The sequence below is a fragment of the Bradyrhizobium sp. PUT101 genome (assembly GCF_052043945.1).
In the GTDB taxonomy this organism is placed as follows: domain Bacteria; phylum Pseudomonadota; class Alphaproteobacteria; order Rhizobiales; family Xanthobacteraceae; genus Bradyrhizobium.
In genome coordinates this window covers 446,481-668,655 of the sequence record NZ_CP197207.1, presented here as the reverse complement: position 1 = coordinate 668,655, position 222,175 = coordinate 446,481, and the positions used below count along the sequence as shown (strand labels likewise).

The window sequence follows — 222,175 nt, the reverse complement described above, 5'->3', positions numbered from 1 at the left end:
CGACACACTCCTTAAATCGCGTCAAAGAAATCCGATCGAGATCCAGGGGAAGATCGCGACGATGATCAATCCCACCAGCAGCGCCAAAAGATAGCCCCAGATCGGCCTGATGCCCTCAGCCGGATCGACGCGTCCGATGGCGCAGGCGGCATAATAGCCGACGCCGAATGGCGGGGCGAATAGCCCGATACCCATGGCGAGAATGATCACCATGGCATAGTGGACCTCGTGCACGCCGACGGCGCGGGCGATCGGGAACAGCAGCGGTCCGAACAGCACGATGGCCGGAATGCCCTCCAGCACACTGCCGAGGATGGTGAAGGCCAGGATCGACACGGCAATGAAGGTCGCGGCCCCGCCCGGCAATCCCGTCATGGCGGCGGCCAGCGAGCGCGAGAATCCGGATTGGGTCAGGCCCCAGGCCATGCCGGTCGCCGTGCCGATAATCAAGAGGATCGCGCCCGAGAGTGCCGCGGTTTCGACCAGCATCGGAAACAGCCGCCGCCAGTCGAAGCGGCGGTAGACGAGGAGGCCGACGAGGGCGCCATAGACGATGCCGATGGTGGAGACCTCGGTCGCGGTCGCGATGCCCTCGACGACGGCGTAGCGGATCACGAAGGGCAGCGCGAGCGCGGGCAGGGCGATGATGAAGGTCCTGCCGATCTCGGATGCCGTGGCGCGGCGGACATGGCTCATGTCCTCGTGGCGGTAGCGCCACCACACCAGCATGCACAGCGTGATCGCGAGCACGACGCCGGGCAAGAGGCCGCCCGTGAACAGCGCTGCGATCGAGACGCCCGTGACCGAGCCGATCGTGATCAGCACGAGGCTCGGCGGAATGGTCTCGGTCTGGGCGCCCGTCGCCGCAAGAAGCGCGACGAGGTCGCCAGGCTTGGCACCGCGCTCTTTCATCTCGGGAAACAGCACGGGCGCAACTGCGGCCATGTCGGCGGCCTTGGCGCCGGAAATGCCGGAGACCAGGTACATGGCGCCGACAAGCACGTAATGCAGGCCGCCCCTGATATGGCCGAGCAGGCTCGCCAGGAACGCCACCATGGCCCGCGCCATGCCGGTCATCTCGATCAGGAGGCCCAGGAATACGAACAGGGGCACCGAGAGCAGGATGAGGTGGCTCATGCCCTCGTCCATCCGCCCGACCAAGACCATGACTGGCGTCCGCGTGGTCAGCGCGAGATAACCGAAGATCGCCAGGCCAAAGCCGAACGCAATGGGAACGCCGGCAAAGACGCAGAATCCGGCAACGCCGACGAAAAAGACCACGAGATTAAGATTGCCCAGCGGCCGCAGGAGCGGCTCCGCCAGCCAGAACAGGCCGATCACGGCGGCAACGGTGACGACGGCCGTTGCGACCATCCGGTAATCGGCCGCGCGCAGCAGCCGCAGCAAGGCAAAGGCTGCCATGAGGCCGATCCCGACCGGCAGCGCGGCGGCGCGCCACATATTCGAGATCTGGAGCGCCGGAGTGGTGATGTAGCTCTCTTCATAGGCATAGTCGCAGGACGGCCAGACGATCAGCGCCAGAAACGCGAGCGCCGCGCAGGTCGCGACCAGATCGAGATAGGCCCGCATCGCAGGCTTGGCGCTCGCGACGATCGCGGTCATGCGCATGTGCTCGGAGCGGCGGAATGCGACAGCCGCGCCCAGCATGGCCAGCCACAGGAACAGGATCGAGGCGAGCTCGTCGGACCAGATCAGCGGCCGGTGCAGGCCGTATCGCGCGACCACCCCGGCGAACAGAATCACGATTTCGGCGACGACGAGAATCGCCGCCGGGACTTCGACGAGGAGGCCGAGCACGCGTTCCGTTGACCCCAGCAACGAAGGTCGGCGAGGGGACTGCACAGCCACCTCGCCCGTTACTTCGGTCGCCTCAATCTCGATATGAGCCATGACGGCCCCGACGCGTTACGACAGCTTGCCGACGGCCTTCTCCAGGAGGTCCCAGGCCTGATCGCCGTACTTGCCCTTCCACTCGGCATAGAAGCCGGCAGACCGGAGCTTTTCGCGGAATGGCGCCACGGCCGGCTGGTTGAAGGTCAGGCCCTTGGTTGCGAGCTCCTGCTGGAGGCCGGCATTGAGCTTGGCGGTGTCCTCGCGCTCCTTCACGGCCGCGGCATTGATGTTCTTGGCGACGATGGTGCGCACGTCCTGCGGCAGCTTTTCCCAGGCCCTGCGGTTGGCCAGGAACCAGAAGCCGTCCCACATGTGGTTGGTCAGAGAGCAGTACTTCTGCACCTCGTAGAGTTTTGCGGTCGAGATGATCGCCAGCGGGTTCTCCTGGCCCTCGACGATCTTGGTCTGGAGCGCCGAATAGACCTCGCTGAAATTGATCGAGGCGGGCGCCGCATCGAACGCCTTGAACATCGAGGTCCACAGCGGCGACACCGGCACGCGGATCTTGAAGCCCTTGAGGTCGTCAGGACCGGTGATCGGCTTGGTCGACGACGTGGTCTGGCGGAAGCCGTTGTCCCAGATCTTGTCCATGACCTCGAGGCCGGCCTTCTTGATCTCGCCGCGGACATGGGCGCCGAGATCGCCGTCCATGGCCTTCCAGACCGTGGCGTAGTCCGGGAACGCGAAGCCGATGCCGTTGATGGACGCCGCCGGAACCAGGGTCGACAGGATCAGTCCCGACAGCGTGAAGAACTCGACGCCGCCGGAGCGGATCTGGCTCAGCATGTCGGTGTCGGACCCGAGCTGGTTGTTCGGGAAGATCTGCAGGTCGAACTTGCCGCCGGTCTCGCTCTTGATCGCCGCGGCCATCTCCTTGGCGCGCACGTTCATCGGATGGGTGTCGGGCAGGTTGTTGGCGTATTTGTAGGTGAACTCGGCGCTCTGGGCGCGGGCCACATGGGGCGCACTGAGGCCGCCCAGGACCGCGGTCGCGGCGGAGGCCTTGAGAAGCGTGCGTCGGGAAAAGCTCATGGGTCTGCTTCCTCGGAAGGTTTGTTGTTGTTTTGAGATGCAAACCTATACGGACGGTCGGCCTTAAGGTCATCTGCGATCTCGCGAGGCCTCGCTTATTGCAGCCGGACAAGGTCACGGCAATATCGGCGTTCGGCATACGGGTCCGGTCTCAAAATCTGAAAAACAACCCCATGCACAGTAGCGGTCGAGAGCCGAGGCGACGGTCGAGACGCCACCGAGAATGGCCGCTCAAGCGAAGGTGCTGCAGCAGGAATGTCGTCTAAATATTTGATCTGATTGTAGATAAATATATTCCATAATATACCTTATGCGAATTACAGGTATGGGTTGACGGATTGGGTCGGCCGAACCCCCACGGCTACCGAGATCCCCGCTCCCGGCGGACAAGCCGGGCGCTGAGCGTGGATCTCGAGAAACATGCAGATGGTCCAAACCGCCGTTCGCACCTCCAGACACAACGTGCAGTACCTGCGCGCGATCTTCGTCGACCACCCGCATCAGCGCGCCTTGGTGCCGCCTTTGATACCGTAGTGAGGACTGTGTTCAACGGGCTCGGTGCGACGCCGGGACGCGTGCCGTAGGCCCGATCCAGGCTACCGGTGTGCCCTTGAAGCGGGGGCGAGTTGGCGTTTGCCGGTGGATGGACGGATGGCGTTGGCCGACGCCCTGCCCGGCGCCGAGTTTGCGGCCGAGCGGCGGCTCGTCCGTATCACCCGGCGGTACTGCACCAACCTTCTGGCCCAGTTGACTGCCAAGGGTCCGGGTCCCCCTACGGCGACACGACGCTCCGCCTGCGATTGAGCCCGGCATGGTGGGCCTCGATCGAGACGACCATGGAGCAACCGAAGCGCGGCCTCATCAAGCCGGAGGACACAGTTGCGGTGACGGCGACGGGGCATGAGATCTTTGGCGAGGGTGGCCGGGGGTGGAATTTGGATGGAGCATGAGCTAGCCGCGGACCGAGCCAAATCCACACTTCATCCACACCTAAGACGGTTGGCGCGTCTCCACCACAACGGAGAAATGGCCCGGATGCTATAGGGTCTCGTGATTCGATGGATTGATGAGGCGCTCGATGTCGGCGTTCCGTTTCGTACATGCAGCCGATATCCACCTGGACTCTCCGCTGCGGTCTCTCGCTTTGCGGAATCCGGAGCTAGCGGAGCTGATCGGCAACGCCAGTCGGCAGGTTTTCGTCCGCATCGTCGACCTCTGTCTCGATGAACGCGTCGACGCACTCCTGCTCGCCGGTGACCTCTACGACGGCGACCAAACGTCGATGAAGACCGCGCGCTTCCTGACCGAGCAGCTGCGGCGCCTGCATGCCGCCAACATCCGCGTCTTCATCATTCGCGGCAATCACGATGCCTTGTCGAAGATCACCAAGGAACTCGTGCTTCCGGACAGCGTGACCGTGTTCGGCCAAAGGGCCGACGCCGTCGAGCTGTCACGAGATCGCGGCGCGCAACCGATTTGGGTGCACGGCATCAGCTTCGCCAAGCCGCAGGTGCCGGAAAGCTTGCTTGGCAAATACAGGCCGCCTGTCGCGGGGGCGATCAACATCGGGCTCATGCACACCAGCCTGGACGGCGCGGCAGGCCACGACGTTTACGCGCCGTGCAGCACGGCCCATCTCGCCGGGTCTGGCTTCCGATATTGGGCGCTCGGGCACATCCACAAGCGCTCCGCGACCGAGGGGGCTTGCGCCATCGTGATGCCGGGCATCCCGCAGGGCCGCGACGTCGGCGAAAGCGGACCAAAGTCGGTCACGCTGGTGAGCGTCCTGGCCGATGGATCGTTGTCGCTCGACGAACGCGTCGTCAGCATGGCTCAATTCGAGCGGGTGGCCGTCGACGCGTCCGGGCTGGCGGACTGGCGCCAACTCGCCGCACGCATCGAGAGCGCGCTGGGTGAAGCGTCCGATCGCTCGGCGTCCGATCATCTCGTCGCACGCTTGTCCGTCTACGGTGCGACGCCGCTGGCTTGGACGATCCGACGCGATGCCGATCTTCTCCACACAGAGGCCGAGAGCCGCGCGGGAGCGATCGGCACTGTCTGGATTGAGAAGCTCGAGGCAAACTGTCGACGGCCGGCCCTCGTCGATCCCGCCGACAGCTCCGACCCCGTCGAGGTGCTTCGCCGAACCATGAGCGACGAGATCGTGGGGTCCGAGGCATTCCGCGCCCAAGCGCAGATCATCGTCGACAGTCTGCTCGACCAGCTTCCCGCCGAATGCCGGCGCGTCCTCGCGCCGGACGAGACCGGTCTCGCCCTGCTCATCGGGCAATTGTCCGACGAGGGCTCCGAAGAGGTCCTTGCGCGCCTGATGGCCGCCGGTGCCGAGGGAGCACGCTGATGCGCATCCGCAAGCTCGGACTGAGGCGTTACGGCAAATTCACCGACACGGTGCTCGACTTCGGCGCCCGCCTCGAGGACGGCCCGGATCTTCACATCGTCTACGGGCCCAACGAGGCTGGCAAATCGACGGTGATGTCGGCCGTCATGGACCTGCTGTACGGCATCCACACGCAGAGCAAGCTCAACTTCCTGCACCCCTACCCGACCATGCGGATCGAGGCCGAGATCGAGCATTCCGCTGGCCTGCGCAGACTTTCGCGGGTCAAGAAGCTTCAAAACAGTCTGCTCGACGATGCGGACCGGCCGATTCCCGAGACCGTGCTGCTCGGCGAGCTCGGAGGATTGGACCGAAACGCCTATCAGACCATGTTCTGCCTCGACGATGAGACGCTGGAGTCCGGTGGCGAGAACATCCTCGCCAGCAAGGGAGATCTCGGCACTCTCCTCTTCTCCGCCACCGCAGGTCTTACTGACCTGAGCGCAAGGCTTGCGTCTGTGCGAGAGGACGCGGACGTCTTCTTCCGGCCCGGCAAGCGCACGGGCGTGCTGTCCGATCTCAAGAAGGAGCTTGCCGCCCTGAAGGAGGAGCGCGACAAGATCGACACGCTCGCGTCGGAGTTCTCCCGACTCGTCCTCGAGCGCGACCAGACGGCCGCGGCCTATGACGGCGCTGTCGCCCAGCGCGGACGAACGCAGTCGCGGATCGACGAGATCGGGCAGCTCCTCAACGCCCTGCCCCGGCTTCAGGCCGTTCGCAGGCTCCGCGCGGAGATCGAGCCGCTCGCCGGCTTGCCGGACGCTCCCGCGGCGTGGGCGAGCGACCTCCCCGATCTGATAACGCGGCAGACGAAGTTGCAGACGCAGGCGCAGGCAACCGATGAGGAGATCGCGCGACTGGAGCGCACGATCGCGGAATCGATCGTCAACGAGGCGGCTTGTCGTCTTCAGGACCGTATCCAGGACCTCATGGATCTGCGCGCGCGCTTCGTCACGGCGGAAAAGGACCTGCCTGACCGCAAGCTTGCCCTGGGCCTCGCCGAGCAGGCGGTGTCGCGGATTCTGGCCCGCATCAACCGAGCCTCGGACCCGGCCCCGCTGCGATTGATTCTGTCGACGGAGAAGACCGGGCCGCTCCACGATCTGATGGAACAGCGATCCGGCATCGACACGGCGATCAACGGAGCCGAGACCGAGCTTGCAAAGGCGCGCGACGCGCTGTCTGAGGCCGAGGCCAAGCTCGGGGACGAGGGGCGCAGGATCGATGGATCGGCGGCGCGCGCGCTTGAGCTTGCGGTCGGGACGGTTCGCCAAAGCGACGCCGCCGCGCGCCTGCGTGCGGCGGATCGTACCCGCCAGGAGCGATCCGAGGAGTTCGACGGCGCGCTCGCCGCGCTGCATCCCTGGGCCGGCGGCAGAGACGCGCTTGTCACGGTCCTGGTTGCACGCCCGGACCAGTTGGAGGCGTGGACGGCGACCGAGGCGAAACTCTCCCAGAACATCGCGCTCCAACAGAAGGACATCGATCGCCTCGACGCCGAGGCGCTGCAACTCCAGCGCAGGAGCGAGGCGCTCGCCTCAGTCGCGGGCGCCATCAGCGACCGGGAGGTCGGCGAAGCTAGGTCGGCACGCGAAGCCGCTTGGGCCGCCCACAAGGACAGGCTGGATGCGACGACGGCTGCGGTTTTCGAAGCCGAGATGCGGAAACTCGATCTCATCTCGGAACAGCGCTTGAGCCATGTCGGCAGCGTGGCGGAACTCAACAAGGCGCTGCTTGATTGTGCCGACATCCGGACACGGCGCGAACAGGCTGTGCGGTTGCTCCAGGCGAGTTTGCAGCAGCGGGACGCGCTCGCCGCGGATATCGCCGCCGCCGCTCGCGCCATCGGCGGAGGGCTCGATGAGACCATCAGTCTCGCGGGACTGAAGCTTTGGCTTCAGAAGCGCGAGCGAGCAATCGAGCTCCGCACGCGCTTGATCGGCGCGGAACGTGAATCGCGGCAGGCGCTCGCCGACGTCACGACCGCGCGGGAGCGGCTGGCGACGGCACTATCGGCGGCGGGCGTCACGCTTTCGGCGGACGCGGATATCCAGGCGCTCTTGGCTGCTGGCCAGGCCACTCTCGACCGCGAGGCCGTTATGAAGGCATTGCGGACAGCGGTCGACGATCGTCGACGCGACCTGACGTCGCGCAAGACAAAGCGCGAAGAGGCGCTGGGAGCGGAGCGCGCCTGGAGCTCTCAGTGGCTGCAAGCCTGCGCCGCGTGCTGGCTGGGCGACAACGACAGCCGACCGACCATCGGGACCGTGAGGGAGACGCTGGACGCATTGGCCGAGCTTGGGCCTGAGTTGGAGAAAATGGCCGGGCTAACCGACCGCATCGCGAAGATGGAGCGCGACCTGGTGCAGTTCCGGACCGAGGTCGAGAACCTGGCATCGGCGATAAGCCTCGCTCCGCGGCCATTCGACGTTCTCGGGCTATACCAATCCATCGTGAGCGAGGTCGCCGACGCGACGAAGACGCTGGAGCGGAGGCAAAACGCCGAAGCCGCCGTTCTGGCCGAACGGGACGAGGCTCGCGAGCTCGCCGAACAATGGGCGCAAGTCGAGGCTCAGGCGAAGCGAATGATGGATGTCTTCAAGGTCGGCTCGTTGACTGAGGTCGGCGTGTGTCTACGCCAGGTCGCACGCCGGTCCGAACTGACGGCGCGTCTGTCCGAGGCGCGCGACGAAATGCTCGAGGCCATTGGGCTCGAGACCGTCGAGCAGGCCGAGACGGTCCTCGACACCCTGGATCGAGCGGCACTCGAAGCCGAGATGACCGAAAGGCGCTCGCGCTTCAGCAACGAAGACGAGCAAATCCGCGATCTGTTTGCCGCGAAGACGAAGGCCGACGAGAGCATCGCCAGAGTCGGCGGCGATGCCGCCGTCGCGTTCATCGATGCGACACGGCGAACGGTGCTGTTGACGATCGAGGACAGGGCGCGGGCTTATCTCCGGCTCAAGCTCGGGACCGCCGCGGCCGACAGCGCCTTGCAGGCCTATCGCGACCGGCACCGCAGTTCGATGATGGCCCGGGCCTCCGAGGCCTTCTCGCTCATCAGCCGAGGCGCCTACTCCGAGCTGGTGACCCAGCCGTCGAACGGCAGCGAGGTTCTGATCGCGAAGGGAGCGGACGGCAGCTCGAAGATTGCGTCCGAGCTGTCGAAGGGAACGCGGTTTCAGCTCTACCTGGCGCTGCGTGTCGCAGGCTATTACGAGTTCGCTCGGACGCATGCGCCGGCCCCCTTCCTTGCGGACGATATCATGGAGACGTTCGACGATTTCCGCGCCGAGGAAGCCTTTCGGCTGCTGTCCGGAATGGCCGCCCAAGGCCAAGTGGTGTATTTCACCCACCATCGCCATCTCTGCGAGATCGCCAAGGCCGTCGCGCCGGCCGCGGTCGTCCACGATCTCCGATCGGAGTTGCGCATCGCTTCTTGAAGCTTCAACCGCTCTCAGGGCTTCATGGTGCTACGGCCTCCAAAGTACCAGACCAAGCCATTGAAGATGCAGGAAGGTCGACCATCCAAGCCGTCGTTCCGCAGGCTCCTTCATTCCGAGACGCTCCCCTTGGCGAGCCCGGAATTCATCGGGCGGAGGAGCCAGCGAAGCAATGGATTCCGGGTTCGGTGCTTCGCCGCACCCCTGAAGGAGCAAGGTGAGCAGCTAATTTAGTCCGCCAAGAGCGACCGCAGCCAGGCCAATCTCGAGATCGCTTGCTCGGCAAGTTGCTGCAGGCTTTCGACGCGGGCCGCATCGGTCGCGCGCTCGGCGCCGTCGAGGTAGCCATCGACCAGGGTTTCGGCGATCTCCAGTGGATCCTTTTGTTCCATGGAGGCCGGAAAACTGCCGAGGCCCGCGGCGGCATCGGCCATCTCAACGGTCTGTTGGCGAATTTCTCGCGTCCGGACGGCGGCCGGCCCGCTCTGGCGCTGTTCGATCTCGCCAAGTTGCGCAACCAGGCGAAGCTCGAGCGTTCGCGCATCAATCGGCGGCTGAGGCGGGGCGGATGCCTCGGCGCTATCCCGTTCGTGTTGACGATGATAGGCGCGGCGCCTCTCCTTCCGCAGCGTGGCGACATGGCCGAGTTCCTCTTTGGCCATGGCCTCGGACGCCTTCTTGACCTCGGGATCGCGCGAATAGGCTGCAAGATAGGACCAGAAGGCGAAGGCGCGTTCCTCGTTGCGGACCGCCATGGCCAGCGCGCGGTATGGCGTCATCAAACGGGATGTTTTCACTTCGGCGGCCGTTTCCGGATCGAGAGGTTCCGGCGCTTCCCAGCGCACCAGGGCGGGATCCGGGCTCTTGCCGCGGCGCGATTGCGACCACTGTGCGACACTGTCGACGTGCTCGCGCTCGGCGGCAGCGAGTTGGGTGAACACGTCCGCGAGATCATCCTTGCCCTGCCCGCGCATGTCGCCGGCAAGAGCATCGTACCGATCGGCCGCCTCCTGCTCCATTGCGTGCGCCAGCGCAAAGAGCTCGTCGAGAGACTCCAATACACCTCTGGGCTCAGCGCTCAGCAATGAAGTGCGCAGCAGTGGCATGGCGATGGCTCCAAATGCATAGTTCGGATTCGGTTCCGCGCGAACACAAATATTTCCGCAGGGTTGACAGATGCGGTTGCGCGCGATGACTGTGGCACGTCAGCGGCGACAAATCATCGAAGAAGAATCTCAAGGCACGCGCGTCCCAATTGGTCGCGCAGGTGGCATTTGAATCAGATGTCGAAGCGGCCGAATGACGATACCGCCTTCGCAAGGCGTTCGGCGCTGGCGCTCGCTGGCTTGCTGCTGATGTGTCTGGCGTACGTCTCGCCTGCACGCGCCGCCGGTGATTTGCAGGCGTATCTGCCGAAACTGGCGGCTGCCGACTTCTTCCCGGGAGCGGATCGTTTTGGCCCGCCTCAAGGCGATCCGCCGATCGTGCCGGTGTATCGTGGCGATCAGCTCCAGGGATTTGTCTTTCTCAACTCCGATTTCGCGAACGCCGTCGGGTACTCGGGTAAACCGATTCACATCCTGGCCGGGATCGACGTGAACGGCGTCATCACCGGCGTCAAGCTCGTCGATCACAAGGAACCGATCGTGCTGGTCGGCATTCCGGAAGCCCGCATCGTCGCCGCCATGAACGGCTTGATCGGCAAGAACATGAAGCCGGTCGCAAGTGGTGCCGAGAAGCCGCCGCAGGTCGACATCGTGAGCGGCGCGACCGTCACCGTGCTGGTGATGGGCGACAGTATCGTCCGTGCGGCGTCCAAGCTGATCCGGAGCGGCCGGGTCGGTGGTGGCGACGGCGCCGCGGCTGCGGCAGCCCTGCCCCCGGTCATCAAGACGCTCGACCTCGAACACAGCGAAGTCCGCGACTGGGAGAGCCTCGTCGGTGACGGCTCGATACGCCGGCTTCATCTCGGCATCGGTGATGTCAACGAAGCCTTTGCGAAGTCCGGCAGCGCTGCGGCGAGTCAGTATCCCGAACCAGGTGACGTGGGCGACAGCTTCATCGACCTTTACGTGGCGCTCGTGAGCGCTCCCACGATCGGCCGCAGCCTGCTCGGCGACGACGGCTATCAACGGCTGAAGGACAGGCTGAAGCCTGGACAACAGGCGATCGTGGTCGCCGGCAACGGTCCCTACTCTTTCAAGGGATCGGCCTACGTGCGCGGCGGCATCTTCGATCGCATCGAGATCCTGCAGGAAGGCAACAGCACCCGCTTCCGCGACCGCAACCACACCCGCCTTGGCGCACTGGACGCCATAGGCGCGCCGGAGTTCAGGGAGATCGGCCTGTTCGTCACCCCTCCCGAGTTCACCCTGGATCCGACGCAGCCGTGGCAGCTTCAGCTGCTGGTGCAACGCAGCCTTGGCGGCCGCGACAAGGCGTTCCTGACCTTTGATGTCGCCTATGCCCTGCCCGACCGCTATCTACGCCGAGAGCAGCGTGCGGTGACGGTGCCGGAGAATGCGACGCCTCCTGCCTCGCAGGCTGCTTCTGCTGCTGCCGCGCCGCCGGCGGAGGCGGATGAGCCGCTCTGGATGCGAATCTGGCGCTCGAGCACGGTCTCGATCGGCATCACCGCATTCATGCTGGCCACCCTCACCGGCATCTTCTTCTTCCAGAATCTGCTTGTGCGCCGTCCGGTGTTGTACACTTGGGTTCGGCGGGGGTATCTCGCCTTCGTTCTCGTCTGGCTTGGCTGGTACGCAAACGCGCAGCTCTCCGTCGTCAACGTCGTCACCTTTTCCAATGCGCTGGTGACCGGCTTCCGTTGGGAATATTTCCTCGCCGCTCCGCTGATCTTCATTCTGTGGGCCGCGACGGCCGGCGGGCTTCTGTTCTGGGGCCGCGGCCCGTTCTGCGGCTGGCTATGTCCCTTTGGCGCGCTCCAGGAGCTCACCAACACAGCCGCGAAATGGCTGAAGGTGCCGCAGATCACGGTGCCGTGGGGGCTGCACGAACGGCTCTGGCCGATCAAGTACATCATCTTCCTCGGTCTGTTCGGGCTGTCGCTCTATTCGGTCGACATGGCCGAGCGGTTCGCCGAGGTCGAACCTTTCAAGACCGCGATCATCCTGAAGTTTTCCCGGAGCTGGCCGTTCGTCGCCTACGCAGTCGCCCTGCTCGTCATCGGACTGTTCATCGAACGCTTCTTCTGCCGCTATTTGTGCCCGCTCGGCGCCGCGCTCGCGATCCCCGGCCGCATGCGGACGTTCGAATGGCTCCGCCGCTGGGAAGAATGCGGGTCGCCCTGCCAACGCTGCGCCAAGGAATGCCCGGTGCAGTCAATCCATCCCGAGGGCCACATCAACGTCAATGAGTGCATCTACTGCATGCATTGCCAGGAACTCTATCACGACGATCACCGCTGCCCGCACATGATCCAGGTGCGGCTCAAGCGCGAGAAGTTCGCGGCGATGTCCTCGCCCTCGATGCGCTCGGGCGGCAAGGGGCCGGCGACCGTCATCACCGCCGGCGGCAAACCTGTCGGCGCTTCAGCCGCCATCTCTCCACCCCCAAACTGAAACCGGAAGCCGAGGAGGCAATCATGAGCGAGAACGATAGAGCAAAGGGCGTCAGCCGACGAACTGTGCTGGGAACGACGGCGGCCGCAGCGGGCGTGGGTCTGGCCGGTGGAGCGGCGCTGAAGGACGGCGGCTTCGTCTCATCCGCGGACGCGCAGACCAAGGCGGCGGCGCCGAAGGCCCCTTCCGCCCGGCCGGCCGTGCAGAAGACCGAGGTCGCGCCCGGCGAGCTCGACGAATACTACGTGTTCTTCTCGAGCGGCCAGTCCGGCGAGATGCGGATCATCGGCCTCCCCTCGATGCGCGAATTGATGCGTGTTCCGGTCTTCAACCGCTGCAGCGCGACCGGCTGGGGCCAGACCAATGAAAGCATCAAGGTTCTGACCGAGGGGATGCAGCCCGCCACCCGTGAATTCCTCAAGAACCGCGGCGGCACTTACCTGAACGGCGACCTCCACCACCCGCACATCTCCTTTACGGACGGCACCTATGACGGGCGTTACGCCTTCATGAACGACAAGGCCAACAGCCGCGTGGCGCGGGTGCGGCTCGATGTCATGAAATGCGACAAGATCATCGAACTGCCGAACCAGCACACGGTCCACGGCCTCCGAGTGCAGAAATACCCGCGCACCGGTTATGTGTTCGCCAACGGCGAGGATGGGGTGCCCCTGCCCAATGACGGCAAGGTCCTCGACGATCCCAAACAATATCGTTCGATGCTCAGCGCGATCGACGGCGACACGATGAAGGTGGCCTGGCAGGTGATCGTGAGCGGCAATCTCGACAATGTCGACGCGGACTTCCAGGGCAAATACGCTTTCTCGACCTGCTACAACGGCGAGGAAGGCGTCACGCTGGCGGAGATGACTGCCAGTGAGCAGGACTGGGTCGTCATCTTCAACCTCAAGCGGATCGAGGAGGCCGTGAAGAAGGGCGACTTCAAGGAGATGAGCGGCGTCCCTGTGCTCGACGGCCGCAAGGGATCGCCCTACACGCGCTACGTTCCGGTCTCGAACAATCCGCACGGCATGAACACGGCCCCGGACGGTATCCACATCGTCGCAGCCGGAAAGCTCTCGCCCACCGTGACCGTGATGGATGTGCGCCTGTTCGACCAATTGTTCGACGACAAGATCAAGCCGCGCGACGTCGTCGTCGCGGAGCCGGAACTCGGCCTTGGCCCGCTGCATACAGCCTACGATGGCAAGGGTAACGCCTACACGACCCTGTTCCTCGACAGTCAGGTCTGCAAGTGGAACATCGACCTCGCCAAGCGGGCCTTCAAGGGCGAGAAGGTCAATCCCATCATCCAGAAGCTCGACGTGCACTATCAGCCCGGTCACAACCATACCTCGATGGGACAGACCAAGGAGGCGGACGGAAAATGGCTCATCTCGCTGAACAAGTTCTCGAAGGACCGTTTCCTGAACGTCGGGCCGCTCAAGCCCGAGAACGATCAGCTGATCGACATTTCGGGCGATCAGATGAAGCTGGTGCATGACGGCCCGAGCTTCGCCGAGCCGCATGACGCGACCATCGTCCACCGCTCCAAGATCAACCCGATCTCGATCTGGGACCGCGCGGATCCGATGTTTGCGGACGCGGTCAAGCAGGCCAAGGCCGACGGGATCAATCTCGAGGCGGATTCCAAGCTGATCCGGGACGGCAACAAGGTGCGGGTCTATATGACGTCGACCGCGCCGGCCTATGGTCTCGAGCAGTTCCAGGTCAAGCAAGGTGACGAAGTGACGGTCTTCATCACCAATATCGATGCGGTCGAAGACCTGACGCACGGCTTCTGCATCGTCAACTACGGCATCAACATGGAGATCGGACCGATGGCCACCTCGTCGGTGACCTTCACGGCGGACAAGCCGGGCGTCTATTGGTATTATTGCTCCTGGTTCTGCCACGCCATGCATATGGAGATGAAGGGCCGGATGCTCGTCGAACCGAAGTCGGTCTGATTGGAGCGATCTCGTGGGTCTTCTGTCACGCATGTTTCCGGCGGCGCTGGTCGCCGCCGGATTGTCCGGCTTCGCTGAAGCGGAGACATTGACGGCTGCGCCCGGCGAGCCGCTACAGGCGGTGCTGGATGGCGCGCACGCCGGCGACATCGTCAAGCTTGCACCGGGTGACTATCACGGCTCGATCCGGATCGACCGTCCTTTGGAACTGGTTGGGACCGAGGGCGCAGTGCTTGACGGCGACGGCGCCGACAACGTCGTCACCGTCAGCGCGCCCGACGTCACCGTCCGTGGCGTGACCATTCGCGGGTCCGGCCGCGATTTGCAGGCGATGAATTCCGGAATCTTCCTGCAGAAGACGGCCCAGCGCGCGACGATCGAGGACAACCGGCTGGTCGGAAATCTGTTCGGCGTCTATGTGCATGGCGCCCGGGGCTCCAGGGTCGTCCGCAACGAGATTGAAGGACTGCGCGGCGGACGTCTCAGCGAGGCGGGCAACGGCGTCTCGCTTTGGAATGCGCCCGACGTCACCATCGCGAACAACACGTTTCGTTACGGCCGCGACGGCATCTTCTCGATATCCAGCAGCAAGGACCGTTTCCTCAACAATCGCTTCGAGCAGGTTCGCTTCGCGGTCCATTACATGTACACCAACGATAGCGAAGTCAGCGGCAACGTTTCGATCGGCAACCATGTCGGTTACGCGATCATGTACTCAAACCGCCTGGTGATCCGCGGCAACAGCTCCGATCGCGATCGCGACTATGGGTTTCTCTTCAATTACGCGAACTATGCCGAGATCGAAGGCAATCGGGTCACGGGCGGCCCGCTGAACCTGACGATGCAGAAGACGGACGATGGTCCGGACGACGAGCGAGGCATGCTTCCACAGGCGAAACGGGAGAGCACTCTCAGGACCGGCCCGGAAAAATGCGTCTTCATCTACAACACCAATCACAACAAGTTCCGCAACAACTGGTTCGAACGCTGCGCCATCGGCGTGCATTTCACGGCCGGCTCCGAAGGCAACGAAATCACCGGCAATGCGTTCGTCAGCAACGCCAACCAGGTGAAATATGTCGGCACCCGGCATCTGGACTGGTCGATCGGGGGGCGCGGCAACTACTGGAGCGACAACCCGGCATTCGACCTCAATGGCGATGGAATCGCCGACACGGCATACCGGCCGAACGACCTCATCGATCGCGTGCTGTGGACGGCGCCCGCTGCAAAGGTCCTGATCAATAGCCCTGCCGTCCAGGTGATCCGCTGGGCGCAGGCACAGTTTCCGGCACTGCTGCCGGGCGGCGTCGTCGACAGCCATCCGCTAGTGTCGCCGCCGACGCGCCGCGCAAAGGAAACCCGATGATCGACACGGTACGCGTCAGCAACGTCACCAAGGCGTATGGCCGGATCGACGCCGTGCGCGATGCCTCGTTCACGCTTGGCCAAGGCGAGCTGGTCGCCTTGATCGGCCACAATGGCGCCGGCAAGACCACGCTCATGAAGCTCATGCTCGGGCTGATCCGGCCAACCAAAGGCTCCATCGAGGTGCTCGGAGACAATCCCGCCGCCGGTGAATTCGCGGGCCGACGGCAGCTCGGCTACCTGCCGGAGAACGTCTCCTTCGACCCTGCCCTGACCGGCCGCGAGACGCAGGCCTTCTACGCCAGGCTGAAGCGGGAGCCGGTCGCCAGGGCTCTGGAGCTGCTCGACACCGTAGGCCTGGGCGCCGCCAGCCGCCGCAGGGTGAACACGTATTCCAAGGGCATGCGCCAGCGGCTCGGGCTCGCGCAGGCGCTGCTCGGCCAACCGCGCGTGCTGCTGCTCGACGAGCCGACCACCGGTCTCGATCCGGAGCTGCGGCAGACCTTCTACGACATCATCGCGCGGCTCGCCGCTGCCGGTGCGACCGTGCTGCTCTCGTCGCATGCGCTGACCGAGCTCGAGGAGCGCGCCGGCCGGGTCATCATCATGAACCGCGGGATCAAGGTCGCGGACGGATCGATCGACGAGCTGCGTCGACTGGCCCGGCTGCCCACCAGGATCCGCCTCAGGGTCGCAGGGCTCGCTCCGAGCGAGCTGCCGGGCTGGGCGCCCAAGGACGCGACCTGCCGCCGCTTGAACGGCCACATCGTCGAGATCGACGCCGCGCCGGAGCGGAAGATCGAGCTTCTGCATCGCGCGACGGCCGCCGGCAATTCCATCGAGGACGTCGACGTGGTCCCGCCGACCCTCGACGAGCTTTACGCTCACTTTCTTCGACAGTCGGAGCAGGCGCCATGAACGTCATGATCATCGCCGCCAAGGAGATCCACCAGGCCGTTCGCAATCGCTGGGTGCTGGCCGCAACGCTCCTGCTCGCCGGGCTCGCCCTGTCACTGACCTTTCTCGGAAGCGCGCCGACCGGCAACGTGGGCGTTCGCACGCTGGACGTGGTCATCGTCAGCCTGTCGAGCCTGACGATCTTTCTCGTTCCGCTCATTGCGCTTCTGATCTCCCACGACGCCGTCGTCGGCGAGATGGAGCGAGGGACGATGCTCCTGCTATTGAGTTATCCGGTCGCGCGCTGGCAGGTGCTGCTCGGCAAGTTCCTGGGCCACCTCGCCGTCCTCGGTTTTGCGACCTGCCTCGGCTATGGCGCGGCTGTCGGGGCACTGGCGGCGACGGGCAGCGATATCGATGGCGATAGTCTCCTGGCGTTCACGGCGATGGTGGGCTCGTCGGTGCTGCTTGGCGCCGCGTTCGTCGCAATTGGCTATCTGGTCAGCGCGCTCGTGCGCGACCGCGGAACGGCGGCCGGTATCTGCATCGGATTATGGCTGCTGCTGGTGCTGATCTACGACATGGCATTGCTGGGCGTGCTTGCGCTCGACCAGGGGCGCAGTATCTCGGCGACCATGCTCAACGCCCTGCTCCTGTCCAATCCGACCGACGCCTACCGGCTGATCAACCTGACCGGGTTCGCCAATGTCAGCACCTTCGCCGGCATGGCGGGCCTTGCTCAAAACACCTCCCTGACGATACCGGTCCTTCTCGCCGCCCTGCTCTGCTGGACGGTGCTGCCGCTGGGCCTGGCCGCGCTCGCCTTCTCGCGGAGGGAGCTATGAGGCGGCTCGCAATCGCTTGCGCCCTGCTGCTGCCGCTGGCGCTCGCGGGCTGCAACGAGAGGCAGGCTGCGACGATCCCGGCGCCGCATCGGATGACGGCGGAGGACATCGGCCATTACTGCGGCATGAACGTACTCGAGCACCCAGGACCCAAGGGGCAGATTTTCGCCACGAGCCTCATTCAGCCCGTCTGGTTCTCGTCGGTACGCGACACCCTCGCCTTCACGATGCTGCCGGACGAGCCCAAAGACATCCAGGCGATCTACGTTTCCGACATGGGCAAGGCACCGAACTGGGACCTGCCCGGCGCCGACAACTGGGTCGAGGCGCGCAAGGCGTTGTTCGTGATCGAGAGCCGGGTCAAGAGCGGCATGGGCGGGGACGAGGCGGTCCCGTTCTCGGACCGGGCGGCGGCGGAGAAGTTCGCAGGTGAAAACGGGGGCAGAATCGTCGGCTTCGACGAGGTGCCCCGCGACTATGTCCTGGCATCGGGGGATGTTGCTGCCGGCGCTGGGTCTGACGATGCAACCGAAGGCCCGTCGCGCGACCGATCGAGGAGGACGCCATGACGCAAGCGCTGACCCGCCGACGGTTCATCCGGATCAGCGCCGCGGCGGCCGGGCTCGGCCCGCTGTCCGTCGGACCTTCCGTTCGTGCCGAGGTTGCCCCGGTGACCTGGCGCGGCACGATGCTGGGCGCGGTCGCGACGATGGAGATCCACGACGAAGACCGCCGCCGGGCCGAGCGGCTGATATCGCTGGCGTGCGCCGAGGCGCGACGGCTCGAGCGGCTGTTCAGCCTTTACCTGGACGATTCCGCCCTGGTCGAGCTGAACCGGAAGGGTCTCCTGATCGATCCCGCCGCCGAAATGGTCGATCTGCTCTCGACCTCGCAGCATTATTCCAGGCTGACGGGCGGTCTGTTCGATGTCACGGTGCAGCCGCTTTGGGACCTCTACGCCCGCCACTTCGCGCAAGACGACGCGAATCCAGCCGGTCCTGCGGCAGCCGAGATCGAAGCGGCGCTCGCGCGCATCGGCAGCGGCCGGCTGTCGATCAGCCGCGACCGGATCGCGATGCCTCGGGGCATGGCCGTCACCCTGAACGGGATCGCGCAAGGTTACGTCACTGACAGAGTGGTCGACCTGCTGCGGGCGCAGGGCATCTCTCACAGCCTCGTCGACATGGGCGAGGCCCGCGCGATCGGTCCGCGTCCGGACGGACGGCCCTGGGACATCGGCATCGCCGATCCAGACATCGTGGACCACACCAAAACGGTGCTGCCGATCGCCGATCGCGCCGTGTCCACCTCGGGCGGCTACGGCTTCCGGTTCGATTCCAAGGCACGATTCAACCACCTGTTCGATCCGCGAACGGGCGGCTGCGCGTTGCGCTATCGCAGCGTGACGACCGTGTCCCGCAGCGCGACCGCCGCGGACGCATTGTCCACGGCGTTCAGCTTCATGTCGGAAGACGCGATTCGATCGTTGTTGCCGCGTGTCGACATCGACCGCGTGCATCTGATCGACGACTCCGGCACGTCGGTCGAGTTGGCCGTGTAGGCTGCCCACCTCCCGCGCTCCAATTCAGCGTAGCGGCAGCAGATCGAGCTGGCTCTGCGCCTTCTTCACGGCCGCCGCGAACCAGCTCTGGCTTGGCGCTTCCTTGGCGAAGCACTTGGTGTAGGCGTCCATCGCCTGGTCTTCACGGGCCATGGCGTCCTGCGGGGTCTTCCTGGCCATCATCTGCTTCCAGACCTTCTGGCAGGCCGGGATTTCAGCCGTCTTCACGGCGTCCGATGTGGCGATGAAGAAGACCTTGTCGTCCTTTATGGCGACGACGTCGATCTCGTCCGGCGGGCCCTTGAGATCGCCATTGCCGCGCAGGCCGAGCACGGCGACCGCCGCGCTGGCGGATGCGGGCTTTGTGACCGGCAGCTCGGCATATTTGGCGAAGGCGGCGTCCTCGATCGCATGGTAGTAGAAGCGCTCCGACTTGATCGCCGCGCCGGTCTCCTGCGGCACGCCGTCGTCGCGGTGCTCGCGCAGCCAGTGCTTGAGCAAGGCCGTGGTCGTCACCACGGCCCGCGTCTTGCCGCCTTCGGACGCGAAAGCGAGCCCGTCGAGATGGCCGAAGCCAATGTCGTCCTTGAAGAGCGTGTCGACGTTCGACCTGCCCTCGGCCGGCAGCCCCTTGATCGTGACGGGTCCGACCAGGCCGCGCAGCGCTCCTGCCATCTCCTTCAGGGCGGCATCGTGCTGCTTATAGACTTCGTCGCTCTCCTTGGCTTTCGAGAACTTTACGATGTAGCGATCGCGCAGACCGAGATAATTCTGCTCCGGCGCGGCCGCATGGGCGGGCGCAGCCAGGGCGAGCAGGTAGAGCAAGGCGAGCGATCTCATTGCAATTCCGGACGACTGTGAGCGATCTCCAGTTTCTGTGCCTGTGCCGGGCGGGAAGGTTCATCCCTCGGCGGAAGGCTGAGCCCTACTCTGCCGGCGTGAGTTGCTGCCGGTTCAGGCGAATCGCTGCGGTCTCGCGCACGCGGACGCGGGCGCGGCGCTTGCGCCACCAGATCACGACGCCGGTGACCGACAGCGCCGCCACCACCAGTCCCATCATCGAGATCAGGATGCGGCCGAACAGCCCGACGATCCGGCCCGAATGGAGCGGAAACTGCGCTTGCACGAAGATGTCGGCGGCAGTGCCGACCCAGGGCAGCCGCTCACCAATGGGCCGGCCATCCTCGCTGTCGTAATAGAGCTGCGCCGGGCCGACGCCGCCGGCGCCGTGGTCGTCGCCGGGGTGGAAGAAGGCGGCGGCATAGACGCCATGGGCCGGGCCGTAGTTGATCGACCCGACCGGGATGCTCCACCCGCGCGCCTTGCCATCGGCGGCGGCGCGTGCGGCGATGTCGGCGAATGTCACCTTGGGCTCGATGGGATGATCGAGATCGCGATACGGCCGCTGCTCATAGGGCGTCGGCGTGTAGTTCGACACCATCTTCATCAGCGGCGAGAACACCTCGAAATAGAGGTTCAGCGAGAACGCCGTGAACGCGATGATGAACAGCACGCCCCAGGTCCACAGGCTGAAGGCGCGGTGGATGTCGAAATTGATCCGATAGGCGCTGCCCGAGGTCTTGATGGTCCAGGCCGGCGCCCAGCGCGCCCAGAAGCCGCGCTCGAGCTGGCGCGCGACCTCGGGCGCCCGCGCCGCCTTGGCGCGCCGCCGTGAAGGCAGCGTCAGATAGAAACCGACGAAGCAGTCGATGGTCCAGATGATGGCGATCACGCCGAGCACGCGCATGCCCCAACGGTCGCTGCCCCAGAATTCCGGGATGTGCATCGTATAGTGCAGCTTGTAGAGGAACGAGACGAAGTTCTCCCGCGTGACGGGCCAGACCGCGCCCCAATAGCGCCGGCCGAGCTCCGAACCGGTGTTGGGATCGAGGAAGACCTGGTTGTAGTCGAGCGGGTAACGCTTGCCGGTCGCGGGGTCGATCCGCGGCATGATGAAGAACCACAGCGAGTGGCCATCTTCTGGCGTCATGAAGAGGTAGACGACGCGCGCACGGGGATCGCGCTGCTCGATCATCTTGGCCAGTTCGATCGATGGAATGGCCGGGCCCTTGCTGCTGACGTCGAACAGATGGCTGTTCAGGACGTCGTCGAGCTCGTGATCCCACGAGATGATCGCGCCGGTAATGCCGGAGAAGAACAGGAACCCGGCCGTGAGCAGTCCCGCCCAACGATGCAACCTGCCGAATACCGCTCTCATCGCCTTCCACTCTCATCCAGCGGTCCGGCCTCAGAGCCGGACCGTCTCGTGTTCGAATTCACCAGCGGTAGGTCAGCTTGCCGATGGCCTTGCGCCCTTCCGCGTAGAAGCAGCCCGACAGGCTGTAGCACGCAGCGACATAGCGCGTGTCGGCCAGGTTGGTGACGTTCAGCGACAGGCGCCAATTGTCCTTGGTGTAAGCGAGCAACGCATCCAGCACGGTCGAGGCTCCCACCTTGAACGTGTTGGCGTCGTCGCCCCAGGTTGCGCCGACATAGCGGATGCCACCGCCGAACTGCAAGCCCGCCAGTGGGCCGTTCTGGAGCGTATAGTCGCTCCACAGCGAGGCGCGGTTGAGCGGCACGGTAACCGGGGCCTTGCCGACATTGACCGGATCCTGCGTGACCACGGCATCGACATAGGCATAGGCCGCGCGCAGGTTCCAGCCGTCGGCGAGCGACATCGTACCTTCGAGCTCGATGCCGCGCGATTTCACCTGACCGGTCTGTTCCGCGAGATAGCTCGGAGGCGCGTAGGTGACGACGTTGTCGCGCGTCAGGTCGAAGGCGGCGAAGGTGAACAGGGCATTCCATCCGATCGGTTGGTACTTGATGCCGACTTCGTACTGGACTCCGGTCTCTGGATTGAGCAACTGACCGGAAGCCGTCGCGAGCACCGGCAGGAAGGATTCCGAATAGCTGAAATATGGCGCGATGCCGTTGTCGAAATTGTACATCACGGCGGCCCGGCCGGTGAAGGCCGACGCGTCCTTCGAGACCGAGGTGTTGGCGAGACCATTATCGACCTGCGTCGTCACGAAATCCTGGCGGCCGCCGAGCTGGAACGAGAGCCGGCCGAGCTTGATCTGGTCCTGCGCGTAAAGGCCGACCTGCGACTGCTTGACGCCGGTATTGTCGCTCATGGCGCCGATGGTCCAGTCGTAGCTGTAGACCGGATTGAAGACGTTGATCTCGGGGGCCGACGTCGTGACGCTATACGCGGTATCGCGGAACGTGGTGTTGCGGTAGTCGATCCCGACCAGCGTGGTGTGACTGAGGAAGCCCGTGGTGAACTTGCCCTGGAGCTGATTGTCCACCGCGAAGGAGTTGATGTAGGAGTTGCTGTAGCTGCCATAACGTGCGAGCTGTCCCGCGGCCTCGTTGGTATAGCCGCCGCCGTAAAACACCTTCTCCTCGTTGTGCTGATAGGCGTATCGCAGGTTCTGGCGGAACGTGATGTTGTCGGTGAAGTTGTGCGCCAGCTGGTAGCCGACGGTCGCAATCTCGGTGTTGAAGGCATCGAAGCTCGGCACGCCCGCGAAGAACGAGACCGGAATGGTGCGGCCGTTGTTCGGCCACACCGTACCCGAGGCCGGCAGAAACTGGAGGCCCCACCCTGCCCGATCGCGCTGGTAGTTGGCGAGCAAGGTGATGGTGGTGTCCTCGTTCGGCTTGAAGGTGACGGCGGGCGCGATGAAGACGCGATTGTCCTTGCTGAAGTCGACCTGCGTCTCGCCGTCGCGAACCACGCCGGTGAGACGCCACAGCACGGTCCCTTCCTTGTTGGCGGGGCCGCCCATGTCGAACTGGCCCTGATAGCGGTTGAAGCTGCCGCCGGAGATCGAGACCTCGCCGAACTGCTGCGCGGTCGGCAGCTTGGTCACGTAGTTGAGGATGCCGCCGGTGCCGCTGCCGCCGTACATCGCGGAGGACGGGCCCTTGAGCACCTCGATGCGCTCGGCGCCATAGGGATCGAGGCCGTTGAAATGCACGTAGTTGCTGGACGGAATCCGCAAGCCGTCGATGTAGAGGCCCGGCATGGTCATGTCGAAGCCGCGGATCTGGAGTCCGCCGAAGCGGGTGTCCGAGCCGCCATTGACGTCGCCGCTCACGCCGGCGGTGTAGCGCAGGGCCTCGCCGATCGAGACCGCGCCCTGGTTCCTGATCTGATCGGTGGTGATGACCGACACCGACTGTGGCGTCTCGATCAAGGGCGTATCGGTCTTGGTGGCGGTGCCGCTCCTTGTCGCGACGAAACCGCGCACCGGACCATTGGCGCGTTCGCCCGTGGCGCCGTTCGATGATGCCGACTGAGTCGGGGTGGCCTGCTGCGCCGGAGCGCGACGATTGGCGCGTGCGGTGCGAGTTGCCGCCGCCCTTCGCGACGAAGCAATCGCGGCCGGACGGGCGCGCTCCGCCGGCGCTTCCACGGTGACTGCGGGAATTTGCGTCTGCGCCTCCACGGAACCGAAGGGAACGACGAGGGACAATGTGCTGACCGCCCCGAGGAAAAATACCTGAATCTGCCGACGACGTGTGTCGTCACGCGAAGAAAGTTGGAAGTCAGTCACGTCGTTCGAGGCCCCACGCACCGCCGGCTTCGCCGGTATCATTTTTGATGTCCCGCCCTAACGCAGGCAGGTCCGGAGTGCGAGAGATGCGGTGTTAGAATTTATCGAGACTGGGGAATAGACTCTGCGACCAATGCGCCCAACGTCGCTTCTTTAGAATTGGAATATTTCCAGACTGAAACTCGGCGGTCTGTTCGGAACACGACCGCATGCGATAGCTGCATCGCGCGATCAGCGCGGCGAGCCGAAGAAGGCATTTGCTGTCGAATGTCACTCCCGGTCCGCATGACAACAGGTTGCGGCGGCGCTCTTCTCCCCCGCCAGCACGCTGCGGCTGTTGCGGTCCGGTGGAATATCTCCGGCCGCATTGGCCGCGAAGAAGCCGGTCGGCTTGAGCATGAAGCCGGCATATTCGACCGGCATGATCGGAAAGTCCTCGGGTTTGCAGACATGGGTATGGCCGAAGGAGTGCCAGACCACGATGTCGGCATTCTCGATGTTGCGGTTCTGCGCGGCGTAGCGCGGCAGGCCGTCGCCGCCGGCGTGGACGTTGGGATAGTCGCCGCTGGCGTATTTCTCGTCGGCATCGAACGCGGTCACCCAGACATGCTTGGTGGCAAAGCCGCCGCGCTTGCGCACATAGCTCCCCTCCTGCGCCAGCATCAGCGGGCTCGGATTGACCACGAGCTTGTAGGCGGGCGCGTTGCCGACCGAATTGGATTCGTTCGGATTGCTGATCTTCCAGAACCGGCCGGTCTCGCCATTGGCGATCGCCGCCGCGTCGCGCTCGCGTGACAGCACGCGCGTCGTGGTGGTGAAGGCGTTGCCATGGGGATTGTCGTGGCCCCATGGCCGCGGCACGAACTCGTGCTCGGTGACGGTGTTGCCGCCGCCGTCGAGATCCATGTGCAGGCGCACGTTGAAGAAGTGCTGGTGCGTCGGCCCGCCCAAATTGTCGTCGACCATGCCACCCCATTTGTAGGTTTCGCCTGATGGCACGGCGGCGGTCTGGATGATGCCGGTGAGCTTGGTCTCGAGCTGGATCGTGCCGTCCTGGTAGAGATACCAATAGAATCCGTAGTCGTAATTTCCGACCGTCGCGAAGAACGAGATCACGAGGCGCCGCGAGCGGCGGACCTCGAACAGGCCGTTGCGAAATTCGTAGTGTTTCCAGGCAATTCCGTAATCTTCTTCATGCATGCAGATGGCGTTCTGCATGACGAAGGGCTCGCCCTTGTTGTCGGCCGCCGGCACGTCGAAATAATGGATGTTGCCGAGGCAGTCGCAGCCGAGTTCGAGCGCGTTGGCGAGCATGCCGAGGCCATATTCGCCGGCATCGAACGCCGATTTCCAGAAATGGTTCTCGGTCGGATCGGCGTAGGGCACGACCATCTCAGTGACGCTGGCGCGGTGGATCAGCGACCGTTTGCGCGCGCCGTCCTGGTAGGAGAGTTGGTGCAGCACCAGGCCCTCGCGCGGTGTAAAGCCGACGCGAAAGCTCCATTTCTGCCAGTCGACCTTCCAGCCATCGACCTTGAAGCTCGCGCCCTCCGGCTGCTCGATATGCAGCGGCTTGATGTCGGTGCGCGGGTTGGTGACCTCGTGAGCGCCGTAATTTCGCTTCTTGCGCGGGATCGGTACGATCGGATCTGCATCCGTGAGATCGATGACCTTGCCGCCGATCAGATCGACCACGGCGACGACGCCCTCGATCGGGTGCGCATAACCGTTGTCCTGCAGATGCTCGCGGAAAAAGCTGACGGCGCGTACGATGCGCGCGCCGCGCTCGAATTCCATGTCGAAAAAGCCCGAGGAGAATGGGTCGACCTGGACCAGCTCGATGTCCTTGTCGGTAAGCCCGCGCCGATGCATCGCCGCGCGCCAGCCGGGATCGGCCTTCACCACGGCTTCGCACTTGAAGAACTCTTCCAGCATCACCGGCGGCTGCCCATAAGGCATGTCGCGGTTGGGGAGGAGCTTTCGATCGACGATCTCGCCGCGGCCAAGATCGACGATGTGCTCGACGGCCTCGCCGGTGGTGATGTCAAGTGTCAGCACGAAGGCACGGCGCCCTGCTCCGCCCGCGGCCAGCTCCTGCTTGGTCGGCTCTTCCAGCCGTACCGTCGGGAAGCGGCAGTTCTCCGGCGAGGTTGCGGCCGCACGCACCAGAGTGCAGGCCGCCGTGATCTCCTCAGTCGTCAGAGGATCGAGCGGATGCGCCGTGGCGGCATGGGCGGGCGATCGGGCTTTGGCTGGATCGAGCATGATGATGTCCAGAAGTCAGCGCGGAGCGAGATGGGCGGTGATGGCGCGGAAGGCGGCGAGCCAGCGATGGTCAAGCGGAACGTCCATCGCCTTCGGCTGCGTCGCGAGCTTGACGATGACGGTGTCGGAAGCCGCGTCGATGTAGAGCCACTGGCCGTGGATGCCGATCGCGGCGAGATCGTACCGCGAGGGATCGATCGTGTACCATTTGCTGCGGTAGCGCGCGCCCGGGAAGATGTCGGCGAGGTCGCCGTCGGCCCAGGCCTTGGGATCGCCGTTCTCGTGGATGTCGTCGATCCACCAGCCCGGCACCACCTGCCGTCCCTCGACCACGCCGCGGCAGCGGATCATCTCGCCGAAGCGGATGAGATCGCGGGCAGTGACGGACAGACCGCCGGCGATGCGGCCCATGCCGTGGCTGTCGAGCGTGAGGGAGCCGTCCTCCTCCGCGCCCATCGGCTGCCAGAGATATTCGGAGAGGATGCGAGGGTAAGGCATGCCACAGGCGCGCTCATACACCCAGCCGAGAACTTCGGTGTTGGTCGAGACATAGTGGAACACCTTGCCGTGCGGCTTGCCGGTGCCGCGCAGCGTGGCGAGATAGGCGCGCTGATGGCTCGGCTCGACGCCTGGGGGCGGCACATCCCAGCCCGAGGAGAAGCGGTAGCGCGCGACGTCACCGGCAGGGTCCTCGTAATCTTCATCGAACTTGATGGCGACGGCCATGTCGAGCACGTTGCGGACCGTGCAGCTGCCGTAGACGGAATTCTCCAACTCCGGCACGTAACGCACCACCCTCGCCTCCGGATCGAGCAGCCCGCGCGCGGCCAGCACGCCGCCGAGCGTGCCGGCAATCGACTTGCTGATCGAGCAGATCAGATGCGGCGTTGTCGCGCTCATGCCGTCGCCATACCATTCGTGGATCAGCGTGCCCCGATGCATGACCAGCAGTGCATCGCCAAAGGTCTCACGCAGCGTGGCCGAGATCGTCGTCGGCTGGCCGTCCGGCACCTTGAGGCCGAGCTGAGACAATTCGCGCGGCGCCTTTTGCATCGGCGTCGGATGCGTCGAGCGGCGGACCTCTGCGGTCGGCAGCACTTCCCGGGTATGGGTAAAGCCCCAGCGTATCGCGGGATAGCTGCGCCAATTGGCGCGCGTCACCTGGGCCTCGGGCGCGGGCGGGCTGCCGCGCATGACGTCGGTCGGTCGCATCTCGATCCTCCGCAAGGCCATCCCGACTGCGATGTCGGAGCGGCTGGAAGGAAATCTGCACTGCGGCGCTATCGGACGTTATCGAGATCCGGCAATATTCTGCCAGACTCGGCCGTCCGGCGGGTCAGTCTTGGCACACTTATTGCTGGTCTTGGCTGGCAACTTTCGGCGTATTATCATGGCCTTGAACGTAATTCCTCCGATTCAGGACTCGGCTGCCGGCCTGATCGAGGCGAGCAGCACCGATGTTGATGAGCACTGCGCCGCGCTCGGCCGCTGGCGGCTGCGCTACGACCAGATCAGCGCCGGCGCGTTTCGCGGCAGCTTCATCCAGCTCTCTCTGCCCCGTGTCGAGGTGTTCCGCGAAATCACCAGCCAGCAGGTTCGCCAATACGGTCAGCTTGGCGCCGACAGCTTTGGCATTGGTCTACCCTGGCGCGGTGACAGCGAGGTCAATTGCAACGGCGCCAGCGTTGCAGGCGCCCAGGTCATCGCCTGCGTCGACGCCGAGGTCGATATGTGCACGCCGAAGTCATTCGAGCTGCGCGGTGTCGTCGCCAGCGCGGCGCTGATCCGGGATCTCGCCGCCCGGCTCGAGATCGATCTGCCGCGCGCGGTCTGGCACCAATTGCGGGTGTTCGAGATGGCGCAGGCGCCGGTCGCACGATTGCGAGCCCATCTCGAGGCCATTCACGAGGCCATCGCGACCGCGCCCGAACGGTTCCAGGATCCGACCGTCCGGCAGGCGCTCGAAGACGCCCTCCTCGTCGAGATCATGGACATGCTGCCGACCGCACGTCCCACCGATCCCGGCCGCAGCGCGAACGCGCGCAAACGTACCGTCGATCGCGCTCGCGAGCTGATGCACGGCAACGGCGATCGTTCGCTGTCGCTGCTGGAGGTCTGCAAGGCGGCGGGCGCGAGCCCGCGCAAGCTCGGCTATTGCTTCCAGGCGGTTCTGGGCACGAGCCCGATGCACTATTGGCGTGCGATGCGACTGAACGGCGTGCGGCGCGATCTGAAACGCGCCGGCGGCGCTGGCACATCCATCTACGACGTCGCCGTGCAGCACGGCTTCTGGCACTTCAGCCAGTTCTCGCTCGACTACAAGCGCCACTTCTCCGAGCTGCCCTCGGAGACGCTGCGGCGGGCGAGGCGTGCCGCGTGATCCGGTTCAGCGATGCCGCAGGCGGCGGTTGACCCGGCGCGCCAGATAGTCGCCGGCGCTCTGGACGAGTTGCACCAGTGCGATCAGCACGACGACGACGGCGAGCATCATTTCCGGCATGAAGCGCTGGTAGCCGTAGCGGATGCCGAGATCGCCAAGCCCTCCGCCGCCGACCGCGCCCACCATCGCGGAATAGCCGAGCAGGCTGACCACGGCGAGCGTCAGCGCCAGCAACAGGCCAGGCAGCGCCTCGGGGATCAGCACCTTGAGCACGATCTGAAGCGGCGAAGCGCCGAACGAGGATGCGGTCTCGATCAGACCGCCGTCGACCTCGCGGATCGCAGCTTCGACCAGGCGCGCGATGAACGGCGTCGATGCAATCGTCAGTGGCACGATCGCTGCGGTCGATCCGATCGAGGTGCCGGCAATGAGGCGCGTGAACGGAATGATGGCGACGACGAGGATGATGAACGGCGTGGAACGCGTCGCGTTGACGACGATGCCGAGCACACGATTGACCATGGGGGCTGCGAACAACTCGCCTTTGCGGCTGGTCGCGAGGAAGACGCCGAGCGGCAGGCCGAAGGCGGTGCCGAGCAGCGCGGCGATGCCGACCATGTACAGGCTCTCGAAGGTCGCCTGGACGATCAGGTTGATGAGTTCAGGCGACATAGCCGAGATGCTCCGCCGAGAATTGATGTCGAGACAGAAAGGCCAGCGTCCGCGTCACCGCGTCCGCTCCGCTGGAAGCACCGAGAGGAATGCCGAGAACGAGCGAGCCGACATGCTGGCCGCCGATCTCGTCGATGCGCGCCGACAGCAGCGACACGTCGCGGCCGAGTTCGCGCGCGAGCCGCGCCACCAGCGTGTCGCCGGCCCCTGCCCCACGCACCTGGATGCGGATCACGGCGTGGCCGCCGGCCGAAGGCCCCGGCACGATCCGGCTCGCCAGCGACACTGGCAGGCTGTCGCCGATGACCTCCGCCAGGAACGACTGTGTGATGGGATGCTTGGGATGGGTGAAGATGTCGGCGACATGGCCGCTCTCGACGACGTGTCCGGCGTCGAGCACGACGACCTCCTTGGCGAGTTGGCGCACCACGGACATTTCGTGGGTGATCAGCACGATGGTCACGCCGAGCTCGCGGTTGATGTTCGCGAGCAGATCGAGGATCGCACGCGTGGTCTGCGGGTCGAGCGCGGAGGTCGCCTCGTCCGACAGCAGCACGCTCGGCCGCGTCGCCAGCGCGCGGGCAATGCCGACGCGCTGCTTCTGGCCGCCGGAGAGTTCCGAAGGATAGCGGTCGTGCTTGTCCGCGATGCCGACGAGCGCGAGCAGCTCAGCGACGCGGGCCTTGATGTCGGCCTTGGCCCAGCCGGCGATCTCGAGCGGCAGCGCGATGTTGTCGGCAGCGCTGCGCGACGACAACAGGTTGAAGTGCTGGAAGATCATGCCGATCGAGCGCTGCGCCGGCCGCAGCGCGCGGCCACTCAGCGCCGAGATGTCGCGGCCGTCGACGATCACGCGGCCCGTGGTCGGTTTCTCCAGCCCGTTGATCAGCCGAACCAGGCTAGACTTGCCCGCGCCGGAGCGGCCGATCACGCCGGTAACGGATCCGCGCGGAATTGCAAAGTCGATATTCTGCAGCGCGTTCACGCCGGGCTTGCCGCGATAGGCGGGATATGTCTTCGAGATGCCTTCGAAACGGATCATCGCGTCCGGCTCGGTCACAGGTGGTGAAATCGCGTCAAACGTTTCGATCGGCTGTCCGATCGCGAGCGATTGGTGGGCGTTCATGGAGACGGCCTTCATGCACAATAGTTCGCTGGCCCGCGCCGCTCACGGGCATACGGGAATCAGGTCGCACGGAGCGACGGAGGTGAAATTGCGATGCCGGCTGGGTAGTGCGTGCTGCACCGCAGCACGCACCATCGCCGTTTGCAGTCTTCCTTGCAATGTCAGATATGTGCGAGGAGTTGGACGAAGTTTTCCCAATCCGTCGGATGCAAAGAATATTCATCTGCCGACGGGATCATCCTCCTGCGCGCCTGATCTACCGCCCCCTGAAGCGCGGCTTGCGGCGGGCCAGAAATGCTTCGACGCCTTCCTTGTGATCCTCGCTGAGGCTGGCGAGTGCGAACTGATCGACATCCATGTGGCTGGCGAGATCGTCCAGTGCGTGGGCGAGCCGGTTGACGGTCAGCTTTGTCATCGCGACAGAGAGCGGCGGCTGCGCGGCGACCTTCCGGGCAAGCTCCATGGCCGCATCGAACGCATGACCGGGATCGGTCACCTGCTCCACCAGGCCCCAGTCATAGGCCTCGTCCGCGCTGATGCGCTGGTCGGCCAATATGACCGCCTGCTTGGTGCGGGCCGGCCCGATCAGATGCAGCATGCGCGGGATGCTCTGCCAGCTCATGTTCATGCCGAGCCCGATCTCGGGCACGCGCAAATGCGCCTTGCGGCCCATGATGCGGAAGTCCAGCGCGACGGCGAGGGCCACGCCGCCGCCGACGCAAAATCCCTCGATCGCCCCGATCGTGATTTGCTCCATCTCCTGCCAGGCGTGCGTCAGGCGCGGTCCGAGCTTGAGATGCCGCCGTAGCGTGCCGAGATCCATCTCCTTGCGCGCACGTCCCTCCGCATCCTTGAGGTCGAAGCCGGCGCTGAACGCGCCCGAGCTGCCGGTCAAGACGACGACCGATGTCGCGGCGTCATCCTCGAAACTGCGCGCCGCGGCGGTCAGCTGCCGCAATGCCTCCGGCGAGAGCGCATTGATGCCGTCGCCGCGGTCGAAACGGACCACCGCAATCCGGCCCTCAGGCCCAAGGCCCTTCTCGATCTTTACGTAGTCCGTCACCATCATCTCCAAGCTGTTTTCGGCGATGTTAGCGCACAAATGTCGTCACGAATATGGGACCCGATCACGATGCAAGGAACACTCGACAGGCCTGGGCCATTGCGCATATCTTTGCCGCATGAGCCACGATCACGACCATCACCACGACCATTCCGAGCTGTCGGAGACCGAGCTGCGCGTGCGCGCGCTTGAGACGATCCTCACCGAAAAGGGCTATGTCGAGCCGGCTGCGCTCGATGCCATCATCCAGGCCTATGAGACCAAGATCGGCCCGCATAACGGCGCTCGCGTCGTCGCCAAGGCCTGGACCGATCCGGCGTTCAAGAAGGCGCTGCTGGAGGACGGCAGCAAGGCGATCGGCACGCTCGGCCATGTGAGCCGCGTCGGTGACCATCTCGTCGTGGTCGAGAGCACCAAGGAGCGGCACAACATGGTCGTGTGCACGCTGTGCTCCTGCTACCCATGGGAAATGCTGGGACTGCCGCCGGTCTGGTACAAGGCTGCGCCCTACCGCTCCCGCGCCGTAAAGGACCCGCGCGGCGTGCTCGCCGATTTCGACGTCACATTGCCCAAGGACATGGAAATCCGGGTGTGGGATTCGACCGCCGAGACGCGCTTCCTGGTGCTGCCGATGCGGCCCGAGGGCACAGAGGGCTGGAGCGAGGAGCAGCTCGCCGAGCTCGTCACCCGCGATTCCATGATCGGCACCGGATTTCCGCGGAAGCCGGGAGAGCCGGCATGAACGGCGTGCACGACATGGGCGGCATGGACGGGTTCGGCAAGGTCGAGCCCGAAGCCAATGAACCGATGTTCCACGCGGATTGGGAAGCGCGTGTCCTTGCCATGGTGCGCGCGATGGGCGCGGCCGGTGCTTTCAACATCGACACGTCGCGGTTCTATCGCGAGACCTTGCCGCCGCACGTCTATCTCTCGAGCTCCTATTACAAAAAGTGGTTCCTCGGGCTCGAGGAGATGCTGATCGAGAAGGGCTACCTCACCCGGGAGGAGGTCGCCGCCGGGCGCGCGATCCAGCCGGCCAAGGCGCTCAAGCACGGCAAGTTCGACCTCGCCAACGTCGAGCGCGTGATGGCGCGCGGCAAGTTCGACCGCCCTGCCCCCCAGCCTGCGAAGTTCGAGATCGGCGACCGTGTGCGCGCCAGGAACATCCATCCGGCTACACACACCAGGCTGCCGCGCTATGTGCGCGGCCATATCGGTGTCGTCGAGCTGAACCATGGCTGCCACGTGTTTCCTGATACGGCGGCGATGGAGCTCGGCGAACATCCACAATGGCTCTACACCGTGGTGTTCGAGGGCAGCGAACTCTGGGGCCCCGATGGCGATCCGACCACAAAAGTCTCGATCGACGCGTTCGAGCCCTATCTGGACTCGGCGTGATGAGCACGACGCTTGCTGCGGCCGCCACCGCGGCCATCCCGAGCATCCCCCGCGATGACGATGGCCCGGTTTTCCGGGCGCCATGGGAGGCGCATGCCTTTGCCATGGCGCTGACCTTGCACGAGCGCGGCGTGTTCACCTGGCCCGAATGGGCCGCCGCGCTCGCCGACGAGATCAAGCGCGCGCAAGCAGCCGGCGATCCTGATACCGGCGAGACCTACTACCTGCACTGGCTCGCCACGCTCGAAGGGTTGGTTGCGCGCAAGGGCGTCGCATCCATGGAAACCCTGCACCGCTACCGCGATGCCTGGGACCACGCCGCGGATCGCACCCCACACGGCAAGCCGATCGAGCTGCGGCCGGAGGATTTTGGCTAGGCGGTCTCCCCTAAACGCGTTGGCGTGATGCTCCGAAGGCTACGTGGGCTTGGTACGGTTAGCGACCAAGCGCGCAGGGAATGCGATAAGTCGCGAAGGGCCAAGAAACGGACTACGCAGCCGAAATATTCTTCACGGTCGTCTCGGCTTGCTCAGCAAGCCAATTCACAAACAATTCGACGCTGCGATCGCCGATCAGATCGGCTGGCCACTGGGCAACCTGAATTTTCGTGCACTCGACCGTGGGGTAATTGGCGAGTGCGGACATGAGGCGTCCAGACGAAACCGCATCTGCGACCAGAAGCGAGCGCCCCAGTGTCACGCCTGCCCCCTCGGCCGCAGCTGACATGCACATTCCCATGTCGTCCAGTGTCAAGCTTCCAGCGGCGGCGCCCGATTTCGGCAATCCCAAGCGTCTGAACCAGGAGGGCCAACCCCAGTCGCCGGTCGCGTTGTCGCCCTTGTGGATGAGCGGCAGGGCCAGCAGGCCGTCGGGGTCGGTCAGGGGACGCCGCCGGGGCAACAGGTGTGGCGCGCAGACGGGAAAAATCCGCTCCCAAAACAGAGGCAATTGAGTGGACGTCCGCCGCGCGTCCTCGCTCGCGTTCCAGACAATTCGCACGTCGAGCGGCCGCTTTGAGCTGTCCCCTGTCTCCAGCGGTTTGAGATCAACGTTGATCGACGGATATCGCGCCGTAAAGTCCGGCAGCCGTCGGACCAGCCACCAGGTTGCCAACGCCGACCCGGCGCCCACACGTAACGTCGTTCGGTTCGAGCGCCGACGCACCTGACCATCCAGCGCACCAAGCGCGTCGAGTGCTGCCGCAAGCTCTTGCCTAAGCTGCGCGCCGGCTGGTGTTATCTCGATCCCTGGATTCTGCCGCTGCAACAATGCTACCCCGAAGTGGTCCTCCAGTTTTCGGATCTGATGGCTGACCGCACTCTGTGTGACGCCCAACTCCGCCGCGGCGCGTGTGAACGAGCCATGGCGGGTGACAGCATCGAACGCGACGAGGGGGGCGAACGGTGGCAAGCGGCGTGGCATCTTAATCTCCTCAAGCCATGATACAGATTCATGAGCTTTTGAGGAACCATCATTCGACCAAAGCCTGTTGCCCGGCCATCCATGCTCCATGGAGGCCGAAATGACGATGCTTAACAAACTTCAGCAGGACGATGATGGAACGCGGAGTGCCAGTTGGCCTAATGACAACGGCCATCAAGGCAATCGGATGTCCCTGGAAACGGCGACGCTGCTTGCAGCATGCTTGAGCGGCTTTCTGTTTCAAGTCGACCTAACGGCTTTAGCGGCTGCCTTACCCGACATTGGCCACGACCTCGGTGCCGCTTCCGCACGAGCGGCCTGGGTCATCGACGTCTACAGCCTTGCTTTGATCTTCTGTTTGCCGATCGCAGGCAGCCTAGCTGACAGATACGGACGCGTTCAAATGTTCACTTGGGGTGCATGGCTGTTTGGCCTGGCCTCTCTGCTGTGTGCGTGCGTGAACACGCTCGAGGTTTTGTTGACGTTCCGCACACTGCAAGGTATCGCCGGTGCCTGCATCACCAGCACCTCGTCTGCCCTCCTTGCTGGTGCCTACGAGGGGCCGCGGCGGGCGCGGGCGTTTGGACTTTGGGGCACCATCGTTGGTGCCTCGATGGTCGCTGGCCCGCCGCTCGGATCGTTCTTGACCGGCACGATCGGGTGGCGTTGGATTTTTTGGATCAACTTGCCGCTTTGCGCTGTTTTGATTTTTCTGGCGCTGTACAGAATCGGCAGTGGGCTCGACCAGCAGCTCTCGAGCGCTAAGGTGGATTGGCTCGGTGCCGGCCTTCTTGCGATAACGTCGGCGACGCTCGCGTTTATGTTGCTGGAAGCCCCCGCGCTTGGCGGCGTCGCGTCAGCGGCGTTCCTGACAGGACTCGCCGCCTCGGGGATTGCGCTCCTTTTGTTCGTCTGGGTGGAACACCGACACCCCAACCCGGCGCTCGATCTTAAGCTGTTCGGATCTCGGCAGTTCATCGCGATGTGCCTCGTCCCGATCGCGGGATCGATCGGATTCTGGTCGCTTCTTGTTTACATACCGCAATTGGCGCGCGGACCATTGGGTCTCAGTCCGCTTGAGGCGGGCTGGCTCCTCGTCGCGCTCACATTGCCGATGATGGCGCTGCCGCGCTATGGAGCGGCTTTGACGACCCGCATCCCATCACGGTCATTCTTCTGTGGTGGTCTCGCGCTTATCGGGATGGCTGACTTGGCACTTGGTGCGATCTCCGGCGCAAATGCGGGGTCGGACAAGCTGGCAATGACAGTAGCTGCGCTGCTCGTAAGCGGGGCAGGCTGTGCCGTGATCAACACTCAGATCACTGCCGCCGCCGTGTCGGCGGTTCCAAGCGATCGTGCGGCGACCGCATCAGCCATTTGCGTCACCATGCGCCAAATCGGTTTCAGTTTTGGGATTGCACTTTTGGGTTCGGCCCTGCAGCTTAGTTCGAATGGCGACTATCGCGCGACTTTCATCGTTGCAGGCGCATCGACCCTTGCTCTGACGACCATCATCTACTGGCTTATGGGTGGGAAACAGGCTGCATAGCAGCGAGTCATCGACGGCAGTTCCGGGTCATTCTCGACTGATCCAGCGGGGACGGCCGGCAGCGTTGCGTTTGGTAGGATGCCTGCGATTCAAACTCCCAAACTAGGGCCTCTCGCATCTGTATCCCAAGGACGGAAGAGCTATGTCGCTGCTCGCGCTTTGAACTGAATCTAAGTTTGCCTTGTTGACCTCAGGCAGAAGCGCGGGATAACGCAAGCGACCAACAAACCGCTTCGTCATGTGGGGACCAGTGAGCGCAACAGCCGGACCAGGATCTACGGTCACCATTATGGCCGAGGAAGAACCCATCGAGATCGGTTTTCCGATGGTGGCCGCCTATCATGGCCAATCCGCGCTTGCCATGGCCGCGATCGTGTTTCAAGCGCAGCGGGCAGCGTTCGCTTTTCTATCGCCCGACACAGTACCGGCGCGACGCGACATCAGTATCGTGAGCGGGCACCCGGGCCCAGGTGTGCGGGACGCTTTCGAAGTCGTCACCCGCGCCGTGACCCGGGGGGCCTATATGGTAGACCGCTCGCTGCCCGAAGCGAGGTTCGTATCCGGCCACGACATTTCTTACAGCTTTCGAATTACGCTGGGCGAGCGAACCGCCGAGATGGCGTTGCTGCCTGGGGTATTGCCTGAGCGGTTTTTCGAACTCGTGTTCGCCAAGGATCGCACCACAGTTCAAGAGCGTGAGCTGAGTGCATTGAAGCGGTCCGTCGCCGAGGACGTCCTGGCGAAAGAACCTGGCGCTCTCTTCACTATACGTGCGAGTTGATACATGAAGCCGGGACTTGCTCTCAGCTTCGGCTATGACGACGGGTCGCTGCATGCCTTGACCGGTGCCAGAACCGAGCCGGAAATCCTGTTGCGCGACATCTATTCGCTGCCCGCTATCGATCTGAACGATTTCAGCGTCCTGTTCGTGAGCATGCATAGCGACCAGCGTTTCCTGGCGGCTCGCGCTCCCCAGATCGAGGAATATCTTGCTCGCGGCGGCGTCGTCGTTGCAAACGGTCACCTCGCCTACTCCTACCTTCCGCGGATGGCAGGTTTCCACACTATAGACAATTACAGGCTCAGCGACATCACGGTGCTGCGCCTCGCCGAGCATCCCATCTGGCACGGCATCGATCCGCATGATCTGACCTTCCGCCGCGGCGTCTCCGGCTTCTACGGACGGGTCTGGCACGACGCGCCGCCGGATGCGCTCATTATTCACGCCCTCGGTCAGCCGCACATGCCGCTCGACTTCATCTATCCGGTCGGTCGAGGTCACGTTCTATTCCATGGGGGCAATGACCTCTGGACCTTTGGCGGCGAGGACAAGCAGCTGGCGCCGCGGATCATGCAATGGGTCGCCGAGGGACGAGACGTTCAATGAGCCTGGCCATCCTCGACGGCGGCACGTTTTACCACCACGCGGCCATTCACGGCCCGCGCTATCGTGAGCTGTTCGACAAGACCATCTACGCCCCGGAACTCACGGCCGATGCCTTGGCCGGAGTCACCTTCCTGATCGTGCCCGATCGCATCAATCCGAACATCCTTCGCGCCAAGCGCGATGTCCTGATCGATTTCGCGAAGGCCGGGCACACGCTGGTTGTGTTTGGCGAAAATCGCGCCGACACGTGGCTGCCAGGCGTCACGTGGGAAGCGCGGCCAACGAACTTCTGGTGGTGGCTCGAAAAGAATGCGAGTGCGCCGAACCGCCTGCTGGCTCCCGACCACGAGCTTTTCCAGGCGGTACCGTTCGAGAGCACGATATGGCACTTTCACGGCGTGTTGACCCCGCCTGCCGGGGCTCGGGCGCTGATCGACGTTCCGGCCGATCCTGAGGGCCGCGACAGCGGTGGAGCGCTCCTCTACGAGGATCGTGTCACCCTGCCGGGCCGGCTGCTCGTCTCGACGCTGGATCCATTCTATCATCATGGCAGCAACTTCATGCCGGCAGCCACGAAGCTCCTCGACGGTTTCCTGCCCTGGGCCAGGCGAAAGGCCTCACCCCAACCCGATCCCGGCCTCTGATCTCAACGCGCGACCGGCAGATCCGGAGCCTTGCTCCGCAGGCCGTGCAGCGGCACGATGGCCGATGCCGTCTCCTCGTCCGCATGAACATCCACGCGGCGAACCGGCACGCCGTACATCCGCGCGAGATTGCTTTCGGTCAGCACCATCTCTGTCGGGCCGGAGATGTGCATGCCATTGCGCTGCATCAGCAAGGTCGTATCGGCGATGCCGATTGCATGGTCCGGGTGATGCGTCGTGAAGAGCACGGTGAGACCAAAGGAGCTCGCGAGGCGCAGCAGCAGGCGAAGCACAACGCCCTGATTGGCTATATCGAGCGCCGAGGCCGGCTCATCCAGCACCAGCACCTTGCAGTCGCTGGCCAATGCACGGGCCAGCAGGACAAGCTGCCGCTGTCCGCCGCTGAGCCGGTCGTAACGCTGATCCGCGAGGGCCAGGAGGCCGACTTCCTCGAGGCACGCGTACGCACGTTCCCTGTCCTTGTGGCCCGGAGAGCTGAACCTGCCGAGATAGCGGCTTCGTCCCAGCAGGACCATGTCGACGGCGCTATAGGACTGATCGGCCGTCAAGGCCTGCGGAACGAAACCCACATGGCCATCGATGCCGACGACTCCTTCCTCGAGGGTCAGCGTTCCGCTGATTGCGCGCAGTAAGGTCGTCTTGCCGCAGCCATTGGGCCCGAGGATCGCCGCGATCCGGGCCGAAGGAAAGGTCACGGACAGTCCGCGAAAGAGCCAGCGCTCGGATCCGTAGCTGTGGCCTGCATTCTCGATGCGGATCATCGTGCGCCGCTCCTCGTGGTGCGCCGAAGAAGCAGCGCGAAGATCGGAGTGCCGACGAGCGCGGTGATGATTCCGACCGGAATCTCCGCCGGCGTGAGTGACCGTGCGAGCGTGTCCGCCGCAACCAGGAAGATGGCGCCGAGGAACGTCGATACCGGCAGAAGCTGGCGGTTGTCCGCCCCGACCATCATGCGCGCAAGGTTCGGAATGATGAGACCTACCCAGCCGATGGTCCCGCTGACCGCAACCTGGGACGAGATCGCAAGACACGCCGCGGCCAGAAGGATCAACCGATCGCGAGCTGGATTGACACCGAGGGTTCGAGCCTCGTCATCTCCAAGCGAAAGAACGTTCACGCGCCATCGCATCCCGATGAGAACGGCGGATGCGATCGTGGTGCAGAACGCAATCAAGCCGAATTGCGGCCAGGTCGCTGACGCAAAGCTGCCCAGCAGCCAGAACACGATCACCTGCAATGTCGTCTCAGGATCGGCGAGATAGGTCACAAGTCCGACCAGAGCGCTGCAGAACGCGCTGACGACCACGCCCGCGAGGACCAGCGTGAGGGTCGGCGAGAGACGGTCGCTGCGATGAAACGCAAGCACGGCGACGAGCGCCAGGGCAGCTCCCCCAAAAGCGCCAATCTGGACGAGTGGCCCGAACCCGGCGAGGAAGATGACGGTGACGCCTCCGAGCGCGGCACCGGATGATGCACCGATGGTCTGCGGCCCGACCAGCGGGTTGCGGAAGATCGCTTGGAGCACTGCGCCGCACAGCGACAGACCGGCGCCAGCGATAGCGGCGGTGAGCACGCGCGGCAGCCTCACCGTTTCGACGACGACGGCTTCGGTGGCCGTCCACGTCGCTTTCACCGCAACCAGGTGCGACACGATGATCGACAGCACCGTACCGAACGGGACCTGATACCGTCCCGATGCGACCGACCACAGCAAGACCAGGATCAAGCCCGCGGCGAGCGCAACGTAAAGCAAGGCAAAGGATCGTTCACCCGGCGACTGGAGCCTCGGAGCCGATCGTGAGATAGCACTTCCCATCAATGCGCCCGATAAGCTTCGTAGCCGGCTGAGTCGGCGTTCTCCTTGAGATACAGGATGCTGTCGATCTCCTCATCCGTCGGACTGTAAGCGTAGAGAAAGCCGAACCAGTCCCTCACCGACATCCGAATGTTCTCCTGCACACGTTCGGGATGCAGCAGACCTGCCAGCCACAGCCACCCAAGGGCGGACTCGTGACTCGGCGGATCCCAGCGATAGCCACCGAGCGGGACGCGATACACGCGGCGAGCCCGAACCGCCTCGACGCCCTGCCAGCGCGGATCACGATATAGATCGGACGGCATCGTCGAATCGAAATTTCCAAGCAGGACGACTTGCGGATCCCACGTCAGGATCTGTTCAATGGTCACGGTGCTGATCGAAGCGGTGTCACCGATCGCGTTCTGGCCGCCCGCCAGCTGAATGGCCAAATCCTGCGCCGTTCCCCGGCCGCTGACGCGCAGCATGTTGGTGGCGCGATTGAAGTAGAGCACGCGCGGCCGCTGCGTCGGCGATAGATCGGCGAACCGAGACGCCAGCGAGTGCCGGGATTCTTCCTGCCTTCTGAGCAATTCGCCGGCGCGATCTTCCCTGCCTGCGATCTTCCCCATCAACTTGACGTACTCGGTGTAGTTCTCGAACGAACCCACGCGCATGCCGACGACGGGAATCCCGGTCCGATCCAACGGTCCGATGACTTCGTTGTTGTTGGCCCATTGCAAGATCGCATCGGGACGCAATGCGAGGATTGCCTCTACATTCGGGGCGAAATTCGATGCATCTCCGCCGGTCGTCACATCCGTTTGGATCTGCTTGAAGCCCGGAAACAGCTTTCCGGAAATGCCCTCTTGCATCGCGCGCGCGGCGTACTCGTTCATGCCGACGATCTTCCGGTCGCTGCCATCGATCGTCATGAACGTCGATGGTGCAGGGATCGGAATGATGACCAGGCGTTCCGGCAGTCGGCTGAAGAGCACCTTGCGGTTGCGCTGGTCAGTCAGATCAATTGCGTTTGCCGAGCCAATCTCGGCCAACGCAATCACAAGGATCGTCGCCAGGCCCAGTGATGGTCTTCCCCAACGCAGCGGCGGCAGCATGAATCCAAGGACCTCGAGGGCGCCAATGATGATCTGCGCGGCGCCGCAGACACGGCTACATAGTCCCACGCGAAGAAAATTCAAAAGCAAAATGTTGGTCGCACGCTGGAAGTACCGCTATCCGAAAATGGAATCGTTCCAAAGACGCTGCAGCTCAACCGCGGCAATGAGTGATCGAATGACATGCATTGACGCTTGATTGATGAGCAGAGCAACCGGCGCAATTTGAATAGCTCGAAACTGGCTCGCGAATGATGGCACCGGAGATGGTGACACGATAAGGACCCTGAGGCTGAGTGAATGCTGAGGGATACTGTCGATGTTTCGGAGAACTATCACGTTTGATTCCAGAAGAAATTCGTTCTTCTCATCGACCTGCAGTTTGAGTGTGGGGCTAGCTTGTGTCATGGCCACAGCATCGAGCGTGGTCGCAGAAGCCCAAACCGCGAGTAGCTCGTCACACCAATCGGTGCTGCCAGTGGTGATCGTGGAGTCAGGAAAACCGCCGAAGCCCCGCCGCGCGATGCGGCAGAGTGCAGCTCGCGGGACGCGACCAACTCAGTCACAGGCTGTCCAGCCGGCGCAAGGCCGGCAAGGCGCCGCAACAGCGCCCGAAGGCACGAACAGCGACTCCCTCAAGCCCATGGGCGGCAGGCTGCCGCAACCGGGAATTCCCCATCTGGCAGAGCAGAGCATCACGGTCGTCGATCGCGCGCAGATCGAGGCGACTTCGCCAACCGGCCTTCTCGATATTCTCGCCTCTGTTCCGGGGATCTCGATCGCTCGCTCCGGCGGCATCGGAGGTCAGATCTACCTGCGAGGGTTTTCCTCGAACAGCTTCCGCTCACCAATGTTTATCGATGGCGATCGCTTCCGTGGCCGCAACACGCTGCAGCTCAGCTATCTTGCGCCTGACGAAATCGAGCGCGTGGAAGTGATCCGCGGTCCGGGCTCCGTCGTCTATGGCAGCGAGGCATTGACCGGACTGGTCAACGTCGTGACCCGGTCGTACACCGGCGATACGTCGGGGCCGTTCCGGTTTACGGGTGGCGGCTGGTCAACGGGTTACGGAAGCGCCGCCAACTCGATCAGCACGTACGACTGGGTCAAGGGCGCCGGACAGGGCTTTGATTTCATCGGCGGCTTTGCCGGGCGCTGGGGCGGCGACTACCAAACGTCGCTCGGAACGGTGCCGAATAGCGACTATCAGAGCGTCGGCGGCAATATCAAGCTCGGCTACACGCCCGATATCGGCCAGAGGCTGGAGCTCTCCTTGCGCTCCTACAGCGAGGTCGATGGGCGGGCCGGCGGTGTCGGCGGAGCGCCGGGTGCGCCGTATCTCCAGGTCCGGCAGGACCCCAATCAGGTGCATTCGGCGCGCATCGCCTATACCGGCGAACTCGACGGCCTGGTGAAGCACGTCGAGAGCTCCTTCTACGTCAACTATTTCGACACGAAACTCTCGACGATCAACAACACGATCAACGCCGCGGGCATCACCACGAGGACCGTCAAATCCACCAGCCACGTCATAGGCCCCCTCGTAATCGGCGGGCGCTCACTGGCCGAGATTCCCTGGCTCAGTCCGTGGGGTGCAACGAAGACCACGGTCGGCCTCGACGGCTTCCGGGAAGCGCGGCCGGGCAGCGAATTGACGTCCGAGACCATCACCCGCAATGGGACGACGGGGATCGTGACGAGCGATGTGTTTTCGCCTTACACCAAGCAAGGCCCCGACACGACGCAATCCAACATCGGCACGTTCGTCCTGCATGAATGGAAGCCGATCCAGCCGCTGACGCTGTCCGCAGGGGGCCGTTTCGACTGGTTCAACACGACCACTGACACCTCGCCGCTCGCGTCCACCATTCCTGCAAATGTCAGAGCGTTGTATGCGAGCAAGACCAACGTGGATCAAACGGCTCCGACCGGAAGCCTTGGGTTCGTCTACGCCGTCCTGCCAAGCGTCGACCTGATCGGCAACGTGGCGACCTCGTTCCGTCAACCGACGAACTCCGAGCTGTTTGCCGTGACAGCCACTCAGCTTCCCAATCCGGACCTGAAGCCGGAACGCGGCGTGACGTACGAAGGAGGCGCACGCTTTCATACGACCAATGCAGAACTCAAGGTCACGGCGTTCGATACGCACTACGAGAACTTCCTTCAAACGGTCGCAGTGACGCTCAACGGTGTCGGCGGATACACCCAGTCACAGAACGTCGGCAAGGCCGAGGTGACCGGCGTCGAACTGGAGGCGCGCTGGCAGATGACGCCGTCCGTCAACCTGTTCACGAACTTCACCCAGCTGCGCGGTACCAACACGGCGACCGACAAGCCGCTGCCTTTTCTCGCTCCGTATCGCGGGCGGGTGGGGATACAATATGCGGACCCGGATGGCGCCTACTCGATCCTCGGCGTGATCGATTGGGCCGCCAGCAAGACCCGGATCGATCCGGCACAGGAGTATACGACCTCGGGATACGCCATTCCCAAGCTCTATGCGACGCTTCAACTGGGGAAACTGGTATCTCCGCAACTTGGCGATACCAAGCTGATCCTCGGCCTGGAAAACATCTTCAACACGGCCTATGTCGACGCCTCGACCTTTGTGAACCGCTCGTATCCACGGAGCTTCACGAACCCTCTCGTGGAGACCGGTCGAAACGTCTCGGTGAAACTGCAGCACACTTTCTAGCGGGCCTGCCTGCCCGCCACATACTCCGCCCATCCCTTTGCGCGCAGGCTGCACGCGGGGCACTCGCCGCAGCCGTAGCCCCAATCGTGCTGCGCGCCGCGTTCGCCGAGATAACAGGTGTGCGACTGCTCGCGAATGAGATCGACCAGCCCGTCGCCGCCGAGATCATGCGCGAGCGTCCAGGTCGCGGCCTTGTCGATCCACATCAAGGGCGTATGCAGCTCGAACTTGCGCGCCATGCCGAGTGAGAGCGCGGACTGCATGGCGCGGATGGTCTCGTCGCGGCAATCGGGATAACCGGAATAGTCGGTCTCGCACATGCCGCCGACGATGTGGTTGATCCCACGTCGATAGGCCAGTGCCGCGGCGAACGTCAGGAACACGAGGTTGCGGCCCGGCACGAAGGTGTTGGGCAGGCCATCGGCCCCCATCGCGATCGCGACGTCGCGCGTCAGCGCCGTCTCGGACACGGCCGCCAGCGTCGGGATCGACAGCGTATGGCTCTCGCCGAGCTTTGCGGCCCAATCCGCGCACAGCCCCTTGATGCCCTCGAACAGGCGGTCGCGGCAGGTCAGCTCGATGGCGTGGCGCTGGCCATAATCGAACCCCAGTGTCTCCACGCGCGCAAAGCGGCTGAGGGCCCAGGCGAGGCAGGTGGTGGAATCCTGGCCGCCCGAGAACAGCACCAGCGCAGTTTCGGATGAAAGTGCGTCACTCATGGTCCGCGCTTTAGCACTGTGGGGCTGGTCCGCCAATCCGTGGAAATCGGCACGTTCCGCCTCGCCGCGCTGGGAACGGCGGCCCGCTTTTGGCATAAGTCTGCAGAGCCAGGAGACTGCCCCGCAATGACCCCTTCCCGCGACATTTCCCGCCTGATCGAGATCATGGCGGCGCTGCGCACGCCGGTGACCGGCTGCCCCTGGGACCTCGAGCAGAACTTTGCGACGATTGCGCCCTATACGATCGAGGAAGCCTATGAGGTGGTCGAGGCCATCAGCCGCGGCGATCTCGACGATCTGCGCGAGGAGCTCGGCGATCTCCTGCTCCAGGTCGTGTACCACGCCCAGATGGCTTCGGAGCAGAACGCGTTCGATTTTGGTGACGTCGTCGAAGCCATCACGCGCAAGATGATCCGCCGCCATCCCCATGTCTTCGCCGACAAGGACGGCAATCTCGCCTCCTCCCATGTCAAGGAGGTCTGGGATCGCATCAAGGCCGAGGAGAAAGCCGAGCGCGCCGCGCGCCGGCCGCCGGAGGACGTGCCGTCACACAAATCGCTGCTGTCGGGCGTGAAGGCCGGCCAGCCGGCGCTGACGCGCGCGATGGAGCTCCAGCGCAAGGCCTCCACCGTCGGCTTCGACTGGAACGACCCGCGCGCGGTGCTGCAAAAGATCCGCGAGGAAGCCGACGAGATCGAGGCGGCATTGGACCGCAACGACAAGCAGGAGATTGCGGAAGAGACCGGCGACCTGATGTTCGCCCTCGTCAACCTCGCCCGCCATGTCGACGCCGATCCGGAAAGCGCGCTACGCGTGACCAATGCGAAATTCGAGCGGCGCTTCGCCTATATCGAGCGGACGCTGGAGGCGCAGGGTCGGACCCTTGAGCAGGCGTCGCTGGCGGAGATGGACGCGCTGTGGAATGCGGCGAAGGGTGAGGAGAAGCAGGCGTCAGGGGGAGGCAAGGACGTGCGCCGGGACGACACCGGTTATGTGGCGTGATGCGGCACCGCGTCGAACCTGTTCACCACGATATCCCGCTTGGTCTCGTCCACCCGTACGGTCATGTCGAAGCGGCCATCGTGCAGCTCCTTCGACAGGACCTCGGCATTGCGGTGCAGCCAGCTGATGCCGGCTCCGTCGGCGGCGTCGATGGAGAGATCGAGCGTGGTGCGTTTGGCGGCGAGGCGTTCCTCGATCGCAGCGAGCAGTGCGTCGACCCCCTCGCCTGTCACGGCTGAAACCAGCATCGCCGGATGATCCTCCGGCCTGCGCGCGGCGATGTTCAGAAGCTCTTCGCGTTGCTCGGCATCGTACCGATCGATCTTGTTCCAGACTTCGATGATGCGGCCACTATCATCGGGGTTGATGCCGAGCTGGCGCAGCACCGCGTCGACGTCGCTCTGCTGCGCCTCAGCGTCTTCATGCGAGATGTCGCGGACATGCAGGATGACGTCGGCCTCCAGCACCTCCTCCAGCGTGGCACGGAAGGCGGCGACGAGCTGGGTCGGCAGATTGGAGATGAAGCCGACAGTGTCCGACAGCATCGCCTTGCCGCCATGCGGCAAAGTGAGTGCGCGCAAGGTGGGATCGAGCGTCGCAAACAGCATGTCGGCCGCCTGCACGTCGGCGCGGGTCAGGCGGTTGAACAGCGTCGACTTGCCGGCATTGGTGTAGCCGACCAGCGCGACGACGCGGTACGGCACGCGTTGGCGGCCGGCGCGATGCAGACGCCGCGTCGCCTGCACTTTTTTCAGTTCGCTCTCGAGCTTGGAGATGCGCTCCTGGATCAGGCGGCGGTCGGCTTCGATCTGCGTCTCGCCCGGACCGCCCATGAAGCCGAAGCCGCCGCGCTGGCGTTCGAGATGGGTCCAGGAGCGCACCAGGCGCGAGCGTTGATAGTTGAGGTGCGCAAGCTCGACCTGGAGCGAGCCTTCTCTGGTCTTGGCACGGCGGCCGAAGATTTCCAGAATGAGCCCGGTCCGATCGAGCACCTTGGCATGCAGCTCCTTTTCGAGATTGCGCTGCTGGATCGGCGCCAGCGCGCAATCCATCACCACGAGCTCGACATCGAGGCTCTTGACCAGCCCGGCGATCTCCTCGACCTTGCCCTTGCCGATATAGGTCGCTGGCCGGATCTGGCTGATCGGCGCGATGATGGCGTCGGCAACGACGAGATCGATCGCACGCGCGAGGCCCGTGGCTTCATCAAGCCGGGCCTCGGCGTCGCGTTGGACATGGCTTTCCGATTGCGCGTCGGCATTGCCTGCGCGCACTCGCAAATAGGGGCCGATGACCAGCACCCGCCCCGTATTGGCCCCTGCCGACCGCGGACGGTCGGCATCCCCGTCGAAACTCCGGGGTTCCAATCAGATCACTCTCAAGCCGGCTGATCCTCGCCGCCTTCGAACAACTGGATGGGTGCGCCCGGCATGATGGTCGAGATCGCATGCTTGTAGACCAGCTGCGAGTGACCGTCGCGCCGCAGCAGCAAGCAGAAATTGTCGAACCAGGTCACGATGCCCTGGAGCTTCACTCCGTTGACCAGAAAGATCGTCAGTGGCGTCTTGGTTTTGCGAACGTGATTAAGGAAGGTGTCCTGTAGGTTTTGTGCGCGGTCTGCCGCCATTGTTTTTTTCTCGCTTTGAGTTTCTTTTTATTGCGCCGGTTGCGGCCCTCTTGTGACGTTCGGGGCCTCTCCCGGTTGCTGTCCCTCATGAGATCCCCCTCGGAAGGAACAGCGGTTCGATTAGAGGACAGGTCGGGATATTAGGCAAGCCGCTTCACGCGGCAGGCCACGCCCTATTGTCCCGGAAAACTACGGAAATCGATGATCTTACTCGCTTATTCCTGACGCCTGGCCGCAAGCTAGATTGTTGTTTTGACGCGTTTTCTTGACGCGAACCGGTCTCCACTCCGCTCGAAATCGCACTAGCCGACGCCGAGCGCTTTCAGTTTCCGGTGCAGCGCCGAGCGTTCCATGCCAACGAACTCGGCCGTACGGGAAATATTTCCTGAAAAACGGCTGATCTGCGCAATTAAATAGTCGCGCTCGAACACTTCGCGCGCCTCACGCAGCGGCAAGCCCATGATGTGCTCGCCATTGTTGCTGGTCGGCATCGCCGGCACCATGGAGCCGACGTCCTGCGGCAACATGTCGGCCGTGATGATGACCTCCGGCCCGCCTGCCGCGAGAATCATGACCCTCTCGACGTTGTTGCGGAGCTGACGCACATTGCCGGGCCAAACATGGGATTGCAGCACCGCCATCGCGTCCTGCCCGATCTGGCGCTTGGGCAGGCCGCTGCCGGCGGAAATCTGCTCCATGAAATAGTCGATCAATTCCGGAATGTCCTCGCGCCGCTCCGACAGCGCGGGCACGCGGATCGGCACCACCGAGAGCCGGTGGTAGAGGTCCTCGCGGAAACGGCCGGCCGCGATCTCCTCTTCCAGGTTGCGTGCGGTCGAGGAGATGATGCGCACATCGACCTGCACCCTGGCGGTGCCGCCGACGCGCTGGAACGACTGCTCCACCAGCACGCGCAAGATCTTGTTCTGGGTCTCGCGCGGCATGTCGGCGATTTCGTCGATGAACAGCGTGCCGCCATGGGCTTCCTCGAGCGCACCGGGCTTGCGCGCCTGCTCGCCATTGGACTGCTCGATGCCGAACAGCTCGTGCTCCATGCGCTCGGGCGTGATCGCCGCTGCGTTGATCACCACGAAGGGACCCTCGGCACGGCCCGAAGCCGTATGCAGCGTGCGTGCGGTCAATTCCTTGCCGGCGCCGGCGGGGCCGACGATCAGGATGCGGCTGTTGGCCTTCGCCGCACGCTCGATGGTCTGGCGCAGCTGGTTCATGCTCGGCGAACGACCGACGAGCTGACTGGCGCTCGGCGCGAGCTGCTTCAGCTCCTTGACCTCGCGCTTGAGCCGCGAGTTCTCCAGCGCTCTGGTCGCGACCAGGATCAGCCGGTCGGCCTTGAACGGCTTCTCGATGAAGTCGTAAGCGCCGCGCTTGATCGCGGCGACCGCGGTCTCGATGTTGCCGTGGCCGGATATCATCACGACGGGCAGATCGGCATTGTCTTTCTTGACCTGCTCCAGCAGCTGCAAGCCGTCGAGCTTGGAGCCTTGCAGCCAGATGTCGAGAAACACCAGATGCGGCCGCCGGTTGGCGATCTCGGCGAGTGCCGTATCGCTGTCGCGTGCGGTCCGGGTCACGAACCCCTCGTCTTCGAGAATGCCCGCAACGAGATCCCGAATATCGGCCTCATCATCGACAATCAGAATTTCACTTGCCATGGATCGCGCCTGTGTTGTCAGCTGCCTGTTGAGGCTTCGATTTTCGTTGAATCATTGGTCTTTTCAGCCGGCGCTTTGGTTCCGGCGGCCGGCTCTTTTGTTTCCAGCTCGTTGCTGGATTTCTCGACGGATTCCGTGACCGCCGCCTTGTTTTCCGGCCTGGTTGCTTCGTCGGCCGCGGGCGCTGGCTCGGAGCCCCCGGCTTTCGCGGGTTGCCCCGAGATCGCGAAGCGCATCCGCATCCAGGCGCCGCGCTGGCCGTCGCGGAAGTCGGAGGCGTCCTTCAGCTCGATCCGCCCGCCATGGTCTTCCAGCACGCGGCCGACGATGGCCAGCCCCAGGCCCGTGCCTTTGGCGCGCGTGGTGACGTAAGGCTCGAGCAGGCGCGAGCGCGCGACCTTGGGCAGGCCGATGCCGTTGTCGATGACGTCGATCAGCACGTCGTCGCCCTCGCGCGACACCACGACGTCGATGCGGCCTTTGCCGAGCTCCTCGGGGGGAACCTGCTCGATCGCCTCGGTGGCGTTCTTGACGATGTTGGTGACCGCCTGGGAGATCAGCCGCCGGTCGAACTGGGCGCGGAGCGGATCCTCCTTGAACTCGGCCTCGATATCGATCTCGGGATGGGCGACCTTCATCAGGAACACCGCCTGCCGCACGGTATCGGCGACGTCTTCGCCCTCCATCACCGGTTTAGGCATCCGCGCAAAACGCGAGAACTCGTCGACCATGCGCCTGATGTCGTCGACCTGGCGCACGATGGTGTCGGTGCACTGCTCGAAGATCTGCTTGTCCTTGACCTCGGTGATGGATTTGCCGAACTTGCGGCGGATGCGCTCGGCGGAGAGCTGGATCGGCGTCAGCGGGTTCTTGATCTCGTGAGCGATGCGGCGCGCCACGTCGCCCCAGGCCGAGGTCCGCTGGGCCGAGACGAGCTCGGTGATGTCGTCGAGCGTGATGATGTAGCTGTCGTGCGGCTGGTTCTTCTCGGCGCTGACGCGGACCGACAGATTGCGCTCGGCACCGTCGCGGGTGATGGTGATCTGCCCCTGCACCAGGCGCTGGGTCCCTTCCCGCGCCGTCTTCATCATCTCGTCGAGCTCGGGCAGCACGTCCGAGAGCGGATGGCCCAACGTCTCCGCTTCGGAGTGCCCGATCAGCTTCTCGGCGGAACGGTTGAGGATGCCGACGCTGCCGGAAGCATCGACGCCGATGATGCCGGCGCTCGCCGAGGACAGCACGGCCTCGATGAAGCGGCGGCGGCTGTCGATGAGGTCGCTGGCGTTGACGAGCTCGTCGCGCTGGCTGCGCAATTCCTGCGTCATCTTGTTGAAAGTCTCGCCCAGCTGGGCGAGATCGCCTTCCGACTGATGCACGGGCACCTGGACATGGAGGTCGCCGGTCGAGACCGTTTGCGCCGCGTTCATCAGCCGCCGGATCGGCGAGACCAGCGAGTTGGCGAAGTTGAGACCGATCAGCACCGAAGCCATCAAGATGGTCAGCGCGATCACCGCGAACATCAGCGCGAAGGCGACCTGGATGCCGAGGCGGCGTGACTCGATCTGGGCGTATTCGGCGACGCTGACTTCGGTCTGCTTGAGCTGATTGACGACATTCGGATCGAGCGGACGGGCGACATAGAGGAAGGTGTCGTTGAAGGCACGCAACCGGATCACCGCGGCAACGAAGCTCGCGTCGGGGAGCACCGCGATCTCGGGCTCGTTCTCGTTGACATTGCTGAGAAAGTCCGGCGCCGGTGGCGAATAGGCGAGCCGCATGCCGGTGTCGGCGGATTCCAGGATGTTGGTGTTCTTGTCGATGATCATCGCGCCGGGCAAATTGCGAGAGCCGGCACTGGCGGTCAGCATCTCCCGGAACGAGCGGCGGTCCTGATCGTAGAGCGGCCTCGCATGGGCGATGTCGTTGGCCATGCCGAGAATGTCGCCGCGGATCAGTTGAGCGTGGTCCTGCATATAGGCCCGCGCGATCGTCAGCGAATTCTGGATCACCTCCTTGGTCGGGCCGGAGAACAGCCGGTCGAGGCCGCGCTCGATGGTGACGTTGGCGACCACGGCGACCAGTACCGCCGGCAGCACCGCCACGATCGAGAACAGGCTGACGATCTGGACATGGAGGCGTGCCGCCGCCCTGCCCCGCCGCCGCGCCAGGATCAGCTGCCAGAGTTCCCTGATGATGATCCCGACCAGGAGCAGGATCGTGGCAGCGTTGATCAGGTAGAACGAGCGGACGACCTCGGGCGTCGGCTCGATCTTGGTAAGGCCGGTCAAGACCAGGAAGGTCAGGAGGGCCGACAGCAGCGCCAGCGCCACGGCAAAGGGGGCCAGCCAGCGTCGCACGGACCAACGCCGAGGCTCTTCCGCTGGGGCCGTGTCAAAGTGTGCGGCCGAGGTGTCTGCGCTGGTCATTCCGGCAATGGTGGTGCTGAAAACGGGGTCCGCGACGGGCGGATACTGATGTATTCGTACCACATTGTTGCCGAATTGCGACAATTCCGCGGCGCGACGCCCGCCGCGGACCGGCGCAATCCACAGGCAGGCTAACCAGAGGGAACGGATTCCCGCCGCCGCGGCTTGACCGAGATGGATAGGTTCTTTCTCGCGATCATGATTTCTGCCGTTCTGCTGCTGATCGTCGCCGCCGACCTCCTGGTCAACGGTCCCGGCCTGCAGGAGTCGCCGGCGGACGTCGCGCGCGTCCTGCCGTCCACAGGCACGATCATCAGGTGAATGTGTTCGCCGCCGCCGATGGTGGGATGTCCCATCCTTGTGCGACCGCGGAACATTTCGGCCCCACTCCGACTTCTGCTCATCGCGTCAGCCACAACGGCCAGCGCGATCCGGACAGGCTCAGCTCCGCCTTGGTAGGGGGAGCTGAGCCACCGTCGGCTTCGAAAGACTAGCCCCCGCTCCGATAGACCTGGATGTCGAGATCCCGGATCTTCTTGCGCAGCGTATTGCGGTTGAGGCCGAGCAGGTCGGCGGCGCGGATCTGGTTGCCGCGGGTGGCAGCCAGCGCGGCCGTGAGCAGCGGCACCTCGATCTCCTTGAGAATGCGGTGATAGAGGCCGGGCGGCGGCACGCCGTTCGGAAAGCCCTGGAAGTGCGAGGACAGATATGCCTCCACCGCGCCGCCGAGATTGTCGACGCCCTGCTGGACCGCAGCGCCCGGGCTGACCGAGGGCGGCGCGAGCTCGCCGTCGATGACGGAGGCCGTGATGACGTCCTGCGGATAGAGCGCGGCAAGGCGCCGGGCCAGATTTTCCAGCTCGCGCACGTTGCCGGGCCAGCGGTGCTGCTTCAGCCGCTCCAGCGCCAGCGCGTCGAGCTTCTTCGGCGGCAGCCCGTCCTTCTCGGCCAGCGTGAAGAAGTGCCGCACAAGATCCGGCAGGTCCTCAATGCGCTCGCGCAAGGGCGGCAGCCGCAGCGGCACGACGTTGAGGCGGAAGAACAGATCTTCGCGGAACAGGCCCTGCTGGATCAGGACACGCAAATCCTTGTTGGAGGCCGCGACGATGCGCACGTCGGTCTTGATCGGGGTGCGGCCGCCGACCGTCGTGTATTCGCCCTGCTGCAACACGCGCAGCAGGCGGGTCTGCGCCTCCATCGGCATGTCGCCGATCTCATCCAGGAACAGCGTGCCGCCCTCGGCCTGCTCGAACCGGCCGGAGGCGCGGGTGTTGGCGCCGGTGAAGGCACCGCGCTCATGGCCGAACAGCTCGGACTCGATGAGATCGCGCGGGATCGCCGCCATGTTGACCGCGACGAACGGGCCGTTGCGGCGCTTGCCATAATCGTGCAGCGCCCGCGCGACCAGTTCCTTGCCGGTGCCGGACTCGCCCGTGATCATCACGGTGAGGTCGGTCTGCATCAGGCGCGCCAGCACGCGGTAGATTTCCTGCATCGCCGGCGAGCGGCCGACCAGCGGGATCGCCTCCATCTCGGCGTCTTCGTCCGGGGTCGATGTCCGCTCCTTCGGCTCGGCGAGCGCGCGGCCGACGATGGCGATCAGCTCCTTGAGGTCGAAGGGCTTCGGCAGATATTCATACGCCCCGCGCTCGGAAGCTCGGATCGCCGTCATGAACGTGTTTTGCGCGCTCATGACGATGACGGGCAGATTTGGCCGCATCTTCTTGATTCGCGGCAGCAGGTCGAAGGCGTTTTCGTCCGGCATCACCACGTCGGTGATGACGAGATCGCCCTCGCCCTGGCTCACCCAGCGCCACAGCGTCGCGGCATTGCCGGTCAGCCGCACTTCGTAACCGGCGCGGGACAGTGCCTGATTGAGAACGGTGCGGATGGCGGTATCGTCATCGGCTACGAGAATGCTACCTGCGGGCATCGTTGATCCTCATTTTGCCCCCTGTGACGCAGGCGACGACTTCCCGGCAGAGTCGGCGCGACTGCTTTGATCGGCATGTTTCACCGATGTGGAATACATCGGCATCAGCACGCGGAAGGTGGTCTTGCGCGGCTGAGATTCGCATTCGATGATGCCCCCGTGATCGCCGACGATCTTGGCGACCAGCGCCAGGCCGAGACCCGAGCCGGTCTGCTTGGTGGTCACGAAGGGATCGAACAGGTTGGGCAGAAGGTCGTCCGGCACGCCTGGTCCGTTGTCCTTCACGCAGAATTCCAGCGGCAGGGATACCCTGGATTTTTGACCGGGGACTGACAGGCGCACGCCGGGGCGGAACGCGGTGGTGAGCTGGATCTCGGCGTCCGGCACGTCGATCAGGGCTTCGGCGGCGTTCTTCACGAGGTTGAGGAACACCTGAATCAGCTGATCCTGGTTCGCCAGCACCGGCGGCAGCGAGGGGTCGTAGTCCTCGACGAAGCGGATGTTGCGGGCAAAGCCCGACTGCGCCAGCCGCTTCACGTGGTCGAGCACCGAATGGATGTTGACGGGGCCGCGCACCACGGGACGCTCGTCTCCGAACACCTCCATGCGGTCGACCAGCGTCACGATGCGGTCGGCCTCGTCGCAGATCAGCCGCGTCAGCATGCGGTCCTCGGACGAGGCCTGCTGCTCCAGAAGCTGCGCCGCGCCGCGGATGCCGGACAGCGGGTTCTTGATCTCGTGCGCCAGCATCGCGGCGAGCGCGATCACCGAGCGCGCGGCGCTGCGATGGGTGAGCTGGCGGTCCATCTTGTCGGCGATGCTGCGCTCCTGGAGCATCACCACGATGTGGCCGGGCCGCTCCGTGAGAGGGGCCACGTGCAGATCGACCTGGCGGTCGCCGCCCATGCGCGGCGTGCCGAGATCGACCTTGTATTCGTTGACCGGCGAGTTCGACGAGCGCACCTGGTCGATCAGCGCCAGCAAGGGGCTGCCGAACGGCACCAGCTCCTTCAACGACTGCCGCTTCAGGAACTGCGTCGAGATCTCGAAGAAGGCTTCGGTCGCGATATTGGCGGCGACGATCTTGCCGTCCGGCCCGATCATGAGCACGGGGTTGGGCAAGGCGTCCAGGATCGCGTCGCTGTCGGACTGAAGCGGCCGACGATGTTCAGCGGCTGAGCTCATGCAGCAGCGCTCCATGCGAAGTCGTCGAAGGCGTCTTGCAGTGAATTGTGAACGAGGCGCGGATCCTCCGAGACCAGGATCTTTTGGCGCCAGGACTTCAGCTTTTCCGCCGGCGCACGGCTCACCTGCGCTGCGACATCGAGTGCCCAGCTCAGATGCTTGCGGGCATGCCTCAGTCCGATGCGCAGGCCATAGAGCGCGCAGACGCCATCATAGAGCGTGCGGACATAATGCAGCTGCGTTTCGAGCGAGGGCGTCGCTTCCTCGGCCCCGCCCTGCAGGCGGCGGCCGATCTGACCGGGCAGCCAGGGCTGGCCCTGCGCGCCGCGGCCGATCATCACGGCATCGGCGCCCGAGGCTTGCAATGCTGCGAGCGCCTTCTCGTAGGACGTGATGTCGCCATTGACGACGAGCGGGATCGAGATGGCCTCGCGCACAGCGCGGATCGCGCCCCAATCGGCCTCGCCCTTGTAGAACTGGCAGCGGGTGCGACCATGGACGGTAACGAGCTTGACGCCTGCGGCTTCCGCGCGCCGCGCCAGCTCCGGCGCGTTGCGCGTGCGGTCGTCCCAGCCGAGCCGCATCTTCAGCGTCACCGGCACCTTCACCGCCGCGATCGTCGCATCGATCAGGCTGAGGGCATGGTCGAGGTCGCGCATCAAGGCCGAACCGGACTGGCCCCCGGTGACGTGGCGGGCCGGACAGCCCATGTTGATGTCGATGATATCGGCGCCTTCGGCTTCGGCGATCCGGGCGCCTTCGGCCATCCAGTGCGTCTCGCAGCCGGCGAGCTGGACCACATGCGGACCGATGCCGGTGGCTTCGCAGCGCAACCGGGACATCCGATGGCCATTGGCAAGCTCATCGCTGGCGGTCATTTCGGACACGACGAGACCGGCTCCAAGCTCGGCGGCGAGCCGGCGGACGGGTGAGTCAGTCACACCCGACATCGGTGCCAGGAAGACCGGGGTGGCGATATCAATATCGCCTATTTTCAACGGCTTAGAGCCGGATACTGCCGAGCCGGTCACAGGGGTCTCGTTGACTGGGCAGGGCCTCATCGCGCCTGCCAGACCTATCTTGCGCACAATTCTTGTGCAGTCAAGCATCATGCCTACAGTTTAGACAGTTCTGCAAATCTTTCAAGTGCAGTGCAGCAAAATGCTGTTTCCCACAATCCGGGGAAACCCCCTTTTTTTGCGGGCCTGCCGTGCTAGAGGCATGCCGGCAACCCCTCCCCGACTCCTTGATGAGCAACTGAGTAATTGAGTCCTATGGCGAAATCACAGCGCACCGCAGTCGTCCTCGTCGCAGCCGGGCGTGGACTGCGTGCAGGCGCCGGCGGGCCGAAGCAATACCGCGAGATCGGCGGCGTGCCGGTGATCTATCGCGCCATGGAGGCATTCAGCCGCCACCCGGAGGTATCAGCGGTGCAGCCGGTGGTGAACCCCGACGACAGCGTCATGTTCACCGCAGCGGTCGCAGGGCTGAGGCACGAGCCGCCGACCAATGGCGGCGCCACCCGGCAGGCTTCGGTGCTCGCCGGCCTCGAAGTGCTGGCGAAGCACAAGCCGGACATCGTGCTGATCCACGATGCCGCCCGCCCCTTCGTCTCGGCAGGCGTGATCTCGCGCGCGATCGAAGCGGCGGGCCGCACAGGCGCTGCGATCCCGGTCGTTCCCGTCACTGACACCATCAAGCTCACCGGCGAGGGCGGCAATGTCGAGGACACGCCGGACCGGGCGCGCCTCAGAATCGCGCAGACGCCGCAATCCTTTCGTTTCGACGTCATTCTCGAGGCGCATCGTCGCGCGGCGAAGGACGGGCGCTCTGATTTCACCGACGATGCCGCGATTGCCGAATGGGCGGGATTGACGGTCGCAACCTTTGAAGGTGATGTTGCCAACATGAAGCTCACCACTCCCGAGGATTTCGTGCGCGAGGAAGCGCGCCTGGCCGCCCTGCTCGGCGACATCAGGACCGGCACCGGCTATGACGTGCACGCCTTCGGCGAAGGCGACCATGTCATGATCTGCGGCGTGCGCGTGCCGCACACCAAAGGGTTCCTCGCCCATTCCGACGGCGATGTCGGCCTGCATGCACTGGTGGATGCCATCCTCGGGGCACTGGCCGACGGCGACATCGGCTCGCACTTCCCGCCGAGCGATGCGAAATGGAAGGGCGCCTCCTCCGACCAGTTCCTGAAATACGCCATCGAGCGCGTCGCCCAGCGCGGCGGCCGCGTCGCCAATCTCGAGGTGACGCTGATCTGCGAGCGGCCGAAGATCGGCCCCTTGCGCGACACCATGCGCGCGCGCATCGCCGAGATCTCCGGCGTCGATATCTCCCGCGTCGCGGTGAAGGCAACGACCAGCGAGCGCCTCGGCTTCACCGGGCGTGAGGAGGGCATCGCGGCCACCGCGAGCGCCACCATCCGCCTGCCGTTCAGCGAAAAGACCTGGAGCGTCTAGGCCATGGGCGGCAGCGACGCACGCGCCCTCTCCCGCTCGCTGCTCGATCTGTGCCGGATGCGCAAGCTGACGATCGCGACTGCGGAATCCTGCACCGGCGGCCTGGTTGCCGGCGCACTGACCGACATCCCCGGCTCGTCTGACGTCATTGACCGCGGCTTCGTCACCTATTCCAACGACGCCAAGCGCGCGATGCTTGGCGTCGAAGCGAGCACGTTGACGAATTTCGGCGCGGTCAGCAAGGAGACCGCAACCGCGATGGCGATCGGCGCGCTGGAGCGCGCCGATGTCGATCTCGCCGTCGCCATCACCGGCATTGCCGGCCCTGGCGGCGCCACGCCCGGCAAGCCGGTCGGTCTCGTGCACTTCGCCGCCGCCGCGCGCGACGGCCGCATCATCCATCGCGAGCAGCGTTTTGGCGCGATCGGCCGCAGCGCCGTGCGCGCCCGCTCGGTGGTCGAGGCGCTGCGCATGCTGATGGAGCTCGCCCGCGGTCCGCAAGTCGCGGCCAAGCCGCAACGCGCCGCCGCAAGCCGCCTGCGACCGCGCGTGACCCGCTCGCCGCGCCGCCATGCGGTGAAGCGCAGGCCGCCGCGGGCGCCGCGAGGCTGAACGACAGCGCCGCGGAAACGCCTACGCCGCCGCGAGCAGCGCGCTGGCGTGGTCGAGCACGCACTGCCTGACCGCGTCCGCCTGTGACGGCCTTGCCTTCGCACTGACCGTCAATTCCAGGATCGGCGACGCCGGATTGGCGACATCGACCACTCTGGAGATGTTGACGGCAGGCGCAGCCTGACCGTCCATGCGGGAGTCATTGCGCAGTTCCTTCAGCATGCGATCGGCCAGCGCCGAAGCGGCGGCGGCCGGAACCGGAAACGCTACCTTGACCTCACCCGTGCCGGGATAGGCGCTGTGGTTGACGATCGCAGCACCCCACACCTGCCCGTTCGGCAGCAGGATCTGCGTGTTGTCGGCCGCGACGAGCTCGGTCATGAACAGCGATAGCGACCTCACCTTGCCAGCCCTGCCGGCGACCTCGACGTCGTCGCCGATGCGAAAGGGCCGGAACAACAGCAGCATCACGCCGGCGGCGAGATTGGAGAGCGTACCCTGTAACGCCAGGCCAATGGCGAGAGATGTGGCGCCCAGCACGGCGACGAGGCTTGCGGTCTGGATGCCAAAGAGCTGCAGCACGGCGATGCCGACCACCGCGAGAACGCCATAGCGCGCGAGGCTACCCACGAACAACGTCACCAGCGGATCGACGCGATGCGTGACGCTCAGGACGCGCGTGACGAAACGCTGCATCGCGCCGGACAGATACCAGCCGATGGCGAGCAGCAGGATCGCGTAGATCGCATTCAGCCCATAGAGAACGAGCGAGGCTCTCAGCGTGTCGAAATTGACGGTCATGGCGGCTCCAACCAAGGCAATCGGTTGAGAACTCGCTGTCGCGGAAAATGATCCCCTTCGGGGCTTGCCAATCGTCAAGCGCCGGCCGCGGGATCGCATGGGTGGAAGTGACGTGAACCTCGGGCACTGACCGGCTGGAATATTCCAGGTTCACCGCGAGTCCCGTTATGGCGCCGCTCGCTGGATACGATAGATGACGGGGAGCTTCTGCTCGATCGCCTTCGCGAGCACCGTGCCCGTGGTCCGTCCGAGCTCTTTCGCGATCGCCGCAATCGGCTTGGTGCCTGCGAGCTCCCTGAGCCGGTTGAGATCCTCCTCGCTCCACGATTGCTTCCAGCGCGCCATCTGTCCAGTCCGACTCCACCAGCCCCGCCCCCGACTCGGATTGTAGTTGAACATTTCATGAAATACACCCCGTACATGTGTACCGCTCGCGGCAAGGGGGGGCGTCGCTGCTCCACGTTTGACGCGCAGACGACAGGTGGTCACCTTCGCCACAGGAAGTATAACTCCTTGATTGTGCGCCGCGGCTTGCGCGTGACAGCCCATCCCTACCAGTCCTTGTGCCAATCACCGGGTCAATCGGCGCGCGCGAAAAGATTCCACTTTACCGAAATTCGGCTTTGACGTATTCCTCCGCCACCTCACCCCGGTCAGAGGGGCGTATCGCGATCGTCACGACACGCGGGGTGAGCTGCGGTGGACGCAGGCAGCATCGGCGCGAGAGACTTCGCAGGGCGGGCGACCGTGAGCGACCGGTCTTCACGCACACGACCGGTGTGATCTGCGTACGGCAAAACCGCTGGCGCCCGGGGTCTGTGCGCCAAGTCTTGCGGTGATGTGGCGGCCCGACCGGGCGCGCGCATCAGCCATCCGCAAGGCGACGGGGGCAATAGTGCATCGCTCCCCGGGGAGAACTCGGCATAAGCCGTCAAACCACTGCGCAGGGAAGGCCGGATGTTTGGCTCCACCTGTATGCCGCTGTGCAGCTTCTCGTAGCGCAACCTTCGCACAGTGGACCGTGGGTGCCCGGCCGGCACCCGGTCTTCCCTGTGCCCTTGTGTCCCCGAAATCTGCCAGAATGTGGCAACGGGCGGTTGGATCAGAACCGCCTGTTGCCGGAACTGAGCCCGTTGCGCCCAAAGGCGACAGAGCCTGCTAACAGAGCAAGGGACAGTTCCGGTGTCTTCCTCAACCCGAACAGTTGCAAGGGCTGCGAGCCCGTACCAGGCAAGGAAGGGAGTGGATGATGACACAAAGCGATCTGGTTGTCGTCGGCATCGATGTCGCCAAAGACAAGATCGATGCGTGCATTCGGGCCGTAACGGAGCGGAAGACTTGCACAACAAGCGCGCCAGGGAGGCGATCGGCCGCGGCGCGACGCTGGCGCAGCGCTGCGGCCCCACCGGCATCAGCCGTGCGGACTCCCCCAATCTCGCTGGCCAGTATGCGGCCGTGATCTACAAGGAGCTGCACGATTTCCGCTCGGGCGCGCGCACCAATGCCGTGATGTCGCCGTTTGCGGTCAACTTGACCGACCAGGAGATCGCCGATCTCTCCAATTATTACGCCTATCTGCCGCGGCTGCCGGCCTATCACCCGACGCCGCAGCTGCCGAAGCCGAACATCGTCATCTATGGCGCGCCGATGCGCGGAATCGCCCCCTGCGGTTCCTGCCATGGCAGCCTCGACAACAAGATCGGCAGCCCGTGGCTGGAGGGGCAGTCCGAGGCCTACATGAAGGCCCAGCTCCAGGCCTTCGCCTCCGGTGAACGGCGCAACGACATCAGCCAGCAGATGCGCAACATCGCGCGCGCGATGACACCACAGGAGATCGAGCAGGCCGCCGCGTACTATGCCTCGCAGCCGCCGGACGTGGTGAAGGCGGTGGATTGAGGATGGCTCACCTGTCTCACCATCGTCATTGCGAGCGAAGCGAAGCAATCCAGAATCCCTCCGCGGAAAGACTCTGGATTGCTTCGTCGCTTCGCTCCTCGCAATGACGGCGGAGAGAATGCGCCTTACGACGACGCCAGCTTCGGCCGGCCGTAGATGGCGTCCGCCCGCTTCTCGAAAGCGGTGGAAAACCGCGCGAACGCGGCGTCGAACATCGAGCCCATCAGCATCGCCAGCATGCGGCTCCTGAACTCGTAGGAGAGGAAGAACCCGACGTCGCAGACGCCCTCACCCCCCTCTTGGCCCTTGGGCTCGAACGTCCAGCGATTTTCGAGGTTGCTGAAAGGACCTTGCAGATACTCGACCAGGATCTTCAGATTGGCGCGGTCGAGCGTCACCCGGCTGGTGAAGGACTCCTTGATCAGCTTGAACGATACCGTCATGTCGGCAATCAGCACCTCGGTGCCGTCCGGCTTTGCCATGCGCTGACGAACCTTCAGCGCGCTGCACAGCGGCACGAATTCCGGATAGCGCTCGACGTCGGCGACCAGATCGAACATCTCGGATGCGCTGTGATTGACACGGCGCTTGCTCGAAAAACGGGGCATATCGGTTCAGAGGGCAGTAGCGGCCCGCGCGGCCTTCAGTCTCGCAAAGTCCTCGCCGGCATGATGCGACGAGCGGGTCAGCGGGCTCGCCGACACCATCAGGAAGCCCTTGGTGTAGGCGACCTTCTCGTAAGACGAAAACTCGTCCGGCGGCACATAGCGCATCACGGCGTGGTGCTTGCGGGTCGGCTGGAGATATTGCCCGATGGTCAGGAAATCGACCTCGGCCGAGCGCAGATCGTCCATCACCTGGAGCACCTCGTGGCGCTCCTCACCAAGGCCCACCATGATGCCGGACTTGGTGAAGACAGTGGGATCGAGTTCCTTGACCCGCTGCAACAGCCGGATCGAGTGGAAGTAGCGCGCGCCGGGCCGCACCGTGAGATAGCGCGACGGCACCGTCTCGAGATTGTGGTTGAACACGTCGGGCTTCGCCGCAACGACGATTTCGAGTGCCCCCTCCTTGCGCAGGAAGTCGGGCGTCAGGATCTCGATCGTGGTCGAAGGACACGCGGCTCGAATCGCGCGAATGGTTTCTGCGAAATGCTCGGCGCCGCCATCGGCGAGATCGTCGCGGTCGACAGAGGTAATGACGACGTGGGCAAGGCCCAGCTTGGCGGTGGCCTCGGCGACGTTTTGCGGCTCGGCCGCATCCAATGCATTCGGCAGGCCGGTCTTGACGTTGCAGAAGGCACAGGCACGGGTGCAGGTGTCACCCATGATCATGAAGGTCGCGTGCTTTTTGTCCCAGCACTCGCCGATATTCGGGCAGCCCGCCTCCTCGCACACCGTGTGCAGGCCGTTCGCCCGCACGATGTTGCGGGTGTCTGCATAGCCGCGGGTATTGGGCGCGCGCACGCGAATCCAGTCCGGCTTCGGCGGGGAAGCAGAATCGGGCCGGTTCACCTTTTCGGGGTGGCGCGGGCGCAGCGGGTTCGAGATGGTATCGACAATAACGACCATGGGGTGTCCGGTCTGTTCAGGTCCTACCTAGTCGGTCTGGCCGCCTGCCGCAACCCGGCTCGCGCCGCTTCAGGGAACATGGCAGATATGGGCAATATCCTGCTCTGTTCTCAGGCGATTCTCACCTCGAATGGCTCCAATCTCGAAGGCATCCACACCACGGCTCGGCAGGGCCCTGAAGCGCGCCTTCTTCGGCCGCAGCGTCCACGAGGTCGCGCCCGACCTGATCGGCGCGACCATGCTGGTCGATGGCGTCGGCGGGATCATCGTCGAGGTCGAGGCCTATCATCATACCGACCCGGCGGCGCACTCCTATCGCGGGCCGACGCAGCGGAACCAGGTGATGTTCGGCCCGCCCGGCTTTGCCTATGTCTACCGTTCCTACGGCATCCACTGGTGCGTCAACTTCGTCTGCGAGGAGGAAGGCTCGGCCAGCGCCGTGCTGATCCGCGCGCTCGAGCCGACGCATGGCTTAGCTGCGATGCGCCGACATCGGCATCTGCAGGACATGCATGCGCTGTGCTCGGGCCCCGGCAAGCTGACCGAAGCGCTCGGCATCACCATCGCGCACAACGCGCTGCCGCTGGACCGCCCGCCAATCGCGCTGCATGCGCGGACGGAGGATGTGGAGGTCGCAACGGGCATCCGGATCGGCATCACCAAGGCGGTCGAGCTGCCCTGGCGCTATGGTATCAAGGGCTCGAAGTTTTTGAGCAAGCCGTTTCCGAAGTGATTGTCATTCCGGGGCGATGCGCAGCATCGAACCCGGAAGTTCGAGATTCCGGGTCTGGTCCTTCGGACCATCCCGGAATGACGGGAGTCTCACGACGCCTGCTTCAGCCGCTCCAGCGCCTCGAGCAGCTTGGCCTTGCGGGCCAGCGCGGCCTCGCGCTTTTCGCGCTCCTCCTCGACGACCTCCTCGGCCGCGTTGGCGACGAATTTCTCGTTCGACAGCTTGGACTCGGCACGCTTGATGTCGGCGTCGGCCTTGCCGATCTCCTTGTCGAGGCGCGTGCGCTCGGCGGCGACGTCGATCACGCCCTTGAGCGGCAGCGCTGCGACCTCGCCACGCACGAGCAGCTGTACGGCCCCATCAGGCGCGCGGTCGGCGAAGGAGATGTCGGACAGCCGCGCCATGCGCTTGATGACATCGGTCCAGCGCGGCGCGCGTTCCCGGGTCTCGGCCGAGGCGCCGGCGAGCACCAGAGCCGTCAGCGTCGCCGGCGGGATGTTCATCTCGGCGCGCACGGAGCGGATCTGCGTGACGAGGTCGATCACCCAGCCAATCTCGGCCTCGGCAGCGGGATCGGTGAAGTCGGCATGATCGAAGAACGGCAGCACCCAGGCCGGCGAGACGAGTGGATCGGTCGGCCCCGTCGTCGCCGCGAGCATCGCGAGTTGCTCCGGCGTCGGCTCGACCGGCTTGAGCGGCCACGGCGCCAGCGCGAGCAGGCCGTCGCGCCTGGCGGTCACCTCCCACAGCTCTTCGGTGATGAAGGGCATGAAGGGATGCAGCAGCTTGAGGATCTCGTCGCGCGCCCAGGCAACCATGGCGCGGGTTTCGTCCTTGGCTGGACTGTCCGGGCCGAGCAGCACGGGCTTTGCGAGCTCGACATACCAGTCGCAATAGACGTTCCAGACGAAGCGATAGATGCTGCCCGCGGCATCGTTGAAGCGATAGGCCTCGATCGCCTCGGTCACCTCACGCGTGGTGTGCGCGGTCTCATGCGCGATCCAGCGATTCAGTGTCTCCTTCGCCTTCGCCGGCTCGAAGCCTTCAGGCACGGCGCAGTGGTTCATCTCGGCGAAGCGGCAGGCGTTCCAGAGCTTCGTCGCGAAATTGCGATAGCCCTCGACGCGGCTGGTGGCGAGCTTGATGTCGCGCCCCTGCGCCGCCATCGCGGCCAGCGTGAAGCGTAGGGCGTCGGCGCCGTATTCGTCGATCAGGTGGAGGGGATCGATGACGTTGCCCTTCGACTTCGACATCTTGGCGCCCTTCTCGTCGCGGACGAGGGCGTGGATGTAGATGGTCGAGAACGGCACCTCCTTCATGAAGTGCAGGCCCATCATCATCATGCGGGCGACCCAGAAGAAGATGATGTCGAAGCCGGTCACCAGCGCATTGGTCGGGTAGTAACGCTGCACCTCGGGCGTGTCATCCGGCCAGCCGAGCGTCGAGAACGGCCACAGCGCCGAGGAGAACCAGGTGTCGAGCACGTCCTCGTCGCGGGTGATGAAGCCTTCGCGCTTGTTGCGGTCGAGCGCCATCTCGCGCCCCTGCTCCGGCGTGATGACTTCCTGCTCGACATAGTAGCCGAGCGCGTGGCTGACGGCCTCCTCCTCGGTCTCGGCGACGAACACCTTGCCATCAGGTCCGTACCAGGCCGGGATCTGGTGGCCCCACCAGAGCTGGCGCGAAATACACCAGGGCTGGATGTTCTCCATCCAGTCGAAATAGGTCTTTTCCCAGTTCTTCGGCACGAAAGTGGTTTCGCCGGAGCGCACCGCAGCGATCGCGGGCCTGGCCAGCGTCTTGGCGTCGACATACCATTGGTCGGTCAGGTAGGGCTCGATCACGCTGTTCGAGCGGTCGCCGTGCGGCACCATGTGGGTGTGCGGCTCGATCCGCTCGACGAAGCCGAACGATTCCAGCCGCTCGACGATGCGCTTGCGTGCCGCGAAGCGGTCGACCTTGTGGAACTCCTCGGCGAACTGCCCGGCGCCTTCAGGCAGGTCGCGCAGATAGTCCTCGTTGTCGACGAGATCGAGGCACCCTTCCCTGTCGATCACGCTGATGCGGCGCAGGCCGTGGCGATTGCCGACCTCGAAGTCGTTGAAGTCGTGTGCCGGCGTGATCTTGACCGCACCCGAGCCCTTTTCCGGATCGGAATAATCGTCGGCGACGATTTTGATCTTGCGGCCGACCAGCGGCAGGATCACGTTGTTGCCGACCAGCTTCTGATAGCGCTCATCCTCGGGATGCACGGCCACGCCGGTATCGCCGAGCATGGTCTCGGGGCGCGTGGTGGCGACGACGATGAAGCTCGAGGGATCCTCAGGGCTGAAAATCTTGCCCTCGATCGGATAGCGCAGGTACCAGAGGTTGCCCTTGACCTCGGTCTGCTGCACCTCGAGATCCGAGATCGCGGTCAGCAGCTTGGTGTCCCAGTTCACCAGCCGCTTGTCCTTGTAGATCAGCCCCTCGCGGTGCAGCTCGACGAACACCTTGACGACGGCTTTCGAGAGGCCCTCGTCCATGGTGAAGCGCTCGCGCGACCAATCGCAGGAGGCGCCGAGCCGCTTGAGCTGGTTGATGATGGTATCGCCGCTCTCGGCCTTCCACTGCCAGACCCGCTCGAGAAACTTCTCGCGGCCCATCTCGCGGCGGCCGGGCTGCTGACGCTCCATCAACTGCCGCTCGACCACCATCTGGGTGGCGATGCCGGCATGGTCGGTGCCGGGCTGCCACAGCACGTCGCGGCCGCGCATGCGCTCGAACCGGCACAGGATGTCCTGCAGCGTGTTGTTGAGGGCGTGGCCCATGTGCAGCGAGCCCGTCACGTTCGGCGGCGGGATCACGATGGTGAAGGGCACGGCATCACGCCGGTCGGGGCGACCAGCCTTGAAGGCAAGGCTGTCCTCCCACACGACGGACATGCGGGCTTCGATATCGGCGGGTTGGTAATTTTTCTCGATCATGGGGCTGCTAGAAAGCCGCGCGAGGGGGCCAAGTCAACGAAAAGGTCAGCGCAGACGGGCTTTCCTGTCCGGTCGACGGGCCTAATATGGCGTACGAGCGGGGCTATATCGGGGCCGCAAGGCCATTCTCAGCGGCCGCCGCGCGAGACTCGCTCGATTTCGGCCTTCACGATGCGTTCAACGAGGCCCGGCAGGTTGTCGTCGAGCCAGGACTTCAGCATCGGCCGCAGCATCTCCTTGACCAGATCCTCCAGCGTCCGTGCATTGCTGCTGAGCACCGTATGGGCCAGGGAATTGAAGGCGGATTCGACCGCGGAGACCGTCGATTGCGCGAGGATCGGCTGCTGCGGCGGCAGGGGCGGCGCGTCGAAGTCCACGGGGGCATAAGACGGCGGCGGGGGCGCGGAGCGCGGCTGCGGCGACTCGGCGAATTCGAGATCGTCGCGCGGCTCGACCTTGCGGAAGCTCGGCGGCGGCGGAGGCGGTGTCGGGTCCACTGCCATCTCGTCAGTCAGTTCGAGCACGTCGGGCTCTGGTTCTGGCTCGGGCTCGGGCTCGGGAGCTCGGACCTCGGGCGCAGGCGTGGCCACATCGAGCCCCGCCAGCAGCGCGTCGATATCGTCCTGGCTGTTGGCTGCGTCCGCGGCGGGTGCGGGTGCGGGCGCCGGCGCGGGCTTCGCAGCTGATGGCGCGGGTTTCTCGGCAACAGGCTTTGCGGGAGCGACCTTGGATGGCGGAACGTCGTTCATTGCCTGCGGCTTAGGTGCCGCCGCGGGCGCCGCAGTCTTCTCGGGCTTGGCGGCATCAGCCGGCGGGGGCTTTGCCTCATCGTCGGCAATGATGCGCCGGATCGAGGCCAGAATCTCCTCCATCGAGGGTTCTGTGACCTTTGCAGGCTGCGTCATCTCCGACTCCACATCATCAACGCCCTCGCATGCGTTGTTTTACACCAAGCACGACAGGATTGGCCGGTTCCGGACGGGGGGCCCCTCATTTTCGTCGCGGCAGCCCGACTTGTCCCCAGATCACGGCTCAACGTGCAGCAGTGCGCCCCTGCCCCCGGCACTCAAGCGTTACGCACACGACATCAACGCGGGGCGAATCGACCCGCATCTTCTTGGCAAGGCTATGTCAGGGATTTCGACGATTGCAAGCAAAGCACCGGTCGACCCCGGACTGTTCGCGAGGTCGACCGGATGACTGCGAGAATCAGCGCCCGTCGGGGGTGCGCACGCCGGCCCAGCTGTCGCGGACCTGTTGGTAGTGAACGCTGGGGTCGTGGACCGTGGTCGCAAGGCCGAGTACCCGGGGCGACAGGCGACCGATGGTGCTCAGCACCCTGTACGAATTCACAACGCGATCATGCTGCGCGTTCACGAGACTGATGCGGGCGTTGACCAGCGCCTGCTGCGCATTGAGGACGTCGAGCGTGGTGCGCTGCCCGGCCTTTGCCTCCTCGCGCACACCGTTCAGCGCGATCTCGGATGCCGTCACCTGGGCTTGTGCGGACGTCACCTGCGCTTTGGATGCCTGGAGCTGGCCCCAGGCAGATGCGGTGTCAGCGCGAGCCTGGTCACGAGTCTGATCGAGCGTGAGACGCTGCTGTGCCAGCGACTCCTTGGACTGTCGGATCAGGGAATATTCGGAGCCGCCCTGATAAATCGGCACCGAGACCTGCGCGATCGCCGATGCGGTGAACGAGCGCATCTGAATCAAGGACTGTTCGTTGGCCTGCTGGGCGGTCGCCTGCAATGTGACCGTCGGCAGCAACGCGCCTTCGTTGATCTTCACGCTCATATAAGCGACATCGATGCCGAACATCGCTGCTGTGACTGTCGGGTTCTCAATCAGCGCAAGCTCGACGGCTTTCGCCAGCGACGGCGGCAGCAAACGATCCACCGGCGAGCCGGGTGCTAGGTTGACAGGGTCGTTGCCGATCACACGGCGATAGGTCGCGCGCGTCGCCGTCAGCGTGGCCTCGGACTGCTGCTCCAGCGTCCGCCCTGCAGCCAACTGCGCTTCCGATTGCGCCACGTCAGTGCGGGTGACTTCGCCGACGTTGAAGCGGTCTCGCGTCTGCTTCAACGTCTGTTCGAGGACGCGGACGTTGCTCTTGTTGACCTCGACCGTCGCCGAATCGCGCAGATAGTCCATGTAGGTCTGCGCCGCCAGGAACAGGACGCTCTGTTCGAGATTGCGCAGGCCTTCGCGTGCGCCCGAGACTTGGTGCTCTGCGCCCCGAACCCGGTTGGCCGTGATGTTACCATTATAGAGCGTCTGCGTAGCGGTCAGCGCAGCGCTGCGAGGTAGCCTGGTTCCATGGAATGAGTCGGTGCCCGGGGCACTCTGCACGTCCTGATATTGATAACCGCCGCTCGCCGTCAGCGAGACCCGCGGGCGATAGCCGGACAAGGCCTGCGGCACGTTTTCGTCAGTCACACGCACTTGGGCACGCTGCGCGTTGAGTTGCGGATTGTCCTGATAGGCGCGCACCAACGCGCCTTCCATCGTCTCCGCCAAGGCAGGCGTCGGCCCGGCAAGCGCCAGCAACAGGACCGAAACCGCAGCTCCGGTGAAGAGCTTCACCCCATGCATCCCTGAAATTCCGTTCATCTAACACCCACCCCGTGCCCGCGAGCTGGGTTACCGTCTACGAGTGGAGTCATCGCCCCGCCGCAACATAGGACGGGGGCGAGCGCGACGGAACTACCTGAGGGGGGTTCTCAGTGGAAACTCTTCACGTGCAGCATCCCGGCCACACTTCTGATTCGGAACAGGATTTTGGCGGGCTTTGACCGGTCAGAAGACGAAGGCGGCGGCCCGTTCCAGCCCGGGAAGGACCGGGGCTGCGGCATCGAACAGTGCCCGATGGCCGAATTCGCCATGGGTACGGGTCACGATCATGGCGCGCGGCGGCTTCGATTCGGCCGACACCCCCACCAGACGCCCCCCCTCCTTCAGCTGCCTGAGCAGGGCTTCCGGCATCACCTCGGCCGCTCCGTTGAGGACGATGACGTCATAGGGAGCGGCGGAAGGTTCCCCCTCGGAGCACGCCGCCGCCCGGCAGGTGACATTGGCAAGCCCCTGGGCGGTGAAGGCGTCCTTGGCCTTCGCGGCCAAGGCCGAATCGCACTCCGTCGCGGCGACCTGCCGCGCGAGCTTGGCGGTCAGCGCGGCGAGGTAGCCCGTGGCGCACCCGACGACCAGCACGGCGTCACCCTCGCCGATTTCGGCGGCCTGAAGCAGCTTACCGGTCAGCGCCGGCTTGATCAGGAACCGCTTGGCGGCGCCTTCGCTCACGTCGAGGTCGAGATCGAGGTAAGCCAGCGCCTGCCGGTCGGCCGGCACGAAGGCCTCGCGCGGAACCGCGAGCATGGCATCGAGAATACGACGGTCAGTGACGTCACTGGTGCGCACCTGGCCATCGACCATTTTCTGGCGCGCTGTCGAAAAACCGGACATTTGCGGACCCTGCAATGCGGACAATGCCGCGGAGGAAATTCGCGGCATCTTTGGAGCATGCCCGGTCAAAACGCAACATGGCCGTTGGCCCCGAGGGACAAGGCTTCCGTAATTCCCGATCGAGGGGCGGACCAGCCTTACTCGATCGCCACCGCGAGGCGGCCGATCAGAGCGGCGACCTCATCCAGCCGTGCCGAATCCGGGGTCTCGACCGCGCGCGCCAGACACGCGATGCATTCATCGTCGCTGAGTTCGGGAACGTCGGCCGGCAGAATCGAGGGGGCCTTGAGAGAACGGTCGACCTGGATGTCTGGCATGGGAGTCAGCTCCGTAAATTGTCCGGCTGATCGATGCTCGATTCGAATTGAGTCGATTTGGCGCCGCCTGCATGGCGCGACAGCGCCCGCGCACACATCTGTTCGAGCGCGATTCCGCGCTGGATCGTGGAGATCGTCTTCCAAAGTCAGGCAAAGAAGATCACGCACCGCATGAGAGTGCGAGCGCAATTCGTTGAATTGTCAGCGAAATTTGGCTCCCCGGGCTGGATTCGAACCAGCGACCATCCGATTAACAGTCGGATGCTCTACCGCTGAGCTACCGAGGAAAAGGCGAACCGTTCGTTCGCGCGCGGCTGCGTATAACAAAGCCGCTTGCGCTTGCAAAGGACGAATTCGTCATCATCCGCAACGCGTCCTGAGGAGGCCATCGGCCGTTGCCAAACTGGCAATGACCGAGCTGGGCGGAACGCCTCTCCCCACCGACGCAAATCTCTGTCGCAGACGCACGTGCGCGCGCGCCGATTTACCCGGCGATTGGGTGTTTTGGCCGACAGGCAGCGCAAGATCTTGTAGCCCCGTTGGCTCCATCCAGGCTGCGAACGATCACGGCCGCCGGCACGCCAGATCGATCTCGATCAACGCATCGTAGGCAAGCCCGGTGACGCCGACACAGGTGCGGGCCGGCAGGCGATCCGGTGCGAAGAACGTGCGGTAGGTCTCGTTCATCGCGGCGTAGTCCTCCTTGAAGCGGGTCAGATACACGCGCGTCATCACGACATGCTCGAGGCCGAGATCGAGGCCGGCGAGCACCACTTTCAGGTTCTCCATCACCGCGCGGGTCTGCGCGACGATGCCCTCGGGCAGCACGCCCGGCGCCTGCGGCGTGTCCGGCATCTGGCCCGTGACGAAGACGAAGCCATCGGTTTCCACCGCGTGGCTGAAGGGCGCGACCGGCTTCGGTCCGCCGCTGATCATGTGGAATTTCACCTGGGTGTCCTTGTTAAGGTGCGTCCTGAAACAGGCGCTTGCTGAGGATGGCGTGCACGCCCCAATTGCCGTCGACCACCTGCGTCACGCCGAAATCGACGGCGGCCGACATCAGCGCGATCGCCTCGTCCTCGCTGAGGCGTTTCACGTTCATCAGGAAGCGCCGCATCTTGCGGAACGCGTCCTTCATGGCGAGGTCGAGAGAGGACTTGGCGTAGACCTCGCTCTGCCCTTGAGCGCCGAACTCCGCGAGATAGTTCGGGTGGCTGAAGCCGGTCAGCACCCAATCGGTCTCGGTCTCGATCAGCGGGTAAGAGAGATCGGCGAAGGGCTGGCCGCCGAGATCGGCTTTCTTGTGCAGGATCACCTCGAAGGTGCCGGTCATCGAGCACTCGATCGCGGTGCCGCTGAGTTCGCCGTCGCCCTGCGCCGCATGGGGATCGCCGACCGACAGCAGCGCACCGGGAACCGAGACCGGAAGGTACACGGTCGCCCCCTTCCCCAGCCGCCAATTGTCGAGATTGCCGCCGAAATAGGACGGCGGCACGGAATCGACGAAATCGACCTCGCGCGGCGCCACCGCGATCACCCCGAAATGCGGACGCAGGGGAATCCTGATGCCGTCGAGTACGGCATGGCGGCGCTTGATCGTGGCAGGTGCGACGGGAACGCCGGGGTAGTCGTAGGTGGTGTGCACGACGCCAAACGGATCGGTCTGCGGCTCCCAGCGGTAGGAATAGAGGGCGCGGGCATGTGGCACCTCGGCGTCAACGAAGATCTCATAGATGGTAACCGCTTCGCGCGGCTTGGGACCGCCGAGAAACTCGTTGTAGTGATAACCCCACCACGCTGCGACCGAGGAGCCGAACACACGGCCCGCATGGTTCGGATCGCGGCTCGCCCGCGGCACGATGTCGAGGATGCGCACCTCCAGCACATCGCCGGGCTGGGCGTCCTTCACCGCGACGGGCCCGGTGCAGATGTGCACGCCAAACCCCTCGCCGGCACCGCGGCCGAACACGCTGGCATCCATGGGCCCTGCGCCGCGGCGGTCGACGTTCTTCTTGTCCCGCGTCCAGCCGAACACGCTTTCGGCGGCGGCATCGCCGGCGATCATCAACGCGGGATCGTCAGAGGCATGCTGGGTCAGCGTCTCGATGGTGATGGTGTCGCCCGAGGCAATCTCGATCTGCGGCGGCAGCGAGCGGCTGAAATAGCCCCAATGGACGCGGCTGGCCTCGACCGGAAGGTGGTGATGACGGCGTTCGGCGGTCGTCCGCGCCTCGGCGCCGGCACAGGCGACACTGCTGCGCGTCTCCACGCTCTGATGGGCGCGAAGCTGCGCCAGTGCCTCCTGCGGCCAGCCGCGCTGGCCGGCGACGCCGTGCTGTGCAATCGCGCGCTCTGCCTCCTGCTGGCGAAACTCGCGCGGCGGCAGGCCGAAGCGATGTCGGAAGGCGCGGCTGAAATGCGCGGAGTCGCCAAAGCCGTAGGCGTAGGCGATCTCCGAGATCGAGCGATGGGCCTCGATTGGGTTGGATAGGTCGGCCCAGGCGCGCTGGAGGCGGCGCTCGCGAACATAGTGGGTGAAATTGTCCCCGACGGTCTCGAACAGCTTTTGCAGGTAGCGTTCGGAAATCCCCTCGGCCTGCGCGACGCGCGCCGGCACCAGATCGGGATCGTCGAGACGACGCTCGATGGTCTGGCAGATCCGGTGCAGCAGCGCGGCCTGCGTCGCGCTCGATCCAGCATCGGAGGCAGAGGACGCCAGCTGATGCACGAGCGTCAGCAACAGATCGACGAGGGATTGCACGACCGAATTCCATTCGGGATCGCTCAAGGTGTCGAGGGTCCGTGCAGTGGCATCGAGCAGGCGGGAGAATACGTCGGCAAAGCCGCCGGGTGGAACGACGCGGGGCCCGCCAAGCCGCGGCTTGCCCGAGAGGCGCCCGTGCAGTGCCTCCGATGTTACCGACAGCACGATGGCGCGCATATCGCGCTGGAACACGATGCTCCAGTCGCCGCTGCGCGGCAGCAGCACGAGATGACCGACGGGAACGATACGATGACTGCCGGCGCTCTTCAGCACCATTCCGTCCTCGACCGGCATCAGCGCGATGGGAAGGTCTTCGCTTGCTCGTGAGAGCGGACCGACGCTCTGCGCGCCCGCAGCCATGCGCGTCAGCGCGACGCCTGCAGCGTGCCGGTGCGATGCGGTCGCATGTCCGTCGAATATGCCGTGACCACCCGCCGGTTGCAGGCCGACCGCAGCCAGCACGTCCCGCCAGGCTTCGGGGCGGTCGTCTTGCGCGTAGGACTCGCTCGTGAACGGGCGGAAGCTCATCGGATCGACCCAGGTTGCAGTCGATCGAAGCAACCTCTGTGCCAGACGCACGCGGTCGTCCGTCGCCGCGACGGGCCGAAGATGAGGTTCGTTGGTCACCATCACATCCTGAAAAATGGGTTGCCCTTCAAAGTGTTAGGGCAAGACCACGTGGAGCGATTCAGTCGCACCGGAAGATGTTCTTGCGGATCGTGCCGTGGACGCCCCAATTGGCGTCGACGACCTGGGTGACGCCGAAATCGGCCCCGACCGACATCAGCGAGATCGCCTCGTCCTCGCTGAGGCGATGTACGGTCATCAGGAAACGGCGGAGTTTTCTGAACGCATCGCGCATCGCACGGTCGAGACTGGAGTGATTGGCAATCTCGGTTTGTGCATCGGCTCCGAGCGTGGCGAGATAGTTCGGATAGGTGAAGCCGTAGAATGACCAGGCGTGGTCGGTCTCGAGCATGGGATGGTCGAGGCCTTCGAGGCTGGTGCCGGCAAGGTTGGCCTTCTTGTGCAGGATGAACTCGAAGTCGCCGGTCAGCGAGGTCTCGATCGCGGTGCCGCCGAGCTCGCTGTCGCCCTGCGCGGCGTGGGGATCGCCGACCGAGAAATAGGCGCCGGGGACCGCGACCGGATAGAACATCCGCGCGCCCTTGCCGATGCGCCAGTCGTCGATGTTGCCGCCGGTATAGCTCGGCGGGATCGAGCTGACGAAATCGGCTTCCGACGGCGCGAGGCCCATGGTGCCGAAATGCAGCCGCGCCGGCACCTTCGCGCTGGAGAGAATGTTCTCGCGCTTCCTGATGGTGGCGTGATCGACGCGGACGCCGGGATAGTCGATGGTCGGATGCACGATACCGTCAGGGTCGGTCTGCGGCGTCCAGACATAGTTGTAGACCGCCTTCGCGTAGGGCTCGCCGGAGGTGTCCAGCTCGAAGATGGTGACGACCTCGCGCGGCTTCGGCTCCTCGATCAGGTCGTGATAGTGAAAGCCCCAGTTCGCTGCGACGTTGGAGCCGAAGCAGCGGCCGGCATGGCAGGCGCTGCAGCTCGGCCGTGGCCGGACGTCGAGGATGCGCACTTCCAGGATATCGCCGGGCTCGGCGCCTTCGATCGCGACCGGCCCGGTGAGCAAATGCACGCCGATCCCCTCGCCTGCGCCGCGGATGAACGGGCCTTCTGTCGGGCCTGAGCCGCGGCGCGCGACCGCCTTGTGCTCGCGCGTCCACTGGAACACGCTCTCGGCGCCGGGATCGCCCTGGATCATGCGCTCGTAATCGTCATTGGCATGATGGGTCAGTGTCTCGATGGTGGCGCGATCCCCGGAGCGCAGCGTCAGGGCGGGCGCGACTGTCTTGGAGAAATAGCCCCAGTGGACGGTTTTCGGCGAAACCGGCAGCGTGACATGCTTCATGAGGTGGCCTCTTCGGGAGTCTTGAACCTTGCGGATGCGCGGCTCATCGCACGGCCTCCGGAGCCTTGTCGGCTTCCATCACGCTGAGGAATCGCGCCGTCAGCGGATTGCGGGGATTGGAGAGCACCTCGTGCGCGGGCCCCTCCTCGATGATCGCGCCGCCGCTCAGGAAGGCGACGCGGTCGGCGACCTCGTCGGCAAAGCGGATCTGATGTGTCGAGATGATCATGGTGAGGCCATCGTCGATGGCGAGGCGGCGGATCACCTCCAGCACCTCGCTGACCAATTCGGGATCCAGCGCTGAGGTCGGTTCGTCCAGCAGCAGCACGCTCGGGTTCGGCGCCAGCGCGCGGGCGATGGCCACGCGCTGCTGCTGGCCGCCGGAGAGATGCCGCGGCAGCGCATGGGCGCGATGCGAGAGCCCGACGCGGTCGAGCAGCTCGGCGGCGCGGCGATCGGCGTCGATCCGGGTCATGCCGTGAACCCAGCGCAGGGGACCGGCGATGTTCTCCTTCGCCGACAGATGCGCGAACAGATTGAACTGCTGGAACACCATGCCGACGCCGACACTGGCGCGCTCATTGGCAATCGCCCGCGGCGGCAGCGGCTTGCCATTCTCGCCAAAGCCGAGGCGCCGGCCGCCGACGCGCACGGTGCCGGCGTCCCAATTTTCGAGGTGGTTGATGCAGCGAAGCAGCGTGCTCTTGCCGGAGCCGCTGGGCCCGAGCAGCGCGACCACTTCGCCGACGCGCACCGTGAGGTCGAGACCGTCGAGCACCTTCTGCGGGCCGTAGCTCTTGGTGAGGTCCTTCACTTCGACCGCGATATTGTTGCGCGCAATCGTCGCGGCGCGGCGGGCGCGCTCCTCGCGAGTCAGGGCCAGCGGCGGGGTGGCCGCTAGCTCTGCAGGTGCGGGCTCGGGATCGGCGACGGTCGCATCTGCGAGTTCGACCTTGGAGACCAGATCGACGCGGCGCCAGGGCAGATAATCGGCGAGCTTGCGCTCGCGGCGCGTGGTGCGGTCGAGATCGAGCCACCATTCGACGAAGAGCTGGATCGCGCTGATGGTCGCGGTCAGCACGAGATAGAGCAGACCCGAGGCGAAAAAGATCGAGAAGAAGTCGAAGGTCGAGGACGCGAGCTGCGTCGAGCGCAAGGTCAGCTCCTGCACCGCGACGACGGAGGCGAGCGAGGAATTCTTCAGCGCACTCACCGCCTCGTTGCCGAAGGCCGGGATCATCGTGCGGATGGCCTGCGGCGCGATGATCCTGCGCATCAGCACCGACGGCGTCATGCCCAGCGCCTGGCCGGCCGTCAGCTGCCCGCGGTCGACGCCGAGAACGCCGGCACGCAGCATCTCCGCGATGAACGGCGCCTCGTTGCAGGCGAGCGCGAGACCGGCGGCCAGCACCGCCGGCAGCTTGATGCCGATATGCGGCAGCGCGTCGTAGGCGAACACCATCTGCAGGATCAGCGGCGTGCCGCGGAAGATCACGGTATAGGCCCTGGCGATCGCCGCCAGCGGCCAGAAGCGGGAGAGCTGCATGCCGGCGAGGATCAGTCCGAGGATCAATCCGCCGCCGAGCCCGAGGGCGGTCACCTCGAGGGTGAGCTCGATGCCCTCGAGCAGATACGGCATGCTCAGGTAGTGGAGGAACAGGGACATCAGTCGTCCGTCAATCCGAGCGGGATCAGGTTTCGCCGAAGGCGGGCGAACTGGACATGGGCGACCTCTCCGGTAGGGAGAGGCGGGATCGCAGCGTCAGATGCGATCCGGATGAGGGGTTACGCTGCACCGAGTTGTCGTGCCCCCTCACCCGGCGCTTCGCGCCGACCTCTCCCCGACGGGGAGAGGTAAATCCCTAATCGGCCGTCAGGATGTCCGGCTCCTTGAAGTTGTTCACATCGAGCCCATGCTTCTTCAGAAGCTCCATGTGCGTGCCGGCCTTCTGCACCTCGATCAACGCGGCGAGCACGGCGTCGCGGAATTTCGGCTTGTTCTTGGGTACGGCGATGCCGACGGAATACGGGATCGTCACCGCAATCGCCTTCTCCAGCTTGTCCGGATAGGCTTTCACGGCGCTGTCGACGGTGTTGACGTCGTTGATGTAGGTGTCGGCACGGCCGGCGAGGATCGCCTGAATGCAGTTGGCGTTGTTGTCGTAGAGCTGGATGGTCGGTTCGGGCTTACCGGCCTTCTTGCACTCCGGGACCAACGCCTGGATCAGGGGAACCTCGACGTAGCCGGTGTTCTCGGCGGCAGCGGCACCGCACAGCGACATGTTGATGCCGTTGATGCCCTTCGGATTACCCTTGGCGACCAGCACGCCGTCGAACACCTTCGAGTAGGTGATGAAGTCGGCAGCCTTGGCGCGCTCCTTGGTGGCGTAGATATCGGAGATCACGATGTCGGCCTGTCCCGCGGCGAGCGTGGTCAGGAGCGCCGCGAACGTCACCGCCTTGTAGGTCAGCTTGAAGCCGAGACATTCGCCGATGGCTTCGCCGAGATCGATATCGAAGCCGATGTACTTGCTGGGATCCTTGGGATCGATGGTCTCATAGCCGGGCGTGTGCGGGTTGATGGCGTTGACGAGCGTCTTGCCCTTCCAGTCCGGGTATTTCTCCTGAAGCGCGGCGCAGGCGGCGGGAGCTGCAGCCTGCGCGCTCAGCGGTGCGGCGACGACGAGACCGAAAGCGATGGCGGCGCCGAGCATGAGCTTGCGCCGTGGCAATGATGCGCGCGCCATCTCCCGCCGCGCCTGGGGCCAAACCGATTTCTCCATCTCGCCAGTTCCTCCGAAATGCCATGGCGCCTGCCATGGTCCAGTGATCGGGGCGGAAGCGTGCGGGAGTGCGCCGCGAAAAGCTTGTCCGCGGGCGTACAAAAAATTGGATGGAGTGCGCCCGGCATTTGGGCAAACGGCTGCACAAAAACTGTACGCAGGCCACGAAGCGGTGCGGGTGGGGGATTTTCGAATTCGGGAGAACCAAATGATCACGGCTGACGCAGCGATCTGTCCGACCGGAGAATCATTTGGTGAAGCGGTTTGACAGAGATATGACGTTTGCCGATGGAGGTCCGGCGCATCCGCAGCAAATCAACCGGCCCTCCACAGCCTGTCCGCAGCATATCCACAGGCTTACCATGCCGAATTCGCGAGCCCGTGCGAGGTACTTGCTGCGCACAAATCCACAGGCCGCGCGGCTCAGCCGCCAGCCTGATCGAACACCACGCGACAGGCCTCGCTCAGGCTGGACCGGTTGCGGCGCAAGCAGGCCGTGATGGCGCGGACGTTGGGGATCTCGCCGGCGCAAAGGCGGTAGACGTCGGGGGTGCAGGCCCGCCGCTGCTCCGCCGTGCCCTGGGCATGAGCGGTGGAGGCAAACAGCGCCAGGAACAGCCCGACCGTCGAGGCGCCGCACGCCCGACTCTTCACGCCCGCAAACCGCAAGAACCTTGCCTTCATGACCAAGTCTCCCGTTCTGCCCGGCCCGCGCCGGCCGACTTGGTGCGAAGACCTAGGAGAAATAGGTCACCGGGAATGTGATCTCTTTCACACCGGCGAGGCCGTGGAGGCACGTAGGATTCGCCCGGGATTTTTCAGGGATCGCTAACCAATCGGGTCGCGATCGCCGGATCGTTAAAATGCGAGCGATCGGGTCAATCCGAACACAATCCGGCTTTGCGACATTGCGTCATCCGCGTTCCGGAGGGTGTGATGAGCGAAGCCGAATTCAACTTGCTGCTGGATGCCGTTCGGGACGTCATGGTCCTTGAAGATCGGGCTCCCGCGCCGGAGGAGGAATTCGTGTCCCGCTCGTGGAGCTTCGACGCGACGCCCAGGACGACTCCGAAGGCCGCCAATGACAACGAGGGCGCCTGGCCCCTCCTGCCCTTTCCCGACGGCTGGTACGCGGCCTGCTGAGGCCGGCTTCATCGTGAACGGACGCGCCCGCCTTGCAGGCGGTTTGGCGCCCCGGCCACCGCACAACCACGATCAATTCTTGACGCGTTCCTCGCTGTCCTGCGGCGCCCGGTCGGGTGCAGACGGTGGAAAGATGCTGTCATAGATCGCGCGCGCCTCACGAATGAGGCGAGCCCGCTCCAGCTCGGATTTCGGGACAAATCGGACGATCTCGCCCACGGCTTCTCCAACGCTCGATTGATCGGTTATTTCGCCCGACCGATGCGAACTCCATGCCAGCGGGCCCGAATCGCCGGTTGGCGCGGGGCCCGGACAAACCCGGTGTGCGCGCGACCCGCCTGCACCTTGTGGCGTTCTCACGCTGGAGGGCTTTTGCTCGCGGTCAGCGTAACGATGATGACGATCGCCAGAAGAATCCACCCGACAATACCGACGGTTGTCATTGCCCGCCCTGTGTCGAACTGGCGGAAGGCAAATGCCACGGGCTGCTTCGTCGGGTCACTTGGCTCTATCAGCGCACCCGGAGGCTACCGACGTGCCGATCGAATAGCATGTGGGGGGATCCGCCTTTGCAGGCGCGCCCTTTGCCGCCTCGAGCCCCGGATTCGTCGCCCCCCAGAAGACCGCTAACGCGGCCACAGCCCCGACGATTGCGAGCGCGACCTTGTCAAGGGTGATGAAAACGGGACGACGCTGGAGCCCGTCGGGTGCAATGTGCTTCACTTAACGCAACTCGGACTTACAATGGAACCATCATGGATAAGTTCCGGTTCCCTTGCAAGGCACGGCCACGTGAGCAACCTCGACTGGCTACACACAGGAGCGTGCTGCGGGGGTGATCGATATCGCCTTGAAAGCAGCCGCTCAAAACGGGAGGCGGAGGCTAGCAATCCGTTGGGAGGTCGGAATTGCCGGGTCAGATAGAGAGGAAATTTCGCAAGAAAATTCAGAGCTTTATGATGGAGGCCACGACCAGAATTGAACTGGTGTACACGGTTTTGCAGACCGTTGCGTAACCACTCCGCCACGTGGCCCCGTAAGGGCGGAGCAATATAGGGGATGAAGCGTTTAGGCAACCGCCTTCGTCCGACTATGGCGGCGACGCGGCTCTTCCGATGTGGATCGAAGTCAGGCGCGTTTACGACGCCGGAAGTCGCGCCGGCGGCCCTTGGGGGCCGGTTTGGGCGCCAATTCCGGCATCTCGGCCTGGACCTCGCGATATCGTGTCAGCAGCCGCTCAAAACTCGCATGCAGCGTGTCGGCGATGTCGGGACGCCGCTCGAGCCCGGCTAGGATCGTCGCTGCGGCCTCGATGGTCGAGAGCCCGTCGCTGCGCGGCTCGCGGCGCAGACGTCCGTAACGCGAGGGGTGCGCCGGATTGAGGATCACGCGCTGGCACTTGAGCATCCAGGGATTGCGCCACCATAGCGCCTTGGCCTGGCTCCAGGTGCCGTCGAGCAGCACCACGCCTTCGAGCTTGCCGAGGATCGCGCGCTGGTTCTCCGCGACCTCACCCTTGCGGTTGAGCGCGACGATCTCGCCTTCGGCCTCGAGATCGGCCGCGCGCGCCGAGCCGAGATAGAGCACGGCCCAATGCGAGGCGTTCTCGACCGGCCGCCCCAGCGCCTTGGACAGGCTCGGCCAGGACAGGCCGACCCGCACTGTGGCATCGGCGAAATGCCGGGCAAGCAGCCGCGCGGTGCCGAGCGCCCTGTCCTGCTCCTGCGGATGTTGGAGGATCAAGAGCGACAGCCGGTTTTCGATCGGCGTGACGCTGTCGCAGATGCAGAGCGGCATCGGCTTCTGGCAGTGCGGGCATTCGGGAATGGGATCGGCAGCGGCCGTATCTGCTGGGTTCGACATGGGCGCGCTATACGCTTCGTGCGGCGCTTGAACAACCTATTCCGCCGGTGCCGCCAGCGGCCGCGGCTCGGACCGCCGCCGCAGGCGGTCGATCAAGAGGTAGATCACGGGCGTGGTGTAGAGCGTCAGGATCTGAGAGACGAACAGGCCGCCGATGATGGTGATGCCGAGCGGGCGGCGCAGCTCCGTGCCGGGGCCGGTCGCGACCACGAGCGGAATGCCGGCGAACAGCGCCGCCATGGTCGTCATCAGGATCGGCCGGAAGCGCGCCTGGCAGGCCTCGAAGATCGCCTCCGCCGAGGACAGGCCGCGCTGGCGTTCGGCGTCGAGCGCGAAATCCACCATCATGATGCCGTTCTTCTTGACGATGCCGATCAACAGGATGATGCCGACGAAGGCGATCACCGTCAGCGGCGTATTGGTGATCTGCAGGGCGAGCAGCGCGCCGAGCCCGGCCGAGGGCAGCGTCGAGATGATCGTGAGCGGATGGGCAAGGCTCTCGTAGAGCACCCCTAACACGATATACATCGCGACCAGCGCGCCGAGGATCAGAAGCGGCTGACGGCTGCTGGTTCTGGCGAAGTCCCCGGCATTGCCGTCGAAGCTGCCGCGAATGCCTTCGGGCATGTGCAATTCCTCGACTGCGCGCTGGATGTTCTGCGTCGCGACCTGCAGCGGCACGTCCGGCAGCAGGTTGAACGACACCGTGGTCGAAGGGAACGACTGCGAGTGATAGACCGCCAGCGCGGCGAGCCCGCGCGTCGCGTGCACCACTGCCGAGAGCGGCACCTGCGCGTCGCCCGCGCCGGCGACATAGATGCGATCGAGGTTGGAGGGATCGACCTGGAATTTCGGGTCGATCTCCAGCACGATCATGTACTGGTTGCGCTGGGTATAGATGATCGAGATCTGCCGCTGCGCGAATGCGTTGTTGAGCGCATTGTCGATGTCCTGAACCCTGACGCCGAGCGCCGAGGCCTTCTGGCGGTCGATGGAAAGCGTGAGCTGAAGCCCGCCAGGGTCGCGATTGCTGGATATGTCGGTGATGCCCTCCACGCTCTCCATGCGTTTAGCCACGATCGGCGCCCATTTCTGCAGCAGGCCGAGATCGGTGCTGGTCAGCGTGTACTGGTAATCGGAATCGCTCTGTCGTCCGCCGGCGCGCACGTCCTGGGCGGCGAACATGAAGAGGCGGATGCCGGGGACGGGGTATAACGCGCGCCTGAGGCGGTCGATCACGACCTGCGTCGAGACGTGGTCGCGCTCCTCCGGCGGCTTCAAGCTGATGAACATGGTGCCGCGGTTCGAGGTCGCCCCGCCCGGTCCCATGCCGCTGCCGACGGTCGAGCCGATGCCGGCCACGGCCGGATCCTGCAGTACGATGTCGGCCAGCCGCTGCTGCAGGCCGAGCATCGACTGGAACGAGATATCGGCCGAGGCGCGCGTCGCGCCGATGATGAAACCGGAATCGTCCGTCGGGAAATAACCCTTGGGGACGTTGATGTAGAGCGTCACGGTGAGACCGATCGTGGCGAAGAACACCAGCAGCGTCAGCAGCGGGAACTCCAGCACGGTGCGCAAGGTGCGGGCGTAGAAGGCGACGATGCGCGACAACGAGCCCTCGATGAGGCGGTCGAACAGGGTCGCGGTGCCGGACGTGGTCTGCCGGATGTAATGGGCGCAGATCATCGGCGTGACCGTGAGCGACACCAGCGTCGAGACCAGGATGGCGAAGGTCAGTGTCAGCGAGAACTCGCGCAGCAGCCGGCCGATGATGCCGTCCATGAAGATCAGCGGCGTGAAGGCGGCGATCAGCGACAGGCTGATCGAGACCACCGTGAATCCGATCTGCTTCGCGCCCTCCTGCGCCGCCCGGAACGGCCGCATGCCCTGCTCGAGATTGCGATACATGTTCTCGATCATGACGATGGCATCGTCGACCACGAAGCCGACGGAAATCGCCAGCGCCATCAGCGACAGATTGTCGATCGAGAAGCCCGCGACCCACATGCCGGCGCAGGTGCCGGCCAGCGCCAGCGGCACCGAGATGCCGGCCGCGATCGTCGGGGTCAGCCGCCGCAGGAACACGAACACCACGGCCATCACCAGGAACGCGGTCGCCAGCAGGGTCCACTGCATGTCCAGCACGCTGGCGCGGATCGTGCCGGTGCGGTCGACCAGGGTGGAGATCTCGACGCCGGCCGGAATCCACTGCCTCAGTGCGGGGATCAGCGCCTTCACCCTGTCGACGGTGTCGATGACGTTGGCATCACCCTGCTTGGTGATCTGGATCAGGACCGCCGGCTGCTTATTGAACCAGGCGATCGAGCGGGCGTTGCGGACGGAATCCTCTATGTCGGCGACGTCCGAGAGCCGCACGAAATTGCCGTTGGAGCTCTTGATGACGATGTCGCGGAACTCTTTCGCGGTGCGCATCTGCCGATTGAGCGCCAGCGTCTCGCTCTGACGCTCGCCTTCGAAAATGCCGACGGGACCGAGCGGGTTGGCGTTGATGATCGCGGTCCGAACGTCGTCGGTGGCGATACCGGCGTTCGACAGCGCCACGGGATTGAGCTGCACCCGCACGGCCGGCTGGTCGGCGCCGGACACCGTGACGTCACCGACACCCGGCACCTGCGAGATGCGCTGCGCCAGCACGGTGTCGGCGACGTCGTAGATCGCGCTTGCCGACAGCGTCTTCGAGGTCAGCGCCAGCACGAAGACGGGCGCGCCGGCCGTATTCGCTTTACGGAAGCGCGGCAGCGTCGGCAGGTCGCTCGGGAGATCGACCATCGCGGCGTTGATCGCCGCCTGCACATCGCGTGCGGCCTTGTCGATGTTGCGGCCGATGTCGAACTGGAGCTGGATGCTGGTCGTGCCGAGGGTCGAGGTCGAGGTGATCTGGTTGATCCCGGCGATCTCGCCCAACCGCCGCTCCAGTGGCGAAGCCACCGTGGCCGCCATCACGGACGGATCGGCGCCGGGCCGGCTGGCCGAGACGAAGATGGCGGGAAAGTCGACGTTCGGGACCGAGGCGACGGGAAGGAAATGGTAGGCAACGACACCCAGCAGGAACAGCCCGATCGACAGCAGCGTGGTCGCGACCGGCCGGCGGATGAAGGGCTCCGAGATCGATGCCATCACTGCATCCCCTCGGTCGCGCCTGCGACCGGCGGTCCTCCGGATTCGGCCGGCGGCAGCGCCTGCTCGAGGCGCCGGTTGATGCGGTCGAGCGCGAGGTAGATCACTGGCGTGGTGTAGAGCGTCAGGAGCTGGCTCAGCAGCAGGCCGCCGATGATGGAGATGCCGAGCGGAAAGCGCAGCTCGGCGCCGGTGCCGCTCTCGATCGCGAGCGGCAGCGCGCCGAACAGCGCCGCCAGCGTCGTCATCATGATGGGACGGAAGCGCAGCAGGCAGGCCTGCACGATCGCCTCGTTGGGCGACATCCCCTGCCCGCGCTCGGCCTCCAGCGCGAAGTCGATCATCATGATCGCGTTCTTCTTGACGATGCCCATCAAGAGGATGATGCCGATCAGGCCGATCACCGAGAGATCCTGACCGCACAGCATCAGCGCCAGGATCGCACCGACGCCGGCCGAGGGCAGCGTCGAGAGGATCGTGATCGGATGGATGTAGCTCTCATAGAGCACACCCAGCACGATGTAGATGGTGATGACGGCGGCGAGCAGCAGCCAGGGCTGTCCGGCGAGCGCCCTGGCGAATTCGGCGGCATCGCCGGCATAGACGCCGACGATACTGTTGGGCATGCCGATCCGGGTCTCGATGGACTTGACCGCCTCGACGGCATCGCCGAGCGCCGCGCCCGGTGCGAGGTTGAAACTGAGCGACACGGACGGGAACTGCGCCTGATGCGAGATCGCGAGCGGCGCCGTGGTCCGCTTCAGCGTCGCCACGGCCGAGAGCGGCACCTGGGCACTGGGCGCGCCGACGGTGCTGCTGGCGGCCCCCGGCAGATAGAGTTTTGACAGGATCGAGGGATCGCGCTGGTACATCGGCAACGCCTCCAGCACCACGCGGTACTGGTTGGCCTGCCCGTAAATGGTCGAGATCTGTCGCTGCGCGAAGGCGTCGTTCAGCGTGTCGGTGATGGCCTGGAGGCTGACGCCGAGCTGACCGGCGCGGGTGCGGTCGACATCGAGCTGGGCACGCAAGCCCCCTTCCTGCGCCTCGGAGGAGACGTCGCGGAACAAGGGATCGCGCCGCATCTCCGCAACCAGCTTGCGCGCCCATTCCGAGACCAGCGTCGCATCGGTGCCGGTCAGCGTGTACTGGTATTGCGAGCGGCTCGACTGGGTCGAGATCTGCACGTCCTGCACCGGCTGGAAATAGACGGTCATGCCGGGGATGCCCGATACCCGCTCCTTCAGCCGGGCCACGACGCCTGTGACGTCCTCGCGCCGCTCGCCGCGCGGCCTCAAGCTCATGACGAGCCGGCCGACATTGGTGGTCGGGTTGACCGAGCCCGCACCGATCACCGAGACCACGCCAACCACATCAGGGTCGGCCCTGATGGCGTCGGCCGCCTCGGCCTGCCGTTTCTTCATCTCCGCAAACGAGACGTCGGGCCCGGCCTCCGTCACCGCCGTGATCGAGGCGGTGTCCTGCAGCGGGAGGAACCCCTTGGGCGCGACGACATAGAGCACCAGGGTCGCGATCAGCGTGGCGAAGGTCACGACGAGCGTGGCGCGCTGGCGTTCCAGGACCCACAAAAGCGATCTGTGATAGGCATCGACCGTATGGTCGATGAAACGGCTGATCGCGGCCAACCCCGGCACCGCCAGCTCCTGATGGGCATGCTTGAGCAGACGGGAGCACATCATCGGCGTCAGCGTCAGCGAGACCACTGCCGACGTCACGACCGCGATGGTCAAGGTCAGTGCGAATTCGCGGAACATGCGCCCGACGAGGCCCGACATGAACAAGAGCGGAATGAACACCGCGATCAGCGACACCGTCAGCGAGATCACGGTGAAGCCGATCTCGCTGGCGCCTTTCAGCGAGGCCTCCATCGCGCTGTCGCCGTTCTCCATGTGGCGGACGATGTTCTCGATCATGACGATGGCGTCGTCGACGACGAATCCGGTGCCGATCGTGAGCGCCATCAGCGAGAGATTGTCGAGGCTGAAGCCGGCAAAATACATGATGCCGAAGCTCGTGATCAGCGACAGTGGCAGCGCGACGCCGGCAATGAGCGTGGCGCGCAGCGAGCGCAGGAACAGCAGCACCACCAGCGTCACCAGCACGACGGCAAGGACCAGCGTGAACTGCACGTCGCGCACCGAGGCGCGGATGGTGACGGTGCGGTCGGAGACGATGGTGAGGTTCACGCCGGCCGGGATCGCCCGCTGCACTTTCGGGATTTCCGCGCGGATCTGGCTGACGACGTCGATGACGTTGGCGCCGGGCTGGCGCTGGATGTCGATGATGACGGCCGGCGTGCCCTGGTACCAGCCGCCGGTGCGGTCGTTCTCGAGGCCGTCGACGATCTGGGCGACGTCACCGATGGTGACGGGCGAGCCGTTGCGATAGGCGATGATGATCGGCTTGTAAGCGTCGGCGGCGGCGATCTGGTCGTTGGCGGCGATGATGTAGGATTGCTGAGCGCCGTCGAGCGAGCCCTTCGGCCCCGATACGTTGGCATTGGCGATTGCGGTGCGCAGATCCTCCATGGCGATGCCGTAGGCAGCAAGGCGCGCGAGATCAGCCTGGATGCGCACTGCCGGCTTCAGCCCGCCGAGCACCGAGACCCGTCCGACGCCGGATATCTGGCTCAAACGTTGCGCCAGAATGGTGTCGGCGATGTCGCTCATCACGCGCAACGAGATCGTGTCGGAGCGCAGCGCCAGCGTCATCACCGGCGCATCCGCCGGGTTCACCTTGGCGTAGGTCGGCGGATAAGGCAGCGTCTTGGGCAGCACGCCGGCCGCCGCGTTGATCGCGGCCTGCACATCCTGGGTCGCGCCGTCGATATCGCGGTTGAGGTCGAACTGGAGCGAGATCTGGCTGACGCCGAACGAGCTGGTCGAGTTCATCGCCGACAGCGACGGGATCTGGCCGAGCTGCCGCTCCAGCGGCGCGGTGATCAGCGAGGCGATGACGTCGGGGCTGGCGCCCGGGAGCTGCGTCGTCACCTGCACGGTCGGGAAATCGACCTGCGGCAGCGCCGAGACCGGCAGCGCGAAATAGCCCAGCAGCCCGCCGATCAGGAGCGCAATGCCGAGCAGCGAGGTCGCGATCGGCCGTCGGATGAAGGGTTCGGAGACACCCATGGGATCTGCCTGCCGCTTCAAGCGGCTGTTGTCGGGATCATGGCTGCTTGGCTCCGCTTCCCGATGCCCCCGGCCCCGGTGCCGGCCCGGTCTGTCCCTTCTGGTCGCCTTCGCTGCTCTTTCGCTTGGCGCGGAACTCGCCGTCCTTGCCTTGGCCGTCCTTCGGGCCTTCTTTGGCACCATCCTTCTTCTGGGCGTCCGGCCCGCGCGAGCGTTTGCGCGGAGCGAGATCCGCCGACGGGGTCTGGTCGTCGCGGCCCACGATCACCTTGGATCCATCGGACAGATTGGCAAAGCCCGTGGTGACGACCTTGTCGCTCGCGGACAGGCCGCTGGCGATCACGGCGTCATGCTCGTTCTGCTGGGTCACCGTCACGGGCTTGGCCGAGACGATGTTGTCCTCGCCGATGACGTAGCTGAAGGTCCCGATCGGACCGCGCTGCACCGCAGAGGTCGGCACCACCAGCGCCTGCGTCAAGGTCTCGACCTTGAGGCGGACATTGACGAACTGGCCCGGCCAGAGCTGGTAATTAGCGTTCGGAAATTCCGCCTTGAGCTTGAGCGTGCCGGTGGTCTGGTCGACCTGGTTGTCGATGCCTGTGAGCTTGCCGGTGTCAATCACGGTGATGCCGTCATTACCGAACACGTCGACTGCGAGCGTACCCTTTGCGGCGGCCGCGTTGACGCGCATGATCTGCTGCTGCGGCAGGCTGAACCACACCGCGATCGGCTGCAATTGCGTGATCACCACGAGACCGGTGGTGTCGGAGGCGTGGACGATGTTGCCCTGGTCGACCTGGCGCAGACCGACCCGGCCCGAGATCGGCGCCACGATCTTGGTGTAGCTCAGCGTCGCGGCCGCGTTGTCGATCGCGGCCTGGTCAGCTTTCACCAGCGCCTCGGTCTGCGCCACCAGCGCGCGCTGGGTATCGGCCTGCTGCTTGGAGCCGGCATTGGAGGCAGCGAGCTGCTCGTAGCGGGTAAGATCGATGCGCTGATTGGCGAGCTGGGCCTGGTCCTGCGCCTTCTTGGCCACTGCCTGGTCGTACTGCGCCTGATAGATCGCCGGATCGATCTCGCCGAGCACGTCGCCCTTCTTGACGTCCTGGCCCTCCGTGAAGTTGACGGCGATCAGCTTGCCGTCGACCTGCGAGCGCACGGTCACGGTGTTGAGCGCGCGGATCGCCCCGACGCCGTCGAGATAAACCGGCACGTCCTGGATGCGCGGGCTCGCCGCCAGCACGGGCACCGGCAGATCTGGGCGCTGGTTGCGGTTATTGGCCTGTTGCTGATGCGTGACGATCCAGCCGATGTAGCCAAGGCCGCCCAGGATCGCGAGCGTGATCAGGGTCATGACGAAGCCGCGGCCGCGCGATTTTTTCGCCGTCCCCTCTTCCGCGCCCTGCTTCGTATCCGGCTTAAAGAGCATTGACCGGTTTCTCCATTCGCGGCTCCCAACCGCCGCCGAGCGCCTGGTACAGGCTGACGATGGCGAGAAGCCGTGCGAGTTGGGCCTGCGACAGCACGTCTTCCGCCTGGAACAGGGTCAGTTGGGTGTTGAGCACGGTCACGATGTCGGCAGTGCCGGCGCGCAATTGCTGCTCCGACAGATCGAAGGCGCGGCGCGAGGCCGCAACGACCTCGCGCTGCAATTGCAGCCGGATCGTGGTCTGCTTGATCGAGAAAAGCGCATTGTCGACGTCGGCAAAGGCCTGGACGATGGTCTTGCGGTAGGTCTGGAGCAGCTCGTCCTGCCGCGCCTTGGCAAATTCGAAATTGCCGAGGATCCTGCCGCCGTCGAAGATCGGCTGCGTGGCGCTGCCGACGAGCTGGAAGAAGGCCGCGTGCGGCTGGAACAGCGAGACAAGCGCCGAACTCTGATAGCCGCCATTGCCGGTGAGCTGGATGGTCGGAAAGAACTGCGCGCGGGCATTGCCGATGTTCGCGGTGGCCGAGGCGAGCTGGGCCTCCTGCCGGCGAATGTCGGGGCGCTGCGTCAGCAGCTCGGACGGCAGGCCGGGCGTCACGCGTGGGATCGAGATCCGGTCCAGCGAGCCGCCGAGCACGCGCACGCTCTCCGGCGGGCGCGAGACCAGCACCGCGAGCGCGTTGACGTTCTGGTCGAGCGTCTGGCGCAGCGGCGGCACCAGGGCCTTCTGGTTCGCAAGCACGCTCTCCTGCTGGGCGACATCGAGATCAGTGCCGGTACCGGCCTTGCGGCGCTCCCTGACCGCATCGAGAATGCGCTGCGCGCTCGCGATGTTGCGTTGTGACGTCCTGATGCGGTCCTGCGAGGCCAGGACCTGGAAATAGGAATTGGCGACGGCCGCGAGCGTCGTCAGCGCGACCGTGTCGCGATCGAAACGGTTGGCATTCGCCGTCTCCTCCGCCGTCTGCAGCGCGTCGCGGTTCTGGCCCCAGAAGTCGAGCTGATAGCTCGCGCTGAGCGAAGCCGAATAATTGACGACCTCGCGCCCGCCGATGGACAGACCGGAGGCGCTCGAACCTGAGGTGCGCGAATAGGTTTCCGACCCGCCTGTCGACAGGCTCGGCAGCAGCGCCGCGCCCGCCTGCCGCGCCTGGGCATCGGCCTGGACGATGCGCGAAACGGCCGCGGCGATGTCGAGGTTGACGGTCTGCGCCTCCTCCATCAGCTGCGTCAGCTCGGTTGAACGGAAGCCGCGCCACCAATCCAGCGACGGCGGCGCATCACGCTTGCCCGCATATTTGTACTGCGTGGGAACATCGAGCGCGGGATCGGGAAGATCCTGGGTCAGCACACAACCACCCGAGCCAATGGTGAGGCACAGTACCGCAAGCCAACGCGCCCGGAATGCAGACCCTAGAGACCGCCGCACGGCGATCGCCGGAACATGCTGTGTCACATCCACCCCCCGCCGGGCAGATCGAGCCGCCACCGCGCAGCCGGATTAACCGATTCGCGGCGGGACCGTCGGGGGGCTTTTGGCAACTCGTTCACAGGCGATGCTTTCTGCGGAACCTAGAGCTTCATACTAGCCGGGCGCGGAACAGGGGGACAGTGCCGCAGTTGCGAGATGCCCGTGCCAACGAGCGGGCAACGAACTGACAAGGATACAAAATGTGCTTGTCTCGCAGTGATTTTTCTCGTCACGAAACTTCGGGAAGCGGGATCAAGCTTACCAAGATTTCATGTGATATTGCTGCCACAGCTGGTGCTGAGCCCCTCAATCCGACTGCACCACGCTGCTTCAGCCTAGTCGCGCCCTCTGGCCACCTCACAAGATCGTCAACTGCCGAAAGCCAAGCCGTCCATCGTGCCGATATTTCGTCCGCCTTCCACACGCTGCCATGCTGCGATCTCGACCCGTCTCGCCCATGGCAAAAATTGGTCGCAAGACCGCTCATGACGAGCGTTATCGTTTCGTGCTCCGACGGAGTTCGGTCATTTCCTCCTACCGATATCCGGCCTCGCGCCCGAGCGCATCATAGCCGGACCCGCCTCTCGGAATATCACTGTCTGGGCAGGCGTTTCGGTCCGGTTCGCCGCAGCGCAAAAGCCTTCCCCTTTGGGCTCCCAAGCACTAGGTTCTGGCCAAACCTGATCAACCCCTTGGTAGTGATTTCCCCCGACATGACCATTCGAAACGACGTTGTCGAAGCCATCGGCAACACCCCGCTGATCAAGCTGAAGCGCGCCTCGGAACTGACCGGATGCACCATTCTCGGCAAGGCCGAGTTCATGAATCCGGGCCAGTCGGTCAAGGACCGCGCCGGCAAATGGATGATCCTGGAGGCGGAGAAGCGCGGCGAGCTCAAGCCCGGCGGTCTCGTGGTGGAAGCGACCGCCGGCAATACCGGCATCGGGCTCGCGGTCGTGGCGAGCGCGCGCGGCTACCGCACCCTGATCGTGATTCCGGAGACGCAGAGCCAGGAAAAGAAGGACTTTCTGAAGCTGTGCGGCGCCGAGCTGATCGAGGTGCCGGCCCTGCCCTATGCCAATCCCAACAACTACCAGCATGTCGGCCGGCGGCTCGCAGACGAGCTGCGCAAGACCGAGCCCAATGGCGTGCTGTTCGCAGATCAGTGGAACAATCTCGACAATGCCAAGGCGCATTACGAATCCACCGGGCCCGAGGTCTGGGAGCAGACTGGCGGCAAGGTCGACGGCTTCGTCTGCTCGGTCGGCAGCGGCGGCACGCTGGCCGGTGTCAGCCGTTATCTGAAAGAGAAGAACAAGAACATCCGCATCGCCTGCGCCGATCCGCACGGCGCGGGCATGTACGAATATTTCAGGACCGGTGAGGCCAAGGCGACGCCGGGCGGTTCGATCACCGAGGGCATCGGCCTCAACCGCGCCACTGCGATCGTCGAGACAGCCAAGGTCGATGACGCCTATCTCATTCCCGATGCCGAAGCCGTCAGCGCGATCTACGAGCTGCTGCAGCATGAAGGCCTGTGCCTCGGCGGCTCGACCGGCATCAACGTCGTCGGCGCGATGCGCCTTGCCAAGCAACTCGGGCCCGGCAAGACGATCGTCACCGTGCTGTGCGATTCCGGCAGCCGCTATCTGTCCAAGCTGTTCAACGCGGACTTCATGCGGGCCAAGAACCTGCCGGTGCCGGAGTGGCTGGAGAAGCGCAGCAACATCAAGCCGCCCTTCGTCTAATCATCGCAGGAAGGCGTACGTCGGCGACGCGCGCACGCAAGGCGGCCCGGTTCGGTCCACTTATGCGACTTCGCCGCGTTCCGAGGCCGCGGCACAATAGTCGCGCCAGAACTGGCGATAGCCCGCCTCGACCTTGCGCGTGTAGATCTCGACATTGCCGGCGGCCGAGGCTGCAATCCGGGCCGGCAACTCCGCGCGCAACTTCGCCAGATGGTCCGGCTGCGCCGCATATTTGCATGCGATCGCGGCGTAACCCTCGTCGTCCTCGGCGACCCAGTCGTTGAGACCGACGGCCGCCACGATGGAGCCGCCGGCGCGCGAGGATGCGCCATGGCCGAGCTTGGCGACGACGGGAACGCCCGCATAGAGGGATTCCCAGGTGCTGACGCCGCCGTTCTGCGGGAATGGATCGAGCGATATATCGACGTTCGCGAAGGCCCGCAGATGCTCAGCGCGCTCGGACATGCCCAGGCAGGTGATGTTTTCTTCCGCAATCCCCTGCGCCACAAATCGTGCGAGGAGGCCGTCGCGCACCAATGGATCGTCAAGCAGGGTATGCTTGATGATGATCTTCGATCCGGTCACCTCGCGCATCACTTTCGACCATACGCGGATGGCCTCGTCCGAGATCTTGTTGACGCGGTTGAACACGCCGAAGGTCACATGGCCGTTGCGGAGCATGGGAAGCTCCGAAGGCGGCACGTCCAGGATGGGATCGATCGTGATCAGGCACGGCAGGTCAAAGACCTTTTCGGCCAACAGATGCCGTGCCGATTGCGGAATGAAGACCGGGTCCGCGAGCACGTAATCCATCGTCCGAAGGCCCGTACCGGTTGCGTGTCCGAAGCCCGTGACTTGAATGGGAGCCGGCTTGCGGGCGAAGACCTGGAGCCTGTTGCCCGACGAATGCCCGGACACGTCGATCAGGATATCGACCTTGTCAGCCTGAATACGATCAGCCAGCTGGTCGTCGAACATCTGCCAGGCATCGACCCAGACGTCTGCCGCCGACATGAATTCGGCCGTCTTCGCATCTCGTGTCGGAGAACACGAATAACAGACGATCTCGAAGTTGGCATGATCATGATGGCGCAGCACTGGTAGCAGGCCGAACGCCGCCGAGTGATACTGGAATTCGGCAGAGACATAGCCGATCACGATCCGCCTGTCGGGGTCGAGCTGCCGGGGGGCGAGCTTCCGTTGCGGCAATCTGGCGCTGATCGCCTCACCCCAGGACTTTCGCGTTGCCTGCTGGACCGTGAAATCGGCATCAGGGAGAAAATCCAGAAAGTAGATCTTCCGCGCAATCAAGTCTGGGTCCGGCGAGATCGCCAGCGCCGCGTCGAGATGTTCGATTGCGGAGGCGATTTCTCCCTGATTTGCGAAACAGGAGCTCAGCAACGCCAATGCGATAGTGGAACGTGGATTTTGCTCGAGCAAGGTCGTGCAGGCCAGGATCGCCTGTGCGGTGTTCCCTATGCTGAGCGAGACCTCTGCCTTTCCCCGCAAGGCCACTTCCAGCCGGGGCGAAAGTGCAAGTGCCGCATCGAAATCCGCTGCCGCCTGCTCCAGTCGGGACAGTGCCGCGTTGAGGCGTCCGCGTTGCGCCAGAATCTTCGCCGAATCGGGCTTGATCGCGAGCGCCGCTGCGAGCGCGGCTTCCGCCTCTTCGTAACGTCTGAGCTCGATGCCGACCACGCCTTTGCCTACGAGCGCTTCGACGTGGCGCGGCTGAAACAACAGCGCGTGATCAAAGCTCTCCTTGGCGCGGTCAAACCGATACAGCGCTAGCTCCGCCACACCACGATTGCAAAGCGCGTCGGCATAATCAGGCTTCAGCCTGATCGCGCGATCGTACATCTCGATGGCCTGTTCGGGCAGGTTCATCTGGAGCAAGGTGCTGCCGAGGCCGGCGAGGGCCGGCGAAAAATTCGGCTTCAGCGCGATCGCCTTCTCCTGACAGGCACGAGCCGCCTCTAGTTTCTGAAGGACGAAGTAGACCGTCGCGAGATTGCTATGAGCCTCGTGCGCACGCGGATCGATCGCGATCGCGCGTTCGAGCAGCTGTTGCGCCTCTTCAAGGCGCCCGCCCTGTTGCGCGCACAGACCTAGCAGGTGCGTGGCGTCGAAATGATCCGGAACAGCTTGCAGGATCTGACGGCAGATCGCCTCGGTCTCCGCATATCGGCCCTGGCCATAAGCGCTCGACGCGGCGGCGATGACGGCGTCGGCCTGCTTCCTCAACTTCTTCTGCAATCGCGCGTTCTGGAATGCACGCGCGCCGACGCCACTGCTCTGCAAAGGATTTTCTCCGGAGGATCGCCCGGGAAGAGCTTAGCCGATTCGCAAGCCAAGCCGGTGGGTTACTGCGCAGCGTCGCCTCCGGGGCTTTCCGGTCCCCAACGCCTACGCAACTTCGCCGCGTTCGGAGGTCGCGGCACAATAGTCGCGCCAGAACTGGCGATAGCCCGCCTCGACCTTGCGCGTGTAGATCTCGACATTGCCGGCGGCCGAGGCCGCGATCTGGGCCGGCAGTTCGGCGCGCAGCCTCGCCAGATGAGCCGGCTGCGCCGCATATTTGCGCGCGATGGCGGCGTAGCCTTCGTCGTCCTCGGCGACCCAGTCCTCGAGACCGACGGCCGCCACGATGGAGCCGCCGGCGCGCGACGAGGCGCCGTTGCCGAGCTTGGCGACGACCGGAACGCCCGCATAGAGGGATTCCCAGGTGCTGACGCCGCCGTTTTGCGGGAAGGTATCGAGCGAAATGTCGACCTTCGCGAAGGCCAGCAGATGCTCGTGGCGCGAGGTCGAGCCCATGCAGGTGATATTCTCTGCGGCGATGCCGTGCGCCACGAACCGCGCGACCAGGCTGTCGCGCAGCAAGGGATCGTCGAGCAGTCCGTGCTTGATGATGATCTTCGATCCGGTCACCTTGCGCATCACCGTCGACCACACCCGGATGGCCTCATCCGAGATCTTGTAGATGCGGTTGAACACGCCGAAGGTCACATGGCCGTTGCGAAGCATGGGCAGCTCCGACGCCGGCACGTCCAGCACGGGTTCAATCGTGATCAGGCATGGCAGATCGTGAACCTTCTCGGCGAGCAGATGTCGGGCCGATTGCGGAATGAAGACCGGATCCGCGAGCACGTAGTCCATGGTCTGAAGGCCGGTCCCGGTGGCATGTCCGAAACCCGTGACCTGGATCGGCGCGGGCTTCCTGGCGAAAACATGGAGCCTGTTGCCGGTCGTGTGCCCGGATACGTCGATCAGGACATCGACCTTGTCGGCCTGGATACGGTCGGCCAGTTCGTCGTCCGAAAGCTGCCCGGCATCGACCCAGACGTCCGCCAAAGGCTTGAACTTGGCGGTCATCTCGTCCGGCAACGGACAGCAGGAATAGCAGATGATCTCGAACCTGGCGTGATCGTGATGGCGCAGCACCGGCAACAGGGTGAGCGCGGCCGAGTGGTTCCTGAATTCGGACGCGACATAGCCGATCACGATCCGCTTATCCGGATCGAGCTCCCGCGGCGCCAACGTCCTTCGCGCCAATGTGGCGCCGACCGCATCCCACCAGGATTTTCGCGCCGCCTGCTGGACCGCGAAACCGGCTTCGGACAGATAGTCCAGCAAGAAAATCTTGCGCTCGATGGCGTCCGCATAGTCCGGCCTGAGCTCCAGCGCCTTGTCGAGATGCTCAAGTGCCGTCGCGATGTCTCCCTGGCTCGCATAACACGACGCCAGCAGGGCCATGCCGATCTCGGAGCGCGGATTTTCCTCGAGCAGGGTCTTGACGGCCGCAATCGCCTGCGCCGTATTCCCCAGGAGAATGTTGACTTGCGCCTTCCCGCGCAGCGCCAGCTCGAGCGTAGGCGATTGCGCCAGCGCGGCATCGAAGTCCGCGGCCGCCTGCGCCAGCCGCGACAGATCGAAATTGAGCCGTCCGCGCTGCGCCAGCAGCCTGGCCGAGTTAGGCTTGATCGCGAGCCCCGCTGCGAGCGCGGCTTCGGCCTCGTCGAAGTGCCGGAGCTCGACGCTCACCATTCCCTTGCCGGCGATCGCTTCGGCGTGACGCGGCTGAAACACAAGGGCGCGATCGAAACTCTCCTTGGCGCGATCGAGTTGGCCCATCATCAGTTCGGCCATGCCGCGATTGCAGAACGCATCGGCATAGTCCGGCTTGAGCTTGATGGCGCGATCGTGCAGTTCGATTGCCTGCTCGGCGAGTTTCATGTGCAGCAGGGTATTGCCGAGATTGGTCAGCGCCAGCGGAAAGTTCGGCTTCAGCGCGATCGCCCTCTCCTGGCACCTGCGCGCATCCTCGAATTTCTTCAGGTCGAAGTACACGGTCGCGAGGTTGCTGTGGGCTTCGTGCGAACGCGGATCGAGCGCAATCGCGCGCTCGAGCAGCTGTTGCGCCTCCGCCAGGCGACGGCCGTCATGCGCGCACAGGCCGAGCAGATGCGTGGCATCGAAATGGTCCGGAAGCGCCTTCAGGATCTCGCGGCAAAGCGCCTCGGTCTCCGCATATCGACCCTGGCCATAGGCGCTCGCTGCAGCGGAGATGATGGCATCCGCCTGCTTCATCAATTTCTTCTGCAATCGCGCGTTCTGGAATGCGCGCGCGCCGGCGCCGCTGGTCTGCAAGGTTGCTCTCCGAAGGATGGCCGCCCGGAGAGTCTAGCTGATTCGTCGTCAAGGCCGGCCGGTCGGCTGGAGCGGCGAGGCCCCCGGAGTTTCCCGGTGCTCAGGGCAAGACTGGCCCCGACCTACGCTACATTCCCGCCTTCCGGGGCCGCGGCGCAATAGTCGCGCCAGAACTGGCGATACCCCGCCTCGACCTTGCGCGTGTAGGTCTCGACATCGTCGGCAGGCGAAGCTGCGATCCGGGCCGGCAATTCTGCGCGCAGCTTCGCCAGATGAGCTGGCTGCGCCGCATATTTGCACGCGAGTGCGGCGTAGCCTTGATCATCCTCGGCGACCCAGTCCTCCAGACCGACGGCTGAAAGGATCGACCCGCCGGCGCGCGACGATGCGCCGTTGCCGAGCTTGGCGACGACCGGAACGCCGGCATAGAGCGATTCCCAGGTGCTGATGCCGCCGTTTTGCGGGAACGTATCGAGCGAGATGTCGACATTCGCAAACGCCCGCAGATGCTCCTGGCGCGGGGTCGAGCCCATGCAGACGATGCTCCCTTCGGCGATACCCTGTTCCACGAACCGCGCAATCAGGCGGTCGCGCAGCATGGGATCGTCCAGCAATCCGTTCTTGATGATGATCTTCGATCCGCTCACCGCGCGCATCACCTTCGACCACACCCGGATCGCCTCGTCCGAGATCTTGAAGATGCGGTTGAACACGCCGAAAGTCACATGGCCGTTGCGGAGCATGGGAAGCTCGGAAGGCGGCACATCCAGGATGGGATCGATCGTGATCAGGCACGGCAGGTCATGGACCTTTTCGGCCAGCAGATGGCGCGCCGATTGCGGAATGAAGATCGGGTCCGCGAGCACGTAGTCCATGGTCTGAAGGCCGGTCCCGGTGGCATGTCCGAAGCCCGTGACCTGAATGGGGGCCGGCTTCCGGGCAAAGACGTGGAGCCTGCTGCCGGTCGTATGCCCCGACACGTCGATCAGAATATCGATCCCATCGGCCTGGATACGATCGGCCAGCTCGTCGTCCGAAAGCTGCGCGGCATCGACCCAGACGTCCGCGAGAGGCTTGAACTGTTCGGTCATCTCATCCTGCAACGGCCAGCAGGAATAGCAGACGATCTTGAAGTTGGCGTGATCATGATGGCGCAGCACCGGCAACAGGGAGTACGCGGCCGAGTGGCGCCTGAATTCGGACGCGACATAGCCGATCACGATCCGCCGGTCCGGACCGAGCTTGCGCGGCGCCAGCGTCCTTCGCGGCAATCTGGCGCCGATCGCGTCCCACCAGTATTTTCGCGCCGCCTGCTGGGCTACGAAATCGGCCTCCGGCAGATAATCCAGCACGAAAATCTTGTATCCGATCGCCTCAGGAAAGTCCGGTGCGACCTCCAGCGCCGCATCGAGATGCTCGAGCGCCGTCGCGATGTCTCCCTGGTTCACATAGCAAGCCGCAAGAAGCGCCAATCCCATCTCGGATCGCGGATTGACCTCGAGCAGCGTCTTGACGCCCACCATCGCCTGCGTCGTATTCCCTGCGAGGATGTCGATTTGCGCCCTCCAGCACAGCGCGAGCTCGAGCCGTGGCGATTGTGCCAACGCGGCATCGAGGTCCGCTGCCGCCTGCTCCAGCCGGGACCGGCTCAAATTGAGCCGTCCGCGCTGCAGCAGAATCCTCGGTGACCCTGGCTTGATCGCGAGCGCTGCGTCGAAGGCGGCGGCCGCCTCCTCGAAGTGCCTGAGCTCGAGGCTCACCATGCCCTTGCCGGCAATTGCCTCGGCATGACGCGGCTGAAACGACAGGGCGCGATCGAAGCTCTCTTTGGCGCGCTCGAACTTGCCGGTCATCAGCTCCGCCATGCCGCGGTTGCATAATGCATCGGCATAGTCCGGCTTCAGCCTGAGTGCGCGTTCGTGCAGCCCGATCGCCTCCTCGCCGAGACCGATGTGCAGCAGCGTATTGCCGAGATTGGTCAGGGTGATGGGACAATTCGGCTTCAGCGCAATGGCTTTCTCCTGGCATGCGCGGGCGTCCTGAAATTTCTCGACCGCGAAATACACGGCCCCGAGATTGCCATGGGCATCGGGCGAATGCGGGTCGAGCGCAACGGCACGTTCAAGCAGGAATTCCGCCTCATCGAGCCGGCCACCGTCGAGCGCGCGCAGGCCGAGCAGGTGCGTGGCGTGGAAATGATCCGGAACCTCTTTCAAAATCTCGCGGCACAGTTCCTCGGCCTCGGCAAGTCGGCCCTGCCCGAGTGCCTCAATCGCGAAGGACATGACGGCGTCCGCCTGCTTCCTCAACTTCTTCTGCAATCGCGCGTTCTGGTATGCGCGCGCGCCGAGACTGCTCTGCAAGGTTTCTCTCCGGAGGATGGTCCGGAAAGAGACGAGCTGATTCGCATGGTGCCAAGCTTGCGGGGGCAGTCAGACCAGCGAGGCCACCGGGTTGCAGGTGCTCACCGCAGGATCTGGCTCAGGAACAGTTTCGTGCGGGCATGCTGCGGGGCGGCGAAGAACTCCCTCGGCGTGTTGGCCTCGATGATCTGGCCGGCGTCCATGAACACGACGCGGTTGGCGACCTCGCGGGCAAAGCCCATCTCGTGGGTGACGACTAGCATGGTCATGCCCTCCTCGGCGAGGTCGACCATGGTGTCGAGGACCTCCTTGACCATCTCGGGGTCGAGCGCCGAGGTCGGCTCGTCGAACAGCATCACCTTCGGGTTCATGGTCAGCGCGCGGGCGATCGCGACACGCTGCTGCTGGCCGCCGGACATCTGGCCCGGAAACTTGTTGGCCTGGTGCGGGATCTTGACCCGCTCCAGGAATTTCATCGCGGTCGACTCGGCGTCCTTCTTGGGGATGTTGCGGACCCAGATCGGCGCCAGCGTGCAATTATCGAGGACCGTGAGATGCGGGAACAGATTGAAACTCTGGAACACCATGCCGACTTCGCGACGCACGGCATCGATATGCTTGAGGTTGGGGCCGAGCTCGATGCCGTCGACGACGATCTCGCCCTCCTGGAATTCCTCCAGCGCATTGATGCAGCGGATCAAGGTCGACTTGCCCGAGCCCGAGGGCCCGCAGATCACGATGCGCTCGCCCTTCGCGACCGCCAGGTCGATGTCACGCAGCACGTGGAATTCGCCGTACCATTTGTTCAGGCCGGAGATCTCGACGATGGGGCCGGACATGGTGACCTCGATCAGTTGCGACGATGGGCGTTGAGGCGGTGCTCGACGAACAGCGAGTAGCGCGACATTCCAAAGCAGAAGATGAAATAGATGATCCCGGCGAAGGCGAAGCCGGTGAACGCGGTCGACGGCGTCGACCATTTCGGATCCGAGAACGAGGCGCGAAGCGAGCCCAGGAGGTCGAACAGTGCCACGATCGAGACCAGCGAGGTGTCCTTGAACAGCGAGATGAAGCTGTTGACGAGGTTCGGAATGACGTGACGCAGCGCCTGCGGCAGCACGATCAGCGAGGTCGTTTTCCACCAGGACAGGCCGAGAGCCGCGGCAGCCTCGCCTTGCCCGCGCGGGATCGCAGCGAGCCCGCCGCGGACGTTCTCGGCCTGATAGGCGCCGGTGAACAGCGCGATGCCGATCAGCGCCCGGACCAGGCCGTCGACGGTGAAATTGCCGGGCAGGAACAGGGGCAGCATGTAGGTGGCGAAGAACAGCACGGTGATCAGCGGCACGCCGCGCCAGAACTCGATGAAGGCGATCGAGAAGATCCGGATCAAGGGAATGGTGGAGCGGCGGCCGAGCGCCAGCGCGATGCCGATCGGCAGCGAAGTGACGATGCCGGTGACGGAGACCACCAGCGTCACCAGAAGGCCGCCCCAGAGATTCGTCGTTACGAGCGGCAATCCCCCACGGTCGAGCCCCATCAGCTTGATGACGATCGCGACGGCAATGAACGTGGCGATGCTGGATGCCAGAGCCCGCCCGCCGGTACGAACGCCGCCGCCAAGCACAAAGGCGATCAGGCAGACAATCGCGGCGGTGACGGCGAAATCGGCCCAGACCGGCTGGCCCATCCCCTGGACGTAATCGCGTAGCCAGGTGAGCGGAAAGATCAGCCAGGAGATCGCCGTGCCGACCAGCACGACGAGGCTGCCGACAACCCACAGCAACGGTGCGACGGCGGACGTCTTGCTGAGATTGAGCAGCGCCTGCCCGGCACCGATGATGCTCTCGTCGAACAATTGCAGCAGGCCGGCCGTCCAGCTCAGGCCGAAGCCCTTGATGCCGCCGCCGTGCAGCAGGAAGAATGCGACCAGGGGAAAGGCGACGAAGAACAGGCTGGCATTCAGGCCCTTCGCCGGCAGCCGCGGAATGAGCAGCGGCAACAGCAGGACGACCGCGAGCAAGAGCGTCAGATTCACGCGCCAGCGCTCGGCCTCGGGATAGAAGCCGTAGATCAGTTGCGGGAGTTTCGCCTGGATGTAGGGCCAGCAGGCGCCGACCGCAAAGCCGGCGTTTTCGGTCAGGCAGGCGGTGCGGTCCTGGCCGCTCCAGACCGCATCGACCATCAGGAACTTGACGGAAGGAACGATCGTGAACCAGAGCAGCAGGGCGCCCAGGATCGTGAGCAGGATATTGGTCGGCGAATTGAACAGGCGCGTGCGCACCAGGCCGATGAAGCCCGTGGTCTTGACCGGCGCGGGACGCTCGGCGAGCAGGTCCTGGCGGACGAAGCTGCTTGAGGTGATGTCGGTCATGCGCCGAGACTCCGGCTGACGCGCCAACCGTAGACGCTCATGACGGCGCTGGTGAGGAGCGAGATCAGGAGATAGATGCCCATCGTCATCGCGATGATCTCGATCGCCTGCCCGGTCTGGCTCAGCGAGGTGCCGGCGAACACGGACACCAGGTCAGGATAGCCGATCGCGACCGCCAGCGACGAGTTCTTGGTGAGATTGAGGTACTGGTTGGTCAGCGGCGGCACGATGACGCGCATGGCCTGCGGCACGACGATCAGGCGGAGCGTGGCGCCGCGGCTGAGACCGAGCGAGGATCCCGCCTCCATCTGCCCCTTGTGAACGGACAGGATGCCGGCGCGCACGATCTCGGCGATGAAGGCGGCGGTATAGGTCGACAGCGCGACCGTCAGCGCCACGAATTCCGGGATGATGCGCGAGCCGCCGGCAAAGTTGAATCCCTTGAGCTGTGGCATCTCGAAGCTCAACGGCAGACCCGATACCAGCATGGTGACGAGCGGCAATCCGAACAGCAGGCCCAGGACATAAGGCCAGATCCGGACCATCCGCCCCTGCCGAAACAGCGCACGCCGCGCATAGAAGCGCAGGGCCAGTGACGCCACGATGCCGAGCGCCAGCATCGCCAGGAACGGCTCGAGGCCGCTCTCGCCGACCGGCCGCGGAATCACCAGGCCGCGATTGCTGATGAAGGCGATGCCGAACAGCGAAATGCCCTGCCGCGGATTGGGCAAGGCCGCGAGCACAGCGAGGTACCAGAACAGGATCTGGAACAGGACCGGAAGGTTGCGGATGACCTCGACATAGATCTCGCCGACCCGCGACAACAGCCAATTGGGCGACAGCCGACACAGCGCGACGACGAAGCCGATCACGGTGGCGAAGACGATGCCCACCACGGAGACCACGAGCGTGTTCAGCAACCCGACCACAAACACGCGCAGGAACGTGTCCGAGCCGGTATAGGGGATCAGGGTCTGGTTGACGTCGAAACCGGCATTGTTCCTGAGGAAGCCGAAGCCGGCGGCGATGTGCTGGTTCTCAAGATTGGCGCGAGCATTGGAGACAATCTCATAGCCGATCCAGCCCAGGATCGCCGCGAAGGCAAACTGGACGGCAACGCCGTTCCAGCCTGCCTTGCCGCCCAGAATGCGCCGGATCTTCAGCGCGATCTGGGGCGGCGGTTTTCGGGCCTCGGTGCTCATGCCGTTGCCGGCCGATCGGGGTGATCAGCGGATCGGCGGCGCGTACTGAAGACCGCCCTTGTTCCAGAGATTGTTGAGACCGCGATTGATGGCGAGCGGCGAGCCCGCGCCGACGTTGCGATCGAACACCTCGCCGTAATTGCCGACCGCCTTCACGATCCGCACCACCCAATCCTTGGTCAGGCCGAGCTGTTCGCCGAAATTGCCGTCGCTGCCGAGCACGCGCTTCAGCTCCGGATTTTCCAGCTTCGCCTTCTCGTCGACGTTCTTCGAGGTCACGCCGAGCTCTTCAGCGGTGATCATCGCAAACAGCGTCCATTTCACGATGTCGAACCACTGGTCGTCGCCGTGGCGCACCATCGGACCGAGCGGCTCCTTCGAGATGATCTCGGGGAGCACCATGTGGTCGTTGGGCTTGGCAAGCTTCAGACGATTGGCGTACAGGCCCGACTGGTCGGTGGTGAAGACGTCGCAGCGGCCGGCTTCATAGGCCTTGACGGTTTCGTCGTTGGTGGCGAACGCGATCACCTCGTACTTCATGTTGTTGGCCTTGAAGTAGTCGGCGAGATTCTGCTCGGTGGTGGTGCCGGTCTGCACGCAGACCGATGCGCTGTTGAGCTCGAGCGCCGAATTCACCTTGAGCGACTTCTTCACCATGAAGCCCTGCCCGTCGTAGTAGGTCACGCCGGTGAAGTTGGCGCCGAGCGAGGTGTCGCGCGAGATGGTCCAGGTGGTGTTGCGCGAGAGCACGTCGATCTCGCCGGATTGCAGCGCCGTGAAGCGGTCCTTGGCGGACAGCGGCACGTACTTGACCTTGGTCGGATCGTTGAAGATCGCGCCGGCAATGGCGCGGCAGACGTCGACGTCGATGCCGGTCCAGTTGCCCTTGTCATCGGGCGAGGAGAAGCCGGGCAAGCCCTGACTGACGCCGCAGGACAGCATGCCCCGGTCCTTGACCGTCTTGAGCGTTTGCGCATCGGCGGCTTCGGCAGAGAGGCCGGCGGCGAGAGCAAGGGTGAGAGCCAGGGTTACGCGTTTCATGGGCTTTGGGCCTTTCAAGGTCGTCTCAAGGTCAGGAATGTTGTCTTTGGGGTCATCTCTGCCAGGGCTAATCGTAGCAAGGCTAGCCCTGCAAGAGTCATGCTGGAAAACCCTGCCGAACACCCGCCGATCCCGGGAGGCCATACCTTAATCCCCATCGCACGCGCCCGCCATTATAGCTGCGGCGCAAGGTCCGGTCAGACATTGGATCGAAGGTCGCGGCAGGCCCCTCAACATGCGGCGACTGAATAGCACCTGCGCATCACAGAACGACTGGCCTGCCGGGTCAAGGGGTTGACGAGACTCTTCTGTGTTCTGTTATTAACGACGACGGCCTTTCGGCTAACCCCCGGGCGCAACGCGCCCGGTGGAAACGCGATTTTGAAAGCAGGCGCATGGATTCCTCGCCCCCCCAAGAGCAGCACACCGAAACCCGGCTGGTCACCTCCGGTCGCGACACCAAGGCGCAGAAGGGGTTCGTCAATCCGCCCGTGTTCCACGGCTCGACCGTGCTCTATCCGACCGCCGAGGACCTGCACGCCCATCGCGGCGAGTTCACGTATGGCCGCCACGGCACCCCGACGACCAGAGCGTTCCAGGACACGCTGATGGCGCTGGAGGGACCGCAATGCGCCGGCGTCGGCATCGTGCCGTCCGGACTTTCGGCGATCTCCACCGCCCTGCTCTCGGTGCTGAAGACCGGCGACCATCTTCTGGTCGTCGACAACGTCTACCGGCCTTCGCGCAATTTCTGCAACGGCATGCTCGCCCGCTATGGCGTCGAGACCACCTATTTCGATCCGCTGATCGGCGCGGGCATCGACAAGCTGTTCAAGCCCAATACGCGTGCGGTACTGGTCGAGGCGCCAGGCTCGCAGTCGTTCGAGATGCCCGACATCCGCGCCATCGCCGAGGTCGCCCATGCCCGCGGCGCGCTCGTCATCGACGACAACACCTGGGCGACCCCGCTCTATCACCGCTCGCTCGAGCAGGGCGTCGACATCAGCATGCAGGCGGCCACCAAATATATCGGCGGCCATTCCGACATCATGTTCGGCACGATCTCTGCCAATGCCAAGGCTTGGCCGCAGATCAACGAGGGCATCCGCCTGCTCGGCGTCTGCGCCGGCCCCGACGATGTCTTTCTGGCGCTGCGCGGTCTGCGCACGCTGTCGGTGCGATTGGCGCAGCATCATCGCTCCGGGCTCGACATGGCGCGCTGGCTCGCCGCCAGACCCGAGGTCGCGCGCGTGCTGCATCCGGGGCTCGAAACCGACCCCGGCCATGCGATCTGGAAGCGCGACTTCACCGGTGCGTCAGGCCTGTTCAGCATCGTGCTGAAGCCCGCGCCGCAGAAGGCGGTCGACACCATGCTCGATACGCTGAAGCTGTTCGGCATGGGCTTCTCCTGGGGCGGCTTCGAGAGCCTCGTGATCCCCTTCGATTGCGATGCCTATCGCACCGCGACCAAATGGGCACCTGGCGGCCCGACGCTGCGTCTGCACATCGGGCTGGAGAGCGTCGACGACCTCAAGGCCGATCTCGATCGCGGCTTCGCTGCCCTGAAAGCGGCAATGTGAGCCTGCTCGCAAGGCAGCGTGCCTCGGGACACGGCAATCGCGCTCCGGCGGACGCGCAATCGCGCGCCGCGGGAACGCTCCGCTGCCGTAAACGTTAACGCCGATGCGCCAACAAGGAGTTTGATCCGCTGCCGTTTGGCGCTAGCCTCACCAATCGACTCCAATCCGGATACGGAGCATGGGAACGTTGGTTCTGCTCGATCTCATGGGCGGCGTTGCGCTGTTGTTGTGGGGCCTGCACATGGTCCACAGCGGCATTTTGCGTGCCTTCGGTCCCGACCTGCGGCGCCTGCTCGGCAAGGCACTGAGCAACCGCGCAAGCGCCTTCGCCGCCGGTCTCGGACTCACCGCGCTGCTCCAGAGCAGCACGGCGACGGCGCTGATCACCAGCTCGTTCGCGGCCGAGGGCCTCGTCAGCCTCGCCGCTGCGCTCGCCATCATGTTGGGAGCCAATGTCGGCACGACGCTGATCGTGCAGGTGCTGTCCTTCAACATCGCAGCCGTTGCGCCGGTCCTGTTCGTGCTCGGACTCGTCGCCTTCCGCTCAGGCCCGCGCTCGCGGATCAAGGACATCGGCCGCGTCTGCATCGGCCTCGGCCTGATGCTGCTCTCGCTGCACATCCTCCTCGACACGCTGGCGCCGGCAGAGAACGCCCCCGGCGTCCGCGTCGTGATGTCAGCCATCACAAGCGATCCCATTCTGTGCATCGTCATCGCCGCCCTCGTCACCTGGGCGGTGCATTCGAGCGTCGCCAGCGTGCTGTTGATCATGTCGCTGGCTTATTCGCAGTTCATCTCGCCCGATGCGGCGCTGGCGCTGGTGCTGGGGGCCAATCTCGGCAGCGCCATCAATCCCGTGTTCGAGGGTGCCAGGCGTGACGATCCCGCGAGCTATCGCCTACCGGTCGGCAATCTCGTCAACCGCGTGGTCGGGATCGCCGTCGTCCTGCCCTTCCTGAGTGTGATCGCCGAGCACATGCACGCCTGGCAGCCCGACCTCGCCAGGATGACGGCGGCTTTCCACATCGCCTTCAACGTCGGCACGGCCATCGTCTTCATCGGCCTGCTCGACACCATGTCGCGCCTGCTCACCCGCCTTCTGCCGGATCGCGTGCAGGAGGCCGACCCGGCCCGGCCACGCTATCTCGACGAGACCGCGCTGGAGACACCGTCCCTGGCGCTCGCCGACGCCGCCCGCGAGACGCTGCGCATGGGCGATCTCGTCGAGGTGATGCTGCGCAAGGTGATGGCGGCGATGATGACCAGCGACCGTGCGCTGGTCGACCAGGTCTCCAAGATGGACAATCTCGTCGACGGTCTCGACGAGGCCATCAAGCTCTACGTGACCAAGCTCATGCGGGGCAGCCTCGACGAGAGCGAAGGACGCCGCGCGATGGAGATCATCTCCTTCGCCATCAACCTCGAACATATCGGCGACATCATCGACAAGAGTCTGAGTGAGCTCGCCACCAAGAAGATCAAGCGGCGCTTTCAGTTCTCGGCGGAAGGGGCCGACGAGCTCGCCGCCTTCCACAAGCGCACGATGGACTCGCTGCGTATCGCGTTCGGCGTCTTCATGTCGGGCGACGCCAACGAGGCGCGCAAGCTGCTGGTGGAGAAAACTGCGCTGCGCAACACCGAGCTTGCCGCGGTCGAGCGGCATCTCGACCGCCTGCGCGAGGGCCGCCCCGAAACCATCGAAACGACGTCGCTGCATCTGGACGTGCTGCGCGACCTGCGCCGCATCCACTCGCATATCTGCTCGGTCGCCTATCCCGTGCTCGACGCAGCCGGCGAGCCCTACCGCAGGACCGAGGCGGATACAGCCGCCCTGCCCGCGTCGGGCGCGGCATCGGCGCTGCCGCGATAGGATCAGCGATCCAGCGTCTTCGACGCGGTGCCGTGATTCTTCCAGATCAGCATGATGTTGCGAAGATAGATGATGGTCGCGAACATCTGGCCCAGGATGATGATGGGCTCCCGCTTCACGATGCCGTAGATCAGGGTCATCACGCCGCCGCCCATCGAGCAGAACCAGAATGCCATCGGCACCACGCTGTTGCCGGCCCGCTCGCTCGCGATCCACTGCACCAGGAATCGGGCCGTGAAGAAGAGTTGCGCGACCAGGCCGAATGCGAGCCAGAAGTCGAACTTGGCGACGAAGACGTCGTAGAAATAGTTGCTGACCGCCTGGCCGTATTGAATGATCATGCCTTCACCTCAGTCACGTCTGGTGTCGGCTTCTTGCGGCGGATCAGCCACCACACGCCGGCGAGATCCATGATCCCGATCCATAGCCGGTCGAAGAAGCCGTAATTCGACACGCCGGAGTGACGCGGTCGGTCGATCACGTCGACATAGGCGATCTCGTAGCCCTCTCGGCGCACCAGCGCCGGCAGGAAGCGATGCAGCCCGTCGAAATAAGGCAGCATCAGGAAGACGTCGCGCCGGAACGCCTTCAGTCCGCAGCCGGTGTCGCGCGTGCCGTCCTTCAGGATGGCGTTGCGAATGCCGTTCGCCACGCGCGACTGGAACTTCTTGAAACCGGTGTCCTTGCGCCCCACCCGCTGGCCGGCGGCGAGCCCGACGCGCGGGCTTTTCTCGACCGCCGCGATCAGGTCCGGCAGGAAGGCGGGATTGTTCTGGCCGTCGCCGTCGAGCGTCGCCACGATGTCCCCGCGCGCCGCACGCACACCACTGCGCACGGCCGCCGATTGGCCGCCCGACCGCGCATGGCGGAGCTGACGCAGATTGCTCCGCTGCGTCATGATTGCGGCAAGCCGCTCGCCGGTCGCATCGGTGGAGCCGTCGTTGACGTAGATGATCTCATAGGCCCAGCGGCCATCGAGCGCCGCACCGATCTCCGCGATCAGCGGCGCAATATTATCGGCTTCGTTGCGCACGGGAACGACGATGGAAACCGAAGGTTGGGACGTCGACAAAGGAGGCTCGTGGTTGGATTTGGCCTGCGCCTTGGGGAACCGGCGGTCCCGGCAGGCAGCCGCTTTTATGGGGCGGATGCCCCGTGGGCAACCCTTTTGAGGCGGCCTCAGGCCGCTCCCGGAAGAGGCACGATGGTGCCGTCGGCTCGGACGGCAAAGCCGAGCCGTCGGGCCGCGAACCAGTAGCGAACCGCCATGGCCCCGACCATGCCGACCAGGGCGCCGGCCACCACGTCGCTCGGGTGATGCGCGAGCAGCACCAGGCGTGTCAGCAGGATCACGATTGCGTAAGTGAACATGAACACGCGCAGGCGCGGCCACAATGCCGACACGGCAAACGCCAGGGCGAACGCTGCCACTGCGTGTCCCGACGGCAGGCTGGCATAGGCCCCCGTCCCCTCGAACGGTACGAAGTTGAACGGATTGGCCTTGCCGCCGACGAACGGACGTCCGCGGCCGATGAGATATTTCAGGATCTCGGCGACGAACGCCGACACGGCAACAGACAGAAATATGTACTGAAGCCGCGTGCCGAAGCCGAGCAGCAGGGCGCGGCGAGACCCGTGCAACCCTGCCGCAACGAACGCCACAGCCACCAGCGCAGCCCCTAGCACGATCAGCAGATACTCGTCCTTGCCGAAATCGGTGAGGATGCGGATCGGCCACAGGCTTGGTGTGCCGCGCGGCGGCATCAACTCGATCTCGGTCTGATCGAACCCGACCATCAGCACGATGACCAGCGCTGCGCCCGCTACGCTGAGCCAGAGCGAGTGCCGCGCCAGCTTTCGGGCCGCCTCGGCCCGGCGCGAATGCGAGGGCGACCGCACGAGTTGCGCCAGCGCGCCCCAGGACACGACGAGCAATTGCGCGGGATAGCCGGCACGCGGCGCAATGTCGGTCGGCGCCCGCATCCTATTCGGTGCCTTCCGAGCGGAAGATCGAGATCGAGATCGCGCGCCCTTGCGAGAAGTTATAGCCGTCGATGCGCGTGCCGACCTTGTAGCGCAGCCCGATCGCCTCGGCGCGCTGCACGAAGCTGCGCTCCGAGCGCTGCTCGATCAGCGCGAAGCGGCAGCTCCCCTGCCGCAGGAAATCCGCCGCACCAGAGCCGTCGGTGAGCAAGGTCCGGGTGCCGACCAGGAAGACGAGGCTCGGCTCGTGATAGCCGGCCGCAGCCGCCTTCGGTCCGACGCAGGTGACGTTGCGAAGCGCGCGCGCGATCTCGATGCTCGGAAAGAGCGGCGTCAGCGACGGCAGCACGATGCCGTAGACCGTCACCGCCAGCATCAGGGCTGCGACCAGCGCATTGAGCAGCGATCGCTCGGCGCGATTGTTGTCGTAGAGCCACCAGGCGAACAGGCCGAAGATCAGTGAGGCCGCGATGAACGGCCAGGCCACGAAGGCCGGCTGCCGCGTCAGCATCACCGCGCCGACGACTGCGATGATCGAGGCGGCAGCGGGGATCGCGAACCACCAGGCCGAACCGCGCATCAACCAGGAACGCGACAGCACGCGCCGCTCCACCGCGCCTGCGGTGAGGATCGCGATCGCCGGATAGAGCGGCAGCACGTAATGCGGCAGCTTGGTCAGCACCGCCTCGAACACGATCCAGGACGGGATCAGCCAGGCCAGCAGGAACTGCGCGCCGGGCTCGCGCCGCGCCCGCCACACCGCGGGCGCCGCCATCGCCGCAAGCGGCGCGCCCGGCCAGAACGTGATCCAGAACAACGCGAGGTACAGTCCGGGCGGCGCGCCATGGGATTCCTGGGCCCCCAACTTGCTCAGCATGTCGCCGCCGACGGAATCGGCGAAGAAGGTATCGCCCGCGCGCCAGAAGATCGCAACGAACCAGGGCAGCACCAGCACCAGCATCCACATCAGACCCCAGAGCGGCCGCAGCTTCCACAGCCAGGAGGCATCGCGATCCTGGATCGCAAGCACGACGATGGTGAGGCCCGCGAACATCAGGATCAGCGGGCCCTTGATCAGGATGCCGACAGCGAGCGCGGTCCAGAAGATCGCGGGCCAGCTCCAGGGCGGATGCGTCTCGTCCTCGGCGCGCTGCCAGGACAGATAGGCTCGCGCCATCGCGCCCATCGCGGCGACGACGCAGAACAGCAGCATGGCATCGGTCTTCGCCAGCCGCGCCTCGACGCCGAGCAGTACGGACGCGCACATCATCAGCGCCGCCAGCACCGCGGCGCGCCGCGTGACGAAGCCGAGCGCGGCCCAATAGGTCATGAGCACGGCGCCGATCGCGCCCATCAGCGACGGCAGCCGGTAGACCCAGATGCGCAATTCGGCCTTCGGCAGCTTGAGCATCGACGCGGCTTCGACGGTCGCCGATTGCAACCAGTAGATGCCGACCGGCTTCTTGTAGCGGACGTCCTCCTGAAAGCGGATATCGACGTAGTCGCCGCTCTCGACCATCTGCTTGGTGGCCTGGGCAAACCGCGCTTCGTCGCGATCAATCGGCGGGATGGTGAAGAAGCCTGGCAAGAACAGCAGCAGCGCGCACAGCACCAGGAAGCCGACCGCGCGCGCATGGCTGGCCGTGACGATGTCGAACATGCGAACGAGTCCACTGCCCGGATTTACGGGTGATTTCGACTCGCGGGGTGCTCCAAAACGGGGGCTTGGGTAGGTCTCGGCCATTGGTTCCGCTTACGCTGAAACCGCCATCGCCACAACCGCTTGAGGCAGGGTCATTGAATTCGAATGACGACTGTGTCCGCGGCGCCAGTGGCGTCGATCACGGTCACCCGGGCGAAGCCCGGTCCGGGCGGATCGATCAACCGCTGACGCCGGCCGTCGATCTCGCCGAGCGCGGTGCCGTTAACCATGACGGTCATGGGCAGTACGCCGCCGGCGACCTTGACCGGCATGGCTGCGTTCTCCCGGCTGCCCGATCGATCGACATCGATCCGCGAGCCGTTGAGCGGAAACTGAATGTGCAGCGCCTGATCGCTGCCGGTGCGCACCAGTTCCCCAACCGGGCGGAACCGCTTCAGGGGCAGCGGCAGCTTGGTGTTGCCTGCCACCAGGGTTCCCCTGGGCGCCTTCGGCAACGGGGCGAGCGTCTTGCCGGTCCTGGCAAAGGTGTCGAACAGGATCGGCGCGGCAGCGACGCGCCCGATCAGGCCGGGAACCGGGGCGCCGTCGGGGCGGCCGACCCAGACGCCGATGGTCATGCGGCCATCGAAGCCGACCGACCAGGCATCGCGATAGCCGTAGGAGGTCCCGGTCTTGAACGCGATCCGGTTGTGGGCAGCGTTCTCCGGCGGCGGCGTTCCCAACAGCACGTTGCCGACCTGCCAGGCCGCGACCTGATCGAGCAACCGGAGCGGCTCGCGGTCGTCCTGGTCAGTCACGACCTCGCGCAGTGGCTTGGTGGTGCCGAGGCGGGCGAAGCCCGTATAGAGCTGGGCGAGATCCTGGAGCGTCACGCCGACCCCGCCGAGCCCCATGGCGAGTCCTGGCGCCTCGTCCTTGGGCAGAACCAGGTTGCCGCCTGCCTGACGCAGCCGCGATGCCAACCGGCTGGAGCCGACGCGGTCGAGCAGCGCGATGGCCGGCACGTTCAGCGACAATTGCAGCGCCTTCCTCACCGGCACCGTGCCCTGGAAGGTCATGTCGAAATTCTCCGGCGCGTAGGAGCCGAAGCGGATCGGGCGGTCGTCGATCAGGCTGTCGGGATGGACAAAGCCGTCCTCGAAGGCGAGCCCGTAGATGAACGGCTTGAGAGTCGAGCCCGGCGACCGGATCGCGCGGGTCATGTCGACCTGCCCTGCCCGGCTCTCGTCGAAATAATCCGCCGAGCCGACGCGCGCGAGCACGTCGCCGCTTTCGTTGTCGACGACGACAATCCCGACCGAGATGTTCGGCCCGAGCGCAATAGCGCGGTCGCGCGCCAGCGGCTCCAGCACCTTCTGCAAGCTCGCATCGAGCGTCAGCTTGATGACCGGCGTGTTCTTGACCGTCGAAAGCGCGGTATCGGAGGCATGCGGCGCCAGGATCGGCATCGGCTTGCGCAGCTTCGGTACCGGCACAGCCTTGGCCTGGGTTGCGTCCTCAATGCTGACTACGTGCTCCTCGACCATGCGGTCGAGTACGCGGTCGCGCGCCTTGCGCGCCGCGTCCGGATAGCGGTCGAGCCGGCGGGTTTCCGGCGATTGCGGCAACGCGACCAGCAGCGCCGCCTCCGCCAGCGACAGCCGCTTCGGCTCCTTGCCGAGATAGGCGATGGAGGCGGCGCGGATGCCTTCGAGATTGCCGCCGTAAGGCGCGAGCGCGAGATAGAGATCGAGGATCTGCTCCTTGCTCAGCGTCCGCTCCAGCTCCATCGCGCGCACGATCTGCCGCAGCTTCGCATGAAGCGAGCGGTGCCGTCGCGGCTCCATCAGCCGCGCGAGCTGCATGGTGATGGTCGAGCCGCCCGAGACGATGTGGCCGCGCGTTCCGAGCTGCAACGCGGCGCGCCCCAGCGCCAGCGGGTCGAGGCCGTTGTGGGCGTAGAAGCGCTGGTCCTCATAGGCAAACAGGAGTTTCAGGTACGTCGGATCGACGTCGGTCTTGGCGTCGACCGGCAGCCGCCAGCGCCCATCCGCCATGGCATAGGCGCGCAGCAGCTTGCCATGGCGGTCGACGATGGTGGTGGAGACTTGCCGAGCCTTGTCGACCGGGAGAGGACCGAGCGAGTAGACCCAGCCGACGAAACCGATGATGGCGAGGATGAAGGCGAGTGCGACGGCTGAGAGGGCACGAAGGCCCCTGCCCCGCACTCCGTCATGGCCGGGCTTGTCCCGGCCATCCACGCTCTTGCCAGCGGCGCCCAAGTCCGCGGATGCCCGGGACAAGCCCGGGCATGACGACTGAGAATGTGACGCCGCGTCGTTCATACAATCCCGCTTACGTTCGAATCCACCACCTCACTTCGCCGCCCGCACCTCCACGGTTCCCGTGCCGGTCCGCCCATAGCGCGAGGGACTATACATATCCTCGACATAGGCTTGCGGCAGCACATATTTTCCGGGCGAGACCGCGCGCACGACATAGGCGACGGTGAAGACCGATTTGGAATCCGAAGCGCGGTCGACCGCCGCGGTGAACCGGTCGTCGCGGAACTCGGTATCCTCCGGCTCCTCGCCGTCCTCGATCCAGTCCAGCGTGCCGCTGTCGCCCGACGAGACCAGCTTTGGATTGTCGATCTCAAGGCCGGCCGGCAGATAGTCCGACACCATGATGTGGCCGTACTCAGGCTTGGCCTCGGTGATCTTCAGCACCACCGCAAAGCGCTGGTTCTGCTTGACCTTGCTGATATCGGCGGGCTTGCCGTCGAGCGTGTAATAACTGCGCTCGATCTTGAAGCCGTTGGACGCCGCCGGCTCCGGCGTAACCGGCGAACCCGACACCGAGACCACCGCCTGCACCGGCGCATCGCCGGTGTTCGTGATCTTCAGCGGCTTGCCGCTCAGCGTGTCCGCCCTGTAGGTGTGGTAGAGCGCGGTCTTGACCGGCTGGCCGTCCACTTCGATGGAGAGGTTCTCCTTGGCCAATGCCCGCGCCGCCAGCACCAGCCACGCATTCTCCTGCGTGGAGGTGTAGGGCGTCAGTCCGCGCGCTGTCTCGACCCGCGACACTGCCTGCGTCAACGTCGCCTTCGGCGCGTTGCCCTCGCTGGCGAGCGAGACAAGCGCTGCGGCATCGCGGAGCTGCGAGCCGTAATCGGTGCGGCCGAACTCCAGCACCGGCTTGGGCGCGAGGCTGTCGAGCGCGGCACCATACACCCGCTCGGCGCGGTTGCGGTCGCCGACCAGCGCCAGCGCTGCCGCAAGCTGCGACTTCGCAATCGGCGTCGCGAGGTTGTTCAGCTTGGTGTCGGCGAGATAGCGCAGATCACCGATCGGCGCCGCGCCGTTGCGTGCGAGCACGTAGAGGCCATAGGCGAGATCGCGGCCGCCGTCCTTCTCGGGCTCGTCGGCATTGACCACGGAGTTGCGGATGCGATCGAGCGCGTTCTTGAACAGCACGTCCGGCACCACAAAGCCCTTTTCGCGGGCGCGGGTGAGGAAGTCCGTCACGTAAGCATCGAGCCAGGCATCGTCGCCGCCCGCCGACCACAGGCCGAACGAGCCGTTCGAGCCCTGGCGGGCCAGCAGCCGCTCGATCGCGTCGCGGATGCGCTGGTCGACCTCGGTGTCCATCGCGAGATGGGCGCCGGCAGCGAGATCGTTGACATAGAGCAGCGGCATGGCCCGGCTCGTGATCTGCTCCGAGCAGCCATAGGGATAGCGATCCAGCGCTTTGAGGATCGTCGCCGCATCGAGCGCGGTGGACAGGCTGGCCGAGACCGAGACGCTGCCGGTGCCCGGCACGAGATCGGAGAACATGTCCGAGGTCAGCGTCAGGCTCTCGCCTTTCGTGAGGGTGCGGATCGAGCGCCGTGCCAGCACCTGCGTCGCCGCCTTGACGTCGAAGGCATAGTGGCGCGCCAGCGCGAGGCCATTCGGCCCCTTGATGTCGACGTCGAGCGTCGCCTGCCCCGCCGCAGTCGCATCGAGCGCGAGCGAGAACGCGTTGCGCTGCTTGGCGGCGAGCTTCACCGTGGTCGCGGGATTGCCGGTCATCTTCACCGGGCCGCCCGTCTTCACGTTGATGACGTAGTCGCCAGCCTCGCCCTCGACATTGTCGATCTCGAGATTGACCGTGCCGTGGTCGCCATTGAGCAGGAACCGCGGCAGGGTCGTGGTCAGCACCACGGGATCGCGGATCACAACGTCGGTGCTGGCGCGGCCGAGCTTCGTGGCGGTCCACGCCACGGCCATCACGCGCGCGGTGCCGGCGAACTCCGGAACGTCGAAGCTAACCTCCGCAGTGCCGTCAGCAGCGACCGTGACGATGCCCGAATAGAGTGCGAGCGGCTTTTGCGTCGGCGGTGAGCCCTGGAGCTCTCCCGCACCGGCGTCGCCTCCGGACTTGATCTGGCCGCGCGTGCCCGACATCCCGTCGATCAGCTGCCCATAGAGGTCGCGAATCTCTGCACTCAGGCGGCGCTGACCGAGATAGTAATCGTCCGGCGCCGGCGGCTTGTAATTGGTGAGGTTGAGGATGCCGACATCCACCGCGGCGATGACGACCTTGGCGTCCTCGCCCGGATTGAGCCCATCGAGCTTGACCGGGATCTTCAGCGACGAATTCGGCCGGATCAGCGCCGGCGGCGTCAGCTTCACCTGGAGCGTCCGGGCTTGCTTGTCGATGCCGAACCATTTCAGGCCGATCGCCCGGCCCGGCATGCGCTGGGCGGCTGCATCGAGCGGACGGCGCAGTGTCGCCACCACATAGGCGCCCGTGCCCCAGTCCTTGCCGACCGGGAGCTTCACCTGCGCGGTGCCTTCCTTGACGTCGATCGTCTGGGTCGTCAGCAGGCGGTCGCCGAGCACGTTGATGGTCAGCTTGCCGGCGCTACGGACGTTGACCGACACCGTCATGGTGTCACCGGAGGCGTATTGTGGCTTGTCGATCGAGGTCTCCAACAGGTCCGGCGTGTCCGCGCTGCCGTCGGAATACCAGCCGACGTCGAACTGCACCGAGGTCGCCGGGCCGTCGGCGTCGTTGGACTTGACGTCGAGCCTGTAACGGCCGGGCTGGGGGCTGAGCGAGATGCGCGCCGGCTTGTCGGCCGCGATTGTGACGTCACCGTCCGCGACGCGCGAGGTCGACTTGACCGGCTCGTACTCCCAATAATTGTTCTGGCGGTACCACTGGTAGCGCGACTCCATCTTCAGGAGCTCGTAGCGCAGGCCGTCGCGGGGCAGCGTCTTGCCCTCGGGGGAGACGAACACGATTTCGAACTCGGCCTTGTCGCCCTCGGCGACGTTCTTGTCGCCGAACAGGGGCTTGATGCCGATCTGCGCCGCGGCGGGCGCGACCGGCAGCACGATCTTGCGTTCGACCGCGCGGCCACCGGTCTCGACCATGCGGACGAAGATCTGCGCCTCCTGCGGCCGGGTCGAGGCCGGCTGCTTGTCCAGCGTGACCGGAAACGTCGCAACGCCATTGGCGTCCGCCTCGGGCAGGTCCTCGAGCGGCGTGCGCTCGTTCGAGGTGGTCTCCTCGTCATCGACGCCGAACCGATAGCCGGCGAAGCCGGGGCGTTCGCTCGCAGGCGCCACCAGCATGTCGCCTTCGAGCTGGAGGCCCGAGGCCGGCGCGCCATAGAGAAAATGGCCGTCCGCCTTCAGCTCCACTGGAGCATTAGCTTTGATCAGCTTGTCATTGGCAGATAGGTCGAATTCGATCCGGTCGGGAACGTAATCCTCGACCATGAAGGTGGTTTCGCCGACGGACGATCCCTTCGGATCGGTGAAGGCGCGCACCCGCCACGTTCCGGTGGGGACTGCCGAGTTGAGCGGCACGGCCAGCGTGCGGCCGCCGGCGCCCTGGTCGGCCAGCACGGCGCGGCGGAATTCGACGCCGTCGGGACGCTCGATCACCAGCGTCATCGGCCCGCCGGTGACGGCATTGCCCTGGCCGTCGCGCAACAGCGCGGTCAGATAGACGGTCTCGCTGGAGCGGTAGACGCCGCGCTCGGCATAAACGAACGCGTCGGCGCCGGCCGGCACCGCACGCCCCGAAACGCCACGGTCGGACAGATCGAAGGCGGAGGACTTGAGGCTGAGGAAGGCATAGTCGGCCTTCTCGCCGGTGACGGTGAGCATCGCCGGCGACAGCCCACCCTCGCCGCGCGCGAGGCCGGCCTCGAACAGCACGTGTCCGCTGTCGTCGGTCTTGCGGGTGGCCAAAATCTCGTTGTTGCGGGCAACCAGCCGCACCTCGGCCTTGCCGACCGGATCGGTCGAGGCCAGCGAGTTGACGAAGACGTGGATGCCGTCGTTGCCTGAATAAGCGGAGACGCCGAGGTCGGAGACGATGAACCATTGCGTCGCGAGCTGGTACTCGTCGTCCGAGCCCGGGCCCTTGGCCGCGGCGGTCATCACGTAGACGCCGGGCTGGAGCTCGCCCAGCGCCTGGTCCACCGGGAATGCGGTGGTGACGTCCTGGTTCAGCGTCATCGCGGTCGCGAGCTCGCCGGACCAGACCTTGACGCCGCGCTGGTCACCGAGATCGGAGAGCTGGTATGTCGAGAGCGTCCTCTGGAAGTCGCTGTCGACTACCGTGTTGATCAGATTGCGGTCGCCGATCCGGAAGACGTTGATGTTGACTGCGGGCGTGTTGACGCTGACCACGGGAATGCCGCGCTGGCCGGTCCGCGGCAGCACATAGGCGCGGCTGGTGAAGCGCACGAAGGGCTTGCGGTCGCGGACATAGACGTTGAACTCGGCCGATTTCGGCAGGCCCTCCTTCACGGTGGACGGCAGGCCGGCGCGCAGATTGATGTTGTAGCGCTCGCCGTGCTTCAGCCCGTCGACGCAGAGCTGCTTGCCTTCTGCCGACAGCGCCGGCTTGTCCTGACCCGCCAGCGCCAGGAACGGCGCGAAGTCGGTCCGCTTGGCAAGCTCTTCCGAGAACTGGAAGCAGGCCCGCGGGCTCGCCGAATCCGAGTCCACGGTGTAGTCGAGCAGCCGGAAGCCGTGCTCGTCGCGCATCTTCTCATATTGACCGCGGACGTCGGCGACCTCACGCATGTCGAGCGACAGCCGCAATGCATCCAGCGCCGGCCGCCACAATTTTCGTTCGGCCAGCGACTTGCCGAGCACGGCGAGTGCGTCGGCCTCCTCGCCCGGGCTTCCGGCGCGCTGATAGGCGATATAGGCGGCGGTCGAGGCGCGCTCGAGCAGGAAGGTCTGCTCGCTCGAGCTCTTCGGCGAGATCTGGAAGATGACCTTGGCAAGCCGCAGCCAGTTGCCGGCATCGTCCGGCGTGGTGGCCGCGATCTGGCCGAGCACCGACAGCCCGGTGCGGACATCGTTGCGCCGGAAGGCGGCGTCGGCATCCGTGCGCAGCGTCGCGCTGGACTTGGCGACCGGCCCCGCTTCGCTCTTGATCTGGGCCTCCAGCTTGATCGCGGAATCGGCGAGATCGTCGCGTTTGAACGCCTTGTCCGCGGCCTGCGCGGCGGCAAGGCCGAACGCCAGCGTGGCGCAGAGTGTGACGGCGCGAACCAGACCGATCATGATAGACTCCCGGATATCGCAGCGAACGCCGCGTTCAGATGAAATGCGCGGAAAGGTGACGGACTCAAGGCCATGGAACCAGAAGTGCAAAAACGCCGCATTGCGCCATGACAAGCCCAAAGAAGACCGATCAAGCATCGCCGCGCACGCCGCCCTGATGGCGCGGCAACACCTGGCCAGTCGACCGGCGGCCGTGTCCCGGAAGCACTTCAGCGGTCCCGGCGATGTGATCCATCGTCCAGTCCGCTGCCGCCCAACCCGGCACCCTGACACCCCACCGTTCCGCTTTGTCGCGGCTTTGAGGAAAACGGTTCGGTTCAGGCTTGGCGAAACACCAGATTTTTCATATTGGCATGCTAGACGAACGGCCAGCCGTCCAGACCGGCCGGCTCAAGACGGTCCCGTAGCTCAACTGGATAGAGTAGCGGATTTCTACTCCGCGGGTTGCAGGTTCGAGTCCTGCCGGGATCGCCAGCGAAAAGCTTGAGCAATCAAAGACATTTAGCTCGCCGCGCAATAAAATAATACACGTATTGACTAGAACAATTGCGGGGAATTGCCGGCCTTTGCTGGCTTCTGCGGCACCAAAACCCCGGAGAAAACCCCGGAGCGATTTCGCACAGCGAAACGCGCGGCGCGCTGGCATTCCAGCGGAGACCCAGCTACCTCCGCGCGGCGAGGCCGCCCCTTGCTCGGAGCGGTTGCAATGAGTAACAATGCGGCACAATTGCGGCGGGCGCATGGGGAACGGGGCTTGAGGCATCACAGGGGGAAGCAGGCGGCCGTGCAGGTGCTCACGGTCGCCGGGGTTTTGAGCTGGTGGCTCCTGCGCGCATCGCTGCTGCTTTCCGCCCTGAGCCTGGACGCAGCACAGCGCCCGGCCATGCGGTGGCTCAACCAGCTCCTGGCCGTCGACCGGACCGCGGCGAAGCACCAGGTCCTGCGATATCTCAAGGCGCTCGGCGCGACTTGCGGGATCTTCGCAGTGATCGCGAGCGCCGTCGCGGCCGTGATCATTCTGACCGAGCCGGCAAAGCCCTATCCGCGAACAACCCTCTTCGAGAGAAACGGCGGCCCAGGGCCGATCCTGATCGAATTCGGCCCGCAGCCCGACTGACACCAAAGAAAAGCCCGGCGCACCCCGCAGCCGATGCGAAGCGCATCGCCCGCGGCCGGATTGGTGCGCCGGGCTCGCTCGCACCATCCGGCACGAGCCGCAGCGGAAGACCCCGCGATTACGCTAGGTCGCAAGACAGCTCACGATCATGCCTAACCCCCATGTGTGAGTCGCCGCGTCTCGGCCTCGCGCACCCGCTTTACGGTTTCCTCGATCCGGTTGAGCCGCAAGAACGTGCCGGCAAAGCCGAACATGCAGATGATGGTCAGCGTGAGTGTCGCTGCGAGTGTCAAATAAATCATGGCGCAACTCCGTCAATAACGGTGTGCCCGATCTCGCGCGTCACTCGCCTGAAGCCATGACGAACAACTCGACGGTTGCGCCCAGTCACAAGACAGCCCACGGCGAGGCCCGCCGCGGCGTAGATATACAGGAAGGTCATTTGCGGGCTCTCTGCTGCCCACGGCTGGTGCCGGGTGGTTGAAATTCAGCAGCAGAGGTGCTGACCCCCAGTATTCCCGCCACGCCAGGAGCGACCCGGCGCTGCTACTAACGGTTATTTCCGGGGCCACCCGACGTAAGCCGAGAAGACCTCTGCCGCCTTGCCCCGGCCAGATTTCAAGCCGACCGGGACAAGCGGCCCTATAGCATATGCCTGACACCGATGAGAGTGCGAAGTTCGTAGGAATACGGGAAAAAGCTGACGCAAAAGCCCGGCGCACCCCGCGGCCGATGCAACGCGCATCGCCCGCGGCCGGATTGGTGCGCCGGGCTCGAGGCCGCCGGTCCGGGGGACAACCGGAACAGGGCGGCCACATTCGTCCGGGAGGCGAACGCGGACGAATTCAGGGAACGGGATCGACACGCACCTGGCCGAGGCCGCCGATGCCGAGCGCATCGGCGCCGGCGCGGCCGAGATCGACACAGCGACCAGGCACGAACGGCCCGCGATCGGTCACCACGGCGCGGATCGAGCGGCCGCTCGCCAGGCTCGTGATCTCGAGCACCGTGCCGAAGCGATGGGACTTGTGCGCGACCGTGTAGGGATCGTCGGCCCGGCCGCTGGCGCCGGCATAGGTGTTGAAGATCGAGCCGTCGGCAGCGCGGCGGCCGTGATAGCCGTCGCCGATACCGTACTGCGAAGCGATGCAGGTCTCGGCGCGCGCAGGCGCGACGCAGGCGATCGCCAGCGCCGCCAGGACAAGGCGGAATTTCATTTGTGATGCTTCCCAGGGACGGAGGAATTCAGCGCGCCTTAGGCGCGGCCGGCTCTTTGCGCAGGATCGACTTGATCTCGCTGATGCCGTCCTGCACGGCCTCCAGACGGGTTTCGACCTTTGTCAGACGGTCGCCCTGCGGAGCGGCCAGCTCGACCTTGCGCTCCAGGGCGCTGAGGCGCTCGGCCGCCGTGGCGCCCCACCAGATGACGCCGCCTGTCTGCAGAAGGATGGCCATGATGATCGCCACCGGCACCTTGCGGTCGAGGTGCCAGGAGGCATCCGATGTATCGATCACGACCGGAGGGCGCTTGCGTACCATCGGCTATTTTCCCCATCCGCAAAGCCGCTTGCCGGCAGCGTTGATCAGGTCGGCGCGATCCTTGGTCGCCTCGGTATCATTGCGCGACCATCGCACCGGGCCACCCTGCCGGTTCATCACGTCGCAGAAGGACGCCGCATTCTTGACGCCCTCCTGTTCCCGGCACTCGAACTCGAGCAGGCCGCCGAGGGTCGGCCGGCAAACCGTGGTCGCCGCCTGCGCCGGCGGCGCAAGCAGCAGCAAGGCGAGCATCAGAAACGGCACAAGCATCAATCCCTCCGGAATTCGGTATCGCGGCCGGCGTCGCTGTTCGGATGCGCGGACTGCCTCGCCTTCGCATCCGCGACCGCAGCGTCGGACTGCGCGAGCTGCTCGCTCGCCGCCTTGAGCCCGTCGGCGACAGCCTGGTCGTAGCCGACGCCCTGGTTGGCCCTGGCATCGGCAGCCGACTTGACCTGCTGGACCAGCTGCAGAACCAGCGGCAGCGCCTTGAGCGCTGCCACCAGGAACGTCCACCATGACGCGCTGATCATTGAACCGGCGGTTGCTGTTTGGTGAGGCCGGCGAAGCCGTCGCGAATGACGTTGATGATCATCTTGGCAGTGCCGAGGCCCGCAACGATTTTGCCGGCGAGGATCGGGTCAAGCCCGAGGCCGACGAAATCGAAGCCCGCAAGGCCGGCGACAACGATCATGAGGATGTTGAGGATGTTGTGGATCAGGTTTGTATTCACGTTCTCGTCTCCAGTTGGAATGCGCGGGAGCCGCCCGCGCGACGGTCATCAGGAGCGGAACATCCGCTCCATGAACTTGCGCAAGGCCTCGAGGCCGGGACCGAGCAGGAGCGCGATCACGATCAGCACCACCACGGCCCACATGACGAACTCGCCCATGGCGTCAGCCCAGCGTGACGTAACGCGCCGAGACGAAGTCGCCGCCGTCGACACTGGCGATCCTGTACCAGCGCGTGGTGCCGTTCATGGCCTCGCCGATGATGTCGATCGCCGCGCCACGGTTGAGCCGACGCGTCTCCGGCGACTTCGCGCTCGGCTCGTCGCGCACGCTGAGGAAATCGCCCGCGGCGACGTCGACGGTGCCCTTGCGTTTGATCGCGACGACCGCCGGCGGCGGATCGTCGTCATCGTGCGAGGCCGCGCCCGCAAGCTGCGCCATCTTCGCCTTGACCAGCGCGATCATCGCCGCCTTGTCGACGCGGCGGCCGGGACATGTCTTGGTGGTCTTGGGATCGTCGCGATGGAAGTGCAGACCGCGCAAGTTGAAGACATACGGGTCGGGACTGATGCCGAGCGCAACGTGCAGGCAGGCCAGGCCCTCGGCGTAGCGGCTCGCCAGATCCGGGGTAAAGGCCTCGCTGTCGAAATCGCCGACGCACTCGACGCCCCACGAATTTGCGTTGAAGGAGACCGCATGCACGCCGCGCTTTTCCGGCAGCGACAGCACGCAGAAATTGTCCGGGGTGAAGAAGAAGTGCGGCCCCGCGCTCCAAGGGCCGCCCTTGGGGCCGCCGTTCGATTCCGGCGTGCCGTACCAGCTGGCAAGATTCTTCATCCACTGCGCATCCGTGATCGGCACCTTGCGATTGCCGTGGGCATAGGTCCGCCAGGTCGCCAGCGACGGGCCGCCGGTGTGGTGCATGGTGACGAAGCGCGGCGTCCATGCCTTGAACTGGATGGTGTCGAGATAGCCGAGAAACTCCGCGGCCGTGGGGAAGCATTTCCCGACGAAGGGAATGGTGGTCATGGTCTTGCGCTCCGATGGGTTGAGAGGGTCGCGGGGTTGCCTCAGTGCACCGACAGCGACAGGCCGTAGACCGGCACCACCTTGTCGTTCAAAGACTTGACGCGCGCGGCAAAGGAGGTGCCGGCGGTGCAGGCGGTATCGGCCGTCTCGGCGACGGTGCGGCCGCCCTGCCCGTGGGTCGACACGGACGACAGCGATGCGGCGCTCCAGTTGGTGCCGCCGTTGCAGGTCACCTCGACGGTCAGATCCGTGTTGAGGGTCGGCGTCGCCGTGGCATCGAACTCCAGCAGTGCCCGCGCATTCGAGACGCTTGCATCTGCGGTTAGCGCCGTGCTGACCAGCACCATGTTGCTGAAGACCGAGAACGACAGCTCGCCGAGCCAGGCATTGCCGCCCGTCGTTCCGGATACGTAGACAATCCGCCAGTAGCGATGCGCGCCTGCGCTGCTGAAGGTCTGGGTCACGGCCTGCGAGGTGCCGGAGGGCACAACGATGGTGCTCGCCGTCGTGAAGCCTGATGTCAGGCCCGTATCGCTGTACTGAATATTGAAGGTGATCGTGGCGCTGAAGCCGCTCGACGAGGCCGTGATCACCCGGACGCGCGTGATGTCCTTTGCGCTGCCGAAATCATAAGCCGCCTGCGTCGACGACGTGAGGCCGGACGGATCTGCGGCAGGCGTGGCGTCGTTGTTATCGTAGAGCTGAGCCTGAGCCGCGCCACTGGTCGCCAGGGTAAAACTGGTGTTGACTGCGGACGGAGCCTGCACGGCATAGCCAGACGCCGCGACGCTACCCGTGCCGGTGTTGAGCGTATAGCCGGACGAACTCCCGGCTGCGATGCCGTCCGACCCCTTGAACCCATCGGCAAAGACATTGAGCCCCCGGCGATAGCCGGCCAGCGCCTTGGCCTGGTAGATGCGGTCGAGCAAGCCGTTGCGACGGTACTCGTCCGCGATCGACACGGTGCCGGAGGTCGTAATCGGGCCGCCGCTGGTCGTGATCCCGTCGGTGCTGACCTGCGTCACCGTCCCGCTCCCGCCGCCGCCGGCGCCCGATCCCGTCGTATTGCGCCAGCGCGAGGCGGTGCCGTCGTACTTGAGATGCGCCGCCGCCTTGGAAGCGAGAATGAAATCGGCGCCGAGGTCGAAGCGATTGGCCGCGGTCGACGACGTGCTGTCATCCTTCAGCGTGATCGCGAACGAGCCGTTGTTGAACAGGAACAGGTCGCAGCCGGCGACGCCGCCGGCGATGCCCGTGACGTCACGCGCCGCATCGGCATTGACGATCAGCGTCGAGCTGCTGGCGCACACGACCGACGATGGATTGTAGTCGTTCTGATTGGACGTGATCTGCGCCGGCGTCGATTGCGTCGAGTCCTTGCGCGCGCCGGAGAAGTTAAAAACCCCGCCGATCGTCGGACTGGTGCCGAAGACCAGTGCCCCGCTTCCGGTTTCATCCGTTACCGCAGCGGCCACATTCGCAGACGAAGGCGTCGCCAGCGCCGTCGCCACACCAGCCCCGAGTCCGCTGATGCCGGTCCCAACTGGCAGCCCGATCGCATTGGTCAACGTGGCCGAGCTCGGTGTGCCAAGCGCCGGCGTGACCAGGGTCGGCGACGTCGCGCGAACCACCGCGCCGGTGCCGGTGTTGGCGGTTGCAGCCAGGCCGTTGATCGAGAAGCTGTTGCCCGCGCCGGCGGTATCGAAGGTCTTGTTCGTCAGCGTGTCGGTCGTGGCGCGGCCGACATAGGTGTCGGTGCCCTGAAAGGTGATCGTGGTCGCGTCGGTGCCCGCAAGGGTCAGGCTGTTGCTGAAGGTCAGGGCCTTACCCGCAGCCCCGGTCAGCGTGTAGGTGCCGGCGGTGAAGGTGTTTCCGTTGATGCTGGTCGCCGTCGCCGCGCCGAGCGTCGGCGTCACCAGGGTCGGCGACGTCGCGCGGACGACGGCTCCGGTTCCGGTGTTCGCGGTTGCAGCCAGGCCGTTGATCGACAAGCTGTTGCCCGTGCCGGCGGTGTCGAAGGTCTTGTTCGTGAAGGTGTCGACCGTGGCCTTGCCCACCAGCGTATCGGTCGCCGCCGGCAGCGTCAGCGTGCCGGACGCCACGGCCGATGCGTCGAGCACCGTGCTGCCCGACGTGCTGCCCGCGATCTTCAGCCGCCCGACGGCGCCGGTCGAGCCGAAGGTCTTGACGCCCGTGACGGTCTCGGCGTTGCCGAGCGTCATCGCCGTACCCGACGCCGCCGGCCCGGTCAGGGTGACGCCATCTGGGAGAGTCAATGTCGCGCCCGTGGCCGGTGCGGTGATGGCGATCTTGTTGATGGAGGTGGCCGTCGCCACGCCCAGCGACGGCGTCGTCAGGACCGGGCTCGTCAACGTCTTGTTCGTCAGCGTGTCGGTCGTGGCGCGGCCGACATAGGTGTCGGTGCCCTGAAAGGTGATCGTGGTCGCGTCGGTGCCCGCAAGGGTCAGGCTGTTGCTGAAGGTCAAGGCCTTGCCCGCAGCTCCGGTCAGCGTGTAGGTGCCGGCGGTGAAGGTGTTTCCGTTGATGCTGGTCGCCGTCGCCGCGCCGAGCGTCGGCGTCACCAGGGTCGGCGACGTCGCGCGGACGACGGCTCCGGTTCCGGTGTTCGCGGTTGCAGCCAGGCCGTTGATCGAGAAGCTGTTGCCCGTGCCGGCGGTGTCGAAGGTCTTGTTCGTGAAGGTGTCGACCGTGGCCTTGCCCACCAGCGTATCGGTCGCCGCCGGCAGCGTCAGCGTGCCGGACGCCACGGCCGATGCGTCGAGCACCGTGCTGCCCGACGTGCTGCCCGCGATCTTCAGCCGCCCGACGGCGCCGGTCGAGCCGAAGGTCTTGACGCCCGTGACGGTCTCGGCGTTGCCGAGCGTCATCGCCGTACCCGACGCCGCCGGCCCGGTCAGGGTGACGCCATCGGGGAGAGTCAATGTCGCGCCCGTGGCCGGTGCGGTGATGGCGACCTTGTTGATGGAGGTGGCCGTCGCCACACCCAGCGACGGCGTCGTCAGGACCGGGCTCGTCAACGTCTTGTTCGTCAGCGTGTCGGTCGTGGCACGGCCCACGAGCGTATCCGTCGCCGCCGGCAACGTGAGCGTTCCCGATGCGGCCGCACTTGCATTGAGGGTCGTTGCACCCGAGGACGAACCGGCGAGCAACAGGGTTGAGCTGTTGAAGGTCTTGGCCGCCGTGAACGTCTGGATTGCCGCCAGGGTCGCGATCGTATCGCTGGCATTCGGCAGCGCGTACGTCTTGATCGACGCAGCAGGCCCGGAGAACTGCATAAAGGCGTTGTTCGTGCCGCCCTTGGCGCCGGAGAGCGGTGAGGTGCCGGGGTTGCTCTGCGCCAGAGCCGGCGTCCACAGGAGCGCAAGCGCCAGCGCGATGATGCCGCGAAGCTTCATGTCGGTATTTCCTAGCTTTGGAAGATTGAGAGCCGAAAGATCAGACCCAGCCGGTGCCGTCATCGAGCGGCAGCAGCTCGATCGAGCCGCCACTGGAATCGATGACGTACTTGGCCTGCCCCATGATGGTATCGGTCCCCATGGTGTGGACCCCGGATTGCGAGCCGCTGGTGTTGATCGCCGCACCGCCAGGCGTCTCCGACACGGTGAAGGTGTCGGCCGTCGGCACGGTCTTGACGTAATACTGCACGTCGGCCGCCAGGCCGGTCGGCAGCGCCCCGGTCGTCTCGAAGCTGATGGGATTGTCGACGGCGCGGCCGTGGGCGGCCTTGGTGAAGACGGCAGGCGCGGCGATCGTCACCGTGACAGTGCTCGGCCGCGACGGCACAATGGTGATGTTGTTGGTCGCCGCGTCGTATTTGCGGTCGACCGTTCGCCGCTTTTTCGTCGACGAGGCCGAGAGCGGATAGACGACCCGCGTCGCCTCCCCGACCGTCTTGTTGATCAGGATCACATCGGCGTCGTCGTCAGCGACGATTACAGTGCCAGGATCGACCACCTCGCGCTCGGTGGTTCCAGTCACCACAGTGTCAGAGCCTTGCGCCAAGCCGATGCCGACATAGCGCAGCGTCTTGCTGTCGGCCCCGTTCACGACCTCGATCTGATAGTAGCCGCCCGCGGCAAAGAAGCCGAAATCCCCGCTGGCATCCGTGGCGATCGGATTGCCCGCCGGCGTGGCGCCCTCGCGATCCGCATAAAGCGGCGCCAGGGGCAGCCCCGGAATTTCGACACGCACGGTCACGGTCGCGCCCGCAACCACGTTGCCCTCGTGGTCGGTGACGGTGCGGTCGAAGCGAGCCAGCGTCATGCATTTCCCCTTTCTTTTCTCATTCGACCTGCGTGCCGCGGATATCGCCGGCGCCGAGCGTCAGGCTGATGTAGCTGATGCCGTTGATGGCAGCGCCGGCCAGGCCACCAGCACCAGGTGAATAATTGTGAGGGCCATCACCATAGTGCCCCACTGCTCCCGGCAGACCCGGCCCACCGCCATTGCCGCCGGCGCCGCCGATGTGTCCAACTCCGCCGCTGCCGCCGGCGGTCGCGGTCCCCGATGCGCCGCCACTGGCTGCGGTGCCGCTGGTCGAATTTCCACCATCACCGGGATAGGTGCCAGCACCGCCACCGCCGCCACCAGCACCTGAGCCATTGTAGATCGGCGATGGCAGGCCACCGCCGCCTGCGCCGCCGCCACCACCCCAGATCTGGCCGCCGCTGGAGATGTCGAGATTGATCGCATGGCGCGTGAACAGCGCGGTGCCGCCCTGCACGCCAGGCTCGCCATTCGGCTCCGCATAGGTGCCTCCGCGCCCGCCGCGCCCGCCGGCGCCCTGCACGCGCCCCCTGACAATCAGAACGACGGTGACCCCGGCCGGCCAGGCGCCGACATCAAAAGCCGCCAGATAGACCGACGTCGATCCGATCGTGACGCCGGCATTGACGATGCAATTGACCACATCGCCTGCCTGCGCCGGCGGATAGATCGAATCGTGCGAGGTCCGAAGGTTCACGTTGAAATTGTTGGCATCGAAGATGACGTAGCGCGTGCCAGTGTCGACGGCCGGCGCGGTCCACAGCATCTCCTCGGCTTCGATCACAAACATATCCGGCCCAGGATTGAGCCGCGTCACCTGGATCGGAACGTCGCTTTCCGCTCCCGTGGCGTCCTGCACGCATTGAGCCTCGACGCGATAGCCGACACCGAGTTGCGCATCCGTTGCGGCGCGACGCTGCAGCTTGAGCTGCACCTGGCGCGGCGCATCGCGATAGCGGCCGAGCAGCACGGAGCCGAGGCGATCGGCAACAGAGCGCCCGGCCTGCGGAATCCAGCGCGACAGGATGGTCTTGATCGAGGCCGCGCCGTAGTCGGCCTCCGCATCCTCATCGACCGTAAGCGAAGTCGAGCGGTAGTTGTCGAGGTTCGACAGCGGCTTGGTCGGGTCGATCCGACCGAAATAGACCTGCACGCGCGACACCCGCTTGGATTCCTGCTCCTTGATGGCAAGCGACTTCTCGATGGTGTTGTCGGGAGTGAAGGTGTTCGCGTCGGTCGGCACGGCGCGCAGCACCTGCAAGCGCAGAAGATCCGCCTGCGCGTCATGCCACACTGCGAGCGCCGCCTGCTCGATCAGCTCGGCACAGAGCGTGGCAACCGAGGTCGGCTCGCAGATTGTCGCCGTATAGACGTTCCCGAGGTGCGTTGACGTCTCGTCCTGCCAAACCGGCAAAGGAATATGGCTTGCATCGATCCCGGCCGCATTGATCAGAAGATCGGCCAGGATGTCGGCAGCGTCCATCGACGCGAAGTGCTTGACGACCTGGACCCGGTCCTGCGCGCGATGCGTCGCCGCGGTGGTTCCAAGCGCGCCGCGCGCGCTGAATGTCAGCGTGTCGCCGACACGGGTGAACTGCACGATCTCATTGCCACCGATGCAGAGATAGTCTGTTCCGCCCGTTGGGTATTCGGCATCACCAATGCCGGACGGCAGCAGCGTCGCCGTGGTTGCAGACGCCGATATGTCGTTTGCCAGAAAGCCGTTCGAGAGCTGCGGGCACTGCGCCCGGTCGCCATCCGCGAGCTTCAGCAGATCCTTGGCGACGATGGTGAACTTGCCGTCAGGGGTCGGACCGTTGAAGCTTTCGATGATGTAATTCCAGGTCTCCATGTCGGCCAGCGCCTCGCCGACCACCCCATTGATCCAGCGCAAGGCCCGGCCGCGCAGGAACGGCTGGCGCGCGCGAAACTTGCCCCAATAGGTGCCTTGCGAATACGGATCATAGCCGCGCTCTTTCCGGTATTTGTCGTAACCCTGCCCGGTGTCGGAATGACGATGGTCCTGGAAGGTCACCGTCAGAGAGGCGCGCTGGCCGAGATCCGTGCCGAGCGAGACCGTCGCCGGCGAGAAGTCCACCGACACGATCGACGGAATGCAGTCGATCTCGCGCGGCAGATAGTCGGCCGGCTTGGCAAAGCGCAGCGTCACCTCGGACTCGGTGAAATTGGCGCGATCCTGGCAGGTCTTGATCGAGTTGAAGCACTTCGCGGACCCTGTCGCAGGGATCGACGCCGTGCACGGCGCGACGCCATACGTCAGCGCGCAGAACGGAATGTCGATCTCGATATAGGTCACGGCCTGCGTCATCAGACGATCCCGCTCACCTTGAGATCGAACGCGATGCGGTTGGACGGGCCGACCGGCACCGGCATCGGGTCATCGATCGTCCAGCAATAGCCGATCTCGTAAGGGTAGCTTTCTGGCCGCCAGCCGAAGAAGAACGGCGTCTCGGCCGCAACGGCGAGAAATTCATCACCGCCGTGGTCGCGATACCAGGCTGGCGAGAGCAGCGAGAGCGGGATCGTGGTCTCGCGCCAGGCCCCTAACACGATGCGTCCGAGGAAATTGCCACGCTCGCTGCGGCCGTTCTGCACGTTGATCTTGCGCGCCTGCGCCAGCGGCGTGTGGCCGACATAGATCTTGCGCTCGAGCACAAGCAGCTTGCCGACGTAGACCACAGCCGCGCGCGGCAGCTTCCCGGTGCCGGCATCCATCCGGATGACGACCTCGGCCAGCGACTGCGCCGTGAAGCGGAACAACGCCGGGCTGTCGTCGGCAAGCAGCACCTCCTGCACCAGCACGTTGCCGTCGCCGTCCTCGATCCGGACCGGGATCTGCGCGCTGCCGAAATTGTGCCGGGCGATGCCGACATAGTCGATCTCGTCGACATAGCCGGTGGTGACAGTGAGATATTGCAGGCCGTCGGCATCCGACCGCCACTCCTCGTGCGTCGCCGGGTTGGCAAGGTTCGTCGCCGGGAAGTCCGGGTCCTCATTGTCAGCGACGATGTTCGCCGTGGTCACAATGTTGTGCCAGCCGATCACGGGATGATCGAGCGTGACCGGAAACTCCGGCGTGGAGTCGGTGAGGACGAAGTTTTGCGAGATGACGAGCGACATCAGGCCGGCACCACGTTAAGGCGGTAGCCATCGGCCACCATATCGTTGAGCCCGTCGATCAGGCTACGAAGCGCATCACGCGTTGTCGCAATCGGAACAGCCACATTGACGATAGCGGGGGAGCCACCGTTACCCTGACGTTGACCAAGCCCACCACCGCGGTTCGGAGTGATGTCGATTTGCTCGCCCGGCTCAACCATGGCCTGGAACAGCCGACTATCGCCGCCGCCGACGCCGCCCGGAACGGTCATCGACAGACCATCCTTGAAACCCGTCGGCACCGACTGACTCTTGATTTGCGCAACGAGCGTGGCGCCTTTGGCGAGCACGGCGGCCACGGCAGCGATATTGGCCGGGAACGGCAGCTCGAGCGCCTTGGCGGCGCCGGTAAACATAGAGATGGTCGCCTGGATGGCGCCGAAGATCTGAGCTGCCTTCGCCATGCCCGCGCTTTCCTCGCCGAACGAGGCGGCGATGGTGGCGAAGCTGCCGGCCATCGAGGCGCCGGCGATATTCCAGGCTGCGCCGGACCGCTCGGCGGCGCCCTGCATGGCCTGCTCATACGTCCCAGCGCTGATCTTGCCGGCATCAAACAGCGACTGGATCTTGGTCAACTCCTGCGCATAGAGCTGCGTCGGCGTAAGATTTTGCTGCGCCAACTGGAGCCCGGCCAGCGTCAGAGCGTAATCGGACGTCTTCTGCTTCAGAAGATCGAGCTGCGCCTGCTGCGCGACCGTGATTGTGGTGTGGTTGGCGGTCGCGATCGACAGCGCCTGCAGCTGGATCTTGGTCGCCTCCATGGCGCCTGGCAGCATGCCAAATGTCTGGATCTGCGCGGACTGTGACTGCAGGGACTTGTTCTGAGAGTCGATAAAGCTGTCGACTGCGTTCTTGCCGCCGAGCGTCGAGAAGTTGAAATCCTTCTGAGCCTTCGACGCCTTATCCGTCGATGCCGCCGCGGCATCGGCACCCGCCTGCTGACCCTTCCACAGCCGATCGATGATGCCGAAGGTCGCGGTCGCGGTCTCGCCGACGCCGGTGACGCCGCCCTTGACCGCATCGAATGCCGCCGTGAATTCGCCTTTCAAGACGAGCGACATCGCCGAGGACACCGTCGAGATATAGTCGGCGAGCGACTTGAACACGGCGCCAACGATCACACCGCCCGACACCAGCGCCTTCATCGCCGTCGACACGCCGGTCAGGGCGGCACTCAGGAAGCCGGAATTCTTGGCGCTTTCGACCAGCGCATTGGTGATCGCAACCATGGACGGCAGAACCTGCGCGGTCGATTGCGCGATCAAGCCTTTCCAGACGGCATGCAGGCGAGTCAGGTTGTCGTTAAAGTCTTCCGCCGCCTTGCCGGTCGGGCCATCGACGATCAGGCCGAACCGCGCGGCCTCGTCGCTCATCTCCTTGAGACCGTCGCGGCCACCATTGAGCAGAGGGATCAGATCGGCACCCGTCTTGCCGAAGATCGCCATAGCCGCCGCGGTCTTGCCGGAACCATCCTTCAATCCCTCGAACCTGTCGGCGACGTCGCCAAGCACCACATCGGAGGATTTCAGCTGGCCATTGGAATCAAGAACGGAGATGCCGAGAGCACGAAAGGCGTTGGCGGCATCGCCGGTCGGCTTCGCCGCGGCGTCGACCAGGTTCTTTGACAGCTTCGCCGCCGACTTGCTGAGAGCCTCGAACGACACGTCCGACAGCTCGCCGGCATAGGCCAGCGCCGACAATTGCTCGATCGGAACGCCAAGTTTCGCCGACGCCTTGGACAGCTTGTCCATGTCGTCGATCGTGCTTTTCATGGCAACGCCGATCGCCACGCCGGCAGCGGCGACGGCCGCAGCCGCCGCAGCCATGCCGGCTGCGACCGTCGTGCCGAACGCAGCCAGCCCGACCCGCGAGTCCTTGAGACCCTTGTCGAGCCCGGCCGTGTCCGCGCCGAGGATCACCCTGAGTGCTCCGATGACGGAAGCGCTAGCCATGCTAGTTTTTCCTCATAACCTTTGCCGCCTCAGCAATGGCGCCGAAGACGGCCCATTGCTGCTCGGCGGTTTGCCGCGGTCGCGACGCCTGGCCCTCGCGCGCCAGGAGCTTCTTGAAGCTTGGCCGTTTCTGCCGAGGCAGGAACGCGATCTGCCAGGCGAGCAGCATCCGTTCATTGTGCTCGCGGCGCTGGCGCATCCGGGCCGCCTCGAACGTCAGCTCGAGCGTCCTTGGCGTTTGGTCCCAGAAGGACTCGTGCGTATAGCCGAGCGCAAGCCAGTCCGTGATCAGGCGGTCCCAGTCCCACTCCGGCGCCGCCGCCGCGGAGGGCGCGCCGTGCCCTTGGCAGCCTCCGGCGGGTTGGCGATGCCGAACGCCTTCAGCAGCAGCATGGAGACTTCCTCGGACCCCACCTCGTCGATCAGGTCGCCGACCTCCTCCTCCGTCAGCTTGTGATGCTGATAAAGGCCGGCCCACATGATGATGATGGCGTCGCGCTCGCGCCACTCCTCCTCCGGACGCTTCATCAGCGACGTCCAGGAGACCCCGGTCTTACCTTCGACGAGCGCCCTTGCATTCGTGCCAAGGCGCATCGTGAAGGTCTTGCCGAGCGCCTCGAACGACACCTCGCCCTTTTGGGGATTTGCCATGCTCGCTCCCCTTAAGCCGCCGTCACGGCGGCGCTGGTCGCGGTCGCGCTGCCCGCCGAGTTGACGCCGGTGACCGCAACCGTGATGGCGTCACCGCTGTCGCCGACGGTGATGACATAGGTCTTGCTGGTGGCACCGGCGATGTTCACTCCGGCATTCTTCCACTGATAGGCGAACGAGGTCGGCTCGTCATTCCAGACGCCTTCATAGGCGGTCAGCGTCGCGCCCTCGGTGAGCGCACCCGAGATCGCGGGGAGCACATCGTTGCTCGGCGCGGTCGCCGCGTGGCGCTCCGGCACGCCCGTGACCTTCCAGGTCACGGACATCACCATCTTGTCGTCGATCGGAGTGTCCGGTTCCATGGCGGTGATGAAGGCATTGTAATCGACATACGCGCCGCTCGGAAACACGTTGCGGCACTCCTGCGTGGTGCGCAGGAACGAATAGAGCTGCGCCTCCGCAGCGCCGGTCGGTACGTAGTGGATGTCGGCCGAGACCTCGCCGGCATCGGCAAGACCGGGAATGAACTCGCGCGTTCCGTCCGGGCTTTGCTCGTGACTCGCATCGATCGAGTCTACCGACATGCCAGGAGGCGTCACGTTGGCCTGCTCGCCGATCGTTGTGTAGACGCCCGCAATCTTCACCTTGAAAAGCGAGCCGTAACCAATGCCTGCAACCGTCATGTCAGTCTCTCCTTCGGTTTTCCAAAATACGAATTTCCATCAGGCCACCGCAGTCGGCGCGCCCTCGACGGTCCGGTAGGTGACGAGATACTCGACACGCACCCCGCCGATGTGACGATCGCCGTCGGCTTCCGCCACCATCTCGGTCGCAGTGAGCTGGACGTTCTGAGCCAGGCCGCCGAGGAAAACGGCGGTGCCGTAGTTGATCAGCGCCGCGATGCCGGCCTCGATTTCTGCGGTGATTTGGTCGAGCAGATCATCCGGAGGGGTGGCCGTCGAAACCCGGCCCTCGACATGCAATGTGCAGCGCCGCTCGATCTTCGGCGGGCGGCCGAGCACGGCGCGCTGCGATGTCTCTGCACGCGTGTACACCAGCAGCGTCGGATCGTGACCGGGCTTGAGCGGCCGCGTGCGGCCGGCATAGACACGCTCTGCCGTCGACGGCAGTCCGGTCAGCCCGGCCACGATGGCGTCGCGGATCTGCTTTCGCACATGGTCAGGCATCACGCCGCCCTTTTCAGTTTGGAGCCGACGAAGCGGTCCCAGCCCTCGCGCGCGCGCGGCACCAGCTTTTGCTGGAACACGGCCTGCGCGCGCTCATAGAACGGAAACCGCTTCTGATAGCGCGGCGGCTTCACGAACATGATCACCGGGACCATCTCGCGCAGATCCGCACGGTAATAGATGCCTGGCGCCACGTTGCGACCGGCCCGGCCGCCTGCGCCAGGCCGCAGCACGAAATAGCGGCCGACGTTCTTCTTTTTCGCACGCGCCCGCGATTTCGCGGTCTGGTTGGCCTTGTAGCCGGAGGACTGCTCGGCGGCGCCGAGCTGCGACAAAATGCGCGTGATGGTGCCGCCCGAAATATTCCCCGAGGAATCCAGTTTCGCGCCACTGCCGGGAACGGCGAATTCGCTCTGCGCCATGATCCCGGAACGGATCAGCGCCCGCTCGAACGATTTGTGGACGCGCGCACCGCCCTCGACCTGCGGGCCGAGATAGCGCCAGGCCGGCACAGAGCCGAAGCCGTCCTTGAAGTAGACCTCGGCGACGAGATCCGTCTTCGTCGCCGGCTTCACATACAGCGCATTGAGCGTGAAGCGGGTCGGGCGATCGAACACCGCTTTCATGGTGTCGACCTCCTCGGCCTTGATGTCCTGCGCCGTCTTGGTCAGCGCATAGGCCGTGACGATCGGTGCGTCTCGCTCGGCAAGATTGCGCAGCGCCTTGATCACATCCGACGTTTCGACCCGGTAGCGGACAGCGACCATCAGGAGGATGCCCCCAACCGCAGCAGCGCCATGCCCTGCCCGTCCGGCTCGATCGCGACCACCTCGAAGCTGCCCACGCCGGCAACGGCCAGCCGATCGCCGGCATCGCCATCCGCGGCCGCCGGCAGGTCCACCTCCCGGCAGAAGAAGGTCGGGCGCGCGTCGATCGAGGCCACCTGGTTGAGCTCGGTGCTGATCGACGGGCGATCGAAGATCCCCGCGAACGGATTGCTGGCGACGCCGCCGGCCGGCGTGTAGACGCCCTCCGCGCCGAATTCATCGGCATTGAGGAACACGGCGAGGTCGGCGGCGGTCTCGATCGGCATGGCGGCGGACTACTTCGCGGCGTCGAGCGAGGCGATATAGGCCTCGACGGTCGGGAATTGCGTGCGCAGATCCTCCGACGCGGCATAGGCCTTGCCGGCCTCGGTGACGAACTTCTCGCGCGCACGCAGCTTCGCCTGCTCAGCCGCCGCCGCATCGCGCACCCTGGCCTGCTCGACAGCGGCGGCGCGCGCAGCCTCGCGCTTCGCGTCGTCATCGGCGCGCAGATCGATCACGTGATCGCGCGCATGCTTCGGAATTTCCTTGAGTCCGATGATCTCGCCGGACTTGAAGGTCAACACCTGCAACGCCTCGACCAGCGTCGCGTCCTTCGCCATGGTCTTGATGACGCGCACCGCATGCTTGCGGGCCGCGAGCTGATCCGGCTGGAGCACGAGCTGCTCGCCGGTTCCTACCTGCACGGGTTTTCCAACGATCTGAAACGGACGCATGTTCGACCTCCTCGATTTGATGCGATGCCTCTACCCTATGCACGCAAAAGGCCCGCGCAGCGGATGCCGCGCGGGCCTCTCTGACGTCCCTTCGCCTGCCCCAAATCAGGTGAAGGTGGTCAGAACCGAATGCTGCCAGAAGCCGTATCCGACGTTGCCGGCCCAATCGACGCCGTACCAGTGCTTCTTTTCCTTGAACTCCAGCTCGGAGCCCTCGGCGATGGCCGCGACGTTGAGCGGCACCTCCTCCTGCAGGATGAAGGGCTTGGTCTCCGCATCGGTGCGGTTGACGTAGAACTCGGTCGCGTCGGAGAGGCGCGCGTTCGGCACCACATTGATCTTGAAATCCGACATGTTCGTCAGGATGTTGGCCGCACCCTGATCCAGCGTCGGCAAGGTCACTGCCGAGACCGCGACAGCCCACAGCGCCACCGGCACCACGACGTCGAATTCGCGCGCGTCCTCGTTCATCGGCTCGCCCTGGTCATCCCTGAAGCCGAGGATGGCCTGGATGGCTTTGAGGATCGCATCACGCATCTCCGCAACGGTCGGCGTGGTAGCGGTCGCCGCAGCGAAGGTCAGGTCGTTGTCCTGCGCGCCGGAGTCGCCTTCGGCGTGGTCGGTGTCGTAGAAATACTGACCATCGTAGCAGGCCGCCGACTTGCCGTTGATCATCAGCGTGGTCAGCAGCGAGGCCGGATGCGTCAGCGTGCGGCGCGACAACTCGGCGATCCGCACCTTGATCTGGCCCCACTTCTCCCGGCGCAGATCCTTGGTCAGGATCTCGAGGGTGGCCTCGAAATCCTTGTTCGTGATCTGGAAGGACTGCTCGCGCAGGCCCTTGGGCTGGCGGCCGCCGATCCATTCGCGCATCTTCGGCGCCATGCCGAGCCAGGCATAGGTCTCGATTTCCTGACTGGAGTCCATCCGCATCGCATAGCGATCGACGAAGGACGCCGCGCCGGCGGCAAGCCGCATGTACATCTCGCCGATGACGGTGCGGCTGGTGATGAGTTTCTCAACGCCCATAGTTGCAGGCTCTTTCTGCCGGGCTCAACGGCGCCGGCTGCTGGAAGGTTGGAAGGAAGATGGAACGAGGCGCGCGCGTTACGCTTCGCGCGCCCAGGTGCCACGCAGGCGCTGCACCGAGTAGCCGTCGGCGTCGTTGCCGCCGAGGATGGCGAAGTCGCCGCGCCGAGCCGTCGCCTTGGTGTTGATGAGATCCTTGTTATCGGCGCCGGTGATGTTCGGACCGAGGATCATGTCAGCAGCGTTCGGGCTCACAGTCACCGCGACCGTGCCGAACGCGCCGCCATTGACCAGGACGCAGCCGTCGAGGCCGGTCGCGACCGCCGGCAGGGTGACGACCTGAGCATCGGTATCGACCCAGAACAGCTTGCCGGAATCTTCGGCGTCGAGCGTCTTGTCGGCGCTGATGGTCTCGCGCACCGAGTAATCGCGCCAGGGATCGTGCATCCGAGAGACATCGAAATCGACAAGGACAACGCCGGCCGAGATGAAGCGGCTGACGAAGCCGACGAAGCTGCCGCCGACAGGCGAGAACACGAAGGTGTCGTCGTCGGTGGCATAGACGGGCTGGCGGACGTCGGTGATGACGGCGCCGGCGACGCTCAGCACCACCTTGCCGGCATCCATGACGCGGATTCCCTTCGCCGCCGCGGCGCCGGCCGAGTTGTCGCAGCGCTTTTCGGCAAAGCCGACGAAGCGGTCGCCACCGACCAGCGGACGGGCATGGCCGGAGGCGTCGACCAGGCCGACAGCGGCATGGGCGAAGATGATGTCGGCGGCGACGACAGGATATTCCTGGATCTCGCCGATCTCGAAGGTGCGGAGCGCGTCCGCGGCAAGCGTGGTCATGTGGCAAAGCCCTTTCGCGTCGCGCCTCCATGGGCGGCCGCAGTTGGAAGGTTGGGACTGGTACTGTTCGGATTACCGGAACGCGCGGCCGGTCAGGCCGTGTTGCGCTCGAGCCGCTTGATGCGGCCGGAGGCGACGCCGCCCTGATACGCGGCATAGGCGTCGGCGCTGTCGAATTCGGCCTGCAGCGCCTTGCTGCCGGCCCACTCGGCCTTCCAGCCGTCAGCATCGGCCGCCGGCGGAACGACCGCCGCCAGCTGCGTCGTCGCCGATGGCTTGACCGCAGCCGTGGTCTGCTCGACGTCGACGATAGCCTGCAGGCGCTGGCCCTTGGCTTCCTTCTGCGCGTTGAGAATGCGCAGCGCAGCGGCTTCCGGCGAGGTCTTGCCATCGGCCTGCATCTCGGCAACCAGCGCCGCATTGCCGGCGTCGGCGAGCGCCGCAATGCCGAGGATGCGGGAGCGCTCGGCCGTGGCGGACGCGGTCTCGATCGACGTGACGAGATCCGGGAAAGCCGCGCGCAGCTCGGCGGACGTGGTCGGCTTGTCGTTGCCCGCAACATCAGCGGCGGGCGCGCCCGTGGTGGTGTTCATGCGTTGACCTTTCATGGTTGTGGACGTTGGCGCGCGGCCCGAGCTGCCGCGAGAGAGATCCGCAAGCACCTCTTCGAAGGTGCCGACGGAGTCGGCCAGGCCCGCCGCAACGGCAGCCTCGCCCTTGAGCACACGCGCCTCGGTTGCGCGGATGCGTTGCTCGGTCAGACCGCTGCGGCCAGCCGCCACGGTCGACACGAATTGCTGATAGAAGTCGTCGACCTCCTGCTGCCATTCGGCGCGGACGCTGTCGGGCAGCGCCTCATAGGGATTACCGTCGACCTTGTGGGCGCCTGCAAAGATCAGGGTCGGCTTGATTCCCTCTTCCTGCAGGTACTTCGAGAAATCGAGATGCATCATCACGACGCCGATCGAGCCGGCGAGCCCGGTCGGCGGCACCACGATGCGCGAGGCGCCGGAAGCGATAGCGTAGGCCGCCGAGGCCGCCATGCCGTTCGGCACAGCCACAACGGTCTTGAGCTTCGCCGCATCGCGGACGGCCGCCGCCGCCTCGAACGCACCGACCGCCTCGCCGCCAGGACTCTCAATGTCGAGGATGATTGCCCTGGTGTTGGGATCGCGGGCGGCCGCTGCCATCTGCACCTTGAATCCCTCGTAGGAGACCAGGCCGCTCGACGCACCGACCCAGGCGCCGCGGTTCACGAATTCGCCGACCAGGGTGATGATGCCGACGCCATCCTGCGTGCGGCGGAACGGTTGCGGCCGCCCGCTGTCATCAAGCGCAGTCTGGCCGTAGAAGCGGCTGGCGCGGCCGCGATGCACCTCGGCGCCGGCCTCGGTTTGGGTCGGGCGGAACAGCTCAACGGACGAGCCGGAGTCGTCATTCATCGCAGCCGACCGCGGACCGGCGCCGACGCGCGACATCAGAAAGGCGCTGATGGTCTCGGCCGCCGCCGGCGCGAGCAGCAGCGGCCGGTTGTAGAACTGCGCCGCGATGCGATGATACGGGATCTCGGTCATGCCATGGCCCTTTGCTTGGTTTCGCCGTCGGCGCCGTCCTCGGCGCCGTCCTCGGCCGCATCGTCGTCGGCCGGATCATCTTCGGAGCCCTGCGCCGGCGACGGTGCGGCCGCACCAGGCTGCGCAGCGAGCAGCCCGCCCTCGCGCCGGAGCCGCTGCTCCTTGACGCGCTGCGCGTGCTTCTTTTCGAACTCGCCGCCGGTGCGCTCCATGCAGACCTGCTCGATGGTCTTGAAGCCGGCCTCGACGTCCTGCTTGTCGGCGTCGGATTCCTGCTTCGGCATCAGGCTGGCGCGCTGCGGGCCGATCCATTCGGCGCCGAGATAGGCCTCGCGGATCAAGGGATCGTCGAAATAGCCGGGCCGGTCGAGCCGGCCGGACGCAACCGCCTCGTCCATCATCCAGCCGTAGACCTCGGCGTAAAAGTTGCGGGCGAGCCACCCGCGCTTTTTCCGAAAGAACTGCCAGGCCATCTCGAGCGCGGCACGCGAGGCCGAGTAAGATGCCGTGAAATGCTTGATCAGCAGCTCGAACGGCAGCTCGAGCGCGACGCCAATCTGACGGCAGAACGCCTGAAAGAACGGGTCAAACTTCTCGTTCGGCCGCGCTGGATTGGCGAAGGTGACGTCCTCGCCGGGATTGAGCGAGAGCAGCGCGCCGTTGCCGAGCTTCAGCTCGTTCTCCGCGAGCGCTGCATCCTTCTCGCCCACGATCGGGTCGGCGCTATCGTCGACGTCCGACTTGATGAAGCCGGTAAACATGGCCGAGACGACAGCCGCCGACACCTCCGCATCCGCATAGTCCGACAGTTGCTTAAGATGCTCGATCACGGGCGCAAGGTACGGAACGCCGCGCGACAATTCCGGCCGCAGACGATCATAGAGGTGGATCACCGTGCGCAGGCCCGTCCCGCTCCGTGCCGGCACCTCGGTCCAGTTGAGCTGGCCGGGCCGTACCAGGGCGCCGGGATGGCGATCGGACACGTGATAGCCGATCGGCACGCCGTCGGTGCTGAAGTGCACACCGCCGGCAACCTCGTCGGTATCGGCGGCGCGGCCGGGATTGGAGACCCGGTCCGCCTCGATGACCAGGAGCTTGGTGCCGTAGGCATCGCCGGCATCCTTGCGGAAGCGCCGCACGATGAAGACGTCACCCGATTGCAGCGAGGCCCGGAAGGCCATCGGCGCCAGCTCGTCCATGTGCTGCACGCGGGTGAAATCCGCGGTCTTGCAGAACAGGCGCCACTCGCGCTCCTGCTCGCGCTCCATCTCGTCAGCGCGTTCGGGCGTGATGCCGAGCACGGAGACATCGATATTTGCCTGCAGCTGCAGGCCGTCGGCGGCGACATTCGTCGTCGCGGTCGCGATGGCCCCGGTCGCGAGCGGCGCATTGCGCTCGAGGTCGCGGGTCCGTGCGCGCAAATCCGGCAGATCCGGCAACGTGTCGGCATCGGCCGATGCGCCCTCCGGCCGCCAGAGCTTGGTCGGGCGGCGATCCTTGCGGCCGCCCTTGTAGCCGCCGGCGAGCGCCAGCATGGTCCGCGCGCGCAGGCGCTTGAGCCCGCGCTCCGGATCGATGGCGCCGATGACGCGATCGAGCAGCGTCGGCTGCACGGCCCTTGCGGTCTTTGAGACCTCACGCATGGATCAGCACCCCGGAACGATGTAGCGCGTGCGGCGGCGGCCGCCGGCAGCGGAACTTGTCAGCTTGCTCACCATGCGCTGCCAGTAGTCGATCTGCTGCTGGATCGCCCCGGCATCGGCGCGCTGCAGCTTGCGGCTGCCGTTGCCGGTGTCGATCTCATAGCTCTGGTTTGACGCGACCGCGATCGATGCGGCGAGCCATGCCTCGAGCTGCGCCTGCGCCTGCGCGAGCGTGATGCCTGCCATGGAGTCCTCAAATCCCTCTTGAGAGAACACGCCGTCCACGCGCCGGCTTCGGTCGTCCGACCAGGGCGGGCTTTGCGGCAATCTTGATCGGCTCCGGCGCGAACAGATCCGGCTCGGCGACGACGGGCGGCACGCCGCGCTCGCGCGCCAGGGCCGCCCACTGTTCCGGCGAGAGCCGCGACAGGCCGAGATATTCGGCCATCGCCATCGCATAGATCCGGCAGTCGAGCAGATGGTTCGGCCCGGTCTCCTGCCAGACCTTGACCGTGCGGCCGCGCACTGTCGTGGTCTTGAGATACTCGGCGGTCTGCTGCTTGAAGTAGCGCTCGTCGCAGCCCTGGTGATGGTGGCAATAGCCGTCCGGATCGACCTCGGCGCCGGCCTTGCGGCCGTCCTTCTGCAGGTTGGTGTAGAACGTCGCCTTGAGCGACCAGGTGCCAACCGGCCAGAGCGTGGCGCCCTTCTTGACCTTCTTGCCGGACAGCTTGACGTCGACCTGCACCGGCGTGCCGATCGCCGGCGCGGTCCAGCCCGACACGCCCTTGATGGCATAGGCCCGCGCCCGCGAGCGGCAGAACGCATAGACCTGGTTGGAGCGGCCGCCGTCGCCTGCGTCGATCGCCAGGCAATCGAGAATTCGGTGGCCTCCGAACGCGTCGGGAAACTGCCGTTCATAGAACGCGGCGAGCTTGGCGAAGGCACCGGCCTTGTGGTCGGTCGTCTCACCCTCAAAAAACTCGTGGTGGATCGACCAGGACTCGCCGTTGGAGGCGAGGGCGACGCTCTCGACCCAGATGCCGGAGTGCTGCACGTCGGCGCCGCCGACCAGGAGCAAGCCACGCGCCGGCACCACGCCGGCGGGATAATCCTCGCGCCGCTCGAGCAGGCGCTCATAATCCGGCGCATCGCCCTTCAATTCGAACGGCAGGCCGAGCGTCAGATTCCAGAACGTCTTCAGCTTGGTCGGATTGTCGCCGGCCTGCACGTACTCTTTCGCGATTTCGTCCCAAGGCACGAACGGCGAGGACAGCGCGTCGAAGTGGTAGCTCTTGAATTTGCCGGGACCCGGCGCGGTCGGCACCCAGCGGCCGGTCTCGTAGACGGCGAACTTTTGCCAGCCTTCGATGGGCGAGCCGCAGCACTGCGGGATATAGTGCGCGGCATAGGGCGGTTCCCTCTCAAACTTGAAGCTTTCGCCCCACTCGAAACGCAGACCATCGTCGCCGCAATGCGGGCAGGTCATAGTCCAGCGCCGCTTGTCGCCGGCCTCGTACTTCTGCTCGATTTTCGACGTGCCCTTGATCGTCGGCGTCGAGAAATAGGCGCGCTTCCACGTGCCTGACCGCAGGAACGAAATCTGCCGCGCCCGGATCATGTCGAGCGGGTCGCCCTGGTCGTTGAGATCGTCGGGATATTCGTCGATCTCGTCGCACAGCGCTTTCTTGATCGTCTTAGAGCGCAGGTCGGCGGTCGACGTCGCCAGAGACAGGATCAGCGAGCAGTCCGGATCGAACTTTTTCTCATAGGTCGTCGACGACTGGCCTGAGCGCGAGGTCTGCGGCTTCACCTTGCGGCGCATCAGCGGCGACAACTCGATCGCGCGGCCGAGCTTTTGCGAGTTGAAGTCGGTCAGGGCCGAGTCGGTCGGCTGCACCACCATCATGTCGCATGGATCGCGGTCGATCGAATGCAGCGCGACGACCTGCAGCAAGGTGGTGAACGCCGACTGCGCCGACTTCATCACGGCCAGCTCATTGTCCGGCTCGTCGGGACCGAGCGCGTCCATCGGCTCGACCAGATGCGGCGTGCGGCGCAGGTCGATCAGCTTTGCCTTGTGCTCGCCATCCGGCAGGTAGAAATGCTGCCCGGCCCATGCCGACGGCGGAATTGGCGCCGGTGGAGCGAACAGGCCGGCGAACAGTCCGGCAATCAGGGGAAGTGCGCGCGGGAAGCTCATTGCGGCTCAATCTCGGCGGCGGCGCGATCCTCGGCGGCGGCCAGGCGCATGTTCTGCTCGAGCTGCGCGCGAACCTCGCGCCCGATGCGCTTCAAGACCGACCGCGCCCCGCCGGCGCCATCCTTGGCGATGGCGGCGACCAGCTCGTCGGCAAAATTCGGCAGGGCTTCCAGCTCGCGGACGATCACGGCGCCGCACTTTTCCATCGAGGCGACGACGTCCTCGACCTTCAGCAGCTTGCCGCGCTTTTCCTCGAGCTCAAGCCGGGCTCGCTCGGCGCGGTAAACCTCGGTTTCGGTCCGCGCCTTGGTCAGCGCGGCGATGTTCTCGTGCTGCTCCGGACGCGCGGACGGCGCCGGAGAGATCGCACGCGGCGCAGGCGCGGCGCCCTCGACGTCGGCGAGGAGGTCGTCAGTCTCGGACGGGTCGAGCAGCACGCGCTCGCGGCCCTCGCCGAGCGCATGATCGGCCACCGCAGGGTTGATCAGACGCGCGCCATTCTCGCCCGGCACGATCGCCGAAGGCGGGATTTTGCCGTTGCCTATCAGTTTGGAGATGGCCTGGCGGGAAACGCCGCGATGCCGCGCGTATTCCGCCTGCGTCATGCCGTCCATGTGAACCGAAGTCCCTGCGGTCAACCGGGCGCGTCAACCGCCCCTGTCAACCATGTCAACCGTGTCAACCTAAGTTTGGGACCGCCGGGACTACCGAAACGCCGGGGTGCGAATTACCCGCGGGCGGCTCAGATCGCCAGAGGGACCCGCGACGGCCTCGAGACGAAAAAAAGGGCGAGGCCGATCGCTCGGCCCCGCCCCGTGAAGTCTAGGGAGGAAACGCCCAAGGAGGGCAGCGGCAACGCCAACCCAACGGAGCTGCCGCACACCCTAGACATGCAAAAGCCCGGCACGATGGCCGGGCTTGCTTCATGTGAAACGCACGCTTCGCGCGCCCTCCTGGAATCACCAGGAGCAGAGCATCAAGCGAGGTGCTTGACGTCGAACCGTTAGGCCGCGATGGCGATCCCTACACCGGCTCGACCTGCGTCTCGTCTAGATCCACCGAGACGCCGCCCATCAACGCAGCAATGAAAGCCTTGAGTCGGCCCTTGGAGTCAACACCACGTTTCACCTCGGCTTCAAACGCGAACAGCTGGCTGCGGCCATCGACGATGTAGACCCTATCGCCGGGCCGGTACTTGACCGGCCCCCTCTGCCCACGACCAACGCGCGTGCCGTTCTCGGCATTGACGATATCGCGGAGATGCACCATCCCGTCCACATCGAGAGTCGCAAACCGATAATCATCGCGCAGCACAACGCCGTTCGCGTTCGATGCCCTCGCCACCCGACCGCAGCCCGACACCGCAACTTTTACGTAATCGCCGAGGTCGCGGACATCGCCATGGCGCACCAGGGGATTGGACAGCTCAAAATCCGGAATAAAGATCAAGCCCGGAAGGAACGGCTTCTCCACCTTCTTTCCGAGATGCGGCTTTGCCGCGACCTTCCCTGTCCTTCGATCAATGTAGCGAACGACTGTCGGAGACCAAGCACAGACGTCCAGAAGGCGAAGCCGCGTGATCACGCGGGCATCCGTGCCAGGCATACACTGGCGAAGATACCAGCGCTGCGGGACCGGCACATCGAGACGACCGCGATCCAGCGCAACAGATCCAACGAACTCGCCCTTTGCATAGACCATGTTCATTCGTCTCCCCCTGCCTGTGATACTTCCGCGGCGGCCAGCTCGGGCCAGCCGCCGTCCTTGCGCGGCGGCCATGGGCCGGGCGCGTAAAAGCCGGTTTCTTCGCCTCGCTTTTCGAGCAGAGCTGGCCTGCCGCCGCGAACGTGCGCTGCCAGGAATGCCGTCCACGCGGCGATCTGCTGGCGATCGGTAATCCATCGCCAAGCCGCTTTCTCGGCCACAGCCGCGAAGGCGAGGAGCTGCGCGCTAACGCCGCCCGGATAGATCACCCTGCCATTGCTGACGAACGGTCGCGTCCTAGCGACCGCGTAGAGCGCAGTGATCGCCCGGCCCGCTTCGGAGGCTTCCTCAATCGGCCCCGACGACGGCGCCGCCGAGCCGTCGGGCCGGTATGGAAACTCCTCGAAGCCGCGATTGCGTATCCACAGATGAAAATTCGGATGCTTGTCGTACCCGGCCCTTGCACGAGCCGCCGCGAACAGCGGCACGGCTTGTCGGCAGTGGCGCTGCTTGTCCGCCGGAAGCTTGCGGAACTCGACCAGGGCGAGATCGCGTCGGTGCCCCTGTAGCTCACGTCCTGGCCATGCCGACCACGCCTCGGAGAAGCCATCCGGTTCACGTTCATCGTCAGCGCAACGCCCTTCCTCGCCCCCCTCGGGGGCTTTGGGGGATTCAGGTTCAGGTTCAGGTTCAGAGATTAGCTGGTCGCAAGTACTGCTAGGGCTAACCGAGTCCTGGCCGAGGGCCGGCCGAGGGCTAACCGTCGAATTTAGCCCTAGCTGGCTGCTAGGGCTAATCTCCGTTGTTTCCGCTGCATTTTCTTCACCGACGTGCGGCGCACGGCCCTGCGCCCTCGCTTCGATCAGATCCGGATCAGCATCGAACAGCAGCCGGATCTCGTCGGTGGTGCGCTTGCCCCGCCCATGGCCGTTACGCACGCCATTCTCATCGAGCCATTGCGGCTGCCGCGCGATGGCGCCGACCTGCTCGAGCCAGACAAGCCGGCGCCGCACAGTGTCGACCGACAACCCGTCGCAATCTTCGGCCAGCGTCGGAATGGCAGCGAATGCGACCCCGTCGCCGTCGACGTAGAGCGAGAGACTCCGCAACAGGATCGAGGCCTGCAGGTTGCGCAGCTTGAGATTTCTGGCCCATGCGTGCGCCTCGTCGGCGGCGATGCGGCGGGCGCGCCGTTTCGCGGTGGTCATGTGATGCTCTTAAGTTTTGGATTCAACTGGACGCGGTAAACAACAGAACGCTAGAGGGAACCGTCCCTGCCTACGGGCTATCGTGCTCGATCATCACATCGACGATCGCCTGCACCGAGAGACGCTCGAAAGCGCCGGTTTCGAGTGCCTTGGAGAGGCGCGGCCACCAGCGATCCGGGAAGCGCGCGCCGTTCACGGTGCGGCCGAAACTCACGACCTGATACTTTTCGAGCCCGTCGATCTCGCGATTGGCGACCTTGACGATCAACTTGCAGATCACCGTCGACAGCTTGAGCGCCAACGGACCGCCGGCGCCGAGCGTGCGCAGGACGATGCTGGTGTCAGCCATCGGACACCCCCACGCCAAACGGCCGCCCCACGGCCGCCGCAGCCGCCCTGGCGCGCTGGTCGAGCGCGGACCGGCCAGGAGCCGGGTCGCCGAACACGCCGCCCGTAAGGCCGCGCTCGGCGATGCGCAGGAGCAGCTCGGCCCGCTCGCGCAAGCCGTTGAGATCGACTGCGCGAAAGCCGCCATGCTCGTCCGGCAACGGGATCTGTGGCGCGGCAGGCCTTGCGCCGCCAGCCGGACGGACGGCATCGCAGACCCTGTTCTGGTGCCTGGCATCGTTGACCGCGAACAGCCTGGTGTAATAGCGAACCTCGCAGGCCTGCGGCGAGCGACCCATGCGCGGACCGATCTCGGCAAAGCGCAGCTTTTCCCGATCACGCAGGAACAGAAGATGATCCTCCTGCGCAGCATCCCAGCGCTGCTTCATCGGCGCATTCATGCCGCGCCCCTTTCGGTAAACAGCGGCGTGACGCCGAGACCAGCGCGCTCGCGATCGAGCGCCGCGGACGCTGCAGGATTGATCCAGAGCACCTCGGTCCGCTCGCGGGCGCCGTCGGCATAGGCCTTGAATTCGATACGGCGCCAATCCTCGAGCGCGGCGTCATAGAGCGCATGCGCGTAGCCCGACAGCACAACCATGCCCCTGAGGCCGCGCAGCGCGCCCAGCAGCCGGTTGTGGCCGGCGAGGTCCATCTCGTGCTTGTAGGCGGACTTGCCGCCCTTGAACATCGAACGGGTCTCATGGACGTAAGGCGGGTCGACGTAGTGCAGCGAGCGCTCGCCGTCATGGCGCTGGCTGCGCGGCTTGTGCAGGAGCACGCCGGCGCCGCCGCCGAACACTTCGGTATAGAGCCGATGCGTCGGCAGGTGCGGCAGGATCTGGCGCGACATCAGGAACTTCGCGCCATGCCAGCGGACCGGCGGTCTTGTGATCGCGTTCATGCCGGCACCTCGACCGCCTCGCACGCCGGAGTGTTTCCGCCCCGACGGATCAGCTCCGTGCCGCGGAACCATTCTTTCCAGTGCTGCGCGAAGCCGCGCTCGTCGGTTTCGTGGCGCGAGACGCAGATGATCTCGCAGCCGTCGCGCTCGCAGACCTTGCGCGACGAGTGGCCGTCGTCGGAACGGACCTTTTCGCTCCATTTGTGCTTCACTCGGCCGCCTCCAGGAATTTCGGCTCGGCGGCGCCGTCGTCCATGATGGCAAGGATATTCGCCTTCATCTGGCGGATCTCGACGGCGTTGCCGATCTGCTTGATCTGTTCGGTCTTGTTGCCAGCGAAGCGGTAATGCGGAGGGAAACTCATCGCGGCGGCGAGCTCATGCGGCACGAGCATCCGGAACAGGATGTCGGCCTCGCTGGTGTCGACATGGCCGGAGGGCAGCAGCAGAGCCTGGACCAAGTTGACGTGGCCCGTGGCCGTCACGGCCGGCGCCGGCTGGTCGAGGCCGTGCACGCGCGGCGCCTGCCCCTCACGCTCGCCGAACTGCGCGGTGATGAAGGCCAGCTCGCCTCGGTTTGCGCCGGTGACGGTCGGCAACGGCTCGGACGGCTCCCGCGCGCGATCGGACAGGTCGGCATGCGTCACTGGCGTCACGAACGCGAATTCGCCGCCCTTGGCCGTGGTCAGCGTCGGCATGGGATCGCCGAGATCGCGCGCGGCGTTGCCCCGCTGCGAATGCGTCACCGGCACCACCATGCCGAACCGCGCCTTTGCGGTTGCGGTCGGCAGCGGGTCATCGCCACTCCGCAGCGTCTCGCCGCTGCCGGAGCCGTAATAGGGCGAGATCAGCACATGAGAGTGTTTCGCGACCTGCGTCGGCGTCGGCTCCTCCACGCCGCGCGGCGCGCCACCGGCATGGCGCGACAGCATGAACGGCTCGACCAGCCCGATGCGCGCGATCGTCGTTGCGGTCGGCGCAGGCTCATCGACGGACTGCAGGTCGCGCCGGAAGCTTTGCTTGATGATCACGGGCTCGGCGACGCCGACATGCTGCCCGTTCGCGGCAAGCGTAGGCACCGGCTCGGCCATCGACCGCGCCACCACATTGTTGCGCAGCGTCACCACGATCGGCGACGACGGCCCCGGCCCGCCCCGCACCTCGCCGCTGCGGATATCCCGCAGCCATGCCGCATATTTGCGCACGCGCTTGCGGTTGCGCAGCCGGAGGTCGGCGCGCCTGGCATGGCGCCGAGCGAAGGCGAACCGCAGCGCATGCACCAGCGAGCGCTGCTGCTCGGCAATCAGCATCGCGATCAGTATCTCCGGCCAGCCGAATTTGACCGCGCCGGCAAGGATGCGCGCCAGCGTCTTGGGCGCGAGCGGCACCGGGCGCTTGAAGATGGACTTGCCCTTGATCGACCAGTCGATGATCTCGCGCGCAGCCCGCCACGGTGACAAGCCCGCGGCAGCCGCCCGGTCGCGCCGGGCATGCGTGGCAACGGGCAGCACCAAGGGCCGTCCATTGAACTTGAAGAAGCCGAAATAGCGCTGGCGCGTGGTCGCGGCGCCGCGGTTGGCGGAGTTGTAGAAATCCCACGCGATGCTGGTCGCACCGAGGCCGCGGATCGTGTCGATCCACTGCCTGTAATACTGCCCCTCGCGCTCTTTGATCGGCCGCCGGGTGACCGGATCGACCGGCCCCCATTTGACGTACTCGCGCACGTTCTCAATCAACATGGCGTCGACCTGCAGCTCGGTGATCCACGGGATCACATGCCAGGGGTCGCTGCGCTGCTGATCCGATGTCGGCTTGCCGCCGCGCGCGACCGAATGGTGCGTGCAGGTCGGCGAGGCCATCAGCAGATGCACGCGCCCGCCGGGCACGATCAGGTGCGGACGGACCTGGCTGATGTCGGCGCAGATATGCCGCGCGCGCGGGTGGTTGCGCTGGTGGGTTTCCAGCGCGACGCCCCAATGGTTGATGCAGATCAGGTCGATGTCATAGCCAAGCTCGGCCATGGCCTGCTCGGCGGCCTCGCTGCTGCCCCCGGCGCCGCAGAAGAGATCGACGACGACCTTGCGCTCTGTCACGCCCACCCCCGCCGAATGTCGGCTGCATCGCCGTGGATCGGGCAGCCGCAGCTCACGGCCGCAAAATGGGGATGCTTGCCGGGCGGGAGCTGGCAGTCGCAGACGAACGGCGCGACGTCGGCGATGCCGCCGACGAACAACGGATCAGGCGCGAGCACCGTATCGTTCCGCTCGTCGCGGCGCTGGCGCCAGGCGATGGCATAGCCGATCAAGAAGCCCGCGGAGGCGAAGCACGAGACCGCGACGATCGCTACGTTATGGCTGATGGTGATGGTCTGCGCGACCAGCGACGGATCAGTCATGACCGCACCTTGCGATTACGGTCGAGCGATTCCCCTTCCGCGACGATCAGCGCGCCCGCGCGCACCAAGTCGCGGCGAAATTCCCGCGGTTTCCACCAATCGGTCGACCAAGGCCAGAGCGCAGGCACGCCGGCAATCCCCTCGGAGCCGCCCCGCAAAGGCAACCTGCGCCAAGCGGCGTAACAGGCTCCGGCCTGCGCAAGCTCGCCGAGATCGTGCGCATCGTCGTGACGCGCATCCCAGCCCTCTTGCTCGATCTGCCGGAAGCGCTCCGCAATGACAGCCTGCATGAACGGCGACAACGGACGGCGGATATGCAGCGCCTCGAACACGCGGCGCAGCAGGTAAGACCTCGCGATCGAGATCACGGTCATGATCAGCGCAAACGACAGGTTTTGCCGGAATGTAATTCCGACGCCGAGCAGCGGCAGGAAATACATCTGCGCGCCGAGGCTGATGCCGAAGCCAACCGCGATATTGATGACGCTCTCGGCGAGAGACATGAGCTTTGACTGCTTCACGGGCACTACTCCGACCGCAGTTTCGAAGGACGCAGGCCCGGCGGACGTGCCAGCCTCGAAAACACGTCCCAGCGATCCGGATACAGCCGCACGGTGCTGCCGACGCGCTCCGATACCTCGTTCCACTTCTGCAGCGTCGCCTCGCCGAGATCGACGCCGGCGCGATAGGCGAGAATGTCCAAGTAGGTCTGCACGTCCGCGAATTCTTTCGCGAGTGACGGCCGCGCCTCATCGAGGGTCATGTCGCCCCTCTCGATCTTCTTGATGATGTTGGCCGCCTCGCCCAGCTCGCCAAGAACAGCGTTACTCCACTGCGCGAGCGTCCAGTCCGAGCCGTCGGCTTTGGAATGCGCCGGCTCACCGCGTCCGTTTTTGAATTGCGGTAGTCGCGCTAGATTTGCGCCGCGCAGCGCATCGAACGTCAAGCTCATTGCCTTGCCTCAGGTTGTGAAGGTGATACCGGCGCAACCAGCTGCGCCAGGAATGCCCTGCCCTCGTCGGTGACGAGGACGCTGGTCGTCGTGCAGTGCGCGAAGCCGCGGCCGCCGACGAGATGACGGATCATGTCGCTGTCGACCGCGTCCCAGCGGCCGGCGGCAATGTCGAGCAGCGCGAGCTGCTCGGCCAGCTCGTCGGCATCGACCGGCAGGCGCGTCTGCAACGCGCCATCGACGACCTCGGCCGGCGGCGCATCGTCGATCTGGCGCGCGACGTCGAAAAACGACATTTGCGGCGCGCAGTAAGGCTCGGTCAGAACCGCATCGGGCAATGGAGGCGCGGCTTCGGCCGCTTCCAGCTCGCGCAAGCGGTCCCAGCCCGCGCCGCGCAACGCCCATTGCCCGGACGCCAAATAGGCCATCTCGCGGGCCTGCCAGTGCGGGCCGAGCACGGCGCACAGCGCGCGCCTGGGATGGCAGAAGTCGGACAGGATCTTGAGCTGCTCGTGCTCCGGCAATTCGAGCGCGTCCAGGTCGGACGGCGCGAGCCACTCCGAGCCGGCGAGCTGGTCGATGGTGACGACGTCGGCGGCATCGTATGGAGCGCCCTCGACGTCCGCGACGGCCGCAGCGGCGCTGGCCCCGTCAGTTGCTTCCGCTGCGGCCGCCTCGGCCTCACCGGAGGGCTCCGGGAGAGCGTCGTCGACAGAGATCTCTGCGCGCGCGATCACCTCGCGCCAATGCGCGTCGACCGCGGCTTCGCGATCGAGGTCGAAAGGCTTTCCCACGCAGCGGAACGACCAGCCGCACCGGCAGGTAGCGACGACGAACGAGGCGTCGGCGGTGTAGTCGCGCGTCATGCTGACGACGTGGCTGCCATCGACCGCGGGATGTTCCCACAGCCGCTCGGCCGCACGAGCTGCCCGCGCGGCGTTGAAGGCTTCGCGGAGGGCCTCGACGTCGGCTGTCGGCTCGGCGTCGGGCGCATCGAATCCCCACGCAGCCCAGCCATCCCGGCGGCGACGCGCGTTGAATTCCACCTTTGGTACGTTCGGCCAGTGAAACTCGACCAGCTCGTGCAGGTTGTCGGGTTTTTCAGAATGCGCACCGACCGGCGCCGAGAAGTTGCTGCGGAAATGCGCGGTCGCCGGCGGCACCACGTTGCCGCGCTTGCCGACCAGGACGATCTCGTGCTCGCCGGTCACCCAATAGCCGGGACCGCGAGCGGCCCCCGCCCGCTCCTTGTTCCAGACCAGGCTGGTGACGTACTCGAAGCCCTGCAGCTCGAGCACCTTGATGCCGATCGCCAGGTGCGGGATCGTTACCCACTTGAACAACACGCAATCCGGCGCGAGGCATGCAAAGCGCTCGGCGCAACGGGCGACAATCGCCTCCGGCGTCTGCGCATCCTCGGCGGTCTCGTAATGCATCGACGGGCTTTTTTCGCTGCCAGATGCCTCCGACCAAGCCGCGTGATGCCACTCGAAATCTTCGATCGCGACGCCGTAGAAGCTGCCCGGCAGCGCCTGCACCTTGCGTCCGAACTCCTGTTCGCGCTCGGCGCGGCGCTCTTTCTTGGCGGCGATCTTCTCGACCCGGATCTCGCGGATCAGCGGCGCCAACGCCCTCTTGGCCTCGTCGGTCAGCTTGCCGGACGCGTCCCGAGTCAGCGCCTTGGCGATCTCTGCCTGGCGCTCGACAGGCTGCTTGGCGATCTCGGCGCCGGCAGCAACCGATAACGCGCCATCATCAACCGCAGCCACAACCTCAGGGACGGCCCGCGCCACGACGGCCCTGGCCCGATCGATGCCAGCGACATCCGCCGTCACCAGCTCCGCGGCCTGCTCGCGGCTAATGTTCGCAGATTGCGAAGTTTGGGCCTGCCGGCCGGGGCGCATGTTGACCAGCCGGGCGCCGAGCATGCGGCGCTGGTCGTCGGTCAGGTGGCGCCGGTTGAGGTTTTTCGACAGGACGAAGGTGAGCGCCTCTGCGTCGTTTTCGACCGGCGCATCGCAGTACAGGCCGAAGTCATCGAGATTAGATAGGCGATCGACCGTGAGCGGCTCACCGGACCACTTACCCCACGCGTCGCCGAGCACCTCGCCGGTCGAAACTAGCCAGCATAGGGCGCGGTAGCGGTTCCGGCCGTCAAGGATCTGCTCGCCGCCCTCGGCCGGGATCAACCCGATGCGGTCGAGCAGGCCGTTGGTCCGAATGTCCTCGGCGAGGTCATAGAACTCCTGTCCCTCGATCAGTGGAAACAGGTTGGCGTAAGGGTGGAACGAGAGCGTCAAAACGGCATCTCCTCCAATTGCGCCGCGGCCGCGAGCGCGTCGGCGATGACTCGCTGCACGATCGACTCGAGCGTCGGCGCCGTGCCGCGCGTGCGGCGGCTGATGGCGTTGTCGCGCTTGGTGGCCCAGCGCAGATTGCAGCGCCGATTGTCGAGGGTCTGGCCGTTGATGTGGTCGACGACGTGTGCGGAGAGGAACGCATCGTCCCTACCTGGATCTGCCGCGATCATGATCTCGCGATGCGCGCGGACGGTCGAACGGCCCGGCCCGACATTACGCTTTGCGTAGAGCATCCACCTGTCGCCGCGCCCGTTACCGGCGTGCCAGACGTTCCACATGCTTTCCGCCAGCCAGGCATAGTCGACGGCGTCGACCAGCATGAAGATCGGCTCGCGATGCGACAGCCAGATACGGCGACACGGCGTGAACGACAGGTCCGGCAGCGCCGACATGTCGAAAGCGACCGCGCGCGCATCCGAAACGTTGACGGGCGCCTGCATCATTTCTCGGCCTTCCGCTTCGCCATGAAGCTATCGAACAGCGGCGGCACGTATTCCTCAGCACAGGCCTTGCCGTCCTCGGTGCGCCACAGCCGCATCGGCGTGCCGCCGACGCTGGCGATGATCTCGCCGTTGCGCGGGATCAGCAGCTGGAACGCCTCGATCACCTCATCGCGGGACATGCCGTCGCGCACCAGGCGCGCGACCTGCACGTGCAGCGGGCTTTCGGCCTGCATGCCGAGCGCGTGCATATAGGTCCCGTCGATCGACTCGGCCTCGGCGATCTCGTTCGGGTCCTTCTGCCGGCGCTTGATGATGCGCCGCATCGCCTTGGTGTCGTAGCCCTTGGCTTTCGCCTCGGCGAACAGCACTCGCTGGTCGTCCTTGAGCGCAACGATTTCCTCGACGAGACGCTCAATGCGCTCGATGTAGGATTTCAGCTCCTCGCGAGCATCGGTGCGGTTGAGCTGCTCGGTCACGACGTAAACCCCTTGAGCCAGCGCCGCGCCGCTGAGACGGCGCCGGTGTAGTCAAGGCCGCGGCACTCGGCATCACAGACGACCATGTGCTGCGCGATGTAGTGCGACGTGCAGAGCCGCAGATCCTTGCCTTGAGCCAAAGCGCGCCGCGCCGCGGCCTCGACCATATCGACGGTGATGACGGGACGGACGGTCATGACGCCGCCTCGCCGCCCCGCAAAGCCCCGGCCACCTCGAGCAGGCCCTCGTCGGCGCGGTAGGGACGCGCCTGGCCGTAGGCGAGCACGTCCTTTGCCGACCAGCCGGGCGGCACCGGCATCGGGAGGAACGGATCGCCGTCGTACATGATGACCGGCGGCACCTCGTCGGCGATGACGACGCGAACGGCGCCGACGATCATGCGCCGATCGAGCCCGAACAGGATGGCGCGGGCAGACCTCATTGCCGCCTCGCCCAGCGAAAGCCGAAGCCGCCATCCTCGCGGCGCATGAAGGGCTGCGCGGCGGCGGCAACCGTCGCAAGAGCGCTGGCGACCAACACCGCACCGAGCATGACGAGAAAGCGCAGGTCGTCGGGATCGACGATCCGCGCAGCAAAATCCGCAACGGCAGGATCGATCATGGCCACCCCCTCCAAAAACCCCGTGAAATGCAGGGCCGGCGCGCGTTATCCACAGCGGCCCACAGGCCTGCGCGGTGCGATCGAAACGCGAACACACAGGCCAAAATTTCGGACAAACCGGATATCCACAGGCCGCAAATTCGCGGGATTTCTGCGCCCGGTGCGGCTCGACGGACGGAACCGCGTCCCGCTAGCGTGTTCCCCATGTTGGAACCGCCCCTAGCCCCGCCGCCTCAGCGGCTTGATGCCCCACAGCCGTGGGTCGGCACTGGTACTCTTGACGCCCCAAAGCTCGGGCCGCGCGCGAAAGCCGCGGACTCGCAACTCGTCGGTATGAAGGAGGAAGGTTGCCGCCGGCAGGCGCTGGCGGGCGAGACCGTTCGAGATCTGCTGCGGCGTGCAGCGCCCGATGCGGGCGGCCGCACTGCCGCCGCCGAGCGCCTCGATGACGGCAGTGACACTAGTCAGGAGCTTGAGCCGCGAATCAATCATGCGGCGAATTTATTACACACAGCGTGTAAGTTGCAAACCGACCCACGCGTTGATAGCCAAAACGGCACGTTTAACCGCATCCTGCCGGGCAGGATGGCAGACCAAATTCATGAGATCGGCGAGAGGCTTCGCAGAATTCGCGATGCCAAGAAGATGAACCAGGCGACGTTCTGTCGCCTGGTCAAGATCGAGCAGCAGGCTTGGAACAATTACGAGCGCGGTGCGCGCCGAATCTCGCTCGACCAAGCCCTGAAGGTCTGCCAATTCACGGGCGCGACCTTAGATTACATCTATCGAGGCATTGAGGCGTCATTGCCTTATGAGCTTGCCGTTGCGCTTCAGTCGGTCGAGCAGGCCCCTGCACAACGCAAGACTCGCTGACGGCGACCGCGACAACGGCCGGACGGGCGATCAGAAAGCCCTCCAGCACCGCCTCCACCTGCGCAAGCACCGCCCGCGCCTCGGCGACGTCCTCCGGCAGTTGAACCGCGAGCTGCAGCGCCGCCCGACGCGTCGCGTCGGTGGTTCCGCGCATGAAATTCGTCAACATCCCAGCACTCCCTATTCAAATCGACTTACACACGGCGTTGTTTTTTCTGGACAGAATTAAACACACCGTGTAACCAATGCGCCCCGGCGTGGCATAGTTCCGCGTCCCGCGCCGGTTGCACTTCCAGAGAATACGGCCGCAGTGCGAGCCGACCGAATTACATTTGGTCGGGTCTGTTACGGGGGAGGAATATGGGGACCATTGCACCCACCCACATCGACAGCGGACGGGAGAACGTGGCAGCCACAACCGGCGCGAGCGCGCAGGCGCCGGACCGCCGGCGCAAGCCGCATCCCCGCAGCTTCGGACACATCATCGCCGTCGGCCTCGAGGCGCCGCTGCTCGCCGACCCCGAGATCGCGAGCGCAGCATGACGCGGCCCCTGCCCACTTGCGGCTGCGGCGCCGCCTTCCTGCCCAGCCGATCGCGGCAGCAATTCTGCTCACGGCGCTGCGCGGCCCGCGCGCGGCCACCGCGCCCGGCACAAGCGCCCCGGCAGCGCCGGCAGGCGAACGATGCCGGCAACAGACTGATCTTGCGCCTGCTTGAAATCCAGCCCCTCGAGCGGCGCGCGCGCGGCGGCTGGCGGTTCGGCACCAAGGCGATCGGTGAAAGCCGGGTTGCCAGCCTGATCGCCAGCGGCCGCGCGGAGATCCGGGGCGACCGGCTGCACCCCAAACGGACGGAGGCACCATGACGAGCGCCGCACATTGGATCGTCTCACCCCAAGACCTGGCCGAGGCCAGGACGCGCGTGGCGGGAGCAGAAAGAGATCTCGGCCGGACACTCGACGCAGGGCAGCGCCGCGACCTGATCGCGGACAATTTCTGCCTGTGGTCGCTCGACTACGTCCGGCTGGTCGTCGACGCCATCGCACGCGCATCGGAGGGAGCCCCATGAGCTACCTGCTGCTGGCGACCGCGCTCGCCGAGGATCTGCGCGCCCGTGGGCTCGGCAGGGTCGAGCTGGTCGACGCCGAGGCGATGGTCGCCCGCATGTTCGATCGCGCCGGCGAAATCGCCCGCCGCGTAACGAGCGAGGCGGACGCATTCGACGCCACGATCGAGCGGACCCGCGAGGCCATGTGCGAGCGCAAGCTGCCGGTGGCGCCAGGCCCGGCCCGGCGCTGCGAGACCGAGCTCGTCGCCCACGACGGCAGCTGCGAGGCCTGCAACGCGATCCAGGGCGAGACCTGCCAGAAGCCGCGAAGGGGCGAGCCGTGACGCCAGCGAAATGGATGCAGCCGGTCGAGGACCGGGCGAAGCCGGCGGAGGTCAAGGACTTGTTCGGACACCCTGAAATTCCGAAGCAACCGGCTTTCACCGAGGCCGATTTCAACAGCTGGCGACTCAACCGCAACGCCATGCATTTCAACGGCGGCAGCGCGTTCTTTGGCTACGGCCATCGTTGCATCGACCAGCCGCGCCTACTGGTGATCGACAAGTTTTTCAAGCGAACGCGCTCGACGCAGCGGAGCTACATGGTCGACGGCACCACGCCATGTGCCACCCTGGCCGAAGCCCTTGCCGCGCTCTCGGTCCCGCCGCGCCCGAACGAGGAACAGCGCGACCTGCTGCGCACTCTCTCGACCGCATGGAGCTGCCCGGACCGCCGCGGCCCGTTGCTGCCGCTGGCCGACATGGGCCTGATCGAGTGGGGCCGCGACATTGACAACAAGGTCACCTGCCGGCTCACGGCCGCCGGTCGCGCCTGCCTGGGAGCCGCCCTATGATTCCGCAGCGCATCCAGCGCCAGCGCACCAAGGGCTCGCGCATGCCGCCGAACACGGTCAGCGTCACGCGGCCGGGCAAGTGGGGCAATCCGTTTGTCTGCGGTCCGGCCTTCGAAAGCGAGATGGTCAAGATCCCGGAAGTGACGCCGGCCGACGCCGTCGCGCTGTATCGCACCTATCTCGAGCGCTCGCTCGCAGATCACGCATCGACCCGCGCGGCGCTGGCCGAACTGCGCGGCAAGAACCTCGCCTGCTGGTGCAAGCCAGGCGCGCCCTGCCACGCCGACGTGCTGCTGGAGCTAGCCAACCGATGACGCTCGCCCCCGCCCTCGAGTCGCATTTCGCGACCTTTGCCACCATCAGCGTTCCACAGCTGGCGCGGCTGTTCCCGATGGACCGGGAAACCATCAAGCGCCATATTGACGCCGGTCGGCTGCCCAACCGGATCAAGGGCACCGGCCGCAAGAAACCGCGCCGCGTGTTCTCGCGGGCGGACATCGAGGCCTTTTTGGCGGGCACAGGGGACACCGAGGCATGCCCATCTACCGCGACAAGCGCTCGCAATTCTATCAGTACGATTTCCAAATCCAACGTCGTCGCTTTTACGGCTCCACGCAACGGGACAATGAACTCGAGGCCCGCCAGATCGAGGCCGAGAAAAGGCGCGAAGCCGCCGAGCAGCTCGAGCGCGAGCGAGCCGAGCAGCGCGCCCCGCTGACTTTAGGCCGCGCCTGCGATCGCTGGTGGACCGAGCACGGCCAGCACCTCGCCGACCGCAAGATCAAGAGCGCGCTCGACCGCATCGTCGAGATCCTCAGCCCCAAGACCCAGCTCCACGACATCATCGACGATACGGTCTCGCGCCTGGTCGCCGAGCGCCGCAAGGATACGCGGCGAGACTCGACCGTCGTCGACGCGCGCGGCCGCGAGAAAATCATCCGCCGGCCGATCACGGCGACGACCGTCAACCGCACCATCGACCTGCTGCGCCGCGTGCTGCGCCGCGCCAAGGAAAATTGGAACGCCTATCTGCCGAACGAGCCGACTTGGAAAAAACACCGGCTGAAAGAGACCAGGCGCCCGGTGCGCGAGATCTCGGCGGCAGAGGAACAGGCGCTCGATGCAGCGGAGGATTTCGACTACGCCGAGCTGCGCCGCTTCGCCATCATCACCGGCCTGCGCCGGCGCGAGCTGCTGATCACCTGGCCGCAAGTCGACTTTGAGAACGCGACCATCCAGGTCCAGGTCAAGGGCGGCGGCTGGCGCACCATTCCGCTGACGCGCGAAGTCTACGCGATGCTCTGGCGACGGCGCGGCCACCATGCCGAATTCGTCTTCACGACGAAGGCGCAGCGCAACTGGAAGAACTGGCGCGACCCCGACGATCGCCGGATGAAGGGCGAGCGCCATCCCATCACCTATGAGGGCCTCGGCTCGCACAAGGATCGCGCGTGGGCGAAGGCCGGCGTCAAGGCGCGCATCCACGACCTGCGCCACACCACCGGCATGCGGACGCTGCGCAAGACCCGCAACCTGCGCGTGGTGCAGGAGCTGCTCGGCCACACCGACATCAAAACGACGGCGAGCTTCTACACGGCAGCGACGGTCGACGACGTCCGCCAGGCGATGGAGGAAACGCACGGCGCGCGCGAGATCGCGCCGGCGCCGGCGAAGCTGGTCGACAAGGGCGGCGAATGACGGACCGCGAGCAGAAGATCACGCTCGGCGAGATGCGCAAGCCGGAGGACGGCCGCGGCGGCACGCGCGGCCTGCTGGTGTTTTGCGCCGACCACAAATGCGGCCACATGATCCGCATGGCGCCGGCCGAGGTCGACCGCTGGCCGGATGAGGTTCGGCTGTCGGACCTCGAGGCGCAATTTGTCTGCAGCAAATGCGGCGAGCGCGCCGACGTGCGGCCGGACTTTGCGCGGCCAACGATGGGCACGGGCGGCGAGGAGGACTAGCGAAATGCAGCTGAAGCCCGAGACCACCGGCTTTGTCCGCGGCGGCATGCTGTTCCTCGAGCCGCCAGCGAGATGGCGCGCCTGGCAGCGCGACATCTGGAGCTGCTGCTGCCGATCGCCGATGACGCTGATACAGGATCGGCTCACGCCGGTCGACGCGCCGCCGCGGATTGTCCACATTGCGACACCGGGCGCGGCGGCCAGTCCCCGATGGTTGCAGTGCCATTCGCTTGACGAGCTAGACGACTGAAACCCCCACGGAGAGCTAGCCCATGACCAGCGAAGAAGCCGCAGCCCAATATGAGCAATGGCTGGCCGAGCAGATCGGCTCGCACCTCCTCGAGCAGGCGAAGCGGGAGATGGCGTACTCGACCACGCCGGCACCAACGGCCGGCACCGAGACGGAGAACTTCGGCGTCGACATCCCTGGAACGCTGCAGATGAATTACGACGGCGCGATCGACCTGGTCGCCCTCGCCCGCTTCGTCCGAGAGACCGTGAAAATCATCACCGACTGAAACCCCCACGGAGCGCTAGCCCATGACGATTCAATCGATCGCCGACGCCGTGATGACCCTGACATGGTCACCAGGCGAAGGACCCGATGCACCCAAGCCAGTTGCCGGCGGCGAGATGGTAACCATCGAAATTTGCGGCCCGGTCGTTCGCATGGTCTTCGAAGCCATGGACAACGGGCAAGACGTCGAGATCGATGGCAAGCCCTACCGGCCGCACCATGCGGCGATGGCTATGGGCGGCGCGGCCACGTTTTGGCTCGAGCCCCGCGAAACCCGCTAGGAGCCCCGCCCATGCGCCCAACCGACCCCGCCCCGCACTCCGGCAGCCCCGAGGCCGAAATAACGCACCACGGAGGCGCTGTGCGGCTCCAGGCGCGGACCTGCCTTTACTGCGAGAGCGCCCTCACGGCCGTGCTAGCGGTTGGCGACGGCACCCGGCTTCAGGTGACATGCATGAGCTGCGATGGGCGCGGACCGGCGACGGGCGCCCCCATCGAGGCAATCCTTGCCTGGAATTACGCATGCGTGGCGACCGCCGAGTTTCACCGAACACCGGAGGAATCACCGGAGCGCGGTGGCGGCAGCGCCAGCCCCGAGGCCGAAATAACGCACCACGGAGCCGCGCTGGCGATCCGTCGCAGCCAGAGCGAAGCAATCGAGCTGGCTTATGGCCTGCTCTGGCACGTTTCGGTCGACAATGGCACCGAGCGCGGCCGCTGCATCACGATGGCGCGGCTAGCGATGCTTGAGCAGATCGACAAGCCCGGCCAGGCGCGCGGCATCACGGCGGCGCGCGAGAAGATCCTGCGCATGCGATCCCCGGAGAAAACCCCGGAGGGCGGCGGCGATGCGGTCTAAGGCTTTGCGGGATTGCGCAAAATCGCAAGGCGCCCGGAATGTTTCTACTCCGCGGGTTGCAGGTTCGAGTCCTGCCGGGATCGCCAGCCACGTTTTTGATTAACTCGTGCAGGAAGCAGTCGAAGCGATCCTGCTGCTGCAGGCAGTTGAACCCGGGCGACCGGGTTGCCTCCTTGTTGAGAGTGAAGTGAGGCTCATGCGTTTGACCTAAGGTCAGCGGCTAGGCTCGACGGACCTGGCCCCATGTAGTATAGGTTGAGGGAGCGCCACAATAACGTTCAGGACGCGAGGATGGATGAGGCCCGGCTAGCGTCCGTGCCCGCTCCTAAGGGTGCGGAGACATATTCGTCCGCGATGGCTGACGCGAAGAACTATATCTCGTGGATCCTGGCCTCGTTCTCGGATTACCTTGCCGCGCCGGTGCTCGAAATCGGTGTTGGACACGGTAGCTATGCCAGTGTGCTGCGCGGCTACGGCGACTATATCGGTATCGATATCGACCCTGTTTCGGTGGAGGAAGGACGCCAGCAGTTTCCCGGGCTCGATCTGCGCGTTTCAGACATCACACGTCCGGAATTTGTGGCGCTTGCCGATGAACGCAAGGTGAGAACGATTGTGTGCCTGAACGTGATCGAGCACATCGAGGATGATGGCACGGCGGTCACGAATCTTGCCCGGGCGCTTCAACCTGGCGGCCATCTCCTCGTGATCGTTCCGGCTCTGGAACTTCTTTTCAACGATCTCGACCGCATGGCGGGCCATCACCGCCGCTATACCCGGGCCCAAATGCGATCGCGGCTTGCCGATGCCGGGCTCGAGGTCGTTCGCTGCGACTACTTCAATTCGATAGGCGGACTTGGCTGGCTCGCCAATCGCGCGCTTCGCCATGGCTCGCTCAACGACAAGGCAGTCAATTCGCAGATACTCCTCTTCGACAAATGGCTGGTTCCGCTCTCACGCCTCGCCGACCCCGCAACGAGGAAGGTCTTTGGCCAGTCGGTCATTGCGGTAGGCCGCAAGCGATGATCTCGATCGTCATACCTGCCCTCAACGAGCAGGATGAGATCGGCAGGACCATCGCCCGCCTGCGACAGGTACTGTCCAATGGTGTAGTCGGCGCTTACGAAATCGTGGTGGTCGATGACGGCTCTTGCGACGAGACGGCGGCTCGGGCCGAGGCTGCCGGAGCGCGGGTGCTGCGTCATCCGCACAACGTCGGCTATGGCCGATCGCTGAAGGACGGAATTCGGGCCGCCCGCTACGACACGATCATTATCAACGATGCCGATGGAACCTACCCGATTGAAGCCATTCCGGATCTGCTTGCCCGGTACAACCAGGGCTACGACATGGTCGTGGGCGCGCGCTGCGGCAAGCACTACCGCGAATCGCTGATCAAAATGCCGTTGCGCCGGGTGCTACGCTTCCTCGTGGAGTTCACTGCCGGACGCTCCATCCCGGACATAAACTCTGGTCTTCGCGTGTTCCAGCGCTCGAGCGCGCTGGAGTACTTCGACCATCTCTGCGAGACCTTCAGCTTCACCACGTCGATGACGCTAGCGTACATGATGACCGGGAAGTTCGTAGCGTACATCCCGATCGAGTATCACAAGCGGGTGGGGAAATCTAAGGTCAGATTGTTACGCGACTCGATGAAGACACTTCAGTACATCGTAGAAGCCGCGATCTACTATAATCCGCTCAAAATGTTCGCCCTGATGGCGTGCATCGTGCTGGTATCCTCCTTTGTCAGCTTTGCTCTCGCGCTGATCGCGAAGCTCAACGTGTTCTTCTTTGTCGGCGTCGGCGGCATCATTTCGTCCGTCATCATCTTCTCGCTCGGATTGCTGGCGGTGTTGCTCCGCCAGATCATGGTCAAATCATCGCGAATCGAGCGGGAGAATTACGAGCCCGGCAGGCGCGACGAAGCGCCACCGCTTCGCGACAATCGCATGACGCGCGCCTGAGGCAATCATGTGCGGCATTGCGGGCATCTATTCTAGCGATCGCAGGCTCGCCTGCGAGAGATCAGTGCGCGCCATGGTCGCCGCTTTACACCATCGCGGCCCGGACGACAGCAGCGTCTTGATCGCTCCGGGAGTAGCACTCGGCCATGCGAGGCTGGCGATCCGCGATCTCAGCGTCGATGGCCGGCAGCCTTTCGCCGATCCCTCCGGTCGAGTGATCGTCAGCTACAATGGCGAGATTTACAACGACCGGGAGATCCGGACTGAACTGGCCCGCGATTTCGGATTCACGTTCCGAACCAGTTGCGACACCGAAATCATTCCGCTGGGCTATCTCGCATGGGGTGATCGGATATTCGATCGCTTGGAGGGCATGTTCGCCGTCGCACTCTGGGATCGGGATGAGCGCCGTCTGATCCTCGCCCGGGACGGCATCGGCATCAAGCCGCTCTATTACGCCGAAGACCGCGACGCCGTTCGCTTCGCGAGCGAAATAAAAGGCATTTTCGCCGATCCAGCTCAGCCCCGCCATGTCTCGGCGGCGGGACTTCATGCTTTCTTCGCGATGGGTTACGTCGGCACACGGGACACCACATTCGAGGGGGTGCACCAGATCGCGCCCGGGACCGTCGTCACCTACTGCGAGGGCAAGCGGACCGAACGGCAATTTTGGCGACCGACCAGAACTGCCGAAATCACCAGCATTGACGACGCGACAGTCGAGCTCGAACAGTTGTGGCGCAAAGTTGTTTCCGACCAGCTGGTGAGCGACGTCCCCGTCGGCGTGCTGCTCAGCGGCGGCATCGACAGTACGCTCGTTGCTTTGGGCGCCAACCGGCCCGATGGCAAGTTGCCGATGTTCACAGCGAGCTTCGCCAACCAGGAATTCGACGAGACGCCCCTCGCTCGAACGGTGGCCGATGCGATCGGCGCCAAGCTTCGCTCCGTCCAAATCGAGATGCGCACCGATCTCGGCGACCTGTTGGCCCAGGTTGTCCACCACTATGATGGTCAGTCCTGCGACGAGGCTTCGTTGGCACTGCTCCTGCTTTCGCAGGAAGTGAGAAAGAACGTGACGGTGGCGCTCACGGGTGACGGCGGCGATGAGTTTTTCGCCGGCTATCCAACATACGCCGCATCGAAATGGGCGGCCCGTCTCGGCCCGCTTCTGCCGTCAGGCGCCTGGAGCCAGGTCGGCCAGTTGTTCTATGCGTTCGGAGCGGCAGGACGAAAGCGGCTCCCGCTGTCTGCCATTGCATTCCGCTTTGCCTTCGGCATGGCCGCTGGTCCGAATGAGGCGCATGCCTGCTGGCGCCGCTACGTCCCGCAGTTCATGCTTTCCAAACTTTACGGCAGCGCGCTGCGCCCTCTCCTTGATGAGGACCCGTTCCGCGGCTACAAGGCCGAGATTGCAAACGCGGAAGGCGATCTCATCGATCGTTGTCTGGTTGCCGATCAGCGCTGGCACCTGCCGGCCGGACTTCTGCCGAAGTCTGACGCGATGAGCATGGCCCACTCACTCGAACTGAGAGTTCCGTTTCTCGACCGGCGGATCATGGACTTCGCGGGGCGCTGCCATGCCGATCTGCTGCTTTCACGGCAGGGCGAAAAGAAGGCCCTGTTGCGGCGACTCGCCCGCCGGCTGAAAGCTCCCAGCGCTGTCACCGAGGGAGCCAAGCGTGGCTTCAACGCACCGCTGGCCGGCCTACTGCGCCACGAGTTGCGGTCGACCGCCGAGCGAATTTTTGAACGCGAAGCCGACGCCCTCGCCCCCTTCATCATCGCGGACGAGGCGCGGCGACTTTGGCGGGAACACGCTGAGTATCGACGCGACCATTCCTATGCGATCTGGCCGATCCTGCATTTCGGGATCTCCAGAACGTTGTCGCGCAGTGCGGTGTCCGCTCCGGTCACCTCGGCTAATCTGAAGATGCTCGACGTCGGGACGTGAGGATAAGAAGGGACGTATCGGTAGAATGCAGCACAATCCGGCGGCAAGAAACAACGATCGCGATCAGACGATCCGCGACTTCGGAGAGCAGTGGACGCGCCATACGGACAACCCGGACTATTACGGCAGCGTTGAATTGTTAGCCGATATCATCGCGCCGTTTCTGACACTCGAAGATATCAAAGACCGCAAATGCGCCGACATTGGGTCGGGTACCGGGCGGATTGTCCTCATGCTGCTCGCGGCCGGCGCAGCGTCGGTGGCGGCCATCGAACCGAGCCGGGCTTACGACGTGCTGGTTCGCAACACCGCTCACGCTGGCGAGCGGGTACGCTGTCTCAATGTCACGGGCGAAGACATTCCAAGGGATGATTTCGATATGGTGCTGTCGATCGGCGTACTTCATCACATTCCGGAACCGGGGCCAGTCGTGCGGGCGGCCTATGAGGCACTACGGCCGGGCGGCCATGTGCTCATTTGGCTCTACGGTCGCGAAGGTAGCCGCGCCTACCAGAGCATCTTCGTCCCCGTGCGCCTGATCACGCGAAACTTGCCGGTGGTCGTGAACGAAGGTCTATCGTGGATGCTCTACCCGATGGTTCTGGTGTACGCGGCTCTTACTCGGCTCATCCCGGCACTTCCTCTATCGAACTATCTCTCGAATGTTTTTATGCGCTTTCCGCCCGCCGAGCGTCGCCTCGTTATTCTTGATCAGATCAACCCCCGATGGGCCAAATATTACTCGCGCGACCAGGCCCATGCCTTGCTTTCCGAAGCAGGTTTCAGCAATGTACGGTTGCACCATCGGCATGGATATTCGTGGACGGTCTGCGGATCGAAATAGACATCCATTCCGCGAATACCGAAGACCATCGCGAATTATCATCCTCGAAGCGGGTCAACGGAATGCAATTGGACGCAATCAGGGCCGCCCGTATTCTGTTTGCAGCGGCCCTTGTGTTGATCTCTCTATCGGTAGCCAACTATGTCGGTTGGCTACGCTTGAAGCCCGAGCTGACGGCAATCGGGTGGATCGCTGACAAGCCCGACTACGAAAGCCATGTCGTCAACATCCACCAGCGCGCCATGGCCAGAGTCCGCCCTGGCGCCATCGATGCATATCTGCCAATCTACGATGTTCGAAATCCCGGCCTCTTCTTGCTGGTTGCAGAATTGTTTGTGCGCGCCGGGGCAACGACCCCCCTTCCGCTGGAGATCCTCTCGATCGTTTTGTTCAATATCGGCGCGCTTTGCTTCTTCTTCTGGGTCTATCTTCTTTTCAGCGACCTGCTTGTCGCAGCATTTGCAACGTCATTTCTAGCATTATCCCAATTTTTTCTGTTCTTTCCCGGCGCCACGCATACGATGCCGTTTGAATTCGTCTCCTTCAACGCAACACTGCTGCTGTTCATCCTCTATCTAAAAAAGAACGCGCCTGCGTATCTCGTCTGCGCATTGATGGCGATGTTCCTCACATGCATGAACTACTGGTTCTACTACATGTCATCCTGGATCATTATGGTCGGGCTCTGGTGGCAGTACCGGGGTCGCCCCGGACTCCGCGACATCGCCATGATCTCTGCGCCTCCCCTGGCGGCGGCTTGCCTCACGATCATCATGGTGATGTCGCTTACGGGAGGGATGAGTAGCGGAGGGTTACGACTGCTTGAGATCTTTGCTGCCCGAACGGTCGATGCGCGTGTCCCTGGCGGCGCCTGGCTCCCCGACCAGAGATTCATGTTCGCCGCTGATTGGTCCAATTATCCGTCTCTGGTCAAATACCGCCTGGAGTGGACCTACAATTTCGATTTTCAGCTGTTTGCATTGGCCACGGTCTGCGTGCTCGTTGTGCTGTGGTTTCACAAGCGAAGCTCCGCCATCTCAGCGCTCATTTTGCTCGCTGGCGGATTTTCGTGGTACTACATCATGTTTCAGCACACCCATATCCACCATTTCACCGGCCAATACAGTTTCATGGCGATCTGTGCTATCGCTGGCTTGATTGCGGGAGAAACGATAAACGCCATTGGGAGAGCTTTGATTTTCGGGCACCACTGGACGCCAACGCGCGATCAGGACACCTATTCTCGGTTCGCCTTGAATGTTGCCCCTGCCATCTTGTTGGCTGTCGTTAGCTCGCTGGCGATCATTCCCTACCTGAGGAAGACCGGCTATTTGATCAGGGAAACCTTGGCGGTTACGAGCACTGTCGAGGCGAAGTACCGTGACGCGGTCAAGGATATCTGCAGACACCATCCTGAGGTCACACAGGCGGATTTGGAACGAGCGTCAAGCACCTGGGGCATTGAATGGCGACCCAAACAGCTGGCCGACACCAATCAACTGCCGAAATGTTCAACCTAGCCGCTAACGTGGCGAGCGGCTCAGAAGACGCAGCGAAGGCCTGCCACGATCAGGCCATCAATCGAACGTTCGCACGAAACGAAAGGCAGTCGCGGACCCGGGCAAGGCTGTAGATGTGCCGTCACTTCCATCTGTAGACTAGATTTCCATGTCTCGCCTCACGGCGCCTTTCGCCGGTTTTGCCAGAGCAAAACAAAAGCCTTCATGTTTCGATGGATGCCGTTGGCCGATCCGCCGGCCCAACCTATTGACGCTTGTCGAAATGGTGGTCCTGCCGGGATCGCCAGCGTTCTTTGCCAGTGCCGATCCATCGTCCTTCACGAATGCGTGGGTAACTCCGCTCCGGGCTTTCAACCGAGCACATCAGCCCTATCTATCGGCCGGGCGAACTGCACCCGAAAAGGATCCCGATGCGCCAATCGGAATGGACGAGAATGGCTATCGCATCTGCGGTGGCGATCGTCGCGATGTCGTACTTGGCAATCGACGCAGGGCTCGTGAATATCAACGTGGTCAAAAAGCCCATCGAGGTGGCGCAGGCATCGATCGTCGGCGCCGCGGTGGGGCAGCATCACCTGGCCTTCGCGGTTCAGGAGTGGGCGCGTCGCAGCCACGAGAAGCCGGCCTTGGAGCAGTGCCTGGCGATCGATTGATGCGAGGCGCGCCTAGCGCGGCTATCCTGCATTCACCTTCACCTCACGCCTGATGCGTCGTCCACCACCGCGCAATCGCCGCAGCCAGATCATTCCAAAGCTCCGTCGGAAGATCCGGGACCGCCACCCGGACGCTATACTGGTCCGTGGTCGCATCGTGAAACCATTCGGTCGCCGCGAAATCGAAGCCGAAGCTGCCGGCGTGGCGGATGGGGAAGCCCTCCCGGCGCAATTCGCTGCTCATCTCGTCGGCCGCCTGCCGCGCTGCCGCCTCGTCGAGCACGCGCTTTCCCCGGAGGGTCACGTACAAACCGTGGGTGAAATGAAGCTCGGCCGAGAGCGCCGGGAGCTTCGCGGCGAAATGTCGAGCCGTGCTGCGGCCGTTGCGCAAGATCGCCGCGACACGCCTCTGCGTGAGGGCCCAGTACGCCGCGCTGCCTGCGAAGGGCGGGAAGTGCGCCGGCAACGCCGCGCCGCCGAGCAGCCGCACCGCGTTTCGGGTTTCGGACGCGAGACGTGCCCATTCAACGCCCCCTGCCCGCTGCTGATGTTCGTGCCCTTGCACGAAAACGGCTGAGCCGAGCCGGCCATACTCCGCTCCGAGCGAATCGAGCTTGTTGTGGCTTCGCACCAGCACCAGCGGAACTCCGTATCGCCGGGCCCATCTCAGGACGCGCCTGATACGGCCTGACCTGCCGACGAAACATGTCGTATCGAAAACCAGGAGATCGAGGCCCGAGCCGTCACAGCGCAGCGCCGCCTCGAAAGCGCCGGCGAAGGAGCAGGAATCCAACAGAAGTATCCGCGGCGAGTTCGCCGGAGCAAACGCATCGCCCAGGGGCAGCTTCAAGGCCCCGAGCCGCATATGCGGGACGAAGCCCCGGATCAGCTCCAGCGTCTCTCCGTAGGAGCCCGGAAGCACCAGGACATCAGCCTTCTCGACGATTTGCGCGGAGGCGAGCAGCACGGCGGAGATCGCGGCCATGCCTGAGGCGGTATAGATCGCAGTGCTCGTGCAGCCGCAGTCGAACTCATAGAACGAAGGACCGCGCACCGTAAGATCGGCCCGTTGGTAGTCGTAATTGAACTCGAACGGCCCGCTGGCGGGAGCGGCCGTATGCGACCAGGCTGTCTCCGTCGCCTTCCACTCGTGCAGTTCGTGCTCCGCCCTCAGCGCCGCAGTGATCTGGAATTTGGACCTGACGACCTCGTCGACGGAACGCGGACGCGCCAAGTCGAGCCGGCTTCTCAGGCAGTCATTCAACAGCCCGAGTTCCTCGTGCTTTCGCTCCAGATAGGCTCGAATGGTCTCCATGAGCTTCTTAACGGATCCGATGGGGCGTCAACGTCTGGAAAACGCCGTGGGTCCAACGCGCCTGCTGCAACGAACACACGTCTTCGCAGTTGAATCAATGCAAAGGAGGACAGCATGACCGACATCAGAGAGCACATGAAGATCATCGGCAAGGACGGCGCACATGTCGGCACCGTCGATCGCGTCGAGGGCAATCGCATCAAGCTGACGCGCAGGAACAGCCCGGAAGGTCACAAGGACCATCATCACTACATCGACAGGAAACATGTCGGTGCTGTCGAAGGCGATATCGTCAAGCTGTCGGTGAATGCCGACGCCGTACCGAAGACGGAAGCCGCCTGAAACACTGAGCCCCTTCGGGGGCTTTTTGTTTGTTCACGATCCGACTCCCCTTCGTTCGCAAAGCACGAATCGCGATCGCAAATTGCGGAGCCGAGGATTCGTTAACGACTGGTTCAATCAGGTCGATCAAGCACTCACTAGCACGGGCCGCAGCCGATAGGCATCGATGGCGGCATTCGACAGCAGCAGCCTGCGTCGCTCTCCACGTAACATCATGCGGTCGATCCGGTTCAAAATGAAGCGGGCGGAATCCTTGTTCTCGCCCGTGAGCAGGCCGGACTGGTCGAGATACCGCCAGGCGATCTCGAAGGACTGTGCGCGTAGCTCGGGATCGGTCATAGCCGCACAACGCTGCCGCGGAACGAATGTTCCTGCGCGCCGAGTGCGCGAGCCGTGCAGGAGTTCCACGCCCGCGGATCGACGCGGAACGAACGCGTGATCTGAGCGTTGAACGACCGACTTGAGTGGTGCCGACCTGCCAACCCCGGTCGGCTTTGAAGAACCCCGTGCTTGTCCCCCGAGCACGGGGTTTTCTCATGTCGGCCGTCCTATCCAACCCGAGCGATGCGCCCGGCTGAAGAATGCTCATCCTGCGGATCGCAGGCGAGCTGATGCCATGCCAGGGCCAGCCGGATGAGCCGTTGCCGATCGGCGCCTTCGGCCTCCGCGGCCCGCTTCATCGCGGCCTCGGCTTCGTGCTGTGGATCGTACCCGGTGTACATGAGGCCGACCCTAGCCGGCCATCTGGACGAGCGCGTGACCGTTTCGTCCGTATGATTGCGGGGTGTCTTCGGGCCTCATGGACGGATCTGTGAACTACGTCACAGCCTGCCCCCGGCATCCCCGCTAAACAGCGTTTCGACGCTTCTTGGGTGAGGTCCGGTCATGACACGCAAAGCAGCCACGGAAGTCATCGTCCAGAAGCCGCGACATGGCTCGGACCTGCTCGACATCACGTATCTTGGCACCATCGGCGTCGTCATGCTGGCCTGGATCGGCAGCCTGGTCTGGGCCACGATCGCATTCTTCGGCTGGCTCGTGTCCTGATGCACGAGGCGATTGACTGGCGCTTCGCGCACACAGGTTGCGGACGCCGGTCGCGCGCTACGACATGATCCGGACAAGTGTGCAGCGGTTTTCCCTCGCGACAAACGCGGAACGCGTTTGCGCGGAGATCATGCTCAACAATAACCTAAAGCATGACGTTTCAACCTGATCTCATTGCGCCTTAGAACAGGCAAGACAGCGCCTGAGAGAGTTTGATCCCGCCGCAAACGATCATGGCCCAGAGCGCCAAGCTGATCTGGATGGCATCCAGCATGTCCCACATCCCCGCGAATCATCCGATGTTTTTCTTTTGAGACTTGCGTGAGGCGGCCAGTAGCGCCAGCGCTCATTTGAAGCCGGCCCACAAAAAAAGAGGCGGGCCTGGGCCCGCCTCCGCGCTCCAATCCGCTTGGAAAACTCAGTAGCAGGCGCGGGGATCGGCCTGCACATATTGGCCGTTCGGATAGCGGTAGTAGCAGCTGCCCTGCGCCCAGTAGTAGCCGGGCTGGGATGCAGCGGTGGCGCCGGCGATTGCCCCCGTCGCGCCGCCGAGCACCGCGCCTGCGGCAGCCCCTGTGGCGTTGCCCGAGATCAGGCCGCCCAGCACGCCGCCGACGATTGCGCCGCCAAGCGCGCTGGCGCCGGGGTCAGCCGGTGGCGGAGGCGGAGGTGGTGGCGCGTAGGCGACCGGAGGCGGGGCATAGGCCACCGGCATGTCGTCGATATAGTCCTCCGAAATGTAGGCAGGCGGGCCAGCCATCCGTTGCGGATAATAATACCAGACGCCACCAACGTCCCACCACCAGCCGGAGCGTCCGTTGCGGACCTCATGACGCCAGCGCCCGCCTTCCCAGGCACGATTGCCACGATAGGCGTGTCCGCCCCAGTCGCGCGCCGGAGCAGGCCCGCGGGCGACGTGACGTCCCGGCGGCGGACCACCGGCACTGTGCCGACCGGGGCCCGCATGGGGCTGGTCAGCGGGCCGGACCGCCTGCTGCTGCGGAGGACCTTTGCGCACGTTCTGGTTGGTCGGGGGTGGCGCGCCTGCGCCCTGGCGGGCCGGCGGCGGGCCGGAATCCTTCGGCGGCCTGGCGTCCTGAGCCTGCGCCGAAAGCGCGAGCAACGACACGGCCGAAACCAATGGAATGATGATCTTCATGCGTTTGGACGCACTCATGCGTGCTCGCCCCCTGCTCTCGATGGCCGTCGCCCCGGCGCGATAGACAATTCGCCGCGCACCGGGCTGATGCCGGCCGACATAACTGACCTGCTTGATCGGCTAAGTCCCGTTACAAATGATTAAGATCACGGCAATTTTTGGCCCCAACGGGCTGCAGCAGACCGCGCTGGAGCGTCTCTAGCGAGCCGGCTCGATCACGTTGCAATTGCTTCGCCCGGACATCAGGCAATCCTGCATCTTGCTGGCTGCGGTGAGATCCCGGGCAAGCCACCAGCCGACGCCAAGAATCACGATCGCGATGATCAATCCAGCGATCGCGCCGCGGCGGTCGTCACCGGGCTGGCGCTCGGACCTACGGTCCGGTCGAGGATTGGGCTTCTCGCCGGGTTCGGGTTCGGATTTGGGCTTGGACATGGCCGCCTGATCGCGCTGGCGAGCCGGCTTTATCACCTCTGCGGCGTCGCGTCACATCCCGATCAGCCTGCCCCATTCAGCCTCGGGTCGACGGGATCGCATCCTTGCGTGAGGTTTCGACCGCCGGGATCGCCCGCTGGACCCGCGGTGCACAGGTCGTGAGCACGAATGCGGTCTGGCTGCATTCCCAGTCCGCCCCCAGCACGGCACTTTCGATGGGCTGCGGGCGCGCGAGCAGCGCTGCGGTGCCGGTCACGCCTGTCAGGACGAAGGCGATTGCGAGCGCCTTCAGGCTCGGTCGGAAGGTCATCATGGCCCGTGCTCCGTCTCGTTCCGGGCGGACGCTAGGCGTCGCGCTCGTGCTCCCTTATGAGGGACATCACAATTCAGCAGTTTTTCCGGGCTACGAGAGATCGTCGGGGGGCGACTTTTCGTTGACCTGATCGGCTGCGATTATGGGTGGCTTCGCGACGCGCGCCGATGTACACGCTACTGCGTCGCGTGGCGCCTGCTATGCCCAGCCGACGTACCAACAGGCACGGATGTAGGATCGAAAGCGAGGAAGACAAGGCTCGTAGATGAGTGGATTCAAGGAACCCGGCTTCACAGACCGGCAACGGGCGGCACAGGAAGCCCGCAAAAATCTTTTGAACAAATTCAAATCGCAACCGGGACCAGACGATCCGGCGGTGCTGGCGCGCCGTGCCGAACGCGAGGCACTCGCGGCCAAGCGCGCCGAGGCGAAGGCTGCGCGTGAGGCGGAAAGGGCCGAGCAGAAGCGCCTCGAGGAAGAAGCCAAGGCGGCCGAATCCGCACGGATCGCGCGCGAGGCTCAGGAAGCCGCCGAGAGACAGGCGGCGCACGAAGCCGAGCAAAAGGCCAAGCGCGACGCGCGCTACGCCGCCCGCAAGGCGAAGCGCAAGTAAGGTGCGCTCGTAACGTCCCATTGAACTTGAACTAAAGCACCGTTCCGGAGGCGGTCCCAAAGGCCGCCTCCGAAATTCGAGAGTGCGCTGCCCGCCCAAGGCAGGCGCTGCGCGATGACGACGAAGATCAATTCTTCTTCATCATCCCATCATCTTTCTTCATGCCGTCCTTCGACATGTGGTCCTTCTTCATGCCGTCGTCCTTGGACATGGTGTCCTTCTTCATCATGCCGTCCTTGGACATCGTGTCTTTCTTCATCATGCCGTCATCCTTGCCCATCTTGTCCTGAGCGAAGGCGGCCGGGGCAAACGCGAGGCCAAGCGAGAGAGCGGCCGCCGAGACGCCGAGCACGATGCGGGTGCGAATGGTCATGTTTCAACTTCCCTTCGAGATGGTGTTTGTCAGCGACGGACGCCGCTATTCAATCTCGACGGATCGCCAGCCGGCGTTGTTACGCCGCCGCCGGTAAATTTTGGCGAGCCCAGTGCTATCCGGCGTTCGGCGTACTCCCGCGCTCGCAACAGGGATCGGGAGTGTGCAGCGCAGCACGGCCGGCACTTGCCCGGACATTCGGTCTCGAACTATCAGATGAGAGAATATCGGGTGAAAGACCGGCTAGGATGGGCCCACGTGCCGGTCTCAAGGACCAAGCCCAATCGCACAAACAAGAATCGTCCAAGGAAATCACAACCATGCTCACGCGCCGCCATCTGCTCGCGACCGCCGTCGCCGCGCCCGCCATCCTTCGCTTCGGCACCGGTACGGCGCAAGCCGCCACCACGCTGAAGATCTCGCACCAGTTCCCGGGCGGCACCATCGACAAGGGCGATTTCCGCGACCGGCTCTGCCGCATGTTCGCCGCCGAAGTCAGTAAGCGCAGCAATGGCGACATCGCCGCCGAAATCTATCCGAACTCCTCGCTGATCAAGACCAACGCGCAGTTCTCCGCGATGCGAAAGGGCGCGCTCGACATCAGCCTCTATCCAATGCCTTATGCCGGGGGCGAAGTGCCGGAAACCAATATCGGCCTGATGCCGGGCCTCGTGACCACCTACGACCAGGGCCTGCGCTGGAAGAAGGAGCCCGTCGGCAAGGCGCTGACGGATTTCCTCGCCGACAAGGGCATCATCCTGCTCACCTGGGTCTGGCAGGCCGGCGGCGTCGCCAGCCGCTCGAAGCCGATCGTCGCGCCTGAAGATGCCAAGGGCATGAAGGTGCGCGGCGGCTCGCGCGAGATGGACATGGTGCTTCAGACCGCCGGCGCTTCGGTGCTGTCGGTCCCCTCCAACGAAATCTATGCGGCGATGCAGACCGGCGCCTGCGACGCCGGCATCACCTCCTCGACCAGCCTGATCTCGTTCCGCCTCGAAGAAGTCGCGAAGTCCCTGACCTCGGGCGCGGGCACCTCCTACTGGTTCATGCTCGAACCCTTGATGATGTCGAAGGCGATCTTCGACAAGCTGCCGAAGAACCATCAGGACATCTTGGTCGCGGTCGGCACCGAGCTCGAAGCCTTCGGCCGCAAGGGCGCGCAGGACGACGACATCGAGGTCGCCAAGGTCTATGAGAAGGCCGGCGCCAAGGTCTCCGCGCTCGACGCCGCGACCGTCGGCAAGTGGCGGGACATCGCCCGCGACACCGCGTGGAAGGATTACAGCGCCAAGACGGCGACCGCGGCAAACCTGCTCAAGCTCGCCATCGACGTCGCCGCATGAGTCACGGTCCGCTTCCGGATCGTGACGACAAGACGAGCGCTGCCGCAGGGACCGGCCCTGCGGCAGCGATCGATCGCGGTCTCGCCGTCCTCAACAGCATCATCGTGGTGTTCGCAGCGATCGCGCTGGTCGCGGCCTGCACCATCCTGAGTTACAGCGTCCTCAGCCGCGCTCTGTTCAAGGCCGCCAACTACTGGCAGGACGAGGCTGCCGTGTTCCTGCTGGTCGGCGCGACCTTCATGACGGCCGCCTATGTGCAGCAGAACCGCGGTCACATCGGCATCGAAGCCTTCGTCGGCTTGCTGTCGCCGCTGGCGAACCGGATCAGGCTCTGGCTGGTTGACGCCGCCACGTTCCTGTTCTGCGCCTTCTTCACCTGGAAATCCTGGACACTGGCCCATGAGGCCTATGTTGACGGCCAGGTCTCGAACTCGATGTGGTCGCCGCCGCTCGCCATTCCCTATTCGCTGATGGCGTTCGGGATGAGCCTGCTCTGCATCCAGATCCTCGTGCAGCTTGCGCTGCCATTCGCCGGAGCCAAGCGGCCATGAGCGTTTTCGGTATCGGCCTCGCCTACGGCATCACGACGCTGCTGGCGATGTTCTCGGGCATGCCGATTGCGTTCGCGCTCGGCGCGGTCGCCGTCGTGTTCATGGGCATCTACATGCCCTCGGCCTCGCTCGATACGGTCACGCAGAACGTCTACGAGGAGATGGCCTCGATCACGCTCCTGTCGATTCCGCTCTTCATCCTGAAGGGCGCGGCGATCGGCAAATCGCGCGCCGGCCAGGATCTCTACTCGGCGCTGCACGCCTGGCTGCATCGCGTGCCCGGCGGCCTCGGCGTCGCCAACGTATTCGCCTGCGCGCTGTTCGCGGCGATGGCAGGCTCCTCGCCTGCGACCTGCTCGGCGATCGGCTCGGCCGGCATCCCCGAGATGCGCAAGCGCGGCTATTCCGGCGGCTTCGCCGCAGGGATCATCGCCGCCGGCGGCACGCTCGGCATCCTGCTGCCGCCCTCGATCACCATGATCCTGTTCGCGGTCGCGGCCGAAAAGTCGCTGGGGCGGCTGTTCCTCGCCGGCATCGGGCCCGGCCTCCTGCTGGTCACGCTGTTCGGCGCCTACGCCGTGATCCGCTTCCGCCAGGAATATGCCGCGGCCGAGGCGGCCTACAAGAATGGCGGCCCGGAGGCCGCGATCCTGACCCGCGACGAGTATACGCTGGCCGAGCGCTTCAGCGTGCTGCCGCGGGTGATCCCGTTCGTGCTGCTGCTCACCGGCGTCATGATCGCCCTCTATGGAGGCTACGCCACGCCGTCGGAGACCGCGGGGCTCGGCGGCCTCCTCGCGCTGGCGCTGATCGCCGCGATCTACAGCGTGTGGCGGCCGAGCGACCTTGCCCCCATCATGAAGTCGACGATTCGGGAATCGACCATGCTGATGATGATCATCGGCATGTCGCTGCTCTATTCCTACGTGATGAGCTATCTGCACATCTCGCAATCGGTCGCCGAAACCATCGTTGCGATGCACCTGCCGCGCTGGGAGCTGCTGTTCGCGATCCTCGTCATGGTGGTCGTGCTCGGCTTTTTCCTGCCGCCGGTGTCGATCATTCTCATGACCGCGCCGATCATCCTGCCGCCCCTGCGCGCCGCCAATTTCGACATCATCTGGTTCGGCGTGGTCATGACCATCGTGATGGAGATGGGGCTGATCCACCCGCCGGTCGGCCTCAACATCTTCGTCATCCGCAACGTCGCGCCGGATATTCCCTTGCGCGAGGTGATCTGGGGCACCCTGCCCTTCGTACTGCTGATGATGCTCGCCGTGCTGCTGCTGTGCCTGGTGCCGGGCATCTCGACCTGGCTGCCGGATTTCGTGATGGGGCCGGACGGGAGCAGATGATGACGCTGAATTATGTCGCAGCCCGCTTCCGCTTGGCGTTCAGCGCGGACGCCACGCGGCTCACGGGTGGCTTGCCGAGCACGCCGCTCATCGCGTTGGTGGCCGCCAGCAACAGGTCCAAATCGACACCGGTCCTGATCCCCATGCCTTCGAGCATGTAGACGACGTCCTCGGTCGCGACGTTGCCAGTCGCACCGGGAGCGTAGGGACAGCCGCCGAGGCCGCCCGCAGCGGCGTCGATGACGCGGACGCCCTCTTCCATCCCGGCATAGAGATTGGCGAGCGCCTGGCCGTAGGTGTCGTGGAAATGCATCGCGAGCCTGGCGGGAGGAATGCTGGCGCTGACCGCGCGTAGCATCTCTTTCGCCTTGCTTGGCGTGCCGACCCCGATCGTGTCGCCAAGCGAGATCTCGTAGCAGCCGAGCTCGAACAGCGTATTGGCGAGATCGGCGACCGCCTTCGGCTTGATCTCCCCGTCGAAGGGGCAGCCGAGCACGCAGGAAATATAGCCGCGCACCGGAATGCCATCGGCCCTGGCGCGCGCCAGCACCGGCTTGAACCGCTCGATGGACTCCGCAATCGTGCAGTTGATGTTGGCGCGCGAAAACCCTTCGGAAGCCGCCGCGAATACGGAGACGACCTTCGCACCAGCGGCGCGCGCAGCGTCATACCCCTTTTCGTTCGGCACCAGCACGTGAAATTCCGCGCCATTGATATGGCGGACGCCCCGCAGCACCGCGTCCGAGCTTGCCATCTGCGGGATCGCCTTCGGCGAGACGAAGGCGCCGACCTCGACCGTCTTGAGGCCGGCCGCAACCAGCGCCTCGACGAAGGCGATGCGGGCCTCGACGCTGACGGGCGTTTTCTCGTTCTGGAGACCGTCACGCGGCCCCATTTCGATGATGCGGACGGGATCGCTCATGTCACTCTCCGGAAGGCTCGACCACGGCGAGCTCGACGCCCTCCTGGACGATGTCGCCGACCTTGCACCTGATGGACTTCAGCACGCCGGCAAAGGGCGCGCGCAGAGTCTGTTCCATCTTCATCACCTCGAGCGTCAGGATCGGCTCGCCCTTCTCGAGCTTCGCCCCCTCCTCGGCGAGCACGGCGACGACCGTGCCCGGCAGGGGCGCCGCGATCTTGTCCTCGCCGGTCTGCTCCTCGCTCTCGCCGCCGAACGGATCCACCCAATGCAGATCGAAGCGACCGTTGCGGGTGCGCAGATATAGGTCATGGCCGTCGATCACGGCCGCAACCTGCGATTTGACGCCGTCCAGCGTCAAGTCGAAGCCGCCTTCCTTCGCCGCGATCGTGAACGCCAGTTCGCGCTCGCCGATCACCAGCGTCGAGGGACCACTCCCGTAGTTCAGCGTGATCTTCTGCTCCGGCCCGTGCCCGACGCGGAAGGCAAAGCTGCGCTGGCGGCGACCGACCGGCTGCCAGCCGAAGGTCTGCCAGGGTGAGTTCACCTGCGCACGTACGGCCTGCTGCTCGTCATTGAGGATCGCAGCCACCGCGGCGCAAAGCTCGAGCTCCCCGGGTGCCGGCGCAGCCTGTGTCAGGACCGCCAGCTCGCGCTCGATGAAGCCGGTGTCGATCGCATTCGTGCGCACCTTGGGATGAGTCATCAGCGCCGACAGGAACGGGATGTTCGTCACGATGCCGCGGACGTCGGACTCTTCCAGTCCCCGATTGAGTCGCTCGATCGCGACATCCCGCGTCGGCGCCCAGGCGATCATCTTGGCGAGCATGGCGTCATAATACGGCGAGACCGCATCACCCTCGCGATAGCCGGCGTCGATGCGCAAGCCTCCGGCTTCCGCCGGCAACCGCCAGGTCGAGATCCTGCCAACCGACGGCATGAAGTTCTTGGTGGGATTCTCCGCATAGACGCGCGCCTCGACTGCATGGCCGTTGAGGCGGATCTCGTCCTGCTTCAAAGGAAGCGCCTCCCCGAAGGCGACGCGCAGCTGCCACTCGACGAGGTCGATGCCGGTGATCAGCTCGGTCACGGGATGCTCGACCTGGAGACGCGTGTTCATCTCGATGAAGAACACGTCCTTACCGTCGGAGACGAACTCGATCGTGCCGGCGCCGACATAATTCACCGCTCCGGCGGCCTTTCGCGCGGCGGCGCAGACCGTTTCGCGCTGGGCAGCATTGAGCGTGGGCGACGGCGCCTCCTCGATCACCTTCTGGTGCCGCCGTTGCAGCGTGCATTCGCGCTCGAACAGCGAGAGCAGATTGCCGTGGCTGTCGCCGATCACCTGCACCTCGATATGCCGGGGACTGTCGACATATTTTTCGATCAGCATGCGATCGTCGCCGAACGCGGCCTTGGCCTCGCGCTTGGCGCTGACGATCGCAGGTCCCAGCTCGGCGGCCGATCGCACGATGCGCATGCCGCGACCGCCGCCGCCGGCCGAAGCTTTCACCAGGATGGGGAAGCCGATCTTGTCCGCCGCCTTCGACAGCGTCGCCTCGTCCTGGGCCTCGCCGTGATAGCCGGGCACCAGCGGCACGCCGGCCTTCTCCATCAGCGCTTTGGAGCCGGATTTCGAGCCCATCGCATTCATCATCTCGGCGGTCGGGCCGACGAAGACCAGGCCCGCTTCAAAGCAGGCTTGCGCGAAATCGGCGTTCTCCGACAGGAAGCCGTAGCCGGGATGCACGGCCTCTGCCCCCGTCTTCCGTGCGGCCTCGATCAGCCGCTCGACATTGAGATAGCTGTCGCGGGCCCGGGCGGGCCCGAGCAGCACGGCCTCGTCCGCGAGCGCGACATGCATCGCGTCGCGGTCGGCCTCGGAATAGACCGCAACCGTGCGCAGGCCCATGGCGCGGGCGGTGCGGATGACGCGGCAGGCGATCTCGCCGCGGTTGGCGATCAGGAGCGTGCGAAAACGCCGGTAGAGCTTGGAGCGGTCCATCGCATCACATCCTGAACAGGCCGAATTTCGTCGGCTCGATCGGCGCGTTCGATGCCGCCGAGAGGCCAAGGCCGAGCACGAGGCGCGTGTCGGCCGGATCGATCACGCCGTCGTCCCATAGCCGCGCGGTCGCGTAATACGGGTGCCCCTGGCTCTCATATTGCGCGCGGATCGGCTCGCGGAATTTGTCTTCCTCTTCCTTCGACCAGCTGTCACCCTTGGCTTCGATGTTGTCACGGCGGACCTGGCTCAGCACCATCGAGGCCTGCTCGCCGCCCATCACCGAGATGCGCGCGTTCGGCCACATCCAGAGGAAGCGCGGCGAGTAGGCGCGGCCGCACATGCCGTAATTGCCGGCGCCGTAGGAGCCGCCGATCACGACGGTGAACTTCGGCACGGAGGCGGTCGCGACCGCCGTCACCAGCTTGGCGCCGTCGCGCGCGATGCCGCCGGCCTCGTATTTCTTGCCGACCATGAAGCCGGTGATGTTCTGCAGGAACACCAGGGGGATGCCGCGCTGGCAGCACAGCTCGATGAAATGCGCGCCCTTCAGCGAGCTCTCGCTGAACAGGATGCCGTTGTTGGCGATGATGCCGACCGGATAGCCCCAGATATGGGCGAAGCCGCACACCAGCGTCGTGCCGTAGAGCTTCTTGAACTCGTCGAACTCGGAGCCATCCACCACGCGCGCGATGATGTCGCGCACATCGAACGGCTTGCGGCCGTCGACCGGCACCACGCCGTAGATCTCTTCCGCCGCAAAGAGAGGCTCGCGCGGCGGATGCATGTTCAGGTTCGGCCGCGCCGACGGCTTCAGCGTACCGACGATGCGCCGCGCGATGCCGATCGCGTGGGCATCGTTCTGGGCATAGTGATCGGTCACCCCGGACTGGCGCGAGTGCACGTCGGCGCCGCCGAGCTCCTCCGCGCTCACCACCTCGCCGGTCGCGGCCTTCACCAGCGGCGGGCCGCCGAGGAAGATGGTGCCCTGGTTGCGCACGATGATGCTCTCGTCCGACATCGCCGGAACATAGGCGCCGCCCGCCGTGCAGGAGCCCATCACGATCGCAATCTGCGGGATACTTTGTGAGGACATCTGCGCCTGGTTGTAGAAGATGCGGCCGAAATGCCGCTCGTCCGGGAAGATCTCGTCCTGCAACGGCAAGAAGGCACCGCCGGAATCGACCATGTAGACGCAGGGAAGATTGTTCTGCCGCGCGATGTCCTGCGCCCGCAGATGCTTCTTCACCGTCATTGGGTAATAGGTGCCGCCCTTGATGGTGGCGTCGTTGGCGACGATCACGCATTCGCGCCCCGAAATGCGCCCGACCCCCGTGATGACGCTCGCCGAGTGCACGTCGCCGCCATAGAGGCCATAGGCCGCGAGCGGCGACAGCTCCAGGAACGAGGTGCCGGGATCAACCAGCAGATCGACGCGCTGGCGCGCCAGCATCTTGCCGCGCGCTGTGTGGCGGTTGCGCGAGGCCTCGCCGCCGCCGCCGGCGACCTGGCTGAGCTTTTCGCGCAAGTCAGCGACGAGCGCGCGCATGGCCTCGGAGTTGCGCGCAAAGTCTGATGAAGACGAATCGATGCTGGAATGGAGCGGCATGGTGATTCCAATGAGGTGAACGTTTTAAGCCGTCTCGGCCATCAACTCGCGACCGATCAGCATGCGGCGAACCTCCGAGGTGCCGGCGCCGATCTCGTACAGCTTGGCGTCGCGCCAGAGACGTCCGACCGGGAATTCGCTGGTATAGCCAACTCCGCCGAGCGCCTGGATCGCCTCGCCCGCCATCCATGTCGCCTTCTCCGCGGAATAGAGGATCGCCGCGGCGGCGTCCTTGCGTAAGCTACGCGCGTGGTCGGCGCGGTCGCAGGCGCGGCCTACGGCGTAGACATAGGCACGCGTGGCCTGCCAGGTCGAATACATGTCGGCGAGCTTGCCCTGCATCAGCTGGAAATCGCCGATCGGCTGGCCGAACTGCTTGCGCTCGTGCATGTAGGGCACCACCGCGTCCATGCAGGCCGCCATGATCCCGAGCGGGCCGCCCGAGAGCACTGCGCGCTCATAGTCCAGGCCGGACATCAGCACCTTGACGCCCTCGCCCACCTTGCCGAGCACGTTCTCCTCCGGAACCTCGCAGTCGTCGAAGAACAGCGGATAGGTGTTGGAGCCGCGCATGCCGAGCTTGTCGAGATGCTGGCCATGGGTGAAGCCCTTGAAACCCTTCTCGACGAGGAAGGCGGTCATGCCCCGCGGTCCGGCGTCCGGATCGGTCTTGGCGTAGACGACCAGCACGTCGGCATCGCCGCCATTGGTGATCCACATCTTCGAGCCGTTGAGCACGTAGCGGTCACCACGCTTGTCGGCGCGCAGCTTCATCGAGACGACGTCGGACCCGGCGCCGGGCTCGGACATCGCGAGCGCCCCGACATAATCGCCGGAGATCAGTTTCGGCAGATAGCGGTGGCGCTGCGCGTCGGTGCCATTGCGGCGAATCTGGTTGACGCAGAGGTTGGAATGGGCGCCGTAGGACAGCCCGACCGCGGCCGAGCCGCGCGAAATCTCCTCCATGGCGACGACGTGGGCGAGATAGCCCATGTTGGAGCCGCCATATTGCTCCGGCGCTGTCATCCCCAGCAGGCCGAGGTCGCCGAAGCGCTTCCACAGGTCTGCCGGGAACAGATTGGCCTTCTCGATCTCGGCGGCGCGCGGGGTGACCTCCGCCTCCACGAAGGCGCGCACGGTGTCGCGCAGCATGGTGATGTCTTCGCCCAGATCGAAGTCGATGCTCGGGATGTTCAAGGCGATTCCTCCGTATTTTGAGGCCAGAACCTAGCCCGGTCCCGGCCCTCTTGCGGTCGAAAAGGTTGCATTTTCCGCCAAACTTGGCGAGGATTTTCGGGAGGGATTTCCAATGTCTTTTCAAGCCGCCACCGCGAGCCCGCGCCGCGCCGTCACCCCCGCCGCCTTCGTCCGGGGCGTGGTCGCTGCCTATGAGCGATACGGCCGCGATCCCGCGGAGGCATTGAGCCGCGGCCAAGTCGCGCCGGACCTGGTCAATTCTCCGGATGGGCGGGTCACCGCCGCCCAATTCGAGGCGCTGGCGGGCCATGCCATGCGCGAGCTCGACGACGAGGCGCTCGGCTGGTTCTCGCGGCGACTGCCTTGGGGCACCTATGGCATGCTGTGCCGCGCCTCGATCACCGCGCCGACGCTGGAGGTCGCGCTCAAGCGCTGGTGCCGGCATCACCGCCTGGTCACCGAGGATGTGCTGCTCGATCTCGAGCTTGGCGAAGAGACCGCCGTCGTGTCGATCCGTGAGCTACGCGACCTCGGACCTTGCCGCGAGTTCTGCCTGGTCACCCTGTTCCGCTACGTGCTTGGCTTCTCGTGCTGGGCCGTCGACTCCCGGATCGCGCTCCGCTCGGCCGAATTCCCCTACCCGGAACCCGGACACGTCTCGGTCTATCCAACCATCTTTTGCCGAACCGTCCGCTTCGATGCGGACCGCGCCGGCATCGTCTTCGACAAGCACTATCTGTCGCTGCCGCTCACGCGCAGCGCGGCCGATCTCGACAACATGCTCGAGGGCGCGTTGCGGCTGACCGTGCTGCCCTACCGGCGCGACCGGCTGCTGGTCGAACGCGTGCGCCGCGTGCTCCGCAATGCGCGCGGCCGCCTGCTCGGCGCCGAGGACGTCGCGAGCGAGCTGGCGCTGTCCACCCGCACCATGCACCGCCGCCTGCGCGAGGAGGCAACCTCGCTACGCGATCTCAAGGAAGAGGCAAAGTTCGAGCTCGCCAAGCAGGAGCTGATGCGCGACCGCACGCCGATCAAGCGCATCGCGGAACTCGCCGGCTTCCGCAACGAGAAGAGCTTTTCGCGCGCCTTCCGCAGCTGGACCGGCACCTCCCCACGCGAGTTTCGCGGGCGATACCGCTGAGACGCGTTGCGTGGTCGTCATGAATTGGCGGCCTCCGAGTTGGATATCGGAGACCGTCACATGTCTGGCGGGTCGCGCCTGCAGCGCTAGTTCGAGTTGGTCTGCCCGCCCGAACGAAGCTTGCGCGAATGCGTCCGCTTCGGCTGCAAGGCGAACGCGTCGTTCGAGGTCTTCGCGCCGCCACTCTGCGAGCAGCTGCCGCCGATGCCAGCGGACGCGGCGCGGCACGCTTCCATCGTCGGATAGCCGCAGCCATGAGCGGCCTGGGCGCCGTTGGTGATGCAGTATTCTTCCGCCTGTGCTGCGGGTGCGGTCATCATGAGAAACGCGGATGCAAACAGCGTCGCAGCCGATGCGACGAACGCCTTCGAACTCGATGTCATGGTGTCTTTTCCTGCTTCAGGGTCCCACAAAAGTGGCCTCGGCATGCCAACACGCTGAGGTTCGCACTCGCATCTAGGCGGCGCCGGGGAACCGGCAATCACGGCTCAGCGCATTGCAGGGCTTCTTGAATCACATGTCACAGTTAGGTGACTGTCTCATGTATATAAATTCGGATTGTGTGAAAATGTTGACTTGGCCGCACGGGAGCATTCCGATCCCTATCCTGCCGGCGCCGCCGCGACCTCCTGCAACGGCAGCGGCACATCCTTCGCCACGCCCAGCACCGGGAAGCTGCGGACGTTCTTCACGTCAGGCATCGCCGCGAAATGCAGGAGCTGCTGGCGCATGCTCTCGACGCTCGGCGCCACGCATTTGAGGAGATAGTCGGTCTCGCCGGAAATCCGCCAGCACTGCTGGATCCGCGGGATCGCGGCGATCGAACTCTCGAAGGCCTCCAGCACCGGTTGGGCCTGGCTGCCGAGCTGGATCGAGACGAACGAGACCACTTCAAAGCCGAGCCGCCGCTCGTCGATGACGGCACGCACCGCCCGGATCACGCCGCGGCCAAACAACGATTTCAGCCGCCGCAGGCAGTTCGGCGCGGACACGCCAACGCGCAGCGCCAGCTCGTTGTTGCGCACCCGCCCGTCCTGTTGCAGCTCGGATAATATCTTCAGGTCGACGTCGTCGAGCCGGTCACGCCCCGCCATACCCCGCCTCGCCAAGAGCCCGTCATGCCAGGCAGGGAAGCACGCGGCGGAATTGATGCCAAGGGCAGAACCTGGGGTGCTGGCAACCCGATGCGACGTTAGAGGGTACGGGCGGACCGCCTCTCATCCACTTCCTTCACGCGGGGGCCCACAACGCAGATGCCGCCTGGCCCTCAATGCGTCCAGGGCTCTCCGCGGCGGAACGAGAAATTATCCGCATAGGCGACCGGCCGGCGAATCGATTCCTGCGGCTCGATGACCTGGTAGGCTATGCCCTTGCGCTCGCAATAGGCGACCGCCTCTTCCTTGCTGTGGAAATGCAGCGTGATCTGCTGCTTCATGTCGCCGGACGAAGTCCAGCCCATCAGCGGCTCGACCGAGCGCGGCTGCTCCGGCTCGTAGTCGAGCTGCCATTCCTTCGTCTTGGACCGGCCGGATTGCATCGCGTTCTTGGCAGGCTTGAAAATGCGTGCGGTCATGGCTGGTCCGGGCCTCTTCGTCTTTTCGTTCGATTTCGATGCGTCACGGTGGCAGTTGGTGGAAACCTCAGGGATAGTATAGAGAAACCGATCGGGACTTGATCGGTGATTCCGGCCCCCGGCCCCTCGCCAACGGTATAGTCATTATGCTGCACCGTGACAATTCCGTACCCGCCTTCCGCGCCGGGATTCCGCCCGGCGGCACGGCCTCATCAGCCTATCCGATCTCTTCGAGAGCTCCCGTCGCATGGCCTTCCTGAACATCAGTGCAACGCTTCCCGATAAGGGCCGCGATCTCCGGCTCGACCTGTTTCGCGGCGTCGCGAACTGGGCGATCTTTCTCGACCATATCCCCGACAACGTCGTGAACTGGATCACGACCCGCAACTACGGCTTTTCCGACGCGGCCGACCTGTTCGTCTTCATCTCCGGCTATACCGCCTCCTTCGTCTATGCGCGGATGATGCTGGAGCGCGGCTTCATCGTCGGCGCCACGCGGCTGACCAAGCGAGTCTGGCAGCTGTATGTCGCCCACATCATCCTGTTCGTGATCTACATCGCCTCGATCAGTTATCTGGCGTTGCGCTTCGGCGATTCCGAGATGATCAACGAGTTCAACGTCGCCGGCCTCGTCGACAACGCCACCGAGACGTTGCGCCAGGGCTTGTTCCTGCGCTTCAAGCCGCTCAATCTCGACGTGCTGCCCCTCTATATCGTGCTGATGGGCCTGTTTCCGCCGGTGCTGTGGTTCATGCTGCGCAAGCCCGACCTGACGATGGTCTTGTCCATCGTGCTGTGGCTGACGGCGCGCCATTACGGCCTGAACCTGACCGCCTATCCGGCCGGCCAGTGGTACTTCAACCCCTATTGCTGGCAGGTGCTGTTCGTGTTCGGCGCCTGGTGCGCGTTGGGCGGGGCCCGGCGCTCCATGACGCTGATCAATTCGCCGATCACGCTGTGGGTCTGCCTCGGCTATCTCTTGTTCGCGCTGATCATGACCATGGCCGGCCGCTTCCCCGCCCTCGGCGGCATGTTCCCGGAATGGCTGTTCTCGGCCTTCAACCCGAATGACAAGACCAACCTTGCGCCGTACCGCTTCCTCCATTTCGTGGTGATCGTGATCCTGGTGATCCGCTTCGTGCCGAAGGAGTGGCCGGGGCTGGAGTGGAGGGTGTTCGATCCCCTGATCGTCTGCGGCCAGCAGTCGCTCGCGGTGTTCTGCGTCGGCGTGTTCCTGTCCTTCGTCGGCCATTTCGAACTGTCAATGAGCTCGGGCTCGCTGCTTGCGCAGATCTTCGTCAGTGTCGCCGGCATCGCGATCATGACGACGGTGGCCTATTACATCTCGTGGTCGAAGAAGCAGGACAAGCCGCTGAAGCCGCCACCGCCCAAGCCGGCGGCTGCGGCGGCCTGAGCCGGAGACGCCCTTCGGAGCGCGAGGTCCGGTAGCCACGCTTGCTGAGCCGAAGATCGCATTGACATGAGTCAACAGAAGCGGCGGCGCCGGCCGGCATAGTGTTGCCACGACATGCGCCGCCGCTCCGCCGTCGGCAACCTCCTCTGGCACAAGGCCCAAACACATGCCCTCTCATTTCCACGCCGTGGTATGGATCGACCATTCGCAGGCCCGGATCTTCCATCTCGGCCTGGGCGGCTCGGACGAAGTCACGCTGCATCCACAACTGCCCACACGTCATCTTCATCACAAGGCCAATGCGATCGGCAGCGGCCATGCGGCCCCCGACAAGGCATTCTACACTGAGGTGACCAAAGCCATCGCCGATGCCGGCGAGATCCTCATCATCGGTCCGGCGAGCGCGAAGACGGAGCTTGCCAGCCACATTCACGCGAGCGCACCCGATCTGGCCAAGCGGATTGTCGCGGTGGAAGCGGCCGATCATCCCTCGGACGCCGAGATCGTCGCCTACGCGAAGCGCCACTTCAAGATGCCGCTGCCGCGCGTGCAAACGCCGGGATCAGCAATAGGCGAGCGACACTCGGGTTAGGACCGTACGGCCTCAACGATAGCGCAAGGTGCGATGATGGCGCGATGATGGTTCATCACGATCTCATCGCGCTTCAGGCCGCCTCTTCGCCGTCGAACTCGGTGAATTTCTTGTAGATCCAGTCCCGGCCGTCGTGGCGGCGCCACACCTTGCCGACCACGAACTGCCCATTGATGGAGCGGCGCGGCACGATCACTGTCCAGAGGTGCCAGATCTCGGTCCAGCTCGACTGCGGACCAACGGTCTTGAGGTTGCGATCAAAAGACATGTGGCAGAACTCGCTGGCGCAGAACTCAACTGATGGGCACGCCGCGACGAACCGTGACCTGTGGTCGCTCAGATTGAAGGCAGCCCATCGCGAGCCGGGACCGACCTGATCACAGCCACCCAAGCGGCCGCAACAACCGCTCGCCTTTAACCTAACCGATCAACCTTACTTCCTGGGATGGAGCGGCACGATCGTTTGAAAGCCGCGGCCGGGTTTTCTGGAAGGCCCGCGATTTGAGAACGAACGCTGTCTTGGCGCTTGGTGGTTTTTTCCAGAACTGACCAGCCCGGCCGGAAAAGCGCAACGCCGCGCAAGCGGAATATCATCGCTTGGCGGCGTCCGTTAGGCATTGGGCGCTGAAATCCCCAACACCCATATGTCTGTGGCAGCAGCCAAAGGTTCGATGAATCTTTGGCAATTCTGCGCCGCGCAGCCCCTCAGCAACGCCTTGAAAAATCGCGCAGAAGTCGTGTTGCGCAGACTATGAGCGCCAGGGCTTCAAAGGGCTCGGACAGACCCCGCAAACGACTCATCCGCAATATGCCGCCTGCCCTGCCTCGGCGATCAAGCCGACTGGGACGTGGCGCTGGCGCTGGAGGCGCTGCCGGACGCGTTCTGGGCATTTGTCCCGAGCGCGCCTTGCGCGTTGTAGGTCTGCCCGGACGGACTGCCCTGACTGCCTTGCGTGCTCGCGGAGGTCTCGACCTCTGTGGTGCCGTCGGAATAGGTGATGGTGGTGGTGGTGACGCCGTCGATAGTCATGGAGACCTCGCTGACGATGGTCTTGGCCGAGCCGCCGCCGGATCCCGAGCTTCCACCCGCCGATTGCGAGGACGATTCCGACGAGGTCGATGAGGCGGCCTCCGTCGACGAGGCCGCAGACGTCGAGGATGCCGTAGACGTTGGGGATGCCGCAGACGACGACGCCGTCGCGGTAGACGCGGACGTCGTCAGGGCTGCGGTGGTGGATGCAATCGCGCCGATCGACATGGAGACCTCGCTCGAAGGAGACCTCGGGCACAGTGCCAGTTGCGCGCCCGATCCTCCCTTCAACGCACACACCCCGCAAACCAGGCGCGGTGCTGCGAAAAATTCGGCCCGGCAGACATTTTACGGGCTCGGCCGGAGCAACCAAACGCAGCACCGTGCGTTGCAGGTTTTTCCCAGCGATCGCGAGGCGTCCGTGAATGTCAACGATCAGCGCGCGCCCGCCATGGACGGACAGTCATCTCGTCTCACGTCCGTGTGAGCAGGAGCGCGGCCGGTGAATTTCTGCGAGCGAGCCGAGACCAATGATGAGCAGGCCGGATGGCCAAGGGGGAGCAGTGAGCCAGATCGATACGACCGAGAAACTATCCGACGTCCCGGAGACCGGAAGCTCGCTGTTGCCGCTCTGCGGACTTGGCGTGGCCGGGATTGCAATGCTGGGCTGGATCTGCGCCCTCGCCTGGGGCGCCTGGCGGGTTGTTGACTGGCTGCTGTTCTGAGCGGAGTTGCGGTCGCAGCTCTGCGATCCCATGCCCTGCGAGCCTTCTCGGGACTGGTCGGGGCAGCTGGATTCGAACCAACGACCTGCAGTACCCAAAACTGCCGCGCTACCAGGCTGCGCTATACCCCGACTGTCCGGCGAGCCCCGTCGATACACGCTTCCCGAGGCGTCAGCAAGCTGCCAACGAGGCTCCAAAGCCAGCAGCGCGGCCGGCAATAGCCGGACCTTCCCGCCCTATTTACTGCCGAACAAGGGATGGCCGACGCGGTCGCCGGGGCGGATGCCGTACTTCTGTGCCGTTCCCGCCACCACCTCCAGCACGGCCCGGGCGGGTCCCCGGGACGAGATGATCTTGGTCGACAGCGGCTCGGTGTTCTCGGCGATGCGCAGGATGCGGCCGTCGGCGCGGATGAAGATCATGTCGAGCGAGACATAGGTGTTCTTCATCCACATCGACACCTCCTGCTCGGGATTGAAGTCGAACAGCATGCCTTTGCCGTCCGGCAGTTCCTTGCGATACATCAGGCCGGTCTGCTTCTCCTCCTCGGTCGTCGCCATTTCCACCGAGAACACCTGCACCCCGTTCTTTGTGACGATCTCGAGCGGCTGGAAGCTGGCGGCGCCGACGGGCGCGCTGGCGACGACACAGCCAATGATGACGAGGATGGCGGCAAGCCAGCCCTTTGCAACGGACCAGGCGGCCTTTCGATCAGAATTCATGGGGCTCTCGAGGCGTGGGGACTGGGCCAGTCCTACGCGGCGGCCAGCGGAAAAGGAAGAGGCGCGCCGGCCTGCCGGCACGCCTCTGCTCACGATTGCGAGAATTGGTGCTCTTTAGTGCGACTGCAATCCCGGCGATCCGGTCTCGGGATGGATCTCCGCCGCCATCATGCCCTTGGAGCCGGGCCCGAAGCGAACCAGGACGTACTGGCCCGGCCTGAGTTCAGTCATGCCGAAGCGGCGCAGTGTCTCCATGTGCACGAAAATGTCGGGCGTGCCCTCGCCGCAGGTCAGGAATCCGAAGCCGCGCAGCCGGTTGAACCATTTGACCTGAGCCCGCTCCAGCCCGCTGGTCGGAGTGACCGTGACATGGGTGCGCGGCGGCAACATCTGCGCCGGATGGATCGCGGTCGACTCGTCCATCGAAACCACGCGGAAGGCCTGGTAACCCTTGGCGCGCTGAATGCACTCGACGACGATGCGGGCGCCTTCATAAGCGGTCTGGAAGCCGTCGCGCCTGAGCACGGTCACGTGCAGGAGCACATCGGGCCAGCCATTGTCAGGAACGATGAAGCCATAGCCTTTGGAGGCGTCGAACCATTTGATGACGCCATGGACCTCGACGAGATTGGCGCTGGTCTCACCGAGCCCGCTGAAGGGACTGAGCCCGCTATCGCGAGCGACACCGCCGTGCTCGCCCGGCGTCATCCGCCCGGGCGATACTCCCTGCCCGGGAACTCCGAGCTTCTTGGACTCAAATCCGTCCGACGACCCCATAACCCCGGACCCCACACTGCCATTGCGGCCCGCCACATTGGCGGCGCTCGAATCACGCGTCTTATGAAAAACTTCTCAATTCGACGCGACGCGAATCTTTCGACTCAAAAGATAACACTCCCGGTTGCGAGGCATAGACAAAAAAGAGATTCGCCGGAACCTATGAACAGCTTGCATTGCAGCGAATCAAATTGATTCGTCTCAATTGCCGACGAAGGGACCGAGCGTTTCGCCGATGTCGTGATGGATGACGAGGTCGGCAATGTCGTCCTGCTCGGTCGGCTCGCGGTTGATGATGACCAGACGTGCACCGGCGCGCTTGGCCATGATCGGAAAGCCCGCGGCCGGCCAGACCACGAGCGAGGAACCGATCGCGATGAAGAGGTCGCAGGATTGCGACAGCGCGGTTGCGCGTTGCATTTCGTCATCCGGCATCATCTGACCGAAGGAGATCGTGGCGGTCTTCACCGGCTCGTCGCACGCCGTGCAGTTTGGCGCCGCGCCGTCGCCGTCGAAACGGCGCCTCACCCAGTCCAGCGGATAGGCCTGCCCACATCCGATGCATCGCGCAAAAGTAGTATTTCCATGAAGCTCAACCACGTGCTCGGCGGCGAAGCCCGAGGCCTGGTGCAGATTGTCGATGTTCTGCGTGATGACGGCGGGAACCTTGCCGGCGCGGTAGAGCGATGCCAGCGCGCGATGGCCGCGACCGGGCTTCGCCGCAGCGAACACCTCCTCCATCGCGAAGCGGCGGCGCCAGGCCTCGTTGCGCGCTTCGCGGCTCGCGACGAATTCGTCGAACGGAATCGGACGGTTACGCGTCCAAATTCCGCCCGGGGAGCGGAAGTCGGGAATGCCGCATTCGGTCGAGATGCCAGCGCCGGTGAACGGCACGATTGCCCTGGCCTCGGCGATCATGTCGCCGAGCAGTTCGACGCCGCTCTGAAGATCCGATGCGATCAATCGCGCCTCCCGACTCGTTTTGCCTGACAGCAACATGCACAAGCGACAAGATCATTGACGTACTTATCAAGCGCGAACGCAGTTCGCTCGGCAATTTTTTCCGGCCTTCGCTTATCACATTCCTGCAATGCCTCCTCCCCATTGACGCCCCATTCAGGAGCGCCAATGGATGTGTTGACGCGACTCAACGTGATTGCGGCGGCAGCGCTTGAGTTCAGATTTGCACGTACTCAGGTGTAGAGGGGATTTGACATGACCGAAGACGAAGAACGCAAAGCGCGTGAGCGCGATGAGATCGCCGCCCGTGTCGCCGCCTTCCGTGCCACGCAAGAGAAGTTCCAGCGCGAGCGCGAAGAATATTTCGTGTCGACGCTGGAGAACGCCCGCAAGGTCGAGCGGCCATCGCTCTGGCCATAGGATCGTCGCGCAGGCAAACGCGACGATAGGCGAATGAAAAAAGCCCGGAGCAGCGCTCCGGGCTTTTCGCTATCGGCGACTACCAATGGCGCCAGTGGTGATGGCGGTAGTACGGCCCGCCGCCGTAATAGGCGTAAGGGCCGGGTCCGTAATAATAGCTCGGGCCGCCATAATAGCCGTAACGGGGACCGTAGTAGCCATACGGCCGGGAGGCTGCGACCGCACCCGCGGTGATGGCGCCGGCGGCAAGGCCGAACGCGAGGCCCGGGCCGATGCCGCGGCCGCGCGCCTCGGCCGGTGCGGGCGCCGCGACGGCGGTCACGCCGACGGCCGCGATGGTGGCCAGAACTGCCAATGTCTTCTTCATGCTCTTCTCCTTCGCGTCTTGGAAGATAACCGCGGGCGCCTGCGATGGTTGCGCGATCCGCGGAACCCCGGCGCGATCAAAAATGTCGGTGCAGCGGGAACGAAATCGCCGGGCGCGGATTGATCACCCAAGTGCGGGAGCCTCCGCCATCCGGGTTGAGGCAACAGCACGAAGACCCCGTCAGCATCTCCGCGATGCTGGCGGGGTTTTTCAGTTTAACGGGAGCCAATGGCAGCAGACCGCAATTGCTGCCAGCGGGGCGGACGATCGAGGAGGAAGGTTTGCCAATATCCGCTTTGCTGGCCCGTATCCGCAGATTGGTTCCCAGATCCGCCGATCAGCACTACGACGAGATCGTCCGCAGCTTCGGTGTCGGCACGCTGCGTCCGCCGCCGACGCCGATGACCGACGGCGAACTGGCGCGGGCGATCGCCGAGTTCCTGAAGGAGCAGCCGTCGAGCGAATCCGTCGCGGCCCTCGGCCGCCGGCTCGACCCCTCCTCGCGGGTTTGAGTTTCTTTTCGGGCGTAGGGAACCAGGATTGCGCGCGGACGTTGAGTTCTTTCTCGCGCTGAGCGAAAGAAAAAACTGAGGCCCGACATGCCCGCGTGGCTCGAAGTCTTGCTCAACCTGTCCGGCTATGCCGGCTTCGTGGCGCTCGCCTCGCGCGGCGCCGCCTGCCCGCAGGCGCCGGCCGACGATCGCATCTGCGGCGACGAACGCTAATTGGCGTACGACACCTGGCCCGCCGTGCGCACCAGCCGGTCGGCCTTGACCGCCACGCGCGTGTCCTCGGCCCGCGGCCGCAGCGAGAAGCTGATCACCACGAAAGCGAGACAGAACAGCGTGCCGACGACGGCGACGCGCCGGTAGGTGTGCCGGTCGCCTTGGTAAAAGGACGGCTCTGAAAAAGGTGTCATGACAAAATCGCTTCTTGGCAAAGTCGCTTCTTGCTTCTTGCCAGACACCTACCCCAACCCGAGGCAAGCGCAACGCGATTGGGCTTTTAACCTAACCGAATAGCGTTATCGGCGTCCGCGCAAGCTATCGTTAAGGCACATCAGAGGCGGCGCCTCTGCCGCCGGGACAGATGGACCGAGTTTGTTCCGGCTTCGACTCCATTTCGTTCTCGAAGAACGAATCGGAATCGCAGAAATCCGCACGACGCAGTTCTTAACAAACACTTTGCGACCGCGATCGGGCGAGCTCGCATCAATGCCGCTCCCTCGCCCCGCAGCCTTCGGAGAAGACACGGGCGGGACTGAGCCTTGCGTCACGCCGTCTCGTTCGGATACGCGCGGTCGCCATCGCCGCCGCCAGGCGCAACCTGTTCTGCATCCGACTCCATTTCGTTCTCGAGGAACGAATCGGAGTCGCGAAAACCAGTGCGGAGCGATTCCTAACGATCGATGAAAGCGCACCCTCACACATTCGGCGACGGGATGCTTTGCCGACAAATTCCTCGACGACCAGATCGAGGACGAGGCGTCAGAACGCGATCGCGCTTGCAGGTTGCCGCGTGTCGCCGATACGGATCAAGCCGCCCGCTTGGCGTTCTCTCTCGCGAAGCATTCGAGGATCTGGATGCGGAGCTCTTCTGCGGCAGGTCCCTCGAGCTTCCTGAGCTCGTTCCAGAGCCTGATCACTTCGCGCTGCTTTTCGACAGTCATGAGTCACCTCTCAAAGTCTTCCAAGGCGGCTCACACTAGAACAAAATGAGAACAAAAAGTCCAGCCCCTCGAACCAAATTTCCAGGCTGTCGCGTTGAACCTTTTCGGAACGGCAAAGACTCACGAAAGCTGGGGATTTCAGCGCCCAGTCACACGGCAGCGCCGCCTGACGAACATATTCCGTCACCGCGGCGCTGTTGCTTTTTGGATTTTCAACTTTAAGTTTGGGACACGGTTGGCGGCCAGGCGCTGAAATCCCAACGCCGTCAGCCAAGAGAGCCCCGCGCGAAAGCGCGGGGTTTTTCTTTTGAAGCTGGTGACCTGGCGAGGCGCGCGGACTGCACGCTATCGAAGCGAAGCCTCGCTCTTGCGCATTGACCGGCCGAAATTCGGCGCGCCGGCGACGGTGCGGCTCAGCCGTTCGGCCCCTCAGACGCCAGCATCGCGGGCTTCGTCATCGAGGCGCCGATGATCTGCGAGTTCTGCGAGAACGAAATCGCCTCACGAAAGTGCCCGCCGCAACGACATCTCCGGCGCCTCAGACGGCGTCCTTGGCGACCTTCAGCGGCGAGGCCTTGACCGATTTGCTTGCGGGCTTCGCCGCAAACTGCATCGGCTCCTTGGTGAAGGGATTGACGCCCATGCGGGCTTCGGTCGCCGGCTTGTTCACGACCGACATCTTCACGAAGCCGGGAATGACGAACTCGCCGGACTCGTTGAGCTCCTTGTAGCCGACAGTCGCCATGTACTCGATCACCGACTTCACGTCGTTCTTCGAAAGCTGCGTGCCCTCGGCAATTGCATCGATCAATTGGGTCTTCGTCATCTTCGCCATGTCTGAATTCCTTTGAATGGGGGGCGCGAGCAATTCCCGAAGAGGACGCGGCCGGACCGCGGGGGCGCGCTGCTGGTTCATGCCAGAAGTCATGAAGTGACCGGGCTTAGAACCCATCGAGGCCGAAAACGCAAGCACGGGTTCTCGGGCGCTCCCCGCCTCCTGTGAACGATATCCACCTTCTTTTTGAACCATTCGGCGGCCGGCGCGTCTTATGATTGAGATTCCCAAGCCTCACCCCATCAGAGCGCCACGCCTCCCCAGGCAGGGTTTTCGCTGTTGTGACTCCTGTCGATCGCGACCGCCATGTCACCTCCGCGTGAAACCTGTGGCTCGGCCCGCATTGTTGACGCTTCAGTAACCTAACGCGGCCAAGCTCCAGTCAGGTTCGTTGCGTTGGAGTATCCCCACAGTGCTGGATTTTAACGAGCTGCGTGAACTCGCGGCTGATGTTCGTATTTTCGTCGACGTCGCCGAAGACAAGGCCGAAGCGCTCAGGGCCGTCATCGCGGCTTACGATGTGGTGCTGGCGATCTTCCCCACTGAAGAGGGCATGGGCCTCCACGTCATCAAGGGCCGCGAGATCCTGGACGGGATTGCGAAGTCGCGGACACATGCGATGTACAGCCACACGGCGATCGCGGTTCCCGACCTCGCACATGCAGAAGCACTCAAGTTCCTGACGACACCTGTCGATCAACGGATCGCAGCCTAAAGCATGATCCGGAAAAGTGCGCAGCGGTTTTCCGAAAAGATCATGCTTAAACAACGACCTAAAGCGCGATGACGATTCATCCTCATCGCATCGCGCTTTAGTCGCTGATGCGAATGTGCCTGCCGCGAGGCAGTTGGCCGCATGCAAGAACCCGCGCCTGCTCGAATGAAGCGCGGGCCGCGGCGCTCCTGCTTCACAGAATTTCTTTTCCATCCAGTTCTTAGGAACATGATTTCCGCACTCCCGTTGGCTCCAGGCAACCAACCAGGAGTTTGCGATGAAGAAGATCATGATCGCCACCGCCGCCCTCGGTCTCATGTGCGGTTCCGCGTTTGCGCAGAACCAGACCGGCCCGGCCCCGCAGTCCAACAACATGCAGAAGCCCGGCATGAACAGCACGGACAAGGGCTCGATGAATCACGGCACGACCGGAATGAGCAGTGACGGCATGAGCAAGGGCGGAGTGGTGAGGCCGGACGCATCCGGTCAGGGCGGTTCGGGCCCGGGCAGCGAGGGCGGCACCAAGACGCGCAGCAACATGAAGTAAGCCAGCCTCCTGCGAGGCCTGCTGTTCGGCCGCGCCGATCCGCAACGGGGCGGCGGGTTCACCTCTCCCCAACGGGAGAGGTGAACCGAGTCCTTTGCGCGCATCGCTTCAATCAAAACTCACCCCGCTCACGACAGCTGCCCTTCAACTGAACGGAGGGATCTGTCATCGCCCGGCGCGATGCGCATCGGTTCGCCTCTGCATTCAGCGGAGCCGCGAGCAGAGAACATCTCTCCGACGTTTCCGCTTCAGTGATCCAGCAGAATGGCCGCCGAGCCGATCACGATGCAGGAGAGACCGACGATGGCGGTGGCGAGTTCGACCGCGTTCTCCCCGCGGAAGAATTTGATGTTCGCGTCCCGTACGACGCTAAGGAGCGTTTCCACGATCGCGCTGAGCAGGCCCTGAAGCATTCCAGTTGGTCACAGCCGATCTCGCCGAGGTTCACCCGCGGCCGTTCTCGGCAAGTCCGGCGCTGTGGATTTTCTTTTGAACTTTTGACCGGCTCGCGCGTCTTACAGTTGAAGCGTCCCCAAGCTTCACCCCCGACAGAGAACCCCGCTTCCCCCAGGCGGGGTTTTCGCTTTTGCGCGCTGCATCGGCTCGTCCGGAATTTCAAGCCTCTCTTTGCCGTTGACCCGGCTCCCCTCCCGAAGCACCTTTTCGGCGGGCAGGCTTTTGAGGAGGAGTTATGCCGAAAACCCTTGTGGAATTCAGAGCGCAGAACCTTCGTTTGCTGGAACGGCTTTGTCCCGATGATCCCAGATACATCCAGGCCTGGCTGAAGCAATTCGACGAGCAGAACGGGATTGCACCCGAAGCGCGTCCGAAGCCCGGCAAAACGCGAAGGACTTCTCCGCCGAGGAAGGTTGCTTCGCCCGGTCGGACCAGGTCAGCGCCCTCCTCCTCGGTCTCATCACGCTGATCGGCGCAACGACGAGCGCGCATGTCTTCGCCCTTGTTGGCCTTCGTAACGGGAGCGCAGGAGACGGTGCAATGACGTGAGGCCTGCGCGCCAGCGGCCATCGCCATTTTCCAGGGCGGCCACGCTTGGCGCACAGCTGCAATTGGGAGCACCGTCATCGCAATTTCGAACCGCACAAATTGACGGACACATCGCATCTCGAACGGGAGTGTTGAAACCAGCGATGTGCCCCGATGCGATGCACGAGCAACGACACGAGGGCACAGCCACTCACGGAATATCCGCGGCCTTCCGGTTGTCGCCGATTGAAACCGGCTTGTTCAGGAAATACTCGCGGTTGCCTGTCGCGGCCTCCGCGTACTGGTCGATGGCCACGATGATGGCCTGGACGTGCGCATAGCACCATCCTTCCCGCGTCGCCTTTCGGCGAACGTCCTCGAGTGCGGTCAGGAAGGGCGACAACTCTCTCTCGTCGTCGAACCACCGCCTGCTCACCATGTCCTCCCGCCGAGCACCCTGCCCTTGTTGTGATGCGGCTCTGCGCTCCTCAGCGCGTCACGCTGGGCGCAGAGACTTTCAACCTTCGCCTCCATCCGCGACAGCAGCGCCTCGGCCGAGGCGGTCCCGACGCCCGCCCGCTGCAGCTGCAGGATCTCCCTCCTCTGCCTGCCCATCTGGATGCGCATCCGTTCGATCTCCCGCCTGACAAAGTCCAGGTCCGGCATGTCCAGCCTCGCGATGTTGAATATGGCCGAAGAGAACAAAAACGGAACGAAGAGTCGAGTCCGACGTTTGACGGAAAAGGAGATTTGCGATGGCGGACAACACCCGGAAGGAACCCAACCCTGAGCACTGCTCGTTGTCTGCGCGAGCATTGAATCACGGAAATCAGGTATCCGGATTGGAATGTCCGAAATTGCGCAATCGAGGTCGTATCCGTTCCGGATGGCGCCTCGGTCACCGGCCGCCCTTGCACTCGTCATTCAATTGAATTACATCCCTATCGCATCCGAGGAGGCGAACATGGCCGCAAATGCCCTTGTCCAGACCCGCATCGACGCCGAAGTCCGTGATCGCGCCTCCGCCGTACTTGAGGAGATGGGGCTGACGGTATCGGACGCGGTACGCATCCTGCTGACCCGGACCGCCAATGAAGGCGCGCTACCGCTCGAACTCCTCACGAACAGCAAGGCTCATGACGCCTGGTTCCGCGCGAAGGTTCTAGAGGCGTTGAACGATACCCGGCCCGATGTCTCTGACGAACAGGCTGAAGCCCATTTCGCAGAGCGGCGCGCGGCGGCTCGGCGCAGGGCGGACGAACTGGAGTCGTGAAGCTCGTCTGGTCCGCCTTCGCGCTGTCGGACCGCGACGGCATCTTCACCCACATCGTGGCTGAAAATCCTCGGGCAGCCATAGCGCTCGACGAGCGGATCGCTGCCGCCGCGCATCGACTTGTCGAGTTTCCTGAGAGTGGGCGCCCTGGCCGTGTGGCCGGCACACGCGAGCTCGTCATTGTCGGTACCCCCTATGTCGCGGCCTATGCCGTAACGGAAAGCTCGATCCGGATATTGCGCATCCTGCACGGCGCCCAGAAGTGGCCCGATGAGCTTCCCGAAGATTGAGGGTGCAAGCCCCATTACGGTGACAGTGCACTAAATACCCCCCGACTCCACCGACGGCTTCGGCCCGCGCTTGGCGGGCTTGAGGACGCGCCCGGTCTGACGTTCGAGACGGCTAAGAAAGCGGCTGTCTCCAAGCGGCCGGCCGATGCTCTCGGCTGAACGCAGGGCGTCGAACAGATCGTCTTCCGGTTCGGTCGCCAGCAGATCGGCAAACTCTGGAAAACGATCGCGGATCGGCGCCAGCGCGGTCACGCCGTCCTCCCTGCCGCGCAAATGCGCGCGCGTGCTCGACCAGCGCCAGTCCTGTGCCCGCGGCACCAGGCGCGCCCGAACCGGATTGAGCGACACGTAGCGTAGCGCCGCCGCGAGATGTTCTTCGTCCATGGCAACAGCGCCGAACCGGCCCTGCCAGAAATGACCGGTGCGCTTACGTCGCGCGTGGATGATCCCGGCGTAGCTGCGGTGCACGCGCGAGAGCGCACGCCGTAGCCCGTCGGGATCGGACGGCACCAGGATCAGGTGCACGTGGTTCGGCATCAGGCACCAGGCCCACACCTCGACCCCGGCGTCCCTGCAATTCGCCGCAAGCAGGTCGCGATACAGCGCATAATCGCCGTCCTCGAAGAACGTGCGCCCCCGGCCATTGCCGCGCTGGGTGACATGGTGGGGGTGACCGGGGATGACGACGCGAGCGAGACGAGCCATGCTGCATCATGGCCGGGAAAGCCGCCGGCGTCAAATTAAGTGCACTGTCACCGTAATGCTGGAAGAGTTGTGGAAGCTGATGGTGAAGCGGTCAGGGCTTGACCTATGGGAAACATTCACCCGCGGCGAAGCCTCTCTGGAATTCATCGAGCATGTAAACCCAAGCACTCCATCGACGGTGCCACAATCATAGACGAGGAGCTTGCCAAAGATACTATGGCTGTAAGAGTGTGACCGCGGGGCGCTTGCTTACTTTCCTTGAACAAGGTTTGAAGTTTCGGTGACAGTCCAGCACTGTCACCGTAATTTCCTGACTCCTCTGCGGTGATCAGTCTACGCTTGACAGCGCCAATGGAGTCGACTGTCACCGGAATTTTACTCTTTCTTTGGGGGCGCAGCTACCGCCATGTCATATGTGGTCGTATCGCCATACGAGCCACTCGGCCCGACCTCCACACCCCACACGGGTACTTTCAAACTTCCACTCAGCTTCTTCACCAAGGTGACCTTGTAGTGGCAACCAACTGAACCGGCGCTATTTCCCAGCGCATAGGACAAGGTAGGATATTTTTGTTCTCCAAGGCATCGATAAACACCTACGCCTTCCGGGATAATGCGTTTCCTATATCCCCTGCAGACCGAGTAATTGTCTGGGTGAAGGTTGAATGTGATCCCCTCAGAGCTAGCCTCATTCAACTCTTCCTTGCTTAGATCTCCGGAAAAGCCGAAATCGAAGATCGGAAACTTGAATCCTCCTCCAATTCCTCCGTTGTTGGTGCGGCTATCCTTCCATGTCACCGCCATCTTTTTATCGAGTGGCAGATTTGCCTGTTGCAGCTTCTTACCGATCTTGCCTGCCTCACAACGCAACGAGTTGATCATGATGTCATCAGGTACGCCTTGGGCGAGCGCAAAACTGAAAAAAGTAACAGTGAAAATCGCTGAAATCGCACAAGTCTTCAAAGTCTACCCCCATTTCTGTGTAGAAAGAGCAGCAACTTAGCAACGCATCTCGGAGTTGTACAGTCAGGCAAGGCAGTACTGTTCAACGTAAGCTCCTTCGCTTCAATTCAGCACCTTCATCTCCGCGCGCTTGCCGCCGACGCTTCTCCCTTACGTGTCCTCGCCCCCTGCCCCTGCTCGCCTTTTCCTGCTATTTCCTACCCCCGCCGTCCCGGCCCAAGACAAAACCCTCCACCCGTTCCAGGGAGCCCCACCCATGCGATACCTCCACACCATGCTGCGCGTGCGCAATCTCGATGTCGCGCTGAAATTCTATGTTGATGCATTCGGCTTGAAGGAGGTGCGGCGGATCGAGAACGACAAGGGGCGCTTCACACTGGTGTTCCTGTGCACGGCGGACGATCTCGAGGCGCTGAAGAAGCAGCCGCCGACGCGCGGGGCGCCGCTGGTCGAGCTCACTTACAATTGGGACGAGGAGACCTACGGCGAGGATCGCTTCTTCGGCCATCTCGCCTATGAGGTCGACGACATCTACGCCACTTGCGAGAAGCTGATGAAGGCCGGCGTCACCATCAACCGTCCCCCGCGCGACGGCAACATGGCCTTCGTGCGCTCGCCGGACCTGCACTCGATCGAGCTGTTGCAGAAGGGCGATCCGAAGCCGCCGCAGGAGCCCTGGGCGTCGATGCCGAACACCGGTCACTGGTAGGTCTGCGCGCGGGAACAAGCGCTCACGGCCCGCGTTCACCCTCCAGTGAGACAATTGGAGGAGGATGCGATGGCGAGAGGGCTATTGCTGTGGATGATTGGCGTGCCGATCCCGGTGATCATTCTGTTGTGGCTGTTCTTCGGCCGCTGACCGTCAGGTTGAACTTTGCAACGAAAGCTCCGCCGCGTGCGGAGCTTTTTGCATGAGGGGCGCGCCGCAATCGCGCATCGCTCCGCGCAGCGAATTCCGCTATCACCCGCGGCAAGCGACAATGCGGGGAGACGCTTCATGCCTGATACCAAGCTGACGATCTGGGGCCGCGCCAATTCGGTCAACGTGCAGAAGGTGCTGTGGTGTCTCACCGAGCTTGACCTCGCTTGCGAGCGCATCGACGCGGGCATGCAATACGGCAAGACCCGCGAGACGGACTATCTCGCGATGAACCCCAATGCGCGGATCCCGACGCTGGTCGAGGGCGACTTCGTGCTGTGGGAGTCCAATTCGATCATGCGCTACCTCTGCCTCGCGCATGGAAGCGGCACGCCGATCTACCCGGAGGCGCCGAAGCAGCGCGCCTCGGTCGACCGCTGGCTCGACTGGACGCTGTCGACCGTGCAGCCGGTCGACCGCCCGGTGTTCTGGGGCATCGTGCGCACGGCGCCCGCCGAGCGCGACATGATCCAGGTGCAGCGCGATGCCGATGCCGCCGCCGAGGTCTGGGCCATCGCCGACCGCCTGCTCTCATCGCGCCGCTTCATCGAGGGTGATGCGTTCACGCTGGCCGACATCGCGATCGGGTCCTATGCACGTCGCTGGCTCGGCGTCGAAGGCATCAGCCGGCCCGCGAAGCCGCACCTCACCCGCTGGCTCGCCGAGCTCGGCAAACGGCCCGGATTTGCTCAATTCGTCGCACCGCCGATGTCGTGACCGCCGGCAGGGTGCAAGCTGCGGCGATCCGCGCGAGCGGAGGTGATGTCTGAGCAAGCCGCGCGATCTATCGGCCGCACCTTTCAACGATGACATCATACCCCTGTTTTGCCCGACGCGTCAAAGCCATCTTCGCAAATTCCTAAAAACGCAATGACCTGCGTTTGCCCGTGACTTGGCTACTGTGCATGGGGTTGTTTTCGCAGTTTTGTCGGGGCTTCAGCGCCAGCCGCGCTCGACCAGCAGGACGGCGATGATGAGCACCAGCGTCACCACGGCGGTCGCCAGCCGGGCCGTCCAGCTCAGCCCGCGGCCGACCCACCACAGCAACGCGCAGTACATCAGCACGGGAACGATGAGGTCGAGCCGCACCAGATCCGCCGGCATGGGCGCTAGCGCCTGACGCTGGTGTCGATGCTGATCGAGCCACCGATCTTCACGCAGGTCCCGGTGCCCTCGACCATGACGAAGCGCGGGCCGTAGGAGGCGCAGGAGCCCGCCTTTGCCTTGGCGGCGGCGCCCTTCAGCGGCAGCGCCCTTCCGGTCTCCCGGCCCGCTAGCGGCCGCTCGGCAGGCGGCAGGCGCAAGGCCTCCGCGGCGGCCGCAGATGTCGCCGCGAACGAGATCAGGATGAGGAGCAGCGTGCGCATGGCGGCGTTCTAACCCGGACAGGTGCCGCGCGCCATCGCCGCGTCCGCGATCAGATGAACCTGACGCCGGCCGACTTGCCGCGGCGCCAGACCACCTGACAGCTCCGCCCGGTGCGCGCGTCGCGTGCGAACGCCATCCGGATCACGCCCGGAAGCTGACTGGCGTCCTCGTCCATCGTGATCTTCGCGCCCGTGTCCGAAATGTCCTGGACCAGGCAATGCCGCGCGGCGAAGCCGCCGTCGAGCGTGATCCAGGCGTGCTGCGACAGCAGCTTGCGGGCTGCGCGCTTTTTCGGCGGTGGCATTGGAAAATCTCCCGCTCCAGCGCTACGCAGGGAACCCTAAGAAACCGTTGAAATCGCCTCCTGATAATCCCGGGACCGGCGCTGTCCACGGGTGCCAAAAGTCCGTTCCCGAACGGCTTGCCCGGGAGCGCAAAGGCCACTATACGTTCGCCCGCTGCAAGCCGCCGGGCCCTGTTCGGCCGGCCAGCGGCCGTGCCGCGGAAAGCGGCGGGGCCTGCGTTTGCTCCCTTCGTCTATCGGTTAGGACGCCACCCTTTCACGGTGGAGAGAGCGGTTCGATTCCGCTAGGGAGCGCCAGCTGCGCGAGGCTCGCCAAAGGCGACAAATCCGCCCCGCCGCATGAACCTCCCGGCCTCCGGCCTCCGACCAACATCCGATCGGAATCGGTACAGGCCCATGGAGCAGCGCGAGACCATCCCGAAAGGCCACTCCGGCACTGCCCCGCAGCCGCCGCCCTTGATGCATCGTACGGCCCCCTATGCGCCAGGCCGGCGCGCCAGGATGCTCGAGCACATGGCATCGCGCGACGACGGCATTGTGACGTTACGCCGCGAATGATCGCGCGGTTTCCGCCCCTGCATTTACCGGAAATTTACCCCTGCTCATGAGTGCCGGTGTCAATTGCTTAGAGTTTGGCCGCTACGCGTGGAACTACGGGAATCATCCAAAACAGATCGGCGTTCATGTCCGTCGCAGAGTTCCTCAGGCAGCGAGCGGTGGACGTCGCCGTGAGCGGCAGCTACTCGCTGCCCCGCTGGTACGATTGCGAGGGCAAGCTCCGCAGCTTTGCCTGCCGGACCAAGCGCGTCTCGCCCTTCCGCATGATCGTGGACGTGCCTGTCGTCGGCAAGGTCGGCGAGCGCGTGACCTCCTACTTCCAGGATTTCGGCGAATTCCAGTGCACCATCAGCGCGACACTGAAGGCGGGCTTCCTGATGGAGCTCGACATGACGCGGGCGCGGCGCGCCTGGATGTCAGAGAAGCTGACCTGGCTCGAGAAGAAGCAGAAGGATGCCAGCGTTCGCGAGCTGCGGCGTGATGCGCGCTTCGTTCCGCAGGTCTCGCACACCGTCCTGACCCTCGCGGACGGCAGCACCCATTCGTGCTTCATCATCGACGTCTCGACGGCCGGCGTCGCGGTGTCCTCAGAGTACGATCCGCCGGTCGGAACCCCGCTCGCGGTCGGCGCCTGCGTCGGGCGGGTGATCCGCAAATTCGCGCACGGCTTTGCGGTCAAATTCGCCGAGAAGCAGTCCCGTGACGACCTCGTCCGCCTGATCGTGCGCTCATCGCAGCCGGCCTGATCCACCGCATCGCTGCCCTATCGCGGCCCCAATGCGGTCTCAGCTTATGTAGGTCTGTGCCTCGGGCCGGACATCATGTGCAGACTTGCGCTCGGGGGACCGAATGGCAGTCGACAAGATCACAGTTGATAAGATCACCGTTGATAAGATCACCTGGGACAGGGTCGGCCGGGTCACCGAGCCCGGACGCTACATGTACACGTTCGGCTGGCTCACCATCACCGCCGGCGATATCGAGATCTGGAAGCGATACCCCCAGGCCGCGTTCACCCTGCTGGCGCAACCGGCCGATCCGGACGCATCGATCGGCGAAGAGTTCCATCTCGGCGCCTTCGACGTCGCTCCCGCCGCGCCGTCGCCGCTCCCAACGCATTGACGAACGGATTCGGGGCCGCCGAGTCGCTGCCCGCCCCGCGAGCGTACAAGGAAGCGGGACTAGGTCACCAGCCGCCGCGTCGGCCCCGGAGAGAGAGAAAGACCATCCCGCCTGCGGATCCGCCGCCGGGACAGATGCGCAGTGAATCGAAGAAACCTGCGCATTTCCTTGATCTGGCTTGCCAATCTCGACCCGCCATCCGACGCGCGGTCGTTGCCATGGATGACGAGCATTTTTTGTCATGCAATTGATTGCGCATGTACTCTACTTCTTCGCAGGCGACCGGGATGAACGGCAGCTGTCGCACGCGTTAAGCGAACCGACAGCGGGCGCATGACACATGGTCGCATCGGCCGACGTAGATAAGCGGATCAAGGGAACCTATTTTCGGCGCCGATGTACCTGATTGAAGCGCTCCCCACCGTCATTGGAACTGCCGCCATCGCCCCGGCGCTGCTGATGCTGTGGCTTGTCATCGCTGCCGAAGAGCGCCCCGGCCCGCCGGCCCAGGTCTGGACTGCCTTCCTGCTCGGCGCGGCCAGCATTTCGCTGCTGGGCCTCGCCCGCGCCCCCTTCGCCAAGATGGTCGCAGCCCCCGACGACCCCTGGGCCGCGCTGGCCATGCATTCGATCTTCGGCGTCGCGCTGCCTGAGGAGGCCGTCAAGGTGATCGCCATCGTGCTGGTTTCGTCGACCAAGCGGCGGACCTTCTCCAATCCGATGGACACCGTGGTCTATGGCGCCGCGGTCGGCCTCGGCTTCGCCGCCTACGAGAACCTCGCCTATCTGGTCCAGCACGCGGAGATGTGGCGCTCGCTGGCCGCCCTGCGCAGCGTGCTGACCGTGCCCTTCCACGGCGCACTCGGCATCATCGCGGGCGCCTACCTGACCATCGCGCGCGCCGGCACGGCACTGGGCGCGAACCGCCGCCATCGCGACTGGGCACGCCTCTCCAGCCGGCTACTGATCTTCGCCGGTCCGCTCGCGCTGCATTCGGCCTTCGACTTCCCGTTGCTGGCGCTCCAGCGCATGCCCGATCTGGATCCGACGCTCCGGATGTGGCTGGGCGCCGCGAGCCTCTTGGTCGGCTTCGGCTCGATTGCTTTCGCTATCCGCCTGGTCCGGCGCGTCGCGCGCCACCATGCGCCGCGGACCGATGTCGCGCGCGAGCGGCTCAGCCAGCTCCGCCGGATGTGGGCGCTGCTGCTGGCCGGCGGCGGCCTCGGGTTTCTGGGGCTCGCCTTCGTGCTGACCTCGATCCATCACTGGCTGATCGACCCCGAGCGCAACCTGACGCTGGCGCTGATCCCGATTGGTTTCGTCTCGATCCTGCTCGGCCTGGCGCTTCTGATTGTCACGACGGCGATCTACGTTCTCGGCCGCAACCGGATCCGCACCAGCGCGGAAGGCTTTTCCTCGGCGCCCGGCGGCGGCTGAGCCGCACGATGGCAAGCGCGGTGGACACACACTAGATTGAGCTGCATGGGCTGCTGACGAGATCGAGGACTTCATGACATCGCCTGAGGAATTTTCACGGCTGCAATCCGCAATGAACCAGGCGGTCAAGACGCATTGGAAGGCCTTCCTGTTCGAGGGCATCCTGCTCGTGGTTCTCGGCATTGCCGCTTTGGTCCTCCCGCCGCTCGCGAGTCTTGCGACCGCGATCTTCCTCGGCTGGATGTTCCTGATCGGCGGCATCGGCGGACTGATCGCGACCTATTGGGCGCGCAGCACGCCGGGCTTCTGGTGGTCGCTGATCTCGGCCGCTCTGGCCGTGCTCACCGGCATGCTGCTGCTGGCCCGGCCGATGCAGGCGGTGCTGACGCTGACCATCGTGCTCGGCGCCTATTTCCTCGCCGAGGGCATCGCCACCATCATGTACGCGCTGGAGCACCGCCGCGAGTTGAGCGGCCGCTGGTCGTGGCTGCTGGTCTCCGGCCTCGTCGACATCGCGATCTCATTCATGGTGATCACGGGACTGCCGAGCTCGGCGGACTGGGCGATCGGCGTCCTCGTCGGTATCAACCTGCTGTTCGGCGGCGCCACCTTGATCGGCATGGCAATGGCGGCACGCAACAGCAAGACCTGAGGCTCCGCGTACACGCCGATTGGGGGGTGACAACCCGCCAGCGGCACGCTATATGGCCCGCCATGATCACCGTCGCCACCAGCTATTTTTGGTACTTTAGCTACGACAGCTCGCTGGCGGCGGGAGGATCGCGCTCAATCTGACACATTGCAGCAAACGTCCGAACAAGCCGCCAGACCTGGCGGCTTTTTTATTGGCCGGCAGGTTCTAAAACAGACAGGAGCCCGCCGTGCTGAGCACGACCGACGATCTTCGTATCCGCGAACTGAAAGAACTGAGCACGCCGGAAGAGGTGATGCGGGAGGTCCCGCGCACGCTCACCGCGACGCGCGTGGTGATGGCCGCCCGTAACGCCATCCACGCCATCCTGGGCGGCCAGGACGACCGCCTGCTGGTCGTGGTCGGCCCCTGCTCGGTGCATGATCCCGAGGCCGCGCTCGACTACGCCGAGCGCCTTGCACGCTTGCGCGAGGACCTTGCCGATCAACTCGAGATCGTGATGCGTGTCTATTTCGAGAAGCCGCGGACCACCGTCGGCTGGAAGGGCCTGATCAACGACCCCAATCTCGACGGCAGCTTCGACATCAACAGGGGCCTGCGGCTGGCGCGTAACGTGCTGTCCGCCGTGAACAATCTCGGCCTGCCCGCCGGGACCGAATTCCTGGACATGACGACGCCGCAATACATCGCCGACCTCGTCTCCTGGGCCGCAATCGGCGCACGCACGACCGAGAGCCAGATCCATCGCGAGCTGGCCTCGGGGCTGTCCTGCCCGGTCGGCTTCAAGAACGGCACCGACGGCAATGTGCGGATCGCGGCGGACGCGGTGAAGTCGGCCTCGCATCCGCATCATTTCATGGCGGTGACGAAGCTCGGCCGTTCGGCGATCGCCTCGACCGCCGGCAACGAGGACTGCCACATCATCCTGCGCGGCGGCAGCAAGCCCAACTACGACGCAGCAAGCGTTGCGGCCGCCTGCAACGAATTGACCAAATCCGGCGTCGCGCCGCTCGTGATGATCGATGCAAGCCACGCCAATTCGAGCAAGAAGCCGGAGAACCAGCCGCTGGTGATAGCCGACATCGCCAGTCAGATCTCCGGCGGCGAGAGCCGCATCATGGGCGCTATGATCGAGAGCAACATCGTCGCCGGTCGCCAGGACGTGGTGCCGGGCAAGCCGCTCACCTACGGCCAGAGCATCACCGACGGCTGCATCGACTGGCCGACCACGGCGAGCGCGCTCGAGCAACTCGCGGACGCCGTCGAGATCCGCCGCAACACCCTGCGGGCAGGGCGGCACGAACGGTCGGCCTGAAATGACTCGGCTGGTTGGGTCGCTTCTCACCTCTCCCCGACGGGAGAGGTCGGATTGCGCAGCAATCGGGGTGAGCGGCCGCATCGTTTGGTGAGAGCGTATCCCCTCACCCGGATCGCATCTTTGATGCGATCCGACCTCTCCCCTCGGGAGAGGTGAAGCAATCAGCAGCCGCGGCAGATGCTCTTGATCTTGCGATCGAGCTCCGCATCTTCCTTGTTCGCGGGGGTGTTCGGATCGCTCAAATTCTTCTCACTCGGCACGTCAGCCGCACGCGGCTGGCGGTGACCAACAGGCGCCGGCCACGCCGTCCCACGGCTTGCGCCGCCGGAGGTCGATCCCTTCGAGCCGTTGGGCTGCGCAACCGCCTCGCCTCCAAGCAAGACCACGAGCGATGCTGCCACCATGATCTTCTGCATTTTCAGTGCTCCATTCTCAAATCGGCGCCCTCTCTACCCCGCTCAGATTTCGGGCGGGTAAAGATGAACGTCGCCGCAATAATCCAAGATACGATAGCGCGTTTCGGCTCCCGCATCATCCGCATCGGGTGCGGTATTTTGCGGCGCCAATACGTAACCTGGCCCCACGGGCGATTTGCCGGCACCGCCTGGAATGTCGATGACATAGTCCGGCTGACATAGTCCTGACACCCGCCCGCGCAATTTCCGCATCAAGTCCTGTCCCTCCGCCAGCGTCGTTCGCAGATGCGCGGTGCCCGGCGCGAGATCGCCGTGATGCAGATAGTAGGGCTTGATCCGGCATTCGACGAAAGCTCGCATCAAATTCGACAGAGCGGCGATGTCGTCATTGACGCCGCGCAACAGGACGGACTGGCTCACCAAGGGAATTCCAGCATCGACGAGCCGTGCACAGGCAGCACGCGCGGGCCCCGCCAGTTCGCGCGCGTGGTTGGCGTGCACCGCCAGCCAGGTGGTCGCACCTGCGACCTTCAATGCCGCAACCATCTCCTCGCTGACGCGCGCGGGTTCGGCCACCGGTACGCGGGTGTGAAGACGGATGATCTTGACGTGATCGATCGCGGCCAGATCGGCCATAATCTCGCTCATCCGCCGCGGCGACAGCATCAGGGGATCGCCGCCGGTCAGAATCACTTCCCAGATCTCGTCGTGTGCTCGGATGTAGTCTATCGCTGCGCCATAAGCGCTGTCCGACAGAGCATTCTCCTTGCCGGGTCCCACCATCTCGCGGCGGAAGCAGAAGCGGCAATAGACTGCGCAGACGTGAACGAGCTTGAACAACACGCGGTCGGGATAGCGGTGCACGATCCCGGGAGTTGGCGAATGCGGGTGGTCGCCGATCGGATCGGCGTTCTCGCCCGGCTTCAGGTCCAGCTCGGCTGCGCTGGGAACGAATTGTCGCGCGATGGGATCGTCGGGATCGCTGGTGTCGATCAGATCGACCAGCGCCGGCGTGATCGCCACGGCATAGCGCGCGGCAACGCGTTCGAGCGCCGGCAGCGCCGCTGCGGGGGCCAAACCCTCGGCAACGAGCTCGGCAGGTTCGCGCAGAGTGCGCGCAAGATTCGTCTTCGTCATCTCTCATCCGCGGGCGGTGTCCACACCACCTGATCAATTCGTGTTGCGCCGCTCGCCAGCATGACCAGCCGGTCGAAGCCGAGCGCGACACCACTCGCCTCCGGCATTGCGGCGACCGCAGCCAGAAAGTCCTCGTCGAGCGGATAGGCTTCGCCGTAGCGGCGCTGCTTCTCCGTCATCGATTCCGTGAAGCGCTTTCGCTGCTCGTTGGCATCGGTCAGTTCGCCAAAGCCGTTGGCGAGCTCGACGCCGCACGCATAGACCTCGAATCGCTCGGCGACCCTCGGGTCGTCCGCCTTCACCCGCGCCAGCGCCGCCTCTGGAGATGGGTATTCAAACAGGATGCTCAAACGCCCCTGCCCGAGATTCGGCTCGACGTGCTCGACCAGGACCTTGCTGAAGATGTCGGACCATGTGTCGTCCTCGGCCACGCGGACCTTGCCGCGGGCCGCCGCGGCGAGCGCGGCACGGTTACCCTCGCCGCCCGAGATTGTCGACAGCAGGTCGATGCCGACGAAGCGCTCGAAGGCGCCCGCGACGGTCAGGAGTTCCGGCTCGGCGAAGGGATCGGCGGTCCGGCCACGGAAGGAGAAGGTCCCGATGCCCGTCGCCTGCGCCGCACGGGCGATGACGACGACGCAATCGGCCATGATGGCGTCATAGGGGGCGCCCGCCCGGTACCACTCCAGCATGGTGAATTCGGGCAGATGCAGGTCACCGCGCTCTCGGTCCCGGAACACCCGGGCGAACTCGAAAATCCGAGTCTCGCCCGCCGACAGCAGCTTCTTGCAGGCGAATTCCGGCGAGGTCCGCAGGTATCGGCGTGCCCGGCTGCCGTCGGGCCGCATGATCTCGGTCCGGGGGGCGTGCAGATGAGTCTCGTTGCCAGGGGAGACCTGAAGGACCGAGGTTTCGACCTCCATGAAGCCTTGTTCGGCGAAAAAGGCCCGTAAAGCTCCGGTCACGGCGCCCCTGGCCTGGAGGAACGGCCGCCGGTCGATGTGCCTGCCGGGCGACCAGAACGGCGACATCGGCTTGTCCCCAGCCATCAACCGACCGCCCCAGCCAACAGCAAAGTGCTGGCATCCAACGGCAAAATCAGTATGTTGCGGCCCGAAACGGGCGCCGAGGTCCGATTTGAGGCCCCAAGTCCCCCATCAATTTGACCACGTCCTGGCCCCAGCCGGGCCAAGCAAGCAGGAAATACAGCTTTGAGAGTCATCGCCAGTTCTATTCGCAAGGGCAACGTGATCGAGCAAGACGGCAAGCTTTATGTCGTCGTGAGCGCCGAGAACATCCATCCCGGCAAGGGCACCCCGGTCAGCCAGATCGAAATGCGCCGAATCTCTGACGGGGTAAAGATCTCCGAACGCTACAAGACCACCGACCAGGTCGAAAAGGCCACGATCGAAGAACGCAACTACACCTATCTCTATGAGGATGGCGACGGCTACCACTTCATGAACCCTGAGACCTATGACCAGGTCCAGGTCTCGAAGGACGTCGTCGGCGACGCCGCCGCGTATCTCCAGGAGAGCATGACGGTCAAGCTGTCCATGCACGACACCAACCCGGTGTCGATCGCGCTGCCGCAGCGTGTGACGCTGGAAGTGGTAGAAACCGAACCCGTGACCAAGGGTCAGACCGCCTCCTCCTCCTACAAGCCCGCGGTTCTCTCCAACGGCGTGCGCACCACGGTGCCGCCGCACATCTCGGTCGGAACCCGCGTGGTAGTGATGACCGAAGACGGCTCCTACGCCGAGCGCGCCAAGGACTAACCGGGCAATCGAGGATCGGAACAGGTACCGCCGGGGGGCGAGGCAGTGGGCAGGAACAGTTTCCGCTTCGTCTCGCTTCTCCTGGCGTCGCTGTCGCTCCTCGCTGCCGCGCCGGTCGCTGCGGATGAATTCCGCGGCCCCTCGCTCACGGCCCTGCGCGTCGACTGGCGCGCAGCGTTCGACCAGCTCCGTGTCGAGATCAACAGTCGCCCCCAGATCGCGGGCGACTTCATCTTCGCACCCCGACGTTCGGTGCCGCGCTACGATCCGCGCGCGGTGCCCGCGCTGGTGCAGCTCAACGCGATCTCCTCGCGTTTCTTCACCGGCATTACCCGAAGTCCCGTACCCGTGCTGCTGCCGTTCGACGCTGCCGCGTACATCGAGGCGCAGCGCAGCGGCGCGCCGGCAACGCTCACGCTGTCGCGCTACCAGGCCGACTTCAATCCCGTCGACATGTTCGATGCAGGTCCAGCCGGCTACAGCGCGACCTTCTCGTTCGATCCCGGCGCCGGTGAGGGTATGCCGAGCCGGGTGTTCGCAAGGCCGGTCGAGGTGCACATCACGGGATCGGCGCTCGTCTACGACATCGCCGATCCAGCCGGCGGCAAGGGCGAGCCGGTCAAGCCACTCGCGGCAACCTATCCGGACCTGCGCAAGTTCATCCGGGAAGGCTATGTGCGCTATGCTTTCACCCGCTTCGGCGTCGCCTACGTGGTGTCGATCCAGTGTCTCGACAGCGTCGCCAAGCCGCGGCGGCTCGCCTGCAAGGAAGCCTATCCAGTCGCCGAGCGCTTCTTGAAGGCCCTGCGTATCGCCGGTGGCCAGCGCATGCGGCCATTGATGGACATTGCCTCCAACGTCCTCGACCGTCCAGCGGGGCGTTCGCCGGACTTCAGCTACCGGCCGAGCGGCGACATCATCCCGAACACCGGCTACCGCAAGCAAGGCGGCCATCCCGATATGATGGCCTATGCCCAGATCCGCTTTCCCCTCGATAAGGCGCCCGCCTTCGTACGCTCCCAATCCTACGGCAAGCGCGACAAGAGCGAAGGTCCGACCGCCTATCCCTGGCGCGACAATTTCTGCGAGTCGCGCAGTTTCGAGGTGTGGCAATGTGGCGGAGGCTACGGCCACCAGGGCGAGGACATCCGCGCCGCCGACTGCCCGCCGCCCGGCGAAGGCCGCGAGCCCTGCGATCCCAAGCAGCGCGCCGTCGTCGCCGTGCGTGACGCGATCGTCATCCGCGGAGCCAGGGACCAGGCAGCGACACTTCAAGTCAATGGTCGCACCGAGCACATCCGTTTCCGCTACATGCACATGAATCCGCAGGCGATGAACGCCGATGGCGTGCTCAATGGCCGCATCGTCACCGAAGGCGAGAAAATCGGCGTGATCTCGAACTATCTCGACCATCCCGCCGGCACGTCGATGCACCTGCATTTCGATGTGCAGGTGTTCACACGCGACGGCTGGATCTGGGTCAGCCCCTACGTCACGCTGGTCTCGGCTTACGAAAGCCTGATCCGCGCCCGCGGCCGCGAAGTCGGCCCGGAGATCGCAGACACGGCGCAGCCGGTCGCCCATGCGCTGCCGGAGGACGTGATCAAGCCGGACCTGCGCGAGGGATCGGGCGGCGAGGACAATTGACGTTTGCTCGTTTCGATGCCGCGCGGTGCAAGAGCGTGTCGTCGCGCACACCCGCCGGCTCGCAACGAAAGAAGGGACACGATTCATGAGTGTCGGACTGATCGGTCTTCTCGACGATGTCGCGGCGATTGCAAAGATGGCAGCAGCCTCGCTCGACGACGTGGCGAGCCAGGCCGCCAAAGCGGGCACGAAGGCGGCAGGCGTGGTCATCGATGACGCGGCCGTCACGCCGAACTACGTCATCGGCTTTGCCTCGAAACGCGAACTGCCGATCGTCGGCAAGATTGCGGTCGGATCGCTGCGCAACAAGTTGCTGATTCTGCTCCCCATTGCCCTGCTGCTTGGCTATTTCCTTCCCGCCGCGGTCACGCCGCTGCTCATGCTGGGCGGAGCCTTTCTCTGCTACGAGGGCGCCGAGAAGGTGCTCGAAGCCGTGCTGCCGCATCATGCGCACCACCACGAAGCTCAACTCCAGCCGATTGCGTTGAATGCCCGGTCGGTCGAGGACGAGAAGGTCGCGAGCGCCATCAAGACCGATTTCATCCTGTCGGCGGAAATCATGGCGATCACACTGGCTGCCCTCCCGGCGGGCAGCATCTGGACGCAGGCACTGGTGCTGGCGCTGGTCGGCCTCTTTATCACCGTCGGGGTCTACGGCGTGGTAGCCGTGATCGTGAAGGCGGACGATGTCGGCATGGCCCTTGCCCGCTATGACGGCGCCTCGATCATTGGGAGCGGAATCCGCTTGCTTGGACGCGCGCTCGTCCGCGGCATGCCCATCTTCCTGACCGTGCTGAGCACCATCGGCACCGCCGCCATGATCTGGGTCGGCGGCGGCATCATCCTGCACGGCATCGAAAGGTACGGCCCGCCCGTGATCGGCCGAACGGTCCATGCCGCGACCGAGGCCGCCGCACACCTCCTTCCCGCCGTTGCGGGCATCATCGAATGGTCGGTCGAGGCAGCCATCTCGGGCGTGCTTGGACTGCTTGTCGGCGCACTTGCGATTCCGGCCGTCGAATACGGTCTCGCACCGGCATGGAAACGGTTGGGGCGATCGCGATCGGCCTGAACATTGCGGTGGCGGGATCGCGAGTGCAGCTACTCCAGGAACGTCGTCAGTTGCGCGCCCTCGTCTGCGACGAACACCGCTATCAACTCCGCCGGCTCCGTCATACTGGCATTGGCCGACACCAGATGCGTCGAGCCCGGCGGCTCGAAAAAGGACTGGCCGACGCCGAACGTCTCGACCGGGCCGCTGCCGAGCTGCGAGCGGATCTCGCCCTTGGTGATGTAGGCCGTCACCGAGCCCGCGTGACGATGCGGCCGCGAAAACCCGCCCGGACCGTAGGACACACGCACGATCGTGACGCGCTTGCCCGGGACGTTCGGAAGCGCGTAGGAGCCGATCGGCTCGACCTTGTCGAGCGGCGAGCTCTCGGCCGCAGTGGCGCAGAGCGGCGCCAACGCTCCCGATACCCGGTCGATCGTCACCGGCAGCACCTTGCCGATCACAAGAGCGCAGGCGAGGCCGCCAATGCCGGCGATCGCCATCGAACGCGACGGCATCGGGCGCTGCGCAGCGGCCAAACTCATTGCTGTCATGCCGATCTCCCTGTCCTGCAATCAGGATGCCGCAGCGTTCGCCGTGACCGGCCGCTTGGCCGGCGTCCAGCGATACGCTGCACCGAACCGGTTCCAAACGTTGATCGAGGCGACCGCCGAGGTCAGATAGGTCAGCTCGGTTTCGGAGAACTCGCGCGCCGCCTCCGAATAGACCTCCTCGCTGACCCCGCCGGGCAGCAGCGTCAAGGCCTCCGCCCAAGCCAGCGCCGCGCGCTCGCGCGCAGAGAAGATCGGCGCCTCGCGCCAGACCGCGACCAGATGGAGCTTGTCGACGGGAACCCCGATCCGTTCCGACAGCAGGACGTGGTGCTGCACGCAGAAGGCGCAGCCATTGATCTGCGAGGCGCGCAGCTTGATGAGCTCGAGCAGCTGCTTGTCGAGGCCGGCCTTGGCTGCAAGCTGGCCCAGCGCAAGCACCACATCGTACGCGTCCGGGGCGATCCTCTTGAAATCCTCGTATTCGCTGCGGGCGTGTGACATTGCCGTTCACCTCGTATTGTTATAAGTGTGCTTATAACTTATAAGAGCCCTGAATATGATACGCAAGTCTGCTGCCATCACAAGACCGAAAACGGTGCGCAAGGCACCCGCGCCTGCCGACGACGTGCGCGTACCCGCTCCCGGCGAAGGCAAGCGCGGCGAGCAAGGTTATCTCGGCTATCTCCTGCGTCAGGCCCATGCCGCGGTTCGCCTCACGATGGAACGGGCTCTCGCCGATCTCGGCGTGACATCGCCGCAATTCGCGGTGTTGACGATGCTCAACGCCTATCCGGGCTTGTCGGGGGCCGATGTCGCCCGCCTCACCTTCCTCACGCCTCAGACCGTCGGCGTCATCGTCCGCAACCTCGAACGCGACGGCGCGATCGTGATGACACCTCATCCCGTCCACGGCCGCATCCAGCAATGGACGCTGACGCCGCGCGGCGCGACGCTGTTGAAGGCGTGCCGGCAGCGTGTGCTCGAATTGGAGAAGCGCCTCGCTCGGGATTTGGATTCAAAAGCGGAAACCACGATACGGCGCTGGCTTGCCGGAATCGCGGCTGATCTGCAGGAGGATTAGGCGATTGACATTCCCAGTCGTTGATTGCGGCCTCTGCAGCAGCGCGGCTATCCGCCTTTCAACGCATCCTTGACCTCGCCGTCGGGCCAGGTCTCGTCCGCCGCGATCACCCGCACCCGGCTTTGGTCGGCGGTATTCACCAGCACGTGCGAACTCATCCGATCACCGCTCTGCTCGAGACGCAAATCGGTTTCGGGCTTCCAGCTCAGCGTGGTCGCGAGGTCGCCGGGAAAGATCTGCCATTGCGATCCGTCGTCGAGTTCGACGACATGGCTTTCCGCATGCGTGCGTATCTTCATTCGACCCCGATTCGAATTGCCGATCGTGCGAAGAAAGGCCCCGGCATCAAGCCGGGACCCTGCTCCGTCAGTCGTTGTCGTGAATGACGGTCTTGCTGCGATTGCCGAATTCGTCTTCCTTCTTGATCACCGTGGTGCGGTCGGCGGGCTCGCGTTCCCTGATGACGGTGGTGCGGTCGTGGTCGCGGTCGCGCTCACGATATTCGTGGGACTGTCCGACCGTTACGCCCGCGCCGACCGGGCCGACGTGAACGCCGACCTCATCGGCGAACACAGGCGCTGCAACGGCGGTGACCATGGCTGCGGCAAGCAGATATTCCCTCATCTTCTCCTCCTTCCCGGTGTGTGGAGGGAATGCGGGAGTGCGACACTTGTTCCGGTGGGAACTGCCGACGCAATCAGGCAGAATTCTCACATCGCTGCCGTTCCAGGAACCGACTCACACGCGCCATGTTTCCGGCTAGAATGCGCCCATGAAGCACGCTGATTCCTCGCCTCATCCAACTCGCCGCGCCCTCCTCCAATCGGCGTTCGGTGCAGCCGCCTTGCTCGCCGTCCCGACACGCGCTCTCGCCGTGCCTCCGGGCTTCGACGATTGGCGCGAGAGCTTTCGCGCACGCGCGATGGCGAAAGGTATTTCCGCCGCGACATGGCAGCGCGCGATGGGACGGGTCGAGCCGGACATGAGCGTGTTCAAGCAGATGCGCAACCAGCCCGAATTCCGCGAGCAGGTCTGGCAATACATCAATCGCCGCGTCTCGGACTGGCGCATCATCAACGGCAAGATCGCGCTGAAGAACAACGAGGCGTTGCTCGCCCGCATCGAGCGCGATTTCGGCGTGGAACGCGGAACGCTGCTGGCGCTGTGGGGCGTCGAGTCCGCCTATGGCGATCCCCTGGTGCAGCAGAACCACATGAGGCCGGTGTTTCCCTCGCTCGCAGCGCTCGCCTGGAACGAGCCGCGCCGCAAGGCCTATTGGGAGACCGAGTTGATCAACGCGCTGCGGATCGTCGACAAGGGCTGGAGCACGCCGGAAGAAATGCGGGGATCCTGGGCCGGCGCGATGGGACATTCGCAATGGATGCCGGAGGTCTGGCTCAATGTCGGCATCGACTATGACGGCGACGGCAAGGTGTCGCCGTTCGGCAAGCCCGACGACGCGTTGGGCTCGACGGCGAAGTACCTCGTCAATCGCGGCAAATGGCATCGCGGCGAGCATTGGGGCTACGAGGTGCGCGCGCCCGGCAACATGAGCGGAAGCCGCACCTATGCGGCGTGGCAGGCGGCCGGCATCACCCGCGCCGACGGCCATCCATTTCCACAGCCGAACGCATCCGCGCAGATGTGGACGCCTGTTGCGGGCGGCCCGACCTTCCTACTGGGACCGAACTTCTATTCGGTGAAGAGCTATAACCCTTCCATGAACTATGCGCTCGCGATCTGCCATCTCGGCGATCGCTGCCTGGGAGGGCCTCCCTTCATACAACCCTTTCCGGGCTCGGAGCGCGCGCTGACGCTGGCCGAGGTGCAGGAGATGCAAACGCGCCTGACCAAGGCCGGCTTCGATACCGGCGGCACCGACGGCCGCGTCGGCAACGATACGATGAAGGCGGTCAAGGATTTTCAGCAGCGCGCCGGCATCACGCCGGCGGATGGCTATGGCGGCCTGAAGGTACTCGCGAAGCTGCGACAGGGGTCGTAGGCCCGCTCCCCTTGCCGTGGTTCCGGGGCTCGCGTGGCGAGACCCCGGTATCTCGCACCACGACCTCTGGATTCCGGGTTCGAGGCTGCGCCTCGCCCCCGGAAAGACGATGTGGCGCTCAGTGCCTATATTGCGGCTCTTCCGCGTCGAGCTGGCGGCGGATGGCGGCAAGATGCAGCCGCGCGGATTCGGTATCGCCCTCGCGCATCTGCTTGTAGGTCGCGTCCGCAATCGCGGGATCGACCGGCAACACCTTTCGTCCCGTCGACATCGCCAGCACCTGCACCTCGGCAGCGCGTTCGAGGTAGTAGAGATCGTCCCAAGCCTCTGCGATGGTCGGCGCCAGCACCATCACGCCATGATGCTTCATGAAGACGATGTCGGCATCGCCGACGGCGGAGGCTATGCGCGCGCCTTCGCGGTTGTCGAGCGCAAGGCCGTTGTAGTCGCGGTCAACCGCGGTGCGGCCGTAGAACTTCAGCGCGGTCTGGCCGGCCCAGATCAGGGGATCGCCCTCGGTCATCGACAGCGCCGTGGCATAGGGCATGTGAGTGTGGAAGGCGACCTTTGCGCGCGGCAGGCGCTTATGCATCTCGGCATGGATGTAGAAGGCGGTCGCCTCCGGCACACCCTCGCCGTCGAGCACGTTGCCGTGGAAGTCGCAGATCAGGAGCTTCGACGCAGTCAGCTCGCGGAAGGCGTAGCCGTAGGGATTGACGAGGAACAGCTCGTCATGGCCGGGCACGACGGCCGAGAAGTGGTTGCAGATGCCTTCCTCGAAGCCGTTGCGCGCCGCCATGCGGAAGCAGGCGGCCAGATCCTCGCGCGCGGTGCGGATCGCGTCGGTCGCGAGGTCCGGCCGGTTGGAGCGGAATGGAGCGGGCGCGGGCGAGGAAGCGTGAAGGCTGTGCGCCATGGCGAAGGACACCTCTGTCGGTCGGGAGCTGCCAGCCTTGTACAGGGACTGCGCCTGCGCGTCAGCCCCTGCGAACCGCCACCCTGCCCTGCAGCGCTCAGGCCCGCCGCGGCACGCCGCCCGCGTTCATGCCGCCGTCGATGACGAGCTCGCTGCCTGTGACGTAGCGCGAGGCATCGGACGCCAGATACAGCACGCCGGAGGCGATCTCCGCGGCATGGCCGGCGCGGCCGAGAGGCGTGACGACACGCGCGCGCTCCTCCGGATCGATCGGCGCGTTCTGGCCGGCGCCAGTCGCGCCCGTCGGGATCTTGCCCCAGATCGGGGTATCGATGATGCCGGGGTGAACCGAGTTGACGCGGATGCCGTCGCCCGCCGCCGCGCACTCCATCGCGATCGATTTGGCGAACAGCCGCACGCCGCCCTTGGTCGCCGAATAGGCCGACAACCCGGGCGAGCCGCGCAAGCCCGCCAGCGACGACATCATGACGATCGAGCCGCCGCCGGTCTTGCGCATCAAGGGCAGGCAATGCTTGACCGAAAGGAATACGCCATCGAGATTGATCGCATTCTGCTTGCGCCAGTCAGCGAGCGTCATGTCGACGATCGAGGGCACAGCGATGCCGATGCCGGCGTTGGAGACCATGATGTCGAGCCGGCCGTAGCGCTTCGCGATGTCGGCGACGACATCCACCCACCGCTCCTCGCTGGTGACGTCCTGCTCCAGGAAGATCGCCTTGCCGCCGGCCTTGGTGACGCGCCTGGCGAGCTCCGGGCCGCGCAGCTCGTCGATATCGGTGATGACGACCGCGGCGCCTTCGCGCGCGAACAGCTCGACGATGGCCTCGCCAATGCCGGAAGCGCCACCGGTCACCAGTGCGACCTTGCCCTCAACCTGTCCTGCCATGTTCACTCCCTTTTTTTGTTGTTTGAGCGCGTTATCTTTGCGCATGATCTTGTCGGATCATGCGTCATCTAATCACGGATGGCCCTTGATCGGGTAGCGCGATGTCGACGACGCGGAATTGCACGCGCTCGGCGCCCTGGTAGCGGTCGACCGAGAGCGAGCCCGCGACATGCAGCTGCTGGCCTCGATTGGCGAGCAGCGCATTGCCGAGCTTCTGGCCGACCGAACGGAACGCGATGCCGTTGACCATGGCGCCATCGCCCGACTTGAAGCGCAGGCGCAGATGCGCCTGGCCGACCTCGTCGGCGAACACGAGTTGGTGCGCCGGCAGTGCCAGCACGGGCTCCGGATTGCCGCTGCCGAAGGGACCGGCACGGTTGAGCGTCGCCGCAAGCTCCGGCGTCACCGCACGTGCGGAGACCGCACCGTCGATATAGAGCTCGTTGACGTGGCGCGCCTCCGCGACATCGCGTGCCAGCGCGTTTTCGAGATAGGCGCGGAATTCGGCGAGCTTCTCTTTCCGCAGCGTGACGCCGGCGGCCATCGCATGCCCGCCGCCCTTGAGCAGGATGCCGTCGGCGACCGCCTGCCGCACCGCCTTGCCGAGATCGACGCCGGCGATCGAGCGGCCCGAGCCGGTGCCGATGCCGCCCGGCTCCAGCGCAATGGCAAAGGCAGGCCGCGAGAACTTCTCCTTCAGGCGGGAGGCAACGAGGCCGACCACGCCGGGATGCCAGCCTTCCGAGGCCGTGACGATCACGGCGAGCTTGTCCTCCAGCCCGATCGAGGCCAGTGCCTCGGCTTCGGCCTGGGCTTCGGCGGCCTGCTCGATGACGCGGCGCTCGCTGTTGAGACGATCGAGCTCCGCCGCGATCCGCGCAGCCTCGACGCTGTCGCCCTCCAGCAGCAGCCGCACCCCGAGATCGGCGCGGCCGATGCGGCCACCGGCATTGACGCGCGGCCCCAGCATGAAGCCGAGATGCCAGGCCTCCGGCGGGCCGTTGAGCCGCGCCACGTCCATCAGTGCGGTATGCCCGACATGGTCGCGCCGTCGCATCGCGATCAGCCCCTTGGCCACGAAGGCGCGGTTGAGACCGATCAGCGGCGCCACGTCGGCAACCGTGCCGAGCGCGACGTGATGCAGCATGCCGAGCAGATCCGGCTCCGGCATCTCGGAAGTCCAGAAGCCGCGCTGGCGCAGCTCGCGGTTGACGGCGACCAGCGTCACCAGCACGAGGCCGACGGCGGCGAGATGACCAAGGCCCGAGAGATCGTCAGGGCGGTTCGGATTGACCAGCGCATCGACTTCGGGAAGATCGAGTCCGCATTGGTGGTGGTCGATCACGACCACGGACATGCCGAGACGTTTTGCTTCAGCGAGCGGCTCGATGCTGGTGGTGCCGCAATCGACCGTAACGAGCAGCGTCGCGCCCTTCGCGGCGAGCGCCCGCACCGCCTCGGTATTGGGGCCATAGCCTTCGAATATCCGGTCGGGAATATGGATCAGGGGATCGAGCCCGCAATGACGCAGGTGCCAGGCGAGCAGCGCCGCCGAGGTGGCGCCGTCGACGTCGTAGTCGCCGAAGATCGCAACCTTCTCGCCCCTCGCCGCGGCATCGGCGATCCGCTTCGCGGCGGCTTCCATCTCCGTCACGGTAAAAGGGTCCGGCAGCAGCTTTCGGATGGTCGGATCGAGGAAGTCGGGCACGGCGTCGATATCGATCCCGCGGCCGGCCAGCACCCGCGCCAGCAGCTCCGGCAGTTGGTGCCGCTGCACGATGGCGAGCGCCTGCGCCGCCCCGCGGGCGTCCAGGCGGTCGCGCCAGAGCTTGTCGGTCAGCGAGCGCGCCACGCCCAGGAAAGCCTGGGGCGCTTCGACGGGCAAGGCGGTGGCGGGCGGCGTCATGGCGGAGGCAACTTGGTGGGAGCTCGGGGTCCAGGCGATCACGCGGACGCACGGTCACTGGCTTTCCGGAGGATTGGCCGGCAATCGGCCCGGATTTGCAACGGCCCGGCCGCACAAAGCGGTGGATGGCCGCCCGACCGGCCGGGGTGACTACCATTTAGGCATTCCGCGGAACAGCAAATTAAGCAGGCGTTAGGCGGAATCTTCGAAAAAGAATCGTATTCGATCTGTAAGTCGTTGTTCCCCGTTCATTGCAGATCAGGCCTCATTGCCAAGGGAAGCACCCCGATGTCTGCTGCGCTGGGTCTGAAAGCCAAGCCGATTGCCTCCGAACCTGCGGACGATGATTCCGACATCTCCGCGCTGATCAATCGCCTTACTGCCGAGGTCAACCAGATCGCGATCGACAAGACCAAGTCGATCCAGCAGATCACCAATCAGATGAAGATGCTGGCGCTCAACGCGCTGATCGAGAGCTCGCGCGCTGGCACGCAAGGCGCGGGCTTTGCGGTGGTGGCGCAGGAGGTGCGCGGCGTCGGCCAGCAGGTCGAGACCATCGCCCGCGAGCTCGAAACCCAATTGACGAAACGCACCGGTGATCTCGTCGCCTCGATCGAGCGCATGAGCCAGCGTTCGCGCGGCGAGCGCATGGTCGACCTGTCGCTCAACGCCATCGAGCTGATCGACCGCAATCTCTATGAGCGCACTTGCGACGTGCGCTGGTGGGCGACCGATTCCGCCGTGGTCGATTGCGCGGCCTCGCCTGGCGCTGCGGCCGTCTCCCATGCCTCGCAGCGCCTCGGCGTGATCCTGGGGGCCTACACGGTCTATCTCGACCTCTGGCTCTGCGATCTCGACGGCAACGTCATCGCCAACGGCCGCGCCGACCGCTTTCGAGTCGTCGGCCAGAACGTCGCCCACACCAGATGGTTTCGCGAGGCGCGGTCCTTGCGCTCCGGTGACGACTATGTCGCCGGCGACGTCGAGAACCAGCCGCTGCTCGGCAACGCGCAGGTCGCGACCTATTGTGCCAGCGTCCGCGACGGCGGCCAGGCCAATGGCGCGCCGATCGGCGTGCTTGCCATCCATTTCGACTGGGAGCCGCAGGCCCGCGCCATCGTGCAGGGAGTCCGTGTCGGCGACAGCGACAAGGCCCGCGTGCTGCTGGTCGATTCGAGTTTTCGCGTGATCGCGGCTTCCGACGGCCAGGGCATCCTCAGTGAGCGCATCTCGCTGTCGCTGGACGGCCAGCGGTCCGGTTTCTATCAGGACCGCTCCGGCACGATGGTCGCCTTCCATGCGACGCCAGGCTACGAGACCTATCGGGGCCTCGGCTGGTACGGCGTGATCGTCTGCGGAGCGTGAGGCGAGAAGCGGCCGCCTCGCGAAACCGGATCGTTGTCCGCCTGCCCGATCAGAATCCGCGAAAACAACCCCATGCACAGTAGCCGCATGGTTGTTTTCATTGGTGTTCTTCAGCGGCTTACCTGCCGTCTTGCGTCCGTCGAAGCGCTTTGACACGTCGGGCAAAATACTGGCAATCTATGATCATCGCAGGTTCCGTTCACGGCATGAGGGAATGATCCCTTGCGATCCGATCTTGTGACACCACAGCCCAGCTTCTGAAGCATTTTCCGGCAAGGCTCGCCCGTTACAGGCAAGAGCCTGCGCCGCGGCTCGGATAGAGTCGCTTCGCATCACGTTGATCGACGTGACAGCGCGAGCTCCCCTGGTTGGTCTCGCGCTCCGAAATACCGAGGAGACATGCCATGAAGATCGTCGTGATCGGCGGAACCGGCTTGATCGGATCCAGGCTCGTCGCGAAGCTCAAACAGCAGGGTCACGAGGTGGTGGCAGCCTCGCCGAAATCAGGCGTGAACGCCGTGACCGGCGAAGGCCTTGCTGCGGCGCTGGCTGGCGCGGATGTCGTCGTCGATGTCGCCAACGCGCCGTCCTGGGAGCCGGCTGCGGTGCTCGAGTTCTTTCAGCGTTCGAGCCAGAATCTCGGCGCGGCAGAGGCCGCAGCAAACGTGAAACATCACGTTGCGCTCTCGATCGTCGGCACCGACCGCTCGCCCGACAACGCCTATTTCCGTGCCAAGCTGGCGCAGGAAACCATCATCAAGTCGGCTTCGGTCCCCTACTCGATCTTGCGCGCCACCCAGTTCTTCGAATTCCTCGGTGCCATCGCCGAAACAGGCGTGATCGACGGAAAGATCGTCGTTCCCACGGCCCAGTTTCAGCCGATCGCGGCCGACGACATCGTCGATCGTCTCGCGGAGGTCGCGACGGGCCGGCCGCTCAACGGCACGATCGATATCGCAGGACCCGAGAAGGCCCCCTTCAACGAATTCATCGCACGCCGCCTGAAGGCGTCCGGCGACACACGTTCCGTGATCGGAGATCCGAAGGCGCTGTATTTCGGCGCCCCCATCGACGACACGTCGCTGAACCCGCTCGGCGAGGCGCGGCTCGGGACAACGCCGCTCGCAACATGGCTCGCGAGCCTCTGAGGCTCCGGCAGCTTGATCACGACGTCACGACAACATGGCTATGAAGGAGATCCCATGCGCAGATTGCTGATCGCCACGGCGGTTTATGCCGTATCTGTCCTGGCGGCCCACGCAGCCGAGAAGGCAGCCCCCTTGGCCAAGGTCACGATCGTCTTTGACCAGGCGCTGCCAAATGTTCCCGGCAAGAGCATGAAGGGCGTGCTGGTCGAGTACGGCCCCGGAGGCTCCTCGCCGGCCCACATCCACGCGCCGTCCGCCTTCATCTATGCCACGGTCCTCGAAGGAGCGATCCGCAGTCAGGTCAATGATGGCCCGGCCAAGGTCTTTCACAAGGGAGAGAACTTCTTTGAGAAGCCCGGCGACCGCCACGCCGTCAGCGCCAATGCCAGCGATAGCGAGCCTGCGAAGCTGCTGGCCGTGTTCGTGGTGGACACGAACGACAAGGAGTTGACGACGCCGATCGCGAAGTAGCACCGGGCCAACAGGCGGCCTTGCTGCTTCGAAGCCAGCATCGTTGCGACGCAGCCACGAAGGCCACGTTCGGGTTGAAGGCATTCGCCGCCCGGCAGTCAAACTCTTTCCCGCGATCGCGCCGGTCAGGCGACCAGCAGACACAATCGCGACACAAACCTTGATTGCATTACGCCAGATCTGTTGAATCGTTCTGACGGCAAGAACGTCGGCGACGGCGTGCATGCCATGCGCCGGAATTGCCATACCAGCCTGGACGAGCAGCGATTATCTCCCCACCAATTCCACTTGCTAGCTTGTCCAAACCAGCGCAGCATCGTGCGGTCGGCTCCAGGCCGATCGCAACGCGCAGACAATTGCGCAAGATACGCAATACAAAAGACTAAAGCGGAGGAAACGCATGACAATCGATGTCTCTCGTCGGTCACTGCTCGCACTCGGGGCGGGCCTCGGCGCCAGCGCCATGCTCGGCAGCAGCGCGCTGGCGCGGGCTCCCAAGCTCGGCACGCAGACACCCTACTGGCACCGCTTCATTCTCGGCGACGCCGAGGTGACGGTCGTATCCGACGGGCCGCTGCCGCTCGGCGACCCCTCAGGGACCTTCACCGGCGTTCCC

222 protein-coding genes, 5 tRNA genes and 2 pseudogenes (1 of these 229 running past the window's edge) are annotated in these 222,175 nt (G+C 64.7%); 85 read left to right on the top strand and 144 right to left on the bottom strand.

The annotated features are described in order from the left end of the window. Positions 1-21 precede the first annotated feature (21 nt). Complete coding sequence (locus ACSHT2_RS03245; RefSeq protein ID WP_440640358.1) at positions 22-1,911, bottom strand: TRAP transporter large permease; 1,890 nt, start codon at positions 1,909-1,911, stop codon at positions 22-24. Positions 1,912-1,926: 15 nt separating this feature from the next. Beyond that, the gene (locus ACSHT2_RS03240) at positions 1,927-2,946 is read right to left on the bottom strand and encodes a TRAP transporter substrate-binding protein (protein WP_440640357.1); all 1,020 of its coding nucleotides are present in this window, start codon (positions 2,944-2,946) and stop codon (positions 1,927-1,929) included. 1,078 nt (positions 2,947-4,024) lie between these two features. On the opposite strand from ACSHT2_RS03240, the gene ACSHT2_RS03235 reads away from it, so the two are divergent. Next, positions 4,025-5,305 carry a metallophosphoesterase family protein gene (locus tag ACSHT2_RS03235; protein WP_440640356.1) on the top strand — a complete coding sequence of 427 codons (1,281 nt, stop codon included), beginning with the start codon at positions 4,025-4,027 and terminating at the stop codon, positions 5,303-5,305. Further along, the gene (locus ACSHT2_RS03230; RefSeq protein WP_440640355.1) at positions 5,305-8,787 is read left to right on the top strand and encodes an AAA family ATPase; all 3,483 of its coding nucleotides are present in this window, start codon (positions 5,305-5,307) and stop codon (positions 8,785-8,787) included. Before ACSHT2_RS03235 ends, ACSHT2_RS03230 begins: the two co-directional genes overlap by 1 nt. A gap of 230 nt (positions 8,788-9,017) precedes the next feature. Here ACSHT2_RS03230 and ACSHT2_RS03225 read toward each other — a convergent pair whose 3' ends face one another. After that, complete coding sequence (locus ACSHT2_RS03225; RefSeq protein WP_440640354.1) at positions 9,018-9,893, bottom strand: ferritin-like domain-containing protein; 876 nt, start codon at positions 9,891-9,893, stop codon at positions 9,018-9,020. 177 nt (positions 9,894-10,070) lie between these two features. Between ACSHT2_RS03225 and ACSHT2_RS03220 the strand changes: the two genes are divergently transcribed. From ACSHT2_RS03220 to ACSHT2_RS03190, 7 genes are read left to right on the top strand one after another with little or no spacing between them, the layout of a single operon-like run. Beyond that, positions 10,071-12,368 (top strand): 4Fe-4S binding protein, encoded by a 2,298-nt coding sequence (locus ACSHT2_RS03220; RefSeq protein WP_440640353.1) that lies wholly within the window; start codon positions 10,071-10,073, stop codon positions 12,366-12,368. A gap of 23 nt (positions 12,369-12,391) precedes the next feature. Beyond that, complete coding sequence (gene nosZ, locus ACSHT2_RS03215; RefSeq protein WP_440640352.1) at positions 12,392-14,338, top strand: TAT-dependent nitrous-oxide reductase; 1,947 nt, start codon at positions 12,392-12,394, stop codon at positions 14,336-14,338. Between the two features lie 13 nt (positions 14,339-14,351). After that, positions 14,352-15,707: a nitrous oxide reductase family maturation protein NosD gene (locus tag ACSHT2_RS03210; protein ID WP_440640351.1), complete on the top strand. Its 1,356-nt coding sequence runs from the start codon at positions 14,352-14,354 to the stop codon at positions 15,705-15,707. Next, the gene (locus tag ACSHT2_RS03205) at positions 15,704-16,624 is read left to right on the top strand and encodes an ABC transporter ATP-binding protein (protein WP_440640350.1); all 921 of its coding nucleotides are present in this window, start codon (positions 15,704-15,706) and stop codon (positions 16,622-16,624) included. Before ACSHT2_RS03210 ends, ACSHT2_RS03205 begins: the two co-directional genes overlap by 4 nt. Next, positions 16,621-17,448, top strand: a complete 828-nt coding sequence (locus tag ACSHT2_RS03200) for an ABC transporter permease (protein WP_440640349.1) — start codon at positions 16,621-16,623, stop codon at positions 17,446-17,448. Before ACSHT2_RS03205 ends, ACSHT2_RS03200 begins: the two co-directional genes overlap by 4 nt. Next, entirely contained in the window at positions 17,445-18,017 is a 573-nt protein-coding gene (locus tag ACSHT2_RS03195) for a nitrous oxide reductase accessory protein NosL (protein ID WP_440640348.1), read from the top strand. Before ACSHT2_RS03200 ends, ACSHT2_RS03195 begins: the two co-directional genes overlap by 4 nt. Next, positions 18,014-19,009, top strand: coding sequence for an FAD:protein FMN transferase (locus ACSHT2_RS03190; protein WP_440640347.1), 996 nt, complete (start codon positions 18,014-18,016; stop codon positions 19,007-19,009). Before ACSHT2_RS03195 ends, ACSHT2_RS03190 begins: the two co-directional genes overlap by 4 nt. Before the next feature lie 24 nt (positions 19,010-19,033). Here ACSHT2_RS03190 and ACSHT2_RS03185 read toward each other — a convergent pair whose 3' ends face one another. The 5 genes from ACSHT2_RS03185 to ACSHT2_RS03165 all read right to left on the bottom strand — a co-directional run bounded on the left by ACSHT2_RS03185 (position 19,034) and on the right by ACSHT2_RS03165 (position 27,054). Next, positions 19,034-19,849, bottom strand: a complete 816-nt coding sequence (locus tag ACSHT2_RS03185) for a hypothetical protein (protein WP_440640346.1) — start codon at positions 19,847-19,849, stop codon at positions 19,034-19,036. 85 nt (positions 19,850-19,934) lie between these two features. After that, entirely contained in the window at positions 19,935-21,227 is a 1,293-nt protein-coding gene (gene fsrB / locus ACSHT2_RS03180; protein ID WP_440640345.1) for a siderophore utilization protein FsrB, read from the bottom strand. Between the two features lie 58 nt (positions 21,228-21,285). Continuing rightward, positions 21,286-23,271, bottom strand: a complete 1,986-nt coding sequence (locus tag ACSHT2_RS03175; RefSeq protein ID WP_440643031.1) for a TonB-dependent siderophore receptor — start codon at positions 23,269-23,271, stop codon at positions 21,286-21,288. A gap of 576 nt (positions 23,272-23,847) precedes the next feature. After that, positions 23,848-25,842, bottom strand: coding sequence for a primary-amine oxidase (locus ACSHT2_RS03170; RefSeq protein WP_440640344.1), 1,995 nt, complete (start codon positions 25,840-25,842; stop codon positions 23,848-23,850). Between the two features lie 15 nt (positions 25,843-25,857). Beyond that, complete coding sequence (locus tag ACSHT2_RS03165) at positions 25,858-27,054, bottom strand: serine hydrolase domain-containing protein (protein ID WP_440640343.1); 1,197 nt, start codon at positions 27,052-27,054, stop codon at positions 25,858-25,860. A 178-nt stretch (positions 27,055-27,232) separates the two neighbouring features. Here ACSHT2_RS03165 and ACSHT2_RS03160 point away from each other — a divergent pair, with 178 nt between their 5' ends. After that, the gene (locus ACSHT2_RS03160) at positions 27,233-28,222 is read left to right on the top strand and encodes a helix-turn-helix domain-containing protein (protein WP_440643030.1); all 990 of its coding nucleotides are present in this window, start codon (positions 27,233-27,235) and stop codon (positions 28,220-28,222) included. A 6-nt stretch (positions 28,223-28,228) separates the two neighbouring features. On the opposite strand, the gene ACSHT2_RS03155 is transcribed toward ACSHT2_RS03160, so the two are convergent. The 3 genes from ACSHT2_RS03155 to ACSHT2_RS03145 all read right to left on the bottom strand — a co-directional run bounded on the left by ACSHT2_RS03155 (position 28,229) and on the right by ACSHT2_RS03145 (position 31,083). Next, positions 28,229-28,894, bottom strand: a complete 666-nt coding sequence (locus tag ACSHT2_RS03155) for a methionine ABC transporter permease (protein ID WP_440640342.1) — start codon at positions 28,892-28,894, stop codon at positions 28,229-28,231. Further along, the gene (locus ACSHT2_RS03150; RefSeq protein WP_440640341.1) at positions 28,884-30,035 is read right to left on the bottom strand and encodes a methionine ABC transporter ATP-binding protein; all 1,152 of its coding nucleotides are present in this window, start codon (positions 30,033-30,035) and stop codon (positions 28,884-28,886) included. The genes ACSHT2_RS03155 and ACSHT2_RS03150 overlap by 11 nt, the downstream gene beginning before the upstream one ends. A 241-nt stretch (positions 30,036-30,276) precedes the next feature. Further along, the gene (locus ACSHT2_RS03145; protein ID WP_440640340.1) at positions 30,277-31,083 is read right to left on the bottom strand and encodes an enoyl-CoA hydratase/isomerase family protein; all 807 of its coding nucleotides are present in this window, start codon (positions 31,081-31,083) and stop codon (positions 30,277-30,279) included. Between the two features lie 118 nt (positions 31,084-31,201). Between ACSHT2_RS03145 and nthA the strand changes: the two genes are divergently transcribed. Genes nthA through ACSHT2_RS03130 form a run of 3 tightly spaced genes read left to right on the top strand, consistent with a single transcriptional unit; the run spans position 31,202 to position 32,858 of the window. Further along, a complete protein-coding gene (gene nthA, locus ACSHT2_RS03140; protein ID WP_440640339.1) occupies positions 31,202-31,825 on the top strand; it encodes a nitrile hydratase subunit alpha in 624 nt (207 codons plus the stop codon). Further along, positions 31,822-32,481, top strand: a complete 660-nt coding sequence (gene nthB / locus ACSHT2_RS03135) for a nitrile hydratase subunit beta (RefSeq protein ID WP_440640338.1) — start codon at positions 31,822-31,824, stop codon at positions 32,479-32,481. Before nthA ends, nthB begins: the two co-directional genes overlap by 4 nt. Beyond that, complete coding sequence (locus ACSHT2_RS03130) at positions 32,481-32,858, top strand: nitrile hydratase accessory protein (protein ID WP_319332760.1); 378 nt, start codon at positions 32,481-32,483, stop codon at positions 32,856-32,858. Before nthB ends, ACSHT2_RS03130 begins: the two co-directional genes overlap by 1 nt. A 112-nt stretch (positions 32,859-32,970) precedes the next feature. Here the strand turns inward: ACSHT2_RS03130 and ACSHT2_RS03125 are convergent, their stop codons facing one another. Beyond that, positions 32,971-33,903 (bottom strand): LysR substrate-binding domain-containing protein, encoded by a 933-nt coding sequence (locus ACSHT2_RS03125; protein WP_440640337.1) that lies wholly within the window; start codon positions 33,901-33,903, stop codon positions 32,971-32,973. A gap of 100 nt (positions 33,904-34,003) precedes the next feature. Here ACSHT2_RS03125 and ACSHT2_RS03120 point away from each other — a divergent pair, with 100 nt between their 5' ends. The 4 genes from ACSHT2_RS03120 to ACSHT2_RS03105 all read left to right on the top strand — a co-directional run bounded on the left by ACSHT2_RS03120 (position 34,004) and on the right by ACSHT2_RS03105 (position 37,483). Next, on the top strand, positions 34,004-35,452 hold the full coding sequence (locus tag ACSHT2_RS03120; RefSeq protein WP_440640336.1) for an MFS transporter: 1,449 nt from the start codon (positions 34,004-34,006) through the stop codon (positions 35,450-35,452). Between the two features lie 289 nt (positions 35,453-35,741). Next, on the top strand, positions 35,742-36,233 hold the full coding sequence (locus ACSHT2_RS03115) for a hypothetical protein (RefSeq protein WP_440640335.1): 492 nt from the start codon (positions 35,742-35,744) through the stop codon (positions 36,231-36,233). A gap of 3 nt (positions 36,234-36,236) precedes the next feature. Next, positions 36,237-36,839 carry a hypothetical protein gene (locus ACSHT2_RS03110; protein ID WP_440640334.1) on the top strand — a complete coding sequence of 201 codons (603 nt, stop codon included), beginning with the start codon at positions 36,237-36,239 and terminating at the stop codon, positions 36,837-36,839. Next, positions 36,836-37,483, top strand: coding sequence for a hypothetical protein (locus tag ACSHT2_RS03105; RefSeq protein WP_440640333.1), 648 nt, complete (start codon positions 36,836-36,838; stop codon positions 37,481-37,483). The genes ACSHT2_RS03110 and ACSHT2_RS03105 overlap by 4 nt, the downstream gene beginning before the upstream one ends. A gap of 2 nt (positions 37,484-37,485) precedes the next feature. Here ACSHT2_RS03105 and ACSHT2_RS03100 read toward each other — a convergent pair whose 3' ends face one another. The 3 genes from ACSHT2_RS03100 to ACSHT2_RS03090 form a co-directional block, all read right to left on the bottom strand. Beyond that, entirely contained in the window at positions 37,486-38,265 is a 780-nt protein-coding gene (locus ACSHT2_RS03100; protein ID WP_440640332.1) for an ABC transporter ATP-binding protein, read from the bottom strand. Beyond that, complete coding sequence (locus ACSHT2_RS03095; protein ID WP_440640331.1) at positions 38,262-39,257, bottom strand: FecCD family ABC transporter permease; 996 nt, start codon at positions 39,255-39,257, stop codon at positions 38,262-38,264. The genes ACSHT2_RS03100 and ACSHT2_RS03095 overlap by 4 nt, the downstream gene beginning before the upstream one ends. 62 nt (positions 39,258-39,319) lie before the next feature. After that, the gene (locus ACSHT2_RS03090; protein ID WP_440640330.1) at positions 39,320-40,417 is read right to left on the bottom strand and encodes an ABC transporter substrate-binding protein; all 1,098 of its coding nucleotides are present in this window, start codon (positions 40,415-40,417) and stop codon (positions 39,320-39,322) included. Positions 40,418-40,823: 406 nt separating this feature from the next. Between ACSHT2_RS03090 and ACSHT2_RS03085 the strand changes: the two genes are divergently transcribed. Next, positions 40,824-43,112 carry a TonB-dependent receptor gene (locus ACSHT2_RS03085; RefSeq protein WP_440640329.1) on the top strand — a complete coding sequence of 763 codons (2,289 nt, stop codon included), beginning with the start codon at positions 40,824-40,826 and terminating at the stop codon, positions 43,110-43,112. On the opposite strand, the gene queC is transcribed toward ACSHT2_RS03085, so the two are convergent. Next, complete coding sequence (queC, locus tag ACSHT2_RS03080) at positions 43,109-43,831, bottom strand: 7-cyano-7-deazaguanine synthase QueC (protein ID WP_440640328.1); 723 nt, start codon at positions 43,829-43,831, stop codon at positions 43,109-43,111. The two genes, ACSHT2_RS03085 and queC, sit on opposite strands and share 4 nt — an antisense overlap. Before the next feature lie 126 nt (positions 43,832-43,957). On the opposite strand from queC, the gene mazG reads away from it, so the two are divergent. Continuing rightward, the gene (mazG, locus tag ACSHT2_RS03075) at positions 43,958-44,833 is read left to right on the top strand and encodes a nucleoside triphosphate pyrophosphohydrolase (RefSeq protein ID WP_440640327.1); all 876 of its coding nucleotides are present in this window, start codon (positions 43,958-43,960) and stop codon (positions 44,831-44,833) included. Here mazG and hflX read toward each other — a convergent pair. The 4 genes from hflX to ACSHT2_RS03055 form a co-directional block, all read right to left on the bottom strand. Next, a complete protein-coding gene (gene hflX / locus ACSHT2_RS03070; RefSeq protein ID WP_440640326.1) occupies positions 44,821-46,200 on the bottom strand; it encodes a GTPase HflX in 1,380 nt (459 codons plus the stop codon). The genes mazG and hflX overlap by 13 nt on opposite strands. Before the next feature lie 11 nt (positions 46,201-46,211). Further along, a complete protein-coding gene (hfq, locus tag ACSHT2_RS03065) occupies positions 46,212-46,460 on the bottom strand; it encodes an RNA chaperone Hfq (RefSeq protein ID WP_007591126.1) in 249 nt (82 codons plus the stop codon). A gap of 302 nt (positions 46,461-46,762) precedes the next feature. Continuing rightward, complete coding sequence (gene ntrX, locus ACSHT2_RS03060) at positions 46,763-48,133, bottom strand: nitrogen assimilation response regulator NtrX (protein WP_440640325.1); 1,371 nt, start codon at positions 48,131-48,133, stop codon at positions 46,763-46,765. A gap of 17 nt (positions 48,134-48,150) precedes the next feature. Next, positions 48,151-50,559, bottom strand: coding sequence for an ATP-binding protein (locus ACSHT2_RS03055; protein WP_440640324.1), 2,409 nt, complete (start codon positions 50,557-50,559; stop codon positions 48,151-48,153). A 174-nt stretch (positions 50,560-50,733) separates the two neighbouring features. Here ACSHT2_RS03055 and ACSHT2_RS03050 point away from each other — a divergent pair, with 174 nt between their 5' ends. Then, on the top strand, positions 50,734-50,880 hold the full coding sequence (locus ACSHT2_RS03050) for a hypothetical protein (protein WP_440640323.1): 147 nt from the start codon (positions 50,734-50,736) through the stop codon (positions 50,878-50,880). A 169-nt stretch (positions 50,881-51,049) separates the two neighbouring features. Here ACSHT2_RS03050 and ntrC read toward each other — a convergent pair whose 3' ends face one another. From ntrC to dusB, 3 genes are read right to left on the bottom strand one after another with little or no spacing between them, the layout of a single operon-like run. Then, entirely contained in the window at positions 51,050-52,492 is a 1,443-nt protein-coding gene (ntrC, locus tag ACSHT2_RS03045; RefSeq protein WP_122403283.1) for a nitrogen regulation protein NR(I), read from the bottom strand. A gap of 9 nt (positions 52,493-52,501) precedes the next feature. Next, entirely contained in the window at positions 52,502-53,677 is a 1,176-nt protein-coding gene (locus ACSHT2_RS03040) for a two-component system sensor histidine kinase NtrB (protein ID WP_028179545.1), read from the bottom strand. Further along, positions 53,674-54,675: a tRNA dihydrouridine synthase DusB gene (dusB, locus tag ACSHT2_RS03035; protein WP_440643029.1), complete on the bottom strand. Its 1,002-nt coding sequence runs from the start codon at positions 54,673-54,675 to the stop codon at positions 53,674-53,676. The genes ACSHT2_RS03040 and dusB overlap by 4 nt, the downstream gene beginning before the upstream one ends. 276 nt (positions 54,676-54,951) lie before the next feature. Between dusB and ACSHT2_RS03030 the strand changes: the two genes are divergently transcribed. Next, the gene (locus tag ACSHT2_RS03030; protein WP_440640322.1) at positions 54,952-56,148 is read left to right on the top strand and encodes a bifunctional 2-C-methyl-D-erythritol 4-phosphate cytidylyltransferase/2-C-methyl-D-erythritol 2,4-cyclodiphosphate synthase; all 1,197 of its coding nucleotides are present in this window, start codon (positions 54,952-54,954) and stop codon (positions 56,146-56,148) included. 3 nt (positions 56,149-56,151) lie between these two features. Next, positions 56,152-56,760, top strand: a complete 609-nt coding sequence (locus ACSHT2_RS03025; protein ID WP_319332723.1) for a CinA family protein — start codon at positions 56,152-56,154, stop codon at positions 56,758-56,760. Between the two features lie 21 nt (positions 56,761-56,781). On the opposite strand, the gene ACSHT2_RS03020 is transcribed toward ACSHT2_RS03025, so the two are convergent. Both ACSHT2_RS03020 and ACSHT2_RS03015 read right to left on the bottom strand, forming a co-directional pair. Further along, the gene (locus tag ACSHT2_RS03020) at positions 56,782-57,561 is read right to left on the bottom strand and encodes a mechanosensitive ion channel family protein (RefSeq protein WP_440640321.1); all 780 of its coding nucleotides are present in this window, start codon (positions 57,559-57,561) and stop codon (positions 56,782-56,784) included. 165 nt (positions 57,562-57,726) lie between these two features. Next, positions 57,727-57,906 (bottom strand): hypothetical protein, encoded by a 180-nt coding sequence (locus tag ACSHT2_RS03015; protein ID WP_370112885.1) that lies wholly within the window; start codon positions 57,904-57,906, stop codon positions 57,727-57,729. Between the two features lie 1,008 nt (positions 57,907-58,914). Here ACSHT2_RS03015 and ACSHT2_RS03010 point away from each other — a divergent pair. Further along, a pseudogene (locus ACSHT2_RS03010) lies at positions 58,915-59,457 on the top strand (c-type cytochrome); the annotation flags it as partial. 125 nt (positions 59,458-59,582) lie between these two features. On the opposite strand, the gene ACSHT2_RS03005 reads toward ACSHT2_RS03010, so the two are convergent. After that, positions 59,583-60,065 (bottom strand): type II toxin-antitoxin system RatA family toxin, encoded by a 483-nt coding sequence (locus ACSHT2_RS03005; protein WP_370112883.1) that lies wholly within the window; start codon positions 60,063-60,065, stop codon positions 59,583-59,585. Between the two features lie 6 nt (positions 60,066-60,071). Further along, positions 60,072-61,028 (bottom strand): lipoyl synthase, encoded by a 957-nt coding sequence (gene lipA, locus ACSHT2_RS03000; protein WP_440640320.1) that lies wholly within the window; start codon positions 61,026-61,028, stop codon positions 60,072-60,074. 130 nt (positions 61,029-61,158) lie between these two features. On the opposite strand from lipA, the gene ACSHT2_RS02995 reads away from it, so the two are divergent. Further along, complete coding sequence (locus ACSHT2_RS02995; protein ID WP_440640319.1) at positions 61,159-61,761, top strand: DNA-3-methyladenine glycosylase; 603 nt, start codon at positions 61,159-61,161, stop codon at positions 61,759-61,761. Positions 61,762-61,850: 89 nt separating this feature from the next. On the opposite strand, the gene ACSHT2_RS02990 is transcribed toward ACSHT2_RS02995, so the two are convergent. The 12 genes from ACSHT2_RS02990 to ACSHT2_RS02935 form a co-directional block, all read right to left on the bottom strand. Continuing rightward, positions 61,851-64,727, bottom strand: coding sequence for a valine--tRNA ligase (locus ACSHT2_RS02990; protein WP_440640318.1), 2,877 nt, complete (start codon positions 64,725-64,727; stop codon positions 61,851-61,853). Positions 64,728-64,855: 128 nt separating this feature from the next. Next, the gene (locus ACSHT2_RS02985; protein ID WP_440640317.1) at positions 64,856-65,632 is read right to left on the bottom strand and encodes a PopZ family protein; all 777 of its coding nucleotides are present in this window, start codon (positions 65,630-65,632) and stop codon (positions 64,856-64,858) included. Between the two features lie 304 nt (positions 65,633-65,936). After that, positions 65,937-67,322, bottom strand: coding sequence for a TolC family outer membrane protein (locus tag ACSHT2_RS02980; RefSeq protein ID WP_319332947.1), 1,386 nt, complete (start codon positions 67,320-67,322; stop codon positions 65,937-65,939). A gap of 204 nt (positions 67,323-67,526) precedes the next feature. Beyond that, entirely contained in the window at positions 67,527-68,189 is a 663-nt protein-coding gene (locus tag ACSHT2_RS02975) for a protein-L-isoaspartate O-methyltransferase family protein (RefSeq protein ID WP_440640316.1), read from the bottom strand. A gap of 137 nt (positions 68,190-68,326) precedes the next feature. Then, positions 68,327-68,506, bottom strand: coding sequence for a hypothetical protein (locus ACSHT2_RS02970; protein WP_440640315.1), 180 nt, complete (start codon positions 68,504-68,506; stop codon positions 68,327-68,329). Between the two features lie 212 nt (positions 68,507-68,718). After that, a tRNA-Asn gene (locus ACSHT2_RS02965) sits at positions 68,719-68,793 on the bottom strand. Between the two features lie 277 nt (positions 68,794-69,070). Further along, the gene (locus tag ACSHT2_RS02960; RefSeq protein WP_440640314.1) at positions 69,071-69,454 is read right to left on the bottom strand and encodes a RidA family protein; all 384 of its coding nucleotides are present in this window, start codon (positions 69,452-69,454) and stop codon (positions 69,071-69,073) included. A gap of 13 nt (positions 69,455-69,467) precedes the next feature. Further along, positions 69,468-71,798, bottom strand: a complete 2,331-nt coding sequence (locus tag ACSHT2_RS02955; RefSeq protein ID WP_440643028.1) for an acetamidase/formamidase family protein — start codon at positions 71,796-71,798, stop codon at positions 69,468-69,470. A 160-nt stretch (positions 71,799-71,958) separates the two neighbouring features. Next, positions 71,959-73,200, bottom strand: a complete 1,242-nt coding sequence (locus ACSHT2_RS02950) for an acetamidase/formamidase family protein (RefSeq protein WP_440640313.1) — start codon at positions 73,198-73,200, stop codon at positions 71,959-71,961. 43 nt (positions 73,201-73,243) lie between these two features. Further along, positions 73,244-74,866, bottom strand: a complete 1,623-nt coding sequence (locus tag ACSHT2_RS02945) for an amino acid ABC transporter permease/ATP-binding protein (RefSeq protein ID WP_319332695.1) — start codon at positions 74,864-74,866, stop codon at positions 73,244-73,246. A 196-nt stretch (positions 74,867-75,062) separates the two neighbouring features. Further along, a complete protein-coding gene (locus tag ACSHT2_RS02940; protein WP_440643027.1) occupies positions 75,063-75,947 on the bottom strand; it encodes an ABC transporter substrate-binding protein in 885 nt (294 codons plus the stop codon). A gap of 459 nt (positions 75,948-76,406) precedes the next feature. Then, a complete protein-coding gene (locus ACSHT2_RS02935; RefSeq protein WP_440640312.1) occupies positions 76,407-76,667 on the bottom strand; it encodes a hypothetical protein in 261 nt (86 codons plus the stop codon). 252 nt (positions 76,668-76,919) lie between these two features. Between ACSHT2_RS02935 and ACSHT2_RS02930 the strand changes: the two genes are divergently transcribed. Beyond that, positions 76,920-77,126, top strand: coding sequence for a hypothetical protein (locus ACSHT2_RS02930; RefSeq protein WP_319332690.1), 207 nt, complete (start codon positions 76,920-76,922; stop codon positions 77,124-77,126). A 72-nt stretch (positions 77,127-77,198) separates the two neighbouring features. On the opposite strand, the gene ACSHT2_RS02925 is transcribed toward ACSHT2_RS02930, so the two are convergent. From ACSHT2_RS02925 to ACSHT2_RS02895, 7 genes are all read right to left on the bottom strand, one after another. Continuing rightward, positions 77,199-77,345: a hypothetical protein gene (locus ACSHT2_RS02925; protein WP_440640311.1), complete on the bottom strand. Its 147-nt coding sequence runs from the start codon at positions 77,343-77,345 to the stop codon at positions 77,199-77,201. A gap of 741 nt (positions 77,346-78,086) precedes the next feature. Then, positions 78,087-78,160 (bottom strand) — tRNA-Cys (locus tag ACSHT2_RS02920). Positions 78,161-78,254: 94 nt separating this feature from the next. Then, positions 78,255-78,989, bottom strand: coding sequence for a tRNA-uridine aminocarboxypropyltransferase (locus ACSHT2_RS02915; protein WP_440640310.1), 735 nt, complete (start codon positions 78,987-78,989; stop codon positions 78,255-78,257). Positions 78,990-79,025: 36 nt separating this feature from the next. Beyond that, entirely contained in the window at positions 79,026-82,130 is a 3,105-nt protein-coding gene (locus ACSHT2_RS02910) for an efflux RND transporter permease subunit (protein ID WP_440640309.1), read from the bottom strand. Continuing rightward, positions 82,130-85,279: an efflux RND transporter permease subunit gene (locus ACSHT2_RS02905; protein WP_440640308.1), complete on the bottom strand. Its 3,150-nt coding sequence runs from the start codon at positions 85,277-85,279 to the stop codon at positions 82,130-82,132. The genes ACSHT2_RS02910 and ACSHT2_RS02905 overlap by 1 nt, the downstream gene beginning before the upstream one ends. A 37-nt stretch (positions 85,280-85,316) precedes the next feature. Beyond that, entirely contained in the window at positions 85,317-86,708 is a 1,392-nt protein-coding gene (locus ACSHT2_RS02900; RefSeq protein ID WP_440640307.1) for an efflux RND transporter periplasmic adaptor subunit, read from the bottom strand. Then, positions 86,698-88,170, bottom strand: a complete 1,473-nt coding sequence (locus ACSHT2_RS02895; RefSeq protein ID WP_440640306.1) for an efflux transporter outer membrane subunit — start codon at positions 88,168-88,170, stop codon at positions 86,698-86,700. Before ACSHT2_RS02895 ends, ACSHT2_RS02900 begins: the two co-directional genes overlap by 11 nt. Before the next feature lie 722 nt (positions 88,171-88,892). Between ACSHT2_RS02895 and ACSHT2_RS02890 the strand changes: the two genes are divergently transcribed. Beyond that, a complete protein-coding gene (locus tag ACSHT2_RS02890) occupies positions 88,893-89,927 on the top strand; it encodes a cysteine synthase A (protein WP_440640305.1) in 1,035 nt (344 codons plus the stop codon). Between the two features lie 60 nt (positions 89,928-89,987). On the opposite strand, the gene ACSHT2_RS02885 is transcribed toward ACSHT2_RS02890, so the two are convergent. The 7 genes from ACSHT2_RS02885 to ACSHT2_RS02855 form a co-directional block, all read right to left on the bottom strand. Next, a complete protein-coding gene (locus tag ACSHT2_RS02885) occupies positions 89,988-92,228 on the bottom strand; it encodes an O-linked N-acetylglucosamine transferase, SPINDLY family protein (RefSeq protein WP_440640304.1) in 2,241 nt (746 codons plus the stop codon). Positions 92,229-92,333: 105 nt separating this feature from the next. Continuing rightward, positions 92,334-94,577: an O-linked N-acetylglucosamine transferase, SPINDLY family protein gene (locus ACSHT2_RS02880; RefSeq protein ID WP_440640303.1), complete on the bottom strand. Its 2,244-nt coding sequence runs from the start codon at positions 94,575-94,577 to the stop codon at positions 92,334-92,336. Positions 94,578-94,699: 122 nt separating this feature from the next. Further along, positions 94,700-96,940, bottom strand: a complete 2,241-nt coding sequence (locus ACSHT2_RS02875) for an O-linked N-acetylglucosamine transferase family protein (protein ID WP_440640302.1) — start codon at positions 96,938-96,940, stop codon at positions 94,700-94,702. Between the two features lie 101 nt (positions 96,941-97,041). After that, positions 97,042-97,779 (bottom strand): amino acid ABC transporter ATP-binding protein, encoded by a 738-nt coding sequence (locus ACSHT2_RS02870; RefSeq protein ID WP_440640301.1) that lies wholly within the window; start codon positions 97,777-97,779, stop codon positions 97,042-97,044. An 11-nt stretch (positions 97,780-97,790) separates the two neighbouring features. Further along, positions 97,791-99,311: an amino acid ABC transporter permease gene (locus tag ACSHT2_RS02865; RefSeq protein WP_440640300.1), complete on the bottom strand. Its 1,521-nt coding sequence runs from the start codon at positions 99,309-99,311 to the stop codon at positions 97,791-97,793. Beyond that, positions 99,308-100,513 carry an amino acid ABC transporter permease gene (locus tag ACSHT2_RS02860; RefSeq protein WP_440640299.1) on the bottom strand — a complete coding sequence of 402 codons (1,206 nt, stop codon included), beginning with the start codon at positions 100,511-100,513 and terminating at the stop codon, positions 99,308-99,310. The genes ACSHT2_RS02865 and ACSHT2_RS02860 overlap by 4 nt, the downstream gene beginning before the upstream one ends. Positions 100,514-100,537: 24 nt before the next feature. Further along, complete coding sequence (locus ACSHT2_RS02855; protein ID WP_124160899.1) at positions 100,538-101,554, bottom strand: amino acid ABC transporter substrate-binding protein; 1,017 nt, start codon at positions 101,552-101,554, stop codon at positions 100,538-100,540. A gap of 395 nt (positions 101,555-101,949) precedes the next feature. Between ACSHT2_RS02855 and metC the strand changes: the two genes are divergently transcribed. Together metC and ACSHT2_RS02845 are read left to right on the top strand one after the other, a co-directional pair. Beyond that, complete coding sequence (metC, locus tag ACSHT2_RS02850; protein WP_440640298.1) at positions 101,950-103,134, top strand: cystathionine beta-lyase; 1,185 nt, start codon at positions 101,950-101,952, stop codon at positions 103,132-103,134. Between the two features lie 178 nt (positions 103,135-103,312). Further along, on the top strand, positions 103,313-105,004 hold the full coding sequence (locus ACSHT2_RS02845; protein WP_440640297.1) for a Na/Pi cotransporter family protein: 1,692 nt from the start codon (positions 103,313-103,315) through the stop codon (positions 105,002-105,004). Positions 105,005-105,006: 2 nt separating this feature from the next. Here the strand turns inward: ACSHT2_RS02845 and ACSHT2_RS02840 are convergent, their stop codons facing one another. From ACSHT2_RS02840 to ACSHT2_RS02815, 6 genes are all read right to left on the bottom strand, one after another. Continuing rightward, on the bottom strand, positions 105,007-105,345 hold the full coding sequence (locus ACSHT2_RS02840) for a lipid-A-disaccharide synthase N-terminal domain-containing protein (RefSeq protein WP_124160894.1): 339 nt from the start codon (positions 105,343-105,345) through the stop codon (positions 105,007-105,009). Next, positions 105,342-106,076, bottom strand: a complete 735-nt coding sequence (locus tag ACSHT2_RS02835) for a glycosyltransferase family 2 protein (protein ID WP_440640296.1) — start codon at positions 106,074-106,076, stop codon at positions 105,342-105,344. Before ACSHT2_RS02835 ends, ACSHT2_RS02840 begins: the two co-directional genes overlap by 4 nt. 107 nt (positions 106,077-106,183) lie before the next feature. Beyond that, positions 106,184-106,987: a phosphatase PAP2 family protein gene (locus ACSHT2_RS02830; protein ID WP_440640295.1), complete on the bottom strand. Its 804-nt coding sequence runs from the start codon at positions 106,985-106,987 to the stop codon at positions 106,184-106,186. A gap of 1 nt (position 106,988) precedes the next feature. Further along, positions 106,989-108,731 (bottom strand): ArnT family glycosyltransferase, encoded by a 1,743-nt coding sequence (locus tag ACSHT2_RS02825; protein WP_440640294.1) that lies wholly within the window; start codon positions 108,729-108,731, stop codon positions 106,989-106,991. 50 nt (positions 108,732-108,781) lie between these two features. After that, positions 108,782-110,890: a penicillin-binding protein 1C gene (gene pbpC / locus ACSHT2_RS02820; RefSeq protein ID WP_440643026.1), complete on the bottom strand. Its 2,109-nt coding sequence runs from the start codon at positions 110,888-110,890 to the stop codon at positions 108,782-108,784. Positions 110,891-111,004: 114 nt separating this feature from the next. Further along, positions 111,005-116,209, bottom strand: coding sequence for an alpha-2-macroglobulin family protein (locus ACSHT2_RS02815; protein WP_440640293.1), 5,205 nt, complete (start codon positions 116,207-116,209; stop codon positions 111,005-111,007). A 397-nt stretch (positions 116,210-116,606) separates the two neighbouring features. Here ACSHT2_RS02815 and ACSHT2_RS02810 point away from each other — a divergent pair. Further along, positions 116,607-116,683: transfer RNA gene (locus ACSHT2_RS02810), tRNA-Arg, on the top strand. 310 nt (positions 116,684-116,993) lie between these two features. After that, on the top strand, positions 116,994-117,326 hold the full coding sequence (locus ACSHT2_RS02805) for a hypothetical protein (RefSeq protein ID WP_440640292.1): 333 nt from the start codon (positions 116,994-116,996) through the stop codon (positions 117,324-117,326). Positions 117,327-117,478: 152 nt separating this feature from the next. Here ACSHT2_RS02805 and ACSHT2_RS02800 read toward each other — a convergent pair whose 3' ends face one another. The 42 genes from ACSHT2_RS02800 to ACSHT2_RS02595 all read right to left on the bottom strand — a co-directional run bounded on the left by ACSHT2_RS02800 (position 117,479) and on the right by ACSHT2_RS02595 (position 152,172). Beyond that, positions 117,479-117,628, bottom strand: a complete 150-nt coding sequence (locus ACSHT2_RS02800) for a hypothetical protein (RefSeq protein WP_440640291.1) — start codon at positions 117,626-117,628, stop codon at positions 117,479-117,481. Between the two features lie 543 nt (positions 117,629-118,171). Then, entirely contained in the window at positions 118,172-118,543 is a 372-nt protein-coding gene (locus tag ACSHT2_RS02795; protein ID WP_440640290.1) for a septal ring lytic transglycosylase RlpA family protein, read from the bottom strand. Between the two features lie 28 nt (positions 118,544-118,571). Beyond that, positions 118,572-118,865: a hypothetical protein gene (locus ACSHT2_RS02790; protein ID WP_440640289.1), complete on the bottom strand. Its 294-nt coding sequence runs from the start codon at positions 118,863-118,865 to the stop codon at positions 118,572-118,574. 3 nt (positions 118,866-118,868) lie between these two features. Continuing rightward, entirely contained in the window at positions 118,869-119,135 is a 267-nt protein-coding gene (locus ACSHT2_RS02785; protein ID WP_440640288.1) for a hypothetical protein, read from the bottom strand. After that, a complete protein-coding gene (locus ACSHT2_RS02780) occupies positions 119,135-119,398 on the bottom strand; it encodes a hypothetical protein (protein ID WP_440640287.1) in 264 nt (87 codons plus the stop codon). Before ACSHT2_RS02780 ends, ACSHT2_RS02785 begins: the two co-directional genes overlap by 1 nt. Continuing rightward, entirely contained in the window at positions 119,395-119,598 is a 204-nt protein-coding gene (locus ACSHT2_RS02775) for a hypothetical protein (RefSeq protein WP_440640286.1), read from the bottom strand. Before ACSHT2_RS02775 ends, ACSHT2_RS02780 begins: the two co-directional genes overlap by 4 nt. Positions 119,599-119,761: 163 nt before the next feature. Beyond that, entirely contained in the window at positions 119,762-120,625 is an 864-nt protein-coding gene (locus ACSHT2_RS02770) for an amidase (protein ID WP_440640285.1), read from the bottom strand. Positions 120,626-120,666: 41 nt separating this feature from the next. Further along, entirely contained in the window at positions 120,667-124,041 is a 3,375-nt protein-coding gene (locus tag ACSHT2_RS02765) for a beta strand repeat-containing protein (protein ID WP_440640284.1), read from the bottom strand. Between the two features lie 40 nt (positions 124,042-124,081). Next, positions 124,082-124,909 (bottom strand): hypothetical protein, encoded by an 828-nt coding sequence (locus ACSHT2_RS02760; RefSeq protein ID WP_440640283.1) that lies wholly within the window; start codon positions 124,907-124,909, stop codon positions 124,082-124,084. 19 nt (positions 124,910-124,928) lie between these two features. Next, positions 124,929-127,241, bottom strand: a complete 2,313-nt coding sequence (locus tag ACSHT2_RS02755; RefSeq protein WP_440640282.1) for a hypothetical protein — start codon at positions 127,239-127,241, stop codon at positions 124,929-124,931. Further along, on the bottom strand, positions 127,241-128,053 hold the full coding sequence (locus ACSHT2_RS02750; RefSeq protein ID WP_440640281.1) for a hypothetical protein: 813 nt from the start codon (positions 128,051-128,053) through the stop codon (positions 127,241-127,243). The genes ACSHT2_RS02755 and ACSHT2_RS02750 overlap by 1 nt, the downstream gene beginning before the upstream one ends. Then, positions 128,053-130,044, bottom strand: coding sequence for a phage tail tape measure protein (locus tag ACSHT2_RS02745; protein WP_440640280.1), 1,992 nt, complete (start codon positions 130,042-130,044; stop codon positions 128,053-128,055). Before ACSHT2_RS02745 ends, ACSHT2_RS02750 begins: the two co-directional genes overlap by 1 nt. 1 nt (position 130,045) lies before the next feature. Beyond that, entirely contained in the window at positions 130,046-130,243 is a 198-nt protein-coding gene (locus ACSHT2_RS02740; RefSeq protein WP_440640279.1) for a hypothetical protein, read from the bottom strand. 89 nt (positions 130,244-130,332) lie between these two features. Further along, entirely contained in the window at positions 130,333-130,695 is a 363-nt protein-coding gene (locus ACSHT2_RS02735) for a hypothetical protein (RefSeq protein ID WP_440640278.1), read from the bottom strand. Positions 130,696-130,706: 11 nt separating this feature from the next. Continuing rightward, positions 130,707-131,378, bottom strand: coding sequence for a phage tail tube protein (locus ACSHT2_RS02730; protein ID WP_440640277.1), 672 nt, complete (start codon positions 131,376-131,378; stop codon positions 130,707-130,709). Positions 131,379-131,417: 39 nt separating this feature from the next. After that, positions 131,418-131,882: a hypothetical protein gene (locus ACSHT2_RS02725; protein ID WP_440640276.1), complete on the bottom strand. Its 465-nt coding sequence runs from the start codon at positions 131,880-131,882 to the stop codon at positions 131,418-131,420. After that, entirely contained in the window at positions 131,882-132,649 is a 768-nt protein-coding gene (locus tag ACSHT2_RS02720) for a hypothetical protein (protein ID WP_440640275.1), read from the bottom strand. The genes ACSHT2_RS02725 and ACSHT2_RS02720 overlap by 1 nt, the downstream gene beginning before the upstream one ends. Further along, complete coding sequence (locus tag ACSHT2_RS02715; protein ID WP_440640274.1) at positions 132,649-132,975, bottom strand: head-tail joining protein; 327 nt, start codon at positions 132,973-132,975, stop codon at positions 132,649-132,651. The genes ACSHT2_RS02720 and ACSHT2_RS02715 overlap by 1 nt, the downstream gene beginning before the upstream one ends. Before the next feature lie 9 nt (positions 132,976-132,984). Next, the gene (locus tag ACSHT2_RS02710; RefSeq protein WP_440640273.1) at positions 132,985-133,425 is read right to left on the bottom strand and encodes a hypothetical protein; all 441 of its coding nucleotides are present in this window, start codon (positions 133,423-133,425) and stop codon (positions 132,985-132,987) included. 105 nt (positions 133,426-133,530) lie between these two features. Next, positions 133,531-134,454: a Mu-like prophage major head subunit gpT family protein gene (locus ACSHT2_RS02705; protein ID WP_440640272.1), complete on the bottom strand. Its 924-nt coding sequence runs from the start codon at positions 134,452-134,454 to the stop codon at positions 133,531-133,533. A 78-nt stretch (positions 134,455-134,532) separates the two neighbouring features. Next, on the bottom strand, positions 134,533-135,303 hold the full coding sequence (locus ACSHT2_RS02700) for a hypothetical protein (RefSeq protein ID WP_440640271.1): 771 nt from the start codon (positions 135,301-135,303) through the stop codon (positions 134,533-134,535). Positions 135,304-135,395: 92 nt separating this feature from the next. Beyond that, entirely contained in the window at positions 135,396-136,877 is a 1,482-nt protein-coding gene (locus ACSHT2_RS02695) for a S49 family peptidase (protein ID WP_440640270.1), read from the bottom strand. Further along, complete coding sequence (locus tag ACSHT2_RS02690) at positions 136,874-138,520, bottom strand: phage portal protein (protein ID WP_440640269.1); 1,647 nt, start codon at positions 138,518-138,520, stop codon at positions 136,874-136,876. The genes ACSHT2_RS02695 and ACSHT2_RS02690 overlap by 4 nt, the downstream gene beginning before the upstream one ends. A 3-nt stretch (positions 138,521-138,523) precedes the next feature. Continuing rightward, positions 138,524-138,766, bottom strand: coding sequence for a DUF6148 family protein (locus tag ACSHT2_RS02685; RefSeq protein WP_440640268.1), 243 nt, complete (start codon positions 138,764-138,766; stop codon positions 138,524-138,526). A 7-nt stretch (positions 138,767-138,773) separates the two neighbouring features. Continuing rightward, complete coding sequence (locus ACSHT2_RS02680; RefSeq protein WP_440640267.1) at positions 138,774-140,723, bottom strand: phage terminase large subunit family protein; 1,950 nt, start codon at positions 140,721-140,723, stop codon at positions 138,774-138,776. Further along, positions 140,720-141,337 carry a hypothetical protein gene (locus ACSHT2_RS02675; protein WP_440640266.1) on the bottom strand — a complete coding sequence of 206 codons (618 nt, stop codon included), beginning with the start codon at positions 141,335-141,337 and terminating at the stop codon, positions 140,720-140,722. The genes ACSHT2_RS02680 and ACSHT2_RS02675 overlap by 4 nt, the downstream gene beginning before the upstream one ends. Positions 141,338-141,746: 409 nt before the next feature. After that, complete coding sequence (gene nusG / locus ACSHT2_RS02670) at positions 141,747-142,430, bottom strand: transcription termination/antitermination protein NusG (protein ID WP_440640265.1); 684 nt, start codon at positions 142,428-142,430, stop codon at positions 141,747-141,749. Next, a complete protein-coding gene (locus ACSHT2_RS02665; protein ID WP_440640264.1) occupies positions 142,427-143,635 on the bottom strand; it encodes a hypothetical protein in 1,209 nt (402 codons plus the stop codon). Before ACSHT2_RS02665 ends, nusG begins: the two co-directional genes overlap by 4 nt. A 70-nt stretch (positions 143,636-143,705) precedes the next feature. Next, positions 143,706-143,984, bottom strand: a complete 279-nt coding sequence (locus ACSHT2_RS02660; RefSeq protein WP_440640263.1) for an ABC transporter substrate-binding protein — start codon at positions 143,982-143,984, stop codon at positions 143,706-143,708. Continuing rightward, positions 143,977-144,423 carry a hypothetical protein gene (locus ACSHT2_RS02655; protein WP_440640262.1) on the bottom strand — a complete coding sequence of 149 codons (447 nt, stop codon included), beginning with the start codon at positions 144,421-144,423 and terminating at the stop codon, positions 143,977-143,979. The genes ACSHT2_RS02660 and ACSHT2_RS02655 overlap by 8 nt, the downstream gene beginning before the upstream one ends. After that, complete coding sequence (locus ACSHT2_RS02650) at positions 144,420-144,926, bottom strand: hypothetical protein (protein WP_440640261.1); 507 nt, start codon at positions 144,924-144,926, stop codon at positions 144,420-144,422. The genes ACSHT2_RS02655 and ACSHT2_RS02650 overlap by 4 nt, the downstream gene beginning before the upstream one ends. Next, positions 144,923-145,138: a cytochrome C gene (locus ACSHT2_RS02645; RefSeq protein WP_440640260.1), complete on the bottom strand. Its 216-nt coding sequence runs from the start codon at positions 145,136-145,138 to the stop codon at positions 144,923-144,925. The genes ACSHT2_RS02650 and ACSHT2_RS02645 overlap by 4 nt, the downstream gene beginning before the upstream one ends. Beyond that, entirely contained in the window at positions 145,135-147,018 is a 1,884-nt protein-coding gene (locus ACSHT2_RS02640) for a DNA cytosine methyltransferase (protein ID WP_440640259.1), read from the bottom strand. Before ACSHT2_RS02640 ends, ACSHT2_RS02645 begins: the two co-directional genes overlap by 4 nt. Continuing rightward, a complete protein-coding gene (locus ACSHT2_RS02635) occupies positions 147,015-147,320 on the bottom strand; it encodes a hypothetical protein (RefSeq protein ID WP_440640258.1) in 306 nt (101 codons plus the stop codon). Before ACSHT2_RS02635 ends, ACSHT2_RS02640 begins: the two co-directional genes overlap by 4 nt. Further along, complete coding sequence (locus tag ACSHT2_RS02630; RefSeq protein WP_440643025.1) at positions 147,317-147,823, bottom strand: DUF7220 family protein; 507 nt, start codon at positions 147,821-147,823, stop codon at positions 147,317-147,319. Before ACSHT2_RS02630 ends, ACSHT2_RS02635 begins: the two co-directional genes overlap by 4 nt. Before the next feature lie 23 nt (positions 147,824-147,846). Next, positions 147,847-148,266, bottom strand: a complete 420-nt coding sequence (locus ACSHT2_RS02625) for a MazG-like family protein (protein ID WP_440640257.1) — start codon at positions 148,264-148,266, stop codon at positions 147,847-147,849. A gap of 2 nt (positions 148,267-148,268) precedes the next feature. Then, on the bottom strand, positions 148,269-150,461 hold the full coding sequence (locus ACSHT2_RS02620) for an MT-A70 family methyltransferase (protein ID WP_440640256.1): 2,193 nt from the start codon (positions 150,459-150,461) through the stop codon (positions 148,269-148,271). Between the two features lie 107 nt (positions 150,462-150,568). Beyond that, positions 150,569-151,075 (bottom strand): HNH endonuclease, encoded by a 507-nt coding sequence (locus ACSHT2_RS02615; protein ID WP_440640255.1) that lies wholly within the window; start codon positions 151,073-151,075, stop codon positions 150,569-150,571. Further along, positions 151,072-151,551 carry a DUF2312 domain-containing protein gene (locus ACSHT2_RS02610; protein ID WP_440640254.1) on the bottom strand — a complete coding sequence of 160 codons (480 nt, stop codon included), beginning with the start codon at positions 151,549-151,551 and terminating at the stop codon, positions 151,072-151,074. The genes ACSHT2_RS02615 and ACSHT2_RS02610 overlap by 4 nt, the downstream gene beginning before the upstream one ends. Next, on the bottom strand, positions 151,548-151,748 hold the full coding sequence (locus ACSHT2_RS02605) for a hypothetical protein (protein ID WP_440640253.1): 201 nt from the start codon (positions 151,746-151,748) through the stop codon (positions 151,548-151,550). The genes ACSHT2_RS02610 and ACSHT2_RS02605 overlap by 4 nt, the downstream gene beginning before the upstream one ends. Beyond that, the gene (locus ACSHT2_RS02600) at positions 151,745-151,993 is read right to left on the bottom strand and encodes a hypothetical protein (RefSeq protein ID WP_440640252.1); all 249 of its coding nucleotides are present in this window, start codon (positions 151,991-151,993) and stop codon (positions 151,745-151,747) included. Before ACSHT2_RS02600 ends, ACSHT2_RS02605 begins: the two co-directional genes overlap by 4 nt. Continuing rightward, the gene (locus ACSHT2_RS02595) at positions 151,990-152,172 is read right to left on the bottom strand and encodes a hypothetical protein (protein ID WP_440640251.1); all 183 of its coding nucleotides are present in this window, start codon (positions 152,170-152,172) and stop codon (positions 151,990-151,992) included. The genes ACSHT2_RS02600 and ACSHT2_RS02595 overlap by 4 nt, the downstream gene beginning before the upstream one ends. A 333-nt stretch (positions 152,173-152,505) precedes the next feature. Here ACSHT2_RS02595 and ACSHT2_RS02590 point away from each other — a divergent pair, with 333 nt between their 5' ends. The 20 genes and pseudogenes from ACSHT2_RS02590 (at position 152,506) to ACSHT2_RS02495 (ending at position 165,221) form a co-directional block, all read left to right on the top strand. Next, positions 152,506-153,045 carry a helix-turn-helix domain-containing protein gene (locus ACSHT2_RS02590; protein WP_440640250.1) on the top strand — a complete coding sequence of 180 codons (540 nt, stop codon included), beginning with the start codon at positions 152,506-152,508 and terminating at the stop codon, positions 153,043-153,045. Positions 153,046-153,405: 360 nt separating this feature from the next. Continuing rightward, a complete protein-coding gene (locus ACSHT2_RS02585) occupies positions 153,406-153,588 on the top strand; it encodes a hypothetical protein (protein ID WP_440640249.1) in 183 nt (60 codons plus the stop codon). Beyond that, positions 153,585-153,911 (top strand): hypothetical protein, encoded by a 327-nt coding sequence (locus ACSHT2_RS02580; RefSeq protein WP_440640248.1) that lies wholly within the window; start codon positions 153,585-153,587, stop codon positions 153,909-153,911. The genes ACSHT2_RS02585 and ACSHT2_RS02580 overlap by 4 nt, the downstream gene beginning before the upstream one ends. Then, positions 153,908-154,114, top strand: coding sequence for a hypothetical protein (locus ACSHT2_RS02575; RefSeq protein ID WP_440640247.1), 207 nt, complete (start codon positions 153,908-153,910; stop codon positions 154,112-154,114). The genes ACSHT2_RS02580 and ACSHT2_RS02575 overlap by 4 nt, the downstream gene beginning before the upstream one ends. Then, positions 154,111-154,437: a hypothetical protein gene (locus ACSHT2_RS02570; protein WP_440640246.1), complete on the top strand. Its 327-nt coding sequence runs from the start codon at positions 154,111-154,113 to the stop codon at positions 154,435-154,437. The genes ACSHT2_RS02575 and ACSHT2_RS02570 overlap by 4 nt, the downstream gene beginning before the upstream one ends. Before the next feature lie 14 nt (positions 154,438-154,451). Next, the gene (locus tag ACSHT2_RS02565; protein ID WP_440640245.1) at positions 154,452-154,946 is read left to right on the top strand and encodes a hypothetical protein; all 495 of its coding nucleotides are present in this window, start codon (positions 154,452-154,454) and stop codon (positions 154,944-154,946) included. Then, a complete protein-coding gene (locus tag ACSHT2_RS02560) occupies positions 154,943-155,260 on the top strand; it encodes a DUF4326 domain-containing protein (RefSeq protein ID WP_440640244.1) in 318 nt (105 codons plus the stop codon). The genes ACSHT2_RS02565 and ACSHT2_RS02560 overlap by 4 nt, the downstream gene beginning before the upstream one ends. After that, positions 155,257-155,448 (top strand): annotated as a pseudogene (locus ACSHT2_RS02555) (helix-turn-helix domain-containing protein); the annotation flags it as partial. The gene ACSHT2_RS02560 and the pseudogene ACSHT2_RS02555, both read left to right, overlap by 4 nt. A gap of 32 nt (positions 155,449-155,480) precedes the next feature. Then, positions 155,481-156,644, top strand: coding sequence for a tyrosine-type recombinase/integrase (locus ACSHT2_RS02550; RefSeq protein WP_440640243.1), 1,164 nt, complete (start codon positions 155,481-155,483; stop codon positions 156,642-156,644). After that, on the top strand, positions 156,641-156,910 hold the full coding sequence (locus tag ACSHT2_RS02545; protein ID WP_440640242.1) for a hypothetical protein: 270 nt from the start codon (positions 156,641-156,643) through the stop codon (positions 156,908-156,910). Before ACSHT2_RS02550 ends, ACSHT2_RS02545 begins: the two co-directional genes overlap by 4 nt. A 4-nt stretch (positions 156,911-156,914) precedes the next feature. Beyond that, positions 156,915-157,160 (top strand): hypothetical protein, encoded by a 246-nt coding sequence (locus tag ACSHT2_RS02540; RefSeq protein ID WP_440640241.1) that lies wholly within the window; start codon positions 156,915-156,917, stop codon positions 157,158-157,160. A gap of 22 nt (positions 157,161-157,182) precedes the next feature. After that, positions 157,183-157,428, top strand: coding sequence for a hypothetical protein (locus tag ACSHT2_RS02535; protein WP_440640240.1), 246 nt, complete (start codon positions 157,183-157,185; stop codon positions 157,426-157,428). A gap of 22 nt (positions 157,429-157,450) precedes the next feature. Next, positions 157,451-157,708: a hypothetical protein gene (locus ACSHT2_RS02530; RefSeq protein WP_440640239.1), complete on the top strand. Its 258-nt coding sequence runs from the start codon at positions 157,451-157,453 to the stop codon at positions 157,706-157,708. A gap of 245 nt (positions 157,709-157,953) precedes the next feature. After that, on the top strand, positions 157,954-158,286 hold the full coding sequence (locus tag ACSHT2_RS02525) for a hypothetical protein (protein ID WP_440640238.1): 333 nt from the start codon (positions 157,954-157,956) through the stop codon (positions 158,284-158,286). 354 nt (positions 158,287-158,640) lie between these two features. Beyond that, positions 158,641-159,312: a class I SAM-dependent methyltransferase gene (locus ACSHT2_RS02520; RefSeq protein WP_440640237.1), complete on the top strand. Its 672-nt coding sequence runs from the start codon at positions 158,641-158,643 to the stop codon at positions 159,310-159,312. Next, positions 159,309-160,253 carry a glycosyltransferase family 2 protein gene (locus tag ACSHT2_RS02515; RefSeq protein ID WP_440640236.1) on the top strand — a complete coding sequence of 315 codons (945 nt, stop codon included), beginning with the start codon at positions 159,309-159,311 and terminating at the stop codon, positions 160,251-160,253. Before ACSHT2_RS02520 ends, ACSHT2_RS02515 begins: the two co-directional genes overlap by 4 nt. Positions 160,254-160,260: 7 nt before the next feature. After that, complete coding sequence (asnB, locus tag ACSHT2_RS02510) at positions 160,261-162,204, top strand: asparagine synthase (glutamine-hydrolyzing) (RefSeq protein ID WP_440640235.1); 1,944 nt, start codon at positions 160,261-160,263, stop codon at positions 162,202-162,204. Positions 162,205-162,229: 25 nt separating this feature from the next. Continuing rightward, positions 162,230-163,048, top strand: coding sequence for a class I SAM-dependent methyltransferase (locus ACSHT2_RS02505; RefSeq protein ID WP_440640234.1), 819 nt, complete (start codon positions 162,230-162,232; stop codon positions 163,046-163,048). Then, positions 163,024-164,568, top strand: coding sequence for a hypothetical protein (locus ACSHT2_RS02500; protein WP_440640233.1), 1,545 nt, complete (start codon positions 163,024-163,026; stop codon positions 164,566-164,568). Before ACSHT2_RS02505 ends, ACSHT2_RS02500 begins: the two co-directional genes overlap by 25 nt. Positions 164,569-165,002: 434 nt before the next feature. Next, positions 165,003-165,221, top strand: coding sequence for a hypothetical protein (locus ACSHT2_RS02495; RefSeq protein WP_440640232.1), 219 nt, complete (start codon positions 165,003-165,005; stop codon positions 165,219-165,221). Positions 165,222-165,264: 43 nt separating this feature from the next. Here the strand turns inward: ACSHT2_RS02495 and ACSHT2_RS02490 are convergent, their stop codons facing one another. Continuing rightward, positions 165,265-166,536: a hypothetical protein gene (locus tag ACSHT2_RS02490; RefSeq protein WP_440640231.1), complete on the bottom strand. Its 1,272-nt coding sequence runs from the start codon at positions 166,534-166,536 to the stop codon at positions 165,265-165,267. Positions 166,537-166,650: 114 nt separating this feature from the next. Here ACSHT2_RS02490 and ACSHT2_RS02485 point away from each other — a divergent pair, with 114 nt between their 5' ends. Next, entirely contained in the window at positions 166,651-166,878 is a 228-nt protein-coding gene (locus ACSHT2_RS02485) for a DUF2171 domain-containing protein (RefSeq protein WP_440640230.1), read from the top strand. A gap of 126 nt (positions 166,879-167,004) precedes the next feature. Here ACSHT2_RS02485 and ACSHT2_RS02480 read toward each other — a convergent pair whose 3' ends face one another. Both ACSHT2_RS02480 and ACSHT2_RS02475 read right to left on the bottom strand, forming a co-directional pair. Further along, positions 167,005-167,217 (bottom strand): hypothetical protein, encoded by a 213-nt coding sequence (locus ACSHT2_RS02480; protein WP_440640229.1) that lies wholly within the window; start codon positions 167,215-167,217, stop codon positions 167,005-167,007. Positions 167,218-167,426: 209 nt separating this feature from the next. Next, the gene (locus ACSHT2_RS02475) at positions 167,427-167,600 is read right to left on the bottom strand and encodes a RuvA C-terminal domain-containing protein (protein WP_440640228.1); all 174 of its coding nucleotides are present in this window, start codon (positions 167,598-167,600) and stop codon (positions 167,427-167,429) included. A 163-nt stretch (positions 167,601-167,763) separates the two neighbouring features. On the opposite strand from ACSHT2_RS02475, the gene ACSHT2_RS02470 reads away from it, so the two are divergent. After that, the gene (locus tag ACSHT2_RS02470; RefSeq protein ID WP_440640227.1) at positions 167,764-167,925 is read left to right on the top strand and encodes a hypothetical protein; all 162 of its coding nucleotides are present in this window, start codon (positions 167,764-167,766) and stop codon (positions 167,923-167,925) included. A gap of 418 nt (positions 167,926-168,343) precedes the next feature. On the opposite strand, the gene ACSHT2_RS02465 is transcribed toward ACSHT2_RS02470, so the two are convergent. From ACSHT2_RS02465 to ACSHT2_RS02455, 3 genes are all read right to left on the bottom strand, one after another. Further along, entirely contained in the window at positions 168,344-169,102 is a 759-nt protein-coding gene (locus tag ACSHT2_RS02465; RefSeq protein ID WP_440640226.1) for a hypothetical protein, read from the bottom strand. Between the two features lie 180 nt (positions 169,103-169,282). Next, positions 169,283-169,519, bottom strand: coding sequence for a hypothetical protein (locus tag ACSHT2_RS02460; protein ID WP_440640225.1), 237 nt, complete (start codon positions 169,517-169,519; stop codon positions 169,283-169,285). Positions 169,520-169,595: 76 nt separating this feature from the next. After that, positions 169,596-169,832 (bottom strand): hypothetical protein, encoded by a 237-nt coding sequence (locus ACSHT2_RS02455; RefSeq protein ID WP_440640224.1) that lies wholly within the window; start codon positions 169,830-169,832, stop codon positions 169,596-169,598. 265 nt (positions 169,833-170,097) lie between these two features. Here ACSHT2_RS02455 and ACSHT2_RS02450 point away from each other — a divergent pair, with 265 nt between their 5' ends. Then, positions 170,098-170,445: a DUF6481 family protein gene (locus ACSHT2_RS02450; protein ID WP_440640223.1), complete on the top strand. Its 348-nt coding sequence runs from the start codon at positions 170,098-170,100 to the stop codon at positions 170,443-170,445. Between the two features lie 127 nt (positions 170,446-170,572). Here the strand turns inward: ACSHT2_RS02450 and ACSHT2_RS02445 are convergent, their stop codons facing one another. Then, complete coding sequence (locus ACSHT2_RS02445) at positions 170,573-170,818, bottom strand: pentapeptide MXKDX repeat protein (RefSeq protein ID WP_036027965.1); 246 nt, start codon at positions 170,816-170,818, stop codon at positions 170,573-170,575. Positions 170,819-171,138: 320 nt separating this feature from the next. Here ACSHT2_RS02445 and ACSHT2_RS02440 point away from each other — a divergent pair, with 320 nt between their 5' ends. From ACSHT2_RS02440 to ACSHT2_RS02430, 3 genes are read left to right on the top strand one after another with little or no spacing between them, the layout of a single operon-like run. Further along, on the top strand, positions 171,139-172,161 hold the full coding sequence (locus tag ACSHT2_RS02440) for a TRAP transporter substrate-binding protein (RefSeq protein WP_440640222.1): 1,023 nt from the start codon (positions 171,139-171,141) through the stop codon (positions 172,159-172,161). After that, positions 172,158-172,712, top strand: coding sequence for a TRAP transporter small permease (locus tag ACSHT2_RS02435; protein WP_370112804.1), 555 nt, complete (start codon positions 172,158-172,160; stop codon positions 172,710-172,712). Before ACSHT2_RS02440 ends, ACSHT2_RS02435 begins: the two co-directional genes overlap by 4 nt. Further along, positions 172,709-174,067, top strand: a complete 1,359-nt coding sequence (locus tag ACSHT2_RS02430) for a TRAP transporter large permease (protein ID WP_440640221.1) — start codon at positions 172,709-172,711, stop codon at positions 174,065-174,067. Before ACSHT2_RS02435 ends, ACSHT2_RS02430 begins: the two co-directional genes overlap by 4 nt. 10 nt (positions 174,068-174,077) lie before the next feature. Here the strand turns inward: ACSHT2_RS02430 and ACSHT2_RS02425 are convergent, their stop codons facing one another. Genes ACSHT2_RS02425 through ACSHT2_RS02410 form a run of 4 tightly spaced genes read right to left on the bottom strand, consistent with a single transcriptional unit; the run spans position 174,078 to position 179,755 of the window. Beyond that, on the bottom strand, positions 174,078-174,989 hold the full coding sequence (locus ACSHT2_RS02425) for a hydroxymethylglutaryl-CoA lyase (protein ID WP_440640220.1): 912 nt from the start codon (positions 174,987-174,989) through the stop codon (positions 174,078-174,080). 1 nt (position 174,990) lies between these two features. Continuing rightward, positions 174,991-176,994, bottom strand: coding sequence for an acetyl/propionyl/methylcrotonyl-CoA carboxylase subunit alpha (locus ACSHT2_RS02420; RefSeq protein WP_440640219.1), 2,004 nt, complete (start codon positions 176,992-176,994; stop codon positions 174,991-174,993). 4 nt (positions 176,995-176,998) lie between these two features. Beyond that, positions 176,999-178,603, bottom strand: a complete 1,605-nt coding sequence (locus ACSHT2_RS02415; protein ID WP_440640218.1) for a carboxyl transferase domain-containing protein — start codon at positions 178,601-178,603, stop codon at positions 176,999-177,001. 24 nt (positions 178,604-178,627) lie between these two features. Continuing rightward, positions 178,628-179,755 (bottom strand): isovaleryl-CoA dehydrogenase, encoded by a 1,128-nt coding sequence (locus ACSHT2_RS02410; RefSeq protein WP_440643024.1) that lies wholly within the window; start codon positions 179,753-179,755, stop codon positions 178,628-178,630. Between the two features lie 157 nt (positions 179,756-179,912). Here ACSHT2_RS02410 and ACSHT2_RS02405 point away from each other — a divergent pair, with 157 nt between their 5' ends. Further along, positions 179,913-180,941, top strand: coding sequence for an AraC family transcriptional regulator (locus ACSHT2_RS02405; RefSeq protein ID WP_440640217.1), 1,029 nt, complete (start codon positions 179,913-179,915; stop codon positions 180,939-180,941). A gap of 86 nt (positions 180,942-181,027) precedes the next feature. Here the strand turns inward: ACSHT2_RS02405 and ACSHT2_RS02400 are convergent, their stop codons facing one another. The 3 genes from ACSHT2_RS02400 to ACSHT2_RS02390 form a co-directional block, all read right to left on the bottom strand. Then, the gene (locus ACSHT2_RS02400) at positions 181,028-181,324 is read right to left on the bottom strand and encodes a DUF3551 domain-containing protein (RefSeq protein ID WP_440640216.1); all 297 of its coding nucleotides are present in this window, start codon (positions 181,322-181,324) and stop codon (positions 181,028-181,030) included. Between the two features lie 219 nt (positions 181,325-181,543). After that, positions 181,544-182,035, bottom strand: coding sequence for an Lrp/AsnC family transcriptional regulator (locus ACSHT2_RS02395; RefSeq protein ID WP_440640215.1), 492 nt, complete (start codon positions 182,033-182,035; stop codon positions 181,544-181,546). Positions 182,036-182,208: 173 nt separating this feature from the next. Then, positions 182,209-182,514 carry an ETC complex I subunit gene (locus tag ACSHT2_RS02390; protein ID WP_124160861.1) on the bottom strand — a complete coding sequence of 102 codons (306 nt, stop codon included), beginning with the start codon at positions 182,512-182,514 and terminating at the stop codon, positions 182,209-182,211. Between the two features lie 247 nt (positions 182,515-182,761). Here ACSHT2_RS02390 and ACSHT2_RS02385 point away from each other — a divergent pair, with 247 nt between their 5' ends. After that, positions 182,762-183,928: an OpgC domain-containing protein gene (locus ACSHT2_RS02385; RefSeq protein ID WP_440640214.1), complete on the top strand. Its 1,167-nt coding sequence runs from the start codon at positions 182,762-182,764 to the stop codon at positions 183,926-183,928. 166 nt (positions 183,929-184,094) lie between these two features. Beyond that, positions 184,095-184,520: a translational machinery protein gene (locus ACSHT2_RS02380; protein ID WP_440640213.1), complete on the top strand. Its 426-nt coding sequence runs from the start codon at positions 184,095-184,097 to the stop codon at positions 184,518-184,520. 73 nt (positions 184,521-184,593) lie between these two features. On the opposite strand, the gene ACSHT2_RS02375 is transcribed toward ACSHT2_RS02380, so the two are convergent. Both ACSHT2_RS02375 and ACSHT2_RS02370 read right to left on the bottom strand, forming a co-directional pair. Continuing rightward, the gene (locus ACSHT2_RS02375) at positions 184,594-184,788 is read right to left on the bottom strand and encodes a hypothetical protein (RefSeq protein ID WP_319332582.1); all 195 of its coding nucleotides are present in this window, start codon (positions 184,786-184,788) and stop codon (positions 184,594-184,596) included. Positions 184,789-185,352: 564 nt separating this feature from the next. Then, a complete protein-coding gene (locus ACSHT2_RS02370) occupies positions 185,353-185,550 on the bottom strand; it encodes a hypothetical protein (protein WP_440640212.1) in 198 nt (65 codons plus the stop codon). Between ACSHT2_RS02370 and ACSHT2_RS02365 the strand changes: the two genes are divergently transcribed. Both ACSHT2_RS02365 and ACSHT2_RS02360 read left to right on the top strand, forming a co-directional pair. Then, positions 185,549-186,037, top strand: coding sequence for a hypothetical protein (locus tag ACSHT2_RS02365; protein WP_440640211.1), 489 nt, complete (start codon positions 185,549-185,551; stop codon positions 186,035-186,037). The two genes, ACSHT2_RS02370 and ACSHT2_RS02365, sit on opposite strands and share 2 nt — an antisense overlap. Before the next feature lie 76 nt (positions 186,038-186,113). Beyond that, positions 186,114-186,275, top strand: coding sequence for an RNA-binding protein (locus ACSHT2_RS02360; RefSeq protein WP_246789698.1), 162 nt, complete (start codon positions 186,114-186,116; stop codon positions 186,273-186,275). A 54-nt stretch (positions 186,276-186,329) separates the two neighbouring features. Here ACSHT2_RS02360 and ACSHT2_RS02355 read toward each other — a convergent pair. The 4 genes from ACSHT2_RS02355 to ACSHT2_RS02340 all read right to left on the bottom strand — a co-directional run bounded on the left by ACSHT2_RS02355 (position 186,330) and on the right by ACSHT2_RS02340 (position 188,737). Then, positions 186,330-186,406 (bottom strand) — tRNA-Pro (locus ACSHT2_RS02355). Between the two features lie 105 nt (positions 186,407-186,511). Continuing rightward, positions 186,512-186,997: a DUF192 domain-containing protein gene (locus ACSHT2_RS02350; RefSeq protein ID WP_319332564.1), complete on the bottom strand. Its 486-nt coding sequence runs from the start codon at positions 186,995-186,997 to the stop codon at positions 186,512-186,514. 114 nt (positions 186,998-187,111) lie between these two features. Continuing rightward, positions 187,112-187,774: a cold-shock protein gene (locus ACSHT2_RS02345; protein ID WP_319332562.1), complete on the bottom strand. Its 663-nt coding sequence runs from the start codon at positions 187,772-187,774 to the stop codon at positions 187,112-187,114. Between the two features lie 201 nt (positions 187,775-187,975). Continuing rightward, positions 187,976-188,737: an SIR2 family NAD-dependent protein deacylase gene (locus tag ACSHT2_RS02340; protein WP_440640210.1), complete on the bottom strand. Its 762-nt coding sequence runs from the start codon at positions 188,735-188,737 to the stop codon at positions 187,976-187,978. A 252-nt stretch (positions 188,738-188,989) separates the two neighbouring features. On the opposite strand from ACSHT2_RS02340, the gene ACSHT2_RS02335 reads away from it, so the two are divergent. Further along, complete coding sequence (locus ACSHT2_RS02335; RefSeq protein WP_271528287.1) at positions 188,990-189,154, top strand: hypothetical protein; 165 nt, start codon at positions 188,990-188,992, stop codon at positions 189,152-189,154. A gap of 79 nt (positions 189,155-189,233) precedes the next feature. Here ACSHT2_RS02335 and ACSHT2_RS02330 read toward each other — a convergent pair whose 3' ends face one another. Beyond that, complete coding sequence (locus ACSHT2_RS02330; RefSeq protein WP_440640209.1) at positions 189,234-189,521, bottom strand: hypothetical protein; 288 nt, start codon at positions 189,519-189,521, stop codon at positions 189,234-189,236. Between the two features lie 194 nt (positions 189,522-189,715). Between ACSHT2_RS02330 and ACSHT2_RS02325 the strand changes: the two genes are divergently transcribed. Further along, complete coding sequence (locus ACSHT2_RS02325) at positions 189,716-190,033, top strand: hypothetical protein (protein WP_440640208.1); 318 nt, start codon at positions 189,716-189,718, stop codon at positions 190,031-190,033. 87 nt (positions 190,034-190,120) lie between these two features. Further along, a complete protein-coding gene (locus tag ACSHT2_RS02320) occupies positions 190,121-190,246 on the top strand; it encodes a hypothetical protein (protein WP_124160853.1) in 126 nt (41 codons plus the stop codon). On the opposite strand, the gene ACSHT2_RS02315 is transcribed toward ACSHT2_RS02320, so the two are convergent. The 4 genes from ACSHT2_RS02315 to ACSHT2_RS02300 all read right to left on the bottom strand — a co-directional run bounded on the left by ACSHT2_RS02315 (position 190,243) and on the right by ACSHT2_RS02300 (position 192,025). Further along, positions 190,243-190,440: a hypothetical protein gene (locus tag ACSHT2_RS02315; RefSeq protein ID WP_440640207.1), complete on the bottom strand. Its 198-nt coding sequence runs from the start codon at positions 190,438-190,440 to the stop codon at positions 190,243-190,245. The two genes, ACSHT2_RS02320 and ACSHT2_RS02315, sit on opposite strands and share 4 nt — an antisense overlap. Positions 190,441-191,055: 615 nt before the next feature. After that, positions 191,056-191,190 (bottom strand): hypothetical protein, encoded by a 135-nt coding sequence (locus tag ACSHT2_RS02310; protein ID WP_440640206.1) that lies wholly within the window; start codon positions 191,188-191,190, stop codon positions 191,056-191,058. Positions 191,191-191,200: 10 nt separating this feature from the next. Continuing rightward, on the bottom strand, positions 191,201-191,464 hold the full coding sequence (locus ACSHT2_RS02305; RefSeq protein ID WP_440640205.1) for a hypothetical protein: 264 nt from the start codon (positions 191,462-191,464) through the stop codon (positions 191,201-191,203). Positions 191,465-191,728: 264 nt separating this feature from the next. Next, the gene (locus tag ACSHT2_RS02300; RefSeq protein WP_018323108.1) at positions 191,729-192,025 is read right to left on the bottom strand and encodes an HU family DNA-binding protein; all 297 of its coding nucleotides are present in this window, start codon (positions 192,023-192,025) and stop codon (positions 191,729-191,731) included. Positions 192,026-192,437: 412 nt separating this feature from the next. Between ACSHT2_RS02300 and ACSHT2_RS02295 the strand changes: the two genes are divergently transcribed. Both ACSHT2_RS02295 and ACSHT2_RS02290 read left to right on the top strand, forming a co-directional pair. Then, a complete protein-coding gene (locus tag ACSHT2_RS02295; protein ID WP_124160850.1) occupies positions 192,438-192,740 on the top strand; it encodes a hypothetical protein in 303 nt (100 codons plus the stop codon). A 277-nt stretch (positions 192,741-193,017) separates the two neighbouring features. Further along, positions 193,018-193,287, top strand: coding sequence for a hypothetical protein (locus ACSHT2_RS02290; RefSeq protein ID WP_440640204.1), 270 nt, complete (start codon positions 193,018-193,020; stop codon positions 193,285-193,287). A gap of 248 nt (positions 193,288-193,535) precedes the next feature. Here the strand turns inward: ACSHT2_RS02290 and ACSHT2_RS02285 are convergent, their stop codons facing one another. From ACSHT2_RS02285 to ACSHT2_RS02275, 3 genes are all read right to left on the bottom strand, one after another. Then, on the bottom strand, positions 193,536-193,700 hold the full coding sequence (locus ACSHT2_RS02285) for a hypothetical protein (protein WP_440640203.1): 165 nt from the start codon (positions 193,698-193,700) through the stop codon (positions 193,536-193,538). Between the two features lie 782 nt (positions 193,701-194,482). Beyond that, a complete protein-coding gene (locus tag ACSHT2_RS02280) occupies positions 194,483-194,710 on the bottom strand; it encodes a hypothetical protein (RefSeq protein ID WP_124160848.1) in 228 nt (75 codons plus the stop codon). Further along, a complete protein-coding gene (locus ACSHT2_RS02275) occupies positions 194,704-194,937 on the bottom strand; it encodes a hypothetical protein (protein WP_440640202.1) in 234 nt (77 codons plus the stop codon). The genes ACSHT2_RS02280 and ACSHT2_RS02275 overlap by 7 nt, the downstream gene beginning before the upstream one ends. 298 nt (positions 194,938-195,235) lie before the next feature. On the opposite strand from ACSHT2_RS02275, the gene ACSHT2_RS02270 reads away from it, so the two are divergent. Together ACSHT2_RS02270 and ACSHT2_RS02265 are read left to right on the top strand one after the other, a co-directional pair. Then, positions 195,236-195,544 carry a type II toxin-antitoxin system RelB/DinJ family antitoxin gene (locus ACSHT2_RS02270; protein ID WP_440640201.1) on the top strand — a complete coding sequence of 103 codons (309 nt, stop codon included), beginning with the start codon at positions 195,236-195,238 and terminating at the stop codon, positions 195,542-195,544. Further along, complete coding sequence (locus ACSHT2_RS02265; protein WP_440640200.1) at positions 195,541-195,834, top strand: type II toxin-antitoxin system RelE/ParE family toxin; 294 nt, start codon at positions 195,541-195,543, stop codon at positions 195,832-195,834. The genes ACSHT2_RS02270 and ACSHT2_RS02265 overlap by 4 nt, the downstream gene beginning before the upstream one ends. Positions 195,835-195,864: 30 nt before the next feature. Here the strand turns inward: ACSHT2_RS02265 and ACSHT2_RS02260 are convergent, their stop codons facing one another. Continuing rightward, a complete protein-coding gene (locus ACSHT2_RS02260; RefSeq protein WP_440640199.1) occupies positions 195,865-196,539 on the bottom strand; it encodes a transposase in 675 nt (224 codons plus the stop codon). A gap of 375 nt (positions 196,540-196,914) precedes the next feature. Further along, on the bottom strand, positions 196,915-197,421 hold the full coding sequence (locus ACSHT2_RS02255) for a hypothetical protein (RefSeq protein WP_440640198.1): 507 nt from the start codon (positions 197,419-197,421) through the stop codon (positions 196,915-196,917). 337 nt (positions 197,422-197,758) lie between these two features. Here ACSHT2_RS02255 and ACSHT2_RS02250 point away from each other — a divergent pair, with 337 nt between their 5' ends. Then, complete coding sequence (locus tag ACSHT2_RS02250; protein WP_440640197.1) at positions 197,759-198,211, top strand: VOC family protein; 453 nt, start codon at positions 197,759-197,761, stop codon at positions 198,209-198,211. A 288-nt stretch (positions 198,212-198,499) separates the two neighbouring features. Beyond that, the gene (locus ACSHT2_RS02245) at positions 198,500-199,138 is read left to right on the top strand and encodes a glutathione S-transferase family protein (RefSeq protein WP_440640196.1); all 639 of its coding nucleotides are present in this window, start codon (positions 198,500-198,502) and stop codon (positions 199,136-199,138) included. A gap of 219 nt (positions 199,139-199,357) precedes the next feature. Here ACSHT2_RS02245 and ACSHT2_RS02240 read toward each other — a convergent pair whose 3' ends face one another. The 3 genes from ACSHT2_RS02240 to ACSHT2_RS02230 are packed head-to-tail and all read right to left on the bottom strand — an operon-like array spanning position 199,358 to position 200,093. Then, positions 199,358-199,525 (bottom strand): hypothetical protein, encoded by a 168-nt coding sequence (locus ACSHT2_RS02240; RefSeq protein ID WP_319337001.1) that lies wholly within the window; start codon positions 199,523-199,525, stop codon positions 199,358-199,360. Between the two features lie 5 nt (positions 199,526-199,530). After that, positions 199,531-199,788, bottom strand: a complete 258-nt coding sequence (locus ACSHT2_RS02235) for a hypothetical protein (RefSeq protein WP_440640195.1) — start codon at positions 199,786-199,788, stop codon at positions 199,531-199,533. 50 nt (positions 199,789-199,838) lie between these two features. Beyond that, positions 199,839-200,093, bottom strand: coding sequence for a PilZ domain-containing protein (locus ACSHT2_RS02230; protein ID WP_440640194.1), 255 nt, complete (start codon positions 200,091-200,093; stop codon positions 199,839-199,841). A gap of 222 nt (positions 200,094-200,315) precedes the next feature. Here ACSHT2_RS02230 and ACSHT2_RS02225 point away from each other — a divergent pair. The 6 genes from ACSHT2_RS02225 (at position 200,316) to ACSHT2_RS02200 (ending at position 205,177) form a co-directional block, all read left to right on the top strand. Next, positions 200,316-200,390: transfer RNA gene (locus ACSHT2_RS02225), tRNA-Glu, on the top strand. Between the two features lie 386 nt (positions 200,391-200,776). After that, positions 200,777-201,397, top strand: a complete 621-nt coding sequence (locus ACSHT2_RS02220) for a PilZ domain-containing protein (RefSeq protein ID WP_440640193.1) — start codon at positions 200,777-200,779, stop codon at positions 201,395-201,397. A gap of 103 nt (positions 201,398-201,500) precedes the next feature. After that, positions 201,501-201,773: a hypothetical protein gene (locus ACSHT2_RS02215; RefSeq protein ID WP_440640192.1), complete on the top strand. Its 273-nt coding sequence runs from the start codon at positions 201,501-201,503 to the stop codon at positions 201,771-201,773. Between the two features lie 396 nt (positions 201,774-202,169). Then, positions 202,170-203,210: a PrsW family intramembrane metalloprotease gene (locus ACSHT2_RS02210; RefSeq protein ID WP_440640191.1), complete on the top strand. Its 1,041-nt coding sequence runs from the start codon at positions 202,170-202,172 to the stop codon at positions 203,208-203,210. A gap of 73 nt (positions 203,211-203,283) precedes the next feature. Beyond that, the gene (locus tag ACSHT2_RS02205; protein ID WP_440640190.1) at positions 203,284-203,862 is read left to right on the top strand and encodes an HdeD family acid-resistance protein; all 579 of its coding nucleotides are present in this window, start codon (positions 203,284-203,286) and stop codon (positions 203,860-203,862) included. Between the two features lie 229 nt (positions 203,863-204,091). After that, complete coding sequence (locus ACSHT2_RS02200) at positions 204,092-205,177, top strand: 3-deoxy-7-phosphoheptulonate synthase (protein WP_440640189.1); 1,086 nt, start codon at positions 204,092-204,094, stop codon at positions 205,175-205,177. A gap of 164 nt (positions 205,178-205,341) precedes the next feature. Here ACSHT2_RS02200 and ACSHT2_RS02195 read toward each other — a convergent pair whose 3' ends face one another. The 3 genes from ACSHT2_RS02195 to epmA are packed head-to-tail and all read right to left on the bottom strand — an operon-like array spanning position 205,342 to position 207,782. Continuing rightward, a complete protein-coding gene (locus tag ACSHT2_RS02195; protein WP_440640188.1) occupies positions 205,342-205,596 on the bottom strand; it encodes a hypothetical protein in 255 nt (84 codons plus the stop codon). A 42-nt stretch (positions 205,597-205,638) separates the two neighbouring features. Further along, positions 205,639-206,733 carry a lysine-2,3-aminomutase-like protein gene (locus ACSHT2_RS02190; RefSeq protein ID WP_440640187.1) on the bottom strand — a complete coding sequence of 365 codons (1,095 nt, stop codon included), beginning with the start codon at positions 206,731-206,733 and terminating at the stop codon, positions 205,639-205,641. Next, entirely contained in the window at positions 206,730-207,782 is a 1,053-nt protein-coding gene (gene epmA, locus ACSHT2_RS02185; protein WP_440640186.1) for an EF-P lysine aminoacylase EpmA, read from the bottom strand. Before epmA ends, ACSHT2_RS02190 begins: the two co-directional genes overlap by 4 nt. A gap of 162 nt (positions 207,783-207,944) precedes the next feature. On the opposite strand from epmA, the gene efp reads away from it, so the two are divergent. From efp to ACSHT2_RS02170, 3 genes are all read left to right on the top strand, one after another. Further along, a complete protein-coding gene (gene efp / locus ACSHT2_RS02180; RefSeq protein ID WP_271530628.1) occupies positions 207,945-208,511 on the top strand; it encodes an elongation factor P in 567 nt (188 codons plus the stop codon). Positions 208,512-208,556: 45 nt separating this feature from the next. Continuing rightward, positions 208,557-210,158 (top strand): M23 family peptidase, encoded by a 1,602-nt coding sequence (locus ACSHT2_RS02175; RefSeq protein ID WP_440640185.1) that lies wholly within the window; start codon positions 208,557-208,559, stop codon positions 210,156-210,158. A gap of 85 nt (positions 210,159-210,243) precedes the next feature. Continuing rightward, positions 210,244-211,230, top strand: coding sequence for a DUF808 domain-containing protein (locus ACSHT2_RS02170; RefSeq protein ID WP_440640184.1), 987 nt, complete (start codon positions 210,244-210,246; stop codon positions 211,228-211,230). A 29-nt stretch (positions 211,231-211,259) separates the two neighbouring features. On the opposite strand, the gene ACSHT2_RS02165 is transcribed toward ACSHT2_RS02170, so the two are convergent. Then, the gene (locus tag ACSHT2_RS02165; RefSeq protein WP_440640183.1) at positions 211,260-211,763 is read right to left on the bottom strand and encodes a cupin domain-containing protein; all 504 of its coding nucleotides are present in this window, start codon (positions 211,761-211,763) and stop codon (positions 211,260-211,262) included. 21 nt (positions 211,764-211,784) lie between these two features. Then, positions 211,785-212,264: a carboxymuconolactone decarboxylase family protein gene (locus tag ACSHT2_RS02160; protein WP_440640182.1), complete on the bottom strand. Its 480-nt coding sequence runs from the start codon at positions 212,262-212,264 to the stop codon at positions 211,785-211,787. Positions 212,265-212,319: 55 nt separating this feature from the next. On the opposite strand from ACSHT2_RS02160, the gene ACSHT2_RS02155 reads away from it, so the two are divergent. Continuing rightward, positions 212,320-212,844 carry a MarR family winged helix-turn-helix transcriptional regulator gene (locus tag ACSHT2_RS02155; protein WP_440640181.1) on the top strand — a complete coding sequence of 175 codons (525 nt, stop codon included), beginning with the start codon at positions 212,320-212,322 and terminating at the stop codon, positions 212,842-212,844. Positions 212,845-212,891: 47 nt separating this feature from the next. On the opposite strand, the gene ACSHT2_RS02150 is transcribed toward ACSHT2_RS02155, so the two are convergent. Both ACSHT2_RS02150 and ACSHT2_RS02145 read right to left on the bottom strand, forming a co-directional pair. Beyond that, positions 212,892-213,143 carry a hypothetical protein gene (locus ACSHT2_RS02150; protein WP_440640180.1) on the bottom strand — a complete coding sequence of 84 codons (252 nt, stop codon included), beginning with the start codon at positions 213,141-213,143 and terminating at the stop codon, positions 212,892-212,894. 67 nt (positions 213,144-213,210) lie between these two features. Then, a complete protein-coding gene (locus tag ACSHT2_RS02145) occupies positions 213,211-213,468 on the bottom strand; it encodes a hypothetical protein (protein WP_440640179.1) in 258 nt (85 codons plus the stop codon). A gap of 148 nt (positions 213,469-213,616) precedes the next feature. Here ACSHT2_RS02145 and ACSHT2_RS02140 point away from each other — a divergent pair, with 148 nt between their 5' ends. Next, a complete protein-coding gene (locus ACSHT2_RS02140; RefSeq protein WP_440640178.1) occupies positions 213,617-214,846 on the top strand; it encodes a lytic murein transglycosylase in 1,230 nt (409 codons plus the stop codon). A gap of 118 nt (positions 214,847-214,964) precedes the next feature. On the opposite strand, the gene ACSHT2_RS02135 is transcribed toward ACSHT2_RS02140, so the two are convergent. The 3 genes from ACSHT2_RS02135 to recJ form a co-directional block, all read right to left on the bottom strand. Continuing rightward, positions 214,965-215,762, bottom strand: a complete 798-nt coding sequence (locus ACSHT2_RS02135) for an aldolase (protein ID WP_440640177.1) — start codon at positions 215,760-215,762, stop codon at positions 214,965-214,967. Positions 215,763-215,859: 97 nt separating this feature from the next. Next, on the bottom strand, positions 215,860-216,669 hold the full coding sequence (locus ACSHT2_RS02130) for an SDR family NAD(P)-dependent oxidoreductase (protein WP_440640176.1): 810 nt from the start codon (positions 216,667-216,669) through the stop codon (positions 215,860-215,862). Positions 216,670-216,733: 64 nt separating this feature from the next. Continuing rightward, entirely contained in the window at positions 216,734-218,575 is a 1,842-nt protein-coding gene (gene recJ, locus ACSHT2_RS02125) for a single-stranded-DNA-specific exonuclease RecJ (RefSeq protein ID WP_440640175.1), read from the bottom strand. 288 nt (positions 218,576-218,863) lie between these two features. On the opposite strand from recJ, the gene ACSHT2_RS02120 reads away from it, so the two are divergent. The 4 genes from ACSHT2_RS02120 to ACSHT2_RS02105 all read left to right on the top strand — a co-directional run. Further along, on the top strand, positions 218,864-219,940 hold the full coding sequence (locus ACSHT2_RS02120; RefSeq protein WP_440640174.1) for a methyl-accepting chemotaxis protein: 1,077 nt from the start codon (positions 218,864-218,866) through the stop codon (positions 219,938-219,940). Positions 219,941-220,344: 404 nt separating this feature from the next. Then, positions 220,345-221,088, top strand: coding sequence for an SDR family oxidoreductase (locus ACSHT2_RS02115; protein ID WP_440640173.1), 744 nt, complete (start codon positions 220,345-220,347; stop codon positions 221,086-221,088). 54 nt (positions 221,089-221,142) lie between these two features. Next, entirely contained in the window at positions 221,143-221,559 is a 417-nt protein-coding gene (locus ACSHT2_RS02110) for a cupin domain-containing protein (protein WP_440640172.1), read from the top strand. 400 nt (positions 221,560-221,959) lie between these two features. Further along, positions 221,960-222,175, top strand: the 5' portion of a protein-coding gene (locus ACSHT2_RS02105) for an MBL fold metallo-hydrolase (RefSeq protein ID WP_319336663.1). The gene runs 756 nt beyond the window's last position; 216 of the gene's 972 nt are visible here — the first part of the coding sequence; the start codon lies at positions 221,960-221,962; the stop codon falls past the right edge of the window.

Bases quoted from the DNA above. Each gene is read 5' to 3' on its own strand.
- ACSHT2_RS03245 (WP_440640358.1), bottom strand. From the start codon at position 1,911: ATGGCTCATATCGAGATTGAGGCGACCGAAGTAACGGGCGAGGTGGCT.
- ACSHT2_RS03240 (WP_440640357.1), bottom strand. From the start codon at position 2,946: ATGAGCTTTTCCCGACGCACGCTTCTCAAGGCCTCCGCCGCGACCGCG.
- ACSHT2_RS03235 (WP_440640356.1), top strand. From the start codon at position 4,025: ATGTCGGCGTTCCGTTTCGTACATGCAGCCGATATCCACCTGGACTCT.
- ACSHT2_RS03230 (WP_440640355.1), top strand. From the start codon at position 5,305: ATGCGCATCCGCAAGCTCGGACTGAGGCGTTACGGCAAATTCACCGAC.
- ACSHT2_RS03225 (WP_440640354.1), bottom strand. From the start codon at position 9,893: ATGCCACTGCTGCGCACTTCATTGCTGAGCGCTGAGCCCAGAGGTGTA.
- ACSHT2_RS03220 (WP_440640353.1), top strand. From the start codon at position 10,071: ATGTCGAAGCGGCCGAATGACGATACCGCCTTCGCAAGGCGTTCGGCG.
- nosZ (WP_440640352.1), top strand. From the start codon at position 12,392: ATGAGCGAGAACGATAGAGCAAAGGGCGTCAGCCGACGAACTGTGCTG.
- ACSHT2_RS03205 (WP_440640350.1), top strand. From the start codon at position 15,704: ATGATCGACACGGTACGCGTCAGCAACGTCACCAAGGCGTATGGCCGG.
- ACSHT2_RS03200 (WP_440640349.1), top strand. From the start codon at position 16,621: ATGAACGTCATGATCATCGCCGCCAAGGAGATCCACCAGGCCGTTCGC.
- ACSHT2_RS03195 (WP_440640348.1), top strand. From the start codon at position 17,445: ATGAGGCGGCTCGCAATCGCTTGCGCCCTGCTGCTGCCGCTGGCGCTC.
- ACSHT2_RS03190 (WP_440640347.1), top strand. From the start codon at position 18,014: ATGACGCAAGCGCTGACCCGCCGACGGTTCATCCGGATCAGCGCCGCG.
- ACSHT2_RS03185 (WP_440640346.1), bottom strand. From the start codon at position 19,849: ATGAGATCGCTCGCCTTGCTCTACCTGCTCGCCCTGGCTGCGCCCGCC.
- fsrB (WP_440640345.1), bottom strand. From the start codon at position 21,227: ATGAGAGCGGTATTCGGCAGGTTGCATCGTTGGGCGGGACTGCTCACG.
- ACSHT2_RS03170 (WP_440640344.1), bottom strand. From the start codon at position 25,842: ATGCTCGATCCAGCCAAAGCCCGATCGCCCGCCCATGCCGCCACGGCG.
- ACSHT2_RS03165 (WP_440640343.1), bottom strand. From the start codon at position 27,054: ATGCGACCGACCGACGTCATGCGCGGCAGCCCGCCCGCGCCCGAGGCC.
- ACSHT2_RS03160 (WP_440643030.1), top strand. From the start codon at position 27,233: ATGGCCTTGAACGTAATTCCTCCGATTCAGGACTCGGCTGCCGGCCTG.
- ACSHT2_RS03155 (WP_440640342.1), bottom strand. From the start codon at position 28,894: ATGTCGCCTGAACTCATCAACCTGATCGTCCAGGCGACCTTCGAGAGC.
- ACSHT2_RS03150 (WP_440640341.1), bottom strand. From the start codon at position 30,035: ATGAAGGCCGTCTCCATGAACGCCCACCAATCGCTCGCGATCGGACAG.
- nthA (WP_440640339.1), top strand. From the start codon at position 31,202: ATGAGCCACGATCACGACCATCACCACGACCATTCCGAGCTGTCGGAG.
- nthB (WP_440640338.1), top strand. From the start codon at position 31,822: ATGAACGGCGTGCACGACATGGGCGGCATGGACGGGTTCGGCAAGGTC.
- ACSHT2_RS03130 (WP_319332760.1), top strand. From the start codon at position 32,481: ATGAGCACGACGCTTGCTGCGGCCGCCACCGCGGCCATCCCGAGCATC.
- ACSHT2_RS03125 (WP_440640337.1), bottom strand. From the start codon at position 33,903: ATGCCACGCCGCTTGCCACCGTTCGCCCCCCTCGTCGCGTTCGATGCT.
- ACSHT2_RS03120 (WP_440640336.1), top strand. From the start codon at position 34,004: ATGACGATGCTTAACAAACTTCAGCAGGACGATGATGGAACGCGGAGT.
- ACSHT2_RS03115 (WP_440640335.1), top strand. From the start codon at position 35,742: ATGGCCGAGGAAGAACCCATCGAGATCGGTTTTCCGATGGTGGCCGCC.
- ACSHT2_RS03110 (WP_440640334.1), top strand. From the start codon at position 36,237: ATGAAGCCGGGACTTGCTCTCAGCTTCGGCTATGACGACGGGTCGCTG.
- ACSHT2_RS03105 (WP_440640333.1), top strand. From the start codon at position 36,836: ATGAGCCTGGCCATCCTCGACGGCGGCACGTTTTACCACCACGCGGCC.
- ACSHT2_RS03100 (WP_440640332.1), bottom strand. From the start codon at position 38,265: ATGATCCGCATCGAGAATGCAGGCCACAGCTACGGATCCGAGCGCTGG.
- ACSHT2_RS03090 (WP_440640330.1), bottom strand. From the start codon at position 40,417: ATGCTGCCGCCGCTGCGTTGGGGAAGACCATCACTGGGCCTGGCGACG.
- ACSHT2_RS03085 (WP_440640329.1), top strand. From the start codon at position 40,824: ATGGCCACAGCATCGAGCGTGGTCGCAGAAGCCCAAACCGCGAGTAGC.
- queC (WP_440640328.1), bottom strand. From the start codon at position 43,831: ATGAGTGACGCACTTTCATCCGAAACTGCGCTGGTGCTGTTCTCGGGC.
- mazG (WP_440640327.1), top strand. From the start codon at position 43,958: ATGACCCCTTCCCGCGACATTTCCCGCCTGATCGAGATCATGGCGGCG.
- hfq (WP_007591126.1), bottom strand. From the start codon at position 46,460: ATGGCGGCAGACCGCGCACAAAACCTACAGGACACCTTCCTTAATCAC.
- ntrX (WP_440640325.1), bottom strand. From the start codon at position 48,133: ATGGCAAGTGAAATTCTGATTGTCGATGATGAGGCCGATATTCGGGAT.
- ACSHT2_RS03055 (WP_440640324.1), bottom strand. From the start codon at position 50,559: ATGACCAGCGCAGACACCTCGGCCGCACACTTTGACACGGCCCCAGCG.
- ACSHT2_RS03050 (WP_440640323.1), top strand. From the start codon at position 50,734: ATGGATAGGTTCTTTCTCGCGATCATGATTTCTGCCGTTCTGCTGCTG.
- ntrC (WP_122403283.1), bottom strand. From the start codon at position 52,492: ATGCCCGCAGGTAGCATTCTCGTAGCCGATGACGATACCGCCATCCGC.
- ACSHT2_RS03040 (WP_028179545.1), bottom strand. From the start codon at position 53,677: ATGAGCTCAGCCGCTGAACATCGTCGGCCGCTTCAGTCCGACAGCGAC.
- ACSHT2_RS03030 (WP_440640322.1), top strand. From the start codon at position 54,952: ATGGCGAAATCACAGCGCACCGCAGTCGTCCTCGTCGCAGCCGGGCGT.
- ACSHT2_RS03025 (WP_319332723.1), top strand. From the start codon at position 56,152: ATGGGCGGCAGCGACGCACGCGCCCTCTCCCGCTCGCTGCTCGATCTG.
- ACSHT2_RS03020 (WP_440640321.1), bottom strand. From the start codon at position 57,561: ATGACCGTCAATTTCGACACGCTGAGAGCCTCGCTCGTTCTCTATGGG.
- ACSHT2_RS03015 (WP_370112885.1), bottom strand. From the start codon at position 57,906: ATGGCGCGCTGGAAGCAATCGTGGAGCGAGGAGGATCTCAACCGGCTC.
- ACSHT2_RS03005 (WP_370112883.1), bottom strand. From the start codon at position 60,065: ATGCCCCGTTTTTCGAGCAAGCGCCGTGTCAATCACAGCGCATCCGAG.
- lipA (WP_440640320.1), bottom strand. From the start codon at position 61,028: ATGGTCGTTATTGTCGATACCATCTCGAACCCGCTGCGCCCGCGCCAC.
- ACSHT2_RS02995 (WP_440640319.1), top strand. From the start codon at position 61,159: ATGGCTCCAATCTCGAAGGCATCCACACCACGGCTCGGCAGGGCCCTG.
- ACSHT2_RS02990 (WP_440640318.1), bottom strand. From the start codon at position 64,727: ATGATCGAGAAAAATTACCAACCCGCCGATATCGAAGCCCGCATGTCC.
- ACSHT2_RS02985 (WP_440640317.1), bottom strand. From the start codon at position 65,632: ATGACGCAGCCTGCAAAGGTCACAGAACCCTCGATGGAGGAGATTCTG.
- ACSHT2_RS02980 (WP_319332947.1), bottom strand. From the start codon at position 67,322: ATGCATGGGGTGAAGCTCTTCACCGGAGCTGCGGTTTCGGTCCTGTTG.
- ACSHT2_RS02975 (WP_440640316.1), bottom strand. From the start codon at position 68,189: ATGTCCGGTTTTTCGACAGCGCGCCAGAAAATGGTCGATGGCCAGGTG.
- ACSHT2_RS02970 (WP_440640315.1), bottom strand. From the start codon at position 68,506: ATGCCAGACATCCAGGTCGACCGTTCTCTCAAGGCCCCCTCGATTCTG.
- ACSHT2_RS02955 (WP_440643028.1), bottom strand. From the start codon at position 71,798: ATGAGCTTCCGCCCGTTCACGAGCGAGTCCTACGCGCAAGACGACCGC.
- ACSHT2_RS02950 (WP_440640313.1), bottom strand. From the start codon at position 73,200: ATGAAGCATGTCACGCTGCCGGTTTCGCCGAAAACCGTCCACTGGGGC.
- ACSHT2_RS02945 (WP_319332695.1), bottom strand. From the start codon at position 74,866: ATGTCCCTGTTCCTCCACTACCTGAGCATGCCGTATCTGCTCGAGGGC.
- ACSHT2_RS02940 (WP_440643027.1), bottom strand. From the start codon at position 75,947: ATGGCGCGCGCATCATTGCCACGGCGCAAGCTCATGCTCGGCGCCGCC.
- ACSHT2_RS02935 (WP_440640312.1), bottom strand. From the start codon at position 76,667: ATGAAGGCAAGGTTCTTGCGGTTTGCGGGCGTGAAGAGTCGGGCGTGC.
- ACSHT2_RS02930 (WP_319332690.1), top strand. From the start codon at position 76,920: ATGAGCGAAGCCGAATTCAACTTGCTGCTGGATGCCGTTCGGGACGTC.
- ACSHT2_RS02915 (WP_440640310.1), bottom strand. From the start codon at position 78,989: ATGTCGAACCCAGCAGATACGGCCGCTGCCGATCCCATTCCCGAATGC.
- ACSHT2_RS02910 (WP_440640309.1), bottom strand. From the start codon at position 82,130: ATGGCATCGATCTCGGAGCCCTTCATCCGCCGGCCGGTCGCGACCACG.
- ACSHT2_RS02905 (WP_440640308.1), bottom strand. From the start codon at position 85,279: ATGGGTGTCTCCGAACCCTTCATCCGACGGCCGATCGCGACCTCGCTG.
- ACSHT2_RS02900 (WP_440640307.1), bottom strand. From the start codon at position 86,708: ATGCTCTTTAAGCCGGATACGAAGCAGGGCGCGGAAGAGGGGACGGCG.
- ACSHT2_RS02890 (WP_440640305.1), top strand. From the start codon at position 88,893: ATGACCATTCGAAACGACGTTGTCGAAGCCATCGGCAACACCCCGCTG.
- ACSHT2_RS02870 (WP_440640301.1), bottom strand. From the start codon at position 97,779: ATGTCCGGCCCCATCGTCGAGATCTCCGGCCTGAACAAATGGTACGGC.
- ACSHT2_RS02865 (WP_440640300.1), bottom strand. From the start codon at position 99,311: ATGACCGACATCACCTCAAGCAGCTTCGTCCGCCAGGACCTGCTCGCC.
- ACSHT2_RS02860 (WP_440640299.1), bottom strand. From the start codon at position 100,513: ATGAGCACCGAGGCCCGAAAACCGCCGCCCCAGATCGCGCTGAAGATC.
- ACSHT2_RS02855 (WP_124160899.1), bottom strand. From the start codon at position 101,554: ATGAAACGCGTAACCCTGGCTCTCACCCTTGCTCTCGCCGCCGGCCTC.
- metC (WP_440640298.1), top strand. From the start codon at position 101,950: ATGGATTCCTCGCCCCCCCAAGAGCAGCACACCGAAACCCGGCTGGTC.
- ACSHT2_RS02845 (WP_440640297.1), top strand. From the start codon at position 103,313: ATGGGAACGTTGGTTCTGCTCGATCTCATGGGCGGCGTTGCGCTGTTG.
- ACSHT2_RS02840 (WP_124160894.1), bottom strand. From the start codon at position 105,345: ATGATCATTCAATACGGCCAGGCGGTCAGCAACTATTTCTACGACGTC.
- ACSHT2_RS02830 (WP_440640295.1), bottom strand. From the start codon at position 106,987: ATGCGGGCGCCGACCGACATTGCGCCGCGTGCCGGCTATCCCGCGCAA.
- ACSHT2_RS02825 (WP_440640294.1), bottom strand. From the start codon at position 108,731: ATGGCCGAGACCTACCCAAGCCCCCGTTTTGGAGCACCCCGCGAGTCG.
- ACSHT2_RS02815 (WP_440640293.1), bottom strand. From the start codon at position 116,209: ATGATCGGTCTGGTTCGCGCCGTCACACTCTGCGCCACGCTGGCGTTC.
- ACSHT2_RS02800 (WP_440640291.1), bottom strand. From the start codon at position 117,628: ATGATTTATTTGACACTCGCAGCGACACTCACGCTGACCATCATCTGC.
- ACSHT2_RS02795 (WP_440640290.1), bottom strand. From the start codon at position 118,543: ATGAAATTCCGCCTTGTCCTGGCGGCGCTGGCGATCGCCTGCGTCGCG.
- ACSHT2_RS02790 (WP_440640289.1), bottom strand. From the start codon at position 118,865: ATGGTACGCAAGCGCCCTCCGGTCGTGATCGATACATCGGATGCCTCC.
- ACSHT2_RS02785 (WP_440640288.1), bottom strand. From the start codon at position 119,135: ATGCTTGTGCCGTTTCTGATGCTCGCCTTGCTGCTGCTTGCGCCGCCG.
- ACSHT2_RS02780 (WP_440640287.1), bottom strand. From the start codon at position 119,398: ATGATCAGCGCGTCATGGTGGACGTTCCTGGTGGCAGCGCTCAAGGCG.
- ACSHT2_RS02770 (WP_440640285.1), bottom strand. From the start codon at position 120,625: ATGACCACCATTCCCTTCGTCGGGAAATGCTTCCCCACGGCCGCGGAG.
- ACSHT2_RS02765 (WP_440640284.1), bottom strand. From the start codon at position 124,041: ATGAAGCTTCGCGGCATCATCGCGCTGGCGCTTGCGCTCCTGTGGACG.
- ACSHT2_RS02760 (WP_440640283.1), bottom strand. From the start codon at position 124,909: ATGACGCTGGCTCGCTTCGACCGCACCGTCACCGACCACGAGGGCAAC.
- ACSHT2_RS02755 (WP_440640282.1), bottom strand. From the start codon at position 127,241: ATGACGCAGGCCGTGACCTATATCGAGATCGACATTCCGTTCTGCGCG.
- ACSHT2_RS02750 (WP_440640281.1), bottom strand. From the start codon at position 128,053: ATGTCGCTCGTCATCTCGCAAAACTTCGTCCTCACCGACTCCACGCCG.
- ACSHT2_RS02745 (WP_440640280.1), bottom strand. From the start codon at position 130,044: ATGGCTAGCGCTTCCGTCATCGGAGCACTCAGGGTGATCCTCGGCGCG.
- ACSHT2_RS02740 (WP_440640279.1), bottom strand. From the start codon at position 130,243: ATGCGCCAGCGCCGCGAGCACAATGAACGGATGCTGCTCGCCTGGCAG.
- ACSHT2_RS02735 (WP_440640278.1), bottom strand. From the start codon at position 130,695: ATGGCAAATCCCCAAAAGGGCGAGGTGTCGTTCGAGGCGCTCGGCAAG.
- ACSHT2_RS02730 (WP_440640277.1), bottom strand. From the start codon at position 131,378: ATGACGGTTGCAGGCATTGGTTACGGCTCGCTTTTCAAGGTGAAGATT.
- ACSHT2_RS02725 (WP_440640276.1), bottom strand. From the start codon at position 131,882: ATGCCTGACCATGTGCGAAAGCAGATCCGCGACGCCATCGTGGCCGGG.
- ACSHT2_RS02720 (WP_440640275.1), bottom strand. From the start codon at position 132,649: ATGGTCGCTGTCCGCTACCGGGTCGAAACGTCGGATGTGATCAAGGCG.
- ACSHT2_RS02715 (WP_440640274.1), bottom strand. From the start codon at position 132,975: ATGCCGATCGAGACCGCCGCCGACCTCGCCGTGTTCCTCAATGCCGAT.
- ACSHT2_RS02710 (WP_440640273.1), bottom strand. From the start codon at position 133,425: ATGCGTCCGTTTCAGATCGTTGGAAAACCCGTGCAGGTAGGAACCGGC.
- ACSHT2_RS02705 (WP_440640272.1), bottom strand. From the start codon at position 134,454: ATGGGCGTTGAGAAACTCATCACCAGCCGCACCGTCATCGGCGAGATG.
- ACSHT2_RS02700 (WP_440640271.1), bottom strand. From the start codon at position 135,303: ATGACCACGCTTGCCGCGGACGCGCTCCGCACCTTCGAGATCGGCGAG.
- ACSHT2_RS02695 (WP_440640270.1), bottom strand. From the start codon at position 136,877: ATGACCGAGATCCCGTATCATCGCATCGCGGCGCAGTTCTACAACCGG.
- ACSHT2_RS02690 (WP_440640269.1), bottom strand. From the start codon at position 138,520: ATGCGTGAGGTCTCAAAGACCGCAAGGGCCGTGCAGCCGACGCTGCTC.
- ACSHT2_RS02685 (WP_440640268.1), bottom strand. From the start codon at position 138,766: ATGGCAGGCATCACGCTCGCGCAGGCGCAGGCGCAGCTCGAGGCATGG.
- ACSHT2_RS02680 (WP_440640267.1), bottom strand. From the start codon at position 140,723: ATGAGCTTCCCGCGCGCACTTCCCCTGATTGCCGGACTGTTCGCCGGC.
- ACSHT2_RS02675 (WP_440640266.1), bottom strand. From the start codon at position 141,337: ATGGACGGCATGACGCAGGCGGAATACGCGCGGCATCGCGGCGTTTCC.
- nusG (WP_440640265.1), bottom strand. From the start codon at position 142,430: ATGAACATGGTCTATGCAAAGGGCGAGTTCGTTGGATCTGTTGCGCTG.
- ACSHT2_RS02665 (WP_440640264.1), bottom strand. From the start codon at position 143,635: ATGACCACCGCGAAACGGCGCGCCCGCCGCATCGCCGCCGACGAGGCG.
- ACSHT2_RS02660 (WP_440640263.1), bottom strand. From the start codon at position 143,984: ATGGCTGACACCAGCATCGTCCTGCGCACGCTCGGCGCCGGCGGTCCG.
- ACSHT2_RS02655 (WP_440640262.1), bottom strand. From the start codon at position 144,423: ATGAATGCGCCGATGAAGCAGCGCTGGGATGCTGCGCAGGAGGATCAT.
- ACSHT2_RS02650 (WP_440640261.1), bottom strand. From the start codon at position 144,926: ATGAACGCGATCACAAGACCGCCGGTCCGCTGGCATGGCGCGAAGTTC.
- ACSHT2_RS02635 (WP_440640258.1), bottom strand. From the start codon at position 147,320: ATGACTGATCCGTCGCTGGTCGCGCAGACCATCACCATCAGCCATAAC.
- ACSHT2_RS02630 (WP_440643025.1), bottom strand. From the start codon at position 147,823: ATGTCTCTCGCCGAGAGCGTCATCAATATCGCGGTTGGCTTCGGCATC.
- ACSHT2_RS02615 (WP_440640255.1), bottom strand. From the start codon at position 151,075: ATGATGCAGGCGCCCGTCAACGTTTCGGATGCGCGCGCGGTCGCTTTC.
- ACSHT2_RS02605 (WP_440640253.1), bottom strand. From the start codon at position 151,748: ATGACCGTCCGTCCCGTCATCACCGTCGATATGGTCGAGGCCGCGGCG.
- ACSHT2_RS02600 (WP_440640252.1), bottom strand. From the start codon at position 151,993: ATGAGGTCTGCCCGCGCCATCCTGTTCGGGCTCGATCGGCGCATGATC.
- ACSHT2_RS02595 (WP_440640251.1), bottom strand. From the start codon at position 152,172: ATGATCGATCCTGCCGTTGCGGATTTTGCTGCGCGGATCGTCGATCCC.
- ACSHT2_RS02590 (WP_440640250.1), top strand. From the start codon at position 152,506: ATGAAGGAGGAAGGTTGCCGCCGGCAGGCGCTGGCGGGCGAGACCGTT.
- ACSHT2_RS02585 (WP_440640249.1), top strand. From the start codon at position 153,406: ATGGGGACCATTGCACCCACCCACATCGACAGCGGACGGGAGAACGTG.
- ACSHT2_RS02580 (WP_440640248.1), top strand. From the start codon at position 153,585: ATGACGCGGCCCCTGCCCACTTGCGGCTGCGGCGCCGCCTTCCTGCCC.
- ACSHT2_RS02575 (WP_440640247.1), top strand. From the start codon at position 153,908: ATGACGAGCGCCGCACATTGGATCGTCTCACCCCAAGACCTGGCCGAG.
- ACSHT2_RS02570 (WP_440640246.1), top strand. From the start codon at position 154,111: ATGAGCTACCTGCTGCTGGCGACCGCGCTCGCCGAGGATCTGCGCGCC.
- ACSHT2_RS02565 (WP_440640245.1), top strand. From the start codon at position 154,452: ATGCAGCCGGTCGAGGACCGGGCGAAGCCGGCGGAGGTCAAGGACTTG.
- ACSHT2_RS02560 (WP_440640244.1), top strand. From the start codon at position 154,943: ATGATTCCGCAGCGCATCCAGCGCCAGCGCACCAAGGGCTCGCGCATG.
- ACSHT2_RS02550 (WP_440640243.1), top strand. From the start codon at position 155,481: ATGCCCATCTACCGCGACAAGCGCTCGCAATTCTATCAGTACGATTTC.
- ACSHT2_RS02545 (WP_440640242.1), top strand. From the start codon at position 156,641: ATGACGGACCGCGAGCAGAAGATCACGCTCGGCGAGATGCGCAAGCCG.
- ACSHT2_RS02540 (WP_440640241.1), top strand. From the start codon at position 156,915: ATGCAGCTGAAGCCCGAGACCACCGGCTTTGTCCGCGGCGGCATGCTG.
- ACSHT2_RS02535 (WP_440640240.1), top strand. From the start codon at position 157,183: ATGACCAGCGAAGAAGCCGCAGCCCAATATGAGCAATGGCTGGCCGAG.
- ACSHT2_RS02530 (WP_440640239.1), top strand. From the start codon at position 157,451: ATGACGATTCAATCGATCGCCGACGCCGTGATGACCCTGACATGGTCA.
- ACSHT2_RS02520 (WP_440640237.1), top strand. From the start codon at position 158,641: ATGGCTGACGCGAAGAACTATATCTCGTGGATCCTGGCCTCGTTCTCG.
- ACSHT2_RS02515 (WP_440640236.1), top strand. From the start codon at position 159,309: ATGATCTCGATCGTCATACCTGCCCTCAACGAGCAGGATGAGATCGGC.
- asnB (WP_440640235.1), top strand. From the start codon at position 160,261: ATGTGCGGCATTGCGGGCATCTATTCTAGCGATCGCAGGCTCGCCTGC.
- ACSHT2_RS02505 (WP_440640234.1), top strand. From the start codon at position 162,230: ATGCAGCACAATCCGGCGGCAAGAAACAACGATCGCGATCAGACGATC.
- ACSHT2_RS02495 (WP_440640232.1), top strand. From the start codon at position 165,003: ATGGCTATCGCATCTGCGGTGGCGATCGTCGCGATGTCGTACTTGGCA.
- ACSHT2_RS02490 (WP_440640231.1), bottom strand. From the start codon at position 166,536: ATGGAGACCATTCGAGCCTATCTGGAGCGAAAGCACGAGGAACTCGGG.
- ACSHT2_RS02485 (WP_440640230.1), top strand. From the start codon at position 166,651: ATGACCGACATCAGAGAGCACATGAAGATCATCGGCAAGGACGGCGCA.
- ACSHT2_RS02480 (WP_440640229.1), bottom strand. From the start codon at position 167,217: ATGACCGATCCCGAGCTACGCGCACAGTCCTTCGAGATCGCCTGGCGG.
- ACSHT2_RS02475 (WP_440640228.1), bottom strand. From the start codon at position 167,600: ATGTACACCGGGTACGATCCACAGCACGAAGCCGAGGCCGCGATGAAG.
- ACSHT2_RS02470 (WP_440640227.1), top strand. From the start codon at position 167,764: ATGACACGCAAAGCAGCCACGGAAGTCATCGTCCAGAAGCCGCGACAT.
- ACSHT2_RS02465 (WP_440640226.1), bottom strand. From the start codon at position 169,102: ATGAGTGCGTCCAAACGCATGAAGATCATCATTCCATTGGTTTCGGCC.
- ACSHT2_RS02460 (WP_440640225.1), bottom strand. From the start codon at position 169,519: ATGTCCAAGCCCAAATCCGAACCCGAACCCGGCGAGAAGCCCAATCCT.
- ACSHT2_RS02455 (WP_440640224.1), bottom strand. From the start codon at position 169,832: ATGATGACCTTCCGACCGAGCCTGAAGGCGCTCGCAATCGCCTTCGTC.
- ACSHT2_RS02450 (WP_440640223.1), top strand. From the start codon at position 170,098: ATGAGTGGATTCAAGGAACCCGGCTTCACAGACCGGCAACGGGCGGCA.
- ACSHT2_RS02445 (WP_036027965.1), bottom strand. From the start codon at position 170,818: ATGACCATTCGCACCCGCATCGTGCTCGGCGTCTCGGCGGCCGCTCTC.
- ACSHT2_RS02440 (WP_440640222.1), top strand. From the start codon at position 171,139: ATGCTCACGCGCCGCCATCTGCTCGCGACCGCCGTCGCCGCGCCCGCC.
- ACSHT2_RS02435 (WP_370112804.1), top strand. From the start codon at position 172,158: ATGAGTCACGGTCCGCTTCCGGATCGTGACGACAAGACGAGCGCTGCC.
- ACSHT2_RS02430 (WP_440640221.1), top strand. From the start codon at position 172,709: ATGAGCGTTTTCGGTATCGGCCTCGCCTACGGCATCACGACGCTGCTG.
- ACSHT2_RS02425 (WP_440640220.1), bottom strand. From the start codon at position 174,989: ATGAGCGATCCCGTCCGCATCATCGAAATGGGGCCGCGTGACGGTCTC.
- ACSHT2_RS02420 (WP_440640219.1), bottom strand. From the start codon at position 176,994: ATGGACCGCTCCAAGCTCTACCGGCGTTTTCGCACGCTCCTGATCGCC.
- ACSHT2_RS02415 (WP_440640218.1), bottom strand. From the start codon at position 178,603: ATGCCGCTCCATTCCAGCATCGATTCGTCTTCATCAGACTTTGCGCGC.
- ACSHT2_RS02410 (WP_440643024.1), bottom strand. From the start codon at position 179,755: ATGCTGCGCGACACCGTGCGCGCCTTCGTGGAGGCGGAGGTCACCCCG.
- ACSHT2_RS02405 (WP_440640217.1), top strand. From the start codon at position 179,913: ATGTCTTTTCAAGCCGCCACCGCGAGCCCGCGCCGCGCCGTCACCCCC.
- ACSHT2_RS02400 (WP_440640216.1), bottom strand. From the start codon at position 181,324: ATGACATCGAGTTCGAAGGCGTTCGTCGCATCGGCTGCGACGCTGTTT.
- ACSHT2_RS02395 (WP_440640215.1), bottom strand. From the start codon at position 182,035: ATGGCGGGGCGTGACCGGCTCGACGACGTCGACCTGAAGATATTATCC.
- ACSHT2_RS02390 (WP_124160861.1), bottom strand. From the start codon at position 182,514: ATGACCGCACGCATTTTCAAGCCTGCCAAGAACGCGATGCAATCCGGC.
- ACSHT2_RS02385 (WP_440640214.1), top strand. From the start codon at position 182,762: ATGGCCTTCCTGAACATCAGTGCAACGCTTCCCGATAAGGGCCGCGAT.
- ACSHT2_RS02380 (WP_440640213.1), top strand. From the start codon at position 184,095: ATGCCCTCTCATTTCCACGCCGTGGTATGGATCGACCATTCGCAGGCC.
- ACSHT2_RS02375 (WP_319332582.1), bottom strand. From the start codon at position 184,788: ATGTCTTTTGATCGCAACCTCAAGACCGTTGGTCCGCAGTCGAGCTGG.
- ACSHT2_RS02365 (WP_440640211.1), top strand. From the start codon at position 185,549: ATGGAGACCTCGCTGACGATGGTCTTGGCCGAGCCGCCGCCGGATCCC.
- ACSHT2_RS02370 (WP_440640212.1), bottom strand. From the start codon at position 185,550: ATGACTATCGACGGCGTCACCACCACCACCATCACCTATTCCGACGGC.
- ACSHT2_RS02350 (WP_319332564.1), bottom strand. From the start codon at position 186,997: ATGAATTCTGATCGAAAGGCCGCCTGGTCCGTTGCAAAGGGCTGGCTT.
- ACSHT2_RS02345 (WP_319332562.1), bottom strand. From the start codon at position 187,774: ATGGGGTCGTCGGACGGATTTGAGTCCAAGAAGCTCGGAGTTCCCGGG.
- ACSHT2_RS02335 (WP_271528287.1), top strand. From the start codon at position 188,990: ATGACCGAAGACGAAGAACGCAAAGCGCGTGAGCGCGATGAGATCGCC.
- ACSHT2_RS02330 (WP_440640209.1), bottom strand. From the start codon at position 189,521: ATGAAGAAGACATTGGCAGTTCTGGCCACCATCGCGGCCGTCGGCGTG.
- ACSHT2_RS02325 (WP_440640208.1), top strand. From the start codon at position 189,716: ATGCTGGCGGGGTTTTTCAGTTTAACGGGAGCCAATGGCAGCAGACCG.
- ACSHT2_RS02320 (WP_124160853.1), top strand. From the start codon at position 190,121: ATGCCCGCGTGGCTCGAAGTCTTGCTCAACCTGTCCGGCTATGCCGGC.
- ACSHT2_RS02315 (WP_440640207.1), bottom strand. From the start codon at position 190,440: ATGACACCTTTTTCAGAGCCGTCCTTTTACCAAGGCGACCGGCACACC.
- ACSHT2_RS02310 (WP_440640206.1), bottom strand. From the start codon at position 191,190: ATGACTGTCGAAAAGCAGCGCGAAGTGATCAGGCTCTGGAACGAGCTC.
- ACSHT2_RS02300 (WP_018323108.1), bottom strand. From the start codon at position 192,025: ATGGCGAAGATGACGAAGACCCAATTGATCGATGCAATTGCCGAGGGC.
- ACSHT2_RS02290 (WP_440640204.1), top strand. From the start codon at position 193,018: ATGAAGAAGATCATGATCGCCACCGCCGCCCTCGGTCTCATGTGCGGT.
- ACSHT2_RS02285 (WP_440640203.1), bottom strand. From the start codon at position 193,700: ATGCTTCAGGGCCTGCTCAGCGCGATCGTGGAAACGCTCCTTAGCGTC.
- ACSHT2_RS02280 (WP_124160848.1), bottom strand. From the start codon at position 194,710: ATGGTGAGCAGGCGGTGGTTCGACGACGAGAGAGAGTTGTCGCCCTTC.
- ACSHT2_RS02275 (WP_440640202.1), bottom strand. From the start codon at position 194,937: ATGCCGGACCTGGACTTTGTCAGGCGGGAGATCGAACGGATGCGCATC.
- ACSHT2_RS02270 (WP_440640201.1), top strand. From the start codon at position 195,236: ATGGCCGCAAATGCCCTTGTCCAGACCCGCATCGACGCCGAAGTCCGT.
- ACSHT2_RS02260 (WP_440640199.1), bottom strand. From the start codon at position 196,539: ATGGCTCGTCTCGCTCGCGTCGTCATCCCCGGTCACCCCCACCATGTC.
- ACSHT2_RS02255 (WP_440640198.1), bottom strand. From the start codon at position 197,421: ATGATCAACTCGTTGCGTTGTGAGGCAGGCAAGATCGGTAAGAAGCTG.
- ACSHT2_RS02250 (WP_440640197.1), top strand. From the start codon at position 197,759: ATGCGATACCTCCACACCATGCTGCGCGTGCGCAATCTCGATGTCGCG.
- ACSHT2_RS02245 (WP_440640196.1), top strand. From the start codon at position 198,500: ATGCCTGATACCAAGCTGACGATCTGGGGCCGCGCCAATTCGGTCAAC.
- ACSHT2_RS02240 (WP_319337001.1), bottom strand. From the start codon at position 199,525: ATGCCGGCGGATCTGGTGCGGCTCGACCTCATCGTTCCCGTGCTGATG.
- ACSHT2_RS02235 (WP_440640195.1), bottom strand. From the start codon at position 199,788: ATGCGCACGCTGCTCCTCATCCTGATCTCGTTCGCGGCGACATCTGCG.
- ACSHT2_RS02230 (WP_440640194.1), bottom strand. From the start codon at position 200,093: ATGCCACCGCCGAAAAAGCGCGCAGCCCGCAAGCTGCTGTCGCAGCAC.
- ACSHT2_RS02220 (WP_440640193.1), top strand. From the start codon at position 200,777: ATGTCCGTCGCAGAGTTCCTCAGGCAGCGAGCGGTGGACGTCGCCGTG.
- ACSHT2_RS02215 (WP_440640192.1), top strand. From the start codon at position 201,501: ATGGCAGTCGACAAGATCACAGTTGATAAGATCACCGTTGATAAGATC.
- ACSHT2_RS02210 (WP_440640191.1), top strand. From the start codon at position 202,170: ATGTACCTGATTGAAGCGCTCCCCACCGTCATTGGAACTGCCGCCATC.
- ACSHT2_RS02205 (WP_440640190.1), top strand. From the start codon at position 203,284: ATGACATCGCCTGAGGAATTTTCACGGCTGCAATCCGCAATGAACCAG.
- ACSHT2_RS02195 (WP_440640188.1), bottom strand. From the start codon at position 205,596: ATGCAGAAGATCATGGTGGCAGCATCGCTCGTGGTCTTGCTTGGAGGC.
- ACSHT2_RS02190 (WP_440640187.1), bottom strand. From the start codon at position 206,733: ATGACGAAGACGAATCTTGCGCGCACTCTGCGCGAACCTGCCGAGCTC.
- epmA (WP_440640186.1), bottom strand. From the start codon at position 207,782: ATGGCTGGGGACAAGCCGATGTCGCCGTTCTGGTCGCCCGGCAGGCAC.
- ACSHT2_RS02170 (WP_440640184.1), top strand. From the start codon at position 210,244: ATGAGTGTCGGACTGATCGGTCTTCTCGACGATGTCGCGGCGATTGCA.
- ACSHT2_RS02165 (WP_440640183.1), bottom strand. From the start codon at position 211,763: ATGACAGCAATGAGTTTGGCCGCTGCGCAGCGCCCGATGCCGTCGCGT.
- ACSHT2_RS02160 (WP_440640182.1), bottom strand. From the start codon at position 212,264: ATGTCACACGCCCGCAGCGAATACGAGGATTTCAAGAGGATCGCCCCG.
- ACSHT2_RS02155 (WP_440640181.1), top strand. From the start codon at position 212,320: ATGATACGCAAGTCTGCTGCCATCACAAGACCGAAAACGGTGCGCAAG.
- ACSHT2_RS02150 (WP_440640180.1), bottom strand. From the start codon at position 213,143: ATGAAGATACGCACGCATGCGGAAAGCCATGTCGTCGAACTCGACGAC.
- ACSHT2_RS02145 (WP_440640179.1), bottom strand. From the start codon at position 213,468: ATGAGGGAATATCTGCTTGCCGCAGCCATGGTCACCGCCGTTGCAGCG.
- ACSHT2_RS02140 (WP_440640178.1), top strand. From the start codon at position 213,617: ATGAAGCACGCTGATTCCTCGCCTCATCCAACTCGCCGCGCCCTCCTC.
- ACSHT2_RS02135 (WP_440640177.1), bottom strand. From the start codon at position 215,762: ATGGCGCACAGCCTTCACGCTTCCTCGCCCGCGCCCGCTCCATTCCGC.
- ACSHT2_RS02130 (WP_440640176.1), bottom strand. From the start codon at position 216,669: ATGGCAGGACAGGTTGAGGGCAAGGTCGCACTGGTGACCGGTGGCGCT.
- recJ (WP_440640175.1), bottom strand. From the start codon at position 218,575: ATGACGCCGCCCGCCACCGCCTTGCCCGTCGAAGCGCCCCAGGCTTTC.
- ACSHT2_RS02120 (WP_440640174.1), top strand. From the start codon at position 218,864: ATGTCTGCTGCGCTGGGTCTGAAAGCCAAGCCGATTGCCTCCGAACCT.
- ACSHT2_RS02115 (WP_440640173.1), top strand. From the start codon at position 220,345: ATGAAGATCGTCGTGATCGGCGGAACCGGCTTGATCGGATCCAGGCTC.
- ACSHT2_RS02110 (WP_440640172.1), top strand. From the start codon at position 221,143: ATGCGCAGATTGCTGATCGCCACGGCGGTTTATGCCGTATCTGTCCTG.